Genomic DNA, 221,123 nt, shown 5'->3' on the forward strand with positions numbered 1-221,123 from the left:
GGTCAGCACAGCGGCGGGAACTTTAAAAATGATCCGCAGCGTGCGTCCGAAGCGGGTAAAAAAGGCGGACAAAACAGCCACGGCGGTGGCCGCAAGTCCGATAATTCCTGATTATCTTTTTCCTTGCACCCTGAAGTGAAAGTATCTCCTGCGAGTCTGTATAGACTCGCAGTTATTTTCTGACTCCAGAAGGTATTTCTATGAATATGAAAAGCATTGAAGATGTATTTATTCACCTGCTCTCAGATACCTACAGCGCAGAGAAACAATTAACCCGCGGGCTGGCTAAACTGGCCAGAGCGGCGTCCAGTGAAAAACTCAGCGCGGCGTTCAATGCTCATCTCGAAGAAACCCAGGGCCAGATTGAACGTATTGACCAGATTATTGAGCAGGAATCCGGCCTGAAAATCAAACGCATGAAATGCGTGGCCATGGAAGGATTAATCGAAGAGGCCAATGAAGTCGTTGAGAGCACGGAAAAAAATGAGGTACGAGATGCTGCGCTAATTGCCGCTGCGCAAAAGGTCGAGCATTACGAAATTGCCAGTTACGGCACCCTGGTCACCCTGGCAGAACAGCTGGGCTATAAAAAAGCGGTCAAATTGCTGGCCGAAACGCTGGAAGAAGAAAAGCAAACCGACGTTAAATTAACCGATTTGGCGGTAGGTAACATTAATAAAAAAGCGGAAAAATAAACGCGCCCTGACACGAGGAAATGACCATGAATCACGTTGAACATTATCATGACTGGCTACGCGATGCGCATGCCATGGAAAAGCAGGCAGAATCCATGCTCGAATCGATGGCTGGCCGTATCGATAATTATCCGGATCTCCGTGCCAGAATTGAACAGCATATTAATGAGACCAAACGGCAAATTACCGTGCTGGAAGAGATCCTCGACCGCAACGACATTTCGCGCTCGGTGATTAAAGATTCGATGAGTAAAATGGCGGCTCTCGGCCAGTCCATCGGCGGAATGTTTCCTTCCGATGAAATCGTCAAAGGCTCGATCAGCGGGTACGTCTTCGAGCAATTTGAGATCGCCTGCTACACCTCTCTGCTGGCGGCGGCTGAAAAAGCGGGCGACACCGCCTCCATCCCGGCGGTAATGGTGCCAACTTACTGATTTAGTGTACGATGGTGATTTTAAGGTGCTTGCGTGGCTTCCATTTCCATCAGATGTCCTTCCTGCTCCGCTACTGAAGGCGTGGTGCGTAACGGCAAAAGCACTGCCGGACATCAGCGCTATCTCTGCTCTCACTGCCGTAAAACATGGCAACTGCAGTTCACTTACACCGCTTCTCAACCCGGTACGCACCAGAAAATCATTGATATGGCCATGAATGGTGTTGGATGCCGGGCAACCGCCCGCATTATGGGCGTTGGCCTCAACACGATTTTACGTCACTTAAAAAACTCAGGCCGCAGTCGGTAACCTCGCGCATACAGCCGGGCAGTGATGTGATTGTCTGCGCTGAAATGGACGAACAGTGGGGCTACGTCGGTGCTAAATCACGTCAGCGCTGGCTGTTTTACGCGTATGACAGGATACGGAGGACGATTGTGGCGCACGTCTTCGGTGAACGCACTCTGGCCACACTGGAGCGTCTTCTGAGCCTGCTGTCGGCCTTTGAGGTCGTGGTATGGATGACGGATGGCTGGCCGCTGTATGAATCACGCCTGAAGGGAAAGCTGCACGTTATCAGCAAGCGTTACACTCAGCGCATTGAGCGACATAACCTGAATCTGAGACAACATCTGGCAAGGCTGGGACGGAAGTCACTGTCGTTCTCAAAATCGGTGGAGCTGCATGACAAAGTCATCGGGCAGTATCTGAACATAAAACACTATCAGTAAGTTGGAGTCATTACCGATTATTCAGCAGGATGACAGTGGCGCCTGATATAAGATGATGCAATGTCATTAAGGATACGGTGGGGCGATATTATTCCATGTTGTTAAACCTGTGGCCGCGCGTTTCTCCTGGATGCCATGGGGGCGCGGGGCAACCCTGCGGCGCGGGTTGATGATAGACATTTTATGATGACAAATTGATGACAGTAAAATGAACGTACAATAGCGCCGGGCTTTCTTTTGACTAAATAAATTTATTCGGTGGCTGTTAAGGCAGAACTTAACTACTTTATGGTGAGGGGCGTCATTCGGCGATGGCTAACAGTGAGGGAGCAACGATGCAATTACTTGATTTATTCGCAGGTTTATTGTGGTTAAGCAGCGTTATTTTCCTGCTGTATCTCCTTGATGTGGTCATCACCCGTTATCTGTATCGTAAATAACCGGGAAGGGGATGCGCGAGGACGCTCGGCATAGGGTACTGCGCCAGAGGATGTTATTATGACGCCGGACTGATTCAGAAAGGAATGCGCGGTGGCCGGGAGAATTGATTACGATATTGAAAAATACCAGTTTACCGAAGCCGGTGAGTCGCCACGGCTCAGAGCGCAGTGGCGTGAGGTCTATCTGGAGTGTCGTCAGCAGCAGGCCGGGGCTGAGGAGCGTCTGCGCATTGCGCTATTGAATGTCGACTATGTCACCAGCTTCGAATTGCCTTTTCGCCTGCTGCTGGTGCGCGCGCCGCAGCTGATCGCCGACGTGCGCGATCAGCTGCAGCTCAATCGTAAAGCCGCCGTTTTCAACGGCAAACGTTACGGTTGTGTCTACAGTCTGAAGCAGGATTTACAGCCGATTCCGGAGTCCTTCCATTACCACCTGTCAAACCGTATCCGTCGCGTCGATCCGCAGGGACCGACGGCAGCCCCGTACCAGCAGATTGCCCGCGAGATAAAGCCGGCCCGGGAGCGGCTTCGCCATGCGTTACTTGCCGGCTTGCCGGTTACCGCGCTTGATGCGCTGTTCTGGTTCGGCAGTCAGCGGGTGGCGGCGGACATTGCGCAATTGCGCCGGTCCGGCATGGGAATTGTCACGGAAGAGGTGGAAGCCTGCGATAATCTGTTCAACACCACCCGGCGAGTACCGGTTTATCGTCTGACCAGTAAATGATGCGGCGAGCCTTCGCCCAGTCGTTGCTTCGGCAGGCAGCTCACCATTGCCCCGTCAAACCAAACGCACTGCATGCTGCCGGTGTGCCGCGGCGCAGGGCCCAGCCATGCGCTGGCGATGAGCATGAATAGCATCAGCCCCAGCGGAATCACGTTTATTTTTTTCACTGCCTGTCATCCACTTCACTCTTCTTCGCTGCAGGATAGCGGGAAAATATGACGTTTTGTCGACTGAGTCACACTTTTTTGTTGAGGACTCATGGCATGCCAGGCGAAGCGGCGCCTCAGGACGCAGCGTTATTCATATTCGGCATAATGATATTACTAAAACTGGCGGCTTGTATTTTTCATTTTTATTACCCCTCTCTTTTTTTACCTGGCAGCACAAAGCGTGAGACGACCAGGCTTTACGCAGAATACTCTGGTAACTGTCTGGTTTGAAACAATATTTTAATTGACTTTTCAGAGGGAGTTACAGCAGTGGCTAATTTATATTAATTCAATTTACCGATCAATAAATTATATCTTGATAGTTTTTAACTATCGAATGATTATTATCGATCACTTTAAACTATTTTTGTTGGCGGAAAATATATGACATGCTTTAACCCTTTCTTATTTTTGGTATTTTTTAAATGGTTGAAGAAAACGTGAAAAATACCTCTTATCGCTTCGTTCTGGAGCCCGCTATTAGCGATGACGGCAGCTACCACTCGTGGGAGTTGCTTACTAAAGATATTATAGCACCCGCACAAAATACCACCTCTGCGTCGACGTTTTCTTTCTCCACGCTTACCGAACGCGATAAGCTTGCTCTATTTATTCGGCAAATCGAGTTACTTTCTGTATTTGATTTCGCCCGGGTCGATAATAAGCCGATATCGCTGAACATTGATGATTTATTAAGCCACTTTATTCTGACGGATCGCTATCTCTGTGATTTCCTGCGCTCCTGTAAACACATTGCTCTGGAAATAAATGAGAACTTTCACGAGTTTATCGCCGGACGTGAGCTGACGGCGCTGAGCACGCTGGCGGCGCTTTGCCCGGTCTGGCTGGATGATTTTGGCCGCGGACGGACGTCCTTCCCGCTGCTGGAGCGCTTCCGCTTCGATTGCGTCAAAGTGGATAAAGATTACTTCTGGGATAAAGAAAACGACCCCGCTTTTCCCGGGCTGTTGCAATCTATTCATACCCTGACCAGCCATGTGATCGTTGAGGGGATTGAAACCGAAAAGCAAAAACAGTTAATCAGCGCCGCCGGGGATATCATTGGACAGGGCCGTTACTGGAAGGATGAATATATCTTTCTGTGCTGCTGACCCGGGATCTGATTTCTGTTTCTTACCATCCTTTTTTTATCCAGTTTTAAATTAACCCTTTGTTACAGATAGTCTTTATTAGCGCAGTGATAATCGCCTCTCATTTTCTTTTCTGAAGGATCATTCACTGTGAATACTCGCTTGCGTAACACCCTGCTCGCCATTGCGCTGACCACCTGCTTTACGGCAGCCAGCCAGGCGTCGACCTCCGCCGATGTACCGTCTGTCTCGCAGGATCCGGTCGTCCAGCACCTGAAGCTGAGTGAAGAGCAGGTCGCCAAAATCCAGGCGCTGCGTCAGGGATTCGAAAACAATGTAAGCCAGATTAAAATCAGCGGCTATCAGGATGGTGCCCTGGCAGACGTTATTCACTCCGGGAAATGGGATGACGCTAAGGTCAAACAGCAGCTGGCCGCCTTTGGCCAGCTGGACCAGCAGGTGCGGTATTATCGTGTGAAATACTACTTCGACGTGAGCCAGGTGTTGACCCCCGAGCAGCGTGAGCAGGTGAAAAAAGACCTCTCCGCCGCGATCAACTAACCCTGCGTCAGCCACCCGCTGCAGGTAATGCTGGCCCGGAAGATGCCGCCGTGCTCCGGCGGATACCACCTGATTTTACTGACCGTGGTTTTTTTCCAGCCGGGCAAAATACTCTGGCGCAAACGGACGCGGATCGACATCGGCAAACGGTGCGCGCTCGAAGTGTGATTTCAGCGCCCACGGCACCGTGCAATCGAAGATTGTCTTGCAACTGATACCCTCTCCGCGGATCGACGGGCTGTATGCCGGGGTCTGGGAAGGATCCAGCTGGTGACCACGGATGCCGGGGATTGTCGTGATGCTGACATCCCCCTGCATACGGGTGGTCATCGCCCACAGGATATCGTCGCTGTCAAAGATATCGACATCTTCATCGACCAGAATGATATTTTTCAGCTCGGAATAGGTCGCCAGCGCTACCAGCGCGGCCTGCCCCTGACGCCCTTCGTCGGCGGGCTGGCGTTTTTTCACCTGCAGGATCCCGAGGAATTTACCGCCGCCCGCGGTGTGGGCGTAGACATTTTGTAAAAAGCCCGGGATAGCAGCCTCGACAGCATTCCAGATACTGGCTTCCGTTGGCAGTCCAGCGAGGGTGGTATGCTCTTCGCCCGGCCCTACCAGCGTCTGCAGAATCGCATTGTTTCGCATGGTCACCGCTTTGACTTTAATGACCGGCAGCGACGGATTGGCGCCGCCGCAGTAACCAGGAAATTCCGGCATCGCGTGACCGCTGTTGGTGTGCTGATCCTCTCTGACGCGTACCCCCGGCAGCAGTTCCCCTTCGATAACGATCTCGGCGCGAGCGATGGCTTTCTCCGGGACGCTGACGCCCTGTACCAGCTCTACCGGACGCTGACGCAGCGCACCGGCGACGCCCAGTTCGTTATAGCCAAACGGGGTGGTCGGCGCTTCAAAGCAGGCGCCGATATAGATAGCCGGATCGAGTCCCATATTGATGGTTATCGGCAGCGGTTTGCCGGCGGCCTCGGCTTTCTGACGAAACACTTCGATATGGCGGCCTGCGGCGAGAAACATCGACAGCTCATCCCGGCCCTGGACGCACAAGCGGTGGATGGTGACGTCGGTGAGCGAGGCGTCGTCGGGATCGCTGGCCAGCGCCAGGCCCAGGCAGAAGAAGGGACCTGCGTCGATCGGGGTGTTGGTGGGCGCCGGGAGCAGGGTGCGCAAATCAAAATCCGGATCGTCGGCCAGAAAGACCTGTTCCTGACAGGGGGCGCTGCTGGCCGGAACGACCACCGGCGCGACCGGTTTTTTCACCGCTTTGCCTACCTCCAGCGCCAGCTGTGAGGCTTCGCAGCCCAGCAGCAGTGCGGCCCGCTGGCGGCTGGCGTGCATGCCCACCAGAATGCGCGAGTGCGGATAGCCCTTAATATTGTTAAACATCATCGCCGGGCCGATGCGGGTGGGGCGCTTCACGGTGCCGCCCGCGCCGATGTGGCGATAGACGCCGGCCAGCTCAGCGTTAGGGTCAACCGGATGATCGGTTTCGAGGTACTGATTGTCATGCTGTTGTAGCAGCGCGATAGCGTCGCGCAGATCCTGAATCGGTGCGGTCATGATGTTCTCCTTAGCGTGTCGATGCGCACAGTATGCTTCGCAGGCTAATGGTTATCAATTGCATCATTCATGCATTATTGATAAGATTTTTATTATTAATTTACTTCGCGGAGTTCGGCCATGTCCTTGCGAGCGTTACGCCATTTTGTGGTCGTTGCTGAAGAATTACATATGCATCGGGCGGCAGAGCGGTTACATATCGCCCAGCCCGCCCTCAGCCAGCAGATTAAACAACTCGAGCAGCGCCTGGGCGTGGTGCTCTTCTCCCGCGCTAACCGGCGCCTGACCCTCACCGCCGCGGGCGAGGCCTTCTTGCAGAAGACGCGGCTGGCGCTGGAGATGGCCGATCAGGCGGTCCTGGACGCCCAGCGCACCGCGCGAGGCGAGCAGGGGCGATTGCATCTGGGCTATGTCTCCAGTGCGATGTATGACAGCAAACTGCCGGGGCTCCTGCGCGAGCTGCGCGCTGACTGGCCGGGGATTGAGCTGTCGCTGGTGCAGGGGGATGTGCAAATGCTCTACGAAGCGCTGCTGGATCTGCGTCTGGATATCGCCATCATCCGCGCGCCGCTGGCGTCACCGCCGGACGCGCTGGTGGTCAGGCCATTTGTGCGGGAAAAACTTTGCCTGGCGCTTTATCAACAGCATCCGCTGGCAGGCGTGGGGGCGCTCAATCTGGCCTCGTTGCGCACTGACAACTGGATCTCGCTTGACGATCCGCAGGGCACCGGACTGGAGCAGGTATTTATTGACGCCTGTCGCGTCGCGGGTTTTACGCCGCAGGTGGTGCAGCGAATTAACGATGTCACCTCGATGATTAGCCTGGTCTCCGCCGGGGTGGGGGTGGCGCTGGTGCCGGTCTCGGCGCGGGCCTTACGCCTGGATAACGTGGTGTATATCGATCTCCAGGATCGGCTGGCGGAGAGTGAGCTGAGCATGGTTTACCACCGCCATTTCCGTTCGGCGGTGGTGCGGAAAGTTATCTCACTGCTTAATGCCGCTGAGCAATAATCCCGCTTAGCGGGTCTTCAGGCGGCCAAAGCTGACAATCCTTGAACGGCCCAGCTCTTTCGCCCGGTACAGCGCGGCGTCCGCTGCGCGCAGCAGGCTGTCGCTTTGGGTGTGCTGCGGGTAGCTGGCGATGCCAATCGACACATCCACCTGGCCTATCTCCGTCAGGCCATCGCGCAGCGTCATATTGTGCACCTGGGTGTAGATCTCGCTGGCGCACTGGTGCGCCCCGGCTTCGTCAATCCCGGGGAGCAGCACTAAAAACTCCTCGCCGCCGTAGCGGAAAGCCATGCCGATATCGCGCACCGCGCGCTGCACAATGGTCGCGACGCTCTTAATCACCAGATCCCCGGCTTCATGGCCGTAGCGGTCATTGATGGCTTTGAAGTGATCGATGTCGATCATCAGGCAGCTCAGCGGGGTGTGGGTATGGACCGCCAGCGCCATCTGCGAGTGCAGCGCTTCATCAAGATGATGGCGGTTACGCAGGCCGGTCAGCGAATCGAACAACGCTTTTTCCAGCAGGGCGCTGCGTAAACGCTGATTGGCGAGCGCCAGCCCCAGCGCTTCGGCCATCAGCTCCAGGTAAGCCCGGGAAGGGGCGTCACTGGCGGTGACGTTCTGAAAGCTCAGCAGACCGATCGCTTCGCCCTGGGCGATGAGCGGTACGCAGAGCGACTGGCCGGCGTGCGCCTCCGGCAGATGATAGCAGGTGATATCGGGCTCACCCTGCACCGGCGGATGGCTGAGTCCCCGCCGTATCGCCCAGCAGTCGTCGGGAGCAAAGGACGTCGTCTCCCCGGCGGGCGACAGCCACTGCGCCACGCAGCGCATCTGCCATGGATCGGTATCCAGAATATACAGTTTACCGGGGATCGTCGGGGCGATGTTCGGCGCGAACAGCTCCGCCACCTTAATCACATCCTCTATGGTTTCACAGCCCTGCAGACGCTGGGTCATACGCGCCAGCAGTTCACGGATCGCCCAGTCGGCGTCGCGCTGCTGCTCCAGCTGCTGGCGGGCCAGGCCGTTCTCGCGAAAAATGCGGATCGCCTGGGCCATATCGCCAATCTCATCCACCTGGGTGAAGTGCGGCGTCTCCACCGCATAGTCCTGGGAGGCGAGACGCTGCACCACGTCGCTCAGACGGACCACCGGGTACAGCACCCGGCGTTTGAGAATGAAGCCGAGGACAAACAAAAACATCAGGGCGGTCAGGCCGACCATGATTTCCGACAGCGTACGCCAGATCCGCGAGCGCTCGGTGGCCTGGTCGATAGCGATGGCGGCGCGATGCTCAAGCATCTGACGGAAGCGATCGATCTGCGTCTGCATGCGCTCCAGTTCGGTCTCATACGCTTTGCCGTACAGCACCGCGATGGCCGCTGGCGCATCGCCGCGGGCGACATGCGTCAGGGCCGCCTGCTGTTCATCCTGAAGCTCATCGGCGATCCGCAGACCATCCTGGAGTAGCGCCAGCTCCTCGCGGCTGGCGCCGTTATCTTTCAGTCCGGCCAGCCGCTGCTCAATGCTTTTGTCGGTCTGCTGCAGTAGCTGATACTGCGTAAGCGTCTCCGGCGAAGGCTTAACCACGTACAGCCGGGCGAGGTCAGACAGCGCCCAGGCGTCGTTTTCCACCTCGTCGGAGAGGGTATCAAAGACCTGGCGCTGTTGTACCGCCTGGCGTTCGACGCGGTCGGCGCTGGAGGCCATAAGCATGGCGCTGCCGGATGCCAGCGTCAGGCCGACGGTGATCCCGTAAGCCCAGTTGGTGATGGTGGCGATTCTCACCCTGTATTTCCTTGCATGCAGATGAAGCTGTTTTAATTATAGAACTCGCCCCCCGCCATGACGGCGGCCTGCCTCAGGGGCGGTGCTCGCTGCGGGGGTGTTCGAGGGTCTGAAGAATGATGGCGTGCAGCGTTTCCGCATGGTGGCGCAAAACGAGAAAGACATCGCTATCCAGAGCGCCATTTATAACATCCGCTTCCATAATCTGTAAGGCCTCCTGCCAGGCCATTCCTTTACGATAAGGGCGATCTTCGGTCAGCGCGGTGAAAATATCGGCGATAGAGATAATACGGTCGGCGAGGGTCAGATGATCTTTTTCGAGATGCAGAGGGTAGCCGCTGCCGTCCAGTTTTTCATGGTGATTCGACGCCCAGTTAATGATGTCGCCGAGCTCGCTGTAGTCGCTGAGGATCTCGCCGGTCATATAGCTGTGCTCGCGCACCTGGTTCAGTTCGTCCTCATCCAGTTCGCCCTCTTTTTCGAGGATGGAAAGCGGGATAGAGATCTTGCCGATATCGTGCAGATAGCCGGCAATCTGAATTTGCTGGCAGATGGGCTCCGGCAGTTGCATCCAGCGGGCAAGCTGGCGGGCGATTTCCCCCACCATGATGCTATGGGTGGCGGTAAAGCTGCTGTAGGTGTCGACTATTTTGGCAATCAGCAGGCAGATATCTTTCAGACCATGAATATCCAGATACAGCGTGTTGATGGGACCAATAATTTCCAGCAGCCGTTGAATATGGCCGGGATGAAGGTGCTGCCAGAAGTTCGCATTTTCAGCGACCTCGCACAGCATATCGCACAGCGGCGGATCGATCTCCCGGTGCAGGGAGACGAACTGTTCCACCACCGCCCGTGTGGGCCAGCCGGCCACGTGACTCCCGGCAGGCAGCAGCCGTTCAAAGGCATCGGCGAAATAGACAATATGCTGTTCGCGGCTACCCCGGTGGTCCGGGCTAAAATGGTGATCGCGAATGAAGGGGACAATGGGCAGAAAGGTCACTAACCCTTCCAGCATCGCCGCCCCCTGGCGCTGATGCGGATCGTGGATGTTATCGATGGCATTCAGCGAATGAATGGTGCGTTTATCTCCCAGCACGCCGATATCGTGCAGCAGCGCGGCGCAAAAAATGGTCTGCTGTCGCTCGGCAGGCAGCCCCAGCCTTTGCGCCAGCGTCAGGGCGATTAAGGCCGTTCGTTGCATATGCCGGTGCAGTTCAGGGTTAATGATCTGAATGACTCTGGTCGTCAGCATTAGCGCTGATTTCAGGGCAATACGCATTTCTGTTCTCCGTACGCGTTACCTGGCGGGCAAAAATGACCTCGCGGGTGACGGAAGTGTCGATAATCTGATCGCAATGCGTGTTGTGTAGTTGGCTGCTGAACAGGTTAATACCCAGAATGTATCAGGTTCATAGCGCTGCCCGATTCAGAGCCTGCCGTGCACCAGATTTGGGCGATGTTGATGCGAGAACCTTATTATTGTCTGATAGTTAACCATTTCCCCCCCAAAAAATAAATAAATTCTGGCAAGCCCTTTGCATTAAGCAAGCGTTAGTTTGATTAATGTCTATGAAGGGAGTGACCTGTATGAATTTTAGAGCATTACTTACCATTGCGTTACTGACGATGAGCAGTCTGGCATTTAGCGAGACGCGTCTACCGCATATCGTTATTTTAGCCACCGGCGGGACGATTGCCGGTTCGGCTGCCAGCAATACCCAGACAACGGGTTATAAAGCCGGGGCGATTGGCGTGCAGACGCTGATTAACGCCGTGCCGGAAATGAGTAAAATCGCTCATGTCGAGGGCGAGCAGGTGGCGAATATCGGCAGTGAGAATATGACCAGCGACATTATCCTGGCACTCTCGAAGCGGGTGAATGCGTTATTGGCCCGGGATGATGTCGATGGCGTGGTGATCACCCACGGCACGGACACCCTCGATGAAACCCCTTATTTCCTCAATCTGACGGTCAAAAGCAACAAGCCGGTGGTCTTTACCGCGGCGATGCGTCCGGCGACGGCGATCAGCGCCGACGGGCCGATGAACCTGCTGGAAGCGGTCACAGTCGCCGCCGATCCTGATGCCCGGGGTCGCGGGGTGATGGTGGTGCTGAACGACCGCATCGGCGCGGCGCGCTTCGTCACCAAAACCAATGCCACTTCGCTGGATACCTTCCGGGCGCCGGAGGAGGGCTACCTTGGCGTCGTGGTGGGCGGAAAACCCCAGTTCGAGACGCGCGTGGATAAAATTCACACCCTGCGCTCGGTGTTCGATGTCCGCCAGCTGAAGACCCTGCCGAAGGTGGTGATCATTTATGGTTATCAGGACGACCCGGAGTATATGTACGACGCGGCGATCGCCCATCATGCCGACGGTATTATCTACGCCGGAACCGGGGCGGGGTCGGTGTCGGTACGTAGCGCTGCGGGCATCAAAAAAGCGCAGCAGGCGGGCATCGTGGTGGTTCGCGCCTCCCGTACCGGCAGCGGCGTCGTGCCGCCGGATGACAGCCAGCCTGGGCTGGTGTCCGACTCCCTCAACCCAGCGAAAGCGCGTATTCTGTTGATGACTGCGCTGACGCAAACGAAAGATCCACAGCTGATCCAGCAATATTTCCACACCTACTGATCCTCTGCGGCCAGGGCGTCGCTCACGCCTTCGCTGCGGTTTGCCCCACAGTGACCCGATGTCGGGTCACTGTCTGCGCTAAACGCCGCGCTTTATGCGTATAAGGCGTAAAGAAATATTTTTTTTACGGCGGGTGTGGGTGGTATTAAAGTGCAAACAACTGGCAAGACGCTTATTTTTAAAGCATCTTTAAATAAGTCTATTCTTAATTATTCCCTTAAGGCGATTTTAATATTCCTTATGCCGACGGATAAAAAATGTTTCACTCTGAAGCGGGAGTGCTTTAATTCTTTCGCGGTACAGACGACGATCTTGTGGACGCGGGCGGGCTGCGGGCCACGTGGCTGAGCGGGCTCAGTCCCCGGCAGACAAGGCGTTCTCGCGGCGGGTTTCGGTTATGCCTGTTAGTAACGCTGATGATTAGCGTGAAAATGATATGCACGATGAATATATTAAGAAGAGGATAAGATTTAAGTTTACATTTGGTAACATTTGTGCCGCAATTATGTTTTTTTGTCAGCAAGTTGTTTTTTACTTGCCGGAGGGAATTTCAGCGGATTAGTATTGTCGAACTTGCTGTACGTACCGCCTAATGATGATAAATGGATTCTGTTTTCCTTAAGCGTTACCACATAATTAATGTTTACAGGAAAAATCATGGCCTGCGTATTTAATAAACAACTTTTACACCCGCGCAACTGGCTGACCTGGTTTGGGCTCGGCATCCTCTGGTTAATCGTGCAACTGCCTTATCCGCTGCTGCATTTTATTGGCACCAGCGCGGGTCGCCTCTCCCGACGCTTTCTCAAACGCCGCGAACATATCGCCCGGCGCAATATTGAGCTCTGCTTCCCGGACATGTCGCCGGCGGCGCGCGAGACCCTGATCGATCAAAACTTTATGTCGCTGGGAATGGGGCTTATCGAAACCGGCATGGCCTGGTTCTGGAGCGACGAGCGGGTCAAAAAATGGTTTGATGTCGAAGGATTTGCCAACCTTAATCATGCGCTTAGCGGCGGCAAAGGGGTGATGGTGGTCGGTGTGCACTTTATGTCGCTGGAGCTGGGCGGGCGCGCGATGGGGCTGTGCCGTCCAATGATGGCCACTTATCGTCCGCACAACAGCCCGCTGATGGAGTGGGTGCAAACCCGTGGTCGCCTGCGTTCGAACAAAGCGATGATCGATCGCAACAACCTGACCGGTCTGGTGCATGCCTTAAAATCAGGCGAAGCGGTGTGGTTTGCTCCCGACCAGGATTACGGTCCTAAGGGCAGCGTGTTTGCGCCGTTTTTCTCCGTCCCACAGGCGGCGACCACCAACGGCACCTATGTTCTGTCTCGTTTATCGGGTGCGAAAATGCTGAGTATCAGTATGGTGCGCAAGCTGGATCGCCAGGGCTACAGCCTGCATATTAGCGAAGTAATGAATGATTATCCGGGTGAAGATAAGCAGATCGCTGCCGGCTATATCAACAAGGTGATCGAGCGCGAGATTTTGCGTGCCCCCGAGCAGTATCTGTGGGTGCACCGTCGTTTTAAAACCCGCCCGCTGGGTGAACCTTCCGTCTATTAACCTTCCCGCACAGGCTGCGCTTTCAAAATCCCGACAGTTGGGGTAACGTGAGCCGGATCATGTTTTAGTCGTGCGCGAAGGAGTGCAGAGTGTTCGCTGAGTTTGGTGTTCTGAATTATTTGACCTACCTGGTCGGGGCGGTGTTTATCATCCTCGTTCCTGGCCCTAATACGTTTTTTGTGCTGAAGACGGGCATTGCCCACGGCGTGAAGAAAGGCTATCTGGCAGCGGCGGGCGTCTTTATTGGCGACGCGGTGCTGATGTTTCTGGCCTTTGCCGGCGTGGCGACGCTGATTAAGACCACGCCGGTGCTGTTTAACGTCGTCCGCTACCTCGGGGCGATCTACCTGCTGTGGCTGGGGGGTAAAATGCTCTACGCGGTGCTGACCCAGCGCGATGGCCAGGCCGACGCCAGCGCGGAGCCGGCGAGCGCGATCCTCAAGCGCTCTCTGACCCTGAGTCTGACCAATCCGAAAGCGATTCTGTTCTATGTGTCGTTTTTCGTGCAGTTTATCGATGTCAACGCCAAAGAGCCCGGCGTGGCGTTCTTTATTCTGGCGCTGACCCTCGAGGTGATTAGCTTCTGCTATATGAGCTTTTTGATCCTCTCCGGCTCGTTTGTCACCCGCTACGTTAAAACCCGCAAGAAGCTGGCCAAACTTGGCAACAGCTTGATTGGTCTGATTTTCGTTGGGTTCGCCGCGCGCCTGGCTACCCTGCAGTCCTGATCCCCTCGGGCCGGTTACCCGCTGACCGGCCCGCCGTCTCTTATTCTGCCCTGTAACAAAAACCCTTCATTTTTTATTGCATTGGTGTTACATATACAGCCGTTTATCGCTCAGCAAAAAGGAAGCCCCGATGATTCTGCAAAAACTCCTCAGCAATAAAAACTGCAAAAAATACTGTCTGTCGCTCGCGGCGGTGTTTGCTATCGCGCTGGCGGTGGTGGGGCGGGCGACCTTCGGGGGCGTGGTGAGCGAGTACAATATGCCGTACTCAGAGTGGACGACGTCCATGTTCTTCCTGCAGGGGGCGATGGTGACGGTTTACAGCATTGTCTTTACCGCGCTCTTCGCTATTCCTCTCGGCTTTATTTTCCTCGGCGATGAGCGCCAGGATTAAGCGTCAACGGGCGAACCATGGTTCGCCCTGTCTTATCGGCCCATCAACAGCCTGAAGGATTAATCATCGTCATGATAGTGATGATGGTGGTGATGGCGATGGGCGTGGTACCCATCGTCAATAATGCATCCCGATAACAGCGTGCACAGCGCAATAATCAACGGTAACACGATCGGTTTTTTCATCCCTTACTTCTCCCGCTATTCTGCTTTCCCCGGGGCAGAGAATGCCGCGGTGGATAACGTGAGTGTAAAGGGTTAACTTGTTGATGGGATAGGATAACTCCGCAATATCGCCGCCGCGATCACCACCAGCCGAACTGGCTGCCGGCCACCGCCACGATGGCGACAACCAGCATAATAATGGTGCTTTTTTTCATTATGCCCCACCCGGCGCCGCATAGCCGCCGACAAAAAACCAACCGAGAAAGACGACGGCGATGATAAAGATCGCCACCGGGAAAAGAATACCCAATTTCATGATAGTGTCCCTGTACCCACGAATGATGCCCTGCATGATACTGGATATCGCGGTACTTTAGTCAATATGAATGAAATTCTCCTGACGGCGGGACTTCTTATCCTGGTACATCGCCTCATCGGCGGCGCGTAAAGCCGCTTCAACATCGATACTCTGCGGATCGCAGATGATCACCCCGAAGCTGGCGCCTTCATAGTCGATACGCTGTTCGCCGAGGAAGTAGACGCCGCACAGGGCCTGGCGCAGGATCGTGACATACGCCTGCTGCGCCGCGGGCTCCTGGGCGCTACCGACGATCAAAAACTCATCGCCGCCAAGACGACCAACGATATCCTCACGGCGCGCGACGGCGGTGAGTCGTTCGCCGACCTGCACCAGGAAGCTGTCGCCGCACGGATGACCGAACCGATCGTTAATGGCTTTAAAACCGTCGAGATCGATAAAAATCAGCGACACCTGCTGCTGCTGGGCGCGGGCGGAGGCAAAGCGTAGCGCCAGCTGCTTAAACAGCGCACGGCGATTAGGAAGCTGGGTGAGCTCATCGGTCGACGAGTGCAGCTCCAGCGCGACGTTAGCCGCCTGCAGCTGTTGCACCAGGGTGTCTTTTTCCACGTAGTGGGAAATGAGCTTCGCGAACAGGCCCATCACCTGTTCACCTTCGAGATTATAAGGTTGCTTCTGTCGGCTGGTGGCGCAGAGGGTACCGAACAGCGAGCCATCGGCCAGGCGGACGGGAATGCTTAAAAAGGTGGCGATCCCCAGCTCCTGGGCGGCGATGCAGGAGTGCCAGCGATGGGCCACGTCGTTGCTAAACGTGCACTGATCCTCAAGGGCGCGTTTGCACAGGGATTCATCCCACGGGACAGAAAAACCTTCCGGGATCTGCATTTCGCTGCTGTTATGGGCGAACATCACCTGCTGCCGCTGGGCGTTGATATCGATGCGGGTAAGATAGGTGGACTCCATTCGGGTCACCGCCTCCAGCATCTCCAGCAGCTGGCGCACCAGGGTTTCCAGGGACTGTTCCGCAGCGAGGGTTTGCGACACCCGGGCAAGAATAAAATCTGACATGAATAATACAGCTCCAGCACGCCAAACGTCACCCCAGCATAATGGGCTGCAAACGGACATCAGCGTCGAATAAACAGTGATATTTTTAAATTTATCACATCTGTTTGGGGAATACTTGTCCACGCGGCAGGAAAAAAAGCCCCGTCGGGGGCGACGGGGAAAAACTCATTGATTATGGAATGATCTGTTCTCTGGTCAGTTCGAGAACAGGGGCTACTCTACGGGGGAAAAGTGCAGGCAAGATGGAGAAAACGTGGAGATTCAGGCTAAAATCCCCGGGCATTCAGGAAAGGGAGGAACGATGAAAAAGTTACTGGCTATTCTGCCACTGGTATTAGCCGGCTGTGCCCAGCCGCAGTCCACCGCGCCGACGAAAACCATCGGCATGGCCAATCCCGCGTCGGTGTACTGTCAGCAATCCGGCGGTACCCGGGTGCCGGTGCAAACGCCGCAGGGCGTTAGCACCCAGTGCAAACTACCCAGCGGCGAAACCCTCGACGAGTGGGCGCTGTGGCGTCGGGATCATCCGACTAAATCGTAACCGGCAGGGCCGCCAGCCAGGCGGCCAGCACCCGGGCATGATTCTGCTCGGTGTTCTTCGCAGCGTACAGCAGCGTCAACGGCTGGCGCTGCGCCAGCGCTGCCAGCCGCAGGCCCGTTTCACGGTGGGCGTCGAGCTCCTGGCGATAGCGCTGGCTGAAGTGGGCGAAATCGATCGCCTCGCCGTGAAAGGCTTTTCGCAGCTCAGCGGAAGGCGTTAACGCCTTACACCACTCATCACAGGCCAGCGCCTCTTTTTTAATCCCCCGCGGCCAGAGACGGTCGACCAGCACCCGGTAGCCGTCGCTGCTTTCCTGCGGGTCATACACCCGTTTACATTGAATCATCATCCTGCTCCCTCTGTGCCATCCAGGCGAGCAACTGCGGGATTTGCCCGTCGGAAAATACCGTGATGCCGTGAGCGCGCAGCAGATCGGCCGCGACCCCGGCGCCCGCTTTGCGTCGTCCGCGAAAGGAGCCGTCATAGACAAACTGGCTGCCGCAGGTAGGGCTGCCATCGGTGAGTAACGCTGCCTGACAGCCCGCTTCCCGGGCGGCGCTGAGCGCCAGCCAGGCGGCCAGCTGGTAATGTCCCGTGACGTCGCGGCCGTCGCTTTCCACGATCCGCGCCCGGCCGGCAAGGACATCCCCGCCGGCGCCGCCGACGATCTCCGCCGGCAGACGGGGCGTGGACAGACCGGCCGCCAGCTCCGGGCAGTGGATCACCAGCCGCCCCGTCTGCTGCCAGCGGGACAGCGTCGCCGCCAGCTGTGCCTTCTCGCTACCGTTATACCGCACCTGGAATCCCATCAGGCAGGCGCTGACCAAAAGCTTACTTTTCATCCTTTCTCCCTTTCACGCTTGCTCCAGTATACCTTACCCGCCGGCGGGGGCGGTGGGGCGAAAATAAGGATTGTGTTCCACTGGAGGGATCGCTATCCTGACGTGCCTTGTGCTGCTCGTCTCGTCCAGACATAAGGAACCTGCTATGAAAACCCCTTTACGCCTCGCCCTCGTCGGCGATTATCACCCCGATATTGTTGCCCACCAGGCCATTCCCCTGGCGATAGACGATGCTGCCGCCGTGCTGGAGCAGCCGGTGAAATATGACTGGCTCGCCACTCCGTCGATCGTCTCCGGCGAGGCGCTGGCCGAGTACGATGCCGTCTGGGTCGTTCCCGGTAGCCCGTATCGTCATCCGCAGGGGGCCTTTACCGCGATCCGCTATGCCCGCGAAAACGGCATCCCTTTCCTCGGCACCTGCGGCGGCTTTCAGCACGCGGTGATTGAATACGCCCGTAACGTGCTCGGCTGGCAGGATGCCGGTCATGCGGAAACTGACAGCGAAGGGCGGATGGTGATCGCTCCCCTTAGCTGTTCGCTGGTGGAGACCTCCGCCGTCGTCGAGCTGCGGGCGAATACGCTGATTGCCCGCGCCTATGGCCGGGAGAGCATTGAAGAGGGCTACCACTGCCGGTACGGGGTGGACAGCGCGTTTGCCGGAGAGCTGGAACAGGGCGATCTGCGCGTCACCGGCTGGGATGAAGAGGGTGAGATCCGCGCCGTCGAGCTGGTGACGCACCCGTTTTTTGTCGCCACGTTGTTCCAGCATGAACGCCACGCGCTGGATGGGCGTCCCTCGCCGCTGGTACAGGCGCTGATTCGCGCCGCGGCACAATAAACCCACCGGCAGCGGGCGCTGCCGGTCATCTTCAGGAATGGATTTCCCGGTCTCGTCCGGCGAGGGCGCCGCAGACCGCCATCACCAGCGAAATCAGCGCCACCGCCAGCAGCGGAATATGCCAGTCGCCATTAGCATCGTGGATCTTACCCATCAGCGGCGGCCCGCAGGCGGCCAGCAGATAGCCGACGCTCTGCGCCATCCCTGACAGCGCCGCGGCCTGGTGCGCCGAGCTGGCGCGCAGGCCGATAAACGTCAGGCCGAGGATCATGGTAGCTCCGGAGCCAAAGCCGAACAGCAGCGTCCAGCCGATCGCCAGCCCTGGCAGCAGCCACAGCCCGGCGGCGCTGATGGCGCACATCAGGGCGACCAGCACCGCGATCCCACGCTGGTCGCGCAGCCGATGCAGGATCAACGGTATCGCCAGACCTGGCGCGGCGGTCGCCAGCTGCAGCAGGCCATGCAGCGAGCCGGCCTGCGCTTCGCTATAGCCCATACTCTGTAGAATCGACGGCAGCCAGCCGATAATCACGTAATAGACCAGCGAGTTGATGCCGAGGAACAGCGTCACCTGCCAGGCCAGCGCCGACCGCCAGATCCCCCGATTATGCATGGCGCCTGAGCCGGTCAATGGCGCCTCCGCCCGGTGCCGGGACTGTGGTAGCCAGCTGAGGATCGCCAGCAGCGGGAAGACCATCAGCAGCAACAGCGCGCCGCGCCAGCCGAATCCGGCCATTGCCACGGGAACCACCAGCGCCGAGCCGAGCGCCGCCGCGCCGCCCATCGTCAGGGAATAGGCGCCGGTCATCCGCGCGACATGCTGCGAGAAATCGCGTTTAATCAGTCCGGGCAGCAGCACGTTACCCAGCGCAATACCGCAGCCGATCACCGCCGTGCCGATAAACAGCAGCGCAGCGGAGGGCAGGGAGCGCAGGGCAATGCCGGCGCAGATCAGCAGCATCGCCAGCAGCAGGCTGCGTTCCATGCCGAACCGGCGGGCAACTCCTGCCGCCAGCGGCGAAACAAGGCCAAAGGCCAGCAGCGGCAGGGTGGTGAGTAGCCCGGTCTGCGCGGTGGTCAGGCCATAGTCGCTACGAATCGCGTCCAGCAGCGGCGCCGCGCCGGTAAAGACCACGCGCAGGGTAGTGGCGATGAGCAAGATACCGGCAATCAGCAGCGCGGGGCGGCGGCCGGTAGAGGAGATCACAGAAGACATATCATTCTCAAGGTAACTAACGAGGGGGTTACGATAGCGACTTTGTCCTCTGTTTAAATCAAGCTAAAATGACAGATTATCGCTAATATCGGACAACATGATGATCGGACTGGGTCTGGATGGTTATGAACCGGACAGTGGCCACGAATCGGCCATTGCCTTTCGTATTCAGGTGGTGGAGGCGGAGCAGTATATTCCGGCGCATTCTCACCGTAAGGGGCAGCTGATCCTCGCCCTGCACGGCGCCTTGACCTGCGAGGTGGAGAACGCGATGTGGATGGTGCCGCCGCAGTATGCGGTGTGGGTCCCGGGACAGCTTTTCCACAGTAACCGCGCCACCCCCGGCGCCCAGGTGTGTTTCCTGTTCATCGAGCCGGGCGCCGCGCCGATGCCGGACCGCTGCTGTACGTTGAAGATTTCTCCGCTGGTGCGGGAGCTGATCCTCACCCTGGCGGAACGCGGCGGGGAGTTGCTGGCCGCCCCTGCCACGGCCCGGCTGGTGCAGGTTCTGTTTGATGAGCTGCCCCGGCAGCCGCAGGAGCACCTGCAGCTGCCGGTATCAAACCACCCGAAAATTCGTCAGATGGTGACGATGATGGCCGAGGATCCGGCGCGCTGGCAGACCCTGAGCCAGTGGGCGGCGGTGTTTGCGATGAGCGAGCGCAATCTGGCCCGCCTGGTGGTGCGCGAAACGGGGCTGAGCTTTCGCCGCTGGCGCCATCAGCTGCAGCTGATCCTCGCGCTGCAGCTGCTGATCCGCGGGCAGACGGTGCAGCAAACGGCTCAGGCGCTGGGCTATGACTCCACCACCGCCTTCATCACCATGTTTAAAAAAGGGCTCGGACAGACGCCGGGCCGCTATCACGGCAGCCTGGCTACGACTTCCCAATAAACAATGAGATGATCCCGGCGGCAATCAGCGGTCCGACCGGGACGCCGCGAAACAGGGCGACGCCGAGTACCGTGCCGACCAGCAGCCCGGCCACCAGATGCGGCTGGGAGCCCATCAGGGAGACACCGCGCCCGCCGAGCCACGAAACAAACACCCCGACCGCAATCGCCAGCAGTGATTTCCAGTTCATAAAGGAGTGGATCAGCGTTGAGGGCGGCAGCGTACCGCTGGCGATAGGCGCCATCACGCCGATGGTTAAAATAATGATCCCGACAGTCAGCCCCTGTTTCTCAATCCAGGGAAAGAAGGTGTTCAGCGGTGTAACGCGCACGATAATCAGCACGAGGATAGAGATCGCTACGGTGGTGTTATGGCTGATAAAGCCGAGCGCCGCCAGGCCCAGCAGGATCAACAGGGTGGTATCAAACATGTACAGAGGTCCTTGCCAAAAAAAGAAAGCCAAAAAATATCCCGCTTACTCTACGCATCGTGGCGTGAATAAACAGGATTTTTACGCCATGCGGCGAAAATCAGGGCGGATGCCCGGTTAGCTAAGGCGGCGAAAGGTCGCGATCTCCGGTCGGGCGATATGTAAATAATCCTCGGTATCGAGAATGATCGACCGATCCAGGCGTCCGGCGTTAAAGGCGATTTGTGGAAAGCGCTCAAACAGCAGCGGGTCGGCCACCAGCCGCAGCGCCGGATGGAAGCTGAAGGGGGGAATGGCGCCGAACACGCAGGCGGTGAGGGCATCCACTTCCGCCGGACTGGCCAGCGAGGCTTTGCTGCCGCCGATATGCCGGGCCAGGCTGGCGAGATCGGCCTGCTGATCGGCGGCGAGGATCGCCAGCACATGCTGGTTGACGCCGTTTCCTTTTACTTTACAGACTAGCGCTTTTGCGCCCTGGCCAAGCGCGGTGCCGCGGATCGCCGAGACGGCTTCGCACTGGCCGACCGCGTCGTGCGCCATCACCCGGTAGCGCGCCTGGTGTTCGTCGAGCAGCGCGCACAGGCGCTGGTGGATATTACCTTCTACTGCTTCAAGCATAGCGTCCTCCTGACATCATCAAGCCGCCAGCTTAGCGCTGTTGCGTCAGCCTGCCAACGGTGGGCCGGGAAATTCACCATTCGCTCATTATTGCTTCACAGTGCTGTGGTGCAATCTCGCAGGCGCAGCAGATGAATTTTGTAAATAAAAAAAAGAATGATTTTCATTTTCAATCGAACTTTTTTTATTTCGCTCAGTCTCTATCGGACGACACAGAATATTAATAATTGCCGTAATGAGGTTAGGATGATGCACGATGCAACCATGCAGGGTTCCCCACGCAAGAAGTTTAATAAAATAAGGGAGCTCAACAGACGGCGGAATTACTTTACTAAGAAAGTACGTAATGCCCTGCGGGTGGGAGTGGCGAAAGCGCTCTGGGACCGCCGACGCCGTCAGCCGGTGGATTTGTCGTCCGCGAAAACTGTCTTACTCATGCGCAATGAGGGGGCGGTCGGCGATGTGGTGGTGGATTCCGCGCTGGTAAAATGCCTGCATCAGTCAGGTTATATCGTTGATTTTCTGCTGACGACCTCTAACAGCCAGGTGATGCGCTATAACCCGCGGATCCGCCATATTTATGAGGCTGAGCCGGTCAATTCCGCTGATTTTTTGCGTAAATTTAACCATAACGTACCCCGCGACGTCATTAATGAACTGGCTAATAATAAGTACGATATTATTATTGACCCTTCGCTGTTCGATATTCCCGTGCATCGCCTGCGGCTTTTTCGACAAATAAAAGCCAAATCAGTACTCGGGTTTAATAAATGGCCATCGATTAAACATTACTCTCACTCTTTTGATTTTGACTGCCAGCGCTGGCACGTAACGAAGACGTTCGCGTTGATCGCCGACTATCTCCAACTGGACACCCGCGCTCTGGACACTTACGACCTGGCGGTGCCCGGGCCGATTATGCAGGAGGTGGCGCAGTATCTGGCGTCGCTGAGCGGAAAAGCGGTAGTGATTAATATTTTTGCCGGCCATGCCGACCGGAGTCTCTCCCAGACGCAGCTGGCCGAACTGCTCGACAAGCTGCGGGCTCGCCATCCGGGGCTGGCGGTTATTCTGCTCGATCACCGGCGTGAGATCCGCATCCCGCTGCCGCCGGAGGTGGTGATTAATCCGTTTAACACGCTGCACCATGCGATGGCGCTGATTGCCCAGGCGGAGCTGATTATCTCCCCGGACACCTCGGTGGTGCATATGGCGGCGGCGTGGAACAAACCGCTGATCGCGGTCTATAAGGACGTTCTGCTCAATAACCGGCTGTGGGCCCCGGGCTATGACAATGCCAGGCAGATCATTGTTAAATGCGGGAAGGTCCATCAGCATCGCGAGCTGGTGGATCGGATAATGGCGGCGCTACCGGAGACGCTGTGAGGGCGATGAGGGGAGGCTGGTAGGGCTCACCTGCTGGCCGTATGCAAGAGCCAGCAGGTGAGCGAAGGTTGCATTGCCAGTCTGCAACCGCCGCTATTGTACTGGTGCCCGCTGCTCTGACACATCCGGGAAAGCTCTTAAAGAGATGGCCGCCGCCAACGACGGGCGGCATCACTCTTCAGTGAGCCACATATCCGCTTCTTCAAACATCTCCTGCACCGTACGGCTGATCAGCTCTTTTTCATGCTTGCTGGCGTCGGTGTTGATCGCCGGCAGCGTCATCATCGGCTTCACCCGCACTTCCGCTTCCGGGAAAATGCGCTGCATGCGTTTGGTCAGTTCGTTAAGAATGGCCTCTCTGGCACCCGGCAGCCCGGCAAAATTGCGCTTGTCATAAATCAGTTCCACAAACATCTTCTGTCCTCTGTATGCTGATCGCGGGCGATAGTTTTACTGTATTAATGTACAGTGTCAAGCGAATGCCGCGGTGCTGCTCATCCGCAACCTCGTGCGGTAGACGGGCTGCGCGCAAAAGCAGCACCTCGTCCGCCGGCGGTCAGGCAGGCCTCACTGACGAGCGGAGGGGATTTCCGCGCTGCAAAGGCGTTATCGCTGATTGCGTAGGCCTGGTAAACGCAGTGACCTTCACCCGAAGCGATGTCATTACCTGCGTACATTCATTTCGCGACGGGTAGGTCTGAATATCGGGTGGTGTAAGCCGGGGAAAGCATTTCACGCTTCATCGCCCAGGATTTTTCGATCCCCTGACCGGCAAACCAGACCTTTCCTTTCCCGGATTGATTTAATTGGTCGATAACGTCCATTAACGCAGCACTATTTTTGCGCGGAGCGTTATCGTCAAATAAGTTTAGCTGCGCTATGCCATTACTGAAGAAATCAGCAAGCATAACACCGGCTTTCATATATCGATAACCATCAATCCAAATTCTCTGCAGGCAGTTTGTGGCACAATTTATAATGTCACGGGTATCATTAGACGGCGTTAATAGCTTCATTGACGCTTGGTTGCCATAATATGTTTCATTAACGGCGTGCGGACTCGTCCGGACAAATACGCTAACGAAGCGGCAAAATTGATGCTCACTGCGTAATTTTTCTGCTGCTCGCTCAGCATAGGCGCAAATGGCTTGATGCATATCTGAATACTGCGTTACCCGGTTGCCAAAAGAGCGACTACAAATAATCTGTTGTTTTGTTGGGGAAAATTCTTGTAGCTCAAAACATGGCTCACCACGCAGTTCGCGAACGGTCCTTTCCAGCACCACATTGAAGTGCTTTTTTATGACCCATAATGAGCTTTCTGCCAGATCCAGAGCGGTATTAATACCCATTAAATTAAGTTTTTTACTCATTTTTCGCCCAACGCCCCAGACCTCTTCAACAGGGACAAGGGCGAGTAGCCTGCGTTGGCGCACAATATTGGATAAGTCGACAACGCCGCCAGTGCCGCGCCATGTCTTGGCGGCATGGTTAGCGAGCTTGGCTAATGTCTTGGTTTGCGCAATACCTACGCCCACCGTTAAGCCAGTATTTTTCAATACGTGAGTTCTTATTTCATGGCCGAAGGTGGATAAGGGGACGCAATTCATTACTCCGGATAAATTAATAAAGGCTTCATCGATGGAGTAGATTTCTATTGACGGAGACATTGCCGTGAGCGTTTGCATAACACGGTCACTGAGGTCGGCATAAAGCGCATAGTTAGAACTGAAAAAATGAACACTGGAATAATAAGGGTTATTTTTTATTTTAAAGAAAGGTTCGCCATTTTTTATACCGAGGGATTTTGCTTCGGCAGAGCGAGAAATAATGCAACCATCGTTATTGGACACGACCACAATAGGCTTCCCCTTTAAATCAGGGCGAAAAACCGTTTCACAAGAAGTATAGAAATTATTGACATCGACGAGGGCAAACATAATTATTTATGCGCTTTAATGCTAAAAATGACCACGCCAAATATTTCTAATTCTTCGGCATTATGAAACGAAATGGAAGCGTAATCGCGATTGTGCGGCACTAGCTGTAAAAAAGGATGAGTGCGAAGTTCTTTCACGGTGAATTCACCTGCGATAGCCGCAATGACGATATCACCATGTACGGCAGACAGTGAGCGGTCAACCACTAAAAGGTCTCCATCACTGATGCCGGCATCACGCATAGACTCTCCGCTGACTTTGATGAAGTAGGTAGCACTCGGATGTTTTATCAATAATTTATTGAGATCCAGCCTGTCCTCAACATAATCCTGAGCGGGGCTGGGAAATCCGCAGGGCACCCTCTCGGAGAAGAGGGGGAGCATGAGTGGGGGCGAAATCTCAGTTGGCCGAGTAAACTGCATGGTATCGATCCTCGAATACTGTTTTTATATACAGTATTATTGAATGTGCTGATGGATCAAGGCGCACGTGACGTTGTTTTTATAACTACATGAATATAATGATGATTTATGTAAAACATGCCATGTGGTGTTGTTGCTGAACTGCCATCGCTGTGTAGCGCGACCAGTACGCCCAGGTTGATGTTTGCCCGGTAAGATGACCGCTGTATTACATGGAGCATGATCGACTCTTTTTTCACCCTCTCTTCAGTATTTAATATTATTGAGAAAGCTAAGGATATGAGGATGTTTCATTGGAGGATGTTTATAAAATATTGTCACCTTTACTTTACAGAATAAAGAAACATTATTTATTTTAATTAAACGGCTTGACAAATTTGAGGTTGACGATAAATTTGAGCAGGTGCTCTAATTTATCGTCATCATCTGCGGGATCCAAAAGTGATACGCTGTGATTAACCATGACACTACATAACCAGGGGATCTACTGACATGAAAATTTTTTTCCAGGGCACCAGACTTAAAAAAGCAAAAATACTAACGGTTGCCTTTTCTTTCGCCTTTTTCACCGCATCGGTGCAGGCAAAGTCCTCGCAATCAGAGAGTTATAATGTCGCCGTTTATCGCGGGGAGGCCGGGTGCCCGGGTTGTTCTGAAATGGTGGTAAAATCGCTGATCGCGACAGGTCTGCCTCTGCACATCTCTTATGTTGGTGAAAAAGAAAAGCTGAAATTAAATGCGCAAACACTGAAAAAATTCGATCTCTATATTCAACCTGGCGGCGGTCAGGATATACCCGGCTCTTATCAAGCCCTGGGTGATGAAGGGGCAGAGGCTATCCGCAATTTTGTGAAAAGTGGCAAATCCTTTCTTGGTCTTTGTATGGGAGCCTATCTTGCCGACAAAGACTGGATAGGGCTTATTGATGCGCCTTTAGAGTCAGAGGTGGGAAGACCCGGTTCGCAGGCCGTTGATGAAGGCGATTATACCCTGCAACTGACATGGAATAATAAACAAGAGCCTTTTTACTACCAGGATGGGCCTTATCTCAACAGTAGTATCTCAAGTACTGGATTCCAGCCGATCGCTTACTACAAGAATGGAGATATCGCCATTGGTAAGTACCGGTATGGTAAGGGAAACATCATCCTGTCAGGTCCGCATCCTGAAGCCGATGAGACCTGGATAGACAGCGCTGCGCCAGGGAATACGACGGCAGAAAGTAAAATGCAGCGTATTTTAAGTTATCTCAATATAAAAAAGGGTTAACTGATACGCTACCTTGCTTCACCCACTCAGAAATCTTTTTTAAGTATTTTAAAGGCAAGCTCAGATATTTCATTAAGAAAAATGCTGCGTCTGTCTTCTGAATAATCGAGGATCAGCAAGCTGGAATACCCATCAATTAATGTGTTTATTTGTCTGGCTGAGGTAGCGGCGTTTTCCGCAAGGAACTCGCCTTCCTGCATCCCTACGCTAATGATGCCTTCAAGAATAGTGATCCATTGCAGGGAGTAATCGTGCACTAATTTAGCATAATCCGCATCGCGTGCTGCCATTGGCCATAGTTCAAGGTAGAGCAGCCAGTGTGCCGAAGGTGCATCGGGTAACAGCGTTCTGATATAGAGGTTTACTCTTTCACTAGCGCTCATTTTTTCTGACGCGTTTAAAAACGCATGACATTCTTGTATGTCATTTTCAAACATATACTGAATAGTGGATTTCTTGAGCGTTTCCCAGTCTCGATAATAGTGATAGATATGACTTCTGGAAATATTCATTTTCTGCGTCAAATCACGGGTTGAGACATTGCTAAACCCTTTTTCTCTGAACAGTTGTAGCGCAGCTATTTTTATCAACTCAGAAAAATTGGCCGTTTTCAATATTTCAACCTTAATCACTATCCATTAAAGCGCGAACTATATCATAATTTCTGAAACCTTGCACGTGTTCAACATTCGGGGATAGCTGTTAGCATTGTGTTTTTTATAGCATTAACAAAATAACGAAAATCTATTTTGTGGGTCTGGTATAAATTCAGCTGCAGGGAGGTTGCTTTATTATTAGCTATGCGCAGGATGCTATTCCTGCCGCGTGCGGTAGTGGCCGCAACGGTGGAGTGGAAAACCGGGAAAGAGAACGTCGCTATTACCCGGTGAGCTATCATGATGACAACGTGCTTATCGGCAAGGTAGGCGATAAGCACGGCATTTTTCAGACCGAGCGTGGTTTGCCGCCGCGTGGGTAGCCGCTGCGCCACCACACGCTTTTAACGCAATTGCGCGCAGGCGCCCGCTATCCGCTGGCAGGCTTGGGTTAGCAGGCCATCTTCTACCGCATACGCAATACGCAAATACCCCGGCATTCCAAACGCGGAGCCGTGTAAAACGGCCACCTGGGTTTGTTCTAATAGCCAGTTCGCCAGCGCGCTGTCGTTGCGAAGGATTTCGCCGCCAGGGGTCATCCGGCCCATGAGCGCCTGGCAGTTAGCAAACACATAGAATGCCCCCTGGGGAGCGGTGGCGCTCAGGCCATCGGTGGCGGCAATCATTCCCAGCACCTGCTGGCGGCGTTTATCTAACACGTTGAGCCAGCCGTCGAAGAAATTGGCTGAGTGGTTAAGCGCTGCGACCGCCGCAGCCTGCGAAATACTGCTGGGGTTGGAGGTGCTTTGTGATTGCAGGATCTGCATGGCGGCAATCAGCCATTGCGGCCCTCCCGCATAGCCCAGACGCCAGCCGGTCATGGCGTGGCTTTTGGACACACCGTTTACCGTCAGGGTACGTGAAACCATCTGCGGGGCGGCCTGGGCAAAAGTGGTAAAAGGGATATTGTCATAGCGCAGCGGCTCGTAAATATCGTCGGCCATCACCAGCACCTGTGGGTAATCCGCCAGCACCGCAGCCAGGGCACGCAGTTCCTGCTCGCTGTAAATCGCCCCCGTCGGGTTGCCCGGCGAGTTGAGGATCAGCCAGCGCGTTGATGGGGTAAGGGCGGCGGCCAGTTGTTCCGGCGTCAGCTTCCAGCCGTTTTGTTCATCACAGGGCACAATCACCGGTTCGCCATCGGCCAGAGAGACCATATCCGGATACGAGACCCAGTAGGGGGCGGGAATGATGACCTGCTGCCCGGCGTCGAGGGTGGCCAGAAAAGCATTGAAAATAAGCTGCTTGGCGCCACTGCCTGCGATGATCTCTTGCGGACGGTAATGCAACTGATTGTCGCGAGCGAACTTGGCGGCAATGGCCTCCTTTAACGCGGCGGTGCCGGAAACGGCGGTATACTTAGTCTGATGATGCACGATCGCTTCAATGCCCGCATAGCTGATATGGGCCGGGGTAGCAAAATCCAGTTCTCCTTCGCCCAGGTTGATAACCGGCTTGCCTGCGGCTTCCAGTGCCCGTACCTGGTCAGAAATGACCGCTGTCGGTGAAGGGCGTACAGATTGCATACGACGGGCGATTTGACTGTTATTCATAAATCCTCTTTTGTATCTAATGATTCAATTAATACAATTAGGTCCCCAACCTCAGCAGGAAACTCGCCGTGTCACCGATCTTTATTCTCGATAACACCTCTGCGCCCGCTCGCTACGGTATTACCGCCAGCCTGTGGGCTAATCGTCTTGGACTGCCTCTCTGGAGCCTTCGCCCCGACTTCGCCGGCGATGTTCCCGACAGCCATCAGCACGTCATTCGTGCCGGCTACTGCGTGACCAGCGGCCTCTGGCGCAGCGATACGCTGCGTGAAGAGGTGCGCGATATCGCCAGCCTGCCTGAGTCAGATGCTGTCATTGTGCTGGCGTCCTCGCAGGCAGCGCTTATCGCCGACCTGCCGGGCCAACGGCTGTTCAGCGATGACCGCAACCAGCGCCTGACGCTCAGCGACGGGCAACATACGGTGTTAGACCTCACCGCCGATCGCTATGGTCGCTGGGATGCCGGGGAGCCATCCTCTGCCGGGACGCCCTTGCGCATCGCACTGATTGGCCGTGAGTCAGACCACCGTCTGGTCTACCCCGCCACGCTTGGCTCACTGGGTGATGCCGCGGCGTCGCTGGGGCTGAACCTGGAGGTCCATTTCTTCTCGCCGGTCAGTCTGTCCCCTGGGTTACACGACCTCCACGACGTCCAGGGCGTCGTGTTGCCAGGCGGTTCCTCGATGGCCGCCGTCAAGGGACAAATCCGCGTGGCGGAAGATACGCTTGCCCGCGGACAGCCCACGCTGGGGTTATGCCTGGGAATGCAGAGCATGATGACCGCAGTCGTGCGCCGACGTCCGGGTTGCGAATCAGCCATTCCCGCCGAAGTGGCTCCGGATGAGGCTCTGCACAGCTTTGTTCCCTTTGTCGATGGCCGTCATCGCTGCGGCGTATTCCCTTTTTCCTTCGGGTTGATCCCCGGTGATATCCGCGAAATGCACTACAACCATCGCTACTGCTTTAACACCGACTTATTGCCGGCGCTGGATCGCAGCGGAGTCAGCGTCAGTGCGCAAACGGACGATATCGTGGAGGCCATCTCCCAGCCGGAACTGCCGTTCTGGCATGGTGTGCAGGGGCACCCGGAACTGATGTCCCGCCCGGATGCGCCCCATCCGCTGTTCGTCGCCTTTTTACGGGCGGCGCTTAACGCGCCAGCGTAACGCCGCTACGGCTGTCGCTGGCAAGCGCCGACATGACGTGAGTCAGCTCCGCCAGCGCCGCGTCGTCGATCGGTTTTAACGGTGTGCGTACGGTGCCGCCGTTAAAACCGCGCAGCGCCATCGCCGCTTTCACCAGCTGCGGCTGACCATGTTTGCGCGCCAGCGCGCGATACGCGTACCACAGCTGATGCAGATCGCGGGCCGTGGCGGCATCGCCCTGTTCCACGGCCCGGAAGGTATTGATAATCAGCTCCGGCAGCGCGCCGCTGTTGGTGGTGCTGATGCCGTCAAACCCGGCCATCATTGGCCCGAGGAAGGCCAGATCGGAAGCACAGAACAGGCGCAGACGCCCACGCAGACGGTTGGCAATCTGGTCGATGGCGGTGGGGTTGAGATCGCCCTGTTTGATGCCGACCACGTTGGGGATCTCTGCCAGTTGTTCCAGCAGCGCCGGGGAGAGGGTGATGCCGATGCCCGGCGCGTTGTACACCAGGATGCCGGTTTTGGATAAGGGAGCCATCTCTTTGAAGTAGCTGACGATCTGTTGGTCAGTGATTTCGCTAACAAAGGGCGCGGTCACCATCGGCAGGCCGCCCAGCTCGCTTGCCAGCAGCGTCAGCTCGCGGGCATCGCGCGGGTCGGCGCTGGCGCTGCACAGCATGACCGCCACGCGGTCATCCACACAGGCCATGACTTGATGAAACAGCTCACGGCGTTCTTCGACGGTCATCACCGGGAATTCACCGTAGGTGCCGCCAATCAGCAGACCGTCATAACCCAGACCAATCACGCGTTCAATATTTTCACGTAACGCCGGAAAGTCGATCGCGCCGCTGGCGGTGAACGGGGTGACGGTGATGTTGAAAATACCGCGCAGGCGTTCACGGCATTCATTGATATCTTTCATTTTTCTTTCCTTACAGCAGTGTGAGAGGGCGAGCCAGGGAACCCAGCTGACGATATCCGGTTTCGGTCACCACCACGGTTTCACTGACGCCGACGGTAAATTGACCGTAGATCCGCAGAGCCGGTGGAATGTGGAAGGTCATTCCTGGCTGCAGCTCAGTGGTGACGCCACGATACAGACTGAGAATGCCGCCTTCGCCCCAGTCCGGCGCAAAGGCGATACCGATGGAGTAACCGGTGCGTTTTTTGAAGTTTTCGGTGAACCCGGCGCGATCAATCACCTTCTGGCAGGCCAGGTGCGGCGCTTCGCAGGTGGCGCCTGGACGAATGGCATCAAGAGAGGCCTGCAGGGCTTCCTGACACACTTTTTCCATTTCGATGGCGATAGCGGGCGGCCGCCCCAGCCAGGCGGAGCGCATCATCGCGGCGTGGTAGCGGTCGTGAGCCGCTGACATTTCCAGAAATACCGGGTCGTTATCCTGCATCACCCGACGACGCCATGTGCCATGCGGCACGCCGCTGCGTGGGCCGGTCGAGACCAGCGGTTCCATGCCGACATACTCGGAACCGGCGGCAATGGCGGCCCCCATCATCGCCGAGACCAGCGCGTTTTCGTCTGCGCCGCTGCGAATCGCCGCCATGCCCGCGCGCATGCCCGCGTCCACATAGCGCGCTGCGATGGCGATTTTTTCCACCTCCGCCGCCGATTTCACGGCGCGCAGCGGCTCGATGACGCCCGCGGTATCGGCAATGGTGCCGAGCCTGGCCTGCAGGGCTTCATACACGGCAACCGGCAGGAACCAACCGCGTTTGTCCAGCCCAATCCGTTTGTGGAGCCAGCCGCGCTGTTGCAGCATGCCCACCAGGAAATCCACCGGGTTATCGCCATCCTGGTAGATGGCAGCGTCAGAAATAAAGGTGTTGGCGATAAAGTTAAAGTATTCGAGCTGGCGAATCACAAACACCGGATCCCCTTCTACCGGCAGCAACAGCGCCTGGAAGGTGTAATAGCCCGGTGTTTGCTGACCGGTGAGCCAGAAAATGTTTTCCGGGCCGGTAACGATCATGACGTCCACGCCCGCGCGGCTTAAGCGTTCGCGGGTGCGTCGAATGCGTTGCGCATATTCATCAGCGCTAAAGGCGGACTCACTGCCCTGAATCACATTGTTAACATCTTGCATGAGTAAACTCCTGGAGTAAGTGGGCCTGCGCGGCATTAAACTGCACGCCCAGACCGGGTGAGTCATTGACGGTGACCAGGCCATTGCGGTATTCCAGCCCGCTGACGGGATCATCCGTTAAGCCATCGGCGCCATACAGCTCGGCAAATGCCGGTTGCACGACACGACACAGCTGGAGCGCGGCGGCGGTGGCAGCATGGCCTTCATTCATCTGGCCAATCATGAATGGCACGTCGGCGAGTCGCAGCCGGTTGGCGGCGGCCAGCGTCGGCGCAAGGCCACCCAGTTTCACCAGTTTGAGATGCCCCCACAGCGCACCTTTGGCGGCGATCAGCCGGGTGATGGCGGCATCACTGTTGAGGCTTTCGTCGAGCATGATCGGGATGCCGTAGGCGTACAGCTCCGCAAGCTGGCTGTCGTTTGCCGGGCTTAACGGCTGTTCGATGTAGCTGAGCTTCAGCTCGCGCAGAGACGGGAATGCCGCGTGAGCCTGCGCCAGAGACCACTGGCCGTTCACGTCAATCGCCAGCGAAATCTGCTGGCCGAACCGCTGGCGCAGCCGTTGCAGACGGGCCAGGTCGGTAGCGAAATCTGCCACGCCTGTGCGCAACTTCAGCTGGGTGAAACCGCGATCGACATAGCGTTGCGCCTGCTCCAGCATCTGTCTCTCGCTGCCCCAGAACAGGGTCTGGTTGGTGTGCCACGCAGGCAGGCCATCCCGCGCCCCCAGCCAGGCGGCAACGCTTACCCCGTGCTGACGCGCCAGCAGGTCGTGCAAGGCCATATCCAGCACCATGCGCGATGGCGGCAGGAGCGTGCAGCCTTCGTCATCTAGCGCGGCGAGTCGCGCGGCGGGCGCCTGGCGCCAGTCCCAGCGGCGAAGTATCTGAAGCAGGTTGTTCAGCACCTGCTCTTCGCGGTAGCCATGCAGGTAGCGAATGTTGAGCCGCACTTCGCCAATCCCGGTCACTCCCTGGTCTTCCAGACGCAGCCAGAGCGTGTCGAGCGCCGTCACCGGACCAGAGGCAGCGGTATGCAGCGTCACATCGGCGTAATGCAGATCTCCCCGAAAGAGCTGCGCTTTCATAAACCGGGCTCCGGCGGCAGCATGGCGAGCGCAATATCGAGATAGAGGTAGGCCGCGGCGATAAATTCATCGACAGGGACAAATTCATCGGGTTTGTGAGCCACGGCCAGCGAACCGGGGCCAATCACGACGCCTTTTGCGCCCAGCGAACGGAAATGCACTAAGTCACATCCCCCCTGAAAACCAAACGGGCCGGGTTCGCTCTGCCCATGACGGCGACAGGCAGCAAGGCTTTGCTCGACAATGGCTTCGCGGCTGTCGGTTTGCGTCGCGCCGCCGGTAGTGGGCTGCCAGGCGATAATTTCGGCTTCCACACCTGCATGTGCGTATGCGTGGTCGAGCAGTTGCTGCAGTTCGGCTTTGACGACCTCTTCGTCTTCGCCCGGAACCATGCGACGGTCAAGCAGCAGCTCACAGCTGTCTGGCACCACGTTGTCCGCATGGCCGCCGTGGATGCGGGTTACCGTCAGGCTGGCGTTGCCGACCAGATCGTGGCAGCGGCAACGCACCTGCTGGTGGTGGGCTTCTTCAATCAACCCTAAAAGGCGCGCCGACTGGTAAATCGCGTTGATCCCCAGCTCCGGCGTACCGGAATGCGCGGTGACGCCTTTAACCCGCACGCGAGGACGTAAGCTGCCTTTGTGGGCGGAGAAGGTGGCATTCGAGGTCGGCTCGCCAATCACCGCGAAATCAATCGCCGGTGGATTATCGCGGACGTAGAATTTCGCCCCTTCGCTGGCGACCTCTTCATCGGCGGTGAACACCCCCATCAATGTGCCGGACCACTGCTGACGGTTGGCAGCCAGCAGACGCAGGGCTTCAACCATCGCCACCAGCGGGCCTTTGGCATCGCAGGCGCCGCGTCCATACAGGCGTCCGTCACGCTCGGTGAGCGTGAAGGGAGCGCTGGCCCAGCCGCTGCCCGCCGGAACGGTGTCAAGGTGGGTGTTAAAGGCGAAACACGGCCCCGGTCCATTGTTCAGGACGGCGATAACGTTGGTCCGCCCCGGTGCGTATTCGCTAAAGGAGAGATCGAACCCGGCGGTCAGCAGCCAGCCTTCCAGACATTCGGCGGCTTCGCGCTCATGGCCCGGTGGATTCTCCGTGTTGATGGCAACCAGCGTTGCTAACTCCTTTTTCATACGAGCGCTGTCAACCTGATAACTGGACATAGGAACTCCGTGATTAATGTAATATTTGCGTCAGGAAGCGCTGTGCGCGGTCGCTGACATGGCCGGCGAAGAAATCGCTGGTGTTGGCGCGATCGATAATTTCGCCGTCTTCCATAAACAGAATCTTGTTAGCGGCCCGACGGGCGAAGCCCATTTCGTGAGTCACCACCATGCTGGTCATGCCTTCTGCGCTAAGCTCCGCCATGACTTCAAGCACTTCACGGATCATCTCCGGGTCGAGGGCGGAAGTGGGTTCGTCGTAGAGCATCAGCTCGGGCTTCATCGCCAGCGCCCGGGCAATCGCCACGCGCTGCTGCTGTCCGCCGGAGAGCTCGTCCGGAAAATGGTCTGCACGTTCGTTGATGCGCACTTTTGCCAGCAGGTTGTCCGCCAGTTTGCGGGCATCAATACGGTTCATTCCCAACACCGTCATCGGGGCCAGCATGATGTTTTCCGCTGCGGTCAGGTGCGAGAACAGCTCGTAGTTCTGGAACACCATGCCAATGCGCTGACGCAGTTTGTGCGCCGGCACATCGCCCCGGCTGATGTGCTGGCTGGCGAAGAACACATCGCCGCTGTCGGCGGGCGAGAGCATGTTGACGCAGCGTAGCAGGGTGGATTTTCCCGAGCCGGACGGGCCAATCAGCACCACGGTTTCTCCGCGTTGCACGGTCAGAGAGCAGTTTTTGAGTACGGTCTGGCGACCAAAAGTCTTATCAATGCCGATCATCTCCAGCAGCGGTTTCTCACTCATGGTTCCTCCCGGACGGTTTTCGGTAATTTAAACAGGCGAGTCAGCCGCTTCTGGCTTTTGCTGCGGCGCTGCCTGGGATCCAGCACGCCTTCCAGCCACGACTGGAAGATCATGAACAGGCTGGTGAGCAGCAGGTAATAGATGCCCGCAGCGCAAAGCGCTTCGAAGTAACGGAAGCTGGCGCTGGCGGCCTGGTTAGCGACCAGCAGCAGTTCCTGAACGGCGATAACCGAGACCAGCGCGCTCGATTTCAGCATGCTGATCATCTGGTTACCCATCGGCGGCAGAACGATGCGTGCGGCCTGAGGCAGAACGATTTTTCGCATGATCTGGCCGTGAGTCATCCCCAGCGCCATGCCGGCGGTGCGCTGGCCGCTTTTCACCGCCTGCAGGCCAGAGCGCAGAATTTCCGCCATGTAGGCGCCTTCATTGAGCGAAAGGGCCAGCACTGCACAGGTAAACGCGGAGAAGCGTAAGCCGAAGCCTGGCAGCACGTTGTAGACAAAGATTATCTGGAACAGCACCGGCGTCCCGCGAAACAGCCACAGGTAGAAAAGGCCAGCCCTTTCCCGGCGCGAAACGGCGCTTCCTGCAACAGCGCCAACACCAGGCCCAGCACCACGCCACACAACAGTGAGCAGAGGGTAATCAGTAGCGTCATCCACGCACCCCGAATAAATTCGGGGGAGAGGAAGTACTGCCACATTAAATCGATCGACATAGCGTTCTCCGGTTAATGGCAAACGGGTTAGAAAAGGGCAACGGAGTCTGGGAAGTTCCACTTCTTAATCAGTTGCGTGTAGGTGCCATTTTTGACGAGGCTCTGCAGACCTTGCTCCAGCAGGGCCTGGGTTGCGGTATCGCCTTTACGCACGGCAAAGGCGATGTGAGTATTCGCTTCGAACTCGGCGCCAACCGCTTCGAACATGCCGGCTTTTTCGGTAAACAGGGCGACGGTGCCCGGCGTGGAGAGGAACTCGGCATCGGCACGTCCCTGGGCGACGGCCACGGCGGAATCGGTGGCGGCGGGGAACGTCATGACGTTGATGGCCGGTTTTTTGGCCTCCACGCAGCGCTGATTGTCTGCCCGCGCCTGGCTCTCTTCGATCCCGCCGAGCGTCACGGCGATGTTTTTGCCGCAGAGGCTCAGGTCACGTCCGGTGATGTTGGCCGGGTTACCTTTGCGGACCACCACGCGGCTGCCGATTTTCAGATAGGGTACGAAGTCAACCTGCTCGGCACGGGTCGGATTGACGTACATGGCGGAGTTGATGATATCCAGACGTTTACCCTGCAGCGCCGGAATAAGCCCTTTGAATTCCATCGGCATTGGCGCCGGCGTCAGTTGGATCTCTTTGCTTAGCGCGTTGATCAGGTCGATATCGAAGCCGGTAAGCTTGCCTGCTTTCACGTATTCAAAAGGCATGAACGTCGCTGCCGTTCCATAGGTCAGTTGACCCTTGGCGATGGTTTCCACCGCCGCATGGCTGACCAGCGGCAGGGCGGTCAGCGCGAACATCAAAGTACGCACGCGGCGAAACAGAAAAGAATTGCTGGACATAGTCGTCTCCTGGCTAAGGTTTAAATTGAATTTAGTGAGTCAATAAATACAATTATGCGTGTGAAAAAACGTCTCATTCTGGTGCGTGTTGCACGTTAACCGTGCACTCCTTGCTTTACTTTGCTGCGTTTTGTTGGTCGTGATATTGTATATATCGACCACAACAATGCATTTCAGGGAATCGTGAATTCATGCAGCCTGACTCCACTGCGAGCAGTCGCCGGATAGCCCGGCAAATACTCGACCTGATATCTGAAGCAAGATTCGATCCAGGTCATCATTTACGTGAGCAACATCTTGCCGATGCGTTGGGTGTTTCGCGTACGCCGGTACGTGCCGGGCTCAAGGAACTGACCCGCATGGGGGCGGTTGAAGCGCGGCCAAACCAGGGTTTTTTCCTGCTTAAACGCAGTAATGAGCTGGATCAGCTGGAGATTGAGCAGTCCAAGAGCAATGACCAGAAGTTGTACGAGCAACTGGTCCATGACCGCATTGCAGGTATCCTGCCGGAATCCTTTACCCAGACCGAAATCAGCCAGCGCTATGATGTTGATCGCGGCGTGCTGACCCGTACGCTGGTGAAGCTATCGGAGGATGGCCTGATTGCCCGCAATGCAGGGCATGGCTGGCGCTTTCTGCAAACCCTGAACTCCGATATCGCTCTGCGCAATAGCTACGGTTTTCGCCTGATGATTGAACCGATGGCGTTGCTGACGCCCAATCTGCATGTTGACCGGCAGATGCTTAAACGTCTGCGCGCCCGGCATCTGAGACTCATCACCCACCCGGACATTACGCAGGTCCCGGCCAAAGAGATTTTCGAAACCGATGCGGCGTTTCACGAGTTGCTGGCAGAGGCCAGCGGCAATCTGTTTGTATTACAGGCCATTCAGCAGCAAAACCGGCTGCGCCGCCTGCTGGAATTTGGTAGCTATCACAATAAGCGTCGCGTAAAAGAGTGGTGCGAAGAGCACGTTGCCATCATTGATGCCCTGCGAGAGAACAAACAGGAACAGGCGGCAGAGTTGATGAGAAAACACCTGCAATACGCGTTTGACCAGGTCAATGTAAAAAGCCCACGCGTATAACTGGCATCACTATTGCACATAATGATCCTGAAAATACAATCAGGAGCATTTATGAATTTGCAGATACAACAGCGTGTGGCACTGGTTTGCGGTGCGGGAAGTGGCCTTGGACAGGCTATCGCCTGCTCGCTGGCGCAGGAAGGCGTGAAGGTCGCCGTGACAGGCCGCAAAAGAGAGAAGCTGGCGCAAACGGTGGAACGCATCACTCAGCTGGGCGGTACCGCCCGCGCCTGGCCGCTGGATCTTGCCATCCCGGAACAGTTTGATACGGTCATCGCCGATATCCGCGAGCACTGGGGCGACATCGATATTCTGGTCAATAATTCCGGTGGCCCACCGCCCACGCTGGCACAGGGGACGGACGGCGCCGTCTGGCAACAGCAATTTTCAGTGATGGTCGCCTCGTTAATCCAGCTCACCGATAAACTACTGCCCGCCATGCGCAGCCGTGGCTGGGGACGCATTATTACCTCCACCTCGTCCGGTGTGATTGCCCCTATTCCGGGTCTCGCCCTGTCGAATGCGCTGCGCATGAGCTTACTCGGCTGGTCGAAAACCCTTGCCGCTGAAGTGGCGGCCGACGGCGTCACGGTGAATGTGATGGTGCCTGGGCGCATTGCTACCGACCGGGTGGGTCAGCTGGATGCTATCAAGGCGAAACGGGAACATTCCACTGCGGAAGCGGTCGCGGAGAAGAGTCGTCTGAGCATTCCGGCGGGACGTTATGGCCACCCCCATGAGTACGGCGCTACCGCTGCCTTTTTGGCAAGCCAGCCTGCCAGCTACATTACCGGGGCGGTGATCCGGGTCGATGGCGGATTGATTGGTTCGGTTTAGTGGGGAGTCGCGTGCAATGCCAGTCGCTGGTGTCGTTGACTGGCATTCACGCCTCTCTCGCGCTCATTCAGAATGAGGTGTTAACTATTGCGTACCGGGTGCGGGACAGGACGCCAGACCGGTTATCTTGTTTCTTCCCGCGTTGATGATCCCTGATGGTTCACCATGAAAAGTGCTGAAAGGGTGAGCAGTATGGCGCCGCTGATCAGTATCCACCCGGCGTGCTGAAAGGCGGCTAAGCTACCCTGCGTATGCGCCAGTCTGACGTAGCACGCCGTCACCAGGGCCGCGCCAGCCATCGCGCCAACACGCTGCAGGATGTTGAGAATCGGTGCTGCATCAGAAACATGACGGGTACCCGCCATCGCCAGGCCTGCCGCCATCGCCGGCACTGTCGCAAGGGCTAAACCGAACCCTCTGATAGCGAGTGCGCTACCGACCACGAGGTAGCTACTGCCTCCATCAATCATGGCCAGCGGCCATGTCGCTAACACCGAGATCAAGCCGCCAACGATCAGCACCACGCGGGGACCCAGCCGGTCTGAGAAATAACCGGCGACCGGGAATCCTGTGGCAGAACCGATTAACTGCGGGGTAAGGAGCAAACCCACATCAGCCAGTGCTTCATGGCAAACGTCGCGGAAATACAACGGGAGCAGGAACTGTCCACCAAAATTCACCGCACCTCCGATAGCCATCAGCAACGCCGATAATGTGAAGCCACGATGTTTGAAAAGGCTGAGATGAAGTAAAGGCGAGTCAATGCGAAAAGAGCGAAAGATAAACAAGCCGATAAACAGTGCGCCCACGCTGAGTAAGATAATGTTCCCGCTATTTTCACCACTATTCAGGCTGACGCCTTTAATACCCTCCATGAGCAGGGGAAGGCTACAAAGAATCAGTATTAACCCCATCCAGTCCAGGGAGAGCGGCTTATCATTTTTTATTGTCGGGCGAGGGAGTAATTTCCATCCCGCAAGCCAGGCACAGAGAGATAAGGGGACATTAATAAAAAACAAGACTCGCCATCCGCAGACCTGAAGCAGCACGGCCCCCAGAGACGTTCCCAGTAAGGGCGCAATGACGATAGCCACGCCTATCGTACCAATGATCCGCCCGAGGCGCTCGCGACCGACCACCAGACCCAGGATCGTCTGCCCGGCCGGCACGAGTAACCCGCCTGCCAGACCTTGCATTATTCTGGCGGTGAGCAGCACCTCGACATTCGGGGATAACGCGCAAACTGCCGAGAAAACACCAAATAAAATAAGTGCATAGAGCCAAAGTTGGGTGGCGCCAAACCGTTTTACCGCCCATGCGCTAACCGGAACGCCTGCGGCCAGCGCCATGAGGTACGCGGTGGCTATCCACTGGATGGAGGCGTCCGTCACCCCAAGGCCGTTTGCCATGGTCGGAAGCGCAGCACTGAGCATGGTGGATGAGAGCATGGTAGCGAATGCCCCAAGGGTGATGATGGCGGCTTGCATCCACAAAACCGGCGGGATGGCATTGATGGGGCCAGCATGGTTTGTTTTCTTTACCTGCGTATCTCGATTGATATTCATGGGATGACCTTTAGGTGCGATGCGTTAAAAAATCTATCATTGATCAATTTTTCTATCAATGATAGATTTATTTTCATCAATGGCGCCGGTAGGCTCCTGGTCAGGAGAAGATCTCTTTTTATCTACCACGGGCTCGGTTGGATGCATTAACAACAGGATGAACACCATGGCTAAAATTCAGCGGGATCAGGTCATTAATGCTGCATTAGCACTCTTAGATGAAGTTGGGCTGGAAGCGATAACGACGCGAAAGCTGGCGCAAAAGCTGGGGGTAGAATCCGCAACGCTGTACTGGCATTTCAGGAACAAGGCCAGCTTACTGGAAGAGATGGCCGCAACTGTTTTGGCCAGGCACCATTCGCTTCCGCTGGCTGAAGACACGGCCGAGTGGGCAGACTGGCTGGCAAATAACGCGCGCAGTTTCCGCCGCGCGCTTCTCGCTCATCGGGATGGCGCACTGCTCCATGCGGGGACAACACCGGCGCGGGTAGGAGGGGAAACGTTCTACCCAAAGGTGGCTTACCTTATGCGGGCCGGCTTTTCTGAGGCCGAAGCCGCAATGATATTACTCACTATTAGCGAATATACCCTGGGATGCGTATTGGAGGAGCAGTCTCGTACAGACAGACATGATGATGAAAGATTGTCTACACCCTCAACAGAAATCAGTCGTATCGATGCGCTTACCCACCAACATCCGGATACGTGTTTTGAGTTCGGTCTGTCTTTGATCATGAAGGGGTTATTAAAATAACTCGTTCCAGATTTCAGCTATTGCGACAGCGTTTTAATGATTTTATATCCGGAGCGTTATTCTCCGGACATTACTGAACATTGACCTCCCGATGGCGGGAGGGTGATTTGTTCATGGCGCAAAAATCACCGCAGCGTCGGGGGATCAGGATCCCGTTTTATATTGATTAAAAAAATGCAACAACGCGTCGGGTGTCTCGTCCCCAAAGAGAATGCCTGCCATTGCCTGCGCGTCGTTGGCCGCGCTTTCGACGCGGATAAACATCTGTTCTTCATAAGCGGACAGCGCGGCTTCAGGATTATCTGCATTGGCCGCAATCGCGAGTCCCAGCTCAGCGCCATCCTCTAACGCGAGATTAGCGCCTTCGCCGAACGGCAGCATAAGATGCGCGGCGTCACCCAACAGCGTTACGCCTGCTGTTCGCGGCCATCGAAGTCCGGGAGGTAAAAAGTGAATAGGGCGCAATACGGGCTCACCATCACCCTCCGTAATCAATGTTTGCAGTGGATGCGCCCAGCCATCGAATTCATCGACTATGCGTTGCACGTCAACCTGTGCATTAGCGGACGTCACGTCAGCGAACCAGGCCTGGGGCTGGCACAGAGCAATGTAAACGTGGATCACGCCGCCAGGCTCCCGGTGCGCCATGATACCCTTGCCCGGCGAGAGCGCAAAAAATGAGCCGTGGCCTACTGCTTGTGCGCAAGCCAGATGATCGGTGTCGACGTGACTAAGCCAGCGCTCGACATACGAAAATCCCGCATAGGCAGGGACAGCATCGGTGACCAGAGCGCGGACACGCGACCAGGCGCCATCTGCGCCCACCACCAGGGAGGCCCTGCTGCTGGAGCCATCCGTAAAGTACAAACTATGCGTGCCGTCATCATGGGGGACGATATCTGCCACTTTACGGCCCCATTGCACGGTGTCCGCAGGAAGCGACTCCAGCAGCAGCGTGCGAAGCGCGCCGCGAGAGACTTCTGGTCGGCCGTCCAAACCATCATCGAACTGCTCGAACAATACGTTGCCCGCTTTATCGAGTACGCGCGTGGATTGACCGCCAGGAAGAATAAGGGCCCGGAAGGCATCGTACAGGCCTGCCGCTATCAGCGCCCGCTGGCCATTATGATCGTGGATATCCAGCAAGCCACCTTGTGGGCGGGCCTCGGGAGAGGCTTCAGCTTCGTAGACCACAGAGGAAATGCCGTGAACATGTAAAACACGTGCGAGCATGAGGCCGCCGAGTCCTGCTCCGACGATGGCAATGGATGAGGTCATTTTTTCGCTCCAGGTAAGGTATGGCGGGTGTCGTTGTCCGGCTGTTCCTGGTTTCGATACCGCACGAATAAGGGGAGTGGACGTGAAATCTCATCCCGTGGACCAACGGAAGCCTGAGGGTATGCTGAGCGGTATTGCCCATATTGTTCCCGGACAATTGGGGGCCGGGACCCCCGCCTGACTGTCCTCTCTGCGCTCAGCTTACACTTAGACGAGTAAGGTTCTCTATATTGACCATTGCTGGTTAATCGTCAAGGCCGTCATTCAATACCCCTCCAGCGGACGCCTGCCTGTGGCCATGGTCACCGAACTTCACCCACTCAGGTTAAACGACGTCGATGACCCGGATCCCTCTGTTTTTCGCCATCTTTATGCACTCCGCCGTATCTTCTCCGCCAGGAAAAGCCAGCAGTACGTCAGGGCGGCTATCTTCCAGCATAAACAAATTGCGCCTTGTCTCCGCATATTTTCCGTGCAGCGCCCAGTTTGCCGGGTAGCGGATCACGTGAACGTCGATCCCGCGCGCCCAGTTTTCTATCGCGCCGCCCAGCGCCTGGTGCCCTCCGTGAATCAAAACGTTAATCATCTGTGTACGGGCATAGAGATCCAGCACATGGGTGATGGTATGGATGTCGGCATAAAACCGACCCGAGCAGATTAATACTCGCATTTTTTGTACCTTAACGTTGCTTGCCTTGAAAAGGATCTCGTCCGCGCGCTGGCGGTTATTGTTTTTTAAACATCCGGCGGCGTTTCAATAAACCGCAGCGAGGTATCGCCCAGGCGGTCAATGACCGGGTAGGCGACGGCGGCGATATGGTGATGCACGCGGCGGTAGTCCCGCAGCACCCGCTGGAAAATGTCGCCGGATTCCGCCCAGGCATTCTTGTCCTCCCGCAGTTTTTTGAAGTGCTCGCGGCTGGCGGAGGCCTCCAGCTGGCGGATGGTTTCTTTGCGCTGCACCAGCTGGTGGGCAGCAGACAAGTCTTCACGCAGGAATGCCGCTATTCCTAAGTTCAGGCTGGTGAGGAGCTCCGCATGCAGCAGGCGAATATGGTGTAATTCAAAGTCGTTAAACTGCTCTCCCCGGCGTGCGCGGCGCGTGGCCAGCTGGGTCAGATTGCTGGAGAGAATGTCGCCCGCGTGCTCAACATTGATGATGAACATCAGGATCTCCTGGGCACGAGCGGCATCCGCATCATTCAGCCCGTCCTGACCAATGTCGGCGAGGTAGGCGCGAACCGCCGCGCTGAGCAGATCGACCGACTGCTCCAGCTGGCGGATGTCATCGGCAGCCTGTTTTTCCTGGGTCACAAACAGCACCAGCAGTCGGTCCAGCATGATGGTTAGCATGTCGGCGGCGCGCAGCGATTCGCGAACCGAATTGGACAGGCCGATATAAGCCACTTCCAGACCCGCATCGTCGAGATACATCGGCATACCCGGGTCGCCTACGCGCTCTTCTTCCGGAAACAGTCGCTCCAGGAAGCGAGCCATTGGCACGTTCAGGCCGATAAACAGCAGCGCGAGCGCCACGCTAAAGGCGGTATGAAACCACACCACCAGCTGCGGCGTGTTCAGCCCGGATTTACGGGCGATCGCCATCAGCAACGGCAGAAGCAGTAACGCCAGCGCGCAGCCGGACAGGCGGACCATCAGGTTGCCAACCGGCAGGCGGCGGGCCACCGCGGACCCGGCGTTTAACACCGGCGGTAACGCGCCGCCGATGTTGGCGCCAAGCACCAGCACCAGGGCCGTAGCCGGGGTCAGCGTGCCGGTACCGGCGAGGGAGGCGATCAGCAAAATCATCGCCACGCTGGAGTGGCACAGGAGCGTCAGGAGCGCCGCCACCAGCAGGGCAATGAAAATATCGCCCTGTAGCCCCTGCATCACGGCATGAAACACCGGCGTGACCTCAATGTCCTGCAGCGTGCCACCCAGTAAATGCAGCGCCAGCAGCATCAGGCCGAGGCCAATCAGGGCGCAGCCCACGCTTTCAAAGCTGGAATGGTCGCGTAGCTTGAAAACCACAAACCCGGCCAGCAGAAGCAGCGGAATGGCGATTTCCATGTTAAAGCTCATCAGCTGGACCACCAGCGTGGAGCCGATGTTGGCGCCGAGCATCACCGCAAGCGCGGGGGCAAGGCTTAGCGTACCTGCGGCGGTAAATGACGTCGCCATCATACTGACCGCCGTGCTGCTTTGCAGAATGCCGGTAATGCCAATGCCGGAGAGCAGGGCGGTCCAGCGGTTAGTGAGGTGGCGTCCCATCCAGTTGCGCAGCGGCGTGCCGAAGCCGCGCTGTAGCGCCGTTGAAATCATATGGCTGCCCCAGAGCAGCAATGCGATGGCGCCAGCCAGGTTAATTAACAGAGTGGTTCCGGACATTATGAATTCCCCCTCTACAGGGCGGGTAGTGAAATAAAACGCAGTAACCTGATCGAAAAACGATGTATGGCGCTGGCGAGGTTCAGTAATGCTTTAGTGTGTTGATAGTTAATCTTCCCTCCGGCGTACCATGCCAGGGCACGGACGCGAAGGGTGCGGGTTATTTTCATTAAAAATAAGACAATCAACGCGATGGTCTTATTTTTAATCAGGAAAATGATGGAATGTTGCTTTTCCATAATGCTTCCAGCCTGTGTGGCCTGCCTGAAAGGTGCCGCCGAAGCGGCACGTGAATCACCGTCTTTAACGCAGAATTAGTGCCACTGCCTGAAGCGACGGATGTAGAACGTTTTCATGCCCTGCGCCACGCAGCAGTAGGCGAGCAGGGTGCCGACCAGCCACGGGAAGAACTGCCACGGCAGCGCCTGCAGCCCAACCAACGGCCCGAGCGGAGAGAACGGCACGTAAATTCCAATAGCCATAATCAGACCGGTCATCATCAGTACCGGCCAGGCGGCGGTGCTCTGAATGAACGGAATTTTCTGGGTACGCAGCATGTGCACCACCAGCGTCTGCGACAGCAGGCCTTCAACGAACCAGCCGGACTGGAACAGGGTCTGCATGTGTTCGCTGTTGGCGCTGAACACAAACCACATCAGCGCAAAGGTCGTCATGTCAAAAATGGACGAGGTCGGGCCAATCCAGACCATAAAGCGGCCGATGTTTCTTGCATCCCACTTGCGCGGTTTGCTCAGGAACTCTTTGTCCGTTTTGTCCCACGGCAGCGCGAGCTGGGAGATGTCGTACATCAGGTTTTGCAGCAGCAACTGGATCGCGAGCATCGGCAGGAACGGAATGAACGCGCTGGCCACCAGTACCGAGAACACGTTGCCGAAGTTGGAGCTGGCGGTCATGTTCAGGTATTTCATAATGTTGCCAAAGGTCTCGCGGCCTTTGATAACGCCTTCTTCCAGCACCATCAGGCTCTTTTCCAGCAAGATGATGTCGGCCGATTCCTTGGCGATATCGGTGCCACTGTCGACCGAGATACCCACGTCGGCATCGCGCAGAGCAGGGGCATCGTTAATGCCGTCACCGAGAAAGCCCACCGTATGACCGTTGGCCTGCAGCGCCTTCAGCACGCGTGATTTCTGCAGCGGCGTTAGCTTGGCGAACACCGTGCGCTCTTCCACCAACTGCTGCAGGGCCGTGTCGCTCAACGCCTCAATCTGCGGGCCGAGTACCGGTTCGCCTGGCTCCAGTCCCACCTGGCGGCAAATCCGCGTAGTGACAATCGCGTTATCGCCGGTCAGCACTTTGACTGCGACGCCAATATCCATCAGGGCAGCAATCGCCGGACCCGCGCTCTCCTTAGGTGGATCGAGGAAGGTGAGGAAGCCGCGGATAATCAGATCGTGCTCATCAGCGGTGCTGTACAGTCTTTTCGCTTCGGCTTTCGGAATGTCGCGCGTAGCGACCACCAGAACGCGGAAGCCGTCTTTGTTGTAGTCGTTCGCCATCGCCAGCATGGCGTCACGGCGCTGATCGTCGAGGGGGATAACCTTGCCATTCTCTTCCATGTGGGTGGCGATGCTCAGCATCTCCTCCACGGCGCCTTTGCACACCAGCAGATGATTGCTCTGGCTGTCTTTCACCACAATCGACAGGCGACGGCGCACGAAGTCGAACGGCATCTCATCGACTTTGCTGTACCCCTGAGGTTGCACAAAGCCCGACTCATTTTCAGAGAAGTAAATGACCGCCTGATCCATCAAGTTTTTGATGCCGCTTTGATAGTGGCTGTTGAGCCAGGCCAGCGCCAGCACGGACTGATTTTTCTGACCGTGCGTGTCGACGTGGTGCTCAAGGATGATTTTATCCTGCGTCAGGGTGCCGGTTTTGTCGGTGCACAGCACGTCCATCGCGCCCAGGTTCTGAATCGCGTTAAGGCGCTTAACCACGACTTTACGCTTCGCCATGGCCACCGCGCCCTTGGCGAGGTTGGCGCTGACGATCATTGGCAGCATTTCTGGCGTCAGGCCTACGGCGACGGCCAGAGCAAACAGCAGGGCATCCCACCATTCGCCCTTCATCAGGCCGTTAATCAGGAACACCACCGGCACCATCACTAGCATAAAGCGGATCAACAGCCAGCTGACGCTGTTCACCCCGCGGTCAAACGCCGTTTGCGCCCGGGTGCCGACAATCGCTTTTGCCAGTGAGCCAAAGTAGGTCCTTGGCCCGGTCGCCACCACGACCGCCTGAGCGGTGCCGCTGACAACGTTGGTCCCCATGAAGCAGATGTTAGGCATATCCAACAGATTTTCGTTATCAACCGCCTTGTCGTGCGCGGATTTCTGCGCCACGTCGCCGAGGGTGTCGTACTTCTCAATCGGCAGCGCTTCGCCGGTCAGGACGGCCTGACTGATAAACAGGTCGCGTGATTCGATCAAACGGACGTCCGCCGGGATCATGTCGCCTGCATAGAGCTGCACGATATCGCCCACCACCAGCTCGCGCATCGGGATTTCACGTGGCGTTCCTTTTTGCCCGGCGTGTTCGCGACGAACGACCGTCGCGGTGGTGCGTACCATCGCTTTCAGCGCTTCGGCCGATTTGGCCGAGCGGTGTTCCTGCCAGAAGCGCACCAGTCCGCTGAGGGCAACCATGGTGCCGATGATTATCACCGTCGTCAGGTCGCCGTCTTCGCCATGGCTGGTGGGCAGCCAGTAGTCGGTGAAGAAGCTGATCCCGGCGAGAATGGCGAGCACATAAATAAACGGGTTGTTAAACGCCATCAGCAGCTGGATCAGCGCGTGCGGTGGCTTGTCATGAGTCACTTCGTTCAGGCCATCCCGCTCCAGCCGGGCATTTGCCTGGGCTTCCTGCAGCCCTTCCCGGGTAGTGTTGAGGTTAACCAGGGTTTCTGCGATACCGTTTTGGGCTTCCTGGGCGGCACGCATAGACAGCGTGCTTTTTTTATTTCGGTTCTTGATTTGTACAGTCATGGTGCTGCTCCTGTCGCCGGGCGGCAGCAGGCTTTTTACGGTAAGACCCGGATTAAGGGCGGCCGAAAATAGCCCGATGTCGCATCAGCGATCGGTTTTAATTAATTTCGCACAGGGCTTCCCGCTGTTTATTATTAAAAATAAACAGGCGTGAAGTTTATATTTTGTTTTATTTGGACGTGATTATTCCTGCCGATGTACAAGTATGAATACATCAGTGAATAAACAGGTACCAGCAGTGACTTAACTCAGCGTGACGCACGAAAACGGGCTGCGGCATAGCGCGCAGACACGGCCTACGGCGTAACGGCTGAATCAGGCGACGAAGGGGCGACTTTGTGGGTCTTCGCTATCAGAGAAGCGGCAACGACGCTCCAGCTGGCCGGTGACAGGACTGACGCGCCAGTTAGTAATGCGTTGATTCAACTCGCTGATTTTCGAAGAGAATATAGAGCTTTGCTGTTTTTTACGCGCAGACGACACCCGATCGCGGGGCGGCCGGACACGCAGCGTTGATGTCATGGTTTTGACACCAGGAAAAAGGGTAGATTTGAAGTTCATAACACACCTCGGGACCGTGAAAACTCTGGTCGAGGTGGGACAACACGAGAGCATCAGGCTCCGGCGAGACACACCAAAACGAAGAAGTGATCACAATCGATTTTATGTTTACTTGTCCGAATAACCGTTAAGGCCATATTCGGACCGCTACTAAATTCAGTATCCATTAGTCTCTTATGTCAGATTAGGAAAGGCCACAACTTAGGCCCATGAAATCTACCCATAGCCAATGTTATTGTCAACCCATTCATATCAATTTAAATCTTCGTTTATATTTTGTGTAGAAACATCAAATCGTAGATTTAATCATTGGTGTTTTTCGGACGGTCGTAAAAAGGAAAAATAGCGGTCAGTGCGTTCGATTGTGGACCACCCTCGGCGCTGCGTCAGATAACGCGCTTTATCCCTGCACCGCAGCCGGAAAAACCGCCGCCAGCCATTCAATAAAGACGCGGAGCCGGGGCGGCACGTGCCGGTGCCGGGCATAGACGACGTGAAAGGGATAGGGGGCCGGGCGCCAGGCGGCGAGGATCTCCACCAGCTTGCCACTTGCCAGCGCGGGTTTTAGCGAATAGGTAAAGGTTTGCACAATGCCTAAGCCCGCCTCGCCGGCGGCAATATGCGCGTTGCTCTCATTGATGCCGAGATGGGGCTCTGTCTTGAGCTCGGTACTGACGCCGTGACGCGTAAAGCGAAACGGAAACGCTCTGCCGCTGGCCGGCGACAGATAGCTGATGAGCTGGTGGCCATGATGGAGTTCATCCGGCGAGGCGGGCGTGCCGCAGCGTTGAAGATAGCCAGGGGTGGCGCAGGTGACCAGCGTCGCCTCGCCGATTTTACGGGCGATCAGCGTCGAGTCATCCATCGGCCCGCCGCGGATGGCGCAGTCAATATTGCCGCTGATGAGGTCCGCGGGTTTATCGGCCACCTGTAAATCGATACGGATATCCGGCCAGGAGGTCATAAAGTCCGCCAGCAGCGGGATCAGCACATCGCACGCGGTCGACCCACCGATGGCGATCCGTAGATGGCCCTTCGGCTTATTGTGGGCGGTATTGAAGGAGGCGTCGATCTCTTCCAGGTCTTCCAGCAGGCAGCGAGCTTTTTCATAGTACTCCCGTCCTTCCGGCGTCACGGTAATACGCCGTGTGGTGCGCTGCAGGAGAGAAACCCCCAGGTGCGCTTCCAGTTGCTTGATGGTTTTGCTGAGCGTGGCGTTGGGCATATCCAGCGAGTCCGCGGCGCGGGTAAAGCTGCCGGCTTCGACAACGCGGGTGAAGGCTTTGAGGGCTGAAAATCGGTCCATTATTCGCAGTATCCTGGTTAGCGGGCGTCCATTATCCACGGAGGGGAAAAGTGTTTTTCAGATTAGGCCATTTTTCCGCCTCTTTGAGGCGATTACAGTGCTTTCCATACCCGGCGGGGCGCTTTCGCGAGCCTGGCCTGTTTATACTCTAACCAAGGAAATGCACCATGAGCAAAAAACTTGCGGATAAAGTGGCGTTAGTGACCGGCGGCAGCACCGGGATTGGCCTGGCGTCGGCGAAAGCGCTGGCGGAGCAGGGCGCGAAGGTGTATATCACCGGCCGCCGACAGGAGGAGCTGGATGCGGCGGTAAGATTCATCGGGCCTGCCGCCCGCGGGATCCGCGCCGACGCCGCCGTGTTAAGCGACCTTGACGCGGTATTTGCGACCATTGCCGACGAGTCCGGCCGCCTGGATGTGCTGTTCGCCAATGCTGGCGGCGGGGATATGCTGCCACTCAGCGCCATCACCGAAGCGCACATCGAGCGGATTTTCGCCACCAACGTGCGCGGGGTGGTGTTCACCGTCCAGAAAGCGCTGCCGCTGCTCACCGACGGCGCCTCGGTGATTTTGACCGGCTCTACGGCGGCGGTCAAAGGGACGGCGAACTTCAGCATCTATAGCGCCAGTAAAGCGGCGGTACGCAGCCTGGCGCGTTCCTGGGCGCTGGAGGTGAACGATCGCGGGATCCGCATCAATGTCGTCAGCCCGGGGCCGGTGCGTACCCCGGGTCTGGGAGGACTGGTCGCGGAGGCGGACCGTCAGGGCTTGTTCGACGCCCTGGCCGCCAGCGTACCGCTCGGGCGGCTGGGCGAGCCGGAGGAGATTGGCAGGACGGTGGTATTTTTAGCGTCTGACGAGTCGAGCTTTATTAACGCCGCAGAGATCTATGTCGACGGCGGAATGGCGCAAATCTAAGCACAGTCTGTCGCCAGGCGAGCTGCCCCGGCGGATGCCGGGGCGGCTCGTGGTTATGGCGATCGCTTACTCACCGCTCGGGTGGGCAGCTTATTGCGCGCCCAGCTGTTTCATCAGCGTCAGGTTATCTTCAATATGCCAGTTGGCGGCAATTTTACCGCCGCTGATCTGATAGATATCGGTGGCGATAAAATCGATATTTTGTCCCTTACCCTTCCGGGTGCCGAAGGTCCCGGTAAAGTGGCCATGAAAATGTAAGTGTGAGACCACCCGGTCACCGGCCACAATCATTTGTTCGACATCACAACGTAAATCTGGCACCGCCTGACGAAACGCTCTGGAGGCGAGGATCGCGCCTTCCGGCCCTTGCCGACGCCCTTCCGGGGGCGTTTTATCGATAAAATTCCCCGCCAGCGCCGCCCGGGCCAGCGCTTCATCACCGGTATTCCAGAACGTGGCGTATTGCCTGGCGACATATTCATTGGCGACGCGTGTGGCAGGGGGAAGGCCGTTGTCAACGATGAGCTGGGCTGGCTTCAGCAAACCCTGCGGGGCTGAAAACGCGGAGCCGGATATCCCGGCAAGCAGCAGCGCTGTGGCGCAGCGCCGCAGCGTGATGCCGCGTCTGGCCTGCGTACAGACAACAGCGAAACTACGGCTGGCAGGTAACATTTTGCGGGTCATTTTCACTCTTTATGCTCCGTATAGAAGGGATAGTCGGTATAGCCCACCTCTGTCCCGCCAAACAGCGTGGCGGGATCGCTGACGGTCGCCAGCGGCCAGCGGTGCTGAAGCCGCTGCGGCAGGTCAGGATTAGCAATAAACGGCCGGCCGAAAGCCACCAGGTCGGCGAAACCGGCGGTGAGGATACGTTCCGCCTTTTGCTGATCGTAATTGCCGGCCACGATCAGGGTGCCGCTGAAGGTCGCGCGCAGCGTGTCACGAAAGTGCTGGGGAACGGCTGGCGCATCGTCCCAGTCCGCCTCCGCCAGGTGGATAAAGGCGATACCCTGCTGTTCGCACCAGGCCGCCAGGGCAAGGATGGCGTCGATCACCTGCGGGTCGTTCATCCCGCGCTGGGTAATGAAGGGGGAAAGGCGGATGCCCGTCCGCTCGCGGCCAATGACGTCGCCGATGGCGGTCAGCACCTCCTGGGCAAAACGGATCCGGTTGCTCAGGCTACCGCCGTACTCATCAGTACGCTGGTTGGCGGTACGCCGCAGGAACTGGTCGATCAGATAGCCATTGCCGCCGTGCACTTCCACACCGTCAAACCCCGCCGCTATCGCATTGCGCGCCGCCTGACGGTAATCGGCGACAATACGCTGAATATCCGATCGGGAGAGCGCCCGCGGCGGTGGGCAGTCCACCATCTGGCCCCGGCCTTGCTCATCCACCACCCAGACCTGGGCGTCCGGCGCCAGCGCCGACGGGGCCACGGGGTGCCCATCCGCATGAAAACGAGCGTGCGACATCCGCCCCACGTGCCAGAGCTGAGAAAAAATAACGCCGCCAGCCTGGTGAACGGCCCCGGTCGTCAGTTGCCAGCCGGCAATCTGCTCAGCGGAATGCAGGCCAGGCGTCCAGGAGTATCCCTGTCCCTCAGGAGAGATTTGCGTCGCCTCCGTGACGATCAATCCGGCGCTGGCGCGCTGGCGGTAATATTTCGCCATCAGCGCGGAGGGGATATTTCCGGGCTGCAGGGCGCGCGCCCGGGTCATGGGAGCCATGACGATGCGGTTTTTCAACGGCAGCGTGCCGATGCGGTAACGATCGAAAAGTGAGAGGCTGTTCATACGGGTGTCCCTTGCGAGTGGAATGAAAATCACTTTACAGTCGGGATCTGATTTTGATAATTAGGCTAAAATCAGATTCACTTTTCAGGAAATACGAAAAATGGGCAAGCTGGAAGATATGGCGCTGCTGGTGACTGTCGCCGAGGCGGGGGGACTCTCCGCCGCCGGCAGACGGTTATCGCTCTCACCGGCCACCATGACGGCCCGCCTGAAGGCGATGGAGGAGCGCTACCAGACCCGCCTGTTCCATCGTTCCACGCGCGCGATCACCCTGACCAGGGCGGGGGAAGATTTTTATCATGCCGCGCGGCGCGTACTGGAGGAGGCCCGTCACGCCGAATCGTTGCTGACGCAAAAGGAAGGGGTGCTGAGCGGCAATATTCGTCTTTCCGCCCCCTCCGACTTTGGCCGACAGTATCTTAGCCCGGCCATCGTCGACTTTTCCCGCCGTCACCCGGAGGTCACGTTTTCCGTGTTCTTAGGGGAGCGCGTGGAGGATCTGGTCGCCAACCGGCTGGATATGAGCATTCGCGTCGGTAACCTGCCAGACAGTAGTTTGGCGATCCGCCATATCCGCCCCAACCACCGGGTGCTGGTGGCTTCGGAGGCTTATCTTGCTACCCACGGAACGCCTGCCTCCCTCGACGAGTTGCACCATCACCGCTGTCTGGCGCTGGAGCGGCACGGTGTGGTGATGAATGAATGGCGCTTCGAGGAGGCGGGAAAGGAGCGCGTGGTGCGGGTGACGCCGGCGATGGTCTGCGACGATGGGGCACTGCTGCGGCAGTGGGCGCTCAGCGGGGCGGGGATCGCCGGTAAATCATGGTGGGATGTGAAGAGGGATGTCGAGGAGGGACGGCTTCAGGTGCTGTTTGCCGAGCGCTTCACCGGATTCAGCCCCTTAGACCGCAAGGAGGTTGGGCTGCAGTTTGTCTTTCCCCAGCGAAAGCTGCAGCCGCCGCAGGTGTCGGCGTTTATGGCGTTTTTTATCGACTGGCTGGGAGAGTCATCCCCCTCCAGCGCGAGGCGAAGGTGAGCAGAACATGACCTCAGCGCATCTGGCTGAGGATAATACGATCGAAAAGACGGTCGCCCAGCCAGACACGCATCCGGATAAGCAGTTTGGCATACTTACCGACGGCATAACGGGGGCGTGGATTTGAGGCATTCACCGCGACCAGGACTACCTCGGCGATCGTCTGCGGGTCGCTGCCGGTGCCATGGCCGTACGTTTTTTGGATCGACAGGGCGACCCCTCTTACCAACTGACCATACGGTCCTGTGGCCGAACGTTTGACAATACTTTCACTGGCCGCATCGCCGAAGCCGGTTTCAATCACTCCAGGTTCGATGATAACCACCTTGATGCCGAAGTCGGCAACTTCCAGCCGCAGGCAGTCTGACCACCCCTCAAGTGCATGTTTGGTGGCGTGGTACCATGCGCCGAGGACGCTATACATCTTCCCGCCCATAGAAGAGATATTGACAATATATCCGCGACGGCGGGCGCGCATCGCGGGAAGCAGTAGTTGCGTGAGATGCGCCGCGCCGAAGAGATTGACCTCAAACTGGTAGCGAGCCTCATCGATACCGATCTCTTCGACCGGGCCATACAGGCCAAAACCGGCATTATTGACCAGTACATCGACCCCTCCGGTCTGAGACAGAATGGTGTTCACGACCGCCAGCCGATCGTCCTGTCGTGAGAGATCCATCTGCAGGCATTGGGCCCCTAGCGAAGCCAGATCGTCCATTTTCCCGAGCTGCCGGGCAGCAACGTAAACCTGGTAACCCTCCTGGATAAGACGACGGGCAATGGCTTTCCCCATCCCTGACGATGCGCCGGTGACCAGCGCGGTTTTCTTTTCCTGAATAAACATAAGCACCTCGGCAAGTAGACTGCGCTGAGTGTGCCTGCTGTCAGGCGCGGTGTCGCTGGCACGGTACGCCACAATACTGGCAAAGCGCGCCATGACGCGCGCTTAGTTGAGGCGCATCATGTCTCTGAGGGTTTCTGGCGTCTGGCCGGTCCACGCCATAAAAGCCCGATAGAAGGAATTCGGATCTTCAAAACCGAGCAGAAAGGCGATCTCATAACCGGAAAGCGTGGTATTGAGAAGATAGTGGCGAGCCAGCGCTTCGCGACAAGCGTGAACAAGGGCGCGATAATTCTCTCCCTCCTGCTCCAGCCTGCGCTGCAGGGTGCGTTTGCTCATTCCCAGACGTTGCGCCGTATTGTCGATAGAGGCGTCGTTGCCCGGCAGAAGCTCCAGCAGAACTGCATGCACACGTTCAGCCGTTGAGGCCTGATCGCTAAGCTGGCTGAGACGACGCTGCAGCTCCGGCTCAAAGACCTGCCACATACCCTCGTTCACCGTCAAAAAGGGCCGCAGGGCATCAGCGGCGGCAAAGCTGATGGTCGCCCGCTTTCCACGCTGTATGGTCGTGCCGAAGAAGGCTGAAAAGTGGTGGGTCTGCTGGCGGGTGAGGGGCTGTGAGAGCGTTACTTTCACGGCCTGAACCGGTTCGCGGGTGGCCAGTCGGTTCAGACGAAGTAAAAATGCCAGCTCTGCCACTTCCAGAGAGGCAGGGATTTCTGTTGCTCCCAGCCAGCGCGGAGACACTGTCAGCGTGCCGTTCTGCACGACCGTCGTCTCCAGCGCCATGGGGGCAATAAGCAGTTTATACTTGGCCAGCCGCTGGACCGCCTGCATCATGTGGGTACTACACAAGGCGGCGAACAGCGGGGGATCAAACACTTCCGCAGAGACCCTTTCTACAAAGGGCAAAGGAAAGGCCTGATCGTCGCTTTCTTTTTCCAGCACGCGCCAGAAACGCAGATACTCATCGGTAGTCAGACCGCGATTGATGTCTGAAAAGGTGTCGTCCGGCAAACCGGCCTGGCGGAGGAGATGTTCAGGCTCCATCCCTGCGTCTTTGAGCAGCGCTCGCCAACGGAGATTGAGAGAAAAAGTGCGGTTGCGTGCCATGGTGAAATTTCCAGCAGTGAACAGGGCTTTGATGTGTAACGCCCCCTGATAAGAGCATACCTTTTCCCACCCGCCAGTGACATTCCTCTTGCGCCATATTTGAAGTAAAGCACGCCAGTAATGAGAAGGGGGAACGGATGTGACCCGCGGGGTCGTTAGCCACCTATAGAGTCTTGATCTCAAATATGATTAGATAGCTTTCACTTAAAACCAGTAAGTAGCTGCCATGAATCTCAGGGAAAAAATCATTAATGAATTCGGCGGGTTGTCGCCCGAGCTGCAACGCGCCGCCGAGTTCTCACTGCAAAATGCCAGCCAACTGGTGGTGTTATCGATGCGTGCCTTCGCGGCGGAAGCCGGGGTAAAACCGGCGACGCTGCTGCGTCTGGCGCAGCGGCTGGGTTACCGCGGCTGGAGCGAGCTGAAAAGCGATTTCATTGACGACCTGGGGCTGCGCAATGATACGTACGTATCAAAAGCGGAAAAAATGATGGCCCGCGGCACGCAAACGCAGCTGTATAAAGAGGTTTTTCAGGCGCATCAGGCGAATCTGACCTTTACGCAAAACGAAAATGCGCAGGAGATGGAGCAGGCGGTGACCTTGCTCGATAGCGCGGAGAATGTCTATATCTGCGGATTCCGCGCCAGCTTTCCAATCGCGTGGTCGCTGTTTTATGTCTATCGACTGTTCAACCGGCAGGTATCGTTAATCGATGGCCTGGCCAGCAATATCGAAGTTTTCACCCGCGAACTGACCAACCGGGATTGCGTCTTACTCACCAGCTTTGCGCCCTATTCACGCGAATCACTGGATGTTTTACGGGCAGCCCGGCAGGCAGGGGCGAAGATCCTCGCCATTACCGACTCGCCGGTTTCCCCCTTAGCGCAGGCGGCAGACTGCACGCTGCTGTTTTCCATCGACAGTCCGTCATTTTTCCCTTCCGTGGTCTCCGGCATGGGGCTGGCGGAGTGTTTACTGGCGATGCTGGTGGTGCGCCACGGCCGGGAGGCGGTGAGTAAAATTGAGAGTGCCGAACGCTATCTTATCGATTCTGGCGTCTATGTGATCCCCGGTAAATCCTGATAAATGATTCAAATGTATCTGGTATAAGAATTATGGATGCATTTATATCTTTATTTCGTTGACGTGATCCAAATGGATCCTGCAAGATACGCTCAATTAATGTAGCGGATTCAGGAGCAGAACCCAGTATGAGTCATGTCATTCACCGCAGCCTGCGTAGCACGCCGATCGTGGCCTCACGTGCCCAGGGGGCCTATATCTTTGATGCCCAGGGAAAGCCGTATCTTGATGCCTGCGGCGGGGCGGCGGTTTCCTGCCTCGGACACGCACACCCTGATGTGCTGGCGGCGATGCACCGCCAGATCGATCAGCTGGCCTATGCGCATACCAGTTTTTTTACCAGTGATGTCGTGGAACAGCTGGCCGAACATCTCACCCGCACGGCGCCCGGCGAGCTTAACTATGCCTACTTTGTCTCGGGCGGATCCGAAGCAATAGAGACGGCGCTGAAGATGGCGCGGCAGTACTTTGTGGAGATCGGCCAGCCATCGCGCACCCGATTTATCGCCCGTAAACAGAGCTATCACGGCAATACGCTTGGCGCGCTGGCGGTGGGCGGTAACGAATGGCGCCGTCGCCAGTTTGCCCCCTTATTAATGGATGTTATCCGCGTCTCAGCCTGCAATGAGTACCGCGATCGCCGGGCTGACGAGACCCAGCAACAGTATACCGAACGTCTGCTTAATGAGCTGGAGCAAGCCATCCTTGAGGCCGGCCCGGAAACGATTATCGGTTTCTGTGCGGAAACCGTGGTGGGGGCGACGACGGGGGCCACGCCGCCGACGCCGGGCTATCTGAAGGGGGTGCGCCGCCTGTGCGATAAATACGGCATCCTGTATATCGCCGATGAGGTGATGTGCGGTATGGGGCGTACCGGGACGCTGCACGCGTTTGAACAAGACGACGTGGTGCCTGATTTAGTAACCATCGCCAAGGGACTCGGCGGGGGTTATCAGCCGATTGGGGCGGTACTGGCGAGTGAGACCATTGTTTCCGCGCTGAAGGCGGGCAGCGGATTGTTCCAGCATGGCCACACTTACATTTGTCATGCTACCGCCGCGTCGGCAGCTCTGGCGGTTCAGCAGGTGATTGCGCGCGATAATTTACTGGCTGCCGTCAAACAGCAGGGCGCCTATCTGCAACAGGCCCTGCGCGAGGTGCTGGGTGAGTTACCGCATGTCGGCGATACGCGCGGACGCGGCCTGTTTGCCGGCGTCGAGCTGGTGCGCGATAAAGACAACAAAACCCCGTTCGATCCTGCCCTGAAGCTGCATGCTGCGATCAAAGCAAATTGTATGGCGCGTGGGTTGATGGTCTACCCCATGGGCGGCACGATCGATGGTCAGTATGGCGATCACATCCTGATCGCGCCGCCGTTTATCATCACCCCGGCGCAGATCGACTTTGTGGTCGATACGCTGAACAGCGTGATCCGCGAAGAGACGGGAAAATTATGATCAATCGTTTACCGCCCCTGGCGGAACAGGAATGGGACGAGCGGCAACGTCAGTTAGCGGAAGAGATCATCAATGGGCCGCGCGGCGCCTTACTGCCGCCTTTTGAGCCGCTGCTGCGTAGTCCCGAGCTGATGGCGCATGCCCAGCGTATGGGGGAGTATTTACGTTATCGCAGCGCGCTGGGTCAGCGTCTTTCTGAACTGGCGATTTTGCTGACCGCACGGCACTGGTCACAGCCGGTAGAGTGGGCGATCCATGCGCCAATAGCACGTGAGAAGGGCATCTCTGCCGCGGCGGTGCGGGCGATTAAGCAACGGCGCCCGCCAGACGATCTCCGGCCCGATGAGCAGGTGATCTATGACTTCTGTCAGCAACTGCATCAGCAGCAAAAGGTGAGTGATAGCACCTGGCAACAAGCCGTTGATTTATGGGGTGAGAAGGGCGTGGTGGATCTGATTGGGATAAACGGTTATTACAGTTTTCTCTCCATGGTGATGAACAGCGCCCAGACGCCCGTACCGGATACCACCGACTCTCTATTTTCTGAATAAATTAGCCTTTTCATTCGGGCGCATAATAATGCGCCCTGCATATCAAGTGTTGTTATTGGTTCTTCCGGCGATATATATCGCAGGCTGATATTCGTTGCATGCCATTTCATTGACGCTGAGGGTAATTATGACTGGACTATTTAATAAATTAAAACTGACGCTGGCTTTGGTTATTTGTTCAGCCAGTTTTGTGACAGCAGCCCAGGACAAAATAACGGTGGGCGTGGATACCGCCTTTGTCCCTTTTGAATTTAAACAAGGTGATAAATATGTCGGCTTTGATATCGATTTGTGGGACGCTATCGCAAAGAAAATGCATATCAGCTACGAATTAAGGCCGATGGATTTCGGCGGCCTCATCCCCGGACTGCAGTCGCGTAATCTGGACGTGGCGATGGCCGGAATAACCATTACCGATGCGCGTAAACAGGTCGTGGATTTCAGTGATGGGTATTATAATGCCGACCTGTTAATAGCCGTGAAAAGTACTGATAATTCCATTGCCAAATTCAGTGATTTGACCGGGAAAAAAGTTGGCCTTAAGCAGGGGACGGCGGCGGCCAGCTTTATGAAAAGCAAATATAAAGCGAATTATATCGAGTTTCCGAATATCGATAACGCCTACCTTGACCTTCAGGCCGGCAATCTCGATGCCGTCGTTCACGATTCGCCAAATGTCCTTTACTACGTGAAGACGGCGGGTAATGGCAAGGTCAAATCCACCGGGGAGACGGATAGCATTCTGCCACAGCAATATGGCTTTGCGATGCAGAAAAACAGCAGCCTGACGCCAAAAGTGAACCAGGCTCTGCAGGCCCTGCGTGCCGATGGCACCTACGACAAGATTTACGTTAAGTGGTTTGCTAAACAGCCGAAATAACCCTGCCAGGTCGGAGCGATCCGACCTCATTTCTTCTTGACGGGTAGAATGATGAATTTTGACAGTCGCTATATTTGGGATGCTTTACCGCTGCTGATGCAGGGCTTGCAGCTGACGCTGATTATCTCTTTGTCCGGTTTGTTAGGTGGGTTAATCATTGGCTTGCTGGCGGGAACCTGCCGCGCATTAGGCGGAACAATATCAAAAACGGTATCGCTGGTGTTTGTAGAATTAATCCGCGGAACGCCGATCATGGTGCAGGTGATGTTTATCTACTTCGCCCTGCCGATGGTGTTGCCAGTGCGTATTGACCCGGTTCCTGCCGCAATTATTACCATTGTGATTAACTCCGGCGCTTATATAGCGGAGATCACCCGGGGCGCGATTCTGTCGATCAATAAAGGTTTTAAAGAAACCAGCCTGGCGATGGGGTTATCGCCACGCAGCACCCTATTACATGTCATTATGCCGCTGGCTTTTCGGCGAATGATCCCGGCATTAGGCAATCAGTGGATTATCAGTATAAAAGATACCTCGCTATTTATTGTGATTGGCGTGGCAGAATTAACCCGCCAGGGACAAGAGATTATTGCCGGTAACTTTCGGGCGCTGGAGGTGTGGACGGCGGTGGCGATGATTTATCTGTTTTTGACATTGTGCCTGAGCTTCCTGCTGAAACAACTTGAGAAAAGGATCCATATTTTATGAGCATGGTTGAATTTAGCGCGGTAGCGAAAAACTTCGGCGCCACTCAGGTGCTGCACGATATCAATTTAAAGATTGAAGCGGGCGAGGTGGTGGTGATCATTGGCCCGTCCGGCTCGGGAAAATCGACCCTGTTGCGCTGCATTAACAAGCTGGAGGAGATCTCTTCGGGAACGCTGCTGGTGGCGGGCATGCATATTACGGATCCGCACGCGAATGAGTGTGATATTCGCCGCGAAGCCGGTATGGTGTTTCAACAGTTTCATTTATTTCCGCATCTGACCGCCCTTGAGAATGTCATGTTTGGTCCGGTTCGCGTGCGTAAGCAGAGTAAGGCCGCGGCGCGGGAGCAGGCGCTGGCGTTGCTGGACCGCGTGGGTCTGCGCGAACGCGCCAACCACTATCCGGCAGAGCTCTCGGGGGGACAGCAGCAACGCGTGGCGATAGCTCGTGCCCTGGCGGTAAAACCCAAAATGATGTTATTTGATGAGCCAACATCCGCTCTCGATCCCGAACTGCGGCATGAGGTGTTAAAGGTCATGCGCTCGCTGGCCGAAGAGGGCATGACGATGGTGATTGTGACCCATGAGATTGGCTTTGCCAGAGAGGTGGCTTCCCGGTTGATCTTTATTGATGGCGGCACCATTGCCGAAGATGGTTCACCTGAGGTGCTGCTCACTGCCAGCAGCAATCCGCGTCTGCAAGAGTTTTTGCAACACGTATCCTGAACATAAGTGAATGATGACAATATGAAAACAATCGCAATCCGTGGTTCCGCCTATGCGGTGGGTCAGCAGCTTGGCGCGTTTGGTCGTGAGGCCTGGCATACTAAAATCAGGCAAACAGCGCTGTGGCAAACCGTAACCGCCCTGAAAACGGCGGAGCAAACCCAGCGCATGCGCGCAACCGTCCAGGCTCAGTTTCCGCTGATCTGGCAGGAGCTGGAGGGCATGGCGGAGGGGCTGCAGGCGCCGGTGGATGAGGTGTTTGCCTGGAACTGTCGCGGCGATCTGGTGCGTTCGACGTCGGATGGCTGCACTACCCTGGCGGGGATAAGCGCTGAGGGCGAGTTAATTATTGCGCATAATGAAGATGGCTTCCCGCAGCTGCGCGGTGACTGCGCCATCGTCCACGTGACACCGGATGTGGGCCTCGCCTTCACCAGCTTCGCCTACCCCGGCTCCCTGTGCGGGCACACCTTCGCGGTGAATGAGAAAGGGATAGTCAATACGGTCAACAATATTCGTGCTGTGCATCGTCCGGAGGGGATGCCGCGCCAGATACTGGCCCGCGCATCGCTGAATGCCACCACGTTAGATGAGGCCATTACCCTGCTGACCGCGACACCGCGCGCGGGCGCGTTTCACCACACACTGGGTCAAATGGGCGATAGCCGTCTGTTTAGCGTGGAAGCTACCGGCTCCGGCAGCTCAGTGCGCCAGCTGACCGCCACCTTTGGGCATGCCAACCATCTGATCCATCCCCAGCTTGCGACCATTGAACAGATCGTGACCGGGAGCTCCGGCTCACGCCAGCAGCGCCTGGACGCGTGGTTGGCGACGAACTCGTCGCTGGATGGGGTAACAGCGAAAGCGATGCTCTCCGACCAGCAGGATCCGCTGTTACCGATTTACCGGCTGTCTGCGGAAGATCCGGATGACGAAAATACGCTGGCGACGGCCATTTTTACCCTGAGCGCGACCCGGGTCGCATGGCAGGTCTTCACCCTGGATCGTGAAAACGCGGTTTTGCAGGGCAGCCTTTAGCCGACTGAGGGCGCTTTCAGCAGGGCGATCAGCAGCGTACTGCACGCCATGATCCCCGCCGCCAGCCACACCATGCCTGACAAGCCCGCAGTGGCGATCAGCTGGCCGCCGACAAGCGCCCCGGTGCCGATGGCGGCATTAAAAATAGCCACGTAAATGGCTGACGCCGGCTGGGCGACCGCGCCTGCGCTGCGCAGCAGCCAGGTCTGTAAGCCGACGTACACGATCGCGATACCGGCGCCCCACAGGGCTAACAGCAGCCCGCTAAAACAGAAAGGCAGGGGCGCAAGCCGTCCGGTGCCGAGGAGCGCCAGCGCGCCTCCGCTCAGCAGCAGTGAAGCAAAAATCAGCCCCTTCAGATGACGGTCGATAAGCTTACCCGCGATAACGTTACCCACCAGCCCGGAAACCCCTGACAACAGCAGCAGGCCGGAGAGGGCGGTCGCCGGTACTCCCTGAAGTGTTATCAGCAGCGGTTCAACGTAGGTGAAGGCGGCAAAGTGAGCGGTAATGATGCAGGCCGTGGCGCCATACAGGCCGCAGAGCAGCGGATTACGGAAGATATCGCGATAAACACCCAGCCTGACGGGGGTGGACGCGGCCAGCGCGGGCAGCGTCGAGCATAGCACTGCCGCTGCGGCCAGTGACAGCAGGGCCACCGCCAAAAACGCGTGTCGCCAGCCCGCCAGGGTGGCGATAAAGCTCGCCAGCGGTACCCCCACTACGCTTGCCGCCGACACGCCGCCAAAAATGATTGCCGTAGCCAGCCCCAGCCGGTGTGGCGGGACCAGCTGCGCGGCGACGATGCCAATTAAGGCCCAGAAGGCGCCATGCGCCAGGGCGCCAATCATGCGGGCGCTCATCAGGGCGAACATGGAATAAGACCGGGTCGCGGCGAGGCAGGAAAGCGCCAGGGTCAGCATCAGCCCGACCAGCAGCGCCTTGCGTGAAATACGCGCTGGCATCGCGCCGGAAAGCAGGGCCGCCAGGGCGCCCACCCAGCCGTAGGCGGTGACGGCAAGCCCCATACCGGATTCCGTCTGGTGAAAATCCGCCGCCAGGGCGCTGAGCATGCCCACCGGCGCCAGTTCGCTGGTGACGATCGAAAAGGCGCAGATCCCGAGCGCAATGACGGCTATCCAGACGCGCGTCGGGGTTGGGTTAAGGGGTAAAGCAATCTCTTTCATGTCAGGCGTATCCTAAGAAGAGGGAAGTCGCGCATGGTGCACGGACGTTCAGGTGAGGAGAGAACCGGCGATCGGATAGCCTGTTTGTCTCCGCGAGTGGCGTGCAGTATCATCCCTGCGAAAATGATAAAAAAGAGCAGAAAACGGAGAACCGTTTTCCATAAATGGAAAAGAGATGACGGCAGAGTTTAACTGGGATGATGCGCGCATATTCCTCGCCATCGCCCGGGCGGGAACGCTAAGCGGCGCCGCCGACAAGATGAACATGGGGATTGCCACGGTGTCCCGCAGGCTGGATCGGCTGGAACAGTCGCTGAAAGTCCCGCTTTTTAGCCGCCATCAGAGCGGCTATCGCCTGACCGACGATGGCGAAGCCCTGCTCGCGCGGGCGGAGGCGCTGGAATACGCAGGCCTGGCGTTCGGCGAGGCGGCGCAACTGCAGGGGCATGTCGCCGGGGTTGTCCGCCTGGCTACCTCGGACAACCTGGCCACGCATTTTATTCTGCCCTCCCTGAAAGGGCTCCTGGACCACTATCCTGACCTGCGGGTGGAGGTGCTGAGCGGCGTGCAGCCGGTGAACCTGCACCGTCGGGATGCCGATCTGGCGATCCGCATGGTCAAGCCTGACGCCGGGCATTTGACCTTAAAGCGGCTGGGGATGGTGGGGTTTGGCGTCTATGGCGCCGCCAGCTATCTGGCCGGCGCGGACGGCCTGTCGCTGAGCGAGGCGGACTTTGTGGGGTGGCCGGAGACTCACCAGCACCTGCCGGCCGCCCAATGGATCACGCGCACCCTACGAGGGCGACCGTGTAATGTCGAAGCCAATACGCTCGTGGCCCAGGTTTCCGCGGTATCAGCGGGGCTTGGGCTGGGCGTCCTGCCGCACTTTATGGCGCGGGCCAACGGGCTGCAGTGCCTGTTGCCGGAGATCGGCGCGGATCAGACGTTATGGTTAGTGATGCATTCCGACCTGGCCGGGTCCAGACGCGTGCGGGTTATCGCCGACCATCTCATCACCCTCTTTGCGGACCATCAAGACCGGCTGGCGTTGCCCTGACGCTAACGCTCAGGGGATCACCCGCGCCGTTCTCAGCTGCGAAAACAGGCTGAAAAACATCTCGTCTGTGGCCTGCATCCGCTGGAAGCCAGCCCGGCGCAGTTTACTGCCATCGCCAAACATATCGTACTGCCAGCCGAACACGAAATCGGCAAACTGACCGTCGCTCAGACGCAGAATGTCCGCTTCCACCAGCCGCTCTCCGGCCAGCTCGTGCCAGACGGCACGGTAGTCATTGAATAGCTGATGAAATGAGAGCCTGACGGGCGGGGCGCATTCCAGTTCAAACCACTGCGCGATGCGCGGCCACAGCTCGCACCAGCGCCAGATATCACCATTATTGACGTTGAAGGCCTCGTTTTCCCCCGCCGGTGAGGTGGCGGCCCACAGCGTGGCCTCCGCCAGCAGGTCGGCGTCAGTATGATCGACAATGCTGTGCCAGGTGGTTAACGTGCCGGGAAAGCGCAGCGGTAAACCCAGGGCTTTGCACAGTGACGCATACAGCGCGATGCTCAACGCAAGATTCATGGCATTACCCGGCACCGGGCTGCCCACCACGCCGGGCCTGATAGCGCTCCAGTGCCAGGTTTTGCCTTGTTGAAAGTGGCGGAGCCACGCAAGTTGAGCGGCGTTAAATTCAGCCCCGGGTACGCCGGGGTCGCTTTCCCGCGCCGGGGTTTTAAAGGGGCCAAGATGGGCGCCATACACTTTATACCCCTGCATCAGGCTGACCGCCTGCAGCGGGGCGTTTTGTTCGACGTGGCTGACCAGATTACGCAGCATGCTAACGTTCGGCTCCACCATCTCGCTCCAGTTTCCGGCATTCATCCAGGCACTGTAAAAAATGTGGGTCACGGTGGACAGCGGCTGGAGCGCTTGCGCACTGTGCCGGGCATCGCGTAAATCGACGTGAATCATCGGGATCGCCCCCGGTTGCGACAGGGCGCGGTGGCTGAGGCCGATAACCTCCCATCCACGATGTAACAGGGTGTTGACCAGCTGGCGGCCAACGATGCCGCTGCTGCCAGCGACCAGTGCGACCTGAGAGGATGTCTTGTTCATGGTGTTTCTCCTGGGAAGGTGACCGACACAGTGTGCTAGATTATTTTTTTGCCACCTATCCCATGAAACGGATGACACTTATCAGCAGAATCATGAAATGAATAATAAGCTCACCGCCATCGCCACCTTTCTGCGCGTTGCCGAAGCCGGCTCATTTTCCGCAGCCGCCCGGCAGCTCGGGATGAAGCAATCTGCCGTCAGTCAGCAGATCGCCGCGCTCGAACAGGAGCTTGGCGTGGTGTTACTCCATCGTACGACGCGGGCCATGATGCTTACCGAGCAGGGGGTGCATTACCGGCGTGATATGCAGCGGGTGCTGAACGCCATGCAGGAGGCGGAAAGGCGGCTCAACCCGGCGGAGCCTCAGTTTCAGGGACGAGTGCATGTCCAGCTGCCAAGCGGTCTCGGCAGTCTTCTGCTGCCGCATCTGCTGGCGCTGCAGAAACAGTATCCTGAACTGCACCTGATGCTGTCGCTCGACGATCGGATCGCCGATCTGATTACCGAAGGGGTGGATGTGGCGCTGCGTCTCGGCCATGAGCCGCCGCCATCCCATGCTGCGCGGGTTCTGGCGCGGATTGAAACGGCGCTCTTTGCGGCACCAGGTCATTACGCCGTCCAGTCCGTGGACGACCTGGCGGCTTGTCCACACGTTCGGTTTAGCGGCCTCCCGCTTGATGCTCCGCTGCGGATCATTTCCGCAGACGAGACGAGAGACGTGCAGGTGAAGACCGTTTTTCGGGCCAACACCAGCGATGCGCTGTTGCAGGCGCTGGAATCCGGCATCGGCATCGGAGGGATACAGCGACCGCTGGCGGCCAGGGCCCTCAGGGCCGGAAGGCTGGTGCCGATCCTGGCTGACTGGCGATTACCGGACCGCTTCCTGTATGCCGTCTATCCCGATGCCCGTTTTATTCCGCCGCGGGTCAGAAGCGTGATCGCCTTGATTGAGGCGCGACTGCCTGAGCTCACGGTGGGGAGCTGAGGGTAAGGCGCTCCCCCATTCAGAACCGTGCGCGGTATCGTGCCGCTCCCCTACAGGTGGTTTCTGATGTTAAGGTGAGACGTTTATCACCACAGGAGAACGCAAATGATTGTCAGGACCTGGCACGGCTGTGTGCCATTGCAACATGCCGAGGGGTTTGCCCGGCACCTTGAGCAGACCGGCGTGGATCACGCCCGGGGTATCCCCGGTAACAGAGGCGCGCTGGTGCGCCAGGAAAACCAGGGCGAATGGGCGCATTTTTTTCTCGCCACCTACTGGCAGGATCTTGCGGCGGTCAAAGCCTTCGCAGGCGAAGACTATCACGTCGCGGTCACTTATCCGGACGACGACGCATTCGAACTCCTCTCCGACCCCTACGTGTTTCAGCATGAAGTTGAGGCCGTGTCGCCACTGTAGGCTGATGACCGGGCAGGTGTAAGATCGGCCAGCAACAGACGGTTGCTGGCCGCGTGAGAGCGACGTCTACCTTGTATGGGCAGCCAGCCGCCGCTGGGTGAACGTGGCATGACGGGAACACTCAGCGCGTGAGGGCCGCGACAATGGAGGCCTCCATTTTCTCCGGCGTCGTCAACGGCGCAAAACGCGCGAGGGGTGTGCCGTCGCGAGCGATGAGGAACTTGGTGAAATTCCACTTGATCCGTCCGCCGAGCACGCCGGGCAACGCTTGTTTCAGATAACGAAACAGCGGGTGTGCGGCGGGGCCGTTGACGTCCACTTTCTCAAACATCGGGAAGCTCACGCCGTAGTTAACGTGACAGGTCTGCTCGATTTCATCCGCACCGCCGGGTTCCTGCTTACCAAACTGGTTGCACGGGAAACCAAGCACTACCAGCCCCTGAGCCGCGTACTTTTTGTAGAGCGCTTCCAGGCCAGCGTATTGCGGTGTGAAGCCACAATGGCTGGCCGTATTCACCACCAGAACCACCTTGCCAGCATAGTCAGACATTGAGAGGGGCTGGCCGCGCAGGCGGGTAGCCGTCAATTGATAAAAAGGGGTCATAGCAGGCTCCTGAGAGTAGAAACAGTTCAACGCTGACGATCGCGCGAATGTTTGAAGCAGATTAGGCAGTTATGATACACAGGGTTAGGGATTTGTACCTGGAGTGTTAAAAAAACGCCAGATGTCATAGAGAAAATCGCAAACAGGAACGGCTGAAAATGATGAAATATGTCTTATCGCTGGTGGTGGTAGCGATACTCGCAGGATGTACCAGCACGCCAAACTTGCCGCCTCGGGATACCATTGTGGCGATGAAACCCACAGAGTCCGGTATTGTCGCCAGCTCAGCGAAATACAGTTACCGCTTTGTCCGTGACGGTGTGCCTCAGGAATATCAGCGTTATAAGACCTTTTATGAACGCTTTCATCAACAGGCTTCCGGCGTGCGGGTTAACTTTGTCGTGGAACAACATGAGGTGACGGCGGAATATCTGGTGGTGATGGATCAGCGCAAACTGGATGCCGGGCAGCATAGCGAGCTGGTGAATCAGTATCATGCGGTGCAAATTGATAACGATCGCCTCGGGGTGTTGTTTAAAGCGACAGGATTTTGGACTGCATCGGACGCGTCAGATCTGGCCGCCGCCTACCAGTTAGCGCACCCCGTTGTGGTATCAATCAATGATAAGACCAAAACGATTAGCTCGCTTGGCGCCGTCGCCATGGCCCCGTTGTTTCCATTTTACATGATGTATGGATGTGCCATCGGGCCTTGTGTCTGAGGATCATTATGGCCGCTGAAACGGCCTGGCTGGCAGGAGTTCCGCAGATTATCATGTCGATGTTTATCGCCTAACCGGGGGAATAGTGCTGTCGTATCCCCCTGGATTATTCTGCTTAGACGCCACGCAATGCGAGAGGAACTGATGTTGTCACCTTTTCTCCATCTGAGAGACTACAGAAACAGCCGCTATTCATTGCTATGGCTGAAGTAACGTTCATCTAACCACAATTTTGTCTGGCTCTGTTATTGCGAGAATTTTATCTACACACGCTGTTGCTGATAACATGGCGGTATCCAGCTGTAGATGTTCTCTGTCCCATGGTTCATAGTTCCGGTGTTGTACTTGCATCCAGTCAGGAGGAGTTAACCCTGGGATATCTGATTTTCTGTTCTCCACCCGATAACGGTGCTGTTCTTTATCCGAACAGATTATTTCAATCTCCAGGAAGGGAACATTCAATGATATCGCTATATCGCGGAAAGTATTTCGCACCAGAATAATATCATTCACCGAATCGGTGACAACAGTAGAACCTAACTGAAGGTTTTCTCGCGTCAATTCGTAGAGTACAAAATAGCCTTCCGGGCCAATTTTTTGGTTCTGTTCAGAGACAGAACGAATTGCCTGCTCAACCGTATCTACCCGCAGATATACCGCACTGATTTTTTTTGATAACATTTTTGCAATAGTACTTTTACCAGTACCAGGTAACCCGCTGAAAATAAATAACATAATTTATCCGGTTGATGAGACGAACTAATGTTGTGCTGTCTTTTCGATAGACCCTGTTTATTCTGCATATCTGGGAAGGTATGTATAGATGGAATTAATATGTGATTTCAGAAACACCACAGCATTTAATCCACAGAACATGGCGGGCGTAACTAAAGCGATCATTTTTGATAGCCCAGATTAAAGCGGAAGCAGCATTTTGGCTGTACAAACGGCAGTGATTAGCCCCACAATGATAGTCACCCCAGTGATTCATCGAGAAATAAAAGCGTCTTAATCGCAGGGGAAATCAGCCAGGAAGTTATACTAACTGGCTGATTTTATTTAATTAAGCTTCACTTTTAGATGACTGCTTGTGAAACAGTTCGCGGAATACCGGGTAGATATCTTCCTGGTCGCGGATATGCTGCATGGCGAAATTATCAAAGGTCGCCTGCAGATGTTCATACTCGCGCCACAGGGTTTGATGCGCCCGGCGGGTAATTTCGATGTAGCTGTAATAACGCACCACCGGCAGGATTTTCTTCGCCAGCAGTTCGTGGCACAGCGGGGAGTCATCGGCCCAGTTGTCGCCATCCGACGCCTGGGCGGCGTAGATGTTCCACTGCGCCGGGTCATAACGGGCCTGCACCACTTCATCCATCAGCTTCAGGGCGCTGGAGACGATGGTGCCGCCGGTTTCCTGAGAATAGAAGAATTCGTGTTCATCCACCTCTTTTGCCTGGGTATGGTGGCGGATATAGACCACATCGACGTTTTTATAGGTCCGGCTGAGGAACAGATACAGCAGGATATAAAAGCGCTTGGCCATGTCTTTGGTGGCCTGGTCCATCGAGCCTGAGACGTCCATCAGACAGAACATCACTGCCTGGCTGGAGGGCTCCGGCCGTTTTTCGTAATTTTTGTAGCGCAAGTCAAAGGTGTCGATAAACGGCACCCGTTCAATTTTGGCGCGCAGCTCAGCAATCTCTTTGCGCAGGCGTTCCTCCTCCAGCAGCTGCACCGGTTCGCTGCGGCTGATGGTCTCCAGATCCTCCTCCAGGGCGCGCAGTTCACGGCGCTTGCCAGCGGTCATCGCCGTACGCCGGGCCAGCGAGTTCTGCAGCGAACGCACTACGCTGATGTTGGCTGGCACCCCATTCGAGGTAAAGCCCGCGCGATGGGTTTTAAACTCGTTCAACTGCCGGTGCTGATTCTTCTTCAGGTTCGGCAGGGCGAGATCTTCAAATAATAGATCCAGGTACTCATCTTTCGAAATCTGGAAGACAAACTCATCCTTCCCTTCGCCGTCGGCGCTGGCTTGCCCCTGACCGCCGCCACCGCCGCCGCCACCGCCCTGCGGGCGCTCAATCCGGTCGTTTTGCACAAAATGATCGTTGCCCGGGTGGACGCGGTTGCGCAGGCCGCCGCGACCCTGATGAAACATCGGCTCGTTGATATCGTCCGTCGGGATCGAGACGGATTCTCCGCTCTCAATATCGGTCACCGAGCGCTTGTTGATAGCCTCGGAAATCGACTGTTTAATCTGCGCCTTATAACGGCGCAAAAAGCGCTGGCGATTGACGGCGCTTTTGTTTTTCCCGTTCAGGCGTCGGTCTATGAACCAGGTCATATGCCCTCCTGTACTGCATTAGCCAACTTTGCTTATCATCATTCAGCTGCAGTTGACCCGGCGGCGTGCCGCCGGGCTTGACGCATCAGGACGATTTACGAACCCGCAGGTACCACTCGCACAGCAGGCGAACCTGTTTGCGGGTGTAGCCTTTTTCCATCATGCGGTCGACAAAGTCGTCGTGTTTTTTCTGCTCATCGGTTGATGTTTTGGCATTAAACGAAATGACCGGCAACAGCTCCTCGGTATTAGAGAACATTTTCTTCTCGATAACCGTGCGCAGTTTCTCGTAGCTGGTCCAGTTCGGATTACGTCCGCTGTTGTTGGCTCTGGCGCGCAGCACAAAGTTGACGATTTCGTTACGGAAGTCTTTCGGGTTGCTGATCCCGGCCGGCTTCTCAATTTTCTCCAGCTCAGCATTCAACGACTCACGGTCAAACAGCTGACCGGTGTCCGGATCGCGATACTCCTGATCCTGGATCCAGAAGTCGGCGTAGGTGACATAGCGATCGAAAATGTTCTGCCCGTACTCGGAGTAGGATTCCAGATAAGCGGTCTGGATCTCTTTGCCGATAAACTCGGCGTATTTCGGGATCAGATAGCCTTTGAGGAACTCCAGGTAGCGCTCGGCGTTCTCCTGCGGGAACTGTTCGCGCTCAATCTGCTGCTCCAGGACATAGAACAGATGCACCGGGTTGGCGGCCACCTCGACATGGTCGAAGTTAAACACCCGTGACAGGATCTTAAAGGCAAAACGGGTGGAGAGCCCGTTCATCCCTTCATCCACCCCGGCGTAATCGCGATACTCCTGATAGGATTTCGCTTTCGGGTCGGTATCTTTCAGGCTTTCGCCATCATAGACCCGCATTTTCGAGTAGATGCTTGAGTTTTCCGGCTCTTTCAGGCGCGACAGAATCGAGAAGCGCGCCAACGTTTCCAGGGTGCCCGGGGCGCACGGCGCGTGGGTCAGCTCGCTGCTGTTGAGCAATTTTTCATAGATGCGGATCTCTTCGGAGATACGCAGGCAATAAGGCACCTTGACGATATAGACGCGGTCGAGGAAGGCCTCATTGTTCTTGTTATTACGGAAGGTCACCCATTCCGATTCGTTGGAGTGGGCGAGGATTATCCCGTTAAACGGCAGGGCAGAGATCCCTTCGGTCCCGTTGTAGTTCCCTTCCTGGGTGGCGGTCAGCAGCGGATGTAGCACCTTAATCGGCGCTTTAAACATCTCGACGAATTCCATAATCCCCTGGTTGGCACGGCACAACGCACCGGAGTAGCCATAAGCGTCCGGGTCGTTTTGCGCATAGTGTTCCAGTTTACGGATATCCACTTTACCCACCAGCGCCGAAATATCCTGGTTGTTTTCATCACCGGGTTCGGTTTTGGCGATGGCGACCTGCTCAAGAATCGATGGCCAGACTTTGACCACGCGGAATTTAGTAATATCGCCGCCAAACTCGTGCAGGCGCTTGGCCGCCCACGGCGACATGATGGTGCCGAGGTAGCGGGTGGGCACGCCATACTCTTTCTGAAGGATCTGGGCATCCTCCTGCGGATTAAACAGGCACAGCGGGTGATCGTTGACCGGGCTACGCTCGCCGTTGGCGCTCAGCACATAGATGGGCACGCGCTGCATCAACGCTTTCAGCCGTTCAGCCAGCGACGATTTACCACCGCCCACCGGCCCCAGCAGATAGAGGATCTGTTTCTTCTCTTCCAGCCCCTGGGCGGCATGCTTGAGATAGGAAACGATCTGCTCAATGGCGTCTTCCATACCGTAAAACTCTTCAAAGGCCGGATAGCGTGCAATAACCCGGTTTGAAAAGAGACGGGATAGCCGCGGCTCGAGAGCCGTATCAACCATGACGGGTTCACCAATGGCCATCAACAGACGTTCTGCCGCATTGGCATAGGCACTGCGATCTTGCCGGCAGATGGTAAGAAACTCCTGCAGTGTGAACTCTTCGTCCTTGGCAGCTTCATAGCGCTGGCGATAGTGATCGAATATATTCATGGCATGCCGTCCTTTCGTTTTTTAGCACAGGTTGAGAGCCGTTCATATGAGTAGTGGGGGCCCCCGGAAGACATAAGCTGAACGTCGCTCTCCAGATATCCAGCAACCCTTATGCCAGGTTGCGGGTGGAGTAGCGTGAATGTGCCCTGCAATTACACCTTCTAAATTTAAGCGTAGATGCATTTAGAAATCTTGCATGCCGCAGAAAATCAATTTCAATGACATATCAATAACTCATCCTGAAAATGACGCTTTTTGACACGCCAGGACGCGAAGCTGTCACCGGGCTGTCACCTCATGGTAAGAGAAGGGTGGGAAAGTGAACGATTTGTGTCATGTCGGGTAAAGAATTTGAGGCATGAGGTCTACGACGGTAAACTGCACGGGCTGATAATTTGACAACGGGAATATGGATTGTGACTAAAATCAAACTTCTGGCACTCGGCGTGCTGATTGCGACGTCCGCCAGCGCGGCGCATGCCGACGGGAAGTTCACTCTTGGGGCTGGCGTAGGCATCGTCGAACATCCGTATAAGCAATATGATGCGGATGTCTACCCGGTGCCGGTCATTAGTTATGAGAGCGATAACTTCTGGTTCCACGGTCTGGGCGGGGGCTACTACCTGTGGAACGACACCAACGATAAGCTGTCAATAACGGCCTACTGGTCGCCGATGTACTTCAAGCCGGGCGACAGCGACAGCGCGCAAATGCGTCAACTGGATAAACGTAAATCGACCGTGATGGCCGGTCTGTCTTATGTCCACAACACGCCCTATGGTTTCCTGCGCACGACGATTGCAGGCGATACGCTGGATAACAGTAATGGTATCAACTGGGATCTCGCCTGGCTGTACCGCTACACCAATGGTAACCTGACGCTGACGCCGGGCATTGGCGTGGAGTGGAACAGCGACAATCAGAACGAATACTACTATGGTGTCTCGCAGCATGAGTCCCGTCGCAGCGGCATGCGCAGCTACGATCCGGACAGCAGCTGGAACCCGTATCTGGAGCTGTCGGCTAACTATCGCTTCCTCGGCGACTGGAGCGTATACGGCATTGCACGCTATACCCGTCTGTCGGATGAAATTACCGACAGCCCGATGGTGGACAAATCCTGGAGCGGCCTGATCTCAACCGGGATTACCTACACCTTCTGATTGTGCATCATTACAGTGCGCTTTATGCATCAAAACAGGGCTTCATGCCCTGTTTTGCTTTATGGTGGTGCAGAAAGCTAAAGAGGAGGAGACGGTGAAAAAAACAGTACGCTTTGGCGAGCAGGCGGCGGTTCCGGCCATCGGGCTGGGCACGTGGTATATGGGCGAAAATGCGGCGCAGCGTCAGCAGGAAGTGGCTGCACTGCGTGCGGGCATCGACCATGGACTGACGGTGATCGATACGGCGGAAATGTACGCTGACGGCGGGGCGGAGGAAGTGGTGGGCCAGGCGATCCGCGGCCTGCGCGACCGGGTGGTGCTGGTCTCCAAAGTCTATCCCTGGCATGCCGGCGGAGCGGCGATGCGTCGCGCCTGTGAAAACAGTCTGCGCCGGCTGCAGACCGACTATCTCGATATATATCTTCTGCACTGGCGGGGTGATATTCCGCTGCAGGAGACGGTTGAGGCGATGGAGAAGCTGGTGGCCGAGGGCAAGATCCGCCGCTGGGGCGTCTCTAATCTGGACACCGACGATATGCAGGCGCTGTGGCGGACGGCGGGTGGCGAACGCTGCGCGACCAACCAGGTGCTCTATCATCTCGCATCGCGGGGCATTGAATACGATCTCCTGCCCTGGTGCCAGCAGCACACTCTGCCGGTGATGGCCTACTGCCCGCTGGCGCAGGCGGGGCGCTTACGCGATGGACTTTTTCAGCATACCGATATCATTAATATGGCTAACGCGCGGGGGGTGACAGTCGCGCAGCTGCTGCTCGCCTGGGTGATTCGTCATCCGGGAGTGCTGGCGATCCCGAAAGCGGCCAGTATTGAGCATGTGGTGCAGAATGCTGCCGCGCTCGATATCGTCCTCAGTGCGGAAGAGCTCGCGCAGCTGGATCGCCTCTATCCGCCACCGCCGCGAAAAACCCGGCTGGATATGGTTTAATCAGCACCTCAGCCAGAGGAGAAAAAAGCCCCGTCGGGAACGGGGCTTTTTGCTGTTAGCGTTTTTTCAGGCTGATGGTCTGCGCCAGGCGAGAGGGGGTCTCTTCGCTGGCTTTCTGCGGCTGGGTCACGCAACAGGTTTCGACGCAAACGAAGGTTTTGTAACCATCGTCCGGCATGTCGCCCATGCTGACGGACAGCGCCGGGCCCGGGTTCCAGGCCACCACGTTGTGCTGATGATGATGCACTACGTCGATAGTGCGGTTAAGCGCATCGTCATGGATCACGCTGCAGCTGTCAGCGTTAAGGTAGACGCGGTCGGTGCGGTCCGGGAAGGTCTGCACGCCGTTGCTCAGGACGCCTTCTTCGGCATTCTTCACTTTATCGATATAGCGCTCGCCAAGACCACTCACTTTCACCGCTGCGATATCGCCGACGTTGAAGTAGGTATGCAGGGCAGAGGTGGTCTCGAATTCACCGTGGGCTTCCAGCTCGATTTCACAGGTCTTGCCCAGCTTAAAGCGGGCATAGAGGGTGAATTCGTGCGGCCAGAGCTTCATGGTTTCGGCGCTGTGCTGGAGCGCAAAGGTCAACATGACGCCGCTGTCGTCTTCGTCATGACCTTCCAGGGTCCATGGCAGATTGCGGGCAAAGCCGTGCGACGGCAGACCCTGCTGCGCGGAAGGGCCAAACCAGGGCCAGCAAATCGGCACGCCGCCGCGCAGGGCGACGCCCTGTTTAAATGGGGTGTTGTTGCTCAGCCACAAGACTTCTTCTTCACCGGCGGGTTTCCAGGAGAGCAGGTGCGCTCCCTGCAGCGCCACAGAGGCTTTCACCTGCGGATGGTCGATGACAATCAGCTCCAGGTCGTCCAGCTGGCGACGGGAGATCACGGGAGAAATGGTTTCATTCACCGGGAGAGCAAAAATTTTATTTATCATTGTGCAATCCTATCTCTGCAGACAAAAAAAAGAGCGACCGAAGTCGCTCTTACAGATTACTTTTTCATCTCAACTTATTTGGAGATGTGAGCAATCAGGTCCAGAACTTTGTTGGAGTAGCCAGTTTCGTTGTCGTACCAGGAAACCAGTTTCACGAAGTTGTCGTTCAGTGCGATACCTGCTTTAGCATCGAACACGGAAGTGCAAACTTCGCCGTTGAAGTCGGTAGAAACAACGTCGTCTTCGGTGTAACCCAGAACGCCTTTCATTGCGCCTTCAGAAGCGGCTTTGATGGCTTTCTTGATTTCTTCGTAGGACGCTGCTTTTTCCAGACGAACGGTCAGGTCAACAACGGATACGTTCGGAGTCGGAACGCGGAACGCCATACCGGTCAGTTTGCCGTTCAGTTCTGGCAGTACTTTACCTACTGCTTTAGCAGCACCGGTAGAGGACGGGATGATGTTCTGAGCTGCGCCGCGGCCGCCGCGCCAGTCTTTGTGAGACGGGCCATCAACGGTTTTCTGAGTCGCGGTGGTCGCGTGGACGGTGGTCATCAGGCCTTCAACGATACCGAAGTTGTCGTTGATAACTTTAGCCAGCGGTGCCAGGCAGTTGGTGGTGCAGGAAGCGTTGGAAACGATGTCCTGGCCAGCGTAAGTTTCGAAGTTAGCGCCGCGAACGAACATCGGGGTGTTGTCTTTGGACGGGCCAGTCAGAACGACTTTTTTCGCGCCAGCGGTGATGTGTTTACGAGCGGTTTCGTCGGTCAGGAAGATACCGGTTGCTTCAGCAACAACGTCAACACCAACTTCGTCCCACTTCAGGTTAGCCGGGTCACGTTCAGCGGTAACACGGATTTTTTTACCGTTAACGACCAGATGACCGTCTTTCACTTCAACGGTACCGTCGAAACGACCGTGAGTGGAGTCATACTTCAGCATGTAAGCCATGTACTCTGCGTCTAACAGGTCGTTGATTGCAACGATCTCGATGTCAGAACGTTTCTGAGCAGCACGGAAAACAATGCGACCGATACGGCCAAAACCGTTGATACCTACTTTGATAGTCATATATTCCACCAGCTATTTGTTAGTGAATAAAAGGTTGCCTGTAAAATTACAAAAACCTTACGCAGCGTCAAGCGGAATCGTGTCAATCATTGCGACAAATCAATCCTGAGCACACCTTGCGCGATTGATTTGCCTCACTCTCCCTTTGAGCCCAATTCCATATGGGGGCTGCGCGCGGAATTTTAAAGGGCATTTAAGATAAAAACGTGATTTAAGTCACAATTATCTGGCTGCCTGTTGGCACCGCATAAGTTTAGAACAAAAGTGCACGCTTCATTGTTAATGTTTTGTTAGAATTGGAGCGAAAGTTGTCCATTGCAAAGCGAGATGTAAGCCCATGGCGAATAAACCCTCCCCGGAAGAGCTGAAAAACGGCTTAAGCGAAATGCAGTTTTACGTGACGCAGCATCACGGCACCGAACCGCCTTTCACCGGACGGCTGCTGCACAACAAGAAAAATGGCGTGTATCACTGCCTGGTGTGCGATGCGCCGCTGTTTAACTCCCAAACCAAATACGACTCCGGTTGCGGCTGGCCGAGCTTCTATGAGCCGGTGAGCGATGAGGCCATTCGCTATCTGACCGACAATTCGCACGGCATGCAGCGCATTGAAATCCGTTGTGGAAATTGTGACGCCCATCTCGGCCACGTATTTCCGGATGGCCCACAGCCGACCGGCGAGCGCTATTGTGTGAATTCGGCGTCGCTGAGCTTCACTGATGAGCAGAATGGCGAGCAGATTAAGGGTTGAAGAAACGATTCAGCAAATTATTCCAAGCGGAGTGGAGCGGAAGATGGATATTGAGCAAATTATCGACAGTATGACGCCGGAAGTTTACCAGCGTCTGGCGACGGCGGTGGAGCTGGGAAAATGGCCGGATGGCGTGGCGCTGACGCCGGAGCAAAAGGAAAATAGCCTGCAGCTGGTGATGCTGTGGCAGGCCCGGTATAACACCGACGCCCAGCACATGACCATCGACACCCGCGGGCAGATGGTGATGAAGAGTAAACAGCAGCTGAAGGAAGATTTCGGCATCGTGCCAAAGCCGATCGCCACCGTTAAGCTGCAATAAAGCGCCAGCCGGCGGCGCGTGGTTCCGGCGTCGGGGTCACCCCGGGCCGGACAGCATCAGCGTGAACGACCGCGCGCAGCGGCCAGATCGGCATGCTTACTTTTTGTTCATCATCGCTTTCAGATCGGCAAACGGGTTGTAGGTGGCCTCACCGACGCTCTTTTGCGCATCTTCGCCCGCCACCACCGTGGAGCCATACTGATCGGCTTCGGTGTACTTGGAATGTTCGTGATCGTGACAATACAGGCACAACATCTCCCAGTTACTCCCATCTTCCGGGTTATTGGAGTGGTCGTGATCGATGTGGTGCACCGTCAGCTCGCGCAGATTGGAGTAGACAAACTCCCGTGAGCAGCGTCCGCACACCCAGGGAAAAAGCTTGAGCGCCTTTTCGCGGTAACCCACTTCCAGACGCGCGTAATTTTTGGGGATATAGGCCATGGCCCCCTGCCTCCTGTCAAACGGTTAAGCTGCGCCAGCGCGTGGCGCAGCGGATAACTGGCATCATAACCTATCCCGGGCTGCGCGATATACCTGCATTGCAGGCGATGCTGTCTGCGTCACGCAGCCCGAGGGGGAGGGTCGCGACTAGTGTTTGATCCCCAGCGATTCCGCCAGCTGACGGGCCAGCTGATTCTGGTCATCGGCGCCATATTCCCAGAACATGGCCCCGGCGAGGCCCTTCGCCTTGATATAGTCCGCCTTAATGGCCACCGATCGCGGGTTCTCATAGGACAGGGCGAACAGCGGCTTGCCCTCCGCGGACTGCACTGACAGCCACGGAACCTTCGCTTCATCGTCCCAGTGCTCGGTAAAACGTTTTTGCGGATCGTTGAGCAGTTTGCCCACGATATCGTTGTATTTTACGTAGGTGTCTTTGCTCAGGTCATAACCCAGCGAGGCAAACAGCGCGACCTCCTGTGGCCCAAAATAGGGCTGGGTGACCGGATTGTTTTGCGCATCCGCTTTCGTCCAGTCAATCCCCGGTTCAACTGCCCGTTTCGGTACCCGGCCATAAAAACCAATCCCGAGGTTCATCTGGCTGGGTTTAAGCCCGGCGGCCAGGTAATTGTTGACCACAAAATCGGCGCTGTATTTATCCGCCGCGGCGACCGTTGGCCAGTGGCTGGAGTCATACAGGTTCGAGTTGAAGTACTGCGTGCCGTAGGCCATGTCGTAGGTCATCAGGTTGATGTAGTCGAGCGATGGCGCAATCGCTTTAACGTCCACCCAACTTTTCGGACTTTCTGCGTTAGCCCCCACGGCAATAGTCACCAGTTTCCTGGTACCAAACGCTGCGCGCAGCTCTTTTAACAGCGCGGTAAAGTTATCGCGATCGGCCGGTTGGCTGGCAACCAGCCCCCAGGCGCCGTTGACCGGAAACTCCCAGTCGAGGTCAATCCCATCCAGACCATATTTTTCAACAATTTCCTGCGCAGACTGAATAAACACCTTACGGGTTTCTTTGCTTGCCGCCGCGCCGGAGAAACCGCGCGCCCCCCAGCCGCCGACCGACAGCAGGACCTTGAGGTCCGGGTTCTGTTTACGCAGGGCCGGGAGCTTTTGCAGATCCGCCTGCACCTTCGGCGACAGCCAGATCTCGTGCAGATGAGCAGGATCCTTCAGGGCCGCATTAGTCTCGTCTTTTTCATCGTTATAGATAAGACCAAACGAGTAGTTGAGATGGGTGATCTGCCGGACGTCCAGCTTATCGATATCGCCGCCGGGCCCGGCAGTGACGTCGCCGCCGCCGTTAAAATAGCCGACGGACATCAGGGGTTGGGCAGAGAGCGCAGAAGCGCAAAGCAAGGGCAAGGCTGCCAGCAAGGGCAAACGTTTCATAGTGGTTCCTCTTTGACATAAAAAATAACCACGCCACGGAAATGGCGTGGCGAAAAAACAGCCTTGCCAGACTACCAGCAATAACCTGTTGAAACTGCGAGAGAGTTCAATTTATGGACGATAGCGAGGCGGCAGAAGGCATCCTTTAGTGGTCAGTCATTGTCATTCCTTCATTTTCTCATAATGAAATTTGCTGTATTTGTGATCTGAGTTGTGAAATGCAGATCTATATCTGCGTTTTAAAGATTTAATGTTGACCTTGAAGATTGTGTGGTTAAGTATGACGACCATTGAAGCAAAACCACAAATCAACAAAGGAAGACGCAATGAAAGCACTGGCAAGATTTGGTAAGGCCTTTGGCGGCTATAAGATGATTGATGTACCGGAGCCGATTTGCGGCCCGGATGACATCGTGATTGAAATCAAAGCGGCGGCTATCTGCGGCGCTGACATGAAGCATTACAATGTTGATAGCGGATCGGATCAATTTAACTCCATCCGCGGCCATGAATTTGCCGGACAAATTGTCCGCATCGGCGACAAAGTCAAGGACTGGAAAGTCGGTCAGCGGGTGGTTTCTGACAACAGTGGGCACGTGTGCGGTGTATGTCCGGCCTGTGAACAAGGTGATTTTCTGTGTTGTACAGAAAAAGTTAATTTAGGACTTGATAACAACACCTGGGGGGGCGGATTTTCGAAATATTGCCTGGTGCCAGGTGAGATTCTCAAAATTCACCGCCATGCACTGTGGGAGATCCCGCAGGGCGTTGATTATGAAGAAGCCGCGGTGCTGGATCCTATCTGTAACGCTTACAAATCTATTGCTCAACAATCCAAATTTCTACCTGGCCAGGACGTCGTGGTTTTCGGTACCGGTCCATTAGGGCTCTTTTCCGTGCAAATGGCGCGCATCATGGGGGCCGTGAACATCGTCATGGTCGGACTGGAAGAGGATGTCGCGGTACGCTTCCCTATTGCCAAAGAGCTGGGGGCGACAGCGGTCGTCAACGGTTCGACCGAAGATGTGGTCACGCGTTGCCAGGAAATCTGCGGTAAAGACAACCTGGGCCTGGTTATCGAATGCTCCGGCGCTAATATTGCCCTCAAACAATCTATCGAAATGCTGCGCCCCAACGGGGAAGTGGTTCGCGTGGGCATGGGTTTCAAACCTCTTGATTTCTCCATCAACGACATTACCGCGTGGAACAAAAGCATCATTGGTCATATGGCCTACGACTCCACCTCCTGGCGTAATGCTATCCGCTTGCTGGCCAGCGGCGCGATCAAAGTCAAACCGATGATCACTCACCGTATCGGCCTGTCGCAATGGCGGGAAGGGTTTGACGCTATGGTCGATAAAACCGCGATTAAGGTCATCATGACCTACGACTTTGATGAATAAGCCCATTTATTAAAGGAAGGTTCCCGGATGGAACATATAGCAAAACCGCATTGTGGCGCGAGGCTGGATCGACTGCCAGATTGTCGCTGGCATTCGTCAATGTTTGCCATAGTCGCCTTCGGATTACTGGTCTGCTGGAGTAATGCCGTAGGCGGATTAATTCTCGCGCAGTTAAAAGAACTTGGCTGGACCGATAATTCCACCACCGCTACGTTTTCCGCCATTACGACTGCGGGAATGTTTCTCGGCGCGCTCGGTGGTGGGATCATTGGCGATAAAATCGGGCGTAAAAACGCATTTATTCTGTATGAAGCGATTCATATTATTGCCATGGTCGTTGGGGCGTTTTCACCGAATATGACCTTCCTGATCGCCTGCCGTTTTGTCATGGGGGTTGGATTAGGGGCGCTGCTGGTGACCCTGTTTGCCGGGTTCACCGAATATATGCCTGGCAGGAATCGCGGCACCTGGTCAAGCCGGGTCTCGTTTATCGGCAACTGGTCTTATCCGCTCTGTTCGCTCATCGCCATGGGATTGACGCCGTTAATTAGCGCTGAATGGAACTGGCGAGTACAGTTATTGATCCCGGCCGTACTGTCGCTAATGGCGACTATTATTGCCTGGCGTCGTTTCCCGGAGTCGCCTCGTTGGCTTGAGTCCCGCGGGCGCTACGCCGAAGCTGAAAAGGTGATGCGTGCCATTGAAGAAGGGGTTGTTCTGCAGACCGGCAAGCCGCTACCGCCTGTGGTAATTGAAGATGACGGCAAAGCCCCGCGCGCAGTTCCTTATTCGGCCTTATTAACAGGTGTGTTGCTGAAACGCGTTATTTTAGGTTCCTTTGTCCTGATCGCCATGAACGTTGTCCAGTATACCTTAATTAACTGGCTGCCGACGATATTTATGACCCAGGGCATTAATCTTAAAGACTCGATTGTCTTAAACACGATGAGTATGTTTGGCGCGCCGTTTGGGATTTTTATCGCCATGCTGGTCATGGATAAAATACCCAGAAAAACTATGGGGGTGGGGCTGTTGGTATTAATTGCCGGGCTGGGATATATCTATTCTCTGCAAACCAGCATGCTATTAATTACGTTAATTGGCTTCTTTCTGATTACGTTTGTGTATATGTACGTTTGCTACGCCTCGGCAGTCTATGTTCCGGAAATATGGCCGACAGAAGCGAAGCTTCGCGGTTCCGGTCTGGCGAATGCGGTTGGGCGTATCAGCGGTATCGCCGCTCCTTATGCGGTCGCGGTATTGCTTAACGGTTATGGCGTGACGGGGGTATTTGTTCTGCTGGGAACCGTCTCCATTATTGTCGCCATTGCCATTGCGACCATCGGAATTGAAACCAAAGGCGTCTCTGTCGAAAGTCTCGGTATTGATGCAGTTACCAGCAAATAATATTGACGGGAAATAAAATGAAAAATTCAAAAGCGATATTAAAAACCCCGGGTACGATGAAAATTATTGCCGCCGATATCCCGGTACCCAAAGAGCATGAAGTGCTGATCAAAGTTGAATACGTTGGTATTTGCGGTTCAGATGTTCACGGGTTTGAATCGGGCCCTTTTATTCCGCCGAAAGACCCAAACCAGGAAATTGGTCTCGGGCATGAATGTGCCGGTACGGTGGTGGCGGTGGGAAGTCGCGTCAGTAAATTTAAACCGGGCGACCGGGTGAACATTGAACCCGGCGTGCCGTGCGGCCACTGCCGCTACTGTCTGGAGGGGAAATACAACATCTGCCCTGATGTCGACTTTATGGCCACGCAGCCTAACTATCGCGGCGCGCTAACCCACTATCTATGCCATCCGGAAAGCTTCACTTACAAGCTACCCGATAACATGGGCACCATGGAAGGCGCGCTGGTAGAGCCTGCGGCGGTAGGGATGCATGCCGCAATGCTGGCTGACGTGAAGCCTGGCAAGAAAATCGTCATCCTGGGGGCCGGCTGTATTGGCTTAATGACCCTGCAAGCCTGTAAGTGTTTAGGGGCAACCGACATCGCCGTTGTCGATGTTCTGGAAAAACGTCTGGCCATGGCCGGGAAGCTTGGGGCGACGACCGTCATCAACGGTGCGAAAGAGGACACCGTCGCCCGCTGCCAGCAGTTCTCCGGCGATATCGGGGCAGACATTGTTTTTGAAACGGCCGGCTCGGCGATCACCGTGAAGCAGGCTCCGTATCTGGTGATGCGCGGCGGGAAAATCATGATCGTTGGTACGGTTCCCGGAGATTCGGCGATTAATTTTCTCAAAATTAACCGTGAAGTCTCAATTCAGACCGTTTTCCGCTATGCCAACCGCTATCCGGTCACCATTGAAGCCATTTCCTCCGGGCGTTTCGAAGTCAAGTCGATGGTGACGCATATTTATGATTATGAAGATGTTCAGCGCGCGTTTGACGAGTCTGTTAACAACAAACGCGAAATTATCAAAGGCGTTATTAAAGTTAACCATTAATTTATTGAAAAGGGAGAAGCAACCATGCTGGCCGATATTAAATATTGGGAAAACGATGCCCAGAATAAACATTACGCGATTGCCCACTTTAATGTTTGGAATGCGGAAATGTTAATGGGGGTCATTGATGCGGCAGAAGAGTCTAAATCGCCGGTAATTATCTCTTTCGGTACCGGTTTTGTGGGTAATACCTCGTTTGAAGATTTTTCGCATATGATGGTATCGATGGCTAAAAAAGCCTCGGTGCCGGTTATTACCCATTGGGATCACGGGCGTAGCATGGAGATTATCCACAACGCCTGGGTCCATGGTATGAATTCGCTGATGCGCGATGCCTCCGCCTTTGATTTCGAAGAAAATATTCGCCTGACTAAAGAGGCGGTGGACTTCTTCCACCCTCTGGGCATTCCGGTTGAAGCGGAGTTAGGCCACGTGGGGAATGAAACGGTTTATGAAGAAGCGTTGGCGGGCTACCACTATACTGACCCGAGCCAGGCGGCGGAGTTCGTCGAACGTACCGGCTGCGACTCTTTGGCGGTGGCAATTGGTAACCAGCATGGGGTTTATACCTCAGAACCCAAACTGAATTTTGAGGTGGTTAAACGCGTACGCGAGGCGGTATCCGTTCCGCTGGTGCTGCACGGCGCGTCCGGTATTAGCGATGCGGATATCAAAAAAGCTATTTCATTAGGCATTTCGAAAATCAATATCCATACCGAACTGTGTCAGGCGGCAATGGCGGCGGTGCAGGAGAATCAGAATCAGCCTTTCCTGCACGTTGAGCGCGAGGTCCGCAAAGCGGTTAAAGTGCGCGCTCTGGAGAAAATCAAACTGTTTGGCTCTGACGGTAAAGCGGAATGACAATATGGAGAATATCGAGGTTATTTGTATCGGGGCAGCTATTGTTGATATTCCCCTTCAACCGGTGAGTAAAAATATCTTTGATGTTGACTCTTACCCATTAGAACGCATTGCCATAACCACGGGAGGGGATGCGATTAATGAAGCGACAATTATTTCTCGTCTCGGTCATCGCACGGCGTTAATTAGCCGCGTGGGCGATGACGCGCCAGGACATTTTATTGTCGATCACTGTCGGCGGGAGAATATTGATATTCAGAGCCTGAAGCAGGATGCCGATATTGATACTTCCATTAATGTGGGTTTAGTCACCGCCGATGGTGAACGTACTTTTGTCACCAATCGCAACGGCAGCCTGTGGAAACTAAATATTAACGATGTTGATTTAGACCGCTTCTCGCAGGCAAAGGTGCTGTCGCTGGCGAGTATTTTTAATAGCCCGCTGCTCGATGGTAAAGCATTAACGGAGATTTTTACGCAGGCGAAAGCGCATCGGTTAATTATTTGCGCCGATATGATTAAGCCCCGCCTTAACGAAACGCTGGAAGATATTCGCCATGCGCTGAGCTACGTGGATTATCTGTTTCCCAACTTTGAAGAGGCGAGACTTCTCACCGGGAAAGAGACGCTGGATGAAATTGCCGACAGCTTCCTCGACTGCGGCGTGAAAACGGTAGTGATCAAGTCCGGCAAGAGAGGCTGCTTTATCAAGCGTGCCGATATGAAAATGGAGGTCCCTGCGGTGTCGGGAATTACCGCCATCGACACTATCGGCGCGGGGGATAATTTTGCCTCGGGATTTATCTCCGCGCTGCTTGAAGGCAAGCCGCTGCGCGAGTGCGCGTTGTTTGCTAACGCAACGGCCGCAATATCGGTACTGAGCGTGGGTGCCACAACGGGCGTGAAAAACAGAAAGCTGGTTGAACAACTTCTCGACGAATACGAAGGGTAATAGCGGCAGATGAAAATGATTCCTTTAGGCAGTACGGATATTAAACTTTCCCGCATGGGATTAGGGACATGGGCTATTGGCGGCGGTCCGGCATGGAACGGCGATCTCGATTTGCAGGTTTGCATCGATACCATTGTCGAGGCGCATCGCTGCGGCATTAATCTGATTGATACCGCGCCGGGATACAATTTTGGCAACAGTGAAGTGATTGTCGGGCAGGCGCTGAAAAAGCTGCCGCGTAACGATATCGTTGTCGAAACCAAATGTGGCATCGTCTGGGAGCGGACGGGCAGCCTGTTTAACAAAGTTGGCGATCGTCAGCTGTACAAAAATCTCACGCCTGAGTCGATTCGCGAAGAGGTGGAAGCCAGCCTGCAAAGGCTGGGTATCGACACCATTGATATCTATATGACCCACTGGCAGTCCGTAGAGCCCTGTTTTACGCCGATTGCGGAAACTGTAGATACGCTGAACGCACTGAAAAAAGAGGGGAAAATTCGTTCTATCGGTGCGGCGAACGTCGATGCCGGGCATATCAGGGAGTATCTCAAACACGGTGAGCTGGATATCATCCAGGCCAAGTACAGCATCCTTGACCGGGCGCTGGAAGGTGAACTGCTGCCGTTATGCCAGCAGAATGGCATCATTGTGCAGGTCTATTCACCGCTTGAGCAGGGGCTGTTGACCGGGACTATCGGCCGGGATTATGTTCCCGGCGGCGCGCGGGCTAACAAAGTCTGGTTCCAGCGGGAAAATATGCTGCGGGTAATGGATATGCTCGAGGAGTGGCGGCCGCTGTGTGCAAAATACCACTGCACGATCCCCGCGCTGGCGCTGGCGTGGATTTTAAAACAGAGCGACTTAATCACCTTGCTGAGTGGCGCAACGTCACCAGAGCAAGTTCGCGAGAATACTGATGCATTAACTATCGCCTTGACTGATGAGGATTCACTATTAATGCGTGAAATGGCAGTAGCGCTGGATACGAAGTAATGGGAGAACGGCCTGGCCTCTGTTTCTGTGTAATAGAGTATTAAAATCTGTGATTCAGACAGGTTCTTTTGAAAATAAACATAGCCTGTGAGATACTACGGTCTTATTATTACGTTGCAGGAAACAGAGGTGTTATCGTGGCGGCAAAAGACAGGATTCAGGCCATCAAGCAAATGGTGGCTAATGATAAGAAAGTGGTGGTTTCTCATTTAAGCTCAATTTTTCAGGTCACGGAGGAAACTATTCGCCGCGATCTTGAAAAGCTCGAAGATGAGGGTTTTCTGACCCGTACGTATGGCGGTGCGGTATTAAACACCACCGCATTATCCGATAACATTCATTTTTATAAACGCGCAAAGTCTTTCTTTGAAGAGAAACAGACCATTGCCCGTAATGCATTACCATTTATTAAGAATAAAACCACTATGGCTGCTGATTCCAGCAGTACGGCGATGGAGTTATTAAAACTGCTGAAGGAAAGAAACGATCTCACGTTGTTAACCAACTCGGCGGAAGCTTTTCACGAGCTGGCGCAGTCGGAAATTAACGTTGTTTCTACCGGCGGTGAACTGAATAAAAATACGCTGTCGCTGCAGGGAAGAATCACTAAGGAAATTATCAGTCGTTATCACGTTGATATTATGGTAATGAGCTGTAAAGGGCTGGATATGAAGAACGGAGCGCTTGACTCCAACGAAGCAGAAGCGGAAATCAAGAAAACGATGATTCGCCAGGCGACGGAAGTGGCGCTGTTGGTCGATCACTCTAAGTTCGATCGTAAAGCTTTTGTCCAGTTGGTAGATTTTAGCCATATTAATTACCTTATAACCAATAAGGCACCAGGTGCGGAATGGATAGCATTTTGTAAAGAGAATAATATTCAACTCGTTTATTAGCTTTATTGCTATTCCGATTAATATTATTTTAGTTTGCGCCTGGGTAATGCCATAAAAATTTAATGATGATGGATGGCGCGGCAAAAGTGACTCTGCCGCTGTCGCCATATTTTATATTTTAGCTGAAATTGAGGCATCCAGATGGAACAATGTGACCCTATCGGCGCAAGATTAGACCGCTTACCTTTATCGCGATTTCATTTTCGTATTTTTGGTATCATCAGTTTTAGTTTATTAATCACCGGTTTTCTCAGCTATTCTGGCAACGTGGTGCTGGCAAAGTTAGTCAGCAACGGCTGGTCAAATAATTACCTCAATGCGGCATTTACCTCAGCGCTGATGTTTGGCTATTTTATAGGTTCGCTAACCGGCGGTTTTATAGGCGATTATCTCGGGCGACGTAAGGCATTTCGCCTGAATTTGCTGATCGTCGGGATTTCGGCCTGTGCGGCAGCCTTTGTGCCCAACATGTACTGGCTTATCTTTTGCCGCTGTCTGATGGGCTGTGGAATGGGGGCGTTAATAATGATAGGTTATGCTTCATTTACCGAGTTTATTCCACCCGCAGTGCGCGGAAAATGGTCCGCCCGGCTCTCTTTTGTCGGTAACTGGTCGCCCATGCTATCGGCGGCAATTGGCATAGTGGTGATTGCTTTTTTAAGCTGGCGGATAATGTTTCTGCTCGGCGGCGCGGCTATGCTGCTTGCCTGGTATCTGTCGGGAAGATATTTTATTGAGTCTCCGCGCTGGCTGGCGGGTAAAGGGCAGCGAAGCGCGGCTGAAAAGCATCTCCAGCAGGTAGAGTCGCAAATCGAGAAAGAGAAAAACATCATCTTACCGGCCTGGCAAAGCGCGGAACATAGGGCGGAGGTGGGTGTGGAAAGCGGCTCTTTCTGGTTGTTGTTTAAAGGTCACATGCTGCGGCGAACGCTGGTGGCAATTACGGTGCTCATCGCGATGAACATTTCGCTCTATACTATTACGGTGTGGATCCCGACAATTTTTGTTAATTCGGGGATCGACGTGACAAAGTCAATCTTGATGACCGCGATTATTATGATTGGTGCGCCGGTGGGTATATTTATTGCCGCGCTGATTATCGACCGTTTTCCGCGGCGATTGTTTGGCTCATCGTTGCTGATTATTATTGCGCTTCTCGGCTACTTCTATTCGATTCAAACCGCAGAGTGGGCCATCTTAAGCTATGGCCTGGTGATGATTTTTTTCCTGTACATGTACGTCTGCTTTGCCTCGGCGGTGTACGTGCCTGAGTTGTGGCCAACGCATCTCCGGTTGCGCGGTTCAGGCTTTGTCAACGCGGTAGGGCGGATTGTCGCCGTCTTTACCCCCTACGGTGTCGCGGTCCTGTTGACCCGCTCCGGGGCGATTACGGTTTTTATGGTGCTCGGGGTAATGCTGGTGCTCTGCGCGCTAATCCTGTTCTGCTTTGGCATCGAAACGCGCAAGATCTAGCTGGAGGAGATTTCAACGCTGGCCTGAGAAAAGTGCCGACAGGAAGAATGCCTGTCGGCACAGATTACGCGTGGGTTTCCCGCCAGTCATCGAGGGTATACAGCGTGGCGCCCGCGGCGGCCATCTCCATAAACGCCTGGCTGCTGTCCTGCGGCTGCAGGTTAACGCCGCGACAGCCGTCGATGATGACATTGACCGTATAGCCCAGCGCCAGGGCATCCAGCACGGTGAATTTGACGCAGTAATCGGTGGCGAGGCCGAGGACGGTCAGTTCCACGATGCCCTGGCCGCGCAGCCAGCCGTCCAGTTCAGTTTTCTGCCGGTGACCGTTGTCAAAAAAAGCGCTGTAGCTGTCAATGACCCGGTTTTGCCCCTTATGGAACACGGCGTTGATCGCCTGCTGTTTGAGCAGCGGATGCAGCGCCGCGCCTTCGCTGTGCTGTACGCAGTGATCCGGCCAGAAGGTCTGCGCCAGGCCGTCGAGTTCGCCCTGGGTGTAGGGTTCCACCTGGTGCTGGCTGGCGAAGCTGCCATGATCCGCCGGGTGCCAGTCCTGGCTGGCGACGATGGGCTCGCCGCGCGCCAGGCTCCAGTCGATAAGCGCATTAGCCACCTCGACGGTACTGTCGCCTTCAGGAACCGCCAGCGCGCCGCCGGCGCAAAAGTCGTTCTGCAAATCAACCAGTAACAGCGCTCGATGTGCCATACGTCCTCCTTAAGCCTCGTCGGGGGTGAGTTCGCCACGCAGATTTTGCTGCATCGCCGCGCGAATGGCGTCAACATCCAGCTGCTGGCTAAGCAGATAGTGTAGCTTGGTCAGCGTCGCTTCCACCGTCATATCGAAACCACTGATGACCCCCGCCTGGGCGAGGGCGTTGCCGGTGGCATAGCCGCCCATGTTCACTTTCCCGGACATGCACTGCGTCAGATTGACCACCACAATACCGCGCTGGCTGGCTTCCGCCAGCACCTGAATAAACTCGCCATTCTGTGGGGCATTGCCGACGCCATAGGAGCGGAGGATCAGCGCTTTCACCGGCTGGCGCAGGAAATTGCGTACCACGTCGGCGGAGATGCCGGGGTAAATCGTCACCACGCCAATCGGCTGCGGGGTGATGGGGTGCACGATAAGCTCTCCGCGGCCCTGCGGCGCCGGCGGGGTACCGAGGCGGCGGATATGGATCCCGGCTTCCAGCAGCGGCGCGAGGTTTGGCGAGGCGAAAGCGTCGAAGCCGTCGGCGTGGGCTTTAGTGGTGCGGTTGCCGCGAAACAGTCGATTGTTGAAGAACAGCGCTACTTCGTTAATCGGATAGTTGGCGGCAACGTAGAGAGCGTTGAGCAGGTTAATCTGACCATCAGAACGCAGCTCGGCCAGTGGGATTTGTGACCCTGTCACAATGACCGGCTTGCCAAGGTTTTCCAGCATGAACGACAGCGCCGAAGCGGTAAACGCCATGGTGTCGGTACCATGGAGGATCACAAAGCCATCATACTCATCGTAATGGCTGCGGATATCGTCGGCGATGTGCTGCCAGTCCTCGGGGGTCATATCGGATGAATCCATCAGCGGATGGTATTCATGGATCGTGAAGTCCGGCATCTCCGGACGATGGAATTCAGGCATCAGCGCCAGCTGACGCTGCAGATGGCCGGAAACGGGTACATAGCCGTGTTCAGAGCGCTGCATACCGATGGTCCCACCGGTGTAGGCAACGTAAATCGATTTTTTTTGCATAGCATCGCTTAGGTTGGTCGTAGACAGGCGCAGTATAAAGAGACGCGGGAAAAAATACAGTGTTGGCCGCTCGCTTTGTGGCGGCGCTGGCAGGTGCGGGAAAAAGGCTGCCCCGGGAGACGGGGCAGCCGCTGCGTACTAACGGATGTTGGCGCAGGTCAGGCAAAAGGCATAGCGGTTCTGCGGGTCGTTAAACGCCGCCAGCTTGTCGCTCTCCGCTTTCACCGTCTCGGCCGCCGCGGCGACTGGTGCAGGCAGCCAGGCCTGAATGGCCGCCGGCAGCGAGGCGCGTACCGAGCCGGTCAGGCTATCCAGCACCATCGAGAAGAAGGTCGGCTCTTCCTGATAGTAGTTGAGGTGCCAGGTTTTCAGCTTCGCCAGCTCGGCGGCTTTAGCCACCGCATCGTCGAAGTCGCCGAGGCTGTCGACCAGGCCGTTGGCTTTGGCATCTTCCCCGGTCCAGACGTGTCCCTGGGCAATCTGGTCGATTTTCTCCGGCGTGCTCTTACGGGCGTTAGCCACCAGGGTGATAAAGCGCTGATAGCCATTCTCAATGCTCAACTGCATCAGCTGCTGCACTTCCGGCGGCAGCGCTTTGGTGCTGGAGACATCCGCCAGCGGCGACGTGGCGACGCCGTCGGTATGGACGCCAATCGACCCGAGGGTATTTTCCACGGTGTTGATTACGCCAAAGATGCCGATGGAGCCGGTGAGGGTGCTCGGGTTCGCGACGATGTAATCCGCTGGGGTGGAGATCCAGTAGCCGCCAGATGCAGCCATGCCGCCCATCGAGACCACTACCGGTTTACCGGCGGCTTTGGCTGCAGCCAGCTCTTCACGGATAATTTCTGAGGCGGTCACGCTACCGCCCGGGCTGTTAACGCGCAGAACGATGGCCTTAATTTTCGGGTCGAGGCGCGCATCGCGAATTTGCGCCGCCGTGGTATCGCCACCAACGTTGCCCGGGGTCTCCTCGCCATCCATGATGGCGCCGTTGGCAAAGATCACCGCAATGGCGGAACCTTCGTCAGACGGTGTCTTCACGTTGTAGTCGTAATAGCTGATCGCCCGGTAATTGTTATCCGTTTTGCTCCAGCCAAACTGTTTGGTCAGCGCCTTTTCCACTTCCGTGGAGGTCGCCAGCTCATCCACCAGCTTATTGTCCAGCGCATATTTTGCCGTATCGCCGCCCACTTTACGCAGGCCATCGATAATGCCCTGGGCGCCCGGGAATAGCTGCTGGGCGGTGATCTGGCGGTTGGCGGCAATGGTGTTGAGGTAGTTCTGCCACAGTTCGCCAATCCAGCGGCTGTCCGCCTCGCGGGCGGCAGGGGACATATCATCGCGAATGAAAGGCTCGACGGCGGATTTATAGGTGCCGACGCGGAAGACATGGGTGGAGACCTTCAGCTTATCCAGCAGTGATTTGTAGTACAGCCCATTGGTGGCGAAGCCGTGCAGGTCAACCTCGCCCTGCGGTGAGAGCCAGATTTTGTTGGCAAAGCTCGCCAGGTAGTACTGGCCCTGGCTGTAGCTGCTGCCGACGGCATAGACCGGTTTGCCGCTGTCGCGGAACTCACGCAGCGCTTTACCGATGTACTGCATGGACGGCTGATCGCCGCCAACGAAGTTTTTCAGATCCAGCACAATACCGGTGATATTGCGGTCATCTTTCGCCTGGCGAATGGTCTGCACGATATCGAACAGAGAGTTCTCCTGCAGACGGTCCGAGCTGGCGCCAAACAGCTGGCGGCCAATTACGCCGAGCTTGCTGCTGGCGGAAGGTTTATCCACCACCACGCCGGTAATATCCAGCAACAGCGCGCCGCGCGCGGCATGTTCGCTGGTAGTGGTGCTGAACTGGCTCCAGATACCGATACACACCAGCACCAGCACCAGGAAGATCGCATTCAGAGCCAGTTTGCGAATAAAGTTGAGTATCCGCCACGTCCATTTAAAAAAGCTGGCAATCAGTCGCCAAAGGGTTCGCATGTCTTCTCCCTAACGTTATCTAAAAAGGGCAGGCCGCAGGGGCCGCCGCGTCTGGCTATCCTAAAGAGTGAGCCGTCGGTTGTCAGCAGGAATCACCGACCACGCTGTAACAAAATCCTTGTGCATGTTAATTTTATGAAAAATGACATCACAGGAGTTATACAGATGGATGCTCTCGATCTACTGCTTAATCGCCGGAGCGCTTCTCGCCTGGCGGAACCTGCCCCGGCTGGCGAACAGCTGGAAAACATTCTGCGCGCCGGGCTGCGCGCCCCGGATCATGGCACCCTGCAGCCGTGGCGCTTTTTTATTATCGCCGATGACGGCCGCGAGCGCTTCAGCCAGCTGCTGGAAAAAGGGGCCACAGAGGCCGGCCAGGATGAGAAGGGAATAGAGAAAGCCCGCAATGCGCCGTTCCGCGCGCCGCTGATCATTACCGTAGTCGCGCGCTGTGAAGACCACCCGAAGGTGCCGCGCTGGGAGCAGGAGATGTCCGCTGGCTGTGCGGTGATGGCGATGCAGATGGCGGCCCTGGCCCAGGGATTCAATGGCATCTGGCGCAGCGGAGCATTGACCGAGAGCCCGGTGGTGCGGGCCGGCTTCGCGTGCCGCGAGCAGGATAAAATTGTCGGCTTCCTCTATCTGGGGACGCCGCAGCTAAAAGCCTCAACCACCATTGCCCTGCCGGATACCGCGCCGTTTGTGACGCGCTTCTGAGTCGGTGCTTGTGATGCCGGGTGGCGGCTGGCGCCTTACCCGGCCAACGCATCCGGCTCTGACTGTCTGTAGGCCCGCGCAAGCGCAGCGCCGCCGGGCAAGGACAGCGGGCACGGAGCCGATTTTGTGCCGGGTGGCGGCTCGCGCCTGACCCGGCCTACGTTCGTACGACCTGTCGTTAATTTATTTACCATTGTTGCTGAAACTGCCGGTGCTGACGGCCTCAACATCGCTGAGACGTTCCCGGCAGGCCGGGGCAGCCCGCATGGATGCGGGCTGAGGGCCGTGTTTTGCAGGGACGCTGCCTCGGCCCGACCCGAAGCCTGCAGGGATAAGTCGAAGGCACCGCGCAGTGGCGATGTTGCTGGCCGGAGCCCGGGGGTACAGGGGGCGGCGGCGACTGGCCGCCCCCTGTGCGCTCCCTGCGCCATGAGTGACATAACGCAGACGATTAACCGGGAGCGCAAACTACGCTGAAGCCACCGATAACATAAACAACCACACTGCAGTGCTTCCCCTCACCCTGGCCCTCTCCCGGAGGGAGAGGGAACCGTCCGGCTGGCCGCGCAAGCGCAGCGCCGCCGGGCGATGACGTTACTTCTGCGTTTTGGCGAATTCGTCTTTGGCTTTCTGCAACTGCTGCTGGAAGGCCGGGTTGGTGTGCAGCGTAGCGACCACCGCGGAGCCGACGATGCGCGCCGCATCGACATCGCTCTGCCAGTGATAGCCGCAGATCACCCGGCTCTCGCCGAGCTCATAGCCGCGCTTCAAAATTTCATTTTGCCGCTGCGGGTTGATCTCCGCCAGCACCAGGGCGGTGGCCCAGCCGATAGAGGTATGCCCGGACGGGTAAGAGCCGTTTTTCGACAGCTTGTCCTGCTCGGTGGTGTTGCAGGTGGAGACGCCATAGAACGCAAACGGGCGAATGCGCATGTATTTCTCTTTCGCGCCGCGGGTCGCCAGATCGCCGGCGTCTTCAATCATATTGGTCAGCAGTTTGTGGAGCTGAGGCGCGTCTTTCTCGGTGATTGGGGAACCAAAGGCGCTGGAGAAGGCATTGGCCACGCCGCCCGCGCTGAGGTTGGCATCCTCTGCCGCCAGCTTCCCGCGCTCGGTATTGCGCAGCAGACGCCCCTGCTCATACATCGCCTGATCGTTTAAGAACGTGATACTGCCCACCGCCGGCGGCGGTGGCAACAGCGCCAGGCTGTCGATGGCCTGGGCATTGGTCAGATAGTAGAGATCGGGCTTGGTGGTGACATCGTTCCCGGCGGGAACCAGAGCAAAGGCGTTAACGGAGAAGAAACTGGCCAGGCAAAGGGCAAGAACACGCTTTTTCATTAGAATTTCCTTACGTCATAATCATTCCAGAGAAGACAGTCCTGTGTTGTCACATTTCTGTCATCTTTAAGTAAAAGTGAAAATGGTCGGGAAAAAATTGCCGTGTCTCGCAAAAACGGCTTTTTGTCTGCTTAATGAGCAACCATACGTGATTTCAGACTGTCGTACTTACCACCCTGGCGTTTGGGCGCTAACATAGCGGGATTGCAATGACAGGAGATGTCCATGAGCGAGCAAGCCATTCGTTTAACGCAATACAGCCACGGAGCCGGTTGTGGTTGTAAAATTTCCCCGAAGGTGCTGGAAACCATCCTGCATAGCGAGCAGGCGAAGTTTGTCGATCCGAACCTGCTTGTCGGCAACGAAACCAGCGACGATGCCGCCGTCTACGATCTTGGTAACGGCACGTCAATCGTTAGCACCACCGATTTCTTTATGCCGATCGTCGATAATCCGTTCGACTTTGGCCGTATCGCCGCCACCAACGCCATCAGCGATATTTTCGCCATGGGCGGGAAACCGATTATGGCGATTGCCATCCTTGGCTGGCCGATCAACACCCTGGCGCCGGAAATTGCCCGTGAAGTGGTGGAGGGCGGGCGCTTTGCCTGCCAGCAGGCCGGGATCGCGCTGGCAGGCGGCCATTCCATTGACGCTCCGGAGCCGATCTTCGGTCTGGCGGTCACCGGCGTGGTGCCCACCGAGCGCATCAAGAAAAACAGCACTGCGCAGGCGGGCTGCAAACTGTATCTCACCAAACCGCTGGGGATCGGTGTGCTGACCACCGCGGAGAAAAAATCGCTGCTCAAGCCAGAGCATCAGGGACTGGCGACGGAGACCATGTGCCAGATGAACCTCGCCGGCGCCGCGTTTGCCGCCATCGACGGAGTGAAGGCGATGACCGACGTCACCGGCTTTGGCCTGCTCGGCCATCTTAGCGAGGTGTGCCGCGGGGCCGGCGTGCAGGCGCAGCTGCGCTATGCCGATATCCCAAAACTGCCGGGGGTGGAAGGCTATATTGCCGCCGGCGCGGTGCCGGGCGGCACCGGGCGCAACTTTGCCAGCTACGGCCATCTGATGGGCGAGATGCCGGCGGAGTGGCGGGACCTGCTGTGCGATCCGCAGACCTCCGGCGGCCTGCTGCTGGCGGTGACTCCGGAAGCGGAAGCCGAAGTCCAGGCCGCTGCGGCGGAGTTCGGCATTAAGCTGGCCGCCATCGGCGAGCTGGTCACCGCCCGCGGCGGACGACCCATGATCGAGATCCGTTGATTCGATGCGGTTGTTTATTGCGGAAAAACCGAGTCTCGGTCGGGCTATCGCCGATGTGTTGCCTAAACCGCACCGCAAAGGCGATGGCTATATTGAGTGCGGCAACGGGCAGGTGGTCACCTGGTGTATCGGCCATCTGCTGGAGCAGGCGCAGCCGGACGTCTATGACAGCCGCTATGCCCGCTGGAATCTCACCGACCTGCCGATTGTGCCGGAGAAATGGCAGCTACAACCCAAACCCTCGGTCACCAAACAGCTCAATGTGATCAAGCGTCTGCTTGGCGAGGCGCAGGAAGTGATCCATGCCGGCGACCCCGACCGTGAGGGGCAGCTGTTGGTGGACGAAGTACTCGATTACCTGCAGCTGGCACCGGAGAAGCGTCAGCAGGTGCAGCGCTGTCTGATTAACGATCTCAACCCGCAGGCGGTGGAGCGGGCGATCAATCGCCTGCGCGCCAACAGCGAGTTCGTGCCGCTCTGCGTGTCGGCGCTGGCGCGGGCGCGTGCCGACTGGCTGTACGGCATCAATATGACCCGCGCCTATACTCTGCTGGGGCGCAACGCCGGCTATCAGGGGGTACTGTCCGTGGGGCGGGTGCAGACCCCGGTACTTGGCCTGGTGGTTCGCCGTGATGAAGAGATTGAAAACTTCGTCGCCAAAGACTTCTTCGACGTGAAGGCGCATATCGTCACGCCGCAGGAGGAACGTTTTGTCGCCACCTGGGTGCCAAGCGAAGCCTGCGAACCTTATCAGGATGAAGAAGGGCGTCTGCTGCATCGTCCACTGGCTGAGCACGTGGTTAAGCGCATCGAAGGCCAGCCGGCGCTGGTGACCGGCTATAACGATAAGCGCGATTCCGAACCCGCGCCGCTGCCGTTCTCGCTGTCGGCGCTACAGATTGAGGCGGCCAAACGTTTCGGCTTCAGCGCGCAAAACGTGCTGGATATCTGCCAGAAGCTGTACGAAACCCACAAGCTCATTACCTACCCGCGTTCGGATAGCCGCTACCTGCCGGAAGAGCACTTCGCCGGCCGTCATGCGGTGCTGAATGCGATTGCCGTCCATGCGGCGGACCTGCTGCCGCAGCCGGTGATGGATCCGGAGATCCGCAACCGCTGCTGGGATGATAAAAAGGTCGATGCGCACCATGCGATTATCCCGACCGCCCGCAGCAGCCAGGTCAAGCTCACCGATAACGAAGCGAAGGTCTACCACCTGATCGCCCGGCAGTATCTGATGCAGTTCTGCCCGGACGCGGTGTTCCGCAAATGCCAGATTGACCTCGAGATCGCCAACGGCAAGTTTGTCGCCAAGGCGCGTTTTCTGGCAGAGGCTGGCTGGCGGACGCTGCTGGGCAGCAAAGAGCGCGATGAAGAGAACGACGGCACGCCGCTGCCGGTGGTGGCCAAAGACGATGAACTGCTGTGCGAGAAGGGCGAAGTGGTGGAGCGTCAGACGCAGCCGCCGCGCCACTTTACCGACGCCACGCTGCTGTCGGCGATGACCGGGATTGCCCGTTTCGTGCAGGATAAAGATCTGAAGAAGATCCTACGCGCCACCGACGGTCTCGGCACAGAAGCGACCCGCGCCGGGATTATCGAGCTGCTGTTCAAGCGCGGTTTCCTGACCAAAAAGGGGCGTTATATCCACTCCTCGGACGCTGGCCGGGCGCTGATTCACTCCCTGCCGGAGATGGCCGCGCGTCCGGATATGACCGCCCACTGGGAATCGGTCCTGACGCAGATCAGCGAAAAGCAGTGCCGCTATCAGGACTTTATGCAGCCGCTGGTGGGGACGCTGTTCCAGCTGATCGATCAGGCGCGGAGCACGCCGGTGCGTCAGTTCCGCGGCCTGGCCGCGCCAGCCGGGGCGAAAAAACCGTTCACTAAAGGTAAAGGCAAGCCGAAAGGGAAAAAAGCGGCAGACGATGCTGCGCCGCCGCCGCAGTAACCCGCCGGTGGTCGCGAGGATGCGAATCCCCGCGGCCACCGCTTCTCCGCCAGCCAGGTCAATGGTCTACACTAAACAGCCGGGCAGGGCTTGACGACTTTCCCCCCTGAATGCGTCTTCGCGCTTGCCGATAATGTTGCTCATTTCTCTCACCGGCGATAAGGAGGACCCGTGAAATATATCGCTATTAGCCAACCGGGCGGCCCTGAGGTATTGCAGATCCGCGAAGGAGAAATCCCTGCTATTGGGGAGAATGAGGTGCTCATTGAGGTGAAGGCCGCCGGCGTCAACCGGCCGGATATCCTGCAGCGCCAGGGGCTGTACCCTATGCCCAAGGGCGTCACCCCCGTACCTGGCCTGGAGGTGGCGGGCGTTGTGGTTGAGGTCGGCGCGCAGGTCACAGCGTTTGCGCCCGGCGATCGCGTTTGTGCGCTCACCAACGGCGGCGGCTATGCCGAATACTGCGCCGTGCCGGCAGGCCAGACGCTGCCGATCCCGGCGGGCCTCAGCTTTAGCGAAGCGGCCGCCATTCCGGAAACGTTCTTCACCGTCTGGGCGAATGTCTTCCAGCTGGGTAAGCTGCAGCCTGGCGAAAGCATCCTGATCCACGGCGGCGCCAGCGGGATTGGCACCACCGCGGTCCTGCTGTGCCACGCGCTGGGGATGACCGTCTATGCCACCGTTGGCCAGGACGAAAAAATCGCTGCCCTACGTCCCTATGCTACGGCGATTAACTACAAAACCGATGATTTTGCGGAAAAAATCGGCCAGCTGACCCACGATGAAGGCGTGGATGTCGTTCTGGATATCGTTGGCGGCCCTTACTTTAACCGCAACCTTGGACTACTGAAAAAGGATGGACGGCTGGTGATCATCGGCTTTATGGGCGGACGAATCGCTCATGAGGTTGATATTCAGACCCTGATGCTCAAACGAGCCACCGTCACCGGCTCAACCATGCGCGGCCGGACGGCGGCGGAGAAACAGGAGATTGCCGAGGCGCTGCGGCGCCACGTCTGGCCGCTGCTTGAGGCAGGGAAATGCAAGCCGATGATCTACGCCAGCTACCCGATGGCGGAGGTTGCCGAGGCCCATGCTTGTCTGGACAGTGGTCAGCATCTGGGGAAAGTGGTGATCACGATGACGTCGTGAGACGCATCCCGGCGGGCAGCCGCCGGGATGCGTCAGGGGAGGTTAAATCACGCCCTGGGCCAGCATGGCATCCGCGACTTTCACGAAACCGGCGATATTCGCACCGCGCACGTAGTTGGTCTGCTTCGCTTCGCCGCCGTACTGCACGCAAGCGTGGTGGATATCCAGCATGATGTGATGCAGACGGGCATCCACTTTTTCCGCTTTCCAGCCCATGCGCGCGGCGTTCTGCGCCATCTCCAGACCGGAAGTCGCCACGCCGCCGGCGTTGGCCGCTTTGCCCGGGGCAAACAGCACGCCAGCTTCCAGGAACAGGTCGGTTGCGGCGATGGTGGTCGGCATGTTGGCGCCTTCCGCCACGGCCTTCACGCCATTGGCAATCAGCTGGCGGGCGGCATCGACGTCCAGTTCGTTCTGGGTCGCGCAAGGCAGGGCGATATCCACCGGCACTGACCACGGCTGCTGGCCTTCAAGATAGGTGAGGCCAAATTCGCGGGCGTAGTCGGCCACGCGGCCATGGGCACGCTCTTTAATGTCGATCAGGCGGGCCAGTTTTTCTTTGGTGAAGCCCGCTTCGTCAACGACGGTGCCGTTGGAGTCGGAGGCGGTGACCACCCGCGCGCCAAGCTCCATCGCTTTCTCAATGGCGTATTGCGCGACGTTGCCGGAGCCGGAAACCGCCACGCGAGCGCCTTCGAAGCCGAGGCCGTGACGTTTGAGCATCGCTTCGGTGAAGTAGATCAGACCGTAACCGGTGGCTTCCGGACGGATCAGGCTGCCGCCAAAGGAGAGGCCTTTACCGGTGAAGACGCAGGCGCTGTTGTTGGAGAGCTTGCGCATCATCCCGGCCATAAAGCCGACTTCGCGGCCGCCGACGCCGATATCGCCCGCCGGTACGTCGGTATCCGGGCCAAGGTGGCGATAGAGCTCGGTCATCAGCGCCTGGCAGAAGCGCATCACTTCGCCATCGCTCTTGCCTTTAGGATCGAAATCGCTGCCGCCTTTCCCGCCGCCCATCGGCAGGGTGGTCAGGGCGTTTTTGAAGGTCTGCTCGAAGCCAAGGAATTTGAGAATCGACAGGTTAACCGACGGGTGGAAACGCATCCCGCCTTTATACGGGCCGATGGCCGAGTTGAACTGCACGCGCCACGCGCGGTTGACCTGGACCTGATTGCGGTCATCCACCCACACCACGCGGAACTGGATCACGCGCTCCGGTTCCACCAGACGTTCCAGCAAAGCAAGCTGACGATAGCGCGGATTTTCCTCAAGGAAAGGCCACAGGGTGGTCATCACCTCCCGGACGGCTTGAGCAAATTCGGTTTGATGAGGATCGCGCTGTTGAACGCGGGTGAGAAAGCCTTCCAGAGTGCACGTCTGATCCATAGATATAAGTTCCCCTTATGGTTGTGGTTGCATGTATTTATTATGATTCGGTCCTTGAAAAAACCGATTTTCCGACTATAACACCGCTAATCCTTAGGCAAGCAAGGAAAAATTAAGCCGACAACAAAATTTATAATTGTCCGCCCGTCATAACTAAAAACGATGACGAGGCGGCGGGCGGATCAGCGGCCGGAAAGGGTCGGGCGCTGGGCGATAAAGGCATGCAGCAGAGGAATATCGGCCGGGGCGAGATCGAGGGTTAAGGCGTCAGCGGGCAGGCACCAGCGCAGCTGAGTGTGATAGTGGGCCAGCGGTATGCCCTGAAAGTGCGGCACCCACCAGGCGTGCAGATGGATCTGGCGGCCGGAGACTTCCCGCTGATGGCTGGCGATATAGCATGCCGGGTGGGCGATGATGCCCATCTCCTCCTGTAGCTCGCGGGCCAGCGCCTGCGGCTGGCTTTCACCAGGCTCCACTTTGCCGCCAGCGAACTCCCACATCCCCGGCTGGTCGGCGTGGGGCGGACGCTGCGCCAGCAGAATCTGGCCATCCTGTTCAATAATGGCTGCGACAACATCAATCATTTTTAGCATAAGCATCAAGGTGAATAAGACGAATCTGGCCTATTATCACCGCCATAGACCTTGACTGACAACCGCCAACCCTGCTGGAGACCTCCGTGCTTGATAGCCACCTGCATCCGCGCCTCAAACCCCTGCTTAATGCTGTCGCCGGCGCGCTTGACCGCCCGGGTATTTCACCGGACGGGCTGACGCTCCTCGGTTTTGCCATCGGCGTGCTGGCTCTACCCTTTCTGGCGCTGGGGTGGTATAGCGCGGCGCTGGTCGCTATTCTCCTCAACCGCCTGCTGGATGGTCTGGATGGCGCCCTGGCGCGGCGGCGCGGGCTCAGCGACGCCGGCGGTTTTCTCGATATTGCGCTGGATTTTCTCTTCTACGCCCTGGTGCCGTTCGGCTTTATTCTGGCGGATCCGCTGAACAATGCCCTGGCGGGGGCCTGGCTGCTGTTTGCCTTTATCGGCACCGGCAGCAGCTTTCTCGCTTTTGCCGCACTGGCGGCCAGGCATCAGATCGCCAATCCCGGCTACGCCCATAAATCGCTGTACTATCTTGGGGGCCTGACGGAGGGGACGGAGACCATCCTGTTGTTTGTCCTCGGCTGCCTGTTTCCGGCGCATTTCGCCTGGCTGGCGTGGCTGTTTGGCGCGCTGTGCTGGCTGACGACGGCGACGCGCATCTGCAGTGGCTACCAGACCTTAAAGCGGGTGGTGTGAGCGGGAAAGCGCGCGTCGCTGGCTGGGGGCGACGCACTGGTGGGGCGTGTTACTGACTGCTTTCCGGGCCGCGCGCTCCGCGGGCGACCGGATTGTGCGGGTTGCTGCTCCATTCGTACCAGCCGCCGTCGTACACCGCGACGTGCGGCCAGCCCATGGCGCGGGCATACATAAAGGTTTCCGAGGCCCGCCAGCCGGTCCCGCAATAGAACGCCACCTGCTGGCTCGGCAGAATGTTCCACTGGCGCCACAGCGTAGCGATATCGTCAGCGCTGCGCATGGTGCCGTCCGGGTTATGGAAGTCTTCCATGTGCGTGGAGTCGCTCCCGGCGTGGCCCCAGCGGGCGCCAGCGATGTCACCCTTCGGCTTGATATAGCTGTAGCCGCTGGTGGTGCCGATAAACTCCGGCCACGAGCGGACGCTGACCAGCGAGGCGTCCTGACGATGCAGCAGCCCGCGGGCTTGTTCGGTATCCAGCATCAGCTGCGGCTGGCCGGGGATCGGCGCGCCGAAGTCCTGCGCCGGCTGCTGCGCCGGCTGCTGCGCCGGCGGCATGCCGCGCTCGACCGGCAGCCCGGCGTCGGACCAGGTCTGCCAGCCGCCGTCAAGCAGGCGCACGTCTTTGACCCCGGCGTACAGCATGATCTGCGCCACCCGCGCTGCGGCGTAGACGTCGCGACCGTAGAGGATCACCGTGGTGTCATGCCGGATGCCGTGCTTCGCCAGCATCGCTTTCAGCTGTGCGTCGGACACTTTATTCCACAGCGGTTCGCTTTCCACCTCATTGGTATCGATATAGCCCGCGCCAGGGATATGGCTCAGCAGATAGAGTTTCGGCGCTCCCCAGGCGGCTTCGAACACTTTCCAGTCGCCGGTCGGGGCGGCGGCTACGCGTTTTCCCTGCTGCAGGTCGTGCAGCCACTGGGGGTAGACCAGCTGTTCAAAGTGCGGCAGCTTTTGCAGGCGGTCGGTCTGGCTCAGCGCATCGCTCAGGGTGCTGAGCCGGGTGAAGCCCGCTTGTTTCAGCCGCGCCGCGACGCTGGCATTATCTTCCGGGTTGCCGTACAGCGCGACGGGGGTATCTGGCTGGATCTGGTGCTGCTTAGCCCAGGCGCGGAGCTGATCGTCGCTCATGGCGCCGAGCCAGCGGGCGGAAAGATTCAGGGCCTGCGGCTCATGACCTTCGGGGCCGTTGGCGCGCTGAGGCCAGCCGTTGTAATAAGCGCTCAGGCGGGTGTCAATGGCCACGCCGTGCTGCTGTTGCAGGTGGGAGAGAGTGAGCGCTGGCATGGTTTCAGCGGCGCAGGTGGTGGAAGCAGCAAGCCCCATAAGCAGGGCGAGTGCGGTCAATTGAGAAACACGTTTCATCGAAATGCCCGACGGTAAAAAGTGGAGGGCGTATTCTCCGCTCGCCAGGCGCCGATTTCTTTGCGGTAACGCAGGTTTGCACGCTATTGCTCTTCATTGCCAGGTCTCCATCGCCAGGCAGCGTCCCGCCGGCGGACCGTCCTCGCGATCGTGGGTCACCAGGATCGCCGGAATGGCCTGGCGGGCCAGTTCCTCAAAAACCCAGCGGCGGAACGCGGCGCGCAGGGTGGCATCCAGACGGCTGAAGGGTTCATCGAGCAGCAGCGCCTCGGGGCGCGCCAGCAGGGCGCGCAGCAGGCTCACCCGCGCCCGCTGCCCGCCGGAGAGCGTGGCCGGGTCGCGTGGGGCGAAGCCATGCAGCCCGGCGCGGCTGAGCGCTTGCTCCACTGCGGCTTTTCGCGCCTCGCCGCGCACACTCTCCGGCAGCGCCAGCTGTAAATTTTGCCCGACGCTGAAATGGTCGAACAGTAACGGGTCCTGAAACAGGATGCCGATGCGTCGATGCTCCGTCGGCAGCGTATCGCAGCGACGTCCATTGAGCCACAGCTCGCCCTCGGCGCGGAGGTCGCCGGCCAGGGCGCCAATCATCCAGGCAAACAGCGTCGATTTTCCGCTACCGGAGGGGCCCATCAGCGTCAGCACTTCTCCAGGCGCCACCGAAAAGGCGACCTCCCGCAGCAGCGGCTGACGTTTCACGCTCAGGGTCAGATGGTTTACGGTTAGCACTAGCGAAGTCCTCGTCGATAGCGGCCCGCCAGCCAGGCGAGAAGGGCCGTCAGGGTAAAGCATACCGCCGGCAGCAGTAATTGCCACAGCGCCTGGGCGGCGAGCGTCTGCACCTCGCCGCCGCTGCTGAGCGCCACCGCCTGACTGGTGAGCGTCGGGATACGGCCTGCCCCCAGCCGAGCGTGCGGGCGATAATCGCCATCCGCGGGTCGCGCTGGCGCCAGGCCGGGCGCAAAATAAACAGCATCCATGGCACCACCCACAGCAGATGGCCCCACAGAACGGTCCACCATTCGCCGTCTAGCCAGGCGTACAGCGCCAGCCGGTACTGGCCAGCGGCCAGCGGCAGGGCCGGGAGGACCAGCGGCAGCCAGACCCAGCCATCTCCCCGCGTCGGGCCGCAGGCCAGCCACAGCAGGCAGACAGCCGCGCCGAGGGCGCAGGCCGCCAGCGCCAGGCCAAGGCTGTTGCCGAGGGCATCCATCTGCGGTGGCGCTGAGCGCGCCAGCCCCGCCAGCAATAGCGCGCCCAGCAGACCGCTCAGCGGCAGCAGCGCCGCCAGCAGGCGGCCGGGCAGGGCATGAGGATGAGGGTGACGAATACCGCGCAGATTGGGCTGGTACTGGCGCTGTATCCGCCACCCTCCCCAGGCCACCAGCGCCAGCCCGCCGAGGATCGTCATCAGTAACAGGCTGGCCAGCGCCCCTTTGGCCTGCTGCAGGTCATCGCCCTGGCTTAACCACTGCCACGCCAGCACGGCGAGAGTGGGCGGATTGCCGGGCCCCAGCACCAGGGCGACATCGACCGCCGACAGACTCCAGGCGGTGGCGGCCAGCAGCACCATGCCGAGGGCGGGCAGCAGGGCGGGCAGCACCAGCCAGCGCAGGCACTGCCAGCGGCCGTAGCCGAGGCTCTTCAGCGCGGTCGCCTGGTCGGCGAGGCGTTTCTCCCCCAGCAGGCCATAGATCACCCACAGCACAAAGGCGCTCTCTTTCAGGGCCATCGTCAGGCCAAGCCCGATGCCATACCGGTCGACCGGCGGCGTCAGAAGCGGCAGCCACTGCCAGATCCAACCCCCTTCGGCGAACAGCAGCAGCGCCGCCGTCGCCAGGGCAAGATGGGGTACCGCCAGCAGCAGCGGCAGACGGGAAGCCAGTCGCCGCCAGCGGAGCGAGGGCCAGAGGGCAGCGACGACGGTCAGGGCGATCAGCAGCGCGCCGCCGACGGACAGCAGCGTCGAGACGAGCGTGGCGGCCAGCGCCTGGCCCAGCTGCGGGTCGGCGAACAGCGCCCGCCAGTGGGCCGGGGAGCGCGCAGCGCCCACCAGTTCCCCGGCGGCGGGGAGCAACGGCAGATAGATCGCCGCCATCGTCCCCCAGGCCAGCAGGATCAGTGGGTACCGTAGCGGCGCAGCCATTCCTGCTCCAGCGCGTCAACCCATGCCGCGTGCGGCTCGGCAAGCACCGGCGGTAGATCCTGCGGCACGGTAGCCGCCAGCGCCTGACGCTGGCCGTCAGGCAGACGCTGCGGGTCCAGTACGCTCGGATCGCCCCAGACGGCGGCATCGGCCTTGCGCAGCTGCGCTTCAGGCGAGAGCAGGAAATTGGCCACCACTTTGGCGCCAGCGACGGCGCGGGCGTTAGCCGGGATGGTAACGAAATGGACGTTACCGAGGGTCCCCGCGGTGAAGCCGAAGCTGTAGCTGTCCGTCGGTAATTCGCCGCTGGCGGCTTTCTGCCGGGCGTGCAGCGGGTTAAACGTGAGTGATAAGCGGAGGGTGCCATTGTTGAGCATGGTATCCATCCGTGCCGGCGACGCCGGGAAATCCTTGCCCGCCCGCCACAGGGCCGGGTGCAGCGCATCGAGATAGCGCCACAGCGGGGCCGTGACCGCCGCGAAGGTCGCCGTCTGCGGCGGCTGGCGCAGGGCGGCCGGCTGGTCGGTGAGGGCGATCAGCAGTTGCTCCAGCAGGGCGGTGCCGGTGAAGTCCGGCGGCCGCGGGTAGGTCACGCTGCCGGGATGGGCCCTGGCGAAGGCCAGCAGCGCCTGCGGGCTGGTGGGTGGCTGCGGCGTTTGCCCGCGGCGGGCGATAAACGTCAGCTGGGCGCTGCCCCACGGCGACTCCGTACCGTCGGTGGCGACAGAAAAGTCCTCCCGAACCGGCTTTTGCAGATCGACAAAGCGCCAGTTGGGCAGTGATTCGGCCCAGCCGGTGAGCAGCAGGTTGGCCTGCTTAAGCGTGCGAAAGTTTTCGCCGTTGATCCACAGCAGATCCACCGACCCGCCCCGGCGACGGCCGGCCTGCGCCTCGCTCTGGATGCGTTTCACTGCGTCGGCGGCGTCGGCGATGGGGACAATATGCAGGTCGATCGCGTAGTGGCGTTTGACCTCCTCGCTGACCCACGCCAGATAGCGGTTGACGGCCGGGTCCCCGCCCCAGGCGTTAAACCAGACGGTCTGCCCGCGGGCTTCCGTTTGGATCTGCCGCCAGCTGTCGTTGGCATTAACCGCCAGCGGCCAGAGCAGCAGCAGGCACAGACAGAGGCTGAAATCACGCAAACGGCGCATCGTTACTCCTTATTCTGCGGGGAAGAGGTGGGCATCTGACAGAACCCCTGGGCCGGGATCGCCATCGCGGCATTGAACCGCGCTGATAAATTTTGCAGGCCGATCAGGGCGGTCAGCTCGGTGAGCGCCCTGGCGTCAAAATGCGCGGCCATCGCGCTGCGCAGGGCATCATCCACCTCCGGCGGCGTCTGGGTGGCGGCTTCGGCATAGGCCAGCGCCAGACGCTCTTTTTCGCTGAACAGCGTACTGCTGCGCCAGTCGGCGACCGCCAGCAGCTTGTCCTGGCTGCCGCTCCGCGCCGCGAGGGTCATGCTGGTGATATCGATACAGAATTCACAGTGGCACAGTTGGGCGATGCGGGCGCTGACCAGCGACCGCAGCACCGGATCCAGCGGCGAGCGGCGGCGTTCAATGTAGCCCACGAACAGCGAAACCAGGTAAAACAGCCATGGGATCCGTCCCCACCAGCGAATGGGGCTCAGCACCTGGCCGTAATGCCGGCGGTGCAGCCAGGCCTGCGGACGAAGGATCAGGGGGACAGAATCCAGCGGGGGTAAGCTCATGGCGAGGATCTCTTATGACGTTCACGGTAAATATTTTTGGCGATAGAGATGACTACCGCCAGGGCAAAAAGCAGCGAAAGCCCGGTGGCCAGCCAGAAGGTGCCCCCGGTGAGCAGACTCCCGGCCCAGGAATAGACGATAGTCGCCGGCAGCTGGCCCACGCCGGTGGCCAGCATAAAGGGCCAGAAGCGCAGCGAGGTTAGTCCGGCGGCATAGCTGACCGGGTCAAACGGCACAAACGGCAGCAGGCGGCAGACCAGGATCGTCTGCGGGCCAAAGCGAGTGAAATAGCCGTCGACGCTGCGCAGCACCGCGCGGCCGGTGAGTTTTTCCACCACTTCGCGCCCCAGCGCTCTGGCGATGCAGAAGCAGAGCCCGGCCCCGACCATGGCGCTGAACCATGACAGCGCACCGCCCCATAAGGCGCCGAACAGGGCGGCGTTCGCCAGGGTAATCAGGAAAGCCGGCAGCGGAGCGACGATCGCCTGGAGGATCATCAGCGCAAATGAGACCAGCGCGGCCTGCGGCCCCCAGGCGGCGATAAACCCTCTGACCTGCTGCGGATCCAGGGAGGCTAACGCCGTCAGACTCTGCTGCAGAAAGGTTCGCCCGCCGGGGAACCACCACCAGGCGGCCAGCCCGGCGACGGCCACCACGGCAAGGGCCAGCCGGGCGCGGCGCAGGTGACGGCGATCAGGTTGGGTCATGGCGTACCTCCTCGCCGGGCGTTGCCATACGGCGGGCGCGGGCAAACCGTTTGCCCATCTGCACCAGGGCAAACAGCAGCCCGCCGGCGAGGCTCAGTTTGAGCGCGAAGGCGAGAGTTACGCCCTCGCGGGCCAGCTCGCTGGCCATTACCGAATAGATGACCAGGCCCGGCAGGGTGGTCACGGCGGAGATCAGGGTAAAGAGCCAGAAAGGGATCGCCGTCAGGCCGTAGGCGTAATTCTGAATGTTGTAGGGAAAGAGCGGCACCAGGCGGGTGAGGATCAGGAAATCGCAGCCGCTGCGGGCGATACCGCGCTCAATCGCCTGAAAGGCGGCGGTATGGCCCACATAGCGCTGCAGCAGGTCACGCCCAAGCCAGCGGGCGATTAAAAACGACAGCGCGGAGGCGAGGGTGGCGGCGGCAAACGAGAGCAGGGAGCCTGTCAGCGGGCCGAAGAGCATCCCGCCGGCGATCACCAGCAGGCTGCCGGGGATCAGACACAGGGTGGCAATGATAAACAGCGCGACATAGACCAGATATCCCCAGGCGCCCTGATGGCGCAGGGTGTCCTGAAGCAGATGAAGGTGAGTCAGCAGATCGTGGAGACCGACGCGATGGCTGATAACGGCCAGCGTGGCCACCAGCGCGAGAAGTCCCAGCCCTTTACCAATGGCCGGATGACGGCTTCTTTTGCATGAGGGGTGCTCCTGTACAGTCTGGACGCAGTGGACATCAAAAAGTGCGCGCGACAGTATCCTGTTCCGACGACCGTCACAATGGTTTACCGTCGCTTTGTTGATTTTGCTCAGGAAATTCTGCCCCCCGCACCGCGGGAGGCGAGAGAAGGGCGTAAATTATGGCCGGAAGGTGGCCCACACCGGCGCGTGGTCGGACGGTTTTTCCATTCCGCGGATCTCATAATCGATTCCGGTCTCCACGCAGCGCTGGGCCAGAGGCTGGCTGGCCAGCAGCAGGTCGATGCGCAGCCCGCGGTTATCGTCGAAGCCTTTGGAGCGGTAATCGAACCACGAGAAGTGCTCCTGATTGTCCGGATTAGCCTGACGCCAGGTATCCACCAGGCCCCAGCCCAGCAGGCGATCCATCCACTCCCGCTCTTCCGGCAGGAAGGAACATTTGCCGGTACGCAGCCAGCGTTTGCGGTTCTCTTCACCAATACCGATATCGAGATCGGTGGGACTGATGTTCATATCGCCCATGATCAGCACCGGATTCTCTTTGTTGAGTTCGGTCTCCAGATAGTTCTGCAGATTCTGATAGAACGCCGCTTTGGCCGGGAATTTGGTTTCATGATCGCGGCTTTCACCCTGTGGGAAATAACCGTTAATCACCGTGACGTTGCCGAAAGGCGACGGGATCTCCGCCATGATGATGCGGCGCTGAGCCTCTTCGCCATCGTCCGGGAAACCGCGGCGGACGGCAATCGGCGTCTCTTTGGTCAGCAGCGCGACGCCATAATGGCCTTTTTGTCCATGATAAAAGACGTTATAGCCGAGTTTGGCGACCTCTTCGAGAGGGAACATATCGTCGTGAACTTTGGTTTCCTGCAGGCCAATCACGTCCGGCTGGTGTTTTTCGACGATGGCGGCCAGTTGGTGTGGGCGGGCGCGCAGGCCGTTGATATTAAAAGAGACGAATTTCATAGTCGCTGCCACTGTGCAAGGTGAATAGTGCAGGGATGGTAGCAGAAATTCGCCTGGCTGGCTGCCACCGGATGCGTCATTCTGCCAATCGCTGCGCATGAGCGTGCCGTGGTTGCCCCTTTTACGGGCATGCCGCGCCAAAAAAGGGCAAATATCTACGATAAATTTCGCAGAGGATCACAATTACAGAATTATATCTTACCGTTGCATAACTTATCTTCTTTAATCACTGTTTATCCCCCTTTATCGGATACTTATTCACTAAATATGCATTTTATGTGAATAGCGTTCGGCTGTAACTCCTTGATTCTGCGTTATCTCAACCGGTTTATGCATTTTTATCGCTGGCTGGCACGAACCGTGCAATCTACATTTACAGCGTAATAACTCATATTTATTAACATTATTGCTACTTTTAATTTGCCGGAAGAGGTCGATATGTCTCAGTCAATTACGCGTAACCACTTTGATGAATGGATGATGCCGGTCTACGCGCCAGCGGCGTTTATTCCGGTGCGGGGCGCCGGGTCGCGGCTGTGGGATCAGCAGGGCAAAGAGTATATCGATTTTGCCGGCGGCATCGCCGTGAACGCGCTGGGGCACGCCCATCCGCGTCTGGTGCAAGCCCTGACTGACCAGGCCAGCAAATTCTGGCATACCGGCAACGGCTACACCAATGAGCCGATCCTGCGTCTGGCCAAAATGCTTATCGATGCCACCTTCGCCGACCGGGTCTTCTTCTGTAACTCCGGCGCTGAGGCCAATGAGGCGGCGCTCAAGCTGGCGCGTAAATATGCCCACGATCGCTTTGGCAGTGAGAAAAGCGGCATCGTCGCTTTCCAGAACGCCTTCCACGGGCGGACGCTGTTCACCGTTTCGGCGGGCGGTCAGCCGGCCTACTCCCGGGATTTTGCCCCGCTGCCGCCACAGATCCAGCATGCGGTGTTTAACGATCTCGAGTCGGCAAAGGCCTTAATCAATGACCAAACCTGCGCGGTGATCGTCGAGCCGGTGCAGGGCGAAGGGGGCGTGGTGCCGGCCAGCGGCGAGTTTTTACGCGGCCTGCGCCAGCTTTGCGACCAGCACAACGCTCTGCTGATTTTCGATGAAGTGCAGACCGGGGTCGGGCGCACCGGCGAGCTGTATGCCTATATGCACTACGGCGTGACGCCCGATGTGCTGACCACCGCCAAAGCGCTGGGCGGCGGTTTCCCTATCGGCGCGCTGCTGGCGACAGAGGCCTGCGCCAGCGTGATGACCGTCGGTACCCACGGCACCACCTACGGCGGCAACCCGCTGGCCGGGGCGGTGGCCGGCGAGCTGCTGTCGATCGTCAACACCCCGGAAGTCCTCTCCGGCGTCAGACAGCGCCACCAGTGGTTTTGCGAGCGTCTGCAGGCGATCAACGCCCGCTATGGTCTGTTCAAGGAGATCCGCGGCCTGGGACTGCTGCTCGGCTGCGTACTGAACGACGCCTGGGCCGGGAAGGCGAAAACGCTCAGCAACCTGGCGGCGGAAGAGGGGGTGATGATCCTGATCGCCGGCGCTAATGTGGTGCGTTTTGCGCCGGCGCTGAACGTCAGTGAAGAAGAGGTGAATAGCGGGCTGGATCGCGTCGAGCGGGCCTGCGCGCGTTTCGTGGCAGGAGTCTCATCATGATGGTTATTCGACCGGTGGAGCCGGGCGATTTGCCCGGGCTGCTGAAGCTGGCAGCGGAGACCGGCGGCGGGCTGACCTCGCTGCCGGTGGATGAAGCGACCCTCGCGGCGCGGATCGCCCGCTCGCAGCAGACCTGGCGCGGCGAGCTACCGAAAAGCGAGCAGGGCTATGTCTTTGTGCTGGAGGAGAGCGAAAGCGGCGCGGTGGTGGGCATCTGCGCGATCGAGGTGGCGGTGGGGCTCAACGATCCCTGGTATAACTACCGGGTCGGCACCCAGGTCCATGCCTCGAAGGAGCTCAACGTCTATCAGGCGTTGCCGACGCTGTTTCTCAGCAACGACCATACCGGCAGCAGTGAGCTGTGTACCCTGTTCCTCGACCCGCAGTGGCGCAAAGAGGGCAATGGCTATCTGCTGTCGAAATCGCGCTTCTTATTTATGGCCGCCTTTCGCGAGCGCTTCAATGAGAAGGTGGTCGCCGAGATGCGCGGGGTGATTGACGAGCAGGGCTACTCGCCGTTCTGGGAGAGCCTGGGCAAACGCTTTTTCGCCATGGAGTTTTCCCGCGCCGACTACCTGTGCGGCACCGGACAGAAGGCTTTCATTGCCGCCCTGATGCCCAAGCATCCGCTGTATATCGATTTCCTTTCCCCTGAGGCGCAGGCGGTGATCGGCAAGGTTCATCCGCAGACCGCCCCGGCCCGGAAGGTGCTGGAGAAAGAGGGGTTCCGCTACCTGAACTACATCGATATTTTCGACGGCGGCCCGACTCTGGAGTGCGACATCGACAGGGTGCGGGCGATCCGCAAAAGCCGTCTGGTGACCACCGAGGCCGGTGAAACCCCACCCGGTGACTGGCCGCTGTGCCTGGTGGCGAATGAACAGTATCACCAGTTCCGCGCTCTGCTGGTGCATGCCGACCCGGATGGCGACACCCTGACCCTCAGCGCCCGCGAACTGGATATGCTGAAGTGTCATGCCGGCGACCAGGTACGCATGGTGCGCCTGATCCCTGAGGAGAAAACCGCATGAGTCTGTGGATTAATGGCGAGTGGCGGCCCGGTCGTGGGCCAGGTTTCAGTAAACAGGATCCGGTTAACCTGAAGGTTGTGTGGCAGGGCGAAGCGGCGGATGCCGGGCAGGTTGCTGAGGCGGTAGCGGCTGCCCGCCAGGCGTTCCCGGCCTGGGCGCGGCTGCCGTTTGCCGCCCGTCAGGCGATCGTTGAAAAGTTTGCCGCCCTGCTGGAGGCCAGTAAGGCGGAGCTGACGGCGATGATCGGCGCCGAGACCGGAAAGCCGCGCTGGGAGGCGGCCGGGGAAGTGACAGCGATGATCAACAAGGTGGCGATCTCGGTGAAGGCCTACCACGTCCGCACCGGCGAACAGCACAGCGATCTGCCCGACGGCGCCGCCACGCTGCGTCACCGGCCGCACGGCGTGCTGGCGGTGTTTGGCCCCTATAACTTTCCCGGCCATCTGCCGAACGGGCACATCGTACCGGCGCTGCTGGCGGGCAATACTGTGGTCTTTAAACCCAGCGAACTCACCCCGTGCAGCGGCGAAGCGGTGGTGAAACTATGGCAGCAGGCCGGCCTGCCCGCCGGGGTGCTCAACCTGGTGCAGGGCGGTCGGGAAACCGGCGAGGCGCTCAGCGGTCAGGCGGATATCGACGGGCTGCTGTTTACCGGCAGCTCAACCACCGGTTTTCATCTGCATCGCCAGCTGGCCGGGCAGCCGCAGAAGATCCTCGCGCTGGAGATGGGCGGCAATAACCCGCTGATCGTCGACGATCCGCGGGACGTGGATGCCGCGGTGCATCTGACCATCCAGTCCGCCTTTATTACCGCCGGCCAGCGCTGCACCTGCGCCCGCCGTCTGCTGGTCCGGCGCGGCGAGGCGGGCGATGCCTTCCTCTCCCGGCTGGTGACGGTGAGCCAGCGGCTGATCCCGGCGGCGTGGGACGCCGAGCCGCAGCCGTTTCTCGGCGGGCTTATCTCTGAACCGGCTGCGCAGAAAGTGCATCAGGCCTGGCTGCAGCGGGTCGCCGCTGGCGCGGTCACGCTGCTGGAGCCACGTTTATTGCAGGCCGGAACGTCGCTGCTAACGCCGGGGATTGTCGACATGAGCGACGTGGCCAATGTTGAAGATGAAGAGGTGTTTGGCCCGCTGCTTGGCGTCTGGCGCTACGACACGTTCGAGGAGGCGATTGCCTTAGCCAACGCCACCCGCTTCGGCCTCTCCTGTGGGTTAATCTCTCCGGAACGGGAGAAGTTTGATCGACTGCTGCTCGAGGCGCGGGCAGGGATAGTCAACTGGAACAAACCGCTGACCGGGGCGGCGAGTACCGCGCCGTTCGGCGGCACCGGGGCGTCCGGTAACCATCGTCCGGGGGCCTGGTATGCCGCCGATTATTGCGCCTGGCCGATGGCCAGCCTTGAATCGCCGACCCTGACGCTGTCCGCCAGCCTGAACCCGGGGCTCGACTTTCTGGCCGGGGAGGCGTCATGACCGCCCGCGAAGTCAACTTTGACGGTCTGCCCGGGCTGACCCATCACTACGCCGGGCTCTCCTTTGGCAACGAGGCTTCCACCCGGCACCGCCACCGGGTGTCGAACCCGCAGCTGGCGGCAAAGCAAGGGCTGAAAAAAATGAAAGCCCTCGCCGACGCCGGCTACCCGCAGGCAGTGATCCCGCCTCAGGAGCGGCCCAATGTGCCACTCCTGAGGCAGCTGGGCTTTAGCGGCAGCGATGAGCAGGTGGTGGCCCGGGCGGCGCAGCAGGATCCGGATCTGCTGTCGGCGGTGAGTTCGGCCTCGGCAATGTGGGTGGCGAACGCGGCGACGGTCTGTCCCTCCGCCGATTCGCTGGATGGCCTGGTGCACCTGACGGTGGCGAATCTGCAGGATAAATTCCACCGCGCCAGCGAAGCACCGACCACAGAGGTGCTGCTGCAGGCGATATTCCCCGACCGCACGCGATTTGCCATCCACCCGGCGCTGCCCGCCTCGGCCTGGTTTGGCGACGAAGGGGCGGCGAACCATAACCGTCTCGGCGGCGAGTATGGCGCCCCCGGCGTCCAGCTCTTTGTCTATGGCCGCCGCCGGGGGAGCGATGAGGCGCCGCGTCGCTATCCCGCGCGGCAAACCCTTGAGGCCAGCCAGGCGGTGGCGCGCCTCAATCAGGTCAATCCTCGCCAACTGATCTTCGCTCGCCAGCATCCGGCGGCGATCGACACGGGAGTGTTCCATAACGATGTCATCGCGGTGAGCAATCGTCAGGTCCTGTTCTGCCATGAGCAGGCCTTTGCCGACCAGACCGCGCTTCTCCAGCAGCTGGCGCAGCGGGTGCCGGGTTTTACGCCGCTGGTGGTCCCCGCCAGTCGGGTCACGGTGGCAGAGGCGGTTGCCACCTATCTGTTCAACAGCCAGCTGCTGAGCCGGGCGGATGGCAGCATGGCGCTGATCCTGCCCCACGAAGCGCAGGAGCATGCCGGCGTCTGGGAATACCTCAATGAGCTGCTGGCCGGGGACAACCCCATCGCCGCGCTACAGGTGTTCGATCTGCGCGAGAGTATGGCCAACGGCGGCGGTCCGGCGTGCCTGCGCCTGCGGGTGGTGTTGACGGCCGAGGAGTATCAGGCGGTCAATCCGCACGTCCTGATGAACGATACGCTGTTTGCCACCCTCAATGACTGGGTGGATCGCTACTATCGCGATCGCCTTACCCAGGCCGACCTCGCCGACCCGCAACTGCTGCGGGAAGGGCGTGACGCGCTGGATCGGTTGACCCAGATCCTGCAGCTCGGTTCGGTTTATCCATTTCAGCAATAAGGGGGCGCGGTGGAACATTTTCTGGCATTAACCCTGGCGGGGCGTTTGCCCCACCATTTTCACGGCGAGACAGCGCACTTTCGCTGGCACTGGTTGGGAGAGGGGATCCTCGAGCTGACGCCGCATGCGCGCTGCGAGCGCGGGCTGGTACTCTCCTGCGCCATTCATGGCAACGAAACGGCACCGGTGGAGATAGTCGACCACCTGGTGCAGCGACTGGTCCGGGAGGCACTCCCGCTGCGCTGGCGGTTGCTGGTGATCGTTGGCAACCCACCGGCGCTGCGGGCGAATAAGCGCTATCTGCACAGTGATATGAACCGGATGTTTGGCGAGCGCTGGCGGCAGTTTCCGCTCAGTGAGGAGACGCAGCGGGCGCAGCGGCTGGAGCAGGCGGTGGCCCGCTTCTATCGCGACCACGGTGGTCCTCGTTGGCACCTCGATCTGCATACCGCGATCCGCGGCTCGCTACATCCGCGCTTCGGCGTGCTCCCGGCCCGCGATACGCCGTGGGAGGAGGATTTTCTTCACTGGCTGGGCGGCGCCGGGCTGGAGGCGCTGGTGTTTCATCGCCAGCCAGGCGGGACCTTCACCCACTTCAGCTGCGAACGGTTCGCGGCGCTGGCCTGCACCCTTGAGCTGGGCAAAGCGCTGCCGTTGGGTGAAAACGATCTGACGCAGTTTGCCGCCGCCGAAGGCGCGCTTTCCCGGCTGCTGGTGGGGGATCTGGCCATTGCCGACGCCCCGGCGCCGCTGCGCTACCGGGTGGTACAGCAGATCACCCGCCATAGCGATGATTTCCGCTTGCATATGGCGGATCAGACGCTGAACTTCACCCCCTTCGAACCCGGCACGCTGCTGGCGGAGGAGGGCGAGACGCGGTATGTGGTGGGGCCTGAGCCGGAGTATGTCCTGTTTCCCAATTCGACGGTGGCGAAGGGACTGCGCGCCGGCCTGATGCTGGAGAAATTATCCTGAGGGCAAGCCGTCCGCCGGGCGGCTGCTTTATTTCTCGCGTCTTTTTTCGCCATCTTATTTTTTCGTGCGCCAGTGTAAATTTGCAGATTATTCCTGGTAAAATGCTTTGTTTTTAATCTCCCCTCCTTTATACTCTCCATAATTTCTCTGAAAAACAGTACGTTATTTATTTTTTATTGCAATTCTTCGGCTAAATTCCTTATTTTCTCCATAATTGGCGAGAAACTGTTTTTTACACTTTCATTGTTTTACTCTTGCTCTGACTAATTGACGATTAACGTCGTAAAGTTAATCTCGTCAACACGGCAACGCGCCGTAAGAATAACGTAAAGTAAGGATTGAATGATGAAGAAACTCACTGCACTGTTTGTTGCCTCTACTCTGGCTCTGGGCGCGGCTAACCTGGCACACGCCGCCGACACCACCACCGCGCCGAGCGACAGCAAGCCGATGATGATGCATCATAAAGGCGGCCCGGGTCAGCATGACATGATGTTTAAAGGCCTGAACCTGACCGATGCGCAGAAACAACAGATCCGCGACATCATGAAGAGCCAGCGTGAGAACATGAAACGTCCGTCCCTCGACGAACGCCGCGCGATGCACGATTTGATCGCCAGCGACACCTTCGATAAGGCGAAAGCGGAAGCGCAGATCGATAAGATGGAAGCGCAGCATAAAGCGATGGCGCTGTCCCGCCTGGAAACGCAGAACAAGATCTACAACATTCTGACTCCAGAGCAGAAAAAACAGTTCAATGCTAATTTTGAGAAGCATCTGACAGAACGCAACGCGCCGGCAGGTAAAATGCCTGCACCTGCTGAATAATGTAGCGCACTGAATCAAGACCGCCGGTCTTGCCCAATAATGCCATCAGGCGTTGGGCAGGGCCGGCGGTTTTTTTATTGGTGGTTTCTCAGCCAAGCGGGTGCAGCGGATAGTTGCCGCTGAGCAGGGGCTTACAGAGGATCTTGTAACCATCCTGGTCGAATCCGGCGGGCAGACGGGTCAACTCAGCGGCCTGGTCGAGCGAGTCGACGGCGCCCAGCCACAGCCAGTTATGAATGACGTGATACTGCGTCATATCCGGGCCGCACTCCTCCAGCGCCACTGGCCCCGCCCACGGCCAGCACACCAGCTGCAGTTTACTCATCTGCGCCAGCAGGCGCTCGCTGTGCGCCTCCACGCTCTCCTTTCCACAGCAGGCGCCGGCGCAGCGGCCCAGCGCGGAGCGAAAGCAGGCGCGGCCGCGGCTGAGCGGTTCCAGACCAAGCAGGCCATAACAGAGGCGCTGTTCGTCGGCAAGGCTCTGCAGCATCTGCAGCGCCGCCCGCCGGTTGGCGAACAGGCCATAGAGATGCTGCTGGTGCGAGAAATCAACCTCGCGGGCATAGACAATTTGCGGCCGGTGGTCCGCAAGTCGCCAGGCGCAGAGCTGCTTGTTACGCCGTAGCCGCTTGTTAAACAGCGGCTGCTGCTCTTTAATCAGCCGCGCCTCCAGCAGCAGCGCTCCCAGCTCGCCTGCGGTGCGCTGCCAGGTGATACGCCGCGACTGACGCAGCATCGCGGCCTCTTCGGGCGTGCGCAGGTGAGATAACACACGGCTGCGAAGGTTGACGCTCTTACCGATATAGAGCGGCATTGTGTCGCTGTCGCCGTGAAACTGATAGACGCCCGGCAGCTTTGGCAGCGCCTCCAGCCACGGGCGAAGATGTTCGGGATATTCATAGATCGCCGCCGCTTCAAACTCCAGACGCGGGGCAGATTGCTTTCTGGCCACATTAACTCCTGATACTGTCTATCTATCCAGTATAGCAGGCGGTTTTTGCGGCGAAAAGCGCAAAAAATAACCCCGGCGCGGGCCGGGGCGGGGAGGGACTATTTTTTCCAGAAATCGTCAAAGACGGTGATCGGTGGCCGACGCTTGTGTTCGGTTTTCAGATACCAGCCTTCGATCGTTTTGGCGATACTGGGATCCAGCGTTTTGCCTTCCAGATAATCGTCGATGTTCTCGTAGGTGACACCCAGGGCCACTTCATCCGGCAGGGAGGGGCGATCGTCTTCCAGGTCGGCGGTCGGCAGCTTCTTATACAGATGTTCCGGGCAGCCGAGATGGGCCAGCAGCTGTTTGCCCTGACGTTTGTTCAGGCGGAAAATTGGGTTGATGTCGGTGCCGCCGTCGCCATATTTGGTGAAGAAGCCGGTAATCGCTTCCGCCGCATGGTCGGTGCCGACCACCACCCCTTTGGTCATTCCGGCGATGCTGTACTGGGCCTTCATCCGCTCACGGGCTTTTTCGTTACCGCGAACAAAGTCGCTCAGTTCGATCCCCGCTTCGCGGAGCGCCTGTTCACTGGCCAGTACCGAGGCTTTGATATTCACCGTCAGCACCCGGTCAGGCTGGATAAAGGCGATGGCGTCCTGGCAGTCCTGCTCATCCGCCTGCACGCCATAGGGCAACCGAACGGCAATAAACTGCAGGCTGCTGTCGCCCGTTTCGGCACGCAGTTCATTAATCGCCATCTGGCACAGTTTCCCCGTCAGGGTGGAGTCCTGGCCGCCGCTGATACCCAGCACCAGCGATTTAATAAACGGGTAGGTCTGCAGGTAGGACTTCAGGAAATCGACGCTGCGGCGGATCTCGCCGGCGACATCAATCTGCGGCTTTGCGCCCAGCGCCTGAATAATCTCTTGTTGTAGCGTCATCGCGCCCTCCGAAAGTGAATCTGTTTGGCAAGCTGTTGGCTTAAAGCTACCTCTTTGCCGCTGAAACGACAAGGACCGGGGTTTTGACTGCCGGAAAAGAAGGCAATCAATGACATAGGATTTCATTATAGATGCCACTACGCGGGAGAAACCGCCGGTCGGCAGCGGCGCGTCAATCCTGTTTACGCAATAACACAATCAGACATGATTTCGCTGTTCGGCTTGAAAAATAACACTATTTATTCCAGGCTTATCGTTACACAGTAGAAGAGAGGAACCAAAATGAACAAAAGCTTAGCAGGAATACTGGGCGTCACCGTCGCGTTAACCTTACTGGCGGGCTGTACCGCTTACGATCGTACCAAAGACCAGTTTACCCAGCCGGTGGTGAAAGATGTGAAGAAAGGGATGTCGCGTCAGCAGGTGATGCAGATCGCTGGCAAACCTTCAACGGAAGTGACCATGGTTCATGCCCGCGGTACCTGCCAGACCTACATCCTCGGTCAACGGGATGGTAAAGTCGAGACCTACTTTGTGGCCCTCGACGACACTGGCCATGTGATTAACTCCGGCTACCAGACCTGCGCCGAGTATGATACTGACCCGCGCAACGCCAAGTAAGCTTCCTACTGTTTACTGAGCCCTACGTAAGCCCGACCACTGGTCGGGCTTTTTTGTGAGTACTGATGCTTATTTAATTGCGCGAATTATTTGGGTGAAAATGTGAGGGTAGTCAAAACCAGAGGTCAATGAGAGACAATTCTGTTCAACAGCGAATTATCCTGGCGGCTCAGCTTGCCGTATACTCAACCCATAAACAGAATTAACCGGATGTTACCAGTCTTACCGGCTCTCAGCGGTTGCTGAAGGCCCTGGTCTCACACATTGAGGAAGCGTTCATGGAAAAGAAACACATTTATCTCTTCTGCTCGGCAGGCATGTCTACATCACTGCTGGTCTCCAAAATGCGCGCGCAGGCAGAAAAATACGAAGTCCCGGTCATTATTGAAGCCTATCCCGAAACCCTGGCAGGTGAAAAGGGACCGGCAGCCGACGTGGTATTATTAGGGCCACAAATTGCGTATATGTTACCGGAAATTCAGCGCCTGCTGCCGAATAAACCGGTAGAAGTCATCGATTCTCTTCTGTATGGCAAGGTGGATGGTTTAGGTGTATTGAAAGCCGCCGTCGCGGCCATTAAGAAAGCTGCAGCACAATAATTTTAACTTTTAAAACTCGATGTATTTTGACGCCTGGCGGCACTCTGTTGCCGGACGTCAAAAAATAAAGAGTTTATTTTCCCGTCAAAGAGTAATTTCATACATCATCGCCGTAATAGTTTATTGCGGCTTTTAAGGGTATTGACTATGAGTAAAGTGATCGACTCGCTTGAAAAGGTACTCCTTCCTTTTGCAGTGAAAATAGGAAAGCAGCCGCATATTAATGCGATTAAAAACGGATTTATTAAGTTAATGCCGTTGACCCTCGCCGGGGCCATGTTTGTATTAATTAACAACGTTTTTCTGAGCTTCGGCGAAGGCTCTTTCTTTTATTCTATGGGCATTCGACTGGATGCCTCCACCATTGAAACCTTAAACGGCTTTAAGGCTATCGGCGGGAACGTCTATAACGGTACCCTCGGCATTATGTCGCTGATGGCGCCGTTCTTTATCGGCTCCGCGCTGGCGGAAGAGCGCAAAGTTGACCCGATGGCCGCGGGCCTGCTGGCGGTGGCGGCCTTCATGACCGTGACCCCGTATAGCGTGGGCGAAGCCTATGCGGTGGGCGCCAACTGGCTGGGCGGGCAGAACATCATCTCCGGGATGATTATCGGTCTGGTTGTCGCAGAACTGTTCACCTTCGTGATCCGTCGTAACTGGGTGATCAGACTGCCGGACAGCGTGCCAGGGTCAGTATCGCGCTCTTTCTCCGCGCTGATCCCGGGCTTCTTGATCCTCTCTATCTTCGGCATTATCTCGTGGGCCCTGTCGAGCTACGGCAGCAACTTCCACCAGATCATCATGGACTCGATCTCCACGCCGCTGGCGGCGATGGGCAGCGTGGTCGGCTGGGCATACGTTATCTTTAACTCCCTGCTGTGGTTCTTCGGTGTGCACGGTTCCCTGGCGCTGACGGCGCTGGATAACGGCATCATGACCCCGTGGGCGCTGGAAAACATCGCGCTGTACAACCAGTACGGCTCGGTTGATGCGGCTATCGAAGCAGGCAAACAGTTCCACTTCTGGGCCAAGCCGATGCTCGACTCCTATATCCTGCTGGGTGGCTCCGGGGCAACGTTGGGTCTGATTATCGCCATCTTTATCGCTTCCCGTCGCGCTGACCATCGTCAGGTGGCGAAGCTGGCACTGCCGTCAGGCATCTTCCAGATTAACGAACCGATTCTGTTTGGTCTGCCGATCATTATGAACCCGGTGATGTTCATCCCCTTCGTGCTGGTCCAGCCGATTCTGGCGGCCATTACGCTGGCGGCCTACAGCCTGGGGATTATCCCACCGGTGACCAACCTGGCGCCGTGGACCATGCCGACCGGTCTGGGAGCGTTCTTTAACAGTAACGGCAGCGTGGCCGCCCTGCTGGTAGCCCTGTTCAACCTTGGCGTCGCGACTCTGGTCTACCTGCCGTTTGTGGTGCTGTCGAATAAAGCGCAGACCGTCATCGAGCAGGAAGAGAGCGAAGAAGACATCGCTAACGCACTGAAATTCTGATACCGCGCGGTACGGGCAGTGCCCCGTACCGCCTGATAAATGAGGGAAATATTATGTTTGATCTGGACAACATCGACGCGGTAGAAACCCCGGAAAATGACCTCGAAGAGGTGGTGATGGGGTTGATTATCAACTCCGGACAGGCCCGCAGCCTGGCCTATGGCGCGCTGAAGCAGGCGAAGCAGGGCGATTTTGCCGCGGCGAAAGCGATGATGGAGCAGTCGCGCCAGGCGCTGAGCGAGGCGCATCGCGTGCAGACCCAGCTTATCGAAAGCGACGAGGGCGAAGGCAAAATGAAGGTCAGCCTGGTGCTGGTGCATGCTCAGGACCATCTGATGACCTCGATGCTGGCCCGTGAGCTGGTCGCCGAATTGATTGAGCTGCACGAGAAGGTACAATAGGCCATCGCGACGATGAGGCAGCCCAGGATGATGACCACCGAGATCAGTACCGCCAGAGAACAACAGCTGTTCAACGGGAAGAACTTTCATGTGGTCATCTATAACAAAACGGAAAGCGTGAGCGGGCTTCACCAGCATGATTACTACGAATTTACCGTGGTATTAACCGGGCGCTATTACCAGGAGATCAATGGCAAACGGGTGCTGCTGGAGCGCGGGGATTTCGTCTTTATCCCGATGGGTTCGCACCACCAGAGCTTTTACGAATTTGGGGCGACGCGCATCCTTAACGTCGGCATCAGCAGACGCTTCTTTGAGAAACATTATCTGCCGCTGCTGCCGTTTGGCCTGGTGGCCTCCCAGGTTTACGCCGTGCAGAGCGCTTTTCTCGGCTACGTTGAGTCGGTCATCGCCTCACTCAATTTTCGCGAAACGGAATTTGACGAATTTATCGAGCTGGTTTCCTTTTATGTCATTAACCGTTTACGCCACTATCGCGAAGAGCCGGTTGCCGATGTTATTCCGCAATGGCTAAAAAATACCGTTGAGGCCATGCACGATAAACTGAAATTCGGTGAGGGCGCGCTCGAGAATATGGTTCGTCTCTCGGGAAAAACGCAGGAATATTTAACCCGGGCGACCCAGCGCTATTATGGTAAAACGCCGATGCAGATAATTAATGATATCCGTATCAACTTTGCTAAAAAGCAGCTGGAAATTACCAACTATTCGGTGACGGATATTGCGTATGAATCCGGGTACAGTAGCCCGAGCCTGTTTATTAAAACCTTTAAAAAACTGACGTCGTTTACGCCGAGCAGTTATCGCAAACATTTGACCAGTATTAATTAAACCCGCGCGGTTTTAGCCGCCAGGTTTATACCGTAAATCATTCAAATTAACTGTCCGCATTGTTACGGAGAGCGGCCTGCGTCCAGGCGTAGCGCCCAAGGGAGAAAAAGATGAGCCAGAAATTAAAAGTAGTCACTATTGGCGGCGGCAGCAGCTATACCCCGGAATTACTGGAAGGCTTTCTGAAACGTTACCATGAACTGCCGGTCACTGAACTGTGGCTGGTGGATGTGGAAGAGGGCCAGGAGAAGCTCGATATTATCCATGCGCTGTGCGAGCGGATGGTGGAAAAAGCCGGCGTGCCGATGAAGGTCTATAAAACGCTGGATCGCCGTGCGGCGCTGCAGGGCGCGGATTTTGTCACCACCCAGCTGCGCGTGGGCCAGCTGAAGGCGCGTGAAAAAGATGAGCGTATTCCGCTGAGCCACGGCTACCTGGGCCAGGAGACCAACGGGGCGGGTGGGCTGTTTAAAGGGCTGCGCACCATCCCGGTGATTTTCGATATCGTAAAAGATGTGCAGGAGATTTGCCCGGACGCGTGGATCATCAACTTCACCAACCCGGCGGGCATGGTCACCGAGGCGGTCTATCGCCACACCAGTTTCAAACGCTTTATCGGCGTGTGCAACATTCCTATCGGCATGAAGATGTTCATCACCGACGTGCTGCAGCTCAGCCCGAGCGATGAGCTGAATATCGACCTGTTCGGTCTGAATCATCTGGTGTTCGTCCGCGACGTGCTGGTTAACGGCGTCTCGCGCTTCGATGAACTGCTGGACGGCGTGGCCTCTGGCCGCCTGACCGCGAACTCGGTGAAAAATATTTTCGACCTGCCGTTTAGCGAGGGGCTGATCCGCTCCCTGCGCCTGATCCCATGCTCCTATCTGCTCTACTACTTTAAGCCAAAAGAGATGCTGGCGATTGAGATGGGCGAGTACTATAAGGGCGGCGCGCGCGCTCAGGTGGTACAGAAGGTGGAGAAACAGCTGTTTGAGCTATATAAAAATCCAGATCTCAAGGTTAAGCCGAAGGAGCTGGAGCAGCGCGGCGGCGCCTATTACTCCGATGCCGCTTGCGAAGTGATCAACGCTATCTATAACGACAAGCAGACTGAGCACTATGTGAATATCCCGCATCATGGCCACGTGGATAATATCCCGGCGGACTGGGCGGTCGAGATGAGCTGCACCTTAGGTCGCGACGGCGCGAAGCCGACGCCGCGCATCACCCATTTCGATGAGAAGGTACTGGGGCTTATCTACACCATCAAGGGGTTCGAAGTGGCGGCCAGCCAGGCGGCGATCAGCGGCGAGTTGAATGACGTGCTGCTGGCGCTGAACTTAAGCCCGCTGATCCATTCCGATCGTGACGCCGAGCAGCTGGCGCGGGAGATGATTCTGGCCCATGAGAAATGGCTGCCGAACTTTGCGGCGACTATCGAAAAACTGAAATCTTAACAGGAGCGGCCAATGGAACGCGTATTGATCGTCAATGCCGACGACTTCGGCCTCAGTAAAGGGCAGAACTACGGCATTATCGAGGCCTGCCGCAACGGCGTGGTGACATCGACCACGGCGCTGGTCAACGGCGCGGCCATTGACCACGCCGCCCAGCTAAGCCGCAGTACCCCGGAGCTGGCGGTCGGCATGCACTTTGTGCTGACGCTGGGCGAGCCGCTGTCGGCCATGCCGGGATTAACCCGCGAAGGCCGGCTGGGCAAATGGATCTGGCAGCAGGCAGAAGAAGGTCGCCTGCCGCTGGAGGAGATCGCCCACGAGCTGGCGTGTCAGTACCGTCGTTTTGTCGATCTCTTCGGTCATGAGCCGACGCATCTCGACAGCCACCACCATGTGCATATGATCTCCCCGATCTATCCCATCGTGGCGGCCTTTGCCCGCGAGAAGGGTATCGCGTTACGTATTGACCGCCAGGTGGCGGCGCAGAGTGGGCTCGATCAACAGGCGGCGCGCAGCAGCGCAGGCTTCAGCAGCGAGTTTTACGGCGAAGCTGTCTCTGAGGAACTGTTTCTGCAGACGCTGGATGCCTCAATCGCCCGCGGGGAGCGTTCCCTGGAGGTGATGTGTCATCCGGCTTTTGTCGATCAGACCATTATGGGCAGCGCCTACTGCTACCCGCGGCTGGGTGAGCTTGATGTGCTGACGTCTGCCGCACTGAAAGCGGCGGTAGCCGACCGGGGTTATCGTCTGGGAACCTACCGCGACGTGTAAGCCCGATGGGGGAAAGGGAAAGTGAATCAAGCCCGGCACCGTGTGCCGGGCTTTTTACTACGCCGGAATAGCGGCGATTTTTGGACTTCTCGACCACACGCGATGCGCCGTCATCAGGGCGAGCAGTGTGTCCGCCGCTGGCGTGTCGAGAGCATCGGTGACGATGACCCCCTCTTCACCCTGGGCTGGGACCTGCAGAACGGACGTCAGCTGTCGCGCATCCCCTGCCAGCAGGATCGGCTTCAGATGCTTATAGGCTTCCAGCAGGTAATAGCGCGCGTCGCCGCTCTGGCTCAGGGCGCTGAGGTCGCCGCCAGGCACCACTACCGCATCCACCGTCAGCGATGGGGAACCGGCGAAGGTGCCGGCGATCGGCAGGGGAGAGCCATCGTCGGCGATGACTTCGCCCATCCGCGAGTAGAGCAGCTTGCTGTGCACGCCCTGGGCCTGCAGCGCCTGCAGGAGATGGACCAGATCCTGCGCCGAGGTGCGTTCGTTGAGCAGGACGGCCACTACACGGCCTTTCACATCCCCTTCGGCGTCGGCGTAGAGGCTGAGGCTGGGATCTTTCTCCACGCCGTTGACCGGGGAAGGCAGGGTAATGTTACGCTGATCGTCGCTCAGTTCGATACCTAAGTTCGCCCCGACCGCTTCCGCCAGCTTAGTATCAATGTGGGCCAGATGATCGACCACCCGCTCGCGGATCCAGGTGCGGACCACTTTGCTGAGTTCGAAGCTGAAACCATCGATAATATGCTGCTGCTCAATCGGCGTCTGGCTCAGCCAGAACAGACGCGGCTGGGCGTAATATTCGCCGAACGAAGGGCTGCGCTGGCGGATTTTTTCGCCGTCGACGCGCTCGGCGAGGGACTCAAAGCCGCCGCGTTTGGCCGCTGGTGGCGTCTCGCGCGGCCAGTTGTCGTTAATGGAGTTGGGCTCGTAGTTGGCCGGATTGGTGTCAATGTCCATCCGGTGCATCCCGTCGCGCTGGAAATTGTGATACGGGCAGGTTGGACGGTTGATGGGGATTTCATGGAAGTTCGGCCCACCCAGGCGGCTAATTTGCGTATCGGTGTAAGAGAAGAGGCGCCCCTGCAGCAGCGGATCATTGCTGAAATCAATGCCCGGTACGATATGCCCGGGATGAAAGGCCGCCTGTTCGTTTTCGGCAAAGAAGTTGTCCGGATTGCGGTTGAGGACCATCTTGCCAACCCGTAAGACCGGCACCAGCGCCTCGGGGATCAGCTTGGTGGGATCGAGCAGATCGAAGTCAAAATCAAACTCGTTCTCCTCGGGGATGAGCTGCAGACCAAGCTCAAATTCCGGGTAGTCCCCGGCTTCGATGGCCTCCCACAGGTCGCGGCGATGAAAATCCGGGTCGCGACCGGTCAGTTTCTGCGCTTCATCCCACACCAGCGAAGCCTTGCCGGCGACGGGTTTCCAGTGGAAGCGAACGAAGGTGGCTTTGCCCTCGGCGTTGATCAGACGGAAAGTGTGGATCCCAAAGCCTTCCATGGTGCGATAGCTGCGCGGGATGCCGCGATCCGACATCGCCCACATCACATTGTGCAGCGTTTCCGGTTGCAGGGAGACATAGTCCCAGAAAGTATCGTGGGCGCTCTGTCCCTGCGGGATGGCCCAATGGGGCTCAGGCTTCACGGCGTGGACAAAATCGGGGAACTTTATCGCGTCCTGGATGAAGAAGACCGGTGTGTTGTTGCCGACCAGGTCAAAAATCCCTTCGTCAGTGTAAAACTTGGTAGCGAAGCCGCGAATATCGCGGACGGTGTCCGCCGACCCCGCGCCGCCCTGCACGGTGGAGAAGCGCACAAAGACCGGGGTGATCTTATCGGCTGCCGAGAGAAAATCGGCTTTGGTCAACGCTGTCAGGCTTTTGTAGGGCTGGAAGTAACCGTGGGCGGCAGAGCCGCGGGCATGAACGATACGCTCCGGAATTCGCTCATGGTCGAAGTGGGTGATCTTCTCCCGCAGAATAAAATCTTCCAGCAGCGTTGGGCCGCGGGCGCCGGCGCGCAGCGAATTCTGATCGTCGGCAATGCGCACGCCCTGGTTGGTGGTCAGCGGATAGTCTTCTCCGCCTTTACGCTGCGGCTCCAGGGCGTCGAGTTTACTGCTGTGGGTATCAGGCGCTTTCAGGCTGCCAGGGGCGGTCGGTTCAGCGCCCGGGGCGGTGGGTTTCGGCGTGGGGCGCCACTCCTGGTCATCCGGCGCCAGCGAGTCGAGCCCCGGTTTCGCTTCCTCGCTGTCGTGGACCGGTGCCTGCTGGTGGTGAGGGTTTGGGTGCTTATCAGACATTACTCGTCTCCTGCTTTCATTGCTAAAAGTGGTCGTTGATAAACCAAAACCCTTCTAACTATAGAACATTACGCTGCCTGCGCTCGGCGCAGGGGCAGGGAGTTATCCTAAAATGCGCATCGGCGGCAGGGGGGCGACGAACGGGCCCACAATCGGCTATGATAAAGGTTTCTGTTTCCCGCTCTGTTTAGTGAATCCATTTGTTATGAAACCATTGCGCCAACAAAATCGCCCTGTCATTAGCTACGTGCCGCGCGTGGAGCCTGCGCCTCCGGAACATGCCGTGAAAATGGACCATTTTCGCGATGTCTGGATTTTGCGCGGGAAGTATGTCGCCTTTCTGCTGATGGGGGAGCATTTTCGCCGCTCGCCAGCGTTCAGCGTGCCGGAGTCGGCCCAGCGCTGGGCTAACCAGGTGCGTCAGGAAGGTGAGATTGAAGCCTGAGTCTGCTGCAGAAATAAAAAAACCGCTGATAATCAGCGGTTTTTTTGTGCTTACCGTTTAGCGATGCGCCAGTTCGGCCTCTTCTTCGCTATCGAAAATCGACTTGTCGGTCTGGCGCAGCCACTGGCTGGTCAGGGTCCCGGCGGTCATTGAGCCGTTAACGTTCAGCGCGGTACGCCCCATGTCGATCAGCGGTTCGACGGAGATCAGCAGCGCTACCAGGGTCACCGGCAGGCCCATCGCCGGCAGAACGATTAGCGCGGCGAAGGTGGCCCCGCCGCCCACCCCGGCGACGCCCGCCGAGCTGACGGTGACGATGCCCACGAGGGTGGCAATCCACATCGGATCCAGCGGGTTAATGCCCACGGTCGGCGCGACCATGACTGCCAGCATGGCCGGGTAGATACCGGCGCAGCCGTTCTGGCCGATGGTGGCGCCAAAGGAGGCGGAGAAGCTGGCAATCGACTCCGGTACGCCCAGGCGTCGGGTCTGCGCTTCCACGTTCAGCGGAATCGACGCGGCGCTGGAGCGGCTGGTGAAGGCGAAGGTGATCACCGGCCAGACTTTACGGAAGTACTTCAGCGGGCTGATGCCGTTAATCGCCAGCAGCAGGCCGTGGACGACAAACATAATGCCCAGCGCAATGTACGAAGCTACCACGAAGCCGCCAAGTTTGATGATGTCCTGCAGATTCGACCCGGCAACCACTTTGGTCATCAGGGCCAGTACGCCGTAAGGGGTCAGCTGCATCACCAGACGAACCAGCTTCATCACCCAGCCCTGCAGGGTATCGATGGCCGTCAGCACGCGCTGGCCTTTTTCCACATCCTCTTTCAGCAGCTTAAGCGCTGCCACGCCGAGGAATGCCGAGAAAATGACGATACTGATGATGGAGGTCGGGTTAGCCCCGGTCAGGTCAGCAAACGGGTTCTTCGGCACAAAGGAAAGGATCAGCTGCGGTACGCTGAGATCGGCCACTTTCCCCACATAGTTGCTCTGGATGGCGTTCAGACGGGCGGTTTCTGCGCTGCCCTGGACCAGACCCTCGGCGGTGAGGCCGAACATATTGGTCACCAGCACGCCAACCAGCGCAGCGATAAGCGTGGTGAACAGCAGAGTGCCGATGCTCAGGAAGCTGATTTTTCCCAGCTGAGAGGCATTATGCAGCCGGGCCACCGCGCTCAGGATCGAGGCGAAGACCAGCGGCATCACAATCATTTGCAGCAGCTGGACATAGCCATTACCGACGATATTGAACCACTGGATGGAATCCTTCAGCACCTGGCTGTCAGACCCGTAGATCAGCTGCAGCGCCAGCCCAAAGACCACACCAATGGCCAGACCAACCAGCACTTTCCTGGCCAGGCTCCACTGTTTATGGCGAGTTTGCCCCAGCGCAAACAGTAATACGGCGAACACGACTACGTTCGCTATTAATGGAAAGTTCATCCCCGTTCTCCTGATATTTTTATAACCTGGGCTGGTGGATAACCAGCTCTTATGACGGCAAGGTTAGCAGAAGGCGTTATCAAGGACTTATATTCAAATGGAATGGGTTATAACCAAATGGTGTTTTCCGACGGTTTATCGGCCACTCTGGTGACTAATAAAGCGATTGAAGGTGATTTGCAGGGAATTGATCACCCCGGAAGACCAGCGTATTGCGCTGTTGTCCGCCAGCGTCTGCGGCATCCAGACGGCATAGACGAACAGCGCCATGCATAAAGCGCGCTCCAGTTGGTTACCCTTGCGCGGCGCGAGGATCGGCAGCCGGAAGCGCCAGCGGCAGGGCCACAGCAACGGCACCCCGGCGGGGGTGAGCATATCGGCGAGGATGTGGCTGAGATAGCCCAGCACCAGGCCCTGGAGGGCGTCCGCCGGGACAATCCAGCTGTCAGGCACCTTGAGGTAGAATAGCGTCAGCGCGCCAAAGACGGCCAGCAGGCTGTGGGTGAAGCCGCGGTGGCCAAAGGCCCGCGCCACGGGCTTTGAGATCCAGCTCAGCCGTTGGCCGAGAAATGACTTAGGGTGATCGATATCCGGCAGCAGGCAGGTCAATACCGCAGAGGGCACAATATGCCACCAGTCGCCCTGCGCCAGCACCGGCGTTAACTCTGCGTTTTTGGCAAATACTGCGCAGGCGATTGAAAAGAAGAGATGGCCTTCCGCCGTCATGATAACACACCCTAAACTGTCGATTCATACAGTATAGGGTTTTTATACAGTGTACGGAAGAGGTGACGGTGTAACTCTTTGTCACAAATTCTCAGCGCGCCAGCCATCCGCCATCAACGGCCAGCGTATAGCCGTTAATATAGTCGGCGGCAGCCGAGGCGAGAAACACCACCGGCCCCTGCAGGTCTTTGGGTTCTCCCCAGCGACCGGCGGGAATGCGATCGAGGATCGCCTGGTTACGTTCTTCATCTTCACGCAGCGCCTGGGTGTTATTGGTGGCCATATATCCCGGCGCAATGGCGTTGACGTTGATGCGCTGTCCGGCCCATTCGTTGGCCAGCAGGCGGGTCAAACCCAGCACGCCGCTTTTCGAGGCGGTGTAGGAGGGGACGCGGATCCCGCCCTGAAACGAGAGCATCGAGGCGATGTTAATGATTTTGCCGCCATCGCCCTGGCGAATGAACTGCCTGGCGACCGCCTGGCTGAGAAAGAAAACCGCTTTGAGATTCAGATCGATCACCGCGTCCCAGTCGCTTTCCGTGAAGGTCAGGGCATCATGGCGGCGGATAATCCCGGCGTTATTGACCAGAATATCGACCCGACCCATCGCCGCCACCGCCTGGTCGACCAGCACGCTCATCTCATCCTGACGGCTGAGATCCGCCTGAATGGCATGAAAGCGGCGACCCAGCGCCTGAACCTGTGCTGCCGTGTCATGGGGAATTTTACGGTTGATGCCGACGATATCGCACCCGGCCTGCGCCAGGCCCAGCGTCATTCCCTGTCCCAGTCCGGTATCGCAACCGGTCACGATGGCGACCTTACCCGTCAGGTCGAAGGCGTTCAGTACCATATTCACCTCTGTCAGCTGATCTTCAGGCGTACGATGACGCCACCTGTGACCAGCATAGAGGCAGGAAAACAAAATTACAATAAAAATGAAACGACGTTTTGATTTTATTGCCGGCGGCGTGACAGCGATCGCGTCACCCGCCAGCGTCCTTACCCGAGCAGGGCTTCGGCAGTCAGGGCCTGCAATGACGGGAGCTTGACGTCCGCCAGCACGAAGCGCGGGTCGCGGCTGTTCTCCGCTTCCGGTACCACGATAGCGCGCATGCGCGCGGCTTTGCTGGCGATCATGCCGTTGACCGAATCCTCCAGCGCGACGCAGCGCTGCGGGTCGACTCCCAGGGCAGCGGCGCAGTTGAGGTATACCTGCGGGTGCGGTTTGCTCCAGGGCAGATGTTCCGCGGAGGCGAGCGCATCAAACTGGTCGCGCAGTTCGAACATGTTGAGCACTTTCTCCAGCATCACCAGCGGCGAGGCCGAGGCCAGCCCCACCTTTAAGCCCTGAGCTTTACACAGGGCCACCGCCTCGCGTACGCCCGGTAGCAGCGGGCGTGAGGCTTCCACCAGCTCGATGGCCCGGCGGATAATGCGCGCGGTGGCTTCTGCGCGATCGACGCCGTGCCACGGCTGCTGGGCATACCACAGATCCACCACAAGGTCGATTCGCAGACCAAGCAGGTCGGGCAGTTCATCGCGGCGGCGGGTATCCACCCCCAGGCTTTCCATGACCTCGACCTCCGCCTGATCCCAGAGCGGCTCAGAGTCAATCAGCAACCCGTCCATATCAAAAATCGCGGCCTCAATGCGGCGCTTCGCTGACATATGTCCTTCTCCTGTTGCGTAATCAGATAAACGAATCGGCATTCATGGTATATCATACCGCGCGTTATTGGGCGAAATTCGCCGTGGAAGATAGACTTATACCCGACACATTCGGGTCAGCGAGGAGCGCCTGCGCCACGCAACAGGCGGCAGGCGAATCACCAACGCGTCTTTAACAAGGGGAACTCATGACGTACCAACAAGCTGGACGCATAGCGGTTATCAAACGCATTTTGGGATGGGTCATCTTTATTCCCGCCGTGCTGTCGACGCTGATTTCTGTCCTCAAATTTATGTATGAGCACAGTGAAAAGAAACCCGGCATTGACGCGGTAATGATGGATTTTGCGCATGTCATGATTGAGATGATGCGCTTTAACACGCCGTTCCTGAACTTTTTCTGGTACAACTCGCCGCTGCCGGATTTCCACCACAGCCTGAACATCGGCTTCTGGATCATCTTCATTCTGGTTTTTGTCGGCATGGCGCTGCAGGCCTCCGGCGCGCGGATGGCGAGGCAGGCGAAATTTCTTCGCGAGGGGATTGAGGATCAGCTGATCCTCGAGCAGGCCAAAGGCGCAGAAGGGTTATCCCGTGAGCAGCTCGCTGAGCGGATCGTGGTACCGCGCCATACCATCCTGGTGCAATATTTCCCGCTGTATGTGCTGCCGGTGATCGTGATTATTATCGGCTACTTCTTCTTCTCGCTGCTGGGCTTTCTGTAAGCCAGGTGCCCGGTTAGCCGGGCACCATATTATTCTGCCGGCAGAGCCCGCGGTTTACCCTGATTATCGACGGCAACGTAGATAAACAGCGCTTCCGTCGCCTTATAGCGCTGGCCAATCGGTTCAGAAGAGACTTTTTTCACCCACACTTCGATGTTAATCGTCACCGAGGTGTTGCCGCGCTTCACGCAGCGGGCGTAGCAGCACACCACGTCGCCGACGGTGACCGGGCGTAAAAAGGTCATCCCATCCACGCGCACGGTCACCACGCGACCCTGAGCGATCTCTTTGGCCATGATGGCGCCCCCGATATCCATCTGCGACATCAGCCAGCCGCCAAAAATATCCCCGTTGGCATTGGTATCCGCCGGCATCGCCAGGGTGCGTAAAACCATTTCGCCCTTCGGGGCAAGATCTGTAGTTGTCATGCTCTACTCTGTTGTGGTCAAAGACGATCAGCGGGATGCTACTATGAAAACGGGGCGGAGAGAATAGGGGAAAGCGCCCGCAGAGGCGGGCGCAAGCTGCCGGGGAGTTAGTGGTGGTCGTCCTGCGGCATATGGCGGTAGATGTAGATCCCGCTCAGCAGGGTAAAGACCAGCGTGAGGGCGGTTAAGCCAAAGACCTTGAAGTTCACCCAGATATTCTGCGGCAGCCAGAAGGCGATATAGATATTGGCCAGCCCGCAAAGGATAAAGAACACCGCCCAGGCCAGGTTAAGCCGCGACCAGACCTGCTGCGGCAGGGCCAGCTCTTTGCCCAGCATGCGCTGGATCAACGGCTTTTTCATCACCCACTGGCTGAACAGCAGCGCGCCAGCGAACAGGGCATAGATCACCGTCACCTTCCATTTAATAAACTCATCATTGTGGAAGAAGAGAGTTAACCCGCCGAAGACGGCCACCAGCACAAAGGTGATCAGCGCCATTTTTTCGACTTTACGGTAGCGTACCCAGCTGTAGATCAGCACGATAGCGGTCGCGACGATCAGCGCGGTGGTGGCGGCGTAGATATCGTAAAGCTTATAGAAGGCAAAGAAGACCACCAGCGGTAAAAAATCCAGAAACTGCTTCATACATCGATCCCGTCTTTCAGGACGGACCGGGGAAGACCCCGATCCTGGTTAAGATTAGTTGCGGATAAGCATATACACGCGGAATAAATAGATCAGCAACAGGGCGGATATCAGGTTGCTGATGGTATTGATGACCACCGCGCCGACGTTTGGCGTCAGGACAGCAAAGCTGGAAGCGAACAGTAACAGCAGGGTTTTTGCCACCAGCCAGCCAATGATAGCCGGCGCCACCAGCCGCAGATTGGCCCACGCCAGACGCATGCTGCTGCGCATGGCGCTGAGGATACCCATTTTGTCCTGCACCAGCATGATCGGCGCAAAGGCCAGCACGATGGCCAGCAGCACGCCGGGCACCAGGACCAGCATCATCCCCATCTGCACCAGGAAGGTAGTGAAGAGGATCAACAGCAGCAGCTTCGGCAGCACCGGGGCTGAGGCGCCGATGGCACGCAGGGCGCTAACGCGATGACCGGCGGAGACCAGCTGGATCAGCAGCAGAACGCCGCCGGCGAGGATCGCATTGCCCACCAGACCCGAGAAGGTTGATGCCGCCGAGGCGCGCAGCAGAACCTGCTGCTGCTCCGGCGTCATGTTCTGCACCAGCTCAAACAGCCCGGCGCTACCGGCGAGGTTATCGCCTTCGCTGAGTATCGACAGCTGCTCGTCACTGGGTGAAAAGGCATGGCCAAGTACTACCGTAATAAACGCGCACAACAGCGCAATCAGCAAAATGGTAATGAACTGATTACGAAAAAAATTCCCGGTGTCACGGTAGACGGACTTCGCCGTGATAGACATGCATTCTCCTTGAGTGTCGCAGGTGTTAACTAGCCGGCGATTGTACCGCAAATCGTTCCCTCGTAGCACTCTCTGCACCATTCAGGGCAGGTATATCTTTGTAAAGAGGCCGCAATGGCGGTAGGCCATAGCGCGCCCGCGCCCGGTTGCAGGCGTCATTTTCCTCACCATTCTCACCGGACATGGCGAATTCGCGGCACGGTGAGGGACGGTTTTCATAAATAGTGCAGTGGACGGCGTCACCGATGTCGCCTGACAGCGCCGCGCAGCGGCTCTGGCGCTGGTTGGTGCCGCTCATGCAGCGCAGGAAAGGGGTCAGCGGCTCGGTCAGCGCGGAAGGCACCAGGCCACCCGCGTCGTCGGCTTCCGCCCAGTAGAAAGAGACACGAAAATACGCACAACAGGCACCGCACGTCATGCACGGGTTGATTTCACTCATAATTACACCTGAAAAAAACGCATCAACACAGAATGTCGGCAGTTAACTTATCCAGCCGCTTTTGCGGCGGCAAGAGGGGGAGAAATATTTTTTTCGCGGAAAGTGAAAATTGATGTGAGAAGGATTCAGGGTGTTTCGATCGGTAGCAAAAATTAATCTGGATCAATAAATGTTAAATCTAAGGTTTTAGTGTGATCTAAAACAGATCAAACGTAACTCGTTATAGGTATATTTGGCCGCGCTGAAAAACCATAATGAGGAAGTGGATATGAAGAAGTTAGCAGCGGCGGCATTAATTCTTAGCACGCTTTCCACCGGCAGCGTCTGGGCGCATGAAGCGGGTGAATTTTTCATTCGTGCCGGGACCGCCACCGTCCGACCGACGGAGGGCTCTGACAATGTGTTAGGCAGCCTTGGCAGTTTCAACGTCAGTAACAACACCCAACTGGGTTTAACCTTTACCTATATGGCCACCGATAACATCGGCGTGGAGCTGCTGGCGGCAACGCCGTTCCGCCATAAGGTCGGCACCGGGCCAACCGGGACTATCGCCACCGTCCATCAGTTGCCACCCACCCTGATGGCGCAGTGGTACTTTGGCGATGCGCAAAGCAAGGTGCGCCCGTACGTGGGGGCGGGTATTAACTACACCACCTTCTTTAATGAAGACTTTAACGATACCGGCAAGGCGGCCGGGCTTTCCGATCTGAGCCTGAAGGACTCCTGGGGCGCGGCAGGGCAGGTCGGCCTCGATTATCTGATTAACCGTGACTGGCTGCTGAATATGTCGGTGTGGTACATGGATATCGATACCGATGTGAAATTCAAAGCCGGCGGCGTGGACCAGAAAGTCAGCACCCGTCTGGATCCGTGGGTGTTTATGTTCTCCGCGGGTTATCGATTTTAAATCCTGCTGAAAACTGGCCAACGGATGGCCAGTTCATTGTCACGTCACACCTGTCTGCCGCAAGCCTTCGCCATCGATAGCGGATCACACTTCCGTCCACTGGCGCAGTAGGTTGTGATACATGTTGAGCAGGGAGAGGACCTCTTCTCCGTCGCCAAAGCGGGCCTTCAGAGACTGGATGGTGCGGTCCAGGTCGTAAAGCATCGCGCGCTGCTTATCGTCGCGGACCATCGACTGGATCCACAGGAAAGAGGCCTGACGTACGCCGCGGGTAACCGGGGTGACGCAGTGCAGGCTGCTGGCGGGATAGAGCACCAGATGCCCGGCCGGGAGCTTCACCCGGTGCTGGCCATAGGTGTCTTCAATCACCAGTTCACCGCCCTCATAGCTCTCCGGCTCGCAAAGAAACAGCGTCGCTGACAGGTCAGTGCGCATCCAGCCCGCCTCGCCGTTCTGGCGAACGGCGCCATCGACATGAAAACCGTAGGTCTCCCCTGGCCCATAGCGGTTAAACAACGGTGCGGAAATCGTCCGCGGCAGCGCGGCGGAAAAAAACTGCGGGTGGCCGCGCAGCGCGTCGAGCACGGCGGCTTGCAGGCGGGCATACAGCGGCGTACGGGTATCGATCTGCTGGTTCTGTTTGACGGCCGCCCCCTGGCTGCCCACCGTAACCCGTCCGTCGACCCACTCGGCCTGCGCCAGCTGCCGGGTAAATTCCGCCACCTGGTCTGCCGATAGCACGTCAGGAATGTGATACATCATCGCGGTGTTCTCTCTAAAAGGTGGGGCGCAACGGCCCCACGCACAGACTCAGAAGTGGACGTTCGCCGTCAGCATAAAGGTACGGGGTTCGCCCGGATGATAGCGATAGCCGCTCTTGTTGATGGAGGCCACGTAATCGGTATCAAACAGGTTGTACATATTGAGCTGCAGATCGAGGTTGCTGTTGACCCGATAGCCCAGTTTGGCGTCGGCGACCCAGTAGCCCTCGGTGTGATCCGGGGTACCGACCGCGCCATCGCTGCCCCGGCGCAGGCTTCCGACATAGCGCACACCGCCGCCGACGGACAGATCGCTGGTGGCCTGATACTGCGTCCACAGCGTAAAGGCATGTTTCGGGGTGTAGGCCAGGGCGGAAGATCCATCCTGCGCTACGTTCTGTCCCTCCGTCACTGTCGCATGCTGCTGCGTGTAGCCGGCGATGATCGTCCAGTCCGGGGTCAGGTTTCCGGTTGCGGAGAGTTCATACCCCTCCACGCGCTTTTTGCCGTACTGCGACCAGGTTCCGTCATCGTTGGCGGCCACTTCGTTTTCAATATCGGTACGGAATAACGCCGCGCTGAGCAGCAGACGGTTGTCGAAGATTTGCCACTTAGTGCCCAGCTCGCTGGATTTCGCCTTCTGCGGCTTAAAGTCGGTTCGGTTGGCGCTGTTGCCGCTACCGCTGGCGGCCAGGGCGAAACTGCTGCCCCCCGGCGGCTGCTGTGAGATGGCGTAGTTGACGTAGACATTGCCCTGCTCGGTTAAGCGGTACAGTGCCCCGGCTTTCCAGTTAACCAGATTGCCGGATTTGGCGGTATCCACGGTGGTGACCGGGCTGCCCGTCGACTGGCCGGGCGGGCAGGCGATAGCCCCGCGTCCGCTGCCGCCGCAGGCGGTGGCGCTGTCATATTTAGTATGATAATTGTCGAGACGTAGCCCACCGTTGACCTCAAACCGTTCGGTCAGCGTCAGCGTATCGAAGGCATAAATCCCGAAGGTATCAGTCTGGCCGTTGGCATTCGCTCCGTTTCTGTCCAGCCCGCCAATCGACAGGTTGCTCACCGGATGGTAGAGATTCACCGCCGGCGCGGTCATGGCGTTAACGCCATAGTTGGTCTGGTTTTCCCGGGTAAACTCCACGCCGGCGCTGACGTCATGGCCTATCGAGCCGGTATTGAAGGTCGAGGTGATATTGGTCTGGTTGGTCAGAATGCGGTTGCTGACATCTTTGGTATTAACCAGACGCGACCAGCTCCAGGTGTTGACGTCATTGATATCGGGGGCGGTGATATTGCTCGCGCCGCCCATCACCGCGGTCAAAAGATACTCCTGTTTCACCCGCGACCAGCGGGTGGTATTGCGCACGGTGGTATTGTCCGTCAGATCGTGTTCGAAGCGCAGGGTGCCGCTGTCGGTGGTGGATTTATCATAATCGGAGTCGGTGCCATAGAAATTGTTGGTATCCACCTTCCCGGCGGAATTGAGCGCGGCATATTTCGGCGAAGGTGCCGAATAGCCCGGCAGGCCGACGGTGGGGATGCCGCCATCCGGGGTGTTGTTCTGCCGGACGTGCAGATAGTTCAGATACAGACGAGTTGGGGTATCGAGGCCGAAGGCCAGCGATGGCGCGATGCCATAGCGTTCGTTTTCAATGCGGTCCCGACCGGCGTCATGAGTTTTTTCCCCCATCAGGTTCAGACGGAACGCGGCGCTGTCGCTAAACGCCTGGTTCAGGTCGAGCGTTCCCCGACGCGACCAGGCGCTGCCGATGCTGGCCGAACCGTCGATCCCGGAGTCAAGGCGCGGCTGCTTGCTGATCATATTGATCGATCCTGAGGGCGCGCTGCGGCCATAGTCCGTGCCGGCGGGTCCTTTGATGACTTCCACCTGCTGGGTATTGAAGGTATCGCGCGTCACACTGCCGATGTCGCGGATGCCGTCCACATAGATGCTGTTAGAGGTATCCACGCCGCGCATGTAGATGGCATCCCCGGTGGTTGAACTGCCATTCTCGCCGGCATAAAACGCCCCGACGCCGGGGACGTTTTTGAGGGCGTCAGTCAGGTTGGTGACGCCCTGATCTTTAATCACCTGTTCCGGGATCACGGTGATGGTGCGGGTGGTATCGACCAGCGGTTTATTGAACTTGGGATCGGCGGAGGCGCCGGGAGAGTAGAGTGAGGGCGGAGTGGCTTCCACCACCAGCGTCTCTTCACTATTTTTGACTGATTTTTCCGCTGCGATGCCCGTTGCCGGTGAGGCCCCCAGACACAGACCCGTAAACAATGCCAATGAGTTGAAACTGCCAAACGGCAGAGAAGCGTTTTTTTCCATGATAAATGCAGGCTTATTTTTTGTTATGAGCACATACCACACCGCGCAAAAGCGACGTTTTTCGTCGTCTGGCTTGCGCTGACCCGGTGTGATTCTATAAATGATAAAAAGAATAGTTATCATTCACCTTAATATTTACATAGAAATGTTGACGTTTAAACATATTTCTTCATCGCGATTTACATAGTTCATAAATTTTGAACGAAAAGGGCGGGGATGAAGCAAAAGAGCGGCTGGAAGAGGCCGGTGACAGGCCGCTCCGCGAGGTGACAGGCGCCAGGGCTAACCCGGCGCTTCGTGGTTTTTGGCATAAAAGATGCCCTCCTTCTGCGCGAGGAGAACGCCGTTCTGGAAATTGGTGTAATGAAAAATAGCGGCCCACCGATCCCTCTGCAGGCACTGTTCCGCGACCGCGTTATTGGGGGGACGACCAGCGAGCGTTCTCCCGCCGCGTGACGGAGAACAATGCCGCGCCGTATGTCGTCTGGAGCAAGCGCCGGGCCACTGCTGGCTGCGGCAACAGGTGCGTGAGGTGTGTCGCCAGTAAAAAAAAGCCCGCACAAGTGCGGGCAAAAATACTGGAAGCAATGTGAGCAATGTCGTACTGAATACCTGAGTTATTTACTCAACTATTCAGTAATGAGAAAGATAATATTTCTCATTTAAGATATCAACCCCATCTTTTGTGCGGAAGCGATTTTTTATCCGAGGGTGAAAACCGTACGCTTCTGACTGTCGTCCCGCGGCCAGGCCGCCGCGATCTCCTGCAGCGGCCGCGGGGTGGTGGCGATGGTGAATTTACCCGGCACCGCCGCCTGCAGCATTTCACCCGTCGCCGCCAGCAGCTGCGGCATCGACAGGCTACCGATACCGCTGCCCATCAGCACGAGCGGTGCGGAACGCAGAACTGCGCCATTTAACGCGATATCGGCGCCAGCCAGGGACCCCACCTGCACATAGCGCACCGGTCTGCCGGCTGGGGTATATTTCGCCAGGGCCGGCAATAACACTTCCGCGCTGTGTCCCCACAGGTAATCGATGACCACGTCAATCTGCGCAGCGCTGGTCGCTGAAAATTGCCCGCTCAAGGTTTTATCATCAGCGGTTAAGTGAATACACTCATCGGCGTCCAGCGCCGCCAGCGTCTGCGCATTCCGTCCGGTTGCAATGATTCTTTTCGCTCCCAGATAGCGGGCAATCTGCACCGCCAACTGACCGGCGCTGCCGGTGGCGCCGTTAATCAGCACCGTTTCACCGGCCTGGATCTGGGCGCGAGTCACCAGAGACGCCCACGCGGACATGCCGGGATTGGCCATCGCCGCGGCGCTAACATCATCGAGCGCATCCGGCACCGGCAGGCAACTCTGCAGGGCAACCGGCGCCTGCTGCGCCATACTGCCGAAGGGGGCGGTGGGGAAGGCGAAATAGACGCGCTGGCCCTGAGGTGTGGTGCCGACGCCATCGATACCGGGCACAAAGGGCAGATTGCCGTCGAAGCTGTAATGGCGTCCGGATGCGCGGGCCTTAACCACATGGCTCAGCGCGGCGGCGCGGACGTCAATGATCGTCTGGCCGGGCGCGGGCTGCGGGTCGATAAAATCGGCCCAAACCGGGCCTTCTGCGAGGTCAAAAACCACGGCTGCTTTCATAAATTATCTCCTGTCGGGAATTATGTGTAAAATACACATATTGTTTTACAGCACTATACGCGGAAAATTAATATATGCAAGATGCACATAATGACTACGACATTACCGATTTTCACGGCGCGCTACTGGATATCATCAGCGTGATGAACCAGCCGCTGCGCGACGAGCAGATCCTCCAGGCGGCCGGCGTCCAGCTGGAACAGATGCTGTTTCCGCTGCTGGTGGCGGTAGGGCGCCATGGCCCGGTAGGGGTGGTTGAGCTGGCGGATCATTTAGGGCGCGATTACACCACCGTCAGCCGCCAGGTGAAAAAACTGGAAGCCCAGGGACTCGCCTGTAAGCAACCTAACCGTCATGACCGACGGATCAGTGAAGTGACGCTTAGCGCCAGCGGACAACAGATGATCGACAGTATTGCGGCAGCGCGGCGGCGGTTAATGAATCAGGTGCTGGCGCAGTGGCCGGAAGATGAAGTGCAGGCGCTGTTTCGCTTAACGCGCAAATACGCCGACAGTTTGCAGCAACCGAGCTAAATTCTCGCGTGCTGCCGCCCTGGCGCAACAATCATCTTGTTCGTCACAAATCACGGGTCAGCTCGTCGATGTTGTCGGAAAGTATCTCCAGCAGGGATCGTACATAGATATTGTTATTTCCCTGATGCCACATCGCGCTGAGGGGAAGGCCTTCGATATGTTTTTTGGGCGTGAGCGCAAGGTATTTCACGCCGTCCGCATTCATGTCTTTATAGGACGCAGGCACCAGAGCAATGCCGAGTCCTGCGGCAACAAAACTCAGGATAGTCTGCTTCTCTTCAGCATACTGCGCGATAACAGGCATGCTGCCACCTTCCTTGAAAATATTCATTGTCAGGTCATGGCTGTGACGCCGGGTGCGTCTTTCCGGCAAGATAACAGGCTCGTACCGAAAGTCATCGATACTGACTTCATCATAACTGACCAGCCGGTGGTTAGTGGGCACGGCGAGCACGCAAGTTTCATTGGCGATAAATCGCGTTGTCAGCATGGCATCAATGTGTTCCGGCGGGCGCACAAAAACCACATCCAGCCACCCTGAAATGAGTCGGGGGATAAGTTTGTGAGATTTATCTTCTGTAAGATGAATATCTGCTTCAGGAAAACGCCTGACGAAAAGATTAAGCAATTCAGGAAGTAATCCTTTGGCTGCGCTGTCGATAGCCCCGATCCGCAACGTTCTTTTCTGCAACAGGCTATTTTTCCGGAATCGCTGCCGTAGCGCATCGAAATCAGCAATGACCGTTTTGGCCTCATTTAAAAAGGCGGCGCCTTCAGGTGTTAGCGACACGTTGCGGGTCGATCGATTCAGTAGCCTGATCCCCAAATCATCTTCCAGTAGCTTAATAAAGCGACTCAGTGACGCAGGCATCATTTCGAGTTTACGGGCAGCCCGGCCAAAGTGAAGCTCATCACCTAATACCACAAAGCAACGTAGCTGATTTATATCCATTTTTTCACCAAAACCTGATTATACAAATTATTTATATAAAGCCGTGCCGATGATAAAGCGGTTCAAAACTTCATACTGGGATTATTACAAAACGATAACAACCCTACATCACTATGGAGCATCCCGTCATGAAAAACGACCTCGAAAAGAAGGTGATGCGTAAGGTTACCCTGCGCATTATTCCTTTTATCATGCTGCTGTACTTCATTGCCTTCCTGGACCGCGTCAACATTGGCTTTGCCGCCCTGACCATGAATCAGGATCTGGGATTTTCACCCACCGTTTTTGGTCTGGGCGCTGGCATTTTCTTCCTGGGTTATTTTCTGTTTGAGGTACCGTCAAACTTAATTCTTCATAAAGTGGGCGCCCGCATCTGGATCGCCCGCGTCATGATTACCTGGGGATTCGTCTCTGGCTGCATGGCTTTTGTGCAGGGCACGACGAGCTTCTACATTCTGCGTTTTCTGCTCGGCGTGGCGGAAGCCGGTTTCTTCCCGGGTATCATTCTCTATCTCAGCTACTGGTTTCCTGCCGCCAGGCGTGCGCAGGTCACTGCCATCTTTATGGCCGCAGCTCCCCTGTCGACAGCACTGGGATCGCCGGTTTCGGCCGCACTGCTGGAGATGCATGGCTTCCTTGGCTACGCCGGCTGGCAGTGGATGTTTGTACTGGAAGCTTTGCCGGCGCTGGTGCTCGGTGTTGTGGTTCTGTTCTTCCTGACGGATCGTCCGGCCAAGGCCAAATGGCTGACTGATCAAGAGCGTGCCTGGCTGGAAAACACCATGCATGCCGAGGAGCGGGCGCGGGCGGCAAAACAGAGCCATTCCAGCGCATGGCGGGGACTGGCGGATATACGCGTCCTGGCGCTGGCGCTGGTCTATTTCGGTACCTCCGCCGGGCTGTATACGCTTGGCATCTGGTCCCCGCAAATTATTCGCAGTTTCGGTGCTTCCTCGCTGGAGATTGGTTTCCTGAACGCTTTTCCGGCGGTGATCGGCGTCATCGCCATGATCCTCTGGGCGCGTCATTCCGATCGAACCAAAGAGCGCAGCTGGCACGTCATTGGCGCCTGCCTGCTGGCGGCGGCCGGACTGATATACGCCGGTAACGTCAGCACATTGTTTACCGTGATGCTTGCCTTAACGCTGGTCACTGTGGGGATTAGCGCATCAAAACCCCCTCTGTGGAGCATGCCAACCCTGTTCCTCAGCGGCCCGGCTGCGGCCGCTGGCATTGCCGCTATCAACTCCATCGGCAACCTCGGCGGTTTCGTCGGCCCGATGATGATTGGCGTGATCCGCGAGCAAACCGGTAGCTACAGCTGGGGCCTGTATTTTGTCGCCGGATTGCTGGCGCTCTCGGCCCTCGTGGTCGTGATTCTTTCTGCCAGAGCGAACAAATCGCCGACGGCAGAGCTTCCACATCCTCATACTCATTAACTGGAGAAGTAACGATGCGTCACTACAAAATTGCTGCCATCCCTGCGGACGGTATCGGACCGGAAGTCATTTCGGCAGGTATTGAAGTCTTGCACGCGCTGACGCGCCACGATCCGCAACTGAAATTTGATATAGAGACCTTTGACTGGGGGTCAGACTATTACAAAAAACATGGCGTGATGATGCCGGAAGAAGGACTGAACATGCTGAAAGCATTCGATGCCATTTACTTCGGCGCGGTGGGGGCACCGGATGTCCCTGACCACATCACACTCTGGGGCCTGCGGCTGCCTATTTGCCAGGGCTTTGACCAGTACGCCAATGTGCGACCCACCAAAATTCTGCCGGGCGTCACTTCACCGCTGCGCAACCGCGGGCCGGGCGATCTTGACTGGGTCATCGTGCGTGAAAACTCTGAAGGTGAATATTCTGGTAACGGCGGCCGTGCGCACCGTGGTTTACCTGAAGAAGTCGGTACCGAAGTGGCAATCTTTACCCGTGTTGGGGTAACGCGCATTATGCGCTATGCCTTCAGACTGGCGCAGTCTCGGCCACGTAAACTGCTGACCGTGGTAACCAAATCCAACGCCCAGCGCCATGGCATGGTGATGTGGGATGAGATTGCCGCTGAAGTGGCGCAGGAATTCCCGGATGTGCAGTGGGACAAAATGTTGGTCGATGCCATGACGCACCGTATGACGTTGCATCCCCAGACCCTGGATACCATCGTTGCCACCAATCTGCACGCCGATATCCTTTCCGATCTGGCTGGCGCGCTGGCGGGTAGCCTGGGCGTAGCGCCGACCGCGAATATTGATCCTGAACGCCGCTTCCCTTCCATGTTCGAACCGATCCATGGTTCCGCATTCGATATCACCGGCAAAGGGATTGCGAACCCCATTGCCACTTTCTGGACCGCGGTACAGATGCTTGAACATCTGGGCGAACGCCATGCCGCTGCGCTGATTATGGAAAGCATTGAGTATGTGTGTGAAAAAGGCATTCTGACGCCAGATGTCGGTGGCTCAGCCAATACCGCGGAGGTGACACGCGCCGTGGTGCACTACATTGACGCTAAAGCTGACATTGCCGAGACCGCATAACCATGAATAACGAACAGGCTGCAGAGATCCTGCAGGATATCTTTCAACATGCGGTCAACAGTGCCCGCGCCGGGCCGGTGACCCTGGCTAACCTGCCGGAAAAACCTCGCGGCCGTTGTGTGGTGATCGGTGCGGGTAAAGCGTCCGCGGCAATGGCGGCTGCCGTAGATGCAGCCTGGCCGGATGTGGCGGTGTCGGGCGTGGTGGTGACGCGTTACGGTTACGCGGTTCCTGCGGGCCGCATCCGCATTATTGAGGCGGCTCATCCCGTATCAGATGCCATGAGCGAGGTTGCCGCAATGCTGATTGTGGAGACGCTGCGCGGTTTAACTGCCGATGATCTGGTGCTGGCATTGATTTCAGGGGGAGGGTCGGCGCTGATGGCGCTGCCCGCCCCGGGGTTAACGCTGGCAGATAAGCAGACCATCACCCGGGCCCTGCTCCATAGCGGGGCCAGCATCAAAGAGATGAATCTGGTACGTCGTCATCTCTCAGCGGTGAAAGGCGGAAAGCTGGCGACCATGGCGCAACCGGCGCGCATCGTATCACTGATTATCAGCGATGTGCCTGGCGATGATCCGACGGACGTAGCGTCTGGCCCCACCGTTGCCGATAACAGCGCACCACGTGATGCGCTCCGGGTACTGCAGCGGTATGGCATTGCGATCCCGAAGCCCGTTAGCGAACGGCTAAACCAGCCGGCCGGCCCGGTGGAAAACGCCGCGACAGGCGAGGTCAGGCTTATCGCCACGCCGGCGATGGCGTTAGCGGCGGCGGGGCTGGCCGCACGACAACATGGGCTCACCCCCCTTATTTTGGGGGATGCGATAGAAGGTGAAAGCAGGGAAGTGGCGGTGGTCATGGCCGGTATGGCGAAATCGGCGAAGCAGTATGGTCACCCGATTTCAGGGCCTGCTGTACTGTTGTCAGGTGGCGAAACCACGGTGACAGTAAACAACACTCAGCCTGGAAAAGGGGGCCGCAATACCGAGTTTTTACTCAGTCTGGCCTGTGCGCTCCAGGGGGAACACGGTATCTGGGCCATGGCGGGAGATAGCGATGGTATTGATGGCACAGAAGATGCCGCAGGTGCGATCGTCTTCCCGGATACGCTTGCGCGCGGCAAGCTGAGCGGTCTTAATGCAGTGCAATATCTGGATGGCCATGATAGTTACTGCTATTTTCACGCGCTTAATGATTTGCTGATCACCGGCCCGACGTTAACCAACGTCAATGATATTCGGGCAATATTGATTGCCTGACTGTATCGCTCTCCTGTGCCAGGGAGAGCGATATTTTTCCCTTTCTACATTGTTCAAATCTTCGGTATCCGCCCGCCATCCATTTCCACGCTAAAGCGCATCGCCTGGCGCCAAGGTGTCGATCATCGTTCCGTCTGATGTGTTGGCGTGCAAGATGACATGGAGGGGAAGGTAACGCGAGGAAATCGCCGCCTGGCGCAATACCAGGCGGCTAACGGTCAGGCGGTTTTGGTCGCCGCCTTCAGGCTCTGGACGAAGGCTTTCAGTTCGTCGAGCATGGTCTGCGGCTCATCGAGGTGGCGTTCGATGATTTTGACGATGGCGGAACCGGAGATAGCCCCGGCGGCCCCGGCGTCAATGGCGGCGCTCACCTGCTCCGGCGCGGAGATACCAAAGCCCTGCAGCGGCGGCGCGGCGTGATATTCCGCCAGCTTCTCCACCAGGTGGTGCAGCGGCAGTGCGGCGCGATTTTCCGCACCCGTCACTCCGGCGCGCGACAGCAGATAGGTGTAGCCGCGGCCATAAGAAGCAATCTGGCGCAGTAAATCGTCATCCGCATTGGGCGGGCAGATGAAAATCGGCGCGATGTTATGGCGCATCGCCGCCTGGCGGAACGGGGCGGACTCTTCCACCGGCACGTCGGCCACCAGCACCGAGTCGACGCCAACGCGGGCGCACTGGGCATAGAACGCATCGATGCCCGGGCTGAAGACGAGGTTGGCGTACATCAGCAGGCCGATTGGGATGGTCGGATGCTTCTGGCGGATCGCCGCCAGCATCTCAAAGCACTGCGCCGGGGTCACTCCCGCGGCGAAGGCGCGCAGGGCCGCGCCCTGGATGGTCGGGCCGTCCGCCAGCGGGTCGGAGAAAGGGATCCCCAGCTCAAGGGCATCGGCGCCGCCTTCGATCAGCGCATCGATAATTTTGAGCGACTGCTCCGGTCCCGGATCGCCGAGGGTGACAAAGGGAACGAAGGCGCCTTCCTGGCGATTTTTCAGTTGGGCAAACAGCGTCTCATAGCGTTCCATCAGATTTCCCCTCGCGCTTTCAGGATGTCATGTACGGTGAAAATGTCTTTGTCGCCGCGACCGGAGAGGTTAACCACCAGCAGCTGCTCTTTTTCCGGGTTCTCGCGCATCATCTTCAGCGCGTGGGCCAGAGCGTGAGAGGACTCCAGCGCCGGGATAATCCCTTCGTGGCGGGAGAGCGCTTTAAACGCGTCCAGCGCTTCGTCGTCGGTGATCGACACATAGTCAGCGCGACCGGTGCTGTTCAGAAACGCGTGCTGCGGCCCAACGGACGGGAAGTCCAGCCCGGCGGAAATGGAGTAAGACTCTTCGATCTGGCCGTCGGCGGTTTGCATCATCGGCGACTTCATACCGAAGTAGATCCCCACGCGGCCATGCTTCAGCGGCGCGCCGTGCTCGCCGCTTTCGATACCGTGCCCGGCCGGTTCCACGCCGATTAGGCCGACGTTGGTTTCATCAATAAAGTCGGCAAACATGCCGATGGCGTTTGACCCACCGCCAACGCAGGCGATCACCGCGTCCGGCAGACGTCCCTCTTTTTCGAGGATCTGCGCTTTGGTCTCTTCGCCAATCATGCGCTGGAATTCACGTACAATGGTCGGGAACGGATGCGGACCGGCGGCGGTGCCCAGCATATAGTGCGCCTTCTCGTAGCTACCAGACCAGTCGCGCAGCGCCTCATTACAGGCATCTTTCAGCGTGGCGGAGCCGCTGTGCACCGGGATCACCTCGGCACCCATCAGGCGCATACGGAAGACGTTCGGCGACTGGCGCTCGACGTCCTTGGCCCCCATGTAGATACGGCATTTCAGGCCGAGCAGGGCGCTGGCCAGCGCTGAGGCGACCCCGTGCTGACCGGCGCCGGTCTCGGCGATAATTTCGGTTTTACCCATCCGTTTGGCCAGCAGGGCCTGGCCCAGCACCTGGTTGGTTTTGTGCGCGCCGCCGTGCAGCAGATCTTCGCGTTTCAGGTACAGGGTGGTGCGGGTGCCTTCGGTCAGATTCCGGCATTTGGTCAGGGCCGTCGGACGCCCGGCGTAGTTTTTCAGCAGGTCGGTGAATTCCGCCTGAAAGGCCGGGTCCTTCTGCGCGCTGACAAAGGCTTCTTCCAGCTGGCGCAGGGCGGGCATCAGGATCTGCGGCACATACATGCCGCCGAATTCGCCGAAGTAGGGGTTCAGTAAAGTGCTCATTATTGCTCCTTAATATGCGCGCAGCGTCTGGAATACGGAGGCCAGCTTGCTGGCGTCTTTCATCCCGGGTTGCGACTCTACGCCTGAATTGAAATCGAGTCCGGCACAGCCGCTTTTGGCCGCTTCCACACAGTTATCGGCACCCAGGCCACCCGCCAGCATGACGTTGCGCAGATCCTGGCCCTGCAGCAGGCTCCAGTCAAAGCGCTGGCCGCTGCCGCCCTGGCCGTTGTCGAACAGGTACTTGTCGACATGGCGGAGAGTACGGGCCGGGAGGGTTTCACCAACGCTCAGCGCTTTCCAGATACGGACGTTGTCCGCGAGGGCGTCGCGCAGCGCGTCGATATAGGCCTGGTCCTCATCACCGTGCAGCTGCACGGCGGCCAGCCCCAGAGCCTGCGCGCGGGCGACCACCTCGTCCAGCGGCGCATTGCGAAACACGCCGACGTACTGCAGCGGCGCAGCGGCGATCACCGCTTTGGCCTGGGCGTCATTCACCGCCCGCGGCGAAGTCGGGACGAAAATCAGGCCACCGTAGATGGCGCCGGACTCCCAGGCCACCTGGGCATCCTGCGGGCGCGTCAGGCCGCACACTTTATTCTCGCCGAGCAGCACGCGTTTAACCGCCGCTTCCAGATCCGCCTGCTCCATCAGGGCGGAGCCGATCAGGAAGCCGTTGGCGAAGTGGCTCAGCTCGCGCACTTCAGCATAAGTATGGATGCCGGATTCGCTGATCACCGTGACATCCGGGCCGAGACGCGCCGCCAGCTGACGGGTGCGGTTAAGGTCAATCGACATATCGCGCAGGTCGCGGTTGTTAATGCCCACCACCTTCGCCTTCAGGGCGATGGCGCGCTCCAGCTCCTCTTCATTGCTGACTTCGGTCAGCACGCCCATATTCAGGCTGTGCGCCACCGCGGAGAGCTGGCGGTACTGCTCATCGTCGAGCACCGAGAGCATCAGCAGGCAGGCATCGGCCTGATAGTAGCGCGCCAGGTAGATCTGGTAAGGGTCGATGGTGAAGTCCTTACACAGGATCGGCTGCGGCGCGACCTTGCTGACGATCGGCAGAAAATCGAAACTGCCCTGGAAATATTTCTCATCACACAGCACTGAGATCGCCGAGGCGTAGTGTTTGTAGATGCTGGCGATCGCCGCCGGATCGAAATCTTCGCGAATCAACCCCTTCGACGGCGAGGCCTTTTTGCACTCGAGAATAAACGCGGTGCGGGTGCCGGCCAGCGCGTCATAGAAATTGCGCTGCGTCGGGACCACTTCATTCTGAAAACTGGCTAACGGTTGTTGTTGTTTGCGGGCTTCTACCCAAATCGCTTTGTCGGCAACGATTTTTGCTAAAACGGTCTGCATTCTTTACCCTCTTGCCGCTAAGGCGGTCACTCTGTCATAGGCCGCGCCGCTGTGCAGCACATCCAGTACCTGCTGAGCGTTAGCTTTCAGATCTTCATGCCCGTGTAAACGCATCAACATGGCGACGTTGGCGGCGACGGCGGCTTCGTGAGCGGCTTCACCTTTACCTTGTAGCAAGCGCGTCAGAATGTCACGATTTTCTTCCGGCGTGCCGCCCGCCAGCTGCGCCTGATGGTAAGGCGTCAGGCCGAAGTCGTCAGCGGTCAGCTGATAGCTTTTGATTTCCCCGTTATGCAGTTCGGCGACCACCGTGGGCGCATGCAGCGAGACTTCATCCATCCCGCCGCTGTGCACCACCGCCGCGCGCTGATAGCCCAGCACGCGCAGGGTCTCGGCGATCGGCAACACCAGTTCCGGGCTGTAGACGCCAATCAGCGCCAGCGGCGGATGCGCCGGGTTGATCAGCGGCCCCAGCACGTTAAACAGGGTGCGGGTCTTCAGCTGCTGACGGACCGGCATCGCGTGGCGGAAACCGGTGTGGTATTTCGGCGCGAACAGGAAACAAACCCCCAGCTCATCGAGCGCCGCGCGGGATTTATCGGCGTTCATATCGAGATTGATGCCGAAGGCCGCCAGCAGGTCAGAAGAGCCTGATTTACTGGAGACGCTGCGGTTACCGTGTTTCGCCACTTTCAATCCACAGGCCGCAGCGACAAAGGCGCTGGCGGTGGAGATATTGATGCTGTTGCTGCCGTCGCCACCGGTGCCGACGATGTCGGCAAACAGGTAGTCCGGGCGCGGGAACGGCGCGGCGTTTTCCAGCAGCGCGGTGGCGGCGCCGGCAATTTCCTGCGGCTGCTCGCCGCGCACTTTCATACTGACCAGCGCGGCGGCCAGTTGCTCAGGCTTCACTTCACCGCGCACGACGGCGGAGAACAGCTGGTGGCTCTCCTGCTGGCTCAGGGTTTCCGCCTGATAGAGCTTCTCAAGGATCGGCTGGAGGGTGTTAGTGTGCTCCAGCTTCTGCAGCGCCCAGGCCAGGGTCTGCTCCAGCAGCCGTGCGCCCTGAGTGGTAAGGATCGATTCCGGATGGAACTGGAAGCCGCACACCCGGTCCGCATCGTGACGCACCGCCATCACCATACCGTTGAAATTGGCGTTAATCGTCAGCCCGGCGGGAATATTGCTGCCAACCAGCGAGTGGTAACGCGCCACCGGCAGTGGGTTAGCCAGACCGGCAAACATGGCCTGGCCGTCGTGCTCAATGCTGGATGCTTTGCCATGGAGGATCTCGCCCGCCTGGCCGACATAGCCGCCGTAGGCTTCGACAATAGCCTGATGACCGAGGCAGATGCCGATGATCGGCAGCTTGCCACGCATACGGGTCAGCAGTTCCGGCATGCAGCCAGCTTCGCTCGGCGTACCCGGGCCCGGGGAGAGCATCAGCACCGGGTTGTCCATGGTGCCCAGACGCTCAATCAGCGCCTGCGCCGGGACGGAGTTACGGTAAATCACCACGTTATGACCATTGGCCCGCAGCTGGTCTGCCAGGTTATAGGTGAAAGAATCGATATTATCGAGCAGCAGAATGTCAGCCATCAGAAAATCTCCTTCGCGTGATGGGCCTGGGCAATGGCGCGCAGCACCGCGCGGGCTTTATTTCGGGTCTCATCCGCTTCCGACTGGGGAACCGAGTCGAGCACAATGCCGGCTCCGGCCTGGACGGTAGCGATACCCTCCTGCACGTAGGCGGAACGGATGACGATGCAGGTGTCGAGGTCGCCGTGGGCGGTGAAATAGCCCACCGCGCCGCCGTAGCTGCCGCGGCGTTTACCTTCGGCGGCGGCAATCAGCTGCATGGCGCGGACCTTCGGTGCGCCGCTGAGGGTGCCCATGTTCATGCAGGCGCGGTAGGCGTGCAGCACATCGAGGTCCTGACGCAGTTCGCCGACCACGCGGGAGACCAGATGCATCACGAAGGAGTAACGGTCAACCTTCGTTAAATCGGCGACATAGCGGCTGCCCGGGGTACAGATGCGGGCCAGGTCATTACGCGCCAGATCCACCAGCATCAGGTGTTCGGAAAGCTCTTTATGGTCGGTGCGCATTTCCAGTTCGATGCGGCTGTCAAGATCGCGATCCAGCGAACCGTCGGCGCGGCGGCCGCGTGGCCGGGTGCCGGCGATAGGGTAGATCTCAATCTGACGGCTGACGGCGTCATATTTCAGCGAACTCTCCGGCGAGGCGCCGAACAGGGTGAAATCGTTGTCCTGCATAAAGAACATGTACGGGCTGGGGTTGCTCTTCTTCAGCACATCATAAGCGGCCAGCGGCGACGGGCAGGGCAGCGAGAAGCGACGGGAAGGAACCACCTGGAAGATTTCCCCGGCGCGGATCGCGCGCTGCATTTTGCGCACCACCGCACCGTACTCTTCATCGCTCTGGTCAACGTCGCACTGCATTTCGGCCACAGTGGTAACCGGCAGCGGCGCCGGCGGCTCGTTCAGTTGCTGACGCAGCTGGCTCAGGCGCTGCTCCAGGCGCTGTTTTTCACTCTCCAGCGGGGTGAACAGGCTGGCCTGAATGCGGGTATGCTTGGTCTGATGGTCGATGACCAGCAGAGTTTCAGCCAGATAGAAGCAGTAGTCCGGGCAGGCGGTGTCGCTCTGCAGCGGTGGAAGATCTTCAAAGCCGGCGACCAGGTCATAGGCGAACAGGCCGCCGAAGAACATCGCTTCACGCTCGTTGGCCGGGACGGTCACCAGCTCCTGCAGGAGACGGAAGGCGTCAAACACCGACAGTGAGCAGAGGCGGGCGTCTTCATCGAGCAGGGTGCTGACCGCGGGGAAGGTCAGGATGCGGCCGTTGGGCTGGCGCTGATTGGCGATCCCGGAGGGCAGCGCGCCGTCCAGCAGTTCCAGCAGCGCGGCGCCGTTAGCGGAAAGTGCCTGAATAGTGACAGTGTCACCAAGAGCGGTGATGCGCAGCGCGCTGTCGACCAGCAGCAGGCTTTTTAAGTCATCTTTGCTGTCGATATCAGCGGATTCCAGCAGCAGCGTGGCCGGACGGGCGCCACACAGTTGGTGGAATAACGCCGTCGGGTTCTCCCGGTAGATGGCGTCGCTGGTGAGAAGCTCGAGTGCCGGTTTGGATGTTTGCATTATTGTTCTCGCCTGTTCGTATTATTTTTGTCCAATAAAAAGCCCGCTCATTGGCGGGCCGGGTATCTGTATGCTGAATGCAAAACGCGATCACGCCGCCCGTTATCAGGAGGTGCGCCACCAGCTGTGCAGAGTGATAAAGTGCATTTTCATCGTGATACCCCTTCATGTGAACTTGCGTACTAGTTAACTAGTTCAATGGAATAAAGTCAACCCTTGTTTGCAGATTTTCTCTGCCTGTCGGTATGATAATGCGCTTATTTACGTTGATGTCCAGCAGGAGTCCTTTTGAGCGACAGCCAATACGCAGTGATTTACGATCTGCACAGCCATACCACCGCCTCTGACGGGCGGCTGACTCCGCAGGAACTGGTCCATCGCGCCCATGAGATGCGCGTAGGCACCCTGGCGATCACCGACCATGACAGCGTGGCGGCGATCCCGGCCGCCCGGGAAGAGATCGCCCGTGCCGGATTACCCTTAACGCTGGTAAACGGCGTCGAGATTTCGACGCTCTGGGAGAATCACGAAATACATATCGTGGGTCTGAATATTGATATTGCGCACCCGACGATGACCGCGCTGCTGGAGGAGCAGAAAGCGCGACGCCAGCTGCGGGGCCAGATGATTGCCGAGCGTCTGGAGAAGGCGCGCATCCCTGGCGCCTGGGAAGGGGCGCTGCGGCTGGCAGACGGTGGCGCCGTCACCCGCGGCCATTTTGCCCGTTTTCTGGTGGAGGCCGGCCATGCGAAAAACATGGCGGAAGTCTTCAAAAAATACCTTGCCCGCGGGAAAACCGGTTACGTGCCGCCGCAGTGGTGTACAATAAAACAAGCGATTGATGTCATTCATCATTCTGGCGGCAAGGCGGTGATAGCCCATCCCGGGCGCTACGATCTCTCCGCCAAGTGGTTGAAGCGGCTGTTGGCCCACTTTAGCGAGCAGGGCGGTGATGCCATGGAAGTGGCCCAGTGTCAGCAGGCGCCCCATGAACGCGCCCAGCTGGCCACCCTGGCCGTGCAGTTTGGTCTGCTGGCGTCACAGGGCTCCGATTTTCATCAGCCCTGTGCGTGGATCGAGCTTGGCCGTAAGCTCTGGCTTCCTGCCGGCGTGGAAGGCGTCTGGCACAGCTGGGAAGCGGCCGCCAAATAAAAATTGAGAGGGAAGTATGAGCCAGTTTTTTTATATCCATCCGGATAACCCGCAGGCGCGGCTGATTAACCAGGCGGTGGAGATTGTGCGTAAGGGCGGGGTGATCGTTTATCCTACCGACTCCGGCTACGCCCTGGGCTGCAAAATTGAAGACAAGGGCGCGATGGAGCGGATCTGCCGTATCCGTCAGTTGCCTGACGGCCACAACTTTACCCTGATGTGCCGCGATCTGTCCGAGCTGTCAACCTACGCTTTTGTAGACAACGTGGCGTTTCGTCTGATGAAAAACAACACGCCGGGCAACTACACCTTTATCCTCAAGGGGACCAAGGAAGTGCCGCGCCGGCTGCTGCAGGAGAAACGTAAAACCATCGGCATGCGCGTCCCGTCTAACCCTATTGCTCAGGCGTTGCTCGAGACTTTAGGCGAACCGATGCTGTCCACGTCGCTGATGCTGCCCGGCAGCGACTTTACCGAGTCCGACCCGGAAGAGATCAAAGATCGTCTGGAGAAAGTGGTGGACCTCATCATTCACGGCGGCTTCCTTGGGCAGCAGCCGACCACGGTTATTGACCTGACGGAAGATACCCCGGTGGTGCTGCGCGAAGGCGTCGGCGACGTGAAGCCTTTCCTCTGATCGTCATCGTCGGGCGGTGGTTCATGCTCCGCCCGGCACCCCGCGTTTCCTTCCTGACCGCACGACAATCAACCACAGCGCCAGACCGATCAGCAGTGCGCCGAGAATCAGCCCTTTTTGTATGGTTTCTCCGAGGCACAAATAGCCCCACAGCGCCGCAAAAGGTGGGAGCAAAAAGGTCACGGACAGCGAACGCAGCGGTCCTATATCAGCAATCAGGCGAAAATAGAGAATATACCCTGCTGCTGTACAGACCACGCCCAGCATGACTATCGCTATCCACGGCAGGCTCTGTCGCCAGTCTATGACCGGACCATACCAGCCTGACCAGAGAAAGAAAGGCAACAGAAACAGCGTGGCGCCGACCTGGCTGCCCAACGCAACGCGCTCAGCCTCAAGGCCGCCCCGCTGCTGGATCCAACTGCGGGTCAGGAAGCCGGCCAGACCGTAACAGGCGGTCGCGATCAGGCAGGCCCCGATCCCCGGCAGCAGGAGGGCGGCGCTGAGGCTGGAGGTTGGGCGCGCAATGACTGCCACGCCAATGGCGCCCAGTAACGCGCCGCCGCCTTTGCGCAGGGTTAACGGTTCCGCAAAGCATAACGCGCCGATAAGCATTCCCATCATCGGCGCCGTGGCGTTGAGCGTGGCGGAGTACCCTGCCGGCAGCCACTGTGCGGCAAGGCAGTACATCAGAAAAGGAAGGCCTGAATTAATGACCCCCAGCTTCAGAGTGGATATGAATTTTCCCTGATACCCGCTCCATTTACCCTGCACGCCGAGTAACAGCCCGAGCGCGATAGCGGCGAACAGTACGCGAAGAAAAGCGCTGATCATCGCCCCGAAGGCCGGGGTGGTGATGCGCATAAACAAAAAACTGGCGCCCCAGAGAGCGGCGAGCAGCAGCAGGCGGCCATAGTCGATAACACGCATGATTGACTCCTTGTATTCACGAAGGAAGTCAACTGTAGAACTCACGTGCAGCGTCCGACAAACGCGTTATGCTTACATGATTAAGTTATTCTTAACTGAGATGCCATGTCGATGAAACTTCCACCGCTGAATGCGCTGCGCTGCTTTGAAGCGGCGGCAAGGCTGCTTAGTCTGAAGCAGGCCGCCAGTGAGCTTTGCGTTACGGCAAGCGCCGTCAGCCAGCAAATTGCCCGCCTCGAGGAAGCGCTGAATACCCCGCTTTTTATTCGTACTCCCCGACAGTTACAGTTAACGGAGGTGGGGGAGATCTACCTGCGGGCCGTTCAGCCCGCCTTTCTCCAGATAGCCGCCGCCACCCAGCGCCTGCAGGTGCCCGCGGGGCCAGAAAAGGTGACGCTCAGCTGTACCAGCGGCTTCGCCATTCAGTGGCTGCTGCCGCGGCTGGCTGATTTTGAACGACGTTATCCAAAGATTGAGATCCAGATCGGCACCACCAACCGGCGAGTAGATTTGCTGAGTGAAGGGATCGATTTTGCCGTGCGTCATGGTGTCGGCGGCTGGCCGGAACTGCAGGCTTACCGCCTGCTGGATGACGACCTTATCCCGGTCTGCAGTCCGCAACTGATTGCTCCGCGCCGGTCCCTCGCCGGTGCGGGCGATCTGCTGCAGTATCCGCTGCTGCACGATGAGCATCGTGAAGACTGGGCGCTGTGGTGTGAGGCCGTGGGGCTGGAGCCGGACCGCGCGCGCCGCGGTCCGGTGTTCACTGATTCCAACGGCGTGACGGAGGCGGCGTTCGCTGGTATGGGGATGGCATTACTGCGACGTTCATTCATAGCGTCTGCGCTGACGCAGGGGCGGCTGGTTAATCCTCTGGCGCAGCCCATCGCCTGTCCGCTGGCCTATCATCTGGTTTACCACGAGACCGCGCTGCTGGCGCCTGCCAACCGCTGTTTTCGCGACTGGCTGCTCGGCCAGCGCCCGGCTGTTGTTGAGGAGGGCGCGCAGTGAGGAGGATCACTGTCCGGTAAAGATCTCTATGTGTGAAGGCGCACAGGAGAATGAGGAAAATCTGTTCCATACTCAAGGTGCGATACGGCGAACAGAAGCTTTCCCGACGAAGTTAGTGTAGTATGTTCGGCCACGATTACGGGCTCGCGGTGAATGTTTTGCGCATGCCAGCGAGACTTTACGTAAAAAGTATATACGTAACAATGAGTTGTTCATACAGGCCTCATTGTTTCATAAAGCATACCAGACGCCTGGGAAGGCGACACCTTAAGGAAGCTCAATGAGCGAGAAACTGCAAAAAGTGCTGGCCCGCGCCGGCCACGGCTCCCGCCGTGAAATTGAAGCGAAAATCGAAGCTGGCCGCGTCAGCGTCGACGGAAAAATCGCCACCCTCGGCGATCGTGTGGAAATCGTCCCCGGTTTAAAAATTCGTATCGATGGTCATCTGATCTCGGTGAAAGAGTCTGCTGAGCAGATCTGTCGCGTGCTGGCTTACTATAAGCCGGAAGGCGAGCTGTGCACCCGTAACGATCCGGAAGGGCGCCCGACGGTGTTTGATCGCCTGCCAAAACTGCGCGGCGCGCGCTGGATTGCCGTTGGCCGTCTGGACGTGAACACCTGTGGCCTGCTGCTGTTCACCACCGATGGCGAACTGGCAAACCGCCTGATGCATCCGAGCCGTGAAGTCGAGCGTGAGTACGCCGTTCGCGTTTTCGGCCAGGTGGATGATGATAAGCTGCGTCAGCTGTCTCGTGGCGTGCAGTTAGAAGATGGTCCGGCAGCATTTAAAACCATCAAATTCACCGGCGGTGAAGGGATTAACCAGTGGTACAACGTCACCCTGACCGAAGGGCGTAACCGCGAAGTGCGTCGCCTGTGGGAAGCGGTCGGCGTGCAGGTCAGCCGTCTGATCCGCGTGCGCTATGGCGATATTCTGCTGCCGAAAGGCCTGCCGCGCGGCGGCTATACCGAACTGGACCTGGCGCAGACCAACTACCTGCGCGAGCTGGTGGAGCTGACGCCGGAAACCAGTTCTAAAGTTGCCGTCGAGAAAGACCGTCGCCGGATGAAAGCCAATCAGATCCGTCGGGCGGTGAAGCGTCACAGCCAGACCAGCGCTAACCCGCGCCAGGGTAACAACAGCAACCGTCGTTCCAGTACTCGCAATAAGACCAACGGTTAATGTTGTGCGTTCCGGTGGATTGCCGCCGGAACGCGTACTGCCTTTCGCCGTATCAGGCCCTCAGTAGTCAATTCCCATCTGCGCTTTAATCCCGGCATCAAACGCATGCTTGACCGGACGCAGTTCGCTGACGGTATCCGCCAGTTCAATAATATCGCGATGGCAGCCGCGGCCGGTAATGATCACCGACTGATGGGCAGGACGCTCACGCAGGGCGCTTAGCACCGACTCCAGCGGCAGGTAATCGTACGCCACCATGTAAGTCAGCTCATCCAGCAGCACCAGATCGAGCTGGTCGTCAGCCAGCATACGGCGGGCATGCTCCCAGACCGCCAGACAGGCGGCGGTGTCGCTGTCGCGATCCTGGGTGTTCCAGGTGAAGCCTGTCGCCATCACCTGAAATTCGACGCCGTGGGGTTCCAGCAGGTTACGCTCACCGTTAGGCCAGGTCCCCTTAATAAACTGGATCACGCCGACTTTTTTGCCGTGGCCGACGGCGCGGGTCGCGGTGCCAAAGGCGGCGGTGGTTTTGCCTTTGCCGTTGCCGGTAAAGACCATCACAATGCCGCGTTCGTCCTGGGCTGCCGCCACCCGGGCGTCAACTTTATCTTTCAGCCGCTGCTGGCGTTCGCGGTAGCGTTCATCACTCATTGGGCAATTCCTGGCTTACGGCCCGGTTGGGCGTCAAAGGTCATTCCCGTCTTGCGGCGACTGTCGTCACCCATCAGCCATAGATAGACGGGCATAATGTCAGCGGGGGTCTTCAGTTTTAGCGGATCTTCCGTCGGGAAGGCGCTGGCGCGCATCCCGGTGCGGGTGCCGCCGGGGTTGATGCAGTTCACCCGCAGATGACGGCTTTGGTACTCGTCGGCCAGCACCTGCATCATCCCTTCGGTGGCGAATTTGGAGACCGCATAGGCGCCCCAGTTGGCGCGGCCCTGACGGCCAACGCTGGACGAGGTGAAGACCAGCGAGCCCGCATCCGAACGGAGTAATAAAGGAAGAAGCGCCTGGGTCAGCATAAAAGTGCCATTGACGTTCACCTGCATCACCTGCTGCCAGACCTCCGGCTTCTGCTCGTCCATGGGGCAGATGTCGCCGAGCAGGCCGGCGTTGTGCAGCACGCCGTCAAGACGGGGATAGTGCATACTTATCTGCTGCGCCAGCTGCTGGCACGCCTGCGGCGTGCAGGTTAGCAGGTCGAGGGTAAACCAGCGGGCGGGAATGCCGCCCTCGCGTTCAATCTCCTGGGCGACGGCGCGCAGTTTTTCGTCGTTGCGGCCAAGCAGAATCACGCTGGCGCTATAGCGCGCGTAGGTCAGGGCCGCTTCACGACCAATCCCGTCGCTGGCGCCGGTGACCAGGATGATGCGATCTTTCAGCAAGTGGCGTTGCGGTTGATAATGCACGGCGACTCCTTGGGCGATCGGTTCCCGATCGCGCTTCATCTTTGGTATCTCACTTTTGCGCTGTTATGCCTGAAAGTGCTCGCCATTGCAATCGGCGAAGCGGAAAGTATTCAGAAAATTAATATCTTGCAACGATTTCAGCCTCGCTGAAAAAAAACGGAATCCGCTGCGCACAAGACACAAAGCACAAAGACTTCTCGCCAGGGGCTGATGTACACTGTGCAGCAACGTCAGTGCTTTACACAAGGTGAAAACGTGGAATTACTTGCTCAGTACGGCTTATTTTTAGCCAAGATCGCGACGGTTGTCGTCGCTATCGCGGTGATTGCCGCTATTATCGTCAACCTGGCCCAGCGTAAGAAGCAGCGCGGCGAACTGCGGGTGACCAATCTTAGCGAGCATTACAAAGAGATGAAGGAATCGCTGGCGGTGGCGCTGCTTGACGGCCCGCAGCAGAAACAGTGGCATAAAGCGCAGAAGAAAAAGCAAAAACAAGAGGCGAAGGCCGCGAAAGCGCGGGCGAAGCTGGGTAACGTGGAGCCGGAAGGCAAGCCGCGCGCCTGGGTGCTGGATTTCAAAGGCAGCATGGATGCCCATGAGGTCAACAGCCTGCGGGAAGAGATCACGGCGGTGCTGGCGGCGGCGAAAGCGCGTGACCAGGTGGTGATTCGTCTGGAAAGCCCCGGCGGGGTGGTGCACGGTTACGGGCTGGCAGCCTCTCAGCTGCAGCGGTTACGCGACAAACAGATCCCGCTGACGGTGGCGGTTGACAAAGTGGCGGCCAGCGGCGGCTATATGATGGCTTGCGTGGCGAACAAAATCGTGTCGGCGCCATTTGCGATCCTTGGCTCCATTGGCGTGGTGGCGCAGATCCCTAACCTCCATCGCTTCCTGAAGAACAAAGATATTGATATCGAACTGCATACCGCCGGGCAGTACAAACGGACGCTCACTATGCTGGGCGAAAATACCGAAGAAGGGCGGCGCAAGTTCCGTGAGGATCTCAATGAGACGCACCATCTGTTCAAGGATTTCGTCCATCGGATGCGTCCTGGACTTGATATTGAGCAGGTAGCTACCGGCGAGCACTGGTACGGGGTGCAGGCGCTGGAAAAAGGGCTGGTGGATGCGGTTGAAACCAGCGATGAGCTGTTGCTGGGGCTCATGGAGAGCCACGAGGTGATCGGGGTGCGTTAGCAACAGCGTAAGAAAATGCTCGACCGCTTCACCGGTAGCGCCGCGGAGAGCGCCGATCGACTTCTGCTGCGCTGGTGGCAGCGCGGTCAGAAACCGCTGATGTAAACAACATAACGCGAGGCCAGGGCCTCGCGTTATCGTTTCCACCGGCCTTAATCGACCAGGTGATACTTGTCCGACAGCTCGTGGGCGAGGTACTTAAACATGTTAAATACCGCCGTACTCTTCGGCGTCGGTAAACCCTGCTCGTCAAGATAAAACTCACCGCTAAACACCAGGACATTGTTGCGCTGAACGACGTCGGTGGCTTCGATACCGGCTAACGTATCCTCATGTTCGCGAATAAGTTTGTTGGCTTTTTCGAGCAGCGTCTGGCGATCGATAGGTTGGGTTGTACCTTGCATAACGGACTCCTCTTTTTCTCCGCGCGTAGTTTACGCCGCGCGGCGGCGTGGGGCAAATTTTCCATGGACAAAACAGGGGTAATCGTAACCAGTGGAGAAACAGCCGTTTACTGGCGGGTTTCGCTTTTGCATGCTAATAAAGTTGCGTAACGAATTTTATCAGGTACAGTGTGACGCTTTCGGCGATCTGGCAACAGATTTGCTTGACATTCGGCCAAAAATTCTTCGTGCTATGTCACCTGACGAAAAAAAGTCAGCAAACTCAAACGCCTGGTTTTACGGAGATGAAGCGGGTGTTCAGGGTTGATATTCACCGACGGTGCCGCAACATATGAGGCAGTCGCCAGTGGAGGGTGTATGAATGTGCGATGTATTCCTGGATGAATCAAATTAGGTAAAGGTGAATATGGGTAAAGCTCTCGTTATCGTTGAGTCCCCGGCAAAAGCCAAAACGATCAATAAGTATCTGGGTAATGACTACGTGGTGAAATCCAGCGTCGGTCATATCCGCGATTTGCCGACCAGTGGATCAGCTTCCAAAAAGAGCACCGACTCTACCGCCACCAAAGGGGCTAAAAAGCCTAAAAAGGACGAACGTGGTGCTCTGGTTAACCGCATGGGCGTGGACCCATGGCATGACTGGAATGCGCACTATGAAGTACTTCCGGGTAAAGAAAAGGTAGTTTCAGAACTCAAACAGTTGGCGGAAAAAGCTGACCACATCTATCTCGCAACCGACCTTGACCGCGAAGGGGAAGCCATTGCCTGGCACCTGCGGGAAGTGATCGGCGGCGATGAACAGCGTTACAGCCGCGTGGTGTTCAATGAGATCACCAAAAACGCTATTCGTCAGGCCTTCGAAAAGCCGGGCGAACTGAATATCGATCGGGTTAACGCCCAGCAGGCGCGCCGCTTTATGGACCGCGTGGTGGGCTATATGGTCTCGCCGCTGCTGTGGAAGAAAATTGCCCGTGGTCTTTCTGCCGGGCGCGTGCAGTCCGTTGCGGTCCGCCTGGTGGTGGAACGTGAGCGTGAAATCAAAGCCTTCGTCCCGGAAGAGTACTGGGAAGTTGATGCCAGCACCACCACGCCGGGCGGCGACGCGCTGCCTCTGCAGGTGACTCACAAAGACGATAAGCCGTTCCGTCCGGTCAGCCGTGATGAGACCATGGCGGCGGTATCGCTGCTGGAAAAAGCCAGCTACAGCGTGCTGGAGCGAGAAGACAAGCCGACCAGCAGCAAGCCGGGCGCGCCGTTCATCACCTCCACGCTGCAGCAGGCGGCCAGCACCCGTCTCGGCTTCGGCGTGAAAAAGACCATGATGATGGCTCAACGTCTCTATGAGGCGGGGCACATCACCTATATGCGTACCGACTCCACCAACCTGAGTCAGGATGCGCTGAACATGGTTCGCGGTTATATCAGCGACAACTTTGGCAAAAAATATCTGCCGGAGAGCGCTAACCAGTACGCCAGCAAAGAAAACTCGCAGGAAGCGCACGAAGCGATTCGTCCTTCTGATGTGAGCGTGCTGGCGGAAACGCTGAAAGATATGGAAGCCGATGCGCAGAAGCTCTATCAGCTGATCTGGCGCCAGTTTGTCGCCTGTCAGATGACGCCGGCGCAATACGATTCCACCACGCTGACCGTGGCGGCGGGCGATTTCAAACTGAAAGCGCGCGGTCGTACCTTACGTTTCGACGGCTGGACCAAAGTCATGCCGGCGCTGCGCAAGGGCGATGAAGACCGGACGCTACCGGTGGTCAAACAGGGCGACCGCCTGAGCCTGGTGGAGCTGACGCCTGCGCAGCACTTTACCAAGCCGCCAGCGCGCTTCAGCGAAGCTTCACTGGTCAAAGAGCTGGAAAAACGCGGTATCGGCCGTCCTTCCACCTACGCTTCGATCATCTCGACCATTCAGGATCGCGGCTACGTGCGGGTGGAAAACCGTCGTTTCTATGCGGAGAAAATGGGCGAAATCGTCACCGATCGGCTGGAAGAAAACTTCCGCGATCTGATGAACTACGACTTCACCGCGCAGATGGAAGATCGTCTCGACCAGGTAGCCAACCACCAGGCCGAATGGAAAGAGGTGCTGAACCACTTCTTCGGCGATTTTACCACTCAGCTGGAGACCGCAGAGAAAGATCCGGAAGAGGGCGGCATGCAGCCGAACCCGATGGTGCTTACCAGCATCGACTGCCCGACCTGTGGACGTAAAATGGGCATCCGTACCGCCAGCACCGGTGTTTTCCTCGGCTGTTCGGGCTATGCTCTGCCGCCGAAAGAGCGTTGCAAAACCACCATCAACCTGGTGCCGGAAAACGAAGTCCTCAACGTGCTGGAAGGCGATGACGCGGAAACCAACGCGCTGCGTGCCAAACGTCGCTGTCAGAAGTGCGGGACCGCAATGGACAGCTACCTTATCGATCCTAAGCGTAAACTGCACGTGTGTGGTAATAACCCGACCTGTGACGGCTATGAGATTGAAGAGGGCGAGTTCCGCATCAAGGGCTATGACGGTCCGGTAGTGGAGTGCGAGAAGTGCGGTTCTGAAATGCACCTGAAAATGGGGCGTTTCGGCAAGTACATGGCCTGTACCAACGACGAGTGTAAGAACACGCGTAAGATCCTGCGCAACGGCGAAGTGGCTCCGCCGAAGGAAGATCCGGTGCCGCTGCCGGAGCTGCCGTGCGAGAAGTCGGACGCGTACTTTGTGTTGCGCGACGGGGCGGCGGGTGTCTTCCTGGCGGCCAACACCTTCCCGAAGTCACGGGAAACGCGTGCGCCGCTGGTGGAAGAGCTGTACCGCTTCCGCGATCGTCTGCCGGAAAAACTGCGCTATCTCGCCGATGCGCCGCAGCAGGATCCGGAAGGTAATAAAACGCTGGTGCGCTTTAGCCGTAAAACGAAACAGCAGTATGTGGCTTCCGAAAAAGAGGGCAAAGCGACCGGCTGGTCAGCCTTCTTTATTGACGGTAAATGGACTGAAGCCAAAAAGTAATCGTGCAGTATCAGGCAGGAAAAGCGCGCTTTTCCTGCACTAACGGCCGGCAGAGGCAGTGGATGCCTCTGCCGCGTTGTTTCCCCTTCTGGATGGTCTTTTCTTCCCCTTATAACCACCTATATTATTTTTCGTTAGTATCTATACACTGTTGATATAAATGATATAGTGGTTATAGCTAATCCCTTTTTTATTATTAAAACGTCTTATACATCATCGCTTTCAGGATGCGTTGCGGCGCCACTACGGCCAACTGCCGGGAGGCTGGCCTCACGGTCGACAAGTTGCCTGAACGTAAAGTGTATTAAGCGGCTTCATTTTACGCGCAAACGGATATCAGCATGAAACTACAACAGCTTCGCTACATCGTTGAGGTGGTGAACCATAACCTGAATGTTTCATCCACCGCCGAAGGGCTTTATACCTCCCAGCCGGGCATCAGTAAGCAGGTCCGCATGCTGGAAGATGAGCTGGGCATCCAGATTTTCGCCCGCAGCGGCAAACATTTAACTCAGGTGACACCTGCCGGGCAGGAGATCATCCGTATCGCCCGCGAGGTATTATCGAAAGTCGATGCGATTAAATCTGTCGCCGGGGAGCATACCTGGCCTGATAAAGGGTCGTTATATGTGGCGACGACCCATACTCAGGCCCGCTATGCGTTACCGGGGGTGATCAAGGGCTTTATTGAACGCTACCCGCGGGTGTCGCTGCATATGCATCAGGGCTCGCCAACCCAGATAGCAGAAGCCGTATCGAAAGGCAACGCCGACTTCGCCATCGCCACCGAGGCGCTGCATCTGTATGACGATCTGGTGATGTTGCCATGCTATCACTGGAACCGGTCGATTGTGGTGACGCCTGAGCATCCTCTGGCCGCGAAGGGCTCGGTTTCCATTGAAGAGCTGGCGCAGTACCCGCTGGTGACCTATACCTTTGGCTTTACCGGCCGTTCGGAACTGGATACCGCGTTTAACCGAGCGGGTCTGACGCCGCGCATTGTCTTCACCGCCACTGACGCCGACGTGATCAAAACCTATGTTCGCCTGGGCCTTGGGGTCGGGGTGATAGCCAGCATGGCAGTCGATCCGGTCTCTGACCCGGACCTGGTGAAGCTGGATGCGAACGGTATATTCAGCCACAGCACCACCAAAATTGGTTTCCGCCGTAGCACCTTCTTACGAAGCTACATGTATGATTTTATTCAACGTTTTGCACCCCATCTGACCCGGGATGTCGTGGATACCGCGGTGGCTTTGCGGTCAAATGAAGATATTGAAGCGATGTTTAAAGATATAAAACTTCCGGAAAAATAACCCTTAAAAAAATAATGGCATTCCCTGTGGGGAGTGCCATTGACTATCATGGTCCTAATTTAACATCTTAAACCTCGAACCAATCACAAAATTAATAATTTCTGGCAACACGTTTGTCATTATGCCCGCCGCGATCAAATAACCGGTTAAATATATTCCATCAGGCCTAAATTCACTGGATTAATCTTTTATCCATAATTAAGATTTATCTGTACCTGATGATTTGAGCAATTGGTGGTGACAATATGATAAGTAATATCGATTACATGAAACTGGCGATGTCATACGAGAATGACAAAACCGAAATCGATCCCGTTCTGCGTAGTCGCGTATGGGGCGTAGTGTTGGTAGGGCTGGCGATGTTCTGGAGCATCATCGCGCTTACCATCTGCAACATCTGGATTGTCAGCTAAAGCTGTAGGTCATCGTTGTAGATACATGTCATTTTTATGACAGTGAAAGGAAACTGTAATATAAAATCAGTGACCGGCAATACAGGGAGAATATATTTTGCCGCTGGATTCATCCAATCTGAAATCACTCACAAGAGCTAATCATAGCCAGCTGGCCGATTAGCTCTTTTTTTGTCCTCGTGTACTAATACAATATCGTCTTAATCATCGCTTCTGCACTATTTTGGTGCTATTTCTCCGATTCCAGGATAATTCCCGATTAATCACTGTCGACCTCGGCGCATTTAGCAATTTGGGTTGTTATCAAAGTGTTATGCTCGGTATGTGTTATCTTTAATGGAGACCCTGAGGAGAATCAGGGTATGCCATCCCTGAGATAAAGGAGGAGCTATGTCGTCAACCCTACGAGAAGCCAGTAAGGACACGCTGCTGGTCAACGAGAAAACCTGGCATTACTACAGTCTGCCGCTGGCAGAGAAACAGCTGGGCGATCTCAGTCGACTGCCTAAGTCGCTGAAGGTGCTGATGGAGAACCTGCTGCGCTGGCAGGACGGTGACTCGGTGACAGAAGAAGATATTCGTGCCCTGGCCGGCTGGCTGCAACAGGCCCATGCCGACCGGGAGATAGCCTACCGTCCCGCGCGCGTCCTGATGCAGGACTTTACCGGCGTGCCGGCAGTCGTGGATCTGGCCGCCATGCGCGAGGCGGTGAAGCGCCTGGGCGGCGACACCGCGAAAGTGAATCCGCTGTCGCCCGTCGATCTGGTGATCGACCACTCGGTCACCGTCGACCGTTTCGGCGATGACGAGGCCTTCGAAGATAACGTCCGTCTGGAAATGGAGCGTAACCACGAACGTTACGCTTTTCTACGCTGGGGACAACAGGCCTTCAGCCGCTTCAGCGTAGTGCCGCCGGGCACCGGTATTTGTCACCAGGTCAACCTGGAATACCTCGGTCGGGCCGTCTGGAGCGAAGAGGTGAATGGGAAGTGGATGGCGTGGCCGGATACCCTGGTGGGCACCGACTCTCATACCACCATGATTAACGGTCTCGGCGTACTGGGCTGGGGCGTGGGCGGGATTGAAGCGGAAGCCGCCATGCTGGGTCAGCCGGTGTCGATGCTGATCCCGGATGTCGTGGGCTTTAAGCTCAGCGGCAAACTGCGCGAAGGCATCACCGCCACCGATCTGGTGCTGACGGTCACCCAGATGCTGCGCCAGCACGGTGTCGTCGGCAAGTTTGTTGAATTCTACGGCGATGGCCTGGATACCTTACCCCTGGCCGATCGCGCCACTATCGCCAATATGGCCCCGGAATATGGCGCCACCTGTGGTTTCTTCCCGATCGATGATGTGACGCTTAGCTATATGCGTCTGAGCGGCCGTAGCGAAGAACAGGTCGCCCTGGTGGAAGCCTATGCCAAAGCGCAGGGCATGTGGCGCCAGCCGGGCGATGAGCCGGTCTTTACCAGCACCCTGGCGCTGGACATGGGCAGCGTTGAGGCAAGCCTTGCCGGGCCGAAACGGCCGCAGGATCGCGTGGCGCTCGGCGATGTGCCGAAAGCCTTTGCTGCCAGCGGCGAGCTGGAAGTTAACCATCCTCAGCGTCAGCGCCAGCCGGTGGATTATACGCTGAACGGGCATCACTATTCGCTACCGGACGGCGCCGTGGCCATTGCGGCTATTACTTCCTGTACCAATACCTCCAACCCCAGCGTGCTGATGGCCGCCGGTCTGCTGGCGAAAAAAGCCGTCGAGCGTGGCCTGCAGCCGCAGCCGTGGGTAAAAGCTTCCCTGGCGCCAGGCTCGAAAGTGGTGTCGGATTATCTGGCTCATGCCGGCCTGACGCCTTACCTCGACCAGCTCGGCTTCAATCTGGTGGGATATGGCTGTACCACCTGTATCGGTAACTCCGGTCCGTTGCCGGAACCTATTGAAGAGGCGATCAAAAAGGGCGATCTGACCGTCGGGGCGGTGCTTTCCGGTAACCGTAACTTCGAAGGGCGTATCCATCCGCTGGTGAAAACCAACTGGCTGGCCTCGCCGCCGCTGGTCGTCGCTTACGCCCTGGCGGGGAACATGAATATCGATCTCACCCGCGAGCCGTTGGGGCAGGGCAGCGATGGCGAACCGGTTTATCTGAAAGATATCTGGCCGAGTGGGGAGGAGATTGCCCGTGCGGTGGAACAGGTCTCCACTGAGATGTTCCGCAAAGAGTACGCGGAAGTGTTTTCCGGTACCGAGGAGTGGAAAGCAATCAAGGTGGAGGCGTCAGATACCTATGACTGGCAGGAGGACTCGACTTATATTCGCCTGTCGCCGTTCTTTGACGAGATGGGCGTCGAACCGCTGCGGGTAGAGGATATTCATGGCGCGCGGATCCTCGCCATGCTGGGCGATTCAGTGACCACTGACCACATTTCGCCGGCGGGGAGCATCAAAGCCGATAGCCCGGCAGGCCGCTATCTGCAGGAGCATGGGGTTGCCCGGCGCGACTTTAACTCCTATGGTTCCCGTCGCGGTAACCATGAGGTGATGATGCGCGGCACCTTCGCCAATATCCGTATTCGTAACGAAATGGTACCGGGAGTGGAAGGCGGTATGACCCGACATCTGCCGGACCGCGAACCGGTGGCGATCTACGATGCGGCGATGCAGTATAAAGCGGAAGGCATACCGCTGGCGGTGATTGCCGGTAAGGAGTATGGCTCAGGTTCCAGCCGCGACTGGGCGGCGAAGGGGCCGCGCCTGCTGGGGATCCGGGTGGTGATCGCCGAGTCCTTCGAACGTATCCACCGTTCCAACCTGATCGGGATGGGGATTTTGCCGCTGGAGTTCCCGCAGGGCGTCACCCGTAAAACGCTGCAGTTGACCGGGGAAGAGCGGATTGATATCAGCAATCTGCAGTCGCTTCAGCCTGGCGCTACGGTGCCGGTGACCCTGACTCGCCCTGACGGCTCGCAGGAAGTGATCCCTTGTCGGTGCCGTATCGACACCGCGACCGAGCTCACCTACTACCGCAACGACGGCATCCTGCACTACGTTATCCGCAATATGCTGTAAAACAAAGGGCCAGCATCGCTGGCCCTTTCTCTTTTATTCAATCGGTTTATTCCGCCGGCTTGCTGTTCAGCAAATGGCCCATTTTGGCGGCTTTAGTATCCAGGTAGTGAGCATTTTTCGGGTTACGCCCGACGATCAACGGTACCCGCTCCACAATGTTGATCCCGGCTTCGGTAAGAATTTCCACTTTTTTCGGGTTATTGGTTAATAACCGAACCTGCTCAACGTTGAGCAGTTTGAACATATCGGCGCACAGGGTGAAGTCGCGCTCATCGGCGGCGAAGCCCAGCTGATGGTTCGCCTCAACGGTGTCGTAGCCCTGATCCTGCAGCGCGTAGGCGCGGATTTTATTCAATAAACCAATGTTGCGTCCTTCCTGGCGGTGATAGAGCAGGATCCCCCGACCTTCTTCGGCGATATGCGACAGGGCCGCTTCCAGCTGAAAGCCGCAATCACAGCGCAGGCTAAACAGGGCATCGCCCGTCAAACACTCTGAATGGACGCGGGCCAGGACCGGCGACTGCCCCGAGATATCGCCATACACCAGCGCGACATGATCTTGTCCGGTTGCCAGTTCTTCAAAACCCACCATCAGGAAATCGCCCCATGGGGTTGGCAGTTTGGCTTCTGCCACACGTTTAAGCTGCATGTGATTCTCCAGATTCTGTCAGCACCTGAATGTGCTTTCTGTTTGCCGCTATTTTGCCACAAGGCCGGGACGTTCTCCTAATCGCGAACGGTTAGCCGCGTGGAAAGCGCACAAACGAACTACTTTCCGCTATGATGTTCATCTACAAGGAGAAGGAGAGAAAATGCTGTTGATTGCCCGACGAACCGCTCTCGCGGCGGCGCTGCTGCTTGTTATGCCTGTTACGGTCTGGCTGTCTGGTTGGCTGTGGCAGCCAGGACTGCCGGTTGCTATGTTGAAAACCCTCTGGTGGGTGACGGAAACGGTGACGCAGCCGTGGGGAATTATCACGCATGTTGCACTGTGCGGCTGGTTTCTCTGGTGTCTTCGCTACCGGCTGCGCGCGGCACTGATCCTGTTCCTGATTCTTGCCGCCGCCATCCTGGTGGGACAGGGGGTTAAATCCTGGGTCAAAGCGCGGGTTCAGGAGCCGAGACCCTTTGTCATCTGGCTGGAAAACTCAAGACAGGTGCCGGTGACGCAATTCTATGCGTTGAAGCGTAAAGAACGCGCTAAACTGGTGCATGCCCAGCTGGCGCAGGCGCAGGACATTCCGCCGTTTTTACGCAAGCACTGGCAGAAAGAGACAGGCTTTGCTTTCCCGTCGGGTCACACGATGTTCGCCGCCAGCTGGGCGCTGCTGGCCGCCGGGCTGCTGTGGCCGCGTCGGCGTTGGGGCACGGTCGCCGTGCTGCTGGTATGGGCGACGGCGGTGATGGGCAGTCGCCTGGCGCTGGGCATGCACTGGCCGCTGGATCTCATTGTCGCCACGCTGATCTCCTGGCTGTTGGTCACGGTGGCCTGCTGGTTGACGCAGCGCCTGTGCGGGCCGCTCTCGCCGCCGGGAGAAGAGGCGCAGGATATTAAAAAACGGATGCCCGAAGCAGAATAATGTTGATTTTAGCGGCATCCGACCGCATATCCTGTACAGTTGCCATGCTTTTTCATTCCACCGCTGCGGCGAAAATGATACTTTATAGGGCTGAAAGCGGGCTTTTTTTCGCGCAACCCACATAACGGGAAGTCATGTGAAATATTTACTCATTTTCTTACTGGTGCTAGCAATCTTCGTCATTTCAGTGACGCTGGGGGCGCAGAATGACCAACAGGTCACGTTCAACTATTTACTCGCGCAGGGTGAATTCCGCATTTCGACACTGCTGGCGGTGCTGTTCGCCGCAGGCTTTGCCATTGGCTGGCTGATCTGCGGCTTGTTCTGGCTGCGGGTGCGTGTCTCGCTGGCGCGCGCGGAGCGAAAAATTAAGCGCCTTGAGCACCAGATTGCCCCCGTCAGCCCGGTCGCTGTCGACGCAGGCGTGCCTGCCGTGAAGGAATAACCTCTTATGCTGGAGTTGTTGTTTCTGCTTTTACCCGTTGCCGCCGCCTACGGCTGGTACATGGGGCGCAGAAGTGCACAACAGTCCAAACAGGACGATGCCAACCGCCTGTCACGGGATTACGTGGCGGGGGTTAACTTCCTGCTTAGCAACCAGCAGGATAAAGCCGTCGATCTGTTCCTTGATATGTTGAAAGAGGATACCGGCACCGTTGAGGCCCACCTGACGCTCGGTAACCTGTTCCGCTCGCGCGGCGAGGTTGACCGCGCGATCCGTATTCATCAGAGCCTGATGGAAAGCGCATCGTTAACCTACGATCAGCGCCTGCTGGCCGTCCAGCAGCTGGGGCGCGACTATATGGCCGCCGGGTTGTACGATCGTGCGGAAGATATGTTCAAACAGCTGGTGGATGAGACCGATTTCCGCCTGAGCGCTCTGCAGCAGCTGCTGCAGATCTACCAGGCGACCAGCGACTGGCAGTCAGCGATCGAAGTCGCTGAACGGCTGGTGAAGCTGGGTAAAGAGAAACATCGTGGCGAAATCGCCAATTTCTGGTGTGAGCTGGCCCTGCAGCAGATGGCGGCCAACGATCTGGATAAAGCGATGGCGCTGCTGAAGAAAGGCGCCGCCGCAGACCGCAACAGCGCCCGGGTCTCAATAATGATGGGCCGGGTGTGGATGGAAAAGGGTGATTACGCCAAAGCGGTAGAGAGCCTTGAGCGGGTTATCGATCAGGATAAAGAGCTGGTCGGTGAGACGCTGGAGATGCTGCAGACCTGCTACCAGCAACTGGGTAAAGCCGAAGAGTGGGAGGTTTTCCTGCGCCGTTGTGTGGATGAGAACACCGGGGCCACCGCTGAACTGATGCTGGCGCAGATCCTCGAGCAACGGGAAGGGGTCGAAGCCGCGCAAAACTACGTTACCCGGCAGCTGGAACGTCACCCGACCATGCGCGTCTTCCATAAGCTGATGGACTACCATCTCAACGAAGCGGAAGAAGGGCGCGCGAAAGAAAGCCTCGGGGTGCTAAGAAACATGGTCGGCGAGCAGGTGCGCAGCAAACCGCGCTATCGCTGCCAGAAATGCGGCTTTACTGCTCATACGCTCTACTGGCACTGCCCATCCTGCCGCTCGTGGGCCACCATCAAACCCATTCGCGGTCTCGACGGCCAATAAAGTCAAAAAAAATCCCTCCATTAGTTACAACATACTCATCGTTTTTCTCCTCTCCAGACGCGGCCCCGGCAGCGCCATCGTCCGGCCAGCGCTACTACAGCAGTCTGTTATTTTGTTAGCATCACAGGTAGAATGCTGCCCGTTTACCTTTTTTGCGCCGCCCTGGCGCCCATCAACACTAAGGTCTGGTCATGACGTCTACAGCTATCACATCTTCCCGCGCTGTCACATCCTCTCCCGTTGTGGTTGCGCTCGACTATGATAATCGCGATAAAGCGCTGGCATTTGTCGACCGCATCGACCCGCGAGACTGCCGCCTGAAGGTGGGCAAAGAGATGTTCACCCTGTTGGGCCCGCAGTTTGTTTGCGATCTGCACCAGCGCGGGTTTGAGGTGTTCCTTGACCTTAAGTTTCACGATATCCCCAATACCACGGCCCGCGCGGTGGCGGCGGCGGCCGAACTCGGCGTATGGATGGTGAATGTCCATGCCTCCGGCGGCGCGCGGATGATGACCGCCGCGCGTGAAGCGCTGCTGCCGTTTGGTAAAGAGGCTCCGCTGCTGATCGCTGTCACCGTACTCACCAGCATGGAGGCCAGCGACCTGCAGGATCTGGGCATTACCTTATCCCCGGCTGATTACGCGGCGAAGCTGGCAGCGCTGACCCAACGCTGTGGTCTTGACGGGGTCGTGTGCTCAGCTCAGGAGGCGGTGCGCTTCAAACAGGAGCTGGGGCAGGCGTTTAAGCTGGTGACCCCGGGGATCCGTCCGCAGGGGAGCGAGGCTGGGGATCAGCGGCGGATTATGACCCCCGAGCAGGCCCAGGCGGCGGGGGTGGATTATATGGTTATTGGTCGCCCGGTCACTCAGTCGGCCGATCCTGCCGCAACGCTGCGGGCAATCAACGTCTCGTTGTCAAAGGAGGCATAATGAGCGATTCCAATAGCCGCCTGGTCTACTCCACGGAAACCGGGCGTATCGACGAAGCGAAACCGGCGCCGGTGCGGCCTAAAGGCGATGGTATTGTTCGTATTCAGCGCCAGACCAGCGGTCGCAAGGGCAAAGGCGTGTGCCTGATTAGCGGCATCGATGCTGACGATGCCGCGCTGAACGCCCTGGCTGCAGAGCTGAAAAAGAAATGTGGCTGCGGCGGCGCGGTGAAAGATGGCGTGATCGAGATCCAGGGTGACAAACGGGATTTGCTCAAATCGCTGCTCGAGGCGAAAGGAATGAAGGTTAAGTTAGCCGGTGGCTGAGTGCTATTTCGGCAATAATTAAAGTAATGCTGAAATAACAAGGCCGCGGTGAATGCCGCGGCCTTGAATGATTTAACGTGCGTAAGTCAATTCGTGTGAATTATTCTTTTATTTCGTCAGGTAATTATATTATTTGCCAACCTGGTGACCAATAATACCACCGACCGCCGCGCCACCCAGGGTTCCGAGTGCGCTACCGTCAGTTAACACCGCACCACCGATGGCGCCGGCGCCAGCACCGATAGCGGTGTTACGGTCACGTTTAGACATGTTAGAACAAGCGCTCAGAGACATTGCTACAGTGACAGCCAGAACGACGGCAGCCATTTTTTTGCTCGTTGAAGTCATCATTTTTTTCTCCTGAATAATCTATTCATGGATACTACGCTCCTTTAAGCATAGCCTGAAATAGCAGCTTTAGGGCAATTCCATGAAGTTAGGGTGCGCAGGTGTCACGAAAATCACGCAGGTGATAGTCACTTCCTGTTATATCGCTAATAATAATTTTACTTTTTTTTAAATGTATCGTCAGGTAAAAAATCTTAATTAGCGGCTCGGAATACTCTCAGAGCGTAATATCGCCCCGAATGGCGCATTGGCATGGCTCGGGGCGGGTAAAGATCAGACGTATGGCACGATATCGACGGTCAGGCCGCTGTGCAGTAACTGGTCGCGGCAGGCGGCCGGCAGGCGATCGTCGGTAATAACGCGGTTAAAGCGCCCGGCGGGACCGAGGGGATAGGGATGAACCGCGCTGAATTTCGAGCTGTCGCTGAGAATAATCGCTTCACAGTGCTTTTCCAGCACGGCGTTAACCACATCCGCACGCATCATATCGCGACCGGTAAAGCCGGTTTCTGCCTGCCAGCCATCGATCCCGATGAAGGCTTTGCTGAAATGCACCTGCTGGATGAACTGGCGGGTCAGCGGGCCCACCATGCTTTCACTGCGTTTCTGGTAAATCCCGCCCAGCAGGATCACCTCTCCCGGCGTCTCTTTCAGTAGATGGGCGATATAGCTGCTGACGGTAATGATGGTGATATCGCCGCGTTCGGCGAGGGTGCGCGCCAGCAGGGCGTTGCTGCTGCCGTTTTCGATGAATACCGTTTCGCCGGCGCTCACCAGCGCCGCCGCCCGGCTGGCCAGTTCACGTTTAATGGCGAAATGGGTCATCATGCGGGTTTCAACATCTTCACTGTCCAGTGGGACTGCATAGCCATGGGTGCGGCGCAAATAGCTCTGCTTTTCCAGCAGATTCAGATCCTGGCGAATGGTGACCTCTGAGACACCGGTCATCTTCGCCAGATCGGCGACGCTCATCCGGCCTTTATCAATGACCACTTGCAAAATACTTTGTTGTCGGGCGTTCATAGCAACATCACTGTTAGGGGGCTATATGGCGAGCAACCGGTATGAGTCACCGGTTGCGGCATGGGCGATAATCAGATTTCCCAGGGAGCCTTGGGCTGGTTTTTTTGCTCAGCGTCGTCCGCCGCCAGTGCCAGCAGCTCCGCTTTGAGGATTTCCAGATTATGGATCGCAGAGTGGTAATCACCGGCAACCAGAATATCCAGCACGGTATCGATACGTTGGGCGAGCAGGTGGGCATTCACATCTGACATGGCATTATCCTGGTAACAAAAACGAATGAAATCAATGATGCTAAAAATGGATGAAAAAGAGAAGCGAAAAAAACGCACAACCTTAATCGGTGCGACGGAAATAGCAGGATGGAGAGGAAAGAAGCAGCGGTTCCCGGAGGAACCGCTGTGAAGAGGCGTCAGACTGCCGGACGCGCAATAATGCTGCGGGTTTCCATGCGGACTTCGGCGATGGTGACATCGATAACGTCAGTCACTTTGTAGACCACCTCGCCCTTGATCTGCACGGTGCCGTTCTCCTGGCTGCACACCAGTTCGTCGCGAACGGCGTGGAGGAAGGGGGCCGGAATAAAGGCGACCGCGCCATTGTCCACCAGGCGCACGCGCATCCCGCCGCGGCTGATGTCGATGATCTCCGCCGCAAAACGGGTATCGGTCCCGGCTTTATCGTTGAGGAAACGGGCATACAGCCAGTCGGCGACGTCGCGCTCTGCCATCCGGTTAAGACGACGGCGCTCCGCCATCTGTACGGTGGCATCATCCTGCGGGCGCGCAATGGTCTCGCCTTTGATGATGGCCTTCAGCAGACGGTGGTTGATCATGTCGCCATATTTACGGATCGGCGAGGTCCAGGTGGCATAGGCCTCAAGGCCGAGGCCAAAGTGCGGGCCCGGCTCGGTGCTGATTTCCGCAAACGACTGGAAGCGGCGGATGCGGCTGTCGAGGAATCCGGTCGGCTGGGCGTCCAGTTCCCGGCGCAGCTTGCAGAACCCTTCCAGCGTCAGCACCTCCGTCGGGTCGACGTGCACGTCGTGGGTTTTCAGCAGCGCCGCCAGCTGTTCGGTATTCGCCGGGTCGAAGCCGGTATGGACGTTATAAACGCCGAAGCCGAGCTTGTCGCGCAGAACGCGGGCGGCACAGATGTTGGCGGCGATCATCGACTCTTCGACAATACGGTTGGCAATGCGACGTGGTTCCGCGACGATATCCAGCACTTCGCCTTTTTCGCCAAGAACGAAACGGTAGTCCGGACGGTCTTTGAACACCAGCGCATGGGTCTGACGCCATTCGCTACGACGCTGGCACACGTCCTTCAACAGTGTAATTTGCTGCGCGATCGCGTCGCTGCCCGGCTGCCAGCTGCCGCGGCCTTCCAGCCAGTCAGAGACATCGTCATAGGCCAGCTTGGCTTTCGACTCGATGGTGGCGGCAAAGAACTCGATGTTGTCTTCGATGGTGCCATCGGCCGCCAGAGTCATCTGGCAGGCCAGCACCGGGCGCACTTCGTTAGCGCGCAGGGAGCACAGGTCGTCTGACAGCTCGCGGGGCAGCATCGGAATATTGAAGCCCGGCAGATAGTTGGTAAAGGCGCGCACTTTTGCGGCCTTATCCAGCTTGCTACCTTCGGCAATCCAGGCGGTCGGGTCAGCAATGGCGACCGTCAGCAGCAGTTTGCCATCAGCAGTGGATTCGGCATACAACGCATCGTCCATATCTTCGGTGCTGGCGCTGTCGATAGTGACGAAGTCGAGAGCGGTTAAATCGCGGCGCGTCAGCCCTTCATCGAGCATTTCCGTGGCCACGCCGTCCGGCGCTTCTTTTTCGAGATTATGGCGCGCCAGGGTTACCCACCAGGGGACGAAGTGATCGTCGCTGAAGGTGATGAACTGGGTCAGCTCCGCGTAAAACCCGCGGTCGCCTTTTAACGGATGACGGCGCATCTCGGCGACGGCCCAGTCACCCTGTTTGAAATCATGCTCAACGCCACGGGCGGCGCGGCAGGGAATGGCATCTTTCAGCAGCGGATGGTCAGGAACGATAGCGAGGCGATCGTCTTTCTTCTGGACTTTACCGACGAAACGGGTCAGGAACGGCTCAACCAGGGTTTCTGGTTCGGCGCTTTCGCGATCTTTTTCAGAATGGATCACCGCGACGATACGGTCGCCATGCATCACTTTTTTCATCTGCGGCGGCGGAATGAAGTAGCTCTTCTGAGCGTCCACTTCGAGGAAGCCAAAGCCCTTTTCCGTGCCCTTAACGACCCCTTCCGCGCGCGGCGTCTGGGAATGCAGTTGCTGTTTAAGCTGCGCTAGCAGCGGGTTATCCTGAAACATAATTAGGTATTTTCGTGGCTAAAAGAGCGGCTGACATTTTTACGCGAATATGCCTGCCGCAGCAAGCGCTGTTTCAGCAATTTACGTCTGCTGACGCACATTGCCGAGGGCGATTTTCAGACGATTCATCCATCCGCACAGCCCGCTCCAGGTCAACAGATCGATCGCTTGTTCCGCAGAGAGTCCATATTCCGCGAGGGGCGTTAACTGGGCGGCGCTAAACCGGTCCGGCGAGCGGGTTAACAGCTGCACCGCGGTCACGAGAGACCGGGACTGAGGATGCTGCTGGAGCCAGTGATGGAGGGCCTGGTCGCCCTCCCGCAGATGACTGGCGAACTCCTCTTCACCCTGCCAGTGGGGGAGCCAGGCGTCAAAACAGGTGGGGCTGCCATTGGTGCGCGCCGCGAGTAAGGCGACCTGCGGGCCAAAGGTATCATCCGTGCTGAGCTGGCGGATCAAGGTCTCCAGAGGCGTGAACAACGGTGGGTCGCAGGCCAGCAGTGGGGCCAGCTCACCCAGACCGGGCAGCGACTGCCAGCCGGCGATGCGCCGCTGGCGCTCATCATCGGCATACTGCAGATCGGGATCCTCAAGGTCGCTCTGCCACTCTCCTGGTGGCGCGGTGAACAGTTCGGCAGGGGCCTCCTCTTGCTGAGGCATGCCGGGGATCCAGCGCACCGGATAGCCCAGCGCCGCCTGCAGGACGGCAATCGCCCGGGCCTGGAAGCCCACGAAACCGATAATCTGGTTGATCAGGATAATATCCCGGCTGGTTAAACCCACTTCGTCCAGCTGGCTGCGCGAGAGGGCGTTAATGACGGAGGGCGAACTGGCGAGCTGACGAGCATACTGAGTGATCTGCGCCAGGCGACGGTTGCTCTCGCGCGAAGAGTCAGGGCCAGGGAGGGGAGCCAGGCGGGCGGCATAGTGGTTACACAACCGCTGGACACCATAAACCTGGGCGACAGTCAGCGCGGTGCTCAGGCGATCGTAGGCGGTAAAGGTCTGCAGGCGACTCACCGCCACCTGGTCGGGAAACAACCGCTCTGCCAGCTGGCGAGCGGGGTGCAGCCAGCCTGCGTGGATGTGTAGCCAGGCTTCCGGCAGCGTCAGGTCCAGCAAAAAGCGGTCTTCAACATGGGCGGCTTCAGGGACAAGCGGTAGAACATCCACCGGGCAGATTGTTGACTGGGTTTCGTGATACCAGTGGTTTTTGCCATTCACGCGGCGTGGCTCCATGGGCTTTCCTTGTTCGGTATGTGGCGAACCGCCGTTCCGCGGATCGTTTATGCAGAACTATCCTGGCGTAACCCGGAAGCAGGAGAAAATATTGATACGTGCTAACAAATAGCCGATTGGAATAACAGGGGGAGCGTAAGGGATGGGGGGAAGGAAGAACCCTCCTCACCGGGGTGAGGAGGGAAAGAACTTACTTCAGTTCCAGCTCGTTCATGGCGGCGATATTGAACCCGCCGTCAACGTGAACGACTTCACCGGAGATACCCGCGGACAGGTTAGAGCACAGGAAGGCTGCGCTGTTGCCCACATCTTCAATGGTGACGGTGCGACGGATCGGGGTGACCGCTTCGCAGTGCGCCAGCATTTTACGGAAATCTTTAATGCCAGAAGCAGCCAGCGTACGGATCGGACCGGCAGAGATGGCGTTGACGCGAACGCCTTCCGGACCCATGGCGTTAGCCATATAGCGGACGTTAGCTTCCAGAGAGGCTTTGGCCAGACCCATTACGTTGTAGTTCGGGATCGCGCGCTCTGCGCCCAGGTAGGAGAGCGTCAGCAGAGCAGAGCCCGGGTTCAGCATGCTGCGGCAGGCTTTGGCCATCGCCACGAAGCTGTAGGCGCTGATGTCGTGCGCGATTTTAAAGCCGTCGCGGGTGACAACGTCAACGTAGTCGCCGTCTAACTGGTCAGCCGGGGCAAAACCGATAGAGTGGACGAAACCATCGAATTTCGGCCAGACTTTTTCCAGCTCGGTGAACAGCGCGGTGATGCTCTCATCTTCAGCAACGTCGCACGGCAGCACAATGTCAGAACCCAGCGCGGCAGCAAATTCTTCTACGCGACCTTTCAGTTTTTCATTCTGATAGGTGAATGCCAGTTCCGCGCCTTCGCGGTGCATTGCTTGCGCAATACCGTAGGCGATGGACAGTTTGCTGGCGACGCCAGTGATCAAAATGCGCTTACCGGAAAGAAAACCCATAGCTTTAATCCTTATCGTTATTGCTTATTTTTACTTTAACAATCATAACGTTAACATTGTTATTTCAAAATAACTCAAATTTAGCCGGGAATTATATCCCACTGACGACCCCTTGTGTCACGATATTTTTCAGCCGCGCCCGCGGCGTGCGGAGCAAAAGCGTATCGCGATAGCTCCAGTATACTCTCTCTTCTGATGATTATTTGAGCGCGATCTCCGCCAGCAGCAGACACCCGTTGGCACTGAGGGGCTGCAGCTCGCCAGGGGATTCACCGCGCCAGCAGAGACCGCTGCCGGCCACGCTTCGCTGCCCGGCCAGATCCCACTCGCCCTGAAGAACATAAGCGACTCCCTCAGTGGCAGGGCGTTGCTGGTCGTTTATCACCTTTACTCTCGCCGAGGCACGTCCGCGCTGGGTCATGATATTGAAGTCCAGCCCTGGCTCAACGATCCCGACGCTGGACAGCGCCCATTCGCCGGGGAACGCCCACGGCTGCCAGAGCGTCAGCGGATGGTCGATGTCCCCGCCGCACAGTCGTAGTGGTTGTCCCGCCAGCAGGGTGATCACCCGGTCGACGCCGGGGAAGGGGGAAAAAGGACCATCCGCCTGCAAAGTGGCGATGCTGGCTCGCCAGAGAAAGGGGGCGTCTGTGGAAGGAACGGCGATAATTTCCCGGGTGGCACCGGCACCGTTCTTCCACGGCGTGATGGGTAAGGTGGCGATATCAAAAAAAAAGATCATGGTCTGCTCGGCGGAATTCAGAGGGTGGATGGTTTTTGTTACAAGCGTGTCGCAACATGCTTACAAATTATTTACAACAGGGCTCACAAATCCATCATCGAGCGCGTGTGTGGGTTTGTCAATGCTTGTATATACATGAGCAGTCATCTACGAATTATCTTATCGCAGTGACCAGAGCCATCATGACAAAACGCGATCGGGAGAATGAAAATGCAACAGCGTATTACTTTCCGCCAGGCCTGCCTGGTCACCCTGTTTTCGGGGCTACTGCTGTCTGGTGGCTCAACATACGCTAAAGAGTGGAAATCAATCACCATCGCTACGGAAGGCGGCTATGAACCCTGGAACCTGACGCTTCCCGGAGGGAAGTTGAGCGGCTTCGAACCTGAGCTCATGGCGAATTTATGCCAGCGGATGCAGATCGAATGCAAGCTGGTGGTACAGAACTGGGATGGCATGATTGCCGGACTTAACGCCGGAAAATATGACGTGATCATGGACGCTATTGTCGTCACCCCGGAGCGATCGAAGGTCGTGGCGTTTACCCAGGCCTACGCTGCCACGCCGGCCTCTTTCATTGCGGTAAAAGGGTCGCTGCTCCCTCCGTCTCCGACGGTCAAGCTTCATGATGATGAGAAAGAGATTCAGGCGGCGATTGCGCCTCTGCGCGCGGCGTTGAAAGGGAAAACTATCGGCATCGCTTCCGGCACCGTGTACACCCCGTTTATTGATAAGTATTTCAAGGATATCGCTGACATCAGGGAATATAACAACTCAGCGGATGCGATCCTCGACCTGCAGGCTGAGCGCATCGATGCGGTGTTTGATGATATTACCTTTGCCAACACCACCCTGTCGCGACCGGAGAATAACAATCTGGCATTGAGCGGTCCGCTGATGAGCGGGCCGATCTGGGGAGGCGGTGAGGCGATGGGCGTGCGCCTCACCGATCCCGATCTCAAAGCGAAACTGGATAGCGCCATTCAGGCGGCGCTGGCCGATGGGACGGTAAAAAAACTGAGCGAGAAATGGTTTAAAAGCGACGTTACCCCCTGAGTGAGGCTCTCATGTTGAATCTTCTGAGTTTTGGTGAAAACGGGTGGGGGACGCTGATCCTCAGTGCCACGCTGACCACGTTGCTGCTGTCGCTCGCCGCGCTGGCCGTCGGTGCCGGGGTAGGCGGCGTCATTGCCGCCGCAAAGCTGTCCCGGCATGCGCCAGCGCGCTGGTTTGGCGCCGCCTGGTCGGTAGTATTCCGCGGTATCCCTGAGTTACTGGTGATCTACCTGTTCTATTTTGGCGGCTCAGGGATGATTTCATGGGTGGGGCGACTGTTTGGCGCTGACGGTTTTATTGAGGTTCCGCCCTTTCTGATTGGCGCCCTGGCGATTGGTTTGATCTCCTCCTCGTATCAGGCGGAAGTCTACCGTGCTGCTCGCCTGGCGCTGATGCCCGGTGAAGTGGAGGCGGCTACCGCTATCGGCATGCCGCGCTGGCGGATCCTGCAGCGCATTCTGTTGCCGCAGATTATCCGTTATTCGCTGCCTGGGTTATCCAACGTGTGGCAAATGAGCCTCAAAGATTCGGCGCTGGTATCGGTGACCGGCATCGTTGAGCTGATGCGCGCCAGCCAGATTGCCGCTGGCTCGACCCGCGATTATTTCCTGTTCTATCTGATCGGCGGCGGCTGTTATCTGATCCTGACGCTGCTCTCTAACCGCGCATTTACCCGGGCGGAGAGCCATCTCAACCGCGCCTGGCTGCGTCGCAGCGCCGCGCAGGCGTAAGGAGCCCGTATGTTTATCGATTTTGCCTTCCTCGGTGAGACGTTGTTAAAGCTCGGCGCGGCGCTGCCGGTGACGCTGGGGCTCTTTATTTGCTCTTTTATCCTCGGCGGCGCACTGGCCCTCGGCGTTCTGGCGCTGCGAATGAGCCACTGGCCGCTGGCTAGCGGTTTCGCCAAAGGCTATATCCTGATCTTTCGTGGTTCACCACTGCTGATCCAGCTGTTTCTCATTTATTACGGGCTGGGTCAGTTTGGGGTGATCCGTCACAGTTTCCTGTGGCCGCTGCTGCGCGAACCCTTTATCTGCGCCGTTCTGGCGCTGGCGCTCTGTACAGCGGCCTACACCGCGGAAATTCTTCGCGGCGGGTTGCTGGCGATACCGCCGGGTCAGATTGAAGCCGGTCAGGCTTGCGGCATGTCGCGCTGGCTGTTGTTGCGGCGGATCATTGCCCCGGTGATGCTACGTTATGCACTGCCAGCCTACTCCACGGAGGCCATTCTGCTGGTCAAGTCGACGGCGCTGGCAAGCCTGGTGACCGTCTGGGACGTCACCGGGGTGGCGCAACAGATTATTCAGCGTACCTACCGGACGATGGAGGTATTCCTCTGCGCGGCGGCCATCTATTTGCTGCTTAATTTCATCATTGTGCAGCTGTACGCCCTGCTAGAACGGCGATTAACGCCGCATACCCGGCAAAACCCGGCGACCGTGTCGCTCAAGCCGATAACCAAAGGAGAGTAAGATGCTCGATTCACGTCCGGTGACCTTATCGGTCAGCGATATTCATAAGTCCTTTGGCTCCCTGGATGTCCTGAAGGGGATCACCATCCAGGCCCGGCAGGGCGATGTCATTTCGATCCTCGGCGCCAGCGGCTCCGGTAAAAGTACGCTGCTGCGCTGCATTAATCTGCTGGAAACGCCCGATGCCGGGGTGGTCAGCGTCGGTGGCGAGACGATTGAAATGAAGCACCACGCCCGCGGGCATCGGCTGGCGGCGAATCCCCGGCAGATAGAGCGCCTGCGTTCGCGGCTGGGGATGGTCTTTCAAAGTTTTAACCTGTGGTCGCATATGACGGTCCTGCAGAATGTCATTGAGGGGCCGCATTATGTGCTCAAACGGGATAAACGGACCTGCATTGAACAGGCGGAGCAGCTGCTGGAGCGGGTGGGGATGTTGAACCGAAAGGATTTCTATCCGGCACAGCTCTCCGGCGGCCAACAGCAGCGCGTGGCAATAGCCCGCGCGCTGGCGATGGAGCCAGACGTCATGCTCTTTGATGAACCCACCTCAGCGCTGGATCCCGAACTGGTCGGCGAGGTGTTAAAGGTCATGCGCAGCCTGGCGGAAGAGGGGCGGACGATGCTGGTGGTCACCCACGAGCTGGGATTCGCCCGCCATGTCTCCAACCGGGTGGTATTTATGCACCAGGGGACGATTGACTGCGACGGTGCGCCTGAGGCGCTATTTGGCACTCAGGGTTCCGCGCGCTTTAAGCAATTTATCTCCAGCCATCAACAGCCAGGACAGGTCGTATGAATATGATCCAGTGGGGCGATGCACCGATACGCTGGCAGGAGGTGGCTTGTGTCGCCCGGGGCGAGGCGATCTTGAGCCTCAGCAAAAGCGCCTGGGCGCGTATCGAGCAGGGGCGGGCGATTGTCCAGCATATCGTTAGCGCCGGTCAGGTGGCCTATGGGATCAACACCGGGCTGGGGGCGCTGTGCAACATTACGCTGCCGGAAGCGCAGTTACACCAGCTGTCGCGCAATACGCTGCTCAGTCATGCCTGCGGGGTGGGGCCGCTGCTGGAGGTCGCCCCAACCCGGGCCATTATGTGCGCCGCGGTGGCCAATTTCAGCCACGGTAAATCCGGTATTTCCGCCGGGATAGTGCAGCAACTGCTGATGTTTTTGCAGCATGGCGTCACCCCCCAGGTGCCCTCTCAGGGGTCGGTTGGCTATTTAACGCATATGGCGCACATTGGCCTGGCCCTGATGGGAGTCGGCGATGTGCTATGGCAAGGGCGAACGTGGTCTGCGGCAGAGGTCCTGTCGCAGCTGAATCTGCAGCCCATCGCGCCGGGAGCGAAAGAGGGGCTCAGTCTGGTCAACGGTACGCCGTGCATGACCGGCCTGGCCTGCCTGGCCTTAGACGACGCCGAGCGCTTAATGAACTGGGCCGATGTGACCGGGGCGATGAGCTTTGAAGCGCTGCGCGGCCAGCTTGTGGCGTTTGATGCCGAGATCCTGGCGCTGAAAGCCAGTCCCGGGATCCAGACCAGCGGCCAGCGGCTGCGTGAGCTGCTGGCGGGCAGCCGTCTGCTGGCCGAAAGCGAAGGTCTTCGCACCCAGGATGCGCTGAGTCTCCGCTCGATGCCTCAGGTGCATGGCGCCTGCCGCGATCAGTTTAGCCATGCGCAGACGCAGATAAATATCGAACTTAACGCCTGTACCGATAATCCCCTAATCCTGGGCACCCTTGAGCAGTGGCGGGTGGTGTCCCAGGCGCATCCCCATGGTGAATCGGTGGCAATGGCCTGCGATTTGCTGGCTATTGCCATGGCTGAGCTGGGCGCTATCGCCGAACGACGTCTTGACCGGCTGGTGAATCCTCTGGTGAGCGGCTTGCCAGCGTTTCTGGTCGCCCGACCCGGGGTGAATTCAGGCATGATGATTGCCCAGTACGTCGCCGCGTCGCTGTGCGCGGAAAATAAGCAGCTGGCGCAGCCGGCGGTGCTGGATAATTTTGTTACCTCCGCTTTGCAGGAGGATCATTTAAGCCTGGGTACCAGTGCTGCGCTGAAATTGCAGCGCCTGCTCGGCAACCTCTATCAGATCCTGGGTATCGAATATTTACTCGCGGCCCAGGGGCTCGATTTTCACGAGCCGCAGACGCTGGCGGCGGGTACACGTCGGGCGCGCGATCTGCTGCGCCAAAGCGTGCCTGGCTGGGAGGAGGATCGCTGGCTGGCGCCGGACATCGCCAGCGCAGTGGCTATCCTCAAGCGGACGGCTGGCCACGCGCCGGTGTGAGGTCACCGGGCGAGGTGAATGAGATGGGGCTATTTCCCGTCTTTGCGCCAGGCGTCGGCGGTGAGAGCTTCACCGAAGTGGCCGGCGATCAGGCGTCGGGTCAGGTCGTGCAGCGGTGAGGCCAGCACATCGGCAGTGCTGCCGCGCTCGACCACTTCGCCGTTATGCATCACCAGCACTTGATCGCTGATGTGCTTCATCATTCCCAGGTGCTGAGTGACATAGATATAGGAGATGCCCTGTTTCTCCTGCAGCTCCAGCATCAGATTGATGAGCTGGGAGCGCATCGACATATCCAGCGAGGCCAACGCCTCATCGCAGACGATGACCTTCGGGCGCAGGATCAGCGCCCTGGCGAGGCCGAGACGCTGCTTCTGACCGGGCGCCAACATATGGGGGTAATAGCTGACGTGGTCCGGCAGCAGACCGACCATGCGCAGCGTGTCGATAATCTGCTTTTGCCGCGCCTCGGCGTCGAGGTCGGTATTCAGCCGCAGCGGAAAATCGAGGATCTGCGAGATGCGCTGGCGCGGGTTCAGTGAGGTCGACGGATCCTGAAAGATCATACGAATCTTCTGGCTGCGGTAGGAGTAGTCCCCGAAAGTCAGCGGATGGTCGTCGATCAACAGCTCGCCGCTGGTGGGTTCCACCATGCCCGCCAGCATCTTGGCGAGGGTGGATTTCCCGGAGCCGTTCTCGCCGATAATCGCCAGCGTCTGCCGTTCACGCAGGGTAAAACTCAGCGGCTTGACGGCCTCCACCGTCTGGCGGTGAAACCAGCCGGTGCGGTAGCGAAAGGTCTTACTGAGTTGGCGAACTTCCAGCAATGTTTCGACCATTTCACTCTTTCTCCATGTTCAGCGGGAAATGACAGGCGTACAGATGGTTGCGCGCCCCGGTAAGACGCGGCGTTTCGATACACTCGCGCTGGGCGTAAGGGCAGCGCGGCCCCAGACGGCAGCCGATGGGCAGCTGCTCCAGCAGAGGGATCGCCCCTGGCAGGGTGTTGAGGCGGCTTTTATGCGGCATGGCGCTGCCAAAATCCGGGATCGCGCGGATTAACGCCTGGGTATAGGGGTGATGCGGCAGGGTGACCAGCTCTTCGCTGGGCCCGCTCTCCACCGTCTGCCCGCAGTACATGACGTTGATTTTATCCGCCCATTTGCTGAGCATCTGCAGATCGTGGCTGATCAGCAAAATGGTGGTGTTGTTGTTCTGATTGAGCCGCGTCAGCAGGCGGATAATCTGCGCCTGAGTCGTTGGCTCCATGGCGTTGGTCGGTTCATCGGCGATCAGTAGGCGCGGCTGGTTGGCCAGGGCGATGGCAATCATCACCTTCTGGCACTCGCCTTCGGTCAACTGATAGGGGAAGCTGCGCATGGCATCTTTGTGATCTTTAATGCCGACGCGGTGCAACAGCTCGATGGCCCGGCGCTTACGCCAGCCCAGCCGTTGCCACCAGCGGCCCTTATAGGTCCAGCCGGGGATACTCTGAATCAGCTGCTGGCCGATGCGCTCAGAGGGATCAAGACAGGACTGCGGCTCCTGAAAAATCATCGACACGTTATGGCCGATCAGTTTCCGCCGCTCGCGGTTCGACAGTCGCAGCAGGTCGATGTCATCGAAACGCATGCGGTCGGCGGTGACCCGCCAGTTGTCTTTGGTCACCCCGCAGATAGCTTTGGCAATAAGGCTTTTCCCGGAACCGGATTCGCCCACCAGGCCGCGGATCTCGCCTTCAGTCAGGGTCAGACTGACGCGATCGACGGCTTTCACCCAGCCTTCGTTGGTTCTAAATTCGATAGTTAAGTGACGAATATCGAGTAACGGCATTATTGTACCCCGGCAATGATCGCCCGGCGAATACCGTCGCCCAGCAGGTTGACCAGCAGTACGCTGAGCATAATCGCCGCCCCGGGGAGCATCACGGTCCACGGCGCGACATAGATAAGCTCCAGCGCATCGCCCAGCATGGCTCCCCATTCCGGCGAAGGCAGCTGGGCGCCGAGATCAAGAAAGCCCAGCGCGGCAATATCCAGAATAGCCATCGACAGGGCGCGGGTGATCTCGGTCACCAGGCCGGAGGCAATATTGGGCAGAATGGCGAACAGCAGAATGTTCAGCGTCGAGGCTCCGTCGAGGCGGGCGGCGATGATGTACTCTTTCTCCAGCTCATCGTGGACCAGGCTGTAGACGGAACGTACCATGCGCGGGAGCAGCGCCAGCCAGACGGCGAACATCGCATGGCTGAGGTGCGGCCCGGCAAAGGCGACGACGATAATCGCCAGCAGCAGCGAGGGAATAGAGAGCAGGGTATCGAGAATATGGTTCATCACTGCCGAGCGCAGGCCGTGAGTCGACCCGGCAATCACGCCCAGCACCAGGCCAAACAGCGTGGCGCCGAGGGTGACGACAAAAGCCCCACCGACGGTTGGCGCCGCGCCGCTCAGCAGCCGACTCAGCACATCGCGGCCCAGGTCATCGGTCCCCAGGAAGAAGGAGACTTCGCCATAGCGCGACCACGACGGCGGCAGCAACTGATAGCCAAGGAACTGCTGATCGATGCCATAGGGGGCGAACCAGCCGCCGAAGACGCAGAGCAGGAGCAGGCCCGCGCAGCCGTACAGGCCGATCATCGCCGTGGTGTCACCATAGAATTTACGCCATACGGTGCGCAGCGCGCCGGGCGGACGCTTTTCCAGATAAACGCTATCGTAGGGCATATGAATCCGTTTTAAGTTTGTTAGTCATGCTTTAAGTCTTTTCAAAAATCCCGCTAATACCAACACCTTGCTAGCATTGAGTGCTTTAATTTTGTGTGTTCTGCATTGATTTGAAGGTTATCAATTTAACCAAAATGTGTACACTGATGTGTATATCATCTTCCGGAGTGTACACATTGCTTACCGACACAAAATTAAGAAAAGCTCTTGGCAAAAAGAGAGACCAGATCGAGGTCATATCGGACGCTCATGGTCTGAATGTCCGGTTGTCTACTTCCGGCAGTATAACATTCTTTTACCGCTACAGATGGAACGGGAAAGCCGCTCAGCTAACGATTGGCGATTATCCCACCACCTCCTTATCTCAAGCTCGCGAACGTAGGCAGCAGTTCAGGGCCTGGTTGACAGAAGGACTCGATCCGAGACGGCAAACAGTTCTGGAGAAACAGAAAAAAGTCGAAGCACTCACCGTTAAAGAGGCTTTCGATTACTGGGAAAAGTATTACTGCATCCCTGAAGGTCTTGTGAAAATCAAGGTTAACCGGCGGGACTTCAATAACCATATAGCGCCTGTGCTGGGGAACATGATTGTTGATCAGACCACTAAAGCACACTGGCTTAACCTTTTTGATGGCATGGGGCGAAGAGTTGTCACTGGTCAGATGCTGGGGCTGATGCAGCGTACGTTCCGTTTCTGCTCCAATCGAGGGGTAATTAATGTGAACCCGATTGAGAGCCTTAGGCGCTCTGACGTAGGTCTCACAGCATCCGTAAAAGATCGCAGGTTGAGTGATGAGGAAATCAAAACAGTTTGGAACATCCTTCCTGAAATGAAGTACCGACAACAACTGATAATGAAGTTTCTCATCATGACTGGCTGCCGGAGTACAGAGATCAGAACAGCAAGATGGGAGTGGTTTGATTTCCATGAGCAAACGTGGACCATTCCGGCAAGCGATTATAAAACCGGGAAATCGGTCAGAAGGGCACTTCCCGAGGCAGTAGTAAGAATGATGTTAGCAGAGAAGGAAACGTCAGTTTCAAAACATGTTGTGACACTGTCACGTTACAGGGGGCCAGAAGATGACAGACCGCCACTACAACCAAACGTCGCTCTGTTTTCTGCTCAGATTATAGCTAAAACAGGCATGAAGCCCTGGTCTCTCCATGACCTCAGACGAACAGTGGCGACACGCCTTTCTGAATTAGGTGCGCCGCCACATGTTGTGGAAAAACTGCTTGGCCATCATATGGCAGGTGTCATGGCACGTTATAACCTGCATGATTATCTGGATGATCAGCGTCACTGGCTTGCTGTTTGGCAGGATCACCTTGAGAAGCTGGTTGGTCAGCCTCTGGTTTGATCCCCACGTTATCTTCCCAGGCCAGCAGGTCTGAAAGTCTCCACCTTTTAGGGCTGCCATTTATTTTAGGCTGCGGGAATGGCTGAGCAAAGTAAGAGGGCATCCGGGATGGGGTGCTCCAGAAATAGAGTGTGCTGCGCGATATTTTGTATCTGGACAGAACGTCATCGGTTATCAAAATTTCATCTGATTTATGAGATGTATTTGTCATAAAAACCCCTTAGTTACATTGTCCAGGCAGATGGTGTAGCCGGCGCGCGCAGCTCATGGCTGTGGCCACATAGCTACTTTTTCTGTTAACAACTTCTACAGTGATCTTTGAGCCTTGAACCACCACCGTATAAGTTCTTTTCGTTTTCTGTAGCCCGTAGGCTCCATAAAGCTCAACGTGTTTTGCCAGTGCCGCATCGCACGCCTGGCGGCCCAGCGGTGATTGCTTGCTTCGGTTAATCAGTCGCATATTCACCTCACACAAAAACATCAACTGGATCGCCAGCTGCGCGCGCGTTGTCGTTCGCTTCCCGGCGGAGGCCGAGAACATAGCCTACGGGATCCCAACTGGACAGAATTGCATTGAGCTCTTTATGGCTGTGCCAGGTAGTCAGGCGCTTTTTAAGCTCGGTGGCGCAGGCGCGCACGTTAGCCCGGGTGGGGCCGGCCATCTTCATGCACAAGCACAAAGTCAGAAGCAGATCCGAATATTCGTCGGCGGCTGCGCGCAATGCTGCCGGGTCGATGCTGGCTTCCAGTTCGGGAAGGCGGTGTTTCAGGCTCATTTGGCACCTCCCTTACGACGAAGAGCCATTCTCAATCTGTTTTTCTCCAGTCTGGCTTTGCGTTGTGCGGGCGTTTCACGTTCGCGAGCGCGCGCATTAGATTCACGATTACGGCGGCGCCTGGCGTTGAGTGATTCGTCTTCGCTTCGTAAATGCATCCGAGGTTCCCCGTCCTTTGGCTCGGGCCACTGGCGCGCCTTATTTACCGCGAGCTTATCGATCATCGCCTGGGTAATCTGCTCGTCAGTGATACCGGCACGGCGTTGCGCATCCCACAACAGGAATTGCATATCAGCCCACTCGATCAGATCATGCGGCTTAGCGATGGTTTCCAGCACTTCTCTTCGTAGGTGCTTCAGTGGGCCGATCGGGCCGACATTCCCGAAGGTGGACTGTGACCACTCGGCGTGCTCGCGGCGTACCTGGTTGCGAGCAAATGAGAACTCCCCCATCAGCGCAGCCAATGCGATTTCAGTAATACGCAAATACATGGCTGCGCGGGACGGATTGCTGAATTCACCCTCTTTTAAAAACTTCGACATTTCCGCCACGTCAGCACGGCACACGGCGATTAATTGCTCATTAGTGAAGGTGGCGATATCAGTCATTCCAGGCCTCCAGCTCGTTCTGAATTTCTTCATCAATAGCTTCGTTGCAGGCAAACGTATCAAGAATGAGCTTTGCGTCTTTGCGATAGTGCTCCCGACGTTCGTCGTACCAGGCTGAGAAATCCGACGACCAACCCTTGATACCAAAATCAGCTCGGGCGTTATCTTCAGCCATTCGTTCAACCATGCAGTAAGCGGTGGTGAGTGCAGCTTCGCGGATATACCCGCGCAGATCGCGTTTACGCCAGTAGGGGTTAACTTTTGAATCGCAGAAAGGTTTGAATTCCACTTCCCAGCGACGTATGCATCGTGCATTCAGTGATTTGCTCATATCGTTACCGGGAGGGCGAACCCTCCCGCCTCCCTTAGCCCACGTATTCCGGTTTCATGTCGTCCAGGGTGATGCGGAACTGGTCATACAGTTCATCACCGAGGTGGCGGCGCGATGAGGCCAGGGTGCTTTCTGCCTTCGCGAATAACGCTTCGGCTTCCGGATCCCCCGGGTTAGGAAGTGAATTTATGGCGGCCTCAACTTTGTTCTTCGCATCAACAAGGTAGTAGCGTTTCACCGCCTTACTCTTCAGTTCGGTATACAAAGCAGTACCCAGCAGAGCTTTCTGTGATTCGATGTCTACACGAATGGCTTTGGCCTGGTCCACTGAGTCAGCTGTATCAATCCGCTCTCGGAGTTCGTGAGCAACAGAGTCAACGTTAGATGCAGGCTCATGCGTGCTGGTGGAATCGCCAAAGGAGTGTTTTATCTCATTCAGCGTGACCTTTTCTGTCTGCGCCGGGTTGATAACCCTTTCTTCGCGTTCGTCAATTTCATCGGCGGTATAGACCCCGAGGATCACATCCGGGCAGTACAGTCGCGCCCAACGTTTAACGGCGAGATAGGCCAGTTGCTGACGGGGGTCGCTCGCCCACAGTGTAGAGTTGCGGACTTGTGCCTGCGAAAGCATCAGCACAAGCTCGCGAGGTTCTGATTCTCCTTTAAGCGTTGCCCAGGCGCGGACGCCCACGCCAGCTTCATCTTGCAAATCCCAGCCCGGTACGATGTAGTCGTTACCTTTGCCGCTGGTTTTTTTAATGAAGCGGCCAACGATATTTTCCCATGCACCAAACCATTCAAAATGGATCCGGTCTTTGGTTGGAGCCATGGTGTTAATTACCGCATTCACCAGTTGTGCCTCATAGCCAAGCACACCTGAGTTACCCACGATGAAGGTTTTCTGTGCCACTGCAAACGGATCCATACCCCAACGCGCTGCCTGCATCACTACAGCCATACACGCATCTGGTTTCCCGCGATAATGCTCAGGCACGAAGTTTCCACTATTGGCCATTACTTCCGAGAGCGTGCGCAGGCGGTTGAACAATTCACCGTTCGTCAGGATAGAAACGTTGTCGATCTTCTGGGTCTGGTTTTCAGTAGTTGCGACTAAATTGGACATTGTTATTCCCCCTTATGCCTGTACGCGCAGAGCTTCGAGACGGCGCATATCAAAATCGTTAAGTTCTTCGGTGTAGTCTTCGGTAATCGGCGCCGGCCATTCGCCAGTGTCGAAACCGTTCGCGATCGCGCGCATAGCTTTGCGGTATTCCAGCATGCCGAGTTCCAGCAGTTCTTCGGATGCCTCGATGATAGCGATCCAGTGGTAGTTCTCGTCTTTGTTGACGAATATCCAGAAGAACTGGTCAAGGGCTGCGGTTTCGCAGTACATAGCCGCGCTCAGGTGGTAATCGCGCTCGATGATTTCCCGGTGCAGCTTCGCGCGCAGGCCTTCCTGCTTGATGTTCCACATGCTGATGGTTTTCAGGTCCGCACCGATGCGCAGGCCGCCCATGTCTATCTCAAGGTCAGGACGCACACGAACTTCCAGCCCGGTTTCCTCATCAATGCCGAAATAACTCACCTCGACGGCACGGCTCGGGTGCGTCAACAACTTGCCGGCGGTCGGGTGATTCAACAGTGCTTTCTGAATGGCCAGTGCCGTAGCCAGCTGCTGGCGGGTAACCAGCACTTTTCCTTCCGGGTTCTCGCGCCATGCATCCAGCAGCTCGTCGGCAAACACGGCATCCGGTTTTACCGATTTCACGGCCTGAATCAGATCGGCCTTTGTGCCAGAGACTTTCAGGGGCTGCGACTTCTGCGCTTCCTGAGCAACCATGTCAGGATTGATAATCGCCAGTTGCTCCAGCATGGCATCACGACTTCCGCTGGTTTTAACTGGTGAGGGCTTCTGCATTTCCTGAGCAACCAGATCCGGATTAATGATTGCCAGAGTTTCCATCAGCGTTTCCCGGCTGCCACTGGTTTTGAGCTGTGGCGGCAGGGTGGCGTTAAACTCCTTGATACAGGCTTTCATTGCAGATGCGGTCTGTTTCTGGCCTTCTTCAATGCGCTGGAAATCAACTGGCAGAGACATGTAGCTCTGTCCTGTTTCGTTGATATCGTTCCCCAGAGCGGTCTGCGCTGGCAGACTAGCGTTGTGTTCTTCAATGAGTGCTTTGATCTCATCGGTGCTGAGGGGGGCGATCAGGCTGGCGTTGTGCGCCTCCAGCAGCGCCTTGATGTCGTCAGCACTCAACAGCGGCGGAAGCCCATTGTTGTATTCGTCGATAAACGCGCGGATCGTCGCAGTCGTGGTGAAGGCGCCTTCCGGGATTTCCGGCTCGATACTGAATTCTTTTTCCAGTTGATCAGGCTGCAGCGCCAGTGCATGCACCAGATTGCCCATATCCAGAACAGGAGAGCGCACCTTCTGGATGGTTTTGGATACGTGGCGCGCCTCGAAATACATCAGCGATACCCGGGCATCTTTAACCATCGTTGAGCTGATGCCGTTAGCGGCGTGGTAGACCTCATTTGGCACGCCTTCATATCGACCAGGCTCGAAATACTCCGGCCATGCTGGCGCTGCTTGTTCAGCCTCTTCCTCTTCATCGCTATGAGCACTCTCTGAAACCTGGCTTTTCAGCACTTCGGCGGTAAGATCCGGGCAGCGTTCAGCCAGTATTTTGCTCATGTTCACGGCAATTGTTTGCGCAGGAGGCTCATCAGCGCCTTCGCCTGCTGATACCGCATTATCATTTTCGTCTTCGACCGGCTGAGCCGTTTCCATCTGCACATCGCTGGTGGTTCCCCCGGAATTAGCTGGATGTAATTTTTCTTCTGCAGCGCGCTGGCGCGCCTGGTCCACGATAGAAAGTGCTGGTGCTGGCTGGCTATCCATCAGACCATCAATCGAAAAAACACCATTGCCCATGTTTGAAACTTCAGGCTGTTTGGGTTTGGTCAGGTCTTCGGTTATCCACTTCGGATCCGTGGGGGCACTGATGCCTTCGACATATTCGCCACGTTCGGCGGCCAGAACCTGATTAGCGTCAGGGCGTTTCTTTTGAGCTTCTTTCACCAGTTCGGTGCCAATTACCTGAAAGTCAGTTGGGAGAGTTTCCAGGTCAGGCACACCTTCATCTCCATCGATAGCCTTTTTCACAGCGTCCAGAGTGACGGCGGCAGATGAAACATGACCAGCTTTCTCAAGCGTTTCAGCAGAAGGGGCGTCATGCTTATGCTCCGTCAGGTTCGCATTGATATAGGTCTGCAGACTTACCGGGAAATGGTGAACATCGCTGGTGGCGCCACGGATAAGGGCAAAAATCGCTGCGCGGGAATAATCCAGGATGCCTGCAACCTTGCGCAGCGCTGCAGACCATTCCTTGAACGGACTTTCTTTCTTCTGGACGATCTCTTTGGCCCGGCGGTGAATAGATGCCGGGAAATTGTAGATATCGAAATCCATCGGCATTGTGGCCAGGGCTATTTCAACATCGAGCGTATCGAGGGTATGGGTGTAGTCAGGATTGCGATCGGTTTTATTACCGCCGCCAGCATTCGTACCTGCATCAGTTTTCATAACTGAAGAAATGCAGTTACCGGCAGCCCATTCCCTGGTGAGAATGCCGCGGTCGATCGCGTTCGTGGCGAACCACAGCTTTGCAAACTGGATACGCTTACCGAGTTCATGCCGTTTCCCTTCCGGGAAGACTTTTTTATTGGCGCTGGTGAATTTCCAGAGCGCCGGCATGTCGTATTTTTTGATTTCAGGGACATTCTCGGCGGCCAGAATCAGATCCTGGACGGCTGCGTTATCAGTGTCCATTTCAAGAACTGACAGCTCCTGCCGGTGAGGCATGCTGATATGATAAACGTGACGTTCTTCGGCCATATACTGCGCCAGCAGCTGAGCGCGAAAGGGGAGTTCGGCCACGTTAAAAAGCGCGCTCGAATCGTCCTGGTATTCATCGCTACCGAAAGTTTCCACGGTCTCGCCTTGTGCCACGTCGCCAGTAGCATTGGCATCAACCAGCTCGCCACTAACGGCTCCGGTATCATCGATGTGATGATCCGCAGGTCCCTGACCTGGCTTCAGAGCCCAGGTGCGACCATCGTCGCCGAGCTGGTAGCGTTCGCACCATGAGTAATCGAGAACACCTTCCGCCGGTAGGTCATTGAATACCGGGAAATCGGTACGAATTGGTTTTTGATAGTCTTTGCCGCGGCCTGTTTCGATCCCGGCGTCTTCAAGATCGACGTCCAGTTGCAGAAGGGCGCGAGCTTCTGATTTATTAGTGCGCCAGATTACGGCATCAGCTTTACCCGATTTTTGAGTCGCTTTTATCAGATAAAAATATTCCATGTGATAGCCTCTATTTTGGATGTAGAATCCCCCGGGCCATTGGTAGCGCCCATTCAGGGTGGTCATTGGTTTTGGTAATTTCCGGTGTAACTTTGGTCGGTGGCACCGGACGTACAGCCCGCTTCGGCGGGTTTACGTTAGCTCTCGTGCGCCATCTGGTCGTGAGAGGCGCAACGTTCTGAGCAATACTCTTTTTCTTTCCGTGCGAGCTGGTTCCCCTGGAGGTACAACAGGGTGCTTACCACTGGTTTTCCCTCGATTGCTTTGCGGCAGTAACCGCATTTCTTCTGCATTCTTCCCCCTACATTTGCACCGTGAACCCGGCCGGATGCTCGTCCAGTACACCTTTCAGTGGATAACATTCGGCTGTCACGTGTTGTTCTTCTGCAGCTGCCTTGCAGTCATTCTCACTGTCGTAAACGCCGAGCAGGACATCCTGATTACCGCCCGTCAGCATGCTGACGGTGAGAACCAGGGCAAACATCGTGCTCATGAAGGGTCTCCTTTTTGCGCGAGCATGTAGCACACCCGGCGGATGAAAGCTGACAGCGGACTTAAACGAACAGCCTGCTGACGAGCGGGTTTGCGTGCGAAATCAATCATGTAAATAACTCCCTCAGTGCGCAGAAAAGCGCGATCCAGATGAAGAGCCCAATTACTGCCGAAATGACCATGGCTCTGATGCCCTGCTTACTCATTTCAACCTCAGCCATTACGTGGCCAGCGGAACGTTTATCGGAGCAACGCAGCGCGTTGTTGATGAACAAATTAAACAACAGGTTTAAAATTACGTCAAGGTTATTTTCAACATGTAGTTTAATTTTGATTGGTGGGCACAAAAAAACCGGCAAGTGCCGGTCTCTGCTTCTGCGTTAGGGGCTGGGTCTACTTCTGCTCTTTCAGTTCAAGTAATTCTCTAAAAAGAGACGAATACTCACTCACTCTACTGTTAAAAAGTAACAGCATTTCCTTTTGCGCCGATTTTGGCATCTGGCGGAAAAGATGTACAAGTTCGATCTCAGTCGAAGATAAGTCCCCAACTAGATTAGATGGTGCTCGTTCTGGATCGTAATCAAGAGAGCCGAAAGGGAGATTGAAATCGCGTTCAATACGTCTTGCTGCATTGTCATTGATTGGTTTCTTTCCTGAAAGGATTTCTTCAAAGAATGGATCATCTTCAATCTTAAGCGAGCCGTTCTCGACATATTGTTTTAGCCTTTTCATTCTGACTTGTTCAATAGTCAAAATGTCATTCGGGTCACCATTCAAAAGCCAGTCGATTGAGATTTTAAGGACGTCCGCAATCTGCTGAGCAGACTCTCTCCCCAGTTCTCCTCTGGAGAACCAGTTATTCACAGCTTGCGGAGTCACGCCAACCCTTCTAGCTAGTTCCGACTTACTCATCTTCCTAGTTTTAAGCACCTTGGTAAGGCGGTCAGAAAGCATTGGCGGTTTGATGTTTTTTTCTCTCATATCAAGATTATAAACAAATCGTTTAACACCCGAAATAAACTAACTGTTGAAATTTCTTTGACTGTTATTTAAACCTGCTGTTTAATTATCGTGTTTCTTCACAGGAGTCACCTATGAAAGCTCTCGACAAAGCCATAAACATTGCAGGGAATGCCAGCAAGCTGGCTGAAAGTTTAGATGTTTCAGCTATGACGGTTAGTCACTGGAAACATAGAAATTACGGCGTGGTACCGCAAAGCCGCGTTCTCACTATCTTCAAAGCAACCGGAGTGACACCACACGAGTTGCGCCCTGATTTGTACCCAAACCCTTCCGACGGTTTACCGCAGGAGCAGAGGGTATAACCATGCAAACACTTCCCTTTCAACAAAATACCGGATTCAACACCGGCGCTCTGATAAAGCGTAATCATCTGAGAGAGGCAGATCACGATGTAATTCGCTCTGCCGTTCGCGCCTGGGCAGCAGCTGAAGGGCAGGACGTTGTGTCGGCCCACATCGTCGATGAGTGGCGACAGCAGGGCGGCGAGGAGATCGCATTTCCTGATGATATCAGCCGTGCCCGACAGAAGCTTTTTCGCTACCTGGACAACCCTGCCGATTCAGAGCGCTATCGCGAGTACGTTCGCCTTCTTACCCCGGCAATCATTGCCGTTCTGCCGCTGGAATTCCGCCATCGCCTGATGCCTCAGGACGATATTTTGTCGCGCCTGTCTTCGGCCATGAAGGAATGCGCTGAAGCCAAGCAGGCGGTGATGCTGAACGCGCCGGAGCACCAGAAACTGAAGGAGGTAAGCGAGGGAATAGCTTCGCTATTCAGGCTGATGCCTGAGCAGACAGGAACGCTGATGACACTCGTTAGCTCGATGCTGTGCACGCTGTAGGAGGTGGTATGGGGTGGGGTGATTACGTTCGTAACCAGGTTGAAAAAATACTTCTGAGCGAGGGGTTTTCTGTTCCGGTGGCTCAGGGGGGGGGCAAGGCATGCGGAGGACTTATACAACCGAATGTCACAGGCAACTAAAAAAGGGGCGATTTTCGATGATGCTCTCAAGCATGGCCGCTTATGGGCGGAGAAGCAGACCAGCGCGACTGAACGCCGTGCAGCTAAACGTGCGGTGCGAAAAGGTAGCAAACAGGCTGGGTTGTTCTGAAAGGGTGAAAGCCGCGGTGCAGCAACACCAACGGCTTTCGGGTGAATTAATTGGGTCAATTCACGGGATGAAGTATGTCAAATACCGCTGAAGTTATCAATTTTCCAATCAAAACTGAACTAACGGGAGGTCGCATGGCCGACCTGTCCAACGGCTACACCAGAATCGCCAATGAGATACAGAAACTCAAGCCGCGGCTGCGTATGTCCGGGCGCGAGTGGCAGTGTCTTGAGGCTGTTATCTGGCTTACCTACGGATGGAACAAAAAACAGGATCGGGTGACAAATACCGTCATTTCTGAGTTAACCGGGTTGAGTGATTCTCATGTTTCAGATGCGATAAAGCTACTCGCAGCACGGGGAATTATTTTTAGTCACAAGCATGGTGTGATGAAAACTGTCGGTATAAATACTGAGCTATCCGCCTGGATTTTGGACAAACCGAAAACGGGAAAACTCTTCCCGAAAACGGGAATTTCCTTCCCGGAATCGGGAAAAACCTTCCCGAAAACGGTAGACACCCAAGACTATAACAAAAACAATATTAAAAGATCTTCGTCTCGGAATTCTGAAGAATCCCGAAACAAGAAAACTCATGAGTTTCTCTCTCGTCATCCAGAAGCTGCCGATGGGATTTATACCCCTGCAGGTAAATCCTGGGGAACAGCTGACGACCTCAAAGCCGCGCGATGGATTTTCGATAAAGCCCTCACCGTGAACGCCTCCCTCTCAGAGCCCAACTGGGTTGAATGGGCGAACACCATCCGCCTGATGCGTCTGCAGGACAAGCGCACTCACTATGAAATCTGCGAACTGTTCAAGTGGGCGAATGAAAATGATTTCTGGCAAGAAAACATTCTCTGCCCATCAAAACTACGCAAACAGTGGGATCAACTCACGACAAAACGACTTCGTAGCCATGGCCCATCAAAAAACAAATCAGGCGCCAGTGCGCTGGACAACACCGACTGGATCGACGGGGTACTCGTATGAAATCTATCGCAGAAAGCATGCATAACTTCGACCGGGAAAACTTCCAGCGAGTGGCTGCCGGGCTTCCTGAAATGCAAGACCAGCAGGCGGTAAAGCGCCAGGCGGCCAAGACTGCGGAGATCTTCAACGAGCTGTTCCGCCAGTTGCTCGCCGTATTCCCGGTGCTGGCCAACAAATCGGCGGAAGACCTCAACGAGATGCGCCGCCAGTGGTTGTTGGCGTTCAAGGAGAACGGGATCAGCGCGATGGAGCAGATTAACGCCGGAATGCGTGTTGCCCGCAAACAGGAAAAACCCTTCATGCCGTCGCCGGGGCAGTTCGTCGCCTGGTGTCGTTCTGAGGAGGCGGTAACTGTAGGCCTGCCAGACGCGAGTGAGCTGGTTGATATGGTTTACCAGTATTGCCGGACTCGCGGTCAGTATCCAGACGCTGAGTCTTACCCATGGCCTGAGCATGAAATCGAACCGTTAACGCTGAAACATAAAGCCTGCTACTGGCTGGTTACGGGGCTGTATACCGACATGCGCGCAAATGCACTGAGTGATTCCGAATTGCGCCGTAAAGCCTCTGACGAGCTGCTGCGTATGGTTCGTCGCATCAAGACCGGTGAAGCTATCCCCGAGCCTGTTAAGCAAATCCCAAAGTTGGGCGGACGTCCGCTGAGCAACGAAGAGGGCTTAAACAAAATCGCTGAAATCCGCGCGAAATTCGGTTTAGGCAGAGGGCGGAATCATGGCTAGAGCATTGTCAGCAGTTGAGCGCAGAGAGTACGTCCGCGCAGTGATTCGGATCACCAGGCATCAGGGGCGACTCACGACCGCCGAGGCAATGAAAAAACTGGGGCTGAGCCGCGCTACTGTCCAGCGGTATTTTTCCGAAGCAGAAGCGACTGGAGAGGTTGTCCGGCATGGTCGTTTGGGGCTTTTCCGCGATCAGCGGGCCGTCATCGACTTTGACATGAAGCGTTTTGGCCTGGTGCCGAAAGTTGCTGTTGGGATGAATTACAGCCTGCTTGGCAGTCCTGTTTTTCAGCGAGTTTTAGATGTTCAGGAGGCTATTCATGGCTAAGAATTCAATCGATGTATACGGTGCCAGCGGCAAAACAAACGTGCTCAATTTCGAGCCTGAAAACCTGCACCTGGTCACCGATAAGACCCACCCACTTTACGATGAGCGTGTACACCTGCCTATCAGCGAGGCAATGGTGCTGAACATCATGGACCAGGGCGTTCTTGAGCCGATTATCGTCTGGAAAGACCCGGAGACAGGGCTGTCTTGCGTGGTTGATGGCCGCCAGCGTGTGCGCCATACACTGGAAGCTAACAAGCGTCTGTCGAAAGAGGGCAAAGAATCGCTACTGGTCCCGGCAGTTACTAAACGCGGCTCTGCTGTTCGCATGGCGCAGGCGATGGTAAGTGCTAACGAAATCCGCCAGGCAGATACGCCACTGGGCCGAGCAAAGAAAATGGCTGATGCGCTGGAGCGCGGGCACGATGAGGACGATTTAGCGCTGATGTTTGGCGTGAGTGTCCAGACCGTACGCGCAACTCTGTCACTGCTGGATGCCACCCAGGCAGTCAAAGACGCTGTAGAGTCCGGCACAGTGACGGTTACACAGGCGCGTCAACTGGCATCACTGAAACCCGAAGAACAGCGGGAAAAGGTAGCGGAAATCGAGCAGGCGACCGCTGGCACAACCGGCCATGAAAAAGCCAGGCGTCAGCGAGCTGTGCTTGGCGAAACTAAGCCACGTCTCAAATCACGCAAAGAAATCACAAAAGCCCTAGAGGGTGCCAGCGGTGAATACGCTCATGCACTGCGCTGGGTGCTTGGGGAGGCTGAATGAACAACCAAATCAAGCATCCGGCTATTCGATACCACGGCGGTAAATTCCGTCTGGCGCCGTGGATTATCGAGCAGATGCCGGAGCATATCTGTTATGTCGAACCGTTCGGCGGTGCTGCTGGCGTATTACTCCAGAAGCCGCGCAGCTATTCAGAGGTGTACAACGACCTCGACGGCGAGGTAGTTAACCTGTTTCGTGTACTGCGTGACCCTGCATTAAACCAGCGCCTGCAGGATGCCTGCTGCCTAACCCCGTACTCACGAGATGAGTTCTGTCATGCTCAGGAGCCAGCGACAGATTCTATCGAACGCGCCCGCCGCATGGTGGTTCGTGCCTGTATGGGGTTCGGCTCTGCAGCAGGTGTCGGCGGTCAATCCGGTTTCCGCAGCGACAGCAAACGCAAATACGCTACGGCGGCACATCTTTGGGAGCGTTACCCGAGCAACCTCGGCGCTGTCTGCCAGCGTCTGCAGGGAGTCATTATTGAAAACAAAGACGCTCTGGCGGTAATGCGCGCCCACGACGCAGAAACGACCCTGCATTACATCGATCCGCCATATGTACCGGACACTCGCGTGCAAGGCAATCGTTACTACGCGCATGAAATGACCGTTGAAGGGCATGAGCAATTACTCGCTGTGGCCAGAACGATGGCGGGGATGGTGATGATTAGCGGTTACGACACTGAGGTCTACAACGACATGCTGACCGGCTGGGTAAAAACGGAGAAAACCTCACGCATCAGCGCAGGGAGAGGTACGAAAGTACGCACTGAATGCCTCTGGCTTAACCCGGCAGCACAGCAGAAACAGGAGTGTGCAGCATGACAACTGATATCACCGAACTGGCGCAGCGTATGAAGGCGGCAGCAGAGAAAGCGACTCCGGGCGAATGGTGGGCCGACGACGTTAAAAACGAAGGATGCTACGGGTCTGGCGATGACTGTGTGGAGGGATTCACCTCATACGCAATCTATGGCTCTGACGGGCAAACCCTCTTCGATTCACTCAACAGTGACTCCGCATGCATCAGTGAGGAATACGACGGCGAGGGGCATGTGGCATGGGATGAGACGGCGCAGCGTAATGCCGAATTTATCGCTCTGGCTAACCCTGCCAACGTTCTCGCGCTGGTAGAGGCGCTGGAGAAGGCGCAGCTGAGTATCGTCGAGCTGGAGCGCGAACAGGAGCATCTTCGCCCGGTAGGTGTGATGAGCGAGAAAGCATTTCACCGTCTTGAAAACAGCGAATGTCGCTTTATTGCGTTGTGGCCGCGCCCTGGTATCTTTTTGCCGCGCAAACGCCCCGAGGACGGAGTGATCGTTTATGCGCGTACAGCTGCCTCCGCTGGCATCAAGATGGAGGCTGAGTGATGGACTCTTCACTGGAACACGCCTGCAAACGCCTACAGGAACTGGAAAGCCTACTGCTGGTGGATGTGCCTGAAACAGTATGGCCAGCGGAAGTCAGCATGGTCTTCGCTCAGATTGAAAAAAGCCGGGACACTCCCGGCGCACCACATCAATAGGATGTGGCTGGAAAAAATGCCGGTACCGTCAATCATCGGTGCTGCTCGTTTGCTGGCAAGAACTACGTACACCTCAAAAAAAGTGTGTAAAAAACTATGCAGCAACTCGAAAAGTGTGTAAAAATAAGATAAAGAGAAACCCGAGGGAAGGAAAATGAGTAACGATCTTGTATTCGTATTGTCTAGAGTTCAGTTTGGCGAAGTCCCGCAATCGAAGTTTGCTCAAGTTGGAGAGACTATTCAAGAAAGATTACGGGCGGAGTATCCGTTTTTCCACTCAGCGCAAGATGCTGAAACTTTTGAGATTCAGTTTGGCCCTGATGGTCAGAAGGTCAAAAAGATTGAGATACCAACTTTGACGCTTGTCTCTGCTGAGAGAGATTGGGGAATCAGAGTAACAACTAACGATTTGTTCTTATACACAAATAGCTACGATAGGTTCCAGAGTTTCGAAATCAGAATGAGGGAAATTCTTGGCATTTTAGCAGAGATTTTCCCAATTTATCATACTGGCTTCTTGGGAATGAGATTTTTGAATAAATTCCCTCTTGAGGGCGAGCGTTCTTTCAGGCAAGTGTATAAAAGAACTGAATTTCTACAACCGGCAATTGAAAACTATAAACAGGCAGGCTCAAATCTTTCGGCTAGATATCAAACAGATGCTGGCTGGATGAATCTTAATAGTGGCATTACTGTGAAGGGCGCACTTTTACCTCCTGATATCGAACAATTTGCTGCCACATTAAACCCTTCACATGTAAATACAACCAGCGATGGGGTATGGGCTCATTTGGATATGGATTCTCATAAGCCAAGTAATTCTCTGCTTAAGTATGATCTTGACAGAGTTGTCGAGACATTTTCTTCACTAAGAGAGTGTGCCAATAAGTTTTATAGTGAAATTGTTAAGATTTAAGGAGGCAATATGGACTTTGTTGATTACAATTATTATACAGAGGGATATGCTCGTACCTCATACATGGAAACAGAAGAAAAAACAGGATGGAGTAGCATTGGTATTTTTAAAACCATGTTATTCTTTGCTGCTGCAACTTTTTCCTTCAATACTGATGCTACATCTTCAGTTGACCATCATGCAATTGAGTGCCAAATAATTAAAGGGATTCAAAATAACGATGCCACTTTCTTTTCTGATGGAATTGATGATAAAAAGTCTAAAATACATGCTCTAAGTTCTAACTTGCAAAAGAATTTTGGTTTCAAGAAAGCACAATGGGCAAATGTGCTCAGTGTTGAAAGGAAAACTCTCTATAACTGGGAAAATAATCCTGAATCTACTCCTCATGCTAAGGTTTTGGATAATTTGAATACACTCAGCAAATTCGCAGATGAAATTGATAATGGTCATGCACCATACATTTCGAAAATGACCTTTGGAAAGGGGCGTAAGGAAGAGTTTACTCAGGCTTTCACAACTCAACCGCTTTCGTTTGAGTCAATGATTTCTGTATATGAAAAATTTTATACTGAAATCGACGGTTTCTACAAAAGACAACTTCTTTCTTGATACTGAGTTAGGTGAGTTTTACAATGGAACAAAGTAGAAATGATTTTATAAAAGCTGGCTGGGAAAGAGGGGCTTTTGTCAGTTTGTCAGGCAATGACTTTTTACTTGCACACTTACCCTCAGAACTCGAAAAGTGTATAGCGTCATATGATGCCGAGGACATCTATTTTGTTCCTGTTCTGTACGATTGTGCATTGATTTCTGATGATTTTGTTCAAGAGCCTTGGGTAAATTTGGTTGTATGTTGGAAATGTAGAAAAATGGGTGGTGATGGCAATTTCAAATATTGCAAAAACCCGCGGAAGTACCATTTCCCCTTAGTGGTTAAAGGAGAGCCGATTTTTTTTGAAACTAATGCATTATCAATAATTAATATGAGACGGGATGTTTTTCTTAAGTCATCAATCAATCTAGAAGTCAAATGGCCAGTTTTTGGTCTTGAGACAATGTTAAATTGGTTAACTGAACGAATCAGACAGCCAGTTTTCCCTGATGAATGGAACGAGAGATTAAAGAGTAAAAAGAAATTGTTAGAAAGATTTTACTCAGATGAAACTCTTGTTGAGAAATGTGCGGGTGTGTTTTTTCGTATAACCCCATTTAAACAGATAGATAAAACTGAATGTTACTCTGTGTCAGCACTTATTGTCACACCAGCCATAGAAAATGGAGCTGAACACAGAAAGTTCAATAGGGAAATTAAACCTAAATTAGATGAATTGAAGGAGCAATTACGTCAAATACTTAAAGGCATTGAAAATGTAGAGGTTGAAACTGTTTCGGATCTACCAGAGGATCAGTTTACTCGTAAAGAAGAGCGGTTATATAAGCGATACCAGCTTGAATTTATGACATATAAATCAGGGGAGGTAGATAGTGTGACGTTACCCGCTGATTTACAATTTCCTTTTGTGCAACCTAAGTAACCAATTTTATCTGAAAGATGTGGTTATAAATAAGTAGTAAAAATGGATAGTCAATACTTAATTGAAAGCCCTGCGCTAACAGGGCTTTCGAGGGCGGAAAGTGCGCTAACACATTCCGGTGAGTATGGAGGTAATCCAACCGCGACACTCTTCTTTGACGAGCGAAGTGTAGTGGTTCTCCCAACAAAGTGCAATCTGTATGGGTTTACAGGTATGCAGGGAAACAGAAGCCATGGCTATGGGAACCTGTCGCAAATGTGGAAGTTCTTGCGAGATCATTTTTCGCTACACTGTATGTGGTGTAGATGGGGTGGTTCGTCGCGCGAAGAAGGGGAGACCTTTTCCTATTCCACTTTGCAACTGCTCTTCTAAGAAAGCAGCGTGAGAAAATTAAACCCGCTTCGGCGGGTTTTTTTGTAACAGAATTAATCATTAGGATTTCCAGACTGGTACATCATCGACCAGGATTACCGCGGTGTGAAGTATGCGAAGGATAAGCAGGTTGCGCGTTGTGGTAATGCGGTTCCTCCGCCTTTTGCTGAGGCGCTGGTGAGAGCTAACTTGCCCGAGATGTGCCAGGGGAGGGAGGCTGCCTAAATCCCCCGCAGAACGCAAAGCCGCGCAGCTAATCTGTTAGTGATATATATAATCCCCTTCATAACCTGAGGGGGATTTATGTTTAAAGAAAAAATGAACCTTGAAGCTGGCTACACTCTTTTGGACGACGGCACAGTCAGGAGGGGGCATTTAGTTAGCCGCATAGATCGAAGTTACATTGTCTTGGACGAGAATCAGAACAAAATTGGCACAGCCACAGTGACTGTTATCGAGCAAACCAAGCCGCCATTTAAGGAAGATGTTCATATTGTGAGAAAGGACCTGGAAGGGAATGTGGTTCTTGATGTGCGGTATGTAGATGATTAATAATGAGTAAATTCAACATTGCAGCCAAATCGAAAGACGAGCAGGACAAGGTCAACGTCGACCTAGCCGCCAGTGGCGTCGCCTTTAAAGAGCGTCTAAACATACCTGTCGTCGCTGAGATGGTGGCGAGAGAGCAACCTGAACACCTACGGGAGTACTTCATGGAGCGTATGCTACTACCGCGAGCAGAGCATCCAGTTACCCCGATCATCCGATCCGCGCTATCTGGAAATGGCTGAGCAGAACGCCAAAAAATAGCGATTTTCTCGTATATGCTCATTTTGCTTTTCTCCCCGGGAAGGGCGATAATTACCTTGTCAGTCTGAGCAACTGACACGTTTTTCCGGCGCCAAGTGGGGACACATGGCGCACAAAGTTAAGAACGCTCGGATTAAAGTCTTGTATGCAATAACACTGCTGATTTTAATAATTGTGCAAGTTGTTGTAGTGAACGCGGTATTTATCTGTGTGGGGCTTGGGTTTCTTGAGCTATCCGATGAGGTCCTAAAGATTTTCGCTGGATGCTCGATGCCCCATATCTGTGGTCTTGTCTACTGCGTCGTCAATTCTGTTTTCCGAGCAAAAAAATGAAAAGCCTTCTCTTCGGAGAGGGCTTTTTTATTGCTGATGAAAGTAAAAATCTACGCGGCTCAGGGGTCTCTCGCAGCGGTACATAATCGGACCTGTTTCCCGCGCAGTGTTATGCTCGCTAAAGGCAAGTGGCTTTCACGCTATACAAACCCCGTCCCGCCGCCGTTCGCAGAGACATCAGTGAGGGCAAACTTGCCGGCGACATGTCGGACGTGAGCAGTTGCTTAAACTATAATCCCCCCATACCCTAGGGGGCGGTGCCTAAGCGGAACACACCTACGGTGTTGCATGCAAAATGCGCATTAGTGAATTTTGGACGCAAGGAAAACAGAGTTGGTATCGTTTATGAAAAAATTATTACTTCTGGTTAGTGCTGCTCTTATATCAAACGTGGTGTTTGCTATTGATAATAAAAAAGAAATATCACCTGTGCGTATAAGTTGTCCTGCGCCAGTGATGCCAGTGAAGGCTCAGGCATTGAGAACTGAAGGGAGTGTCGATTATGCGGCGTGGGTTAATGATAAAGGCGAAGTGTACTCAGTAAACATAACGGGCGATGAGGTTTTCTTCAGGGAAACTGAGGTTGCTATTAAAAAGTGTAAGTTTGTGCCAGGCCATCCAGGGGTGTATCGGGAGACAATAAAATTCAGTCTGGTAAAACCTTGAAGAGTGCGTTTAACGTCAAATCTCCACCATGTGGGTAACTCCGCTGCATGCTAAAGCGCTGGTGAGAGCTAACTTACCGGAGATGAGCCTGAAAAAAGACATTGCAGCATGATAAAGCCCGCTTCGGCGGGTTTTTTAATAGTGAAAAACATCATGTTAAACAGACTCATAGCCTTTGCAAAAAGAGCCCTTAACCTCTTGACCATTTCACTCTCTCAGTATACTGTTTATTTATACAGTATTCATGTGAGGTGCTAACCATGAAAGTAGAAGTCACAATTGATAAACATAAAAAACTCCCTGATGGCGCCGTACCTGCGCTCGAGCAAGAATTGCTACGCCGCTTATCTCAGTCCTATGACGACTGCAAAGTAACTATTCGACGCACAAGCAACGATGGCCTTAGCGTTCTGGGCGGAGCTGATGGCGATAAAAAGCGTGTAGAACAAATCCTGCAAGAGACGTGGGAAAGCGCAGACGACTGGTTTTACTGATTCGCCTTTTGGTGGCTGGCATTTTCCCAAAGCATCGCAATAAGCGTGTCCCTTTGATGCTGTCGCCGGACTATATTTTTGCGTCTGTATGTCGCTCAGGGGGATGAAGTGGAGCTGGATATCGCCGAAGTGGTGGACATAATCAGGCAAGGCGGGAAGTTTTTAATTTCGAGTGAGGAAGGGAAAATAACCGGGCTCGAAAAAGTAAGAAAAAACCAGTTTTTGCTGACTATTGAAGAGTTTAAAGAACTGGCTAATGATGCTGGTTGCATTGACGAAACCGAGAGTAAGCTGCGATAATTTACCTGCCGCCTGAACAACGGCAACGGAGCATATCAGCGCCGCGGAGTGAAACCGATGGCGCAACAATTACACCTGATAAAACAGACCCAAGGAATACTGATCCCTGCTACACAGGAGACCAGCGATTTCTTGCAATCAAAATGCAAGCTCGGCGCCGTTCTGGAGGCCGACTTTAAGCTTGTCCGCAATCCGGCGTTTCACCGCCGTTACTTTGCTTTACTCAATCTCGGCTTTGACTATTGGGAACCTACCGGCGGAGCGATTTCGTCTAACGAGCGCAGGCTTATCACAGGTTACGCCAAATACCTTGCTGCATATGGCGGGAGTGAATCGGCGTTGCTTGATGCCGCCGGGCAATATCTCGACCGGATAGCTGAGAAGCGATCCGGCTATATCAGTATTTGCAAATCCTTCGATGCTTACCGGGCGTGGGTCATCGTTGAAGCCGGCCACTATGACGCCATACAGCTGCCGGACGGCACGCTGAAAAAACACCCTCGCAGCATTTCTTTCGCAAGCATGGACGAATGCGAGTTCCAGGAACTGTACAAAGCATCGCTGGATGTTCTCTGGCGGTGGATCCTCTCTCGTTCATTCAACAGCCTGCAGGAAGCTGAGAACGCCGCCAACCAGCTTTTAAGCTTCGCGGGGTGATGCCGATGAAACACTCATGGTTTCACCATCTCGAATGCACAACGCAGCAGGCCGACGAATTGGTAGCGAGATATCGTCAGCGGGGCGTAAAGGTCGAACGAAGCTTAAACCCTGACTTTATGACATGGACCGTCAGCGCGCAGCTGGTGAAGGACAAAAATCCGCCTCGGCCAGACTCTCGCTGGCGCAACAGGATGTGGGGGTGAGTATGGCGAACCTTCGCAAAGCGGCCCGAGGTCGCGAATGTACAGTGCGGATCCCTGGTTACTGCAACGGCAACCCGGAAACCAGCGTGTTGGCGCATTACCGCCTGGCGGGTACGTGCGGCACAGGATGCAAGCCTGACGATACTCAGGCGGCGATCGCCTGCAACGGGTGCCATGACGTAATCGACGGCAGAACTAAAACCACCGATTTCACCTACGACGAATTGCGCCTGATGCACGCGGAGGGGGTAATGCGCACCCTGGAAATCTGGCGGAAAGAGGGACTCATTAAATCATGAAAATCTACGATATCACGCCCATCGGCAAACCCAGGATGACCAGAGCTGATAACTGGAAGCAGCGTCCGGCGGTAATGCGCTACCGGGCATTCTGCGATGAGGTCCGTCTGAAGAACGTTGCTATGCCGGAGCAGGGCGGACACATAACCTTCGTGGTTCCCATGCCAAAGAGCTGGAGCCAGAAGAAGCGAGTAACGATGAACGGACAGGCACACCAGCAGAAACCAGACGCCGATAACATGATCAAAGCGCTGATGGATGCTCTGTTTACTGATGACGCACATATCTGGGACTTTCGTGTAACAAAAGTCTGGGGTGAATCCGGACAAATTTTAATTTCTGATATCGGAGAAGTGGCCGCATGAAACTGGAAGCATCGTTAAAGCATTTCAGCCCGCAGGGGATGCATATCAGCGACGACGTGAAAAGCACATCGCCGAATCGACTGACCGGAACAGATGTTATGGCGGCCATCGGTACCACCAGCAGTCGTGCGCGCTTCGGCCTTGCCGCTTTCCTCGGAAAGGCTGGTATCAGCAAAACGGACGAACAGCTTGCAATTCAGGCGCTGGCGCAGTTTGCCATCAAAAACGCTCCTAAAAATGTCCGCAAAGCCGCTGGTGACAAGCTCGGCGCCTGCATGTTGACGCTGGCGCAATTTGCCTTTGCGGAATACTCACGTTCGGCGGCCACCAGAGCAACGTGTCAAAGCTGCAGCGGTACCGGCTTTATTTCCCGCCATGAAGATGTAATTAAGCACCCCGGTATTTTCGATGCTGACGGTGTCGAAGTGAAGGCCCCAAAGATTAGAAATGAACTGGTGAAAAGGGTCTGTGGAGTCTGCGGAGGAAAGAAAGTGATCCATGCGCGATGCAGGTGTAGTGGTAAAGGGGAGGTCTTAGATCGCAAAGCGACCAAAGAACTTGGCGCACCGGTTTTCAAAACATGTGAACGCTGCTCTGGTAATGGCTTCTCTGTTGTACCCTCTGCGACGGTACACCGCGCCATTCTGAAGCGTCTCCCGGAACTCCATCAGTCTTCGTGGTCACGCAACTGGAAGCCGTTCTATGAAGGGCTGGTGGATATGCTTCACAAAGGAGAGAGACAGGCAGCGGCTGAATTTGAGAAGGCGACCATTTATTGATGTGATCGAAACAGATGGCGGCAAATTTTTGCACGATAGAGTTGACTTTGCATAAAATTGTCCTGTATTCTTCTAATCATGGATACGTACATCCAAATGAAACTGATTCTGAACCCTGCCAACCGGCGGGGTTTTGCTTTTCTGGGGGAAGCGATGCAGCAGCCATATTTTTTTAATCCGGGCATGACCACTCAACAGCTTGAAGACTGGCTTGGGCAACAGAAAATCTATCTTGCCCACTTCAACCGTCTGATAGCAGAAAAAGCCGCTCTTGAGGAGCGGCTGAGTCAGATCTCTGCGGAGATTGGGCGAGTCGCTACTGGTAGCTTTGAAGGAATACTGAGTTTTCCCTGGGATCCCAGTCCTCTTGTGGAAAATCCTCAACAGGATAGTGGCCAGTCGGCAGATTGAGTGACGCCAGGACAGCGGCAGCATCTTCTGACATATAACTGGGCTTTAGTTGACTGGCAATGATAAAGAGACAGTCGTTTAGCGAGAGTCTTCTAATCTCTTCAGGTTTCCACTTGGTCATTTCGAAGATAAGGTGATGAAGAGCCTTATCGTTATCAAGATAATAATAATCCGATGAAAAATGTTTCCTGTACTCATCGAGAATACATTCAAGAGTGAATATTTGTCCTATTCGATACCAAACCTGCCTGGCTCTGTAACTGTGTGAGTCTGCCAGTAATGTTTGGGGGAAGTTGTTATTTTGACAAACCCGGGACTTGATTACCTGTAAAAGGTCTGAGTACTTACTCATATTTTCACCAGTTGATGTTTTAATCATTTGCGAATCAATTTTATCAAAGAGAAAAACAAGCCGCTACACGCTGATAACATCAGGCTGGGCGGTTATGGTGAGCCGATACCTCAGACAAGCAGAGTATGTGTAAGTTCACACAGATATTGCAAATACCTCAGGGTTAATAAGGGGGGTTACCTGATGTTGATGCAACATGTCGGAGTAGGCTATTTTGGGTATTACCGAGCAACTGCTTATGCGATGAAACACTCCCTTATGCCTGAGATTGCGAAGTTAAGAATGAAAGCCCTGAACTTCTGGGATCAGCATGGTATCCGTGCCGCAGCTGATGCATTTGGCGTATCAACACGAACGCTCTACTGGTGGCGCCAGTTGCTTCGCACCGGTGGTCCTCAAGCGCTTATTCCAAGAAGCAAAGCCCCGCTGATTCGCCGTTCAAGGCACTGGCACCCTGATGTGCTCAAGGAAATCAGGCGCCTGAGAACTGAACTACCCAATCTCGGCAAAGAGCAGATTTTTGTCAGGCTGAAGGCATGGTGTGAACTGCGGCATTTTACCTGTCCCAGCACGTCAACCATTGGAAGGATCATTGCCGGAGCTCACGATAAAATGCGGATGGTCCCCGTACGCCTAAGTGCCAGAGGCAAAGTCAGGTTGATAAAAAAACGCTCAGTGAAGCCCAGAAGGCCGAAACAGTACCGCCCGGTAAAAACAGGCGAACTCATAGGGATGGACGCGATTGAACTCAGAATGGGGGATCTGCGCCGCTATATCATTACCATGATCGACGAGCACAGCGACTACGCGCTCGCCCTGGCAGTTCCTTCACTCAACAGCGATATCACCAGCCATTTCTTCAGCAAGGCCACAAAGCTCTTTCCTGTTGCTATCAAACAGGTTGTCACTGACAACGGTAAGGAATTCCTTGGAAACTTTGATAAAACGTTGCAGGAAGCCTCGATTAAACACATCTGGACCTATCCGTACACACCGAAAATGAATGCGACCTGTGAGCGATTTAACCGGACACTTAGAGAACAATTTATTGAATTCAATGAATTGTTGCTTTTTGAAGACCTGAATTTGTTTAATCAAAGAATGGCTGAATATCTGGTGCTGTATAACAGCAAAAGGCCACATAAATCACTCGAACTAATGACGCCAGTAGACTATATTTTACGTGAGAGTAAAAATTGCAATATGTGGTGGACCCATACAGAGTATTGAAACCAGAAAGACTGAATGTTAAATTTCTGGTGTGGTGAATCCCCCTATGCGGAGGGGCATTGCCAGTCTGATATGTTTTTTTGCGCATTGCGAGTCGTCTGTGGACTGGCGGCGACTTACCGGGAGGCACCCGGCACCACACCTAATAAAAAATGATGATAGCTGTAAGGCCCACTTCGGTGGGCTTTTTCTTTGGGCAAAAAAAAAGCCCGCATGGTTTCATGCAGGCAAGGCAGTTACATTTAGATTTTGTCCCGGTATATGTTTTTTTGTCCGGAAGTCGAAAGATACTGTCTCGAATACATTTTGTAAATAACGGATTCAAATCACAAGGCCATGCATTTACATGGCTTTTTTATTATCAGGTCCCGCAGGAATCATCATCGACACGCTTCGTTGTTAAATCCAGCCTGACGGGCCTGACCCTTTTCAAACACACAGCTTCCCGATCTTCCATCGGAGGCGGTAACTATGGCTAAACGTATGCAAGACAAAGAGAGCATTGCCGGGATGTCCTGGCTGGTTCTGCTGATCATTGCTTGCTGGGGTGGACTTGTCCGCTACCTGATAGATGTGAAGCAGAGCAAGGCAACATGGAGCTTGATCAATGCTCTTGCCCAAATGGTGGTTTCAGGGTTTACCGGCGTTATTGCTGGCCTGGTGAGTATTGAAAGCGGACTGAGCATTTACATGATACTGGCAACCGCGGGGATAAGCGGCGCGATGGGCTCCGTAGCGTTGACCTATTTCTGGGAGCGCCTGACGGGGATTAAAGATGCAAATCAGTAATAACGGTATCGCGCTGATTAAGCGATTTGAGGGTTGCAGACTGACCGCATATCCCGATCCGGGCACCGGTGGTGATCCCTGGACGATTGGCTACGGCTGGACGGGAAAAGTAGACGGCAAGCCTATCAGGCCGGGGATGAAGATTGACGACGCAACTGCGGATCGCCTGCTGCGCACTGGGGTGGTGAGCTTTGACCAGGCGGTAAGCAAAATGCTCAAAGTATCCGTTACCCAGAATCAGTATGACGCGCTTGTGTCGCTGGCCTACAACATCGGTACGCGAGCGTTATCTACATCAACGCTGATGAAGAAGCTGAATGCAGGTGATGTTAATGGTGCCGCTGACGCATTCCTGAGCTGGAACCGTTCAGGCGGCAAGGTAATGGCGGGCCTCACCAATCGTCGCAAGGCAGAGCGGGAAGTCTTTTTATCGTGAATACGGGGAACCTATGAACTATCTCATTAATCGGCTGAAAGAGCCGTCAACCTGGCGCGGCATCATCCTGGTCATTGCTGGCGTATTTGGTTATCAGATGCCTCCGGGCATTCAAGAAACGGTCATCGCTGGCGGCGTAGCGCTGGCTGGCGTTGTTGGCGCTGTGATGCCGGACAGCGTTAAGAAGTAAGCAGGCTAGCAACCGGCAGGGCTACATAAACCCGCTTTCCTTCAGTTTCTTAACCAATAAGTAATTGGTGATTACTCCAAGAGAAACCCCAACAATCCACGGCACAGCTGAATCAAGCATTAGTGAGTTGTTCACGTTAATGCTGCCGGTGATGCAGGCATAGGTATTTGTAAAAGCAAACCATGTAAAAAGTATCTGTTTCATTTGGTTATCTCCATGCTTTCCATTCCAACAATATCCACCTACGAGCTGGTAAAAGCAAATTGGCGCACAACAAAGCGGTGCAGGCCAATTGCCCGTAACGGAGTATCCATGAAAAAAAGAAAACTCGTAATTGAAATTGATGACAGCGCCATTGATTCAGTCATCGAAAAGGTGCGCCTGCTGAAAGATGAATTGAGCAGTCTGGGACTGCCTGTAAACATGGCAGGCGCAGCGGCAGCGTCACTTCAGCCAGAAGACGAAAGGGACGCGCAAGACCTCTGGGGCTGGTATATCAGCGAGTTAGATTCCAGCATTACTCGGGCTCATTCAGAGCTGACAGAACTTTTGAATATGCGTCGCCGCGCGACTTCCTCCGTTTAGGCGATGCCGCTGGTTTCATGTTGTTTGTTTCTGAAACTACTTTAGTGAAGTTTGACCGAAATTTACTGGCGCTATCCAATGGCAACTCACTGAGAATGCAGGATAAAGCGATAGCTAAAACCTCATTTTCCCCTTTGAGTGATTCCAGTTCATCAATAATCTTCTCAAATGTTTTTTTGACATCAATCGACATTAAAAGCTCCTTTCTTTGCTGTGTGGAAACTCAAAGATAAGCGAGCGTTACTTTTTGCAACATCCTGATATTCGATCAGTGCCGCCACCGTGCGGCATTTTTATTACCAGCAGCAAGAGAAGAAGCATGTTAACAGTAAAAGTGATGTCACCAGATGGTGGCGAAGAAATCCATTGCGGCCTGAGCGTCGGTTTCAACCCCAATCAGCAGAGTATCGCAGTGTCGGGAATGGACCAGAACGTTTTCCTGAAACGGGGAGAAGTGGCGTACGTGATGAACGCAAACGGGAAGACCATTTCCCGTTACGAACACAGGGCGCAGCAGCAGACATTATAGAAGCCCTTCAGCGGATGAAGGGCTTCGCCGTCTACCATTAATAGGTGTTCTCATCTAGAGGCGAAGGCTGTAACTTGATAATGTTGATTATCATTCACGATACTGGTGGGTTATGAAAAAGGGACTTCTCGGCACGATTCTTCTGTGTGGTTTGCTTCTTGGGTGTTCCAGCTCCGCTAAAAACCCTCAACCAAAGCTGCTATATTCGCCGCATCCTGCATATCCGTATTACGCACTGGCTAACAGGATTGAAGGAGGTGTGGCGGTTAGATATAACGTAGGTGTTGATGGCAAGATATCAAAGCTTTGGATCCTAAAATCAGAACCTCAGCACCTATTCGACTCTGCCGTTATTGCGGCAATGGCCCAATGGCGTTATGAATCCAATAAACCGACTCAAGGCTTAACAAAAACAATATATTTCAAACTTCAGGCTCCGTCCGATTAAACCAGATAGCAGAACGTTGAGACCGTCTTCATTCATGCTTCATTTATTCCCATCGCTAAGGTCACCTCTGGGTGGCTTTTTTATGGCTTTAACATTGGTGGTGTTGCAGTCAAAGCCTGAGGACCTTTCCTGCCAGTTGAAGCTGTTGCGCTAGTGTGCCATTCAGTGTTTACGTCAGCTGCGGTTGGAGAAAGCCAGTTGGCTGGCTTATGCAGGACAGATTATTTTCTTGTTGAATGCTGCTTCTGGTGTGCTTATATTCTACCTAAAAATTGGTAGGTGTGTTGTGATTAGAAAATGCTATGCAAGAATGTCTGATCCAGCATCGAATGACAAGCTGACACTGGAAATGCTTGTATCTGACGGTGGGTTTAAGATTTTTATCTGGGATTTTGATAAAGGGGTAGCAATTTTCTCTGAGGGTATAACAGATAAGCAGTCTAAATACATAGTGCAAGGTGAAAAGCATGCAGGGCATATCAATCTTATCAGAGATAACACGGTTGAGCGCACTATTTATGGGGTTAAGGAGTTCACCTATGGAAATGGTGATTCCGGTAAATCCTCTCCTGTGTTTTGCTCATTGTGCGAGGGGCAGATACTCATAATCGAATGCCAAAAGGCTTTTATAAGAAAACCATTAAGGCTTGATGAACTCACCTTTGAATAGAACTACCTACGATACATTCCTCATATGATCGAAGGATATAACATCTCTCAGGTATCCTGCTTCTGGATGCCGGGAACGTGTACCGCTGGTGGGCTGGATTCTTGGAGCGTTTGCCCAGCAGTTTCAGGTGATAAAAAACCCCGTGGAGTAAATCCGACAAATTGACGGGGCGCTGCAGAGGCAGCCAATGTCGGAGTTTAGTCAGATTTCGAGGTGTTTTTCTACTGGTTTTGAGAAAAAATGGATGGTCTGACACTACAGGAAGTGGCTCATCCCTGAGCTCACGGGTAGAACAGTAGACTTTGTCATGGCAGAGCAAAGTCATAAGTAAGTGTAGAATGTGTTTCTGATTTAACAAGCTTAGTGAGTGTATGCTTCATGGATTGTACGTCTGTAACTTTCATAATATTTCTACCATTTCAAAATTAAGATATTAGGTAAAACCTTAGGGAATTTAGAGGGTAAGAGAAGCTGTGAACAAAAAAATCTCCTCGCGAAGCAATGTTTTTCACTTTAACGAAATATATTGTTTGCAATGTGGGTTTTTTAGTTCATCATACATGCTACATTGAGTTCTTATAAAATGAGCTGCTAATTATGACTGAGTGCAAACTTCCACAACTTCCAGAGTATTATCGATATGGTACTGAACAAATTAACAAGTTGCCTGGGAGTGGGGATGTTTTTCCTCCTGCAGGTAGTATAATAAAGTCAGTAAGTTTAAATGAAGGTGTATTTGTTTGTGTTCCGGTGCAGCGTTATATACACGGGTTGAATATTTGGGTTGTAGTTGAATCTTCTTGGTAATGATTTTTGTTTGGTAAGAGTGATTTTTCGTTAGTTTGGTGGTTTCTATTTATTATAAATTCGCTGTTGGAATTTAAAATTGGCATCATTGCAATGCTTTCAAACACCGTAGAAGGATTATGATGCTAGTGCAAAATAATATTTATAATAATTCGGAGTCATATGCTATTCTTTTGTTTAGTATGTGGCCTGTCCTTATTGTACTTCTTGTCGTGATATCTTGCGCCTTTTACGGTGTATTGATGCATAAAACTGCAATTTGTTGTTTTCTGTCAGCCATGTTCCTTGGTGTCGCAGGCTGGTTTTATGGATGATCACCAATAGCTCTAATATGAGTCGTTTTTTAGTATAAAGTCAGGGTGTCATTACTTTACCTGGCTTGTAGCGTTGGTTCCCTAAAGTTTGACGATAAAAGGCCCTGTTAATACAGGGCCTTTCTGTATGTATTATTTATCAAAGAGGTAAGACATGTCAGAGATCACCGCATCCGAGCAAATCCGCCTGGATATCATCAAGAAAGTGAATTACGACACTGCAGCGGCCAAGCTGGCCATTGACTGGGTAGGCGACAGCTTTCTGAAATCTGAGCTTTTCGCAGACTCCTTTGATCGTGTTTTCACGGAAAGCGAGATTGTGTCGAAGACCCGTAAAGCGATTCAGGAAGCGACCGAAGCGCTGGCGCTGTTTGATACCGGCGCTGAGCAGGTCAGCTAAGGTATTACAGCAGGCATTCATAGAGTGCCTGCGATAATGCCCATCAGACAAATCGTCTGAGCTGACAGTTCAATCAATCACCAATTTCCAGTTATACGGGGTAACTGACATCATTGTCTGTTTATCCCGGTGAATTTTGAAATACTCACTACTCTCATAACGTCTCTGCCTGCCAACACCAGAACGGCAGAGGTCAGTTAGCCGTATAGATGAACCTCTCCCGGGTGGCTCCTGAGAGATTCTTTATACGCTAGCTGGTAGTAACTAAAGGCCGCATATTTTTGCGGCCTTTTTCATCATTTTTGTAAAATGAAAGCCCTCAGGCGATTAACGATGCTCAGGACCATGGAAGTGAACTCCACCATGTCCGCCTCCATGGGGACCAGGGGGAAGGATACATCCTGAAAGTGACAGCGCACCACAGATCACAAAAACAGCAAGCATAATTCTTTTCATAATAACTCCTGAACTAAAGAGCCTTAATTCCAAAACATAAAAGTGAATATTTTATGGAGAATCAGTAATTCCTTTTTCTCCCTCACGTTAAATAGGAATAATCCATGGCAAAACCGGACTGGGGCGAGCTTCAGCAACGGTTCCTGTCCGATCATGCCGCAACCGGCGTATCACCGAAGGATTGGTGTGAAGCGCAGGGACTGAATTACGCTACCGCCCGCCGATACATCAAGAAACCCACTGCGCAAACTGCGCAAAAACCTGCGCAGAAGAAACTGCGCACTGCGCAGAAGAAACTGCGCACTGCGCAGAAGGAAAAGTGCGCAGAAGAGTTGGTGGATGATGATGGCCTCACCGATCAACAACGTTTATTTGTCGCGGAATACCTGAAAGATAGCAATGCCACACAGGCCGCCATTCGCGCCGGGTATAGCAAGAAGACTGCTGAACAAATTGGCTATCAGCTGCTTCAGAAAACTTCAGTTGCGCAGGCCATTGCGCAGCAGCAGAAAGCATCCATTGTTCGCACGCTCGGCAGCGCCGATGAAGTGCTTGAGCAAATGTGGAGCCTGGCAACGTACGACGCCAACCAGCTATCGCAGTATCGTCGCGGGAGCTGCCGTTACTGCTGGGGCTTTGGTCATCAGTATCAATGGCGTGATGCCGTGGAGTACGAAGAGAAGCGGCTCGAAGCGCTTGAGCGAAAACGTCGCGAGCCCGTCGATGTTGGTGGCTACGGTTACGACCATAACAGCGCGCCTAACCCGGAATGCCCTCGCTGCAATGGCGATGGCATAGGTCAGACTTTCTTCGCCGATACACGCAAGCTGGCGCCGGATGCTGCACTTGCCTTTTCTGGCGTTAAGCTCGGAAAAAACGGTGTGGAGATAACCGCTATCAGCCGGGAGCGGATGTACGAGGCGGTGATGAAACGTCTCGGCCTGGCTGAAAGCGAGTTCGCCCGGCGTCTGCAGCTGATTGAAATTGAGCGCCGGCAGCTGGAGGTCGAAAAATTACGCAAAGAGCTGGCTGCTGATCCGGAGGATGACGAACCAACGCCAGTTGCAATCAATATCAACGTAGTCGATGCACGAGTGAGGGAAGAGGATGGCGATAGCACCGACGCTTAACATCCCTCAGGCCAAATTCCTTGCGATGCAGTACAAATTTAAGGCCTATGTCGCCGGCTTCGGTTCCGGTAAGACGTGGGTCGGTTGTGGTGGTATCTGCAAAGGGATGTGGGAACACCCCAAAATCAACCAGGGTTACTTTGCGCCAACGTATCCGCAGATCCGTGACATCTTTTATCCCACTGTTGAGGAGGTGGCCCACGACTGGGGGCTGAATGTCAAAATCAACGAGGGAAACAAAGAGGTTCACTTCTACGCCGGGCGCCAGTACCGAGGAACGACGATCTGCCGCTCAATGGAGAAACCGCAAACCATCGTTGGTTTTAAAATCGGTAATGCGCTGATTGATGAGCTCGACGTAATGCCCGCCAAAAAGGCGCAGTTAGCCTGGCGAAAAATCATTGCCCGTATGCGTTACAACGTGGACGGTCTTCGTAACGGGATCGACGTCACCACGACGCCGGAAGGGTTTAAATTCGTTTATCAGCAGTTCGCAAAGGCTGTACGCGATAAGCCTTCGCTCTCAACGCTGTACGGCCTGGTGCAGGCCTCGACGTTCGACAACGAAAAGAATCTGCCGCCGGACTATATCCCGTCGCTGATGGAGTCATACCCGCCGGAGCTGATCAAGGCTTATCTCCGTGGCCAGTTCACCAACCTTACCAGCGGGACGATTTACCATCAGTTTGACCGTAAGCTGAATAACTGCCGGGAAGAAGAGCAACCCGGTGAGCCCCTGTATATCGGTATGGATTTCAACGTCGGGAAGATGGCCGGAATTGTTCATGTGCTGCGTTTTGGGCTTCCCTGTGCAGTTACTGAAATCATAAAGGCTTACGACACCCCGGACATGATTCGCATCATCAAAGAGCGGTTCTGGCTATATGACGGCCATGACTACCGAAAGGTGCGTGAAATCTATATCTACCCGGACGCTTCCGGCGATTCCCGCAAATCCAGCAATGCCAGCGCCACGGATATCGCTCAGCTTAAGCAGGCCGGCTTCAATGTGGTTGTTAATGCATCAAACCCGCCAGTGAAAGACCGCATCAACGCGATGAATGCCATGTTCTGCAATGGTAACGGTGAACGTCGCTACAAAGTGAATGTAAAGCGGTGCCCGGTGTACACAGAATCGCTTGAGCAACAGGTTTGGGGCGAAAACGGTGAGCCGGATAAAACGGCGGATAACGATCACCCTAACGATGCCGGTGGGTATTTCATTGTGAAGCAATTCCCGATCATCAAACCGACTGGAAAAGTCACCCAACTGCGGATGTAAAACCATGCCTGATATTTCAACTCCCAACCTCGACTATAACGACATGGTTGAGGCATGGGATATTAATGATGCGCTGATGGGCGGCACGCTGGAAATGCGCCGGCAGGGCAAGAAGTATCTCCCGAAATGGCCGAACGAAGATCCTGAAAGTTATAAGGAGCGTTTGGCTTCGGCAACGTTACTCCCTGCCTATGAAGAGGCCATTAAACAAAACATCGGGCGAGTGTTTGCTGAGCCGACGGTATTGAGTGAGGATTCTCCTGAACAAATACGGGAGCTGTCGCCGGATATTGATATGGAAGGAAACCGGCTCGATGTCTGGGCGCAGCAATTTTTCAGCATCGGATTCCAGTATGGCCTGGTACATGCGCTGGTGGATTTCCCGAAAATTGACCGGGAGGCAGTAAAAACTAAAGCCGACGAAAAAGCCGCGGGATCCCGCCCGTATGCCACGATGTTAAATCCTCGCCAGGTCATCGGCTGGAAATCGAAAGTGGTTAAAGGGAAAGTGATGCTGACCGATCTGCGTATCAGAGAGGTCATCATTATTGATGGCGACGATTACGGGCAAACGAAAGTTGAGCAAATACGCCATATCATGCCGGGCAAGGTTGAAATTTATCGCCGAAATAAAGGTGATAACGGCGAAAGCCAGTGGCAGATTCACGACGAGTGGGAAACCAGTCGCGATGATATTCCCCTGGTGACGCTTTACACGAAACGCACAGGCTTTATGCGCGGTTCACCGCCACTGCTTAATCTCGCCTTACTGAATATCAAGCACTGGCAGAGTCAGAGTGAACAGGACAACATTCTTCATGTCGCTCGCGTGCCGTTGCTGGTGGCTTACGGTCTGGCTGATGGCGAAACGTTGACGATAGGTTCTTCCTCTGCGACTCGTTTCGATGACCGACAGCGGCAGGGACTGGAATATGTCGAGCATACCGGGGCTGCGATTGAAGCCGGTAAGATTTCCCTTAAGGATCTGGAAAACCAGATGCGTCAGGCCGGCGCAAAACTGCTACGCGCGGAAAACACATCGACTAAATCCTTAGACCAGACTCACGAAGAGCGGATGCAGGAGAATTCACCTCTCTACACCATGGCAAGCTCGCTTGAGGATGCGCTCGATAATATCCTGCAGATTATGGCGGAATGGCTGGGCGAGAAAGAAGGCGGCAATGTCGATGTACGCACCGAACTGGATGTTTCAGCCCAGACGTTTGATGCCGCAGCTGCAACAGCTGTTCAGTCGCTCCGTCAGGGTGGTGATATACGTCAGGTCGATGCTGTTCGAGTTTTGCAGGCCCTCAAATTTATCGATCCGGACGCGAAGCCCGAAGAGGTTATCGACGAGTTGCGGAATCAGCAGGTCACGCTGGCCGGCGGACTGAGTAACCCGGGTGGTGCAAATGGCAACGGCGAATGACAAGCTTCAGGATGAATCGATAGCGCATGCGATATGGATAGCGCGGTACAGCACCAGCGTTGCAAACAGGATGATAAAAATCCTGAATGACAGCGATGCGGAACTGACAGCCAGATTGCTGGTAGCGATGGATAGCCTGGATGCTGACAGCTTTACCGTGTCGCGACTGGAAGCGCTGCTCGTTAGTGTCAGAGCTCTCAATCGCGAGGCTGTGCAGTCAATGTACGCGGGGCTATCTGATGAGCTGCAGCAACTCGCTCAGCACGAAGCAGGCTTTCAGCTGAGCCTGTTCCAGTTTGCGATCCCCGATGATGTGCTATCGCTTCAACCGCTGGTGGGCATTTCACCGGATGCCGTTTACGCAACTGCGATGGCACAGCCGTTTCAGGGGCGCCTGCTTTCGGAGTGGGCAGATAACCTTGAAGCTGACAGGATGGCAAGAATTTCCAATACAGTGCGGCAGGGTTTTCTCCTGGGCGATACGCATGAGCAAATCGCCAGAAAGGTCCGGGGTCATGCTAACCGTGGCTATCAGGATGGCGCGCTGCAGATGAGCCGAACCAATGCCGGCAGTATTGCAAAAACGGCTGTGGGGCATCTTGCTTCTACGGCCAGGAAAAGCTTTGCAGATGCGAACGATGACATTTTGAAGGGTAAGCAGTGGTTATCCACTTTGGATAACCGTACATCAAAAGACTGTCGGATTCGCGACCGCCTCAAGTACACACTGGATAACAAGCCGATCGGCCATAAGGTGCCGTATCTGCAGGGACCCGGGAAAATCCATTTCTGCTGTCGCAGCGTCGAAACCTACATCCTGAAATCGGCTGATGAGCTGGGTATTGCTGTTGGGCAAATATCAGATAGCTCACGTGCCAGCATGGACGGGCAGGTGCCTTCGGATACCGATTATCAGGGCTGGTTCTCGCGCCAGTCGTTCACGCGACAGTCCCAGATCGTTGGCGTAACCCGGGCCCGGCTGATTCGTGACGGCGGCATGTCGCCCGATGATTTCTACAACGACAAGGGCGAATGGCTGACTCTGGAGCAACTTCGTAACCTGGATGCTCAGGCGTTCAGCAACGCCAGACTTTAAAGCTTTTTAAGTCTTCAATCAGGCTGCCTCCGGGCGGCCTTTTTTATTGCCGTGATCCGGATGGTGAGCGGTGCAACGGTCGGATGACCCCGAAAAGGTAACCACATGAAACTGAAAACAATCGAAGTTAACGGCAAAAGCTATGCAGAAGTCGATTCCAGCGGTTTACCCGTCTACGTCCACGATGACGGCCAGGAAGTTGGTTTTGATGCTGTGCAGGCCGTTGGGAAAATCTCATCTCTGAATGGCGAGGCAAAATCTCATCGTGAAGCCAAAGAAGCCGCTGAAGCCGGTCTGGCTAAGTTTGCCAAAATCGGCGATCCGGCAAAGGCGCTCGAAGCGCTGGAGATGATGACTAAAATCGACCAGAAAAAACTGATCGACGCAGGCGCCGTTGATCAGGTTAAAGCGGATATCACCAAATCATTCCAGGCCCAGCTTGATGAAGCTACTCAGCGTGCGACGACCCTTGAAGGCCAGCTTTATCAGGAAATGATCGGCGGCCGGTTCTCTGGCTCGAAATTCATCGCAGATAAAGTAGCAATTCCGGCAGATATGCTTCAGGCGCGGTTCGGTCAGTCCTTCAAAGTCGAGGACGGCAAAGTCGTTGCCTATGATGGCTCTGGCAACAAAATTTATTCCCGCTCTAAACCGGGCGAACTGGCGGCCTTTGATGAGGCGCTGGAGTTCCTGGTGGAGCAGTACCCACAGAAAGACCACATCCTGAAGGCCAGCGGCAACCAGGGAGGCGGCTCACGGCAGTCTCAGCATTCACTCGGGCAGAAAACGATGAAACGCGATGCGTTTACCAGTTTGAGCCCGACAGATCAGCAATCAACTCTCAAAGACGGTATCACCATCGTCGATTAA

229 protein-coding genes, 8 pseudogenes and 1 other annotated feature (1 of these 238 cut by a window edge) are annotated in these 221,123 nt (G+C 56.3%); of the genes and pseudogenes, 129 read left to right on the plus strand and 108 right to left on the minus strand.

Annotated elements, in window-relative coordinates:
• The 5 genes and pseudogenes from A1WC_RS16045 to A1WC_RS16030 form a co-directional block, all read left to right on the plus strand.
• A protein-coding gene (locus A1WC_RS16045; protein ID WP_004150795.1) for a general stress protein crosses the window boundary here: on the plus strand, positions 1-111 show its 3' portion. The gene continues 75 nt to the left of window position 1, outside the view; the window shows 111 of its 186 coding nt (coding positions 76-186); its start codon lies off the left edge, out of view; it ends in the stop codon at positions 109-111.
• A gap of 89 nt (positions 112-200) precedes the next feature.
• Complete coding sequence (locus tag A1WC_RS16040) at positions 201-695, plus strand: ferritin-like domain-containing protein (RefSeq protein ID WP_008807707.1); 495 nt, start codon at positions 201-203, stop codon at positions 693-695.
• 26 nt (positions 696-721) lie between these two features.
• Positions 722-1,111, plus strand: a pseudogene (locus tag A1WC_RS16035) (ferritin-like domain-containing protein); the annotation flags it as partial.
• 51 nt (positions 1,112-1,162) lie between these two features.
• Positions 1,163-1,860 (plus strand): IS1 family transposase gene (locus tag A1WC_RS0125020; protein ID WP_227525708.1). Its coding sequence is split into 2 segments (ribosomal slippage): positions 1,163-1,412 and positions 1,412-1,860, totalling 699 coding nucleotides; the frame shifts between segments, so codons are not numbered across the junction.
• Between the two features lie 531 nt (positions 1,861-2,391).
• Positions 2,392-3,024, plus strand: coding sequence for a hypothetical protein (locus A1WC_RS16030; RefSeq protein WP_016160693.1), 633 nt, complete (start codon positions 2,392-2,394; stop codon positions 3,022-3,024).
• On the opposite strand, the gene A1WC_RS27885 is transcribed toward A1WC_RS16030, so the two are convergent.
• Positions 3,003-3,191 carry a hypothetical protein gene (locus A1WC_RS27885; RefSeq protein WP_032691162.1) on the minus strand — a complete coding sequence of 63 codons (189 nt, stop codon included), beginning with the start codon at positions 3,189-3,191 and terminating at the stop codon, positions 3,003-3,005. The genes A1WC_RS16030 and A1WC_RS27885 overlap by 22 nt on opposite strands.
• 467 nt (positions 3,192-3,658) lie before the next feature.
• Between A1WC_RS27885 and A1WC_RS16025 the strand changes: the two genes are divergently transcribed.
• Together A1WC_RS16025 and A1WC_RS16020 are read left to right on the plus strand one after the other, a co-directional pair.
• Positions 3,659-4,345, plus strand: coding sequence for an EAL domain-containing protein (locus A1WC_RS16025; RefSeq protein ID WP_016160694.1), 687 nt, complete (start codon positions 3,659-3,661; stop codon positions 4,343-4,345).
• Positions 4,346-4,474: 129 nt separating this feature from the next.
• A complete protein-coding gene (locus A1WC_RS16020; RefSeq protein WP_016160695.1) occupies positions 4,475-4,885 on the plus strand; it encodes a Spy/CpxP family protein refolding chaperone in 411 nt (136 codons plus the stop codon).
• A gap of 75 nt (positions 4,886-4,960) precedes the next feature.
• On the opposite strand, the gene A1WC_RS16015 is transcribed toward A1WC_RS16020, so the two are convergent.
• The gene (locus A1WC_RS16015; protein WP_016160696.1) at positions 4,961-6,463 is read right to left on the minus strand and encodes a UbiD family decarboxylase; all 1,503 of its coding nucleotides are present in this window, start codon (positions 6,461-6,463) and stop codon (positions 4,961-4,963) included.
• Between the two features lie 120 nt (positions 6,464-6,583).
• On the opposite strand from A1WC_RS16015, the gene A1WC_RS16010 reads away from it, so the two are divergent.
• The gene (locus A1WC_RS16010) at positions 6,584-7,474 is read left to right on the plus strand and encodes a LysR substrate-binding domain-containing protein (RefSeq protein ID WP_008807694.1); all 891 of its coding nucleotides are present in this window, start codon (positions 6,584-6,586) and stop codon (positions 7,472-7,474) included.
• A 6-nt stretch (positions 7,475-7,480) separates the two neighbouring features.
• Here A1WC_RS16010 and A1WC_RS16005 read toward each other — a convergent pair whose 3' ends face one another.
• Together A1WC_RS16005 and A1WC_RS16000 are read right to left on the minus strand one after the other, a co-directional pair.
• The gene (locus A1WC_RS16005; protein ID WP_016160697.1) at positions 7,481-9,265 is read right to left on the minus strand and encodes a diguanylate cyclase; all 1,785 of its coding nucleotides are present in this window, start codon (positions 9,263-9,265) and stop codon (positions 7,481-7,483) included.
• Between the two features lie 73 nt (positions 9,266-9,338).
• Positions 9,339-10,547 carry an HD domain-containing phosphohydrolase gene (locus A1WC_RS16000; RefSeq protein WP_016160698.1) on the minus strand — a complete coding sequence of 403 codons (1,209 nt, stop codon included), beginning with the start codon at positions 10,545-10,547 and terminating at the stop codon, positions 9,339-9,341.
• Positions 10,548-10,855: 308 nt separating this feature from the next.
• Here A1WC_RS16000 and fraE point away from each other — a divergent pair, with 308 nt between their 5' ends.
• The 4 genes from fraE (at position 10,856) to A1WC_RS15980 (ending at position 14,593) form a co-directional block, all read left to right on the plus strand.
• Positions 10,856-11,899 (plus strand): fructose-asparagine asparaginase, encoded by a 1,044-nt coding sequence (gene fraE, locus A1WC_RS15995; RefSeq protein WP_016160699.1) that lies wholly within the window; start codon positions 10,856-10,858, stop codon positions 11,897-11,899.
• Between the two features lie 657 nt (positions 11,900-12,556).
• A complete protein-coding gene (gene lpxP, locus A1WC_RS15990; protein ID WP_008807690.1) occupies positions 12,557-13,471 on the plus strand; it encodes a kdo(2)-lipid IV(A) palmitoleoyltransferase in 915 nt (304 codons plus the stop codon).
• An 89-nt stretch (positions 13,472-13,560) separates the two neighbouring features.
• Positions 13,561-14,199, plus strand: coding sequence for a leucine efflux protein LeuE (gene leuE, locus A1WC_RS15985; RefSeq protein ID WP_016160700.1), 639 nt, complete (start codon positions 13,561-13,563; stop codon positions 14,197-14,199).
• Positions 14,200-14,329: 130 nt separating this feature from the next.
• The gene (locus tag A1WC_RS15980) at positions 14,330-14,593 is read left to right on the plus strand and encodes a DUF2534 family protein (protein ID WP_004203731.1); all 264 of its coding nucleotides are present in this window, start codon (positions 14,330-14,332) and stop codon (positions 14,591-14,593) included.
• 59 nt (positions 14,594-14,652) lie between these two features.
• On the opposite strand, the gene A1WC_RS27170 is transcribed toward A1WC_RS15980, so the two are convergent.
• The 4 genes from A1WC_RS27170 to A1WC_RS15970 all read right to left on the minus strand — a co-directional run bounded on the left by A1WC_RS27170 (position 14,653) and on the right by A1WC_RS15970 (position 16,144).
• Positions 14,653-14,778: a hypothetical protein gene (locus A1WC_RS27170; RefSeq protein ID WP_012542130.1), complete on the minus strand. Its 126-nt coding sequence runs from the start codon at positions 14,776-14,778 to the stop codon at positions 14,653-14,655.
• Between the two features lie 119 nt (positions 14,779-14,897).
• Positions 14,898-14,972 carry a protein YoaJ gene (gene yoaJ, locus A1WC_RS28515; protein WP_004892898.1) on the minus strand — a complete coding sequence of 25 codons (75 nt, stop codon included), beginning with the start codon at positions 14,970-14,972 and terminating at the stop codon, positions 14,898-14,900.
• A complete protein-coding gene (locus A1WC_RS27180) occupies positions 14,972-15,073 on the minus strand; it encodes a YoaK family small membrane protein (RefSeq protein ID WP_004150782.1) in 102 nt (33 codons plus the stop codon). The genes yoaJ and A1WC_RS27180 overlap by 1 nt, the downstream gene beginning before the upstream one ends.
• Before the next feature lie 57 nt (positions 15,074-15,130).
• Positions 15,131-16,144 carry a sensor domain-containing diguanylate cyclase gene (locus tag A1WC_RS15970; protein WP_012968528.1) on the minus strand — a complete coding sequence of 338 codons (1,014 nt, stop codon included), beginning with the start codon at positions 16,142-16,144 and terminating at the stop codon, positions 15,131-15,133.
• Positions 16,145-16,445: 301 nt separating this feature from the next.
• On the opposite strand from A1WC_RS15970, the gene A1WC_RS15965 reads away from it, so the two are divergent.
• Complete coding sequence (locus A1WC_RS15965; RefSeq protein ID WP_016160701.1) at positions 16,446-16,685, plus strand: DUF333 domain-containing protein; 240 nt, start codon at positions 16,446-16,448, stop codon at positions 16,683-16,685.
• Here the strand turns inward: A1WC_RS15965 and A1WC_RS15960 are convergent.
• Both A1WC_RS15960 and A1WC_RS15955 read right to left on the minus strand, forming a co-directional pair.
• Positions 16,675-17,013: a DUF488 domain-containing protein gene (locus A1WC_RS15960; RefSeq protein WP_075203370.1), complete on the minus strand. Its 339-nt coding sequence runs from the start codon at positions 17,011-17,013 to the stop codon at positions 16,675-16,677. The genes A1WC_RS15965 and A1WC_RS15960 overlap by 11 nt on opposite strands.
• Positions 17,014-17,017: 4 nt before the next feature.
• Positions 17,018-17,527, minus strand: coding sequence for a DUF523 domain-containing protein (locus tag A1WC_RS15955; RefSeq protein ID WP_012968516.1), 510 nt, complete (start codon positions 17,525-17,527; stop codon positions 17,018-17,020).
• 145 nt (positions 17,528-17,672) lie between these two features.
• Here A1WC_RS15955 and A1WC_RS15950 point away from each other — a divergent pair, with 145 nt between their 5' ends.
• On the plus strand, positions 17,673-18,365 hold the full coding sequence (locus tag A1WC_RS15950; protein ID WP_012968515.1) for a CTP synthase: 693 nt from the start codon (positions 17,673-17,675) through the stop codon (positions 18,363-18,365).
• Positions 18,366-18,396: 31 nt separating this feature from the next.
• Here the strand turns inward: A1WC_RS15950 and A1WC_RS15945 are convergent, their stop codons facing one another.
• Complete coding sequence (locus A1WC_RS15945; protein WP_162494479.1) at positions 18,397-19,572, minus strand: CynX/NimT family MFS transporter; 1,176 nt, start codon at positions 19,570-19,572, stop codon at positions 18,397-18,399.
• Between the two features lie 106 nt (positions 19,573-19,678).
• Between A1WC_RS15945 and A1WC_RS15940 the strand changes: the two genes are divergently transcribed.
• Positions 19,679-20,473, plus strand: coding sequence for an AraC family transcriptional regulator (locus tag A1WC_RS15940; RefSeq protein WP_162493273.1), 795 nt, complete (start codon positions 19,679-19,681; stop codon positions 20,471-20,473).
• Here the strand turns inward: A1WC_RS15940 and A1WC_RS15935 are convergent.
• The 3 genes and pseudogenes from A1WC_RS15935 to A1WC_RS28260 form a co-directional block, all read right to left on the minus strand.
• On the minus strand, positions 20,457-20,903 hold the full coding sequence (locus A1WC_RS15935; protein ID WP_012968512.1) for a DUF441 domain-containing protein: 447 nt from the start codon (positions 20,901-20,903) through the stop codon (positions 20,457-20,459). The two genes, A1WC_RS15940 and A1WC_RS15935, sit on opposite strands and share 17 nt — an antisense overlap.
• Positions 20,904-21,020: 117 nt before the next feature.
• The gene (locus tag A1WC_RS15930) at positions 21,021-21,521 is read right to left on the minus strand and encodes a YbaK/prolyl-tRNA synthetase associated domain-containing protein (protein WP_008807680.1); all 501 of its coding nucleotides are present in this window, start codon (positions 21,519-21,521) and stop codon (positions 21,021-21,023) included.
• A gap of 95 nt (positions 21,522-21,616) precedes the next feature.
• Positions 21,617-21,776 (minus strand): annotated as a pseudogene (locus tag A1WC_RS28260) (hypothetical protein).
• Here A1WC_RS28260 and A1WC_RS15925 point away from each other — a divergent pair.
• A complete protein-coding gene (locus tag A1WC_RS15925; protein ID WP_162542822.1) occupies positions 21,771-22,907 on the plus strand; it encodes a glycosyltransferase family 9 protein in 1,137 nt (378 codons plus the stop codon). The pseudogene A1WC_RS28260 and the gene A1WC_RS15925 overlap by 6 nt on opposite strands.
• Positions 22,908-23,078: 171 nt before the next feature.
• Here the strand turns inward: A1WC_RS15925 and A1WC_RS15920 are convergent, their stop codons facing one another.
• From A1WC_RS15920 to umuD, 3 genes are all read right to left on the minus strand, one after another.
• Positions 23,079-23,321, minus strand: coding sequence for a DinI family protein (locus A1WC_RS15920; protein WP_002901096.1), 243 nt, complete (start codon positions 23,319-23,321; stop codon positions 23,079-23,081).
• 263 nt (positions 23,322-23,584) lie between these two features.
• Positions 23,585-24,847 carry a translesion error-prone DNA polymerase V subunit UmuC gene (gene umuC, locus A1WC_RS15915; protein ID WP_008807677.1) on the minus strand — a complete coding sequence of 421 codons (1,263 nt, stop codon included), beginning with the start codon at positions 24,845-24,847 and terminating at the stop codon, positions 23,585-23,587.
• Positions 24,848-24,849: 2 nt separating this feature from the next.
• The gene (gene umuD, locus A1WC_RS15910; protein WP_008807676.1) at positions 24,850-25,269 is read right to left on the minus strand and encodes a translesion error-prone DNA polymerase V autoproteolytic subunit; all 420 of its coding nucleotides are present in this window, start codon (positions 25,267-25,269) and stop codon (positions 24,850-24,852) included.
• 492 nt (positions 25,270-25,761) lie between these two features.
• Between umuD and A1WC_RS15905 the strand changes: the two genes are divergently transcribed.
• The gene (locus A1WC_RS15905) at positions 25,762-26,538 is read left to right on the plus strand and encodes a BPL-N domain-containing protein (RefSeq protein ID WP_016160704.1); all 777 of its coding nucleotides are present in this window, start codon (positions 25,762-25,764) and stop codon (positions 26,536-26,538) included.
• A 26-nt stretch (positions 26,539-26,564) separates the two neighbouring features.
• Here A1WC_RS15905 and A1WC_RS15900 read toward each other — a convergent pair whose 3' ends face one another.
• Positions 26,565-27,152, minus strand: a complete 588-nt coding sequence (locus A1WC_RS15900) for a TetR/AcrR family transcriptional regulator (RefSeq protein WP_016160705.1) — start codon at positions 27,150-27,152, stop codon at positions 26,565-26,567.
• A gap of 386 nt (positions 27,153-27,538) precedes the next feature.
• The gene (locus A1WC_RS15895; protein WP_016160706.1) at positions 27,539-28,747 is read right to left on the minus strand and encodes a pyridoxal phosphate-dependent aminotransferase; all 1,209 of its coding nucleotides are present in this window, start codon (positions 28,745-28,747) and stop codon (positions 27,539-27,541) included.
• 68 nt (positions 28,748-28,815) lie between these two features.
• Between A1WC_RS15895 and A1WC_RS15890 the strand changes: the two genes are divergently transcribed.
• Complete coding sequence (locus tag A1WC_RS15890; RefSeq protein WP_016160707.1) at positions 28,816-29,913, plus strand: glutamine amidotransferase-related protein; 1,098 nt, start codon at positions 28,816-28,818, stop codon at positions 29,911-29,913.
• On the opposite strand, the gene A1WC_RS15885 is transcribed toward A1WC_RS15890, so the two are convergent.
• The 7 genes and pseudogenes from A1WC_RS15885 to A1WC_RS15860 form a co-directional block, all read right to left on the minus strand.
• Complete coding sequence (locus tag A1WC_RS15885) at positions 29,897-30,820, minus strand: dihydrodipicolinate synthase family protein (RefSeq protein ID WP_016160708.1); 924 nt, start codon at positions 30,818-30,820, stop codon at positions 29,897-29,899. The genes A1WC_RS15890 and A1WC_RS15885 overlap by 17 nt on opposite strands.
• 10 nt (positions 30,821-30,830) lie before the next feature.
• Positions 30,831-32,000, minus strand: coding sequence for a M24 family metallopeptidase (locus A1WC_RS15880; protein ID WP_016160709.1), 1,170 nt, complete (start codon positions 31,998-32,000; stop codon positions 30,831-30,833).
• Positions 31,987-33,087 carry a mandelate racemase/muconate lactonizing enzyme family protein gene (locus A1WC_RS15875; RefSeq protein ID WP_016160710.1) on the minus strand — a complete coding sequence of 367 codons (1,101 nt, stop codon included), beginning with the start codon at positions 33,085-33,087 and terminating at the stop codon, positions 31,987-31,989. The genes A1WC_RS15880 and A1WC_RS15875 overlap by 14 nt, the downstream gene beginning before the upstream one ends.
• Positions 33,084-34,259 carry a M20 family metallopeptidase gene (locus A1WC_RS15870; RefSeq protein WP_016160711.1) on the minus strand — a complete coding sequence of 392 codons (1,176 nt, stop codon included), beginning with the start codon at positions 34,257-34,259 and terminating at the stop codon, positions 33,084-33,086. Before A1WC_RS15870 ends, A1WC_RS15875 begins: the two co-directional genes overlap by 4 nt.
• A gap of 13 nt (positions 34,260-34,272) precedes the next feature.
• Entirely contained in the window at positions 34,273-35,013 is a 741-nt protein-coding gene (locus A1WC_RS15865; protein ID WP_012968502.1) for an amino acid ABC transporter ATP-binding protein, read from the minus strand.
• A pseudogene (locus A1WC_RS0125035) lies at positions 35,010-35,734 on the minus strand (amino acid ABC transporter permease). Before A1WC_RS0125035 ends, A1WC_RS15865 begins: the two are co-directional and overlap by 4 nt.
• A gap of 27 nt (positions 35,735-35,761) precedes the next feature.
• Positions 35,762-36,574 (minus strand): ABC transporter substrate-binding protein, encoded by an 813-nt coding sequence (locus A1WC_RS15860; RefSeq protein ID WP_016160714.1) that lies wholly within the window; start codon positions 36,572-36,574, stop codon positions 35,762-35,764.
• A 191-nt stretch (positions 36,575-36,765) separates the two neighbouring features.
• On the opposite strand from A1WC_RS15860, the gene A1WC_RS15855 reads away from it, so the two are divergent.
• Positions 36,766-37,662, plus strand: coding sequence for a GntR family transcriptional regulator (locus A1WC_RS15855; RefSeq protein WP_012542124.1), 897 nt, complete (start codon positions 36,766-36,768; stop codon positions 37,660-37,662).
• A gap of 51 nt (positions 37,663-37,713) precedes the next feature.
• Complete coding sequence (locus A1WC_RS15850; RefSeq protein ID WP_016160715.1) at positions 37,714-38,499, plus strand: SDR family oxidoreductase; 786 nt, start codon at positions 37,714-37,716, stop codon at positions 38,497-38,499.
• 122 nt (positions 38,500-38,621) lie between these two features.
• On the opposite strand, the gene A1WC_RS15845 is transcribed toward A1WC_RS15850, so the two are convergent.
• Positions 38,622-40,064 carry a DHA2 family efflux MFS transporter permease subunit gene (locus tag A1WC_RS15845; RefSeq protein WP_016160716.1) on the minus strand — a complete coding sequence of 481 codons (1,443 nt, stop codon included), beginning with the start codon at positions 40,062-40,064 and terminating at the stop codon, positions 38,622-38,624.
• Positions 40,065-40,230: 166 nt separating this feature from the next.
• Between A1WC_RS15845 and A1WC_RS15840 the strand changes: the two genes are divergently transcribed.
• Positions 40,231-40,818 carry a TetR/AcrR family transcriptional regulator C-terminal domain-containing protein gene (locus A1WC_RS15840; protein ID WP_012542120.1) on the plus strand — a complete coding sequence of 196 codons (588 nt, stop codon included), beginning with the start codon at positions 40,231-40,233 and terminating at the stop codon, positions 40,816-40,818.
• Positions 40,819-40,962: 144 nt separating this feature from the next.
• Here the strand turns inward: A1WC_RS15840 and A1WC_RS15835 are convergent, their stop codons facing one another.
• The 7 genes from A1WC_RS15835 to A1WC_RS15810 all read right to left on the minus strand — a co-directional run bounded on the left by A1WC_RS15835 (position 40,963) and on the right by A1WC_RS15810 (position 49,359).
• Positions 40,963-42,096, minus strand: a complete 1,134-nt coding sequence (locus A1WC_RS15835; RefSeq protein ID WP_016160717.1) for an FAD-dependent oxidoreductase — start codon at positions 42,094-42,096, stop codon at positions 40,963-40,965.
• Positions 42,097-42,421: 325 nt separating this feature from the next.
• Positions 42,422-42,766 carry an SLOG family protein gene (locus A1WC_RS15830; protein WP_016160718.1) on the minus strand — a complete coding sequence of 115 codons (345 nt, stop codon included), beginning with the start codon at positions 42,764-42,766 and terminating at the stop codon, positions 42,422-42,424.
• Between the two features lie 65 nt (positions 42,767-42,831).
• The gene (locus tag A1WC_RS15825; RefSeq protein WP_016160719.1) at positions 42,832-44,484 is read right to left on the minus strand and encodes a Na/Pi cotransporter family protein; all 1,653 of its coding nucleotides are present in this window, start codon (positions 44,482-44,484) and stop codon (positions 42,832-42,834) included.
• Positions 44,485-44,498: 14 nt separating this feature from the next.
• The gene (locus tag A1WC_RS15820; RefSeq protein WP_016160720.1) at positions 44,499-44,723 is read right to left on the minus strand and encodes a hypothetical protein; all 225 of its coding nucleotides are present in this window, start codon (positions 44,721-44,723) and stop codon (positions 44,499-44,501) included.
• Between the two features lie 75 nt (positions 44,724-44,798).
• Positions 44,799-47,492: a magnesium-translocating P-type ATPase gene (mgtA, locus tag A1WC_RS15815; protein ID WP_016160721.1), complete on the minus strand. Its 2,694-nt coding sequence runs from the start codon at positions 47,490-47,492 to the stop codon at positions 44,799-44,801.
• Between the two features lie 315 nt (positions 47,493-47,807).
• Positions 47,808-48,014 carry a hypothetical protein gene (locus A1WC_RS26065; protein WP_223172881.1) on the minus strand — a complete coding sequence of 69 codons (207 nt, stop codon included), beginning with the start codon at positions 48,012-48,014 and terminating at the stop codon, positions 47,808-47,810.
• Between the two features lie 439 nt (positions 48,015-48,453).
• The gene (locus A1WC_RS15810; RefSeq protein ID WP_016160723.1) at positions 48,454-49,359 is read right to left on the minus strand and encodes a LysR family transcriptional regulator; all 906 of its coding nucleotides are present in this window, start codon (positions 49,357-49,359) and stop codon (positions 48,454-48,456) included.
• Positions 49,360-49,526: 167 nt separating this feature from the next.
• On the opposite strand from A1WC_RS15810, the gene A1WC_RS15805 reads away from it, so the two are divergent.
• Entirely contained in the window at positions 49,527-50,276 is a 750-nt protein-coding gene (locus A1WC_RS15805; protein ID WP_008807653.1) for an SDR family oxidoreductase, read from the plus strand.
• Between the two features lie 90 nt (positions 50,277-50,366).
• Here the strand turns inward: A1WC_RS15805 and A1WC_RS15800 are convergent, their stop codons facing one another.
• Entirely contained in the window at positions 50,367-50,960 is a 594-nt protein-coding gene (locus tag A1WC_RS15800) for an ester cyclase (RefSeq protein ID WP_016160724.1), read from the minus strand.
• A gap of 2 nt (positions 50,961-50,962) precedes the next feature.
• On the minus strand, positions 50,963-52,072 hold the full coding sequence (locus A1WC_RS15795) for an alkene reductase (protein ID WP_016160725.1): 1,110 nt from the start codon (positions 52,070-52,072) through the stop codon (positions 50,963-50,965).
• 100 nt (positions 52,073-52,172) lie between these two features.
• On the opposite strand from A1WC_RS15795, the gene A1WC_RS15790 reads away from it, so the two are divergent.
• Positions 52,173-53,108 carry a LysR family transcriptional regulator gene (locus A1WC_RS15790; RefSeq protein WP_016160726.1) on the plus strand — a complete coding sequence of 312 codons (936 nt, stop codon included), beginning with the start codon at positions 52,173-52,175 and terminating at the stop codon, positions 53,106-53,108.
• A 13-nt stretch (positions 53,109-53,121) separates the two neighbouring features.
• Here A1WC_RS15790 and A1WC_RS15785 read toward each other — a convergent pair whose 3' ends face one another.
• Together A1WC_RS15785 and A1WC_RS15780 are read right to left on the minus strand one after the other, a co-directional pair.
• Positions 53,122-53,952, minus strand: coding sequence for an oxidoreductase (locus A1WC_RS15785; protein WP_016160727.1), 831 nt, complete (start codon positions 53,950-53,952; stop codon positions 53,122-53,124).
• 102 nt (positions 53,953-54,054) lie between these two features.
• A complete protein-coding gene (locus A1WC_RS15780; protein WP_016160728.1) occupies positions 54,055-55,062 on the minus strand; it encodes an AraC family transcriptional regulator in 1,008 nt (335 codons plus the stop codon).
• Positions 55,063-55,288: 226 nt separating this feature from the next.
• Between A1WC_RS15780 and A1WC_RS15775 the strand changes: the two genes are divergently transcribed.
• From A1WC_RS15775 to A1WC_RS15745, 7 genes are all read left to right on the plus strand, one after another.
• Entirely contained in the window at positions 55,289-56,146 is an 858-nt protein-coding gene (locus A1WC_RS15775) for a MurR/RpiR family transcriptional regulator (RefSeq protein WP_008807647.1), read from the plus strand.
• A 128-nt stretch (positions 56,147-56,274) separates the two neighbouring features.
• Positions 56,275-57,603 carry an aspartate aminotransferase family protein gene (locus A1WC_RS15770; RefSeq protein WP_016160729.1) on the plus strand — a complete coding sequence of 443 codons (1,329 nt, stop codon included), beginning with the start codon at positions 56,275-56,277 and terminating at the stop codon, positions 57,601-57,603.
• Entirely contained in the window at positions 57,600-58,154 is a 555-nt protein-coding gene (locus A1WC_RS15765) for a carboxymuconolactone decarboxylase family protein (protein ID WP_012968484.1), read from the plus strand. The genes A1WC_RS15770 and A1WC_RS15765 overlap by 4 nt, the downstream gene beginning before the upstream one ends.
• Positions 58,155-58,281: 127 nt before the next feature.
• The gene (gene glnH, locus A1WC_RS15760) at positions 58,282-59,034 is read left to right on the plus strand and encodes a glutamine ABC transporter substrate-binding protein GlnH (RefSeq protein ID WP_008807644.1); all 753 of its coding nucleotides are present in this window, start codon (positions 58,282-58,284) and stop codon (positions 59,032-59,034) included.
• A 51-nt stretch (positions 59,035-59,085) separates the two neighbouring features.
• Positions 59,086-59,742, plus strand: a complete 657-nt coding sequence (gene glnP / locus A1WC_RS15755) for a glutamine ABC transporter permease GlnP (RefSeq protein ID WP_016160730.1) — start codon at positions 59,086-59,088, stop codon at positions 59,740-59,742.
• Positions 59,743-59,744: 2 nt separating this feature from the next.
• Positions 59,745-60,467 (plus strand): glutamine ABC transporter ATP-binding protein GlnQ, encoded by a 723-nt coding sequence (glnQ, locus tag A1WC_RS15750; RefSeq protein ID WP_012542105.1) that lies wholly within the window; start codon positions 59,745-59,747, stop codon positions 60,465-60,467.
• 21 nt (positions 60,468-60,488) lie between these two features.
• Positions 60,489-61,505 (plus strand): C45 family autoproteolytic acyltransferase/hydolase, encoded by a 1,017-nt coding sequence (locus tag A1WC_RS15745; protein ID WP_016160731.1) that lies wholly within the window; start codon positions 60,489-60,491, stop codon positions 61,503-61,505.
• On the opposite strand, the gene A1WC_RS15740 is transcribed toward A1WC_RS15745, so the two are convergent.
• A complete protein-coding gene (locus tag A1WC_RS15740; RefSeq protein ID WP_016160732.1) occupies positions 61,502-62,692 on the minus strand; it encodes an MFS transporter in 1,191 nt (396 codons plus the stop codon). The two genes, A1WC_RS15745 and A1WC_RS15740, sit on opposite strands and share 4 nt — an antisense overlap.
• A gap of 175 nt (positions 62,693-62,867) precedes the next feature.
• On the opposite strand from A1WC_RS15740, the gene A1WC_RS15735 reads away from it, so the two are divergent.
• Positions 62,868-63,749 (plus strand): LysR family transcriptional regulator, encoded by an 882-nt coding sequence (locus A1WC_RS15735; protein WP_016160733.1) that lies wholly within the window; start codon positions 62,868-62,870, stop codon positions 63,747-63,749.
• Positions 63,750-63,758: 9 nt separating this feature from the next.
• Here A1WC_RS15735 and A1WC_RS15730 read toward each other — a convergent pair whose 3' ends face one another.
• Entirely contained in the window at positions 63,759-64,811 is a 1,053-nt protein-coding gene (locus tag A1WC_RS15730; RefSeq protein ID WP_016160734.1) for an SDR family oxidoreductase, read from the minus strand.
• Between the two features lie 97 nt (positions 64,812-64,908).
• Between A1WC_RS15730 and A1WC_RS15725 the strand changes: the two genes are divergently transcribed.
• Both A1WC_RS15725 and A1WC_RS15720 read left to right on the plus strand, forming a co-directional pair.
• Complete coding sequence (locus A1WC_RS15725) at positions 64,909-65,796, plus strand: LysR family transcriptional regulator (protein ID WP_016160735.1); 888 nt, start codon at positions 64,909-64,911, stop codon at positions 65,794-65,796.
• A gap of 105 nt (positions 65,797-65,901) precedes the next feature.
• Complete coding sequence (locus tag A1WC_RS15720) at positions 65,902-66,213, plus strand: hypothetical protein (RefSeq protein WP_012968478.1); 312 nt, start codon at positions 65,902-65,904, stop codon at positions 66,211-66,213.
• Positions 66,214-66,334: 121 nt separating this feature from the next.
• On the opposite strand, the gene A1WC_RS15715 is transcribed toward A1WC_RS15720, so the two are convergent.
• Positions 66,335-66,817 (minus strand): glutathione peroxidase, encoded by a 483-nt coding sequence (locus A1WC_RS15715; protein WP_012968477.1) that lies wholly within the window; start codon positions 66,815-66,817, stop codon positions 66,335-66,337.
• Between the two features lie 158 nt (positions 66,818-66,975).
• On the opposite strand from A1WC_RS15715, the gene A1WC_RS15710 reads away from it, so the two are divergent.
• Positions 66,976-67,539: a hypothetical protein gene (locus A1WC_RS15710; protein ID WP_008807634.1), complete on the plus strand. Its 564-nt coding sequence runs from the start codon at positions 66,976-66,978 to the stop codon at positions 67,537-67,539.
• A 216-nt stretch (positions 67,540-67,755) separates the two neighbouring features.
• On the opposite strand, the gene A1WC_RS15705 is transcribed toward A1WC_RS15710, so the two are convergent.
• The 3 genes from A1WC_RS15705 to yeaG all read right to left on the minus strand — a co-directional run bounded on the left by A1WC_RS15705 (position 67,756) and on the right by yeaG (position 71,906).
• On the minus strand, positions 67,756-68,274 hold the full coding sequence (locus tag A1WC_RS15705; protein ID WP_016160736.1) for an AAA family ATPase: 519 nt from the start codon (positions 68,272-68,274) through the stop codon (positions 67,756-67,758).
• Positions 68,275-68,602: 328 nt separating this feature from the next.
• Positions 68,603-69,886, minus strand: a complete 1,284-nt coding sequence (locus A1WC_RS15700; protein WP_012968476.1) for a YeaH/YhbH family protein — start codon at positions 69,884-69,886, stop codon at positions 68,603-68,605.
• Between the two features lie 85 nt (positions 69,887-69,971).
• Positions 69,972-71,906 (minus strand): protein kinase YeaG, encoded by a 1,935-nt coding sequence (yeaG, locus tag A1WC_RS15695; protein ID WP_008807632.1) that lies wholly within the window; start codon positions 71,904-71,906, stop codon positions 69,972-69,974.
• A gap of 416 nt (positions 71,907-72,322) precedes the next feature.
• Between yeaG and A1WC_RS15690 the strand changes: the two genes are divergently transcribed.
• Positions 72,323-73,069, plus strand: a complete 747-nt coding sequence (locus tag A1WC_RS15690; protein ID WP_008807631.1) for a MipA/OmpV family protein — start codon at positions 72,323-72,325, stop codon at positions 73,067-73,069.
• 61 nt (positions 73,070-73,130) lie between these two features.
• Positions 73,131-74,015: an aldo/keto reductase gene (locus A1WC_RS15685; protein ID WP_016160737.1), complete on the plus strand. Its 885-nt coding sequence runs from the start codon at positions 73,131-73,133 to the stop codon at positions 74,013-74,015.
• A gap of 55 nt (positions 74,016-74,070) precedes the next feature.
• Here the strand turns inward: A1WC_RS15685 and A1WC_RS15680 are convergent, their stop codons facing one another.
• Both A1WC_RS15680 and gapA read right to left on the minus strand, forming a co-directional pair.
• Positions 74,071-74,955, minus strand: a complete 885-nt coding sequence (locus A1WC_RS15680) for a D-hexose-6-phosphate mutarotase (RefSeq protein ID WP_008807629.1) — start codon at positions 74,953-74,955, stop codon at positions 74,071-74,073.
• A gap of 74 nt (positions 74,956-75,029) precedes the next feature.
• Positions 75,030-76,025, minus strand: a complete 996-nt coding sequence (gene gapA, locus A1WC_RS15675) for a glyceraldehyde-3-phosphate dehydrogenase (protein ID WP_008807628.1) — start codon at positions 76,023-76,025, stop codon at positions 75,030-75,032.
• Between the two features lie 337 nt (positions 76,026-76,362).
• Here gapA and msrB point away from each other — a divergent pair, with 337 nt between their 5' ends.
• Positions 76,363-76,776, plus strand: a complete 414-nt coding sequence (gene msrB, locus A1WC_RS15670; RefSeq protein ID WP_008807627.1) for a peptide-methionine (R)-S-oxide reductase MsrB — start codon at positions 76,363-76,365, stop codon at positions 76,774-76,776.
• A 43-nt stretch (positions 76,777-76,819) separates the two neighbouring features.
• On the plus strand, positions 76,820-77,098 hold the full coding sequence (locus A1WC_RS15665) for a YeaC family protein (RefSeq protein WP_004203787.1): 279 nt from the start codon (positions 76,820-76,822) through the stop codon (positions 77,096-77,098).
• A gap of 96 nt (positions 77,099-77,194) precedes the next feature.
• On the opposite strand, the gene yajD is transcribed toward A1WC_RS15665, so the two are convergent.
• Both yajD and A1WC_RS15655 read right to left on the minus strand, forming a co-directional pair.
• Positions 77,195-77,539, minus strand: coding sequence for an HNH nuclease YajD (gene yajD / locus A1WC_RS15660; RefSeq protein ID WP_002901254.1), 345 nt, complete (start codon positions 77,537-77,539; stop codon positions 77,195-77,197).
• Positions 77,540-77,686: 147 nt separating this feature from the next.
• A complete protein-coding gene (locus A1WC_RS15655; RefSeq protein ID WP_012968474.1) occupies positions 77,687-78,940 on the minus strand; it encodes a glycoside hydrolase family 18 protein in 1,254 nt (417 codons plus the stop codon).
• 326 nt (positions 78,941-79,266) lie between these two features.
• Between A1WC_RS15655 and A1WC_RS15650 the strand changes: the two genes are divergently transcribed.
• From A1WC_RS15650 to A1WC_RS15615, 8 genes are all read left to right on the plus strand, one after another.
• The gene (locus A1WC_RS15650; RefSeq protein WP_002901258.1) at positions 79,267-80,343 is read left to right on the plus strand and encodes a zinc-binding dehydrogenase; all 1,077 of its coding nucleotides are present in this window, start codon (positions 79,267-79,269) and stop codon (positions 80,341-80,343) included.
• Positions 80,344-80,370: 27 nt separating this feature from the next.
• Positions 80,371-81,750, plus strand: coding sequence for an MFS transporter (locus A1WC_RS15645; RefSeq protein ID WP_002901260.1), 1,380 nt, complete (start codon positions 80,371-80,373; stop codon positions 81,748-81,750).
• 17 nt (positions 81,751-81,767) lie between these two features.
• Positions 81,768-82,811 carry an NAD(P)-dependent alcohol dehydrogenase gene (locus A1WC_RS15640; RefSeq protein ID WP_016160738.1) on the plus strand — a complete coding sequence of 348 codons (1,044 nt, stop codon included), beginning with the start codon at positions 81,768-81,770 and terminating at the stop codon, positions 82,809-82,811.
• Positions 82,812-82,835: 24 nt separating this feature from the next.
• Complete coding sequence (locus A1WC_RS15635; protein ID WP_016160739.1) at positions 82,836-83,672, plus strand: ketose-bisphosphate aldolase; 837 nt, start codon at positions 82,836-82,838, stop codon at positions 83,670-83,672.
• A 4-nt stretch (positions 83,673-83,676) separates the two neighbouring features.
• On the plus strand, positions 83,677-84,624 hold the full coding sequence (locus tag A1WC_RS15630; RefSeq protein ID WP_016160740.1) for a carbohydrate kinase family protein: 948 nt from the start codon (positions 83,677-83,679) through the stop codon (positions 84,622-84,624).
• Between the two features lie 9 nt (positions 84,625-84,633).
• Entirely contained in the window at positions 84,634-85,617 is a 984-nt protein-coding gene (locus tag A1WC_RS15625; RefSeq protein WP_016160741.1) for an aldo/keto reductase, read from the plus strand.
• 137 nt (positions 85,618-85,754) lie between these two features.
• A complete protein-coding gene (locus tag A1WC_RS15620; protein ID WP_002901274.1) occupies positions 85,755-86,513 on the plus strand; it encodes a DeoR/GlpR family DNA-binding transcription regulator in 759 nt (252 codons plus the stop codon).
• A 141-nt stretch (positions 86,514-86,654) separates the two neighbouring features.
• A complete protein-coding gene (locus A1WC_RS15615; protein ID WP_016160742.1) occupies positions 86,655-87,986 on the plus strand; it encodes an MFS transporter in 1,332 nt (443 codons plus the stop codon).
• Positions 87,987-88,050: 64 nt separating this feature from the next.
• Here A1WC_RS15615 and pncA read toward each other — a convergent pair whose 3' ends face one another.
• The 3 genes from pncA to sppA all read right to left on the minus strand — a co-directional run bounded on the left by pncA (position 88,051) and on the right by sppA (position 91,713).
• Entirely contained in the window at positions 88,051-88,692 is a 642-nt protein-coding gene (gene pncA / locus A1WC_RS15610) for a bifunctional nicotinamidase/pyrazinamidase (RefSeq protein ID WP_016160743.1), read from the minus strand.
• A 9-nt stretch (positions 88,693-88,701) separates the two neighbouring features.
• Complete coding sequence (ansA, locus tag A1WC_RS15605) at positions 88,702-89,721, minus strand: asparaginase (RefSeq protein ID WP_008807624.1); 1,020 nt, start codon at positions 89,719-89,721, stop codon at positions 88,702-88,704.
• A gap of 138 nt (positions 89,722-89,859) precedes the next feature.
• Positions 89,860-91,713: a signal peptide peptidase SppA gene (sppA, locus tag A1WC_RS15600; protein WP_008807623.1), complete on the minus strand. Its 1,854-nt coding sequence runs from the start codon at positions 91,711-91,713 to the stop codon at positions 89,860-89,862.
• Between the two features lie 165 nt (positions 91,714-91,878).
• Between sppA and A1WC_RS15595 the strand changes: the two genes are divergently transcribed.
• On the plus strand, positions 91,879-92,430 hold the full coding sequence (locus tag A1WC_RS15595) for an NAD(P)H nitroreductase (protein ID WP_008807622.1): 552 nt from the start codon (positions 91,879-91,881) through the stop codon (positions 92,428-92,430).
• A 594-nt stretch (positions 92,431-93,024) separates the two neighbouring features.
• Here A1WC_RS15595 and phoC read toward each other — a convergent pair.
• Positions 93,025-93,771: an acid phosphatase PhoC gene (gene phoC / locus A1WC_RS15590; protein WP_016160744.1), complete on the minus strand. Its 747-nt coding sequence runs from the start codon at positions 93,769-93,771 to the stop codon at positions 93,025-93,027.
• Between the two features lie 225 nt (positions 93,772-93,996).
• Between phoC and selD the strand changes: the two genes are divergently transcribed.
• From selD to A1WC_RS15575, 3 genes are all read left to right on the plus strand, one after another.
• A complete protein-coding gene (gene selD / locus A1WC_RS15585; RefSeq protein WP_012542093.1) occupies positions 93,997-95,040 on the plus strand; it encodes a selenide, water dikinase SelD in 1,044 nt (347 codons plus the stop codon).
• A 4-nt stretch (positions 95,041-95,044) separates the two neighbouring features.
• The gene (locus A1WC_RS15580) at positions 95,045-96,991 is read left to right on the plus strand and encodes a DNA topoisomerase III (RefSeq protein ID WP_016160745.1); all 1,947 of its coding nucleotides are present in this window, start codon (positions 95,045-95,047) and stop codon (positions 96,989-96,991) included.
• Between the two features lie 171 nt (positions 96,992-97,162).
• Positions 97,163-98,143 (plus strand): NAD(P)H-quinone oxidoreductase, encoded by a 981-nt coding sequence (locus tag A1WC_RS15575; RefSeq protein ID WP_016160746.1) that lies wholly within the window; start codon positions 97,163-97,165, stop codon positions 98,141-98,143.
• Between the two features lie 42 nt (positions 98,144-98,185).
• On the opposite strand, the gene gdhA is transcribed toward A1WC_RS15575, so the two are convergent.
• Both gdhA and A1WC_RS15565 read right to left on the minus strand, forming a co-directional pair.
• Positions 98,186-99,529 carry an NADP-specific glutamate dehydrogenase gene (gene gdhA / locus A1WC_RS15570; RefSeq protein WP_004176526.1) on the minus strand — a complete coding sequence of 448 codons (1,344 nt, stop codon included), beginning with the start codon at positions 99,527-99,529 and terminating at the stop codon, positions 98,186-98,188.
• A gap of 182 nt (positions 99,530-99,711) precedes the next feature.
• Complete coding sequence (locus A1WC_RS15565) at positions 99,712-100,122, minus strand: pyrimidine (deoxy)nucleoside triphosphate diphosphatase (protein ID WP_016160747.1); 411 nt, start codon at positions 100,120-100,122, stop codon at positions 99,712-99,714.
• A gap of 86 nt (positions 100,123-100,208) precedes the next feature.
• Between A1WC_RS15565 and A1WC_RS15560 the strand changes: the two genes are divergently transcribed.
• The gene (locus A1WC_RS15560) at positions 100,209-100,823 is read left to right on the plus strand and encodes a CDP-alcohol phosphatidyltransferase family protein (protein ID WP_016160748.1); all 615 of its coding nucleotides are present in this window, start codon (positions 100,209-100,211) and stop codon (positions 100,821-100,823) included.
• Positions 100,824-100,872: 49 nt separating this feature from the next.
• Here A1WC_RS15560 and A1WC_RS15555 read toward each other — a convergent pair whose 3' ends face one another.
• The 8 genes and pseudogenes from A1WC_RS15555 to xthA form a co-directional block, all read right to left on the minus strand.
• Positions 100,873-102,192: a sulfurtransferase gene (locus tag A1WC_RS15555; RefSeq protein WP_016160749.1), complete on the minus strand. Its 1,320-nt coding sequence runs from the start codon at positions 102,190-102,192 to the stop codon at positions 100,873-100,875.
• A 93-nt stretch (positions 102,193-102,285) separates the two neighbouring features.
• On the minus strand, positions 102,286-102,918 hold the full coding sequence (locus tag A1WC_RS15550; RefSeq protein WP_016160750.1) for an ATP-binding cassette domain-containing protein: 633 nt from the start codon (positions 102,916-102,918) through the stop codon (positions 102,286-102,288).
• Positions 102,918-104,335 (minus strand): annotated as a pseudogene (locus tag A1WC_RS15545) (thiamine ABC transporter permease). The gene A1WC_RS15550 and the pseudogene A1WC_RS15545 overlap by 1 nt, the downstream one beginning before the upstream one ends.
• Positions 104,308-105,486 (minus strand): ABC transporter substrate-binding protein, encoded by a 1,179-nt coding sequence (locus tag A1WC_RS15540; RefSeq protein WP_016160752.1) that lies wholly within the window; start codon positions 105,484-105,486, stop codon positions 104,308-104,310. Before A1WC_RS15540 ends, A1WC_RS15545 begins: the two are co-directional and overlap by 28 nt.
• A 2-nt stretch (positions 105,487-105,488) precedes the next feature.
• Positions 105,489-106,049 (minus strand): carboxymuconolactone decarboxylase family protein, encoded by a 561-nt coding sequence (locus A1WC_RS15535; RefSeq protein ID WP_012542084.1) that lies wholly within the window; start codon positions 106,047-106,049, stop codon positions 105,489-105,491.
• Entirely contained in the window at positions 106,046-106,756 is a 711-nt protein-coding gene (locus A1WC_RS15530; protein ID WP_016160753.1) for a TVP38/TMEM64 family protein, read from the minus strand. The genes A1WC_RS15535 and A1WC_RS15530 overlap by 4 nt, the downstream gene beginning before the upstream one ends.
• Positions 106,743-107,399 carry a TVP38/TMEM64 family protein gene (locus A1WC_RS15525; RefSeq protein ID WP_016160754.1) on the minus strand — a complete coding sequence of 219 codons (657 nt, stop codon included), beginning with the start codon at positions 107,397-107,399 and terminating at the stop codon, positions 106,743-106,745. Before A1WC_RS15525 ends, A1WC_RS15530 begins: the two co-directional genes overlap by 14 nt.
• Positions 107,400-107,612: 213 nt before the next feature.
• A complete protein-coding gene (xthA, locus tag A1WC_RS15520; RefSeq protein ID WP_012542081.1) occupies positions 107,613-108,419 on the minus strand; it encodes an exodeoxyribonuclease III in 807 nt (268 codons plus the stop codon).
• 438 nt (positions 108,420-108,857) lie between these two features.
• Here xthA and A1WC_RS15515 point away from each other — a divergent pair, with 438 nt between their 5' ends.
• The 6 genes from A1WC_RS15515 to spy all read left to right on the plus strand — a co-directional run bounded on the left by A1WC_RS15515 (position 108,858) and on the right by spy (position 115,709).
• Entirely contained in the window at positions 108,858-110,078 is a 1,221-nt protein-coding gene (locus tag A1WC_RS15515; RefSeq protein WP_008807740.1) for an aspartate aminotransferase family protein, read from the plus strand.
• Positions 110,075-111,109, plus strand: a complete 1,035-nt coding sequence (gene astA, locus A1WC_RS15510; RefSeq protein WP_016160755.1) for an arginine N-succinyltransferase — start codon at positions 110,075-110,077, stop codon at positions 111,107-111,109. The genes A1WC_RS15515 and astA overlap by 4 nt, the downstream gene beginning before the upstream one ends.
• Positions 111,106-112,584 (plus strand): succinylglutamate-semialdehyde dehydrogenase, encoded by a 1,479-nt coding sequence (astD, locus tag A1WC_RS15505; RefSeq protein WP_016160756.1) that lies wholly within the window; start codon positions 111,106-111,108, stop codon positions 112,582-112,584. Before astA ends, astD begins: the two co-directional genes overlap by 4 nt.
• A complete protein-coding gene (gene astB / locus A1WC_RS15500; protein WP_016160757.1) occupies positions 112,581-113,906 on the plus strand; it encodes an N-succinylarginine dihydrolase in 1,326 nt (441 codons plus the stop codon). Before astD ends, astB begins: the two co-directional genes overlap by 4 nt.
• A 9-nt stretch (positions 113,907-113,915) precedes the next feature.
• The gene (astE, locus tag A1WC_RS15495) at positions 113,916-114,881 is read left to right on the plus strand and encodes a succinylglutamate desuccinylase (RefSeq protein WP_016160758.1); all 966 of its coding nucleotides are present in this window, start codon (positions 113,916-113,918) and stop codon (positions 114,879-114,881) included.
• Positions 114,882-115,223: 342 nt separating this feature from the next.
• Positions 115,224-115,709: an ATP-independent periplasmic protein-refolding chaperone Spy gene (gene spy, locus A1WC_RS15490; protein ID WP_008807744.1), complete on the plus strand. Its 486-nt coding sequence runs from the start codon at positions 115,224-115,226 to the stop codon at positions 115,707-115,709.
• Positions 115,710-115,797: 88 nt separating this feature from the next.
• On the opposite strand, the gene cho is transcribed toward spy, so the two are convergent.
• A complete protein-coding gene (cho, locus tag A1WC_RS15485; RefSeq protein ID WP_016160759.1) occupies positions 115,798-116,661 on the minus strand; it encodes an excinuclease Cho in 864 nt (287 codons plus the stop codon).
• A 98-nt stretch (positions 116,662-116,759) separates the two neighbouring features.
• Entirely contained in the window at positions 116,760-117,587 is an 828-nt protein-coding gene (gene nadE / locus A1WC_RS15480) for an ammonia-dependent NAD(+) synthetase (protein WP_008807746.1), read from the minus strand.
• Between the two features lie 282 nt (positions 117,588-117,869).
• Here nadE and osmE point away from each other — a divergent pair, with 282 nt between their 5' ends.
• The 8 genes from osmE to chbG all read left to right on the plus strand — a co-directional run bounded on the left by osmE (position 117,870) and on the right by chbG (position 123,794).
• Positions 117,870-118,208, plus strand: a complete 339-nt coding sequence (osmE, locus tag A1WC_RS15475) for an osmotically-inducible lipoprotein OsmE (RefSeq protein WP_008807747.1) — start codon at positions 117,870-117,872, stop codon at positions 118,206-118,208.
• Positions 118,209-118,486: 278 nt separating this feature from the next.
• Entirely contained in the window at positions 118,487-118,807 is a 321-nt protein-coding gene (gene chbB / locus A1WC_RS15470) for a PTS N,N'-diacetylchitobiose transporter subunit IIB (RefSeq protein WP_016160760.1), read from the plus strand.
• Positions 118,808-118,826: 19 nt separating this feature from the next.
• Positions 118,827-118,943, plus strand: coding sequence for a hypothetical protein (locus A1WC_RS27890; protein ID WP_032425961.1), 117 nt, complete (start codon positions 118,827-118,829; stop codon positions 118,941-118,943).
• Positions 118,944-118,954: 11 nt separating this feature from the next.
• Positions 118,955-120,313, plus strand: coding sequence for a PTS N,N'-diacetylchitobiose transporter subunit IIC (gene chbC, locus A1WC_RS15465; RefSeq protein WP_008807749.1), 1,359 nt, complete (start codon positions 118,955-118,957; stop codon positions 120,311-120,313).
• Positions 120,314-120,366: 53 nt separating this feature from the next.
• Positions 120,367-120,714 carry a PTS N,N'-diacetylchitobiose transporter subunit IIA gene (chbA, locus tag A1WC_RS15460; protein WP_004140356.1) on the plus strand — a complete coding sequence of 116 codons (348 nt, stop codon included), beginning with the start codon at positions 120,367-120,369 and terminating at the stop codon, positions 120,712-120,714.
• A 27-nt stretch (positions 120,715-120,741) separates the two neighbouring features.
• Positions 120,742-121,566, plus strand: a complete 825-nt coding sequence (chbR, locus tag A1WC_RS15455) for a transcriptional regulator ChbR (protein ID WP_012968458.1) — start codon at positions 120,742-120,744, stop codon at positions 121,564-121,566.
• 110 nt (positions 121,567-121,676) lie between these two features.
• Positions 121,677-123,023 (plus strand): 6-phospho-beta-glucosidase, encoded by a 1,347-nt coding sequence (locus A1WC_RS15450; protein ID WP_008807751.1) that lies wholly within the window; start codon positions 121,677-121,679, stop codon positions 123,021-123,023.
• Between the two features lie 12 nt (positions 123,024-123,035).
• Complete coding sequence (chbG, locus tag A1WC_RS15445) at positions 123,036-123,794, plus strand: chitin disaccharide deacetylase (RefSeq protein ID WP_008807752.1); 759 nt, start codon at positions 123,036-123,038, stop codon at positions 123,792-123,794.
• A 57-nt stretch (positions 123,795-123,851) separates the two neighbouring features.
• Here the strand turns inward: chbG and katE are convergent, their stop codons facing one another.
• Positions 123,852-126,110 (minus strand): catalase HPII, encoded by a 2,259-nt coding sequence (gene katE / locus A1WC_RS15440; RefSeq protein WP_016160761.1) that lies wholly within the window; start codon positions 126,108-126,110, stop codon positions 123,852-123,854.
• Positions 126,111-126,315: 205 nt separating this feature from the next.
• On the opposite strand from katE, the gene cedA reads away from it, so the two are divergent.
• Complete coding sequence (cedA, locus tag A1WC_RS0125040; protein ID WP_004151919.1) at positions 126,316-126,555, plus strand: cell division activator CedA; 240 nt, start codon at positions 126,316-126,318, stop codon at positions 126,553-126,555.
• A 57-nt stretch (positions 126,556-126,612) separates the two neighbouring features.
• Here the strand turns inward: cedA and A1WC_RS15435 are convergent, their stop codons facing one another.
• The 4 genes from A1WC_RS15435 to hxpB all read right to left on the minus strand — a co-directional run bounded on the left by A1WC_RS15435 (position 126,613) and on the right by hxpB (position 130,401).
• Positions 126,613-128,004 (minus strand): L-cystine transporter, encoded by a 1,392-nt coding sequence (locus A1WC_RS15435; protein WP_008807755.1) that lies wholly within the window; start codon positions 128,002-128,004, stop codon positions 126,613-126,615.
• Positions 128,005-128,139: 135 nt separating this feature from the next.
• The gene (locus A1WC_RS15430; RefSeq protein WP_002901611.1) at positions 128,140-128,730 is read right to left on the minus strand and encodes a metal-dependent hydrolase; all 591 of its coding nucleotides are present in this window, start codon (positions 128,728-128,730) and stop codon (positions 128,140-128,142) included.
• A gap of 91 nt (positions 128,731-128,821) precedes the next feature.
• The gene (kduD, locus tag A1WC_RS15425) at positions 128,822-129,583 is read right to left on the minus strand and encodes a 2-dehydro-3-deoxy-D-gluconate 5-dehydrogenase KduD (RefSeq protein WP_016160763.1); all 762 of its coding nucleotides are present in this window, start codon (positions 129,581-129,583) and stop codon (positions 128,822-128,824) included.
• A 149-nt stretch (positions 129,584-129,732) separates the two neighbouring features.
• Positions 129,733-130,401, minus strand: coding sequence for a hexitol phosphatase HxpB (hxpB, locus tag A1WC_RS15420; protein ID WP_012968454.1), 669 nt, complete (start codon positions 130,399-130,401; stop codon positions 129,733-129,735).
• Between the two features lie 188 nt (positions 130,402-130,589).
• Between hxpB and A1WC_RS15415 the strand changes: the two genes are divergently transcribed.
• Complete coding sequence (locus A1WC_RS15415; RefSeq protein WP_008807758.1) at positions 130,590-131,126, plus strand: YniB family protein; 537 nt, start codon at positions 130,590-130,592, stop codon at positions 131,124-131,126.
• 29 nt (positions 131,127-131,155) lie between these two features.
• Here A1WC_RS15415 and yciA read toward each other — a convergent pair whose 3' ends face one another.
• The 4 genes from yciA to A1WC_RS15395 all read right to left on the minus strand — a co-directional run bounded on the left by yciA (position 131,156) and on the right by A1WC_RS15395 (position 133,438).
• A complete protein-coding gene (yciA, locus tag A1WC_RS15410; RefSeq protein WP_032691163.1) occupies positions 131,156-131,554 on the minus strand; it encodes an acyl-CoA thioester hydrolase YciA in 399 nt (132 codons plus the stop codon).
• Between the two features lie 107 nt (positions 131,555-131,661).
• Positions 131,662-132,201 carry a septation protein A gene (locus A1WC_RS15405; protein WP_008807761.1) on the minus strand — a complete coding sequence of 180 codons (540 nt, stop codon included), beginning with the start codon at positions 132,199-132,201 and terminating at the stop codon, positions 131,662-131,664.
• 54 nt (positions 132,202-132,255) lie between these two features.
• Positions 132,256-132,999: a YciC family protein gene (locus A1WC_RS15400; RefSeq protein ID WP_008807762.1), complete on the minus strand. Its 744-nt coding sequence runs from the start codon at positions 132,997-132,999 to the stop codon at positions 132,256-132,258.
• A 25-nt stretch (positions 133,000-133,024) separates the two neighbouring features.
• Complete coding sequence (locus A1WC_RS15395) at positions 133,025-133,438, minus strand: YkgJ family cysteine cluster protein (protein WP_008807763.1); 414 nt, start codon at positions 133,436-133,438, stop codon at positions 133,025-133,027.
• Between the two features lie 268 nt (positions 133,439-133,706).
• On the opposite strand from A1WC_RS15395, the gene ompW reads away from it, so the two are divergent.
• Entirely contained in the window at positions 133,707-134,345 is a 639-nt protein-coding gene (ompW, locus tag A1WC_RS15390; RefSeq protein ID WP_012542066.1) for an outer membrane protein OmpW, read from the plus strand.
• 84 nt (positions 134,346-134,429) lie between these two features.
• Here ompW and ybiX read toward each other — a convergent pair whose 3' ends face one another.
• The 3 genes from ybiX to A1WC_RS15375 all read right to left on the minus strand — a co-directional run bounded on the left by ybiX (position 134,430) and on the right by A1WC_RS15375 (position 139,090).
• Positions 134,430-135,107, minus strand: coding sequence for a PKHD-type hydroxylase YbiX (gene ybiX / locus A1WC_RS15385; protein WP_008807765.1), 678 nt, complete (start codon positions 135,105-135,107; stop codon positions 134,430-134,432).
• A 48-nt stretch (positions 135,108-135,155) separates the two neighbouring features.
• A complete protein-coding gene (locus A1WC_RS15380; protein ID WP_032691164.1) occupies positions 135,156-137,441 on the minus strand; it encodes a catecholate siderophore receptor Fiu in 2,286 nt (761 codons plus the stop codon).
• A gap of 701 nt (positions 137,442-138,142) precedes the next feature.
• The gene (locus tag A1WC_RS15375; protein WP_016160766.1) at positions 138,143-139,090 is read right to left on the minus strand and encodes a quinone oxidoreductase family protein; all 948 of its coding nucleotides are present in this window, start codon (positions 139,088-139,090) and stop codon (positions 138,143-138,145) included.
• A 74-nt stretch (positions 139,091-139,164) separates the two neighbouring features.
• On the opposite strand from A1WC_RS15375, the gene A1WC_RS15370 reads away from it, so the two are divergent.
• Positions 139,165-139,623 carry a MarR family winged helix-turn-helix transcriptional regulator gene (locus tag A1WC_RS15370; RefSeq protein WP_016160767.1) on the plus strand — a complete coding sequence of 153 codons (459 nt, stop codon included), beginning with the start codon at positions 139,165-139,167 and terminating at the stop codon, positions 139,621-139,623.
• 43 nt (positions 139,624-139,666) lie between these two features.
• Here the strand turns inward: A1WC_RS15370 and A1WC_RS15365 are convergent, their stop codons facing one another.
• Complete coding sequence (locus A1WC_RS15365; RefSeq protein WP_008807770.1) at positions 139,667-140,575, minus strand: LysR family transcriptional regulator; 909 nt, start codon at positions 140,573-140,575, stop codon at positions 139,667-139,669.
• A 128-nt stretch (positions 140,576-140,703) separates the two neighbouring features.
• On the opposite strand from A1WC_RS15365, the gene A1WC_RS15360 reads away from it, so the two are divergent.
• Genes A1WC_RS15360 through A1WC_RS15350 form a run of 3 tightly spaced genes read left to right on the plus strand, consistent with a single transcriptional unit; the run spans position 140,704 to position 144,379 of the window.
• A complete protein-coding gene (locus A1WC_RS15360; RefSeq protein WP_016160768.1) occupies positions 140,704-142,014 on the plus strand; it encodes an MFS transporter in 1,311 nt (436 codons plus the stop codon).
• A gap of 14 nt (positions 142,015-142,028) precedes the next feature.
• Positions 142,029-143,117, plus strand: a complete 1,089-nt coding sequence (locus tag A1WC_RS15355) for a tartrate dehydrogenase (RefSeq protein WP_008807772.1) — start codon at positions 142,029-142,031, stop codon at positions 143,115-143,117.
• A 2-nt stretch (positions 143,118-143,119) separates the two neighbouring features.
• On the plus strand, positions 143,120-144,379 hold the full coding sequence (locus A1WC_RS15350) for a glycerate kinase type-2 family protein (RefSeq protein WP_016160769.1): 1,260 nt from the start codon (positions 143,120-143,122) through the stop codon (positions 144,377-144,379).
• A gap of 218 nt (positions 144,380-144,597) precedes the next feature.
• Here the strand turns inward: A1WC_RS15350 and trpA are convergent, their stop codons facing one another.
• The 5 genes from trpA to A1WC_RS15325 are packed head-to-tail and all read right to left on the minus strand — an operon-like array spanning position 144,598 to position 151,129.
• Positions 144,598-145,407, minus strand: coding sequence for a tryptophan synthase subunit alpha (gene trpA / locus A1WC_RS15345; RefSeq protein ID WP_002901728.1), 810 nt, complete (start codon positions 145,405-145,407; stop codon positions 144,598-144,600).
• Positions 145,407-146,600 carry a tryptophan synthase subunit beta gene (gene trpB / locus A1WC_RS15340; RefSeq protein ID WP_012542059.1) on the minus strand — a complete coding sequence of 398 codons (1,194 nt, stop codon included), beginning with the start codon at positions 146,598-146,600 and terminating at the stop codon, positions 145,407-145,409. Before trpB ends, trpA begins: the two co-directional genes overlap by 1 nt.
• 9 nt (positions 146,601-146,609) lie before the next feature.
• Positions 146,610-147,968, minus strand: coding sequence for a bifunctional indole-3-glycerol-phosphate synthase TrpC/phosphoribosylanthranilate isomerase TrpF (gene trpCF / locus A1WC_RS15335; RefSeq protein WP_012968448.1), 1,359 nt, complete (start codon positions 147,966-147,968; stop codon positions 146,610-146,612).
• A 3-nt stretch (positions 147,969-147,971) separates the two neighbouring features.
• Entirely contained in the window at positions 147,972-149,567 is a 1,596-nt protein-coding gene (trpD, locus tag A1WC_RS15330) for a bifunctional anthranilate synthase glutamate amidotransferase component TrpG/anthranilate phosphoribosyltransferase TrpD (protein WP_004148109.1), read from the minus strand.
• Positions 149,567-151,129, minus strand: a complete 1,563-nt coding sequence (locus A1WC_RS15325; RefSeq protein WP_012542057.1) for an anthranilate synthase component 1 — start codon at positions 151,127-151,129, stop codon at positions 149,567-149,569. Before A1WC_RS15325 ends, trpD begins: the two co-directional genes overlap by 1 nt.
• Positions 151,130-151,162: 33 nt before the next feature.
• Positions 151,163-151,258 (minus strand) — a sequence feature (Trp leader region).
• Positions 151,259-151,417: 159 nt separating this feature from the next.
• On the opposite strand from A1WC_RS15325, the gene rnm reads away from it, so the two are divergent.
• Positions 151,418-152,281 (plus strand): RNase RNM, encoded by an 864-nt coding sequence (rnm, locus tag A1WC_RS15320; RefSeq protein WP_012542055.1) that lies wholly within the window; start codon positions 151,418-151,420, stop codon positions 152,279-152,281.
• Positions 152,282-152,297: 16 nt separating this feature from the next.
• Positions 152,298-152,918: an L-threonylcarbamoyladenylate synthase gene (locus tag A1WC_RS15315; protein ID WP_008807778.1), complete on the plus strand. Its 621-nt coding sequence runs from the start codon at positions 152,298-152,300 to the stop codon at positions 152,916-152,918.
• Between the two features lie 21 nt (positions 152,919-152,939).
• On the opposite strand, the gene A1WC_RS15310 is transcribed toward A1WC_RS15315, so the two are convergent.
• Positions 152,940-153,848 (minus strand): DMT family transporter, encoded by a 909-nt coding sequence (locus tag A1WC_RS15310; RefSeq protein ID WP_016160770.1) that lies wholly within the window; start codon positions 153,846-153,848, stop codon positions 152,940-152,942.
• Positions 153,849-153,959: 111 nt separating this feature from the next.
• Between A1WC_RS15310 and gcvA the strand changes: the two genes are divergently transcribed.
• Positions 153,960-154,859, plus strand: coding sequence for a transcriptional regulator GcvA (gene gcvA, locus A1WC_RS15305; protein ID WP_032691360.1), 900 nt, complete (start codon positions 153,960-153,962; stop codon positions 154,857-154,859).
• A gap of 280 nt (positions 154,860-155,139) precedes the next feature.
• Positions 155,140-156,042: a 23S rRNA pseudouridine(2605) synthase RluB gene (gene rluB / locus A1WC_RS15300; RefSeq protein ID WP_008807781.1), complete on the plus strand. Its 903-nt coding sequence runs from the start codon at positions 155,140-155,142 to the stop codon at positions 156,040-156,042.
• Positions 156,043-156,102: 60 nt separating this feature from the next.
• Here the strand turns inward: rluB and cobO are convergent, their stop codons facing one another.
• Both cobO and A1WC_RS15290 read right to left on the minus strand, forming a co-directional pair.
• The gene (gene cobO / locus A1WC_RS15295; protein WP_002901749.1) at positions 156,103-156,693 is read right to left on the minus strand and encodes a cob(I)yrinic acid a,c-diamide adenosyltransferase; all 591 of its coding nucleotides are present in this window, start codon (positions 156,691-156,693) and stop codon (positions 156,103-156,105) included.
• The gene (locus A1WC_RS15290) at positions 156,690-157,451 is read right to left on the minus strand and encodes a YciK family oxidoreductase (RefSeq protein ID WP_012542052.1); all 762 of its coding nucleotides are present in this window, start codon (positions 157,449-157,451) and stop codon (positions 156,690-156,692) included. Before A1WC_RS15290 ends, cobO begins: the two co-directional genes overlap by 4 nt.
• Positions 157,452-157,706: 255 nt before the next feature.
• Between A1WC_RS15290 and sohB the strand changes: the two are divergent.
• Positions 157,707-158,753 (plus strand): annotated as a pseudogene (sohB, locus tag A1WC_RS15285) (protease SohB).
• A 47-nt stretch (positions 158,754-158,800) separates the two neighbouring features.
• On the opposite strand, the gene A1WC_RS15280 reads toward sohB, so the two are convergent.
• The gene (locus tag A1WC_RS15280) at positions 158,801-159,052 is read right to left on the minus strand and encodes a YciN family protein (RefSeq protein WP_002901761.1); all 252 of its coding nucleotides are present in this window, start codon (positions 159,050-159,052) and stop codon (positions 158,801-158,803) included.
• Positions 159,053-159,458: 406 nt separating this feature from the next.
• On the opposite strand from A1WC_RS15280, the gene topA reads away from it, so the two are divergent.
• The 4 genes from topA (at position 159,459) to acnA (ending at position 166,848) form a co-directional block, all read left to right on the plus strand.
• The gene (gene topA, locus A1WC_RS15275) at positions 159,459-162,056 is read left to right on the plus strand and encodes a type I DNA topoisomerase (protein ID WP_008807785.1); all 2,598 of its coding nucleotides are present in this window, start codon (positions 159,459-159,461) and stop codon (positions 162,054-162,056) included.
• Positions 162,057-162,397: 341 nt separating this feature from the next.
• Complete coding sequence (cysB, locus tag A1WC_RS15270; protein WP_008807786.1) at positions 162,398-163,372, plus strand: HTH-type transcriptional regulator CysB; 975 nt, start codon at positions 162,398-162,400, stop codon at positions 163,370-163,372.
• Positions 163,373-163,617: 245 nt separating this feature from the next.
• Complete coding sequence (locus A1WC_RS26080) at positions 163,618-163,785, plus strand: YmiA family putative membrane protein (protein ID WP_002901776.1); 168 nt, start codon at positions 163,618-163,620, stop codon at positions 163,783-163,785.
• A gap of 390 nt (positions 163,786-164,175) precedes the next feature.
• Positions 164,176-166,848, plus strand: coding sequence for an aconitate hydratase AcnA (gene acnA / locus A1WC_RS15265; RefSeq protein ID WP_016160773.1), 2,673 nt, complete (start codon positions 164,176-164,178; stop codon positions 166,846-166,848).
• Positions 166,849-166,894: 46 nt separating this feature from the next.
• Here acnA and ribA read toward each other — a convergent pair whose 3' ends face one another.
• Positions 166,895-167,497, minus strand: coding sequence for a GTP cyclohydrolase II (gene ribA, locus A1WC_RS15260; protein WP_008807788.1), 603 nt, complete (start codon positions 167,495-167,497; stop codon positions 166,895-166,897).
• Positions 167,498-167,660: 163 nt separating this feature from the next.
• Between ribA and pgpB the strand changes: the two genes are divergently transcribed.
• From pgpB to yciH, 5 genes are all read left to right on the plus strand, one after another.
• Complete coding sequence (pgpB, locus tag A1WC_RS15255) at positions 167,661-168,428, plus strand: phosphatidylglycerophosphatase B (protein ID WP_008807789.1); 768 nt, start codon at positions 167,661-167,663, stop codon at positions 168,426-168,428.
• A 136-nt stretch (positions 168,429-168,564) separates the two neighbouring features.
• Positions 168,565-168,873 (plus strand): LapA family protein, encoded by a 309-nt coding sequence (locus tag A1WC_RS15250; protein ID WP_012542047.1) that lies wholly within the window; start codon positions 168,565-168,567, stop codon positions 168,871-168,873.
• 6 nt (positions 168,874-168,879) lie between these two features.
• Positions 168,880-170,049, plus strand: coding sequence for a lipopolysaccharide assembly protein LapB (gene lapB, locus A1WC_RS15245; protein WP_008807790.1), 1,170 nt, complete (start codon positions 168,880-168,882; stop codon positions 170,047-170,049).
• Between the two features lie 191 nt (positions 170,050-170,240).
• A complete protein-coding gene (gene pyrF / locus A1WC_RS15240; RefSeq protein ID WP_016160774.1) occupies positions 170,241-170,978 on the plus strand; it encodes an orotidine-5'-phosphate decarboxylase in 738 nt (245 codons plus the stop codon).
• On the plus strand, positions 170,978-171,304 hold the full coding sequence (yciH, locus tag A1WC_RS15235) for a stress response translation initiation inhibitor YciH (protein WP_008807792.1): 327 nt from the start codon (positions 170,978-170,980) through the stop codon (positions 171,302-171,304). The genes pyrF and yciH overlap by 1 nt, the downstream gene beginning before the upstream one ends.
• Before the next feature lie 129 nt (positions 171,305-171,433).
• Here yciH and osmB read toward each other — a convergent pair whose 3' ends face one another.
• From osmB to A1WC_RS15200, 7 genes are all read right to left on the minus strand, one after another.
• A complete protein-coding gene (gene osmB, locus A1WC_RS15230) occupies positions 171,434-171,652 on the minus strand; it encodes an osmotically-inducible lipoprotein OsmB (protein WP_002901783.1) in 219 nt (72 codons plus the stop codon).
• 273 nt (positions 171,653-171,925) lie between these two features.
• Positions 171,926-172,675 (minus strand): DNA-binding transcriptional regulator YciT, encoded by a 750-nt coding sequence (locus A1WC_RS15225; protein ID WP_008807793.1) that lies wholly within the window; start codon positions 172,673-172,675, stop codon positions 171,926-171,928.
• Between the two features lie 71 nt (positions 172,676-172,746).
• Positions 172,747-172,926, minus strand: coding sequence for a hypothetical protein (locus A1WC_RS15220; RefSeq protein ID WP_012542045.1), 180 nt, complete (start codon positions 172,924-172,926; stop codon positions 172,747-172,749).
• A 158-nt stretch (positions 172,927-173,084) separates the two neighbouring features.
• The gene (locus A1WC_RS15215; protein WP_008807795.1) at positions 173,085-175,019 is read right to left on the minus strand and encodes an exoribonuclease II; all 1,935 of its coding nucleotides are present in this window, start codon (positions 175,017-175,019) and stop codon (positions 173,085-173,087) included.
• An 81-nt stretch (positions 175,020-175,100) separates the two neighbouring features.
• Positions 175,101-176,258 (minus strand): carboxymuconolactone decarboxylase family protein, encoded by a 1,158-nt coding sequence (locus tag A1WC_RS15210; RefSeq protein ID WP_012542042.1) that lies wholly within the window; start codon positions 176,256-176,258, stop codon positions 175,101-175,103.
• A 190-nt stretch (positions 176,259-176,448) separates the two neighbouring features.
• Entirely contained in the window at positions 176,449-177,237 is a 789-nt protein-coding gene (gene fabI, locus A1WC_RS15205; RefSeq protein ID WP_008807797.1) for an enoyl-ACP reductase FabI, read from the minus strand.
• A gap of 199 nt (positions 177,238-177,436) precedes the next feature.
• On the minus strand, positions 177,437-177,979 hold the full coding sequence (locus A1WC_RS15200) for a HutD family protein (RefSeq protein ID WP_016160775.1): 543 nt from the start codon (positions 177,977-177,979) through the stop codon (positions 177,437-177,439).
• 210 nt (positions 177,980-178,189) lie between these two features.
• Here A1WC_RS15200 and A1WC_RS15195 point away from each other — a divergent pair, with 210 nt between their 5' ends.
• Genes A1WC_RS15195 through A1WC_RS15175 form a run of 5 tightly spaced genes read left to right on the plus strand, consistent with a single transcriptional unit; the run spans position 178,190 to position 182,799 of the window.
• Entirely contained in the window at positions 178,190-179,035 is an 846-nt protein-coding gene (locus A1WC_RS15195) for a transporter substrate-binding domain-containing protein (protein WP_012542041.1), read from the plus strand.
• A gap of 11 nt (positions 179,036-179,046) precedes the next feature.
• Positions 179,047-179,766 (plus strand): ABC transporter permease, encoded by a 720-nt coding sequence (locus A1WC_RS15190; RefSeq protein ID WP_008807800.1) that lies wholly within the window; start codon positions 179,047-179,049, stop codon positions 179,764-179,766.
• 9 nt (positions 179,767-179,775) lie between these two features.
• The gene (locus A1WC_RS15185; protein WP_008807801.1) at positions 179,776-180,507 is read left to right on the plus strand and encodes an ABC transporter permease; all 732 of its coding nucleotides are present in this window, start codon (positions 179,776-179,778) and stop codon (positions 180,505-180,507) included.
• A 1-nt stretch (position 180,508) separates the two neighbouring features.
• A complete protein-coding gene (locus tag A1WC_RS15180; protein ID WP_008807802.1) occupies positions 180,509-181,303 on the plus strand; it encodes an ABC transporter ATP-binding protein in 795 nt (264 codons plus the stop codon).
• Entirely contained in the window at positions 181,300-182,799 is a 1,500-nt protein-coding gene (locus A1WC_RS15175; RefSeq protein ID WP_016160776.1) for an HAL/PAL/TAL family ammonia-lyase, read from the plus strand. Before A1WC_RS15180 ends, A1WC_RS15175 begins: the two co-directional genes overlap by 4 nt.
• Before the next feature lie 29 nt (positions 182,800-182,828).
• Here the strand turns inward: A1WC_RS15175 and sapF are convergent, their stop codons facing one another.
• The 3 genes from sapF to sapC are packed head-to-tail and all read right to left on the minus strand — an operon-like array spanning position 182,829 to position 185,522.
• A complete protein-coding gene (sapF, locus tag A1WC_RS15170; RefSeq protein WP_004140269.1) occupies positions 182,829-183,638 on the minus strand; it encodes a putrescine export ABC transporter ATP-binding protein SapF in 810 nt (269 codons plus the stop codon).
• A gap of 1 nt (position 183,639) precedes the next feature.
• Entirely contained in the window at positions 183,640-184,632 is a 993-nt protein-coding gene (gene sapD / locus A1WC_RS15165) for a putrescine export ABC transporter ATP-binding protein SapD (RefSeq protein WP_008807804.1), read from the minus strand.
• Positions 184,632-185,522, minus strand: coding sequence for a putrescine export ABC transporter permease SapC (sapC, locus tag A1WC_RS15160; RefSeq protein WP_008807805.1), 891 nt, complete (start codon positions 185,520-185,522; stop codon positions 184,632-184,634). The genes sapD and sapC overlap by 1 nt, the downstream gene beginning before the upstream one ends.
• A gap of 146 nt (positions 185,523-185,668) precedes the next feature.
• Between sapC and A1WC_RS15155 the strand changes: the two genes are divergently transcribed.
• Positions 185,669-186,886, plus strand: coding sequence for a tyrosine-type recombinase/integrase (locus tag A1WC_RS15155; RefSeq protein WP_023300902.1), 1,218 nt, complete (start codon positions 185,669-185,671; stop codon positions 186,884-186,886).
• Positions 186,887-187,106: 220 nt separating this feature from the next.
• Here the strand turns inward: A1WC_RS15155 and A1WC_RS26090 are convergent, their stop codons facing one another.
• The 9 genes and pseudogenes from A1WC_RS26090 to A1WC_RS15120 form a co-directional block, all read right to left on the minus strand.
• Positions 187,107-187,346: a DUF4060 family protein gene (locus A1WC_RS26090; RefSeq protein ID WP_071599447.1), complete on the minus strand. Its 240-nt coding sequence runs from the start codon at positions 187,344-187,346 to the stop codon at positions 187,107-187,109.
• Between the two features lie 7 nt (positions 187,347-187,353).
• A complete protein-coding gene (locus A1WC_RS15150) occupies positions 187,354-187,662 on the minus strand; it encodes a hypothetical protein (protein WP_016160778.1) in 309 nt (102 codons plus the stop codon).
• 140 nt (positions 187,663-187,802) lie between these two features.
• A pseudogene (locus tag A1WC_RS15145) lies at positions 187,803-188,270 on the minus strand (DUF550 domain-containing protein); the annotation flags it as partial.
• Positions 188,263-188,601, minus strand: a complete 339-nt coding sequence (locus A1WC_RS15140; RefSeq protein ID WP_004190719.1) for a hypothetical protein — start codon at positions 188,599-188,601, stop codon at positions 188,263-188,265. The gene A1WC_RS15140 and the pseudogene A1WC_RS15145, both read right to left, overlap by 8 nt.
• Positions 188,602-188,635: 34 nt before the next feature.
• A complete protein-coding gene (locus A1WC_RS15135) occupies positions 188,636-189,724 on the minus strand; it encodes a RecT family recombinase (RefSeq protein WP_016160780.1) in 1,089 nt (362 codons plus the stop codon).
• Positions 189,725-189,736: 12 nt separating this feature from the next.
• Positions 189,737-192,973 (minus strand): RecE family exodeoxyribonuclease, encoded by a 3,237-nt coding sequence (locus tag A1WC_RS15130; protein WP_016160781.1) that lies wholly within the window; start codon positions 192,971-192,973, stop codon positions 189,737-189,739.
• 137 nt (positions 192,974-193,110) lie between these two features.
• A complete protein-coding gene (locus tag A1WC_RS26095) occupies positions 193,111-193,266 on the minus strand; it encodes a YdaE family protein (RefSeq protein WP_016160782.1) in 156 nt (51 codons plus the stop codon).
• Between the two features lie 8 nt (positions 193,267-193,274).
• On the minus strand, positions 193,275-193,466 hold the full coding sequence (locus tag A1WC_RS15125) for a YebW family protein (RefSeq protein ID WP_016160783.1): 192 nt from the start codon (positions 193,464-193,466) through the stop codon (positions 193,275-193,277).
• A gap of 392 nt (positions 193,467-193,858) precedes the next feature.
• On the minus strand, positions 193,859-194,446 hold the full coding sequence (locus A1WC_RS15120) for a helix-turn-helix domain-containing protein (RefSeq protein ID WP_228262270.1): 588 nt from the start codon (positions 194,444-194,446) through the stop codon (positions 193,859-193,861).
• Between the two features lie 113 nt (positions 194,447-194,559).
• Here A1WC_RS15120 and A1WC_RS15115 point away from each other — a divergent pair, with 113 nt between their 5' ends.
• The 23 genes and pseudogenes from A1WC_RS15115 to A1WC_RS0125090 all read left to right on the plus strand — a co-directional run bounded on the left by A1WC_RS15115 (position 194,560) and on the right by A1WC_RS0125090 (position 208,110).
• The gene (locus tag A1WC_RS15115) at positions 194,560-194,790 is read left to right on the plus strand and encodes a transcriptional regulator (RefSeq protein ID WP_016160785.1); all 231 of its coding nucleotides are present in this window, start codon (positions 194,560-194,562) and stop codon (positions 194,788-194,790) included.
• 2 nt (positions 194,791-194,792) lie between these two features.
• Positions 194,793-195,329 carry a toxin YdaT domain-containing protein gene (locus A1WC_RS15110; RefSeq protein ID WP_016160786.1) on the plus strand — a complete coding sequence of 179 codons (537 nt, stop codon included), beginning with the start codon at positions 194,793-194,795 and terminating at the stop codon, positions 195,327-195,329.
• Between the two features lie 344 nt (positions 195,330-195,673).
• Entirely contained in the window at positions 195,674-196,591 is a 918-nt protein-coding gene (locus A1WC_RS15105; RefSeq protein ID WP_032691167.1) for a replication protein, read from the plus strand.
• A complete protein-coding gene (locus A1WC_RS15100) occupies positions 196,588-197,331 on the plus strand; it encodes a replication protein P (protein WP_016160789.1) in 744 nt (247 codons plus the stop codon). Before A1WC_RS15105 ends, A1WC_RS15100 begins: the two co-directional genes overlap by 4 nt.
• Complete coding sequence (locus A1WC_RS15095; protein WP_016160790.1) at positions 197,324-197,659, plus strand: DUF977 family protein; 336 nt, start codon at positions 197,324-197,326, stop codon at positions 197,657-197,659. Before A1WC_RS15100 ends, A1WC_RS15095 begins: the two co-directional genes overlap by 8 nt.
• Positions 197,652-198,437 (plus strand): ParB/RepB/Spo0J family partition protein, encoded by a 786-nt coding sequence (locus tag A1WC_RS15090; protein ID WP_016160791.1) that lies wholly within the window; start codon positions 197,652-197,654, stop codon positions 198,435-198,437. The genes A1WC_RS15095 and A1WC_RS15090 overlap by 8 nt, the downstream gene beginning before the upstream one ends.
• Positions 198,434-199,264 (plus strand): DNA adenine methylase, encoded by an 831-nt coding sequence (locus A1WC_RS15085; protein WP_016160792.1) that lies wholly within the window; start codon positions 198,434-198,436, stop codon positions 199,262-199,264. Before A1WC_RS15090 ends, A1WC_RS15085 begins: the two co-directional genes overlap by 4 nt.
• Positions 199,261-199,809: an ead/Ea22-like family protein gene (locus tag A1WC_RS26100; RefSeq protein WP_016160793.1), complete on the plus strand. Its 549-nt coding sequence runs from the start codon at positions 199,261-199,263 to the stop codon at positions 199,807-199,809. Before A1WC_RS15085 ends, A1WC_RS26100 begins: the two co-directional genes overlap by 4 nt.
• Positions 199,809-200,085, plus strand: a pseudogene (locus tag A1WC_RS0125065) (hypothetical protein). The gene A1WC_RS26100 and the pseudogene A1WC_RS0125065 overlap by 1 nt, the downstream one beginning before the upstream one ends.
• A 33-nt stretch (positions 200,086-200,118) precedes the next feature.
• Positions 200,119-200,880 carry a TIGR04255 family protein gene (locus tag A1WC_RS15080; RefSeq protein WP_016160795.1) on the plus strand — a complete coding sequence of 254 codons (762 nt, stop codon included), beginning with the start codon at positions 200,119-200,121 and terminating at the stop codon, positions 200,878-200,880.
• Positions 200,881-200,889: 9 nt separating this feature from the next.
• Complete coding sequence (locus tag A1WC_RS15075) at positions 200,890-201,492, plus strand: hypothetical protein (protein ID WP_016160796.1); 603 nt, start codon at positions 200,890-200,892, stop codon at positions 201,490-201,492.
• Positions 201,493-201,515: 23 nt separating this feature from the next.
• A complete protein-coding gene (locus A1WC_RS15070) occupies positions 201,516-202,418 on the plus strand; it encodes a hypothetical protein (protein WP_016160797.1) in 903 nt (300 codons plus the stop codon).
• A gap of 675 nt (positions 202,419-203,093) precedes the next feature.
• Positions 203,094-203,342 carry a hypothetical protein gene (locus tag A1WC_RS15065; protein WP_016160798.1) on the plus strand — a complete coding sequence of 83 codons (249 nt, stop codon included), beginning with the start codon at positions 203,094-203,096 and terminating at the stop codon, positions 203,340-203,342.
• A 2-nt stretch (positions 203,343-203,344) separates the two neighbouring features.
• Positions 203,345-203,600, plus strand: a pseudogene (locus A1WC_RS0125070) (DNA polymerase III subunit theta).
• A 678-nt stretch (positions 203,601-204,278) separates the two neighbouring features.
• On the plus strand, positions 204,279-204,599 hold the full coding sequence (locus A1WC_RS0125080; RefSeq protein WP_032691169.1) for a hypothetical protein: 321 nt from the start codon (positions 204,279-204,281) through the stop codon (positions 204,597-204,599).
• A gap of 260 nt (positions 204,600-204,859) precedes the next feature.
• Positions 204,860-205,093 (plus strand): DinI family protein, encoded by a 234-nt coding sequence (locus A1WC_RS15060; RefSeq protein ID WP_016160799.1) that lies wholly within the window; start codon positions 204,860-204,862, stop codon positions 205,091-205,093.
• 108 nt (positions 205,094-205,201) lie between these two features.
• A complete protein-coding gene (locus A1WC_RS15055) occupies positions 205,202-205,393 on the plus strand; it encodes a hypothetical protein (protein WP_225986339.1) in 192 nt (63 codons plus the stop codon).
• Positions 205,394-205,450: 57 nt separating this feature from the next.
• Positions 205,451-206,050: a DUF1367 family protein gene (locus A1WC_RS15050; RefSeq protein WP_016160801.1), complete on the plus strand. Its 600-nt coding sequence runs from the start codon at positions 205,451-205,453 to the stop codon at positions 206,048-206,050.
• Positions 206,050-206,256 carry a hypothetical protein gene (locus A1WC_RS28270; RefSeq protein ID WP_022631484.1) on the plus strand — a complete coding sequence of 69 codons (207 nt, stop codon included), beginning with the start codon at positions 206,050-206,052 and terminating at the stop codon, positions 206,254-206,256. The genes A1WC_RS15050 and A1WC_RS28270 overlap by 1 nt, the downstream gene beginning before the upstream one ends.
• Positions 206,257-206,258: 2 nt before the next feature.
• Complete coding sequence (locus A1WC_RS0125085; protein WP_004892208.1) at positions 206,259-206,555, plus strand: DUF1364 domain-containing protein; 297 nt, start codon at positions 206,259-206,261, stop codon at positions 206,553-206,555.
• Positions 206,552-206,920: a RusA family crossover junction endodeoxyribonuclease gene (locus A1WC_RS15045; RefSeq protein ID WP_016160803.1), complete on the plus strand. Its 369-nt coding sequence runs from the start codon at positions 206,552-206,554 to the stop codon at positions 206,918-206,920. Before A1WC_RS0125085 ends, A1WC_RS15045 begins: the two co-directional genes overlap by 4 nt.
• Entirely contained in the window at positions 206,917-207,699 is a 783-nt protein-coding gene (locus tag A1WC_RS15040) for an antitermination protein (protein ID WP_016160804.1), read from the plus strand. The genes A1WC_RS15045 and A1WC_RS15040 overlap by 4 nt, the downstream gene beginning before the upstream one ends.
• Before the next feature lie 153 nt (positions 207,700-207,852).
• Positions 207,853-208,110, plus strand: coding sequence for a hypothetical protein (locus A1WC_RS0125090; RefSeq protein WP_031281242.1), 258 nt, complete (start codon positions 207,853-207,855; stop codon positions 208,108-208,110).
• On the opposite strand, the gene A1WC_RS26110 is transcribed toward A1WC_RS0125090, so the two are convergent.
• Positions 208,016-208,489: an ECs1072 family phage-associated protein gene (locus tag A1WC_RS26110; protein WP_223372401.1), complete on the minus strand. Its 474-nt coding sequence runs from the start codon at positions 208,487-208,489 to the stop codon at positions 208,016-208,018. The genes A1WC_RS0125090 and A1WC_RS26110 overlap by 95 nt on opposite strands.
• Before the next feature lie 156 nt (positions 208,490-208,645).
• Here A1WC_RS26110 and A1WC_RS15035 point away from each other — a divergent pair, with 156 nt between their 5' ends.
• The 4 genes from A1WC_RS15035 to A1WC_RS27895 all read left to right on the plus strand — a co-directional run bounded on the left by A1WC_RS15035 (position 208,646) and on the right by A1WC_RS27895 (position 211,107).
• The gene (locus tag A1WC_RS15035; RefSeq protein ID WP_016160806.1) at positions 208,646-209,692 is read left to right on the plus strand and encodes an IS481 family transposase; all 1,047 of its coding nucleotides are present in this window, start codon (positions 208,646-208,648) and stop codon (positions 209,690-209,692) included.
• Between the two features lie 483 nt (positions 209,693-210,175).
• Complete coding sequence (locus A1WC_RS15030; RefSeq protein WP_025987688.1) at positions 210,176-210,481, plus strand: phage holin family protein; 306 nt, start codon at positions 210,176-210,178, stop codon at positions 210,479-210,481.
• Complete coding sequence (locus tag A1WC_RS15025) at positions 210,468-210,917, plus strand: lysozyme (RefSeq protein ID WP_016160808.1); 450 nt, start codon at positions 210,468-210,470, stop codon at positions 210,915-210,917. The genes A1WC_RS15030 and A1WC_RS15025 overlap by 14 nt, the downstream gene beginning before the upstream one ends.
• Positions 210,918-210,930: 13 nt before the next feature.
• Positions 210,931-211,107 (plus strand): hypothetical protein, encoded by a 177-nt coding sequence (locus A1WC_RS27895; protein WP_012967894.1) that lies wholly within the window; start codon positions 210,931-210,933, stop codon positions 211,105-211,107.
• A 21-nt stretch (positions 211,108-211,128) separates the two neighbouring features.
• Here the strand turns inward: A1WC_RS27895 and A1WC_RS15020 are convergent, their stop codons facing one another.
• The gene (locus A1WC_RS15020; protein WP_016160809.1) at positions 211,129-211,311 is read right to left on the minus strand and encodes a hypothetical protein; all 183 of its coding nucleotides are present in this window, start codon (positions 211,309-211,311) and stop codon (positions 211,129-211,131) included.
• Positions 211,312-211,419: 108 nt separating this feature from the next.
• On the opposite strand from A1WC_RS15020, the gene A1WC_RS15015 reads away from it, so the two are divergent.
• From A1WC_RS15015 to A1WC_RS14980, 10 genes are all read left to right on the plus strand, one after another.
• On the plus strand, positions 211,420-211,692 hold the full coding sequence (locus A1WC_RS15015; protein ID WP_016160810.1) for a hypothetical protein: 273 nt from the start codon (positions 211,420-211,422) through the stop codon (positions 211,690-211,692).
• A gap of 319 nt (positions 211,693-212,011) precedes the next feature.
• Entirely contained in the window at positions 212,012-212,221 is a 210-nt protein-coding gene (locus A1WC_RS15010) for a hypothetical protein (protein ID WP_016160812.1), read from the plus strand.
• A 112-nt stretch (positions 212,222-212,333) separates the two neighbouring features.
• Positions 212,334-212,669 (plus strand): TonB family protein, encoded by a 336-nt coding sequence (locus A1WC_RS26120; RefSeq protein ID WP_071599410.1) that lies wholly within the window; start codon positions 212,334-212,336, stop codon positions 212,667-212,669.
• Between the two features lie 184 nt (positions 212,670-212,853).
• Positions 212,854-213,339 carry a hypothetical protein gene (locus tag A1WC_RS0125095; protein ID WP_228691821.1) on the plus strand — a complete coding sequence of 162 codons (486 nt, stop codon included), beginning with the start codon at positions 212,854-212,856 and terminating at the stop codon, positions 213,337-213,339.
• Positions 213,340-214,614: 1,275 nt separating this feature from the next.
• A complete protein-coding gene (locus A1WC_RS15005; RefSeq protein WP_016160813.1) occupies positions 214,615-214,860 on the plus strand; it encodes a DUF2560 family protein in 246 nt (81 codons plus the stop codon).
• A gap of 560 nt (positions 214,861-215,420) precedes the next feature.
• Positions 215,421-216,446, plus strand: coding sequence for a terminase small subunit (locus tag A1WC_RS15000; RefSeq protein ID WP_016160814.1), 1,026 nt, complete (start codon positions 215,421-215,423; stop codon positions 216,444-216,446).
• Positions 216,424-217,728 (plus strand): terminase large subunit domain-containing protein, encoded by a 1,305-nt coding sequence (locus A1WC_RS14995; RefSeq protein WP_016160815.1) that lies wholly within the window; start codon positions 216,424-216,426, stop codon positions 217,726-217,728. Before A1WC_RS15000 ends, A1WC_RS14995 begins: the two co-directional genes overlap by 23 nt.
• A gap of 4 nt (positions 217,729-217,732) precedes the next feature.
• Positions 217,733-219,157, plus strand: a complete 1,425-nt coding sequence (locus tag A1WC_RS14990; RefSeq protein ID WP_016160816.1) for a DUF4055 domain-containing protein — start codon at positions 217,733-217,735, stop codon at positions 219,155-219,157.
• A complete protein-coding gene (locus A1WC_RS14985; RefSeq protein ID WP_016160817.1) occupies positions 219,141-220,253 on the plus strand; it encodes a phage minor head protein in 1,113 nt (370 codons plus the stop codon). The genes A1WC_RS14990 and A1WC_RS14985 overlap by 17 nt, the downstream gene beginning before the upstream one ends.
• A gap of 105 nt (positions 220,254-220,358) precedes the next feature.
• Positions 220,359-221,123, plus strand: a complete 765-nt coding sequence (locus tag A1WC_RS14980) for a DUF6651 domain-containing protein (protein ID WP_016160818.1) — start codon at positions 220,359-220,361, stop codon at positions 221,121-221,123.

This window comes from Klebsiella sp. KTE92 (assembly GCF_000398905.1).
Lineage (GTDB): Bacteria > Pseudomonadota > Gammaproteobacteria > Enterobacterales > Enterobacteriaceae > Klebsiella > Klebsiella variicola.

What these genes read in the sequence shown, in the direction of transcription:
- A1WC_RS15130 (WP_016160781.1), bottom strand. Translation starts at nt 192,973, where the DNA reads ATGGAATATTTTTATCTGATAAAAGCGACTCAAAAATCGGGTAAAGCT.
- A1WC_RS15785 (WP_016160727.1), bottom strand. Translation starts at nt 53,952, where the DNA reads ATGTTTATTCAGGAAAAGAAAACCGCGCTGGTCACCGGCGCATCGTCA.
- A1WC_RS15045 (WP_016160803.1), top strand. Translation starts at nt 206,552, where the DNA reads ATGAAAATCTACGATATCACGCCCATCGGCAAACCCAGGATGACCAGA.
- A1WC_RS15930 (WP_008807680.1), bottom strand. Translation starts at nt 21,521, where the DNA reads ATGCTTGAAGCAGTAGAAGGTAATATCCACCAGCGCCTGTGCGCGCTG.
- umuC (WP_008807677.1), bottom strand. Translation starts at nt 24,847, where the DNA reads ATGTTTGCCCTCGTCGATGTCAATAATTTCTATACTTCTTGTGAAACG.
- A1WC_RS15365 (WP_008807770.1), bottom strand. Translation starts at nt 140,575, where the DNA reads ATGGATATAAATCAGCTACGTTGCTTTGTGGTATTAGGTGATGAGCTT.
- A1WC_RS15720 (WP_012968478.1), top strand. Translation starts at nt 65,902, where the DNA reads ATGATTGTCAGGACCTGGCACGGCTGTGTGCCATTGCAACATGCCGAG.
- A1WC_RS15775 (WP_008807647.1), top strand. Translation starts at nt 55,289, where the DNA reads ATGAATCTCAGGGAAAAAATCATTAATGAATTCGGCGGGTTGTCGCCC.
- selD (WP_012542093.1), top strand. Translation starts at nt 93,997, where the DNA reads ATGAGCGAGCAAGCCATTCGTTTAACGCAATACAGCCACGGAGCCGGT.
- A1WC_RS26095 (WP_016160782.1), bottom strand. Translation starts at nt 193,266, where the DNA reads ATGCAGAAGAAATGCGGTTACTGCCGCAAAGCAATCGAGGGAAAACCA.
- A1WC_RS15795 (WP_016160725.1), bottom strand. Translation starts at nt 52,072, where the DNA reads ATGAACAGCCTCTCACTTTTCGATCGTTACCGCATCGGCACGCTGCCG.
- A1WC_RS15070 (WP_016160797.1), top strand. Translation starts at nt 201,516, where the DNA reads ATGGAACAAAGTAGAAATGATTTTATAAAAGCTGGCTGGGAAAGAGGG.
- chbC (WP_008807749.1), top strand. Translation starts at nt 118,955, where the DNA reads ATGAGTAAAGTGATCGACTCGCTTGAAAAGGTACTCCTTCCTTTTGCA.
- A1WC_RS15800 (WP_016160724.1), bottom strand. Translation starts at nt 50,960, where the DNA reads ATGACCCGCAAAATGTTACCTGCCAGCCGTAGTTTCGCTGTTGTCTGT.
- A1WC_RS15175 (WP_016160776.1), top strand. Translation starts at nt 181,300, where the DNA reads ATGAATATGATCCAGTGGGGCGATGCACCGATACGCTGGCAGGAGGTG.
- A1WC_RS15370 (WP_016160767.1), top strand. Translation starts at nt 139,165, where the DNA reads ATGCAAGATGCACATAATGACTACGACATTACCGATTTTCACGGCGCG.
- A1WC_RS14990 (WP_016160816.1), top strand. Translation starts at nt 217,733, where the DNA reads ATGCCTGATATTTCAACTCCCAACCTCGACTATAACGACATGGTTGAG.
- A1WC_RS15935 (WP_012968512.1), bottom strand. Translation starts at nt 20,903, where the DNA reads ATGTTTGATACCACCCTGTTGATCCTGCTGGGCCTGGCGGCGCTCGGC.
- A1WC_RS15825 (WP_016160719.1), bottom strand. Translation starts at nt 44,484, where the DNA reads ATGTCCGGAACCACTCTGTTAATTAACCTGGCTGGCGCCATCGCATTG.
- gapA (WP_008807628.1), bottom strand. Translation starts at nt 76,025, where the DNA reads ATGACTATCAAAGTAGGTATCAACGGTTTTGGCCGTATCGGTCGCATT.
- A1WC_RS15375 (WP_016160766.1), bottom strand. Translation starts at nt 139,090, where the DNA reads ATGAAAGCAGCCGTGGTTTTTGACCTCGCAGAAGGCCCGGTTTGGGCC.
- trpB (WP_012542059.1), bottom strand. Translation starts at nt 146,600, where the DNA reads ATGAGCACTTTACTGAACCCCTACTTCGGCGAATTCGGCGGCATGTAT.
- A1WC_RS15830 (WP_016160718.1), bottom strand. Translation starts at nt 42,766, where the DNA reads ATGCGAGTATTAATCTGCTCGGGTCGGTTTTATGCCGACATCCATACC.
- cobO (WP_002901749.1), bottom strand. Translation starts at nt 156,693, where the DNA reads ATGAGTGATGAACGCTACCGCGAACGCCAGCAGCGGCTGAAAGATAAA.
- A1WC_RS15400 (WP_008807762.1), bottom strand. Translation starts at nt 132,999, where the DNA reads ATGTCTATCACGGCGAAGTCCGTCTACCGTGACACCGGGAATTTTTTT.
- A1WC_RS15225 (WP_008807793.1), bottom strand. Translation starts at nt 172,675, where the DNA reads ATGAACGCCCGACAACAAAGTATTTTGCAAGTGGTCATTGATAAAGGC.
- chbB (WP_016160760.1), top strand. Translation starts at nt 118,487, where the DNA reads ATGGAAAAGAAACACATTTATCTCTTCTGCTCGGCAGGCATGTCTACA.
- A1WC_RS15770 (WP_016160729.1), top strand. Translation starts at nt 56,275, where the DNA reads ATGAGTCATGTCATTCACCGCAGCCTGCGTAGCACGCCGATCGTGGCC.
- nadE (WP_008807746.1), bottom strand. Translation starts at nt 117,587, where the DNA reads ATGACGCTACAACAAGAGATTATTCAGGCGCTGGGCGCAAAGCCGCAG.
- A1WC_RS15840 (WP_012542120.1), top strand. Translation starts at nt 40,231, where the DNA reads ATGGCTAAAATTCAGCGGGATCAGGTCATTAATGCTGCATTAGCACTC.
- A1WC_RS15715 (WP_012968477.1), bottom strand. Translation starts at nt 66,817, where the DNA reads ATGACCCCTTTTTATCAATTGACGGCTACCCGCCTGCGCGGCCAGCCC.
- A1WC_RS15310 (WP_016160770.1), bottom strand. Translation starts at nt 153,848, where the DNA reads ATGCGTGTTATCGACTATGGCCGCCTGCTGCTGCTCGCCGCTCTCTGG.
- A1WC_RS15735 (WP_016160733.1), top strand. Translation starts at nt 62,868, where the DNA reads ATGACGGCAGAGTTTAACTGGGATGATGCGCGCATATTCCTCGCCATC.
- A1WC_RS15120 (WP_228262270.1), bottom strand. Translation starts at nt 194,446, where the DNA reads ATGAGAGAAAAAAACATCAAACCGCCAATGCTTTCTGACCGCCTTACC.
- cedA (WP_004151919.1), top strand. Translation starts at nt 126,316, where the DNA reads ATGAAACCATTGCGCCAACAAAATCGCCCTGTCATTAGCTACGTGCCG.
- A1WC_RS15685 (WP_016160737.1), top strand. Translation starts at nt 73,131, where the DNA reads ATGGTGGTGCAGAAAGCTAAAGAGGAGGAGACGGTGAAAAAAACAGTA.
- A1WC_RS15450 (WP_008807751.1), top strand. Translation starts at nt 121,677, where the DNA reads ATGAGCCAGAAATTAAAAGTAGTCACTATTGGCGGCGGCAGCAGCTAT.
- A1WC_RS15640 (WP_016160738.1), top strand. Translation starts at nt 81,768, where the DNA reads ATGAAAAATTCAAAAGCGATATTAAAAACCCCGGGTACGATGAAAATT.
- A1WC_RS26100 (WP_016160793.1), top strand. Translation starts at nt 199,261, where the DNA reads ATGACAACTGATATCACCGAACTGGCGCAGCGTATGAAGGCGGCAGCA.
- astA (WP_016160755.1), top strand. Translation starts at nt 110,075, where the DNA reads ATGATGGTTATTCGACCGGTGGAGCCGGGCGATTTGCCCGGGCTGCTG.
- A1WC_RS0125090 (WP_031281242.1), top strand. Translation starts at nt 207,853, where the DNA reads ATGCAGCAGCCATATTTTTTTAATCCGGGCATGACCACTCAACAGCTT.
- phoC (WP_016160744.1), bottom strand. Translation starts at nt 93,771, where the DNA reads ATGAAAAAGCGTGTTCTTGCCCTTTGCCTGGCCAGTTTCTTCTCCGTT.
- A1WC_RS0125080 (WP_032691169.1), top strand. Translation starts at nt 204,279, where the DNA reads ATGAAAAAATTATTACTTCTGGTTAGTGCTGCTCTTATATCAAACGTG.
- A1WC_RS15415 (WP_008807758.1), top strand. Translation starts at nt 130,590, where the DNA reads ATGACGTACCAACAAGCTGGACGCATAGCGGTTATCAAACGCATTTTG.
- A1WC_RS15965 (WP_016160701.1), top strand. Translation starts at nt 16,446, where the DNA reads ATGAAAAAGTTACTGGCTATTCTGCCACTGGTATTAGCCGGCTGTGCC.
- cysB (WP_008807786.1), top strand. Translation starts at nt 162,398, where the DNA reads ATGAAACTACAACAGCTTCGCTACATCGTTGAGGTGGTGAACCATAAC.
- A1WC_RS15280 (WP_002901761.1), bottom strand. Translation starts at nt 159,052, where the DNA reads ATGCAAGGTACAACCCAACCTATCGATCGCCAGACGCTGCTCGAAAAA.
- trpCF (WP_012968448.1), bottom strand. Translation starts at nt 147,968, where the DNA reads ATGCAGACCGTTTTAGCAAAAATCGTTGCCGACAAAGCGATTTGGGTA.
- hxpB (WP_012968454.1), bottom strand. Translation starts at nt 130,401, where the DNA reads ATGTCAGCGAAGCGCCGCATTGAGGCCGCGATTTTTGATATGGACGGG.
- A1WC_RS16025 (WP_016160694.1), top strand. Translation starts at nt 3,659, where the DNA reads ATGGTTGAAGAAAACGTGAAAAATACCTCTTATCGCTTCGTTCTGGAG.
- A1WC_RS27180 (WP_004150782.1), bottom strand. Translation starts at nt 15,073, where the DNA reads ATGAAATTGGGTATTCTTTTCCCGGTGGCGATCTTTATCATCGCCGTC.
- A1WC_RS16000 (WP_016160698.1), bottom strand. Translation starts at nt 10,547, where the DNA reads ATGCGTATTGCCCTGAAATCAGCGCTAATGCTGACGACCAGAGTCATT.
- A1WC_RS15065 (WP_016160798.1), top strand. Translation starts at nt 203,094, where the DNA reads ATGTTTAAAGAAAAAATGAACCTTGAAGCTGGCTACACTCTTTTGGAC.
- astB (WP_016160757.1), top strand. Translation starts at nt 112,581, where the DNA reads ATGACCGCCCGCGAAGTCAACTTTGACGGTCTGCCCGGGCTGACCCAT.
- trpA (WP_002901728.1), bottom strand. Translation starts at nt 145,407, where the DNA reads ATGGAACGCTATGAGACGCTGTTTGCCCAACTGAAAAATCGCCAGGAA.
- A1WC_RS15210 (WP_012542042.1), bottom strand. Translation starts at nt 176,258, where the DNA reads ATGGAGCCACGCCGCGTGAATGGCAAAAACCACTGGTATCACGAAACC.
- A1WC_RS15360 (WP_016160768.1), top strand. Translation starts at nt 140,704, where the DNA reads ATGAAAAACGACCTCGAAAAGAAGGTGATGCGTAAGGTTACCCTGCGC.
- msrB (WP_008807627.1), top strand. Translation starts at nt 76,363, where the DNA reads ATGGCGAATAAACCCTCCCCGGAAGAGCTGAAAAACGGCTTAAGCGAA.
- A1WC_RS15895 (WP_016160706.1), bottom strand. Translation starts at nt 28,747, where the DNA reads ATGAATAACAGTCAAATCGCCCGTCGTATGCAATCTGTACGCCCTTCA.
- A1WC_RS15535 (WP_012542084.1), bottom strand. Translation starts at nt 106,049, where the DNA reads ATGAGCTTACCCCCGCTGGATTCTGTCCCCCTGATCCTTCGTCCGCAG.
- yeaG (WP_008807632.1), bottom strand. Translation starts at nt 71,906, where the DNA reads ATGAATATATTCGATCACTATCGCCAGCGCTATGAAGCTGCCAAGGAC.
- A1WC_RS15125 (WP_016160783.1), bottom strand. Translation starts at nt 193,466, where the DNA reads ATGAGCACGATGTTTGCCCTGGTTCTCACCGTCAGCATGCTGACGGGC.
- A1WC_RS15030 (WP_025987688.1), top strand. Translation starts at nt 210,176, where the DNA reads ATGCAAGACAAAGAGAGCATTGCCGGGATGTCCTGGCTGGTTCTGCTG.
- A1WC_RS15185 (WP_008807801.1), top strand. Translation starts at nt 179,776, where the DNA reads ATGTTTATCGATTTTGCCTTCCTCGGTGAGACGTTGTTAAAGCTCGGC.
- ybiX (WP_008807765.1), bottom strand. Translation starts at nt 135,107, where the DNA reads ATGATGTATCACATTCCTGACGTGCTATCGGCAGACCAGGTGGCGGAA.
- A1WC_RS15980 (WP_004203731.1), top strand. Translation starts at nt 14,330, where the DNA reads ATGATTCTGCAAAAACTCCTCAGCAATAAAAACTGCAAAAAATACTGT.
- sapF (WP_004140269.1), bottom strand. Translation starts at nt 183,638, where the DNA reads ATGGTCGAAACATTGCTGGAAGTTCGCCAACTCAGTAAGACCTTTCGC.
- A1WC_RS15095 (WP_016160790.1), top strand. Translation starts at nt 197,324, where the DNA reads ATGGCTAGAGCATTGTCAGCAGTTGAGCGCAGAGAGTACGTCCGCGCA.
- A1WC_RS26065 (WP_223172881.1), bottom strand. Translation starts at nt 48,014, where the DNA reads ATGACATCAACGCTGCGTGTCCGGCCGCCCCGCGATCGGGTGTCGTCT.
- trpD (WP_004148109.1), bottom strand. Translation starts at nt 149,567, where the DNA reads ATGGCTGACATTCTGCTGCTCGATAATATCGATTCTTTCACCTATAAC.
- ompW (WP_012542066.1), top strand. Translation starts at nt 133,707, where the DNA reads ATGAAGAAGTTAGCAGCGGCGGCATTAATTCTTAGCACGCTTTCCACC.
- glnP (WP_016160730.1), top strand. Translation starts at nt 59,086, where the DNA reads ATGAATTTTGACAGTCGCTATATTTGGGATGCTTTACCGCTGCTGATG.
- umuD (WP_008807676.1), bottom strand. Translation starts at nt 25,269, where the DNA reads ATGCAGTTTACTCGGCCAACTGAGATTTCGCCCCCACTCATGCTCCCC.
- A1WC_RS15805 (WP_008807653.1), top strand. Translation starts at nt 49,527, where the DNA reads ATGAGCAAAAAACTTGCGGATAAAGTGGCGTTAGTGACCGGCGGCAGC.
- topA (WP_008807785.1), top strand. Translation starts at nt 159,459, where the DNA reads ATGGGTAAAGCTCTCGTTATCGTTGAGTCCCCGGCAAAAGCCAAAACG.
- A1WC_RS15580 (WP_016160745.1), top strand. Translation starts at nt 95,045, where the DNA reads ATGCGGTTGTTTATTGCGGAAAAACCGAGTCTCGGTCGGGCTATCGCC.
- A1WC_RS15530 (WP_016160753.1), bottom strand. Translation starts at nt 106,756, where the DNA reads ATGACCCAACCTGATCGCCGTCACCTGCGCCGCGCCCGGCTGGCCCTT.
- A1WC_RS15885 (WP_016160708.1), bottom strand. Translation starts at nt 30,820, where the DNA reads ATGAAAGATATCAATGAATGCCGTGAACGCCTGCGCGGTATTTTCAAC.
- A1WC_RS15725 (WP_016160735.1), top strand. Translation starts at nt 64,909, where the DNA reads ATGAATAATAAGCTCACCGCCATCGCCACCTTTCTGCGCGTTGCCGAA.
- A1WC_RS15955 (WP_012968516.1), bottom strand. Translation starts at nt 17,527, where the DNA reads ATGAAAAGTAAGCTTTTGGTCAGCGCCTGCCTGATGGGATTCCAGGTG.
- A1WC_RS15200 (WP_016160775.1), bottom strand. Translation starts at nt 177,979, where the DNA reads ATGATCTTTTTTTTTGATATCGCCACCTTACCCATCACGCCGTGGAAG.
- A1WC_RS15395 (WP_008807763.1), bottom strand. Translation starts at nt 133,438, where the DNA reads ATGAGTGAAATCAACCCGTGCATGACGTGCGGTGCCTGTTGTGCGTAT.
- A1WC_RS15845 (WP_016160716.1), bottom strand. Translation starts at nt 40,064, where the DNA reads ATGAATATCAATCGAGATACGCAGGTAAAGAAAACAAACCATGCTGGC.
- A1WC_RS15835 (WP_016160717.1), bottom strand. Translation starts at nt 42,096, where the DNA reads ATGACCTCATCCATTGCCATCGTCGGAGCAGGACTCGGCGGCCTCATG.
- A1WC_RS0125085 (WP_004892208.1), top strand. Translation starts at nt 206,259, where the DNA reads ATGGCGAACCTTCGCAAAGCGGCCCGAGGTCGCGAATGTACAGTGCGG.
- A1WC_RS15515 (WP_008807740.1), top strand. Translation starts at nt 108,858, where the DNA reads ATGTCTCAGTCAATTACGCGTAACCACTTTGATGAATGGATGATGCCG.
- rluB (WP_008807781.1), top strand. Translation starts at nt 155,140, where the DNA reads ATGAGCGAGAAACTGCAAAAAGTGCTGGCCCGCGCCGGCCACGGCTCC.
- A1WC_RS15635 (WP_016160739.1), top strand. Translation starts at nt 82,836, where the DNA reads ATGCTGGCCGATATTAAATATTGGGAAAACGATGCCCAGAATAAACAT.
- A1WC_RS15650 (WP_002901258.1), top strand. Translation starts at nt 79,267, where the DNA reads ATGAAAGCACTGGCAAGATTTGGTAAGGCCTTTGGCGGCTATAAGATG.
- A1WC_RS15015 (WP_016160810.1), top strand. Translation starts at nt 211,420, where the DNA reads ATGAAAAAAAGAAAACTCGTAATTGAAATTGATGACAGCGCCATTGAT.
- A1WC_RS15355 (WP_008807772.1), top strand. Translation starts at nt 142,029, where the DNA reads ATGCGTCACTACAAAATTGCTGCCATCCCTGCGGACGGTATCGGACCG.
- A1WC_RS15820 (WP_016160720.1), bottom strand. Translation starts at nt 44,723, where the DNA reads ATGGAAAAGCAACATTCCATCATTTTCCTGATTAAAAATAAGACCATC.
- A1WC_RS15350 (WP_016160769.1), top strand. Translation starts at nt 143,120, where the DNA reads ATGAATAACGAACAGGCTGCAGAGATCCTGCAGGATATCTTTCAACAT.
- A1WC_RS15710 (WP_008807634.1), top strand. Translation starts at nt 66,976, where the DNA reads ATGATGAAATATGTCTTATCGCTGGTGGTGGTAGCGATACTCGCAGGA.
- A1WC_RS15085 (WP_016160792.1), top strand. Translation starts at nt 198,434, where the DNA reads ATGAACAACCAAATCAAGCATCCGGCTATTCGATACCACGGCGGTAAA.
- A1WC_RS26080 (WP_002901776.1), top strand. Translation starts at nt 163,618, where the DNA reads ATGATAAGTAATATCGATTACATGAAACTGGCGATGTCATACGAGAAT.
- glnQ (WP_012542105.1), top strand. Translation starts at nt 59,745, where the DNA reads ATGGTTGAATTTAGCGCGGTAGCGAAAAACTTCGGCGCCACTCAGGTG.
- A1WC_RS15875 (WP_016160710.1), bottom strand. Translation starts at nt 33,087, where the DNA reads ATGAAAGCGCAGCTCTTTCGGGGAGATCTGCATTACGCCGATGTGACG.
- A1WC_RS15850 (WP_016160715.1), top strand. Translation starts at nt 37,714, where the DNA reads ATGAATTTGCAGATACAACAGCGTGTGGCACTGGTTTGCGGTGCGGGA.
- sapD (WP_008807804.1), bottom strand. Translation starts at nt 184,632, where the DNA reads ATGCCGTTACTCGATATTCGTCACTTAACTATCGAATTTAGAACCAAC.
- sapC (WP_008807805.1), bottom strand. Translation starts at nt 185,522, where the DNA reads ATGCCCTACGATAGCGTTTATCTGGAAAAGCGTCCGCCCGGCGCGCTG.
- A1WC_RS15940 (WP_162493273.1), top strand. Translation starts at nt 19,679, where the DNA reads ATGATGATCGGACTGGGTCTGGATGGTTATGAACCGGACAGTGGCCAC.
- A1WC_RS15765 (WP_012968484.1), top strand. Translation starts at nt 57,600, where the DNA reads ATGATCAATCGTTTACCGCCCCTGGCGGAACAGGAATGGGACGAGCGG.
- A1WC_RS15905 (WP_016160704.1), top strand. Translation starts at nt 25,762, where the DNA reads ATGAAAATTTTTTTCCAGGGCACCAGACTTAAAAAAGCAAAAATACTA.
- A1WC_RS15430 (WP_002901611.1), bottom strand. Translation starts at nt 128,730, where the DNA reads ATGACGGCGGAAGGCCATCTCTTCTTTTCAATCGCCTGCGCAGTATTT.
- A1WC_RS27895 (WP_012967894.1), top strand. Translation starts at nt 210,931, where the DNA reads ATGAACTATCTCATTAATCGGCTGAAAGAGCCGTCAACCTGGCGCGGC.
- A1WC_RS15970 (WP_012968528.1), bottom strand. Translation starts at nt 16,144, where the DNA reads ATGTCAGATTTTATTCTTGCCCGGGTGTCGCAAACCCTCGCTGCGGAA.
- A1WC_RS15630 (WP_016160740.1), top strand. Translation starts at nt 83,677, where the DNA reads ATGGAGAATATCGAGGTTATTTGTATCGGGGCAGCTATTGTTGATATT.
- mgtA (WP_016160721.1), bottom strand. Translation starts at nt 47,492, where the DNA reads ATGACTGTACAAATCAAGAACCGAAATAAAAAAAGCACGCTGTCTATG.
- A1WC_RS16040 (WP_008807707.1), top strand. Translation starts at nt 201, where the DNA reads ATGAATATGAAAAGCATTGAAGATGTATTTATTCACCTGCTCTCAGAT.
- ribA (WP_008807788.1), bottom strand. Translation starts at nt 167,497, where the DNA reads ATGCAGCTTAAACGTGTGGCAGAAGCCAAACTGCCAACCCCATGGGGC.
- A1WC_RS15860 (WP_016160714.1), bottom strand. Translation starts at nt 36,574, where the DNA reads ATGTCCAGCAATTCTTTTCTGTTTCGCCGCGTGCGTACTTTGATGTTC.
- A1WC_RS15870 (WP_016160711.1), bottom strand. Translation starts at nt 34,259, where the DNA reads ATGTCCAGTTATCAGGTTGACAGCGCTCGTATGAAAAAGGAGTTAGCA.
- A1WC_RS26110 (WP_223372401.1), bottom strand. Translation starts at nt 208,489, where the DNA reads ATGATTAAAACATCAACTGGTGAAAATATGAGTAAGTACTCAGACCTT.
- A1WC_RS15195 (WP_012542041.1), top strand. Translation starts at nt 178,190, where the DNA reads ATGCAACAGCGTATTACTTTCCGCCAGGCCTGCCTGGTCACCCTGTTT.
- A1WC_RS15705 (WP_016160736.1), bottom strand. Translation starts at nt 68,274, where the DNA reads ATGTTATTTATTTTCAGCGGGTTACCTGGTACTGGTAAAAGTACTATT.
- glnH (WP_008807644.1), top strand. Translation starts at nt 58,282, where the DNA reads ATGACTGGACTATTTAATAAATTAAAACTGACGCTGGCTTTGGTTATT.
- A1WC_RS14985 (WP_016160817.1), top strand. Translation starts at nt 219,141, where the DNA reads ATGGCAACGGCGAATGACAAGCTTCAGGATGAATCGATAGCGCATGCG.
- A1WC_RS15920 (WP_002901096.1), bottom strand. Translation starts at nt 23,321, where the DNA reads ATGTTTGTGGAACTGATTTATGACAAGCGCAATTTTGCCGGGCTGCCG.
- A1WC_RS28270 (WP_022631484.1), top strand. Translation starts at nt 206,050, where the DNA reads ATGCCGATGAAACACTCATGGTTTCACCATCTCGAATGCACAACGCAG.
- A1WC_RS15950 (WP_012968515.1), top strand. Translation starts at nt 17,673, where the DNA reads ATGAAAACCCCTTTACGCCTCGCCCTCGTCGGCGATTATCACCCCGAT.
- A1WC_RS15680 (WP_008807629.1), bottom strand. Translation starts at nt 74,955, where the DNA reads ATGATAAATAAAATTTTTGCTCTCCCGGTGAATGAAACCATTTCTCCC.
- A1WC_RS15105 (WP_032691167.1), top strand. Translation starts at nt 195,674, where the DNA reads ATGTCAAATACCGCTGAAGTTATCAATTTTCCAATCAAAACTGAACTA.
- A1WC_RS27890 (WP_032425961.1), top strand. Translation starts at nt 118,827, where the DNA reads ATGTATTTTGACGCCTGGCGGCACTCTGTTGCCGGACGTCAAAAAATA.
- gcvA (WP_032691360.1), top strand. Translation starts at nt 153,960, where the DNA reads ATGAAACTTCCACCGCTGAATGCGCTGCGCTGCTTTGAAGCGGCGGCA.
- A1WC_RS15025 (WP_016160808.1), top strand. Translation starts at nt 210,468, where the DNA reads ATGCAAATCAGTAATAACGGTATCGCGCTGATTAAGCGATTTGAGGGT.
- A1WC_RS15050 (WP_016160801.1), top strand. Translation starts at nt 205,451, where the DNA reads ATGGCGCAACAATTACACCTGATAAAACAGACCCAAGGAATACTGATC.
- spy (WP_008807744.1), top strand. Translation starts at nt 115,224, where the DNA reads ATGATGAAGAAACTCACTGCACTGTTTGTTGCCTCTACTCTGGCTCTG.
- A1WC_RS15220 (WP_012542045.1), bottom strand. Translation starts at nt 172,926, where the DNA reads ATGTCAGATGTGAATGCCCACCTGCTCGCCCAACGTATCGATACCGTG.
- A1WC_RS15155 (WP_023300902.1), top strand. Translation starts at nt 185,669, where the DNA reads ATGTGTATATCATCTTCCGGAGTGTACACATTGCTTACCGACACAAAA.
- ansA (WP_008807624.1), bottom strand. Translation starts at nt 89,721, where the DNA reads ATGCAAAAAAAATCGATTTACGTTGCCTACACCGGTGGGACCATCGGT.
- A1WC_RS15655 (WP_012968474.1), bottom strand. Translation starts at nt 78,940, where the DNA reads ATGAAACGTTTGCCCTTGCTGGCAGCCTTGCCCTTGCTTTGCGCTTCT.
- A1WC_RS15040 (WP_016160804.1), top strand. Translation starts at nt 206,917, where the DNA reads ATGAAACTGGAAGCATCGTTAAAGCATTTCAGCCCGCAGGGGATGCAT.
- A1WC_RS15110 (WP_016160786.1), top strand. Translation starts at nt 194,793, where the DNA reads ATGCAAACACTTCCCTTTCAACAAAATACCGGATTCAACACCGGCGCT.
- A1WC_RS16010 (WP_008807694.1), top strand. Translation starts at nt 6,584, where the DNA reads ATGTCCTTGCGAGCGTTACGCCATTTTGTGGTCGTTGCTGAAGAATTA.
- katE (WP_016160761.1), bottom strand. Translation starts at nt 126,110, where the DNA reads ATGTCTGATAAGCACCCAAACCCTCACCACCAGCAGGCACCGGTCCAC.
- fabI (WP_008807797.1), bottom strand. Translation starts at nt 177,237, where the DNA reads ATGGGTTTTCTTTCCGGTAAGCGCATTTTGATCACTGGCGTCGCCAGC.
- chbA (WP_004140356.1), top strand. Translation starts at nt 120,367, where the DNA reads ATGTTTGATCTGGACAACATCGACGCGGTAGAAACCCCGGAAAATGAC.
- A1WC_RS15565 (WP_016160747.1), bottom strand. Translation starts at nt 100,122, where the DNA reads ATGCTAAAAATGATTGATGTTGTCGCAGCCATTATTGAACAGGATGGC.
- pncA (WP_016160743.1), bottom strand. Translation starts at nt 88,692, where the DNA reads ATGGCACATCGAGCGCTGTTACTGGTTGATTTGCAGAACGACTTTTGC.
- yajD (WP_002901254.1), bottom strand. Translation starts at nt 77,539, where the DNA reads ATGGCCTATATCCCCAAAAATTACGCGCGTCTGGAAGTGGGTTACCGC.
- A1WC_RS15790 (WP_016160726.1), top strand. Translation starts at nt 52,173, where the DNA reads ATGGGCAAGCTGGAAGATATGGCGCTGCTGGTGACTGTCGCCGAGGCG.
- A1WC_RS15880 (WP_016160709.1), bottom strand. Translation starts at nt 32,000, where the DNA reads ATGCAAGATGTTAACAATGTGATTCAGGGCAGTGAGTCCGCCTTTAGC.
- A1WC_RS15000 (WP_016160814.1), top strand. Translation starts at nt 215,421, where the DNA reads ATGGCAAAACCGGACTGGGGCGAGCTTCAGCAACGGTTCCTGTCCGAT.
- A1WC_RS27170 (WP_012542130.1), bottom strand. Translation starts at nt 14,778, where the DNA reads ATGAAAAAACCGATCGTGTTACCGTTGATTATTGCGCTGTGCACGCTG.
- lapB (WP_008807790.1), top strand. Translation starts at nt 168,880, where the DNA reads ATGCTGGAGTTGTTGTTTCTGCTTTTACCCGTTGCCGCCGCCTACGGC.
- A1WC_RS15005 (WP_016160813.1), top strand. Translation starts at nt 214,615, where the DNA reads ATGTCAGAGATCACCGCATCCGAGCAAATCCGCCTGGATATCATCAAG.
- A1WC_RS15020 (WP_016160809.1), bottom strand. Translation starts at nt 211,311, where the DNA reads ATGAAACAGATACTTTTTACATGGTTTGCTTTTACAAATACCTATGCC.
- A1WC_RS15115 (WP_016160785.1), top strand. Translation starts at nt 194,560, where the DNA reads ATGAAAGCTCTCGACAAAGCCATAAACATTGCAGGGAATGCCAGCAAG.
- osmB (WP_002901783.1), bottom strand. Translation starts at nt 171,652, where the DNA reads ATGACTTCAACGAGCAAAAAAATGGCTGCCGTCGTTCTGGCTGTCACT.
- A1WC_RS15325 (WP_012542057.1), bottom strand. Translation starts at nt 151,129, where the DNA reads ATGCAAACATCCAAACCGGCACTCGAGCTTCTCACCAGCGACGCCATC.
- A1WC_RS15665 (WP_004203787.1), top strand. Translation starts at nt 76,820, where the DNA reads ATGGATATTGAGCAAATTATCGACAGTATGACGCCGGAAGTTTACCAG.
- pgpB (WP_008807789.1), top strand. Translation starts at nt 167,661, where the DNA reads ATGCTGTTGATTGCCCGACGAACCGCTCTCGCGGCGGCGCTGCTGCTT.
- A1WC_RS15865 (WP_012968502.1), bottom strand. Translation starts at nt 35,013, where the DNA reads ATGAGTGAGAAACCGCTGCTGGAGATGATCGGCATTGATAAGACTTTT.
- A1WC_RS15555 (WP_016160749.1), bottom strand. Translation starts at nt 102,192, where the DNA reads ATGAAACGTGTTTCTCAATTGACCGCACTCGCCCTGCTTATGGGGCTT.
- A1WC_RS15010 (WP_016160812.1), top strand. Translation starts at nt 212,012, where the DNA reads ATGTTAACAGTAAAAGTGATGTCACCAGATGGTGGCGAAGAAATCCAT.
- A1WC_RS15135 (WP_016160780.1), bottom strand. Translation starts at nt 189,724, where the DNA reads ATGTCCAATTTAGTCGCAACTACTGAAAACCAGACCCAGAAGATCGAC.
- A1WC_RS15435 (WP_008807755.1), bottom strand. Translation starts at nt 128,004, where the DNA reads ATGAACTTTCCATTAATAGCGAACGTAGTCGTGTTCGCCGTATTACTG.
- A1WC_RS15780 (WP_016160728.1), bottom strand. Translation starts at nt 55,062, where the DNA reads ATGGCACGCAACCGCACTTTTTCTCTCAATCTCCGTTGGCGAGCGCTG.
- yciA (WP_032691163.1), bottom strand. Translation starts at nt 131,554, where the DNA reads ATGACAACTACAGATCTTGCCCCGAAGGGCGAAATGGTTTTACGCACC.
- A1WC_RS15615 (WP_016160742.1), top strand. Translation starts at nt 86,655, where the DNA reads ATGGAACAATGTGACCCTATCGGCGCAAGATTAGACCGCTTACCTTTA.
- acnA (WP_016160773.1), top strand. Translation starts at nt 164,176, where the DNA reads ATGTCGTCAACCCTACGAGAAGCCAGTAAGGACACGCTGCTGGTCAAC.
- A1WC_RS15100 (WP_016160789.1), top strand. Translation starts at nt 196,588, where the DNA reads ATGAAATCTATCGCAGAAAGCATGCATAACTTCGACCGGGAAAACTTC.
- fraE (WP_016160699.1), top strand. Translation starts at nt 10,856, where the DNA reads ATGAATTTTAGAGCATTACTTACCATTGCGTTACTGACGATGAGCAGT.
- A1WC_RS15625 (WP_016160741.1), top strand. Translation starts at nt 84,634, where the DNA reads ATGAAAATGATTCCTTTAGGCAGTACGGATATTAAACTTTCCCGCATG.
- A1WC_RS15180 (WP_008807802.1), top strand. Translation starts at nt 180,509, where the DNA reads ATGCTCGATTCACGTCCGGTGACCTTATCGGTCAGCGATATTCATAAG.
- A1WC_RS15740 (WP_016160732.1), bottom strand. Translation starts at nt 62,692, where the DNA reads ATGAAAGAGATTGCTTTACCCCTTAACCCAACCCCGACGCGCGTCTGG.
- chbG (WP_008807752.1), top strand. Translation starts at nt 123,036, where the DNA reads ATGGAACGCGTATTGATCGTCAATGCCGACGACTTCGGCCTCAGTAAA.
- kduD (WP_016160763.1), bottom strand. Translation starts at nt 129,583, where the DNA reads ATGGTACTGAACGCCTTCGACCTGACGGGTAAGGTCGCCATCGTGACC.
- A1WC_RS15090 (WP_016160791.1), top strand. Translation starts at nt 197,652, where the DNA reads ATGGCTAAGAATTCAATCGATGTATACGGTGCCAGCGGCAAAACAAAC.
- A1WC_RS15150 (WP_016160778.1), bottom strand. Translation starts at nt 187,662, where the DNA reads ATGAGCCTGAAACACCGCCTTCCCGAACTGGAAGCCAGCATCGACCCG.
- sppA (WP_008807623.1), bottom strand. Translation starts at nt 91,713, where the DNA reads ATGCGAACCCTTTGGCGACTGATTGCCAGCTTTTTTAAATGGACGTGG.
- A1WC_RS15745 (WP_016160731.1), top strand. Translation starts at nt 60,489, where the DNA reads ATGAAAACAATCGCAATCCGTGGTTCCGCCTATGCGGTGGGTCAGCAG.
- A1WC_RS15080 (WP_016160795.1), top strand. Translation starts at nt 200,119, where the DNA reads ATGAGTAACGATCTTGTATTCGTATTGTCTAGAGTTCAGTTTGGCGAA.
- A1WC_RS15140 (WP_004190719.1), bottom strand. Translation starts at nt 188,601, where the DNA reads ATGAGCAAATCACTGAATGCACGATGCATACGTCGCTGGGAAGTGGAA.
- A1WC_RS16015 (WP_016160696.1), bottom strand. Translation starts at nt 6,463, where the DNA reads ATGACCGCACCGATTCAGGATCTGCGCGACGCTATCGCGCTGCTACAA.
- astD (WP_016160756.1), top strand. Translation starts at nt 111,106, where the DNA reads ATGAGTCTGTGGATTAATGGCGAGTGGCGGCCCGGTCGTGGGCCAGGT.
- A1WC_RS15035 (WP_016160806.1), top strand. Translation starts at nt 208,646, where the DNA reads ATGTTGATGCAACATGTCGGAGTAGGCTATTTTGGGTATTACCGAGCA.
- A1WC_RS14995 (WP_016160815.1), top strand. Translation starts at nt 216,424, where the DNA reads ATGGCGATAGCACCGACGCTTAACATCCCTCAGGCCAAATTCCTTGCG.
- A1WC_RS15855 (WP_012542124.1), top strand. Translation starts at nt 36,766, where the DNA reads ATGCAGCCTGACTCCACTGCGAGCAGTCGCCGGATAGCCCGGCAAATA.
- xthA (WP_012542081.1), bottom strand. Translation starts at nt 108,419, where the DNA reads ATGAAATTCGTCTCTTTTAATATCAACGGCCTGCGCGCCCGCCCACAC.
- A1WC_RS26090 (WP_071599447.1), bottom strand. Translation starts at nt 187,346, where the DNA reads ATGCGACTGATTAACCGAAGCAAGCAATCACCGCTGGGCCGCCAGGCG.
- A1WC_RS26120 (WP_071599410.1), top strand. Translation starts at nt 212,334, where the DNA reads ATGAAAAAGGGACTTCTCGGCACGATTCTTCTGTGTGGTTTGCTTCTT.
- A1WC_RS15380 (WP_032691164.1), bottom strand. Translation starts at nt 137,441, where the DNA reads ATGGAAAAAAACGCTTCTCTGCCGTTTGGCAGTTTCAACTCATTGGCA.
- A1WC_RS15730 (WP_016160734.1), bottom strand. Translation starts at nt 64,811, where the DNA reads ATGAACAAGACATCCTCTCAGGTCGCACTGGTCGCTGGCAGCAGCGGC.
- yciH (WP_008807792.1), top strand. Translation starts at nt 170,978, where the DNA reads ATGAGCGATTCCAATAGCCGCCTGGTCTACTCCACGGAAACCGGGCGT.
- A1WC_RS15215 (WP_008807795.1), bottom strand. Translation starts at nt 175,019, where the DNA reads ATGTTTCAGGATAACCCGCTGCTAGCGCAGCTTAAACAGCAACTGCAT.
- lpxP (WP_008807690.1), top strand. Translation starts at nt 12,557, where the DNA reads ATGGCCTGCGTATTTAATAAACAACTTTTACACCCGCGCAACTGGCTG.
- A1WC_RS15925 (WP_162542822.1), top strand. Translation starts at nt 21,771, where the DNA reads ATGCACGATGCAACCATGCAGGGTTCCCCACGCAAGAAGTTTAATAAA.
- A1WC_RS15405 (WP_008807761.1), bottom strand. Translation starts at nt 132,201, where the DNA reads ATGAAGCAGTTTCTGGATTTTTTACCGCTGGTGGTCTTCTTTGCCTTC.
- A1WC_RS14980 (WP_016160818.1), top strand. Translation starts at nt 220,359, where the DNA reads ATGAAACTGAAAACAATCGAAGTTAACGGCAAAAGCTATGCAGAAGTC.
- A1WC_RS15540 (WP_016160752.1), bottom strand. Translation starts at nt 105,486, where the DNA reads ATGCGCCGTTTGCGTGATTTCAGCCTCTGTCTGTGCCTGCTGCTGCTC.
- A1WC_RS15700 (WP_012968476.1), bottom strand. Translation starts at nt 69,886, where the DNA reads ATGACCTGGTTCATAGACCGACGCCTGAACGGGAAAAACAAAAGCGCC.
- A1WC_RS15075 (WP_016160796.1), top strand. Translation starts at nt 200,890, where the DNA reads ATGGACTTTGTTGATTACAATTATTATACAGAGGGATATGCTCGTACC.
- pyrF (WP_016160774.1), top strand. Translation starts at nt 170,241, where the DNA reads ATGACGTCTACAGCTATCACATCTTCCCGCGCTGTCACATCCTCTCCC.
- A1WC_RS15315 (WP_008807778.1), top strand. Translation starts at nt 152,298, where the DNA reads ATGAGCCAGTTTTTTTATATCCATCCGGATAACCCGCAGGCGCGGCTG.
- A1WC_RS15190 (WP_008807800.1), top strand. Translation starts at nt 179,047, where the DNA reads ATGTTGAATCTTCTGAGTTTTGGTGAAAACGGGTGGGGGACGCTGATC.
- A1WC_RS15060 (WP_016160799.1), top strand. Translation starts at nt 204,860, where the DNA reads ATGAAAGTAGAAGTCACAATTGATAAACATAAAAAACTCCCTGATGGC.
- chbR (WP_012968458.1), top strand. Translation starts at nt 120,742, where the DNA reads ATGATGACCACCGAGATCAGTACCGCCAGAGAACAACAGCTGTTCAAC.
- osmE (WP_008807747.1), top strand. Translation starts at nt 117,870, where the DNA reads ATGAACAAAAGCTTAGCAGGAATACTGGGCGTCACCGTCGCGTTAACC.
- A1WC_RS15595 (WP_008807622.1), top strand. Translation starts at nt 91,879, where the DNA reads ATGGATGCTCTCGATCTACTGCTTAATCGCCGGAGCGCTTCTCGCCTG.
- gdhA (WP_004176526.1), bottom strand. Translation starts at nt 99,529, where the DNA reads ATGGATCAGACGTGCACTCTGGAAGGCTTTCTCACCCGCGTTCAACAG.
- A1WC_RS15810 (WP_016160723.1), bottom strand. Translation starts at nt 49,359, where the DNA reads ATGGACCGATTTTCAGCCCTCAAAGCCTTCACCCGCGTTGTCGAAGCC.
- A1WC_RS15645 (WP_002901260.1), top strand. Translation starts at nt 80,371, where the DNA reads ATGGAACATATAGCAAAACCGCATTGTGGCGCGAGGCTGGATCGACTG.